This is a genomic window from Methylobacterium longum, from assembly GCF_022179385.1.
In the GTDB taxonomy this organism is placed as follows: Bacteria; Pseudomonadota; Alphaproteobacteria; order Rhizobiales; family Beijerinckiaceae; genus Methylobacterium; species Methylobacterium longum.
Genome location: NZ_BPQS01000002.1, coordinates 55,364 through 277,646 on the forward strand (window position 1 = coordinate 55,364; position 222,283 = coordinate 277,646).

224 protein-coding genes, 1 tRNA gene, 1 other RNA gene, 1 pseudogene and 2 riboswitches (2 of these 229 cut by a window edge) are annotated in these 222,283 nt (G+C 68.9%); of the genes and pseudogenes, 107 read left to right on the top strand and 120 right to left on the bottom strand.

Annotation, left to right across the window (positions count from 1 at the left end):
• The 3 genes in view from MFF58_RS02050 to MFF58_RS02060 are tightly spaced (each overlapping or abutting the next) and all read left to right on the top strand, a layout consistent with a single transcriptional unit that may run on beyond the window.
• Positions 1-10: the end of a TadE/TadG family type IV pilus assembly protein gene (locus MFF58_RS02050; RefSeq protein WP_238284958.1), read on the top strand. 530 nt of this gene lie to the left of the window's left edge; 10 of the gene's 540 nt are visible here — the last part of the coding sequence; the start codon falls outside the window, past its left edge; the stop codon is at positions 8-10.
• Positions 4-651, top strand: coding sequence for a TadE/TadG family type IV pilus assembly protein (locus MFF58_RS02055; RefSeq protein WP_238284959.1), 648 nt, complete (start codon positions 4-6; stop codon positions 649-651). Before MFF58_RS02050 ends, MFF58_RS02055 begins: the two co-directional genes overlap by 7 nt.
• Positions 635-2,362, top strand: a complete 1,728-nt coding sequence (locus MFF58_RS02060; protein ID WP_238284961.1) for a TadE/TadG family type IV pilus assembly protein — start codon at positions 635-637, stop codon at positions 2,360-2,362. Before MFF58_RS02055 ends, MFF58_RS02060 begins: the two co-directional genes overlap by 17 nt.
• 24 nt (positions 2,363-2,386) lie before the next feature.
• Here MFF58_RS02060 and dksA read toward each other — a convergent pair whose 3' ends face one another.
• The 4 genes from dksA to MFF58_RS02080 all read right to left on the bottom strand — a co-directional run bounded on the left by dksA (position 2,387) and on the right by MFF58_RS02080 (position 6,444).
• Complete coding sequence (gene dksA / locus MFF58_RS02065; RefSeq protein WP_010683819.1) at positions 2,387-2,806, bottom strand: RNA polymerase-binding protein DksA; 420 nt, start codon at positions 2,804-2,806, stop codon at positions 2,387-2,389.
• Between the two features lie 173 nt (positions 2,807-2,979).
• Positions 2,980-4,008 (bottom strand): hypothetical protein, encoded by a 1,029-nt coding sequence (locus tag MFF58_RS02070; protein WP_238284963.1) that lies wholly within the window; start codon positions 4,006-4,008, stop codon positions 2,980-2,982.
• Positions 4,009-4,010: 2 nt separating this feature from the next.
• Positions 4,011-5,384, bottom strand: a complete 1,374-nt coding sequence (locus MFF58_RS02075; protein WP_238284964.1) for an MBOAT family O-acyltransferase — start codon at positions 5,382-5,384, stop codon at positions 4,011-4,013.
• Positions 5,385-5,559: 175 nt separating this feature from the next.
• A complete protein-coding gene (locus MFF58_RS02080) occupies positions 5,560-6,444 on the bottom strand; it encodes a hypothetical protein (protein WP_238284965.1) in 885 nt (294 codons plus the stop codon).
• A gap of 363 nt (positions 6,445-6,807) precedes the next feature.
• Between MFF58_RS02080 and MFF58_RS02085 the strand changes: the two genes are divergently transcribed.
• The 8 genes from MFF58_RS02085 (at position 6,808) to MFF58_RS02120 (ending at position 13,714) form a co-directional block, all read left to right on the top strand.
• Entirely contained in the window at positions 6,808-8,229 is a 1,422-nt protein-coding gene (locus MFF58_RS02085; protein ID WP_238285314.1) for an ATP-binding protein, read from the top strand.
• A complete protein-coding gene (locus tag MFF58_RS02090) occupies positions 8,226-8,900 on the top strand; it encodes a response regulator (RefSeq protein ID WP_238284967.1) in 675 nt (224 codons plus the stop codon). Before MFF58_RS02085 ends, MFF58_RS02090 begins: the two co-directional genes overlap by 4 nt.
• A 3-nt stretch (positions 8,901-8,903) precedes the next feature.
• Positions 8,904-9,614, top strand: a complete 711-nt coding sequence (locus MFF58_RS02095) for a TenA family protein (RefSeq protein WP_238284968.1) — start codon at positions 8,904-8,906, stop codon at positions 9,612-9,614.
• Between the two features lie 107 nt (positions 9,615-9,721).
• Positions 9,722-10,429: a DJ-1/PfpI family protein gene (locus MFF58_RS02100; RefSeq protein WP_238284970.1), complete on the top strand. Its 708-nt coding sequence runs from the start codon at positions 9,722-9,724 to the stop codon at positions 10,427-10,429.
• A gap of 145 nt (positions 10,430-10,574) precedes the next feature.
• The gene (locus tag MFF58_RS02105; protein ID WP_238284971.1) at positions 10,575-11,036 is read left to right on the top strand and encodes a tellurite resistance TerB family protein; all 462 of its coding nucleotides are present in this window, start codon (positions 10,575-10,577) and stop codon (positions 11,034-11,036) included.
• 333 nt (positions 11,037-11,369) lie between these two features.
• On the top strand, positions 11,370-11,774 hold the full coding sequence (locus MFF58_RS02110; RefSeq protein ID WP_238284972.1) for a CidA/LrgA family protein: 405 nt from the start codon (positions 11,370-11,372) through the stop codon (positions 11,772-11,774).
• A 4-nt stretch (positions 11,775-11,778) separates the two neighbouring features.
• On the top strand, positions 11,779-12,495 hold the full coding sequence (locus MFF58_RS02115) for an LrgB family protein (RefSeq protein WP_238284973.1): 717 nt from the start codon (positions 11,779-11,781) through the stop codon (positions 12,493-12,495).
• Between the two features lie 811 nt (positions 12,496-13,306).
• Complete coding sequence (locus MFF58_RS02120; protein WP_238284974.1) at positions 13,307-13,714, top strand: Ros/MucR family transcriptional regulator; 408 nt, start codon at positions 13,307-13,309, stop codon at positions 13,712-13,714.
• Positions 13,715-13,743: 29 nt separating this feature from the next.
• Here the strand turns inward: MFF58_RS02120 and MFF58_RS02125 are convergent, their stop codons facing one another.
• On the bottom strand, positions 13,744-16,413 hold the full coding sequence (locus tag MFF58_RS02125; RefSeq protein WP_238284975.1) for an MGH1-like glycoside hydrolase domain-containing protein: 2,670 nt from the start codon (positions 16,411-16,413) through the stop codon (positions 13,744-13,746).
• Between the two features lie 96 nt (positions 16,414-16,509).
• On the bottom strand, positions 16,510-17,184 hold the full coding sequence (locus MFF58_RS02130; protein WP_238284976.1) for an HAD-IA family hydrolase: 675 nt from the start codon (positions 17,182-17,184) through the stop codon (positions 16,510-16,512).
• A gap of 199 nt (positions 17,185-17,383) precedes the next feature.
• On the opposite strand from MFF58_RS02130, the gene trpA reads away from it, so the two are divergent.
• From trpA to MFF58_RS02150, 4 genes are all read left to right on the top strand, one after another.
• Complete coding sequence (trpA, locus tag MFF58_RS02135) at positions 17,384-18,223, top strand: tryptophan synthase subunit alpha (RefSeq protein ID WP_238284977.1); 840 nt, start codon at positions 17,384-17,386, stop codon at positions 18,221-18,223.
• Between the two features lie 69 nt (positions 18,224-18,292).
• The gene (gene accD, locus MFF58_RS02140) at positions 18,293-19,189 is read left to right on the top strand and encodes an acetyl-CoA carboxylase, carboxyltransferase subunit beta (RefSeq protein WP_238284979.1); all 897 of its coding nucleotides are present in this window, start codon (positions 18,293-18,295) and stop codon (positions 19,187-19,189) included.
• An 8-nt stretch (positions 19,190-19,197) separates the two neighbouring features.
• Positions 19,198-20,523: a bifunctional folylpolyglutamate synthase/dihydrofolate synthase gene (locus MFF58_RS02145; protein ID WP_238284980.1), complete on the top strand. Its 1,326-nt coding sequence runs from the start codon at positions 19,198-19,200 to the stop codon at positions 20,521-20,523.
• A gap of 234 nt (positions 20,524-20,757) precedes the next feature.
• Positions 20,758-21,660, top strand: coding sequence for an outer membrane protein (locus tag MFF58_RS02150; RefSeq protein ID WP_238284981.1), 903 nt, complete (start codon positions 20,758-20,760; stop codon positions 21,658-21,660).
• A gap of 116 nt (positions 21,661-21,776) precedes the next feature.
• Here MFF58_RS02150 and trxA read toward each other — a convergent pair whose 3' ends face one another.
• Both trxA and addA read right to left on the bottom strand, forming a co-directional pair.
• Entirely contained in the window at positions 21,777-22,100 is a 324-nt protein-coding gene (gene trxA, locus MFF58_RS02155) for a thioredoxin (RefSeq protein ID WP_010682902.1), read from the bottom strand.
• A gap of 292 nt (positions 22,101-22,392) precedes the next feature.
• Complete coding sequence (addA, locus tag MFF58_RS02160) at positions 22,393-25,911, bottom strand: double-strand break repair helicase AddA (RefSeq protein WP_373323248.1); 3,519 nt, start codon at positions 25,909-25,911, stop codon at positions 22,393-22,395.
• 183 nt (positions 25,912-26,094) lie between these two features.
• On the opposite strand from addA, the gene minC (MFF58_RS02165) reads away from it, so the two are divergent.
• From minC (MFF58_RS02165) to MFF58_RS02185, 5 genes are all read left to right on the top strand, one after another.
• Positions 26,095-26,748, top strand: a complete 654-nt coding sequence (gene minC / locus MFF58_RS02165) for a septum site-determining protein MinC (RefSeq protein WP_238285316.1) — start codon at positions 26,095-26,097, stop codon at positions 26,746-26,748.
• A gap of 110 nt (positions 26,749-26,858) precedes the next feature.
• Positions 26,859-27,584, top strand: a complete 726-nt coding sequence (gene minC, locus MFF58_RS02170; protein ID WP_238284983.1) for a septum site-determining protein MinC — start codon at positions 26,859-26,861, stop codon at positions 27,582-27,584.
• Between the two features lie 29 nt (positions 27,585-27,613).
• Positions 27,614-28,429, top strand: coding sequence for a septum site-determining protein MinD (minD, locus tag MFF58_RS02175; protein ID WP_238284984.1), 816 nt, complete (start codon positions 27,614-27,616; stop codon positions 28,427-28,429).
• On the top strand, positions 28,426-28,764 hold the full coding sequence (gene minE, locus MFF58_RS02180; protein ID WP_238284986.1) for a cell division topological specificity factor MinE: 339 nt from the start codon (positions 28,426-28,428) through the stop codon (positions 28,762-28,764). The genes minD and minE overlap by 4 nt, the downstream gene beginning before the upstream one ends.
• A gap of 368 nt (positions 28,765-29,132) precedes the next feature.
• Positions 29,133-30,017, top strand: coding sequence for an alpha/beta fold hydrolase (locus MFF58_RS02185; RefSeq protein ID WP_238284987.1), 885 nt, complete (start codon positions 29,133-29,135; stop codon positions 30,015-30,017).
• Here MFF58_RS02185 and MFF58_RS02190 read toward each other — a convergent pair.
• Together MFF58_RS02190 and MFF58_RS02195 are read right to left on the bottom strand one after the other, a co-directional pair.
• Entirely contained in the window at positions 30,007-31,443 is a 1,437-nt protein-coding gene (locus MFF58_RS02190) for a cytochrome P450 (RefSeq protein WP_238284988.1), read from the bottom strand. The genes MFF58_RS02185 and MFF58_RS02190 overlap by 11 nt on opposite strands.
• A 63-nt stretch (positions 31,444-31,506) precedes the next feature.
• Entirely contained in the window at positions 31,507-34,155 is a 2,649-nt protein-coding gene (locus MFF58_RS02195; RefSeq protein ID WP_238284990.1) for an ABC transporter ATP-binding protein, read from the bottom strand.
• Between the two features lie 394 nt (positions 34,156-34,549).
• On the opposite strand from MFF58_RS02195, the gene typA reads away from it, so the two are divergent.
• Entirely contained in the window at positions 34,550-36,376 is a 1,827-nt protein-coding gene (gene typA / locus MFF58_RS02200) for a translational GTPase TypA (RefSeq protein ID WP_238284991.1), read from the top strand.
• 128 nt (positions 36,377-36,504) lie between these two features.
• Entirely contained in the window at positions 36,505-36,756 is a 252-nt protein-coding gene (locus tag MFF58_RS02205) for an RAG2 PHD domain containing protein (protein WP_373323249.1), read from the top strand.
• A 155-nt stretch (positions 36,757-36,911) separates the two neighbouring features.
• Here MFF58_RS02205 and MFF58_RS02210 read toward each other — a convergent pair whose 3' ends face one another.
• The 5 genes from MFF58_RS02210 to cysK form a co-directional block, all read right to left on the bottom strand.
• Positions 36,912-37,070, bottom strand: a complete 159-nt coding sequence (locus MFF58_RS02210; RefSeq protein WP_238284992.1) for a hypothetical protein — start codon at positions 37,068-37,070, stop codon at positions 36,912-36,914.
• Positions 37,063-37,380, bottom strand: coding sequence for a hypothetical protein (locus MFF58_RS02215; RefSeq protein ID WP_238284993.1), 318 nt, complete (start codon positions 37,378-37,380; stop codon positions 37,063-37,065). The genes MFF58_RS02210 and MFF58_RS02215 overlap by 8 nt, the downstream gene beginning before the upstream one ends.
• The gene (locus tag MFF58_RS02220) at positions 37,380-37,580 is read right to left on the bottom strand and encodes a hypothetical protein (RefSeq protein WP_238284996.1); all 201 of its coding nucleotides are present in this window, start codon (positions 37,578-37,580) and stop codon (positions 37,380-37,382) included. The genes MFF58_RS02215 and MFF58_RS02220 overlap by 1 nt, the downstream gene beginning before the upstream one ends.
• 76 nt (positions 37,581-37,656) lie before the next feature.
• Positions 37,657-38,154, bottom strand: a complete 498-nt coding sequence (locus MFF58_RS02225; RefSeq protein ID WP_238284997.1) for a hypothetical protein — start codon at positions 38,152-38,154, stop codon at positions 37,657-37,659.
• 279 nt (positions 38,155-38,433) lie between these two features.
• The gene (gene cysK / locus MFF58_RS02230; RefSeq protein ID WP_238284998.1) at positions 38,434-39,408 is read right to left on the bottom strand and encodes a cysteine synthase A; all 975 of its coding nucleotides are present in this window, start codon (positions 39,406-39,408) and stop codon (positions 38,434-38,436) included.
• Between the two features lie 271 nt (positions 39,409-39,679).
• On the opposite strand from cysK, the gene MFF58_RS02235 reads away from it, so the two are divergent.
• Positions 39,680-40,606: a TAXI family TRAP transporter solute-binding subunit gene (locus MFF58_RS02235; protein ID WP_238285000.1), complete on the top strand. Its 927-nt coding sequence runs from the start codon at positions 39,680-39,682 to the stop codon at positions 40,604-40,606.
• A 9-nt stretch (positions 40,607-40,615) separates the two neighbouring features.
• Here the strand turns inward: MFF58_RS02235 and MFF58_RS02240 are convergent, their stop codons facing one another.
• The gene (locus tag MFF58_RS02240; RefSeq protein ID WP_238285002.1) at positions 40,616-41,143 is read right to left on the bottom strand and encodes a GcrA family cell cycle regulator; all 528 of its coding nucleotides are present in this window, start codon (positions 41,141-41,143) and stop codon (positions 40,616-40,618) included.
• Between the two features lie 417 nt (positions 41,144-41,560).
• Here MFF58_RS02240 and MFF58_RS02245 point away from each other — a divergent pair, with 417 nt between their 5' ends.
• Entirely contained in the window at positions 41,561-42,748 is a 1,188-nt protein-coding gene (locus MFF58_RS02245; RefSeq protein WP_238285003.1) for a patatin-like phospholipase family protein, read from the top strand.
• Positions 42,749-42,797: 49 nt separating this feature from the next.
• Here the strand turns inward: MFF58_RS02245 and MFF58_RS02250 are convergent, their stop codons facing one another.
• The 3 genes from MFF58_RS02250 to MFF58_RS02260 all read right to left on the bottom strand — a co-directional run bounded on the left by MFF58_RS02250 (position 42,798) and on the right by MFF58_RS02260 (position 45,079).
• On the bottom strand, positions 42,798-42,926 hold the full coding sequence (locus MFF58_RS02250) for a TFIIS helical bundle-like domain containing protein (protein ID WP_238285004.1): 129 nt from the start codon (positions 42,924-42,926) through the stop codon (positions 42,798-42,800).
• An 85-nt stretch (positions 42,927-43,011) separates the two neighbouring features.
• A complete protein-coding gene (pyk, locus tag MFF58_RS02255) occupies positions 43,012-44,424 on the bottom strand; it encodes a pyruvate kinase (RefSeq protein ID WP_238285005.1) in 1,413 nt (470 codons plus the stop codon).
• A gap of 148 nt (positions 44,425-44,572) precedes the next feature.
• A complete protein-coding gene (locus MFF58_RS02260; RefSeq protein ID WP_238285009.1) occupies positions 44,573-45,079 on the bottom strand; it encodes an SRPBCC family protein in 507 nt (168 codons plus the stop codon).
• A gap of 197 nt (positions 45,080-45,276) precedes the next feature.
• On the opposite strand from MFF58_RS02260, the gene MFF58_RS02265 reads away from it, so the two are divergent.
• Positions 45,277-46,524, top strand: coding sequence for a lytic murein transglycosylase (locus MFF58_RS02265; protein WP_238285011.1), 1,248 nt, complete (start codon positions 45,277-45,279; stop codon positions 46,522-46,524).
• Positions 46,525-46,530: 6 nt separating this feature from the next.
• Here MFF58_RS02265 and MFF58_RS02270 read toward each other — a convergent pair whose 3' ends face one another.
• From MFF58_RS02270 to MFF58_RS02285, 4 genes are all read right to left on the bottom strand, one after another.
• Positions 46,531-47,319, bottom strand: a complete 789-nt coding sequence (locus tag MFF58_RS02270) for an aldolase (protein ID WP_238285012.1) — start codon at positions 47,317-47,319, stop codon at positions 46,531-46,533.
• Positions 47,320-47,517: 198 nt separating this feature from the next.
• Positions 47,518-48,534 carry a 5-oxoprolinase subunit C family protein gene (locus MFF58_RS02275; protein WP_238285014.1) on the bottom strand — a complete coding sequence of 339 codons (1,017 nt, stop codon included), beginning with the start codon at positions 48,532-48,534 and terminating at the stop codon, positions 47,518-47,520.
• Positions 48,531-49,268, bottom strand: a complete 738-nt coding sequence (locus MFF58_RS02280) for a 5-oxoprolinase subunit B family protein (protein ID WP_238285016.1) — start codon at positions 49,266-49,268, stop codon at positions 48,531-48,533. Before MFF58_RS02280 ends, MFF58_RS02275 begins: the two co-directional genes overlap by 4 nt.
• Positions 49,265-50,026: a 5-oxoprolinase subunit PxpA gene (locus MFF58_RS02285; RefSeq protein WP_238285017.1), complete on the bottom strand. Its 762-nt coding sequence runs from the start codon at positions 50,024-50,026 to the stop codon at positions 49,265-49,267. The genes MFF58_RS02280 and MFF58_RS02285 overlap by 4 nt, the downstream gene beginning before the upstream one ends.
• A 311-nt stretch (positions 50,027-50,337) precedes the next feature.
• Here MFF58_RS02285 and MFF58_RS02290 point away from each other — a divergent pair, with 311 nt between their 5' ends.
• From MFF58_RS02290 to MFF58_RS02300, 3 genes are all read left to right on the top strand, one after another.
• Positions 50,338-50,733 (top strand): exopolysaccharide production protein YjbE, encoded by a 396-nt coding sequence (locus MFF58_RS02290; protein WP_238285018.1) that lies wholly within the window; start codon positions 50,338-50,340, stop codon positions 50,731-50,733.
• Positions 50,734-51,037: 304 nt separating this feature from the next.
• Positions 51,038-52,147, top strand: coding sequence for an efflux RND transporter periplasmic adaptor subunit (locus tag MFF58_RS02295; RefSeq protein WP_238285019.1), 1,110 nt, complete (start codon positions 51,038-51,040; stop codon positions 52,145-52,147).
• On the top strand, positions 52,140-55,304 hold the full coding sequence (locus tag MFF58_RS02300) for an efflux RND transporter permease subunit (protein WP_238285020.1): 3,165 nt from the start codon (positions 52,140-52,142) through the stop codon (positions 55,302-55,304). Before MFF58_RS02295 ends, MFF58_RS02300 begins: the two co-directional genes overlap by 8 nt.
• Before the next feature lie 251 nt (positions 55,305-55,555).
• Here the strand turns inward: MFF58_RS02300 and MFF58_RS02305 are convergent, their stop codons facing one another.
• The 4 genes from MFF58_RS02305 to MFF58_RS02320 form a co-directional block, all read right to left on the bottom strand.
• Positions 55,556-55,846 (bottom strand): type 2 periplasmic-binding domain-containing protein, encoded by a 291-nt coding sequence (locus MFF58_RS02305; protein WP_238285021.1) that lies wholly within the window; start codon positions 55,844-55,846, stop codon positions 55,556-55,558.
• Positions 55,847-55,937: 91 nt separating this feature from the next.
• Entirely contained in the window at positions 55,938-56,720 is a 783-nt protein-coding gene (locus MFF58_RS02310; protein ID WP_238285023.1) for an ABC transporter ATP-binding protein, read from the bottom strand.
• A gap of 74 nt (positions 56,721-56,794) precedes the next feature.
• The gene (locus MFF58_RS02315) at positions 56,795-57,583 is read right to left on the bottom strand and encodes an ABC transporter permease (RefSeq protein WP_238285024.1); all 789 of its coding nucleotides are present in this window, start codon (positions 57,581-57,583) and stop codon (positions 56,795-56,797) included.
• A complete protein-coding gene (locus tag MFF58_RS02320; protein ID WP_238285025.1) occupies positions 57,583-58,563 on the bottom strand; it encodes an aliphatic sulfonate ABC transporter substrate-binding protein in 981 nt (326 codons plus the stop codon). The genes MFF58_RS02315 and MFF58_RS02320 overlap by 1 nt, the downstream gene beginning before the upstream one ends.
• 924 nt (positions 58,564-59,487) lie before the next feature.
• Between MFF58_RS02320 and MFF58_RS02325 the strand changes: the two genes are divergently transcribed.
• The 6 genes from MFF58_RS02325 to MFF58_RS02350 all read left to right on the top strand — a co-directional run bounded on the left by MFF58_RS02325 (position 59,488) and on the right by MFF58_RS02350 (position 64,105).
• The gene (locus tag MFF58_RS02325; RefSeq protein WP_238285027.1) at positions 59,488-59,886 is read left to right on the top strand and encodes a hypothetical protein; all 399 of its coding nucleotides are present in this window, start codon (positions 59,488-59,490) and stop codon (positions 59,884-59,886) included.
• A 536-nt stretch (positions 59,887-60,422) separates the two neighbouring features.
• Complete coding sequence (locus tag MFF58_RS02330) at positions 60,423-61,097, top strand: cell division protein DivIVA (protein WP_238285028.1); 675 nt, start codon at positions 60,423-60,425, stop codon at positions 61,095-61,097.
• Between the two features lie 51 nt (positions 61,098-61,148).
• Complete coding sequence (locus MFF58_RS02335; RefSeq protein ID WP_238285029.1) at positions 61,149-61,658, top strand: hypothetical protein; 510 nt, start codon at positions 61,149-61,151, stop codon at positions 61,656-61,658.
• A gap of 40 nt (positions 61,659-61,698) precedes the next feature.
• Positions 61,699-62,247, top strand: coding sequence for a hypothetical protein (locus MFF58_RS02340; protein WP_238285030.1), 549 nt, complete (start codon positions 61,699-61,701; stop codon positions 62,245-62,247).
• A 33-nt stretch (positions 62,248-62,280) separates the two neighbouring features.
• The gene (locus MFF58_RS02345) at positions 62,281-62,496 is read left to right on the top strand and encodes a hypothetical protein (RefSeq protein ID WP_238285031.1); all 216 of its coding nucleotides are present in this window, start codon (positions 62,281-62,283) and stop codon (positions 62,494-62,496) included.
• Positions 62,497-62,764: 268 nt separating this feature from the next.
• Positions 62,765-64,105: an LLM class flavin-dependent oxidoreductase gene (locus MFF58_RS02350; RefSeq protein WP_238285032.1), complete on the top strand. Its 1,341-nt coding sequence runs from the start codon at positions 62,765-62,767 to the stop codon at positions 64,103-64,105.
• 96 nt (positions 64,106-64,201) lie between these two features.
• Here MFF58_RS02350 and MFF58_RS02355 read toward each other — a convergent pair whose 3' ends face one another.
• On the bottom strand, positions 64,202-64,531 hold the full coding sequence (locus MFF58_RS02355) for an ArsR/SmtB family transcription factor (RefSeq protein ID WP_238285033.1): 330 nt from the start codon (positions 64,529-64,531) through the stop codon (positions 64,202-64,204).
• A gap of 107 nt (positions 64,532-64,638) precedes the next feature.
• Between MFF58_RS02355 and MFF58_RS02360 the strand changes: the two genes are divergently transcribed.
• The 3 genes from MFF58_RS02360 to MFF58_RS02370 all read left to right on the top strand — a co-directional run bounded on the left by MFF58_RS02360 (position 64,639) and on the right by MFF58_RS02370 (position 68,489).
• Complete coding sequence (locus MFF58_RS02360; RefSeq protein ID WP_238285034.1) at positions 64,639-65,385, top strand: glucose 1-dehydrogenase; 747 nt, start codon at positions 64,639-64,641, stop codon at positions 65,383-65,385.
• Between the two features lie 636 nt (positions 65,386-66,021).
• Positions 66,022-67,161, top strand: a complete 1,140-nt coding sequence (locus MFF58_RS02365; RefSeq protein WP_238285035.1) for a helix-turn-helix transcriptional regulator — start codon at positions 66,022-66,024, stop codon at positions 67,159-67,161.
• A 47-nt stretch (positions 67,162-67,208) separates the two neighbouring features.
• Entirely contained in the window at positions 67,209-68,489 is a 1,281-nt protein-coding gene (locus tag MFF58_RS02370; RefSeq protein WP_238285037.1) for a cytochrome P450, read from the top strand.
• A 262-nt stretch (positions 68,490-68,751) separates the two neighbouring features.
• Here MFF58_RS02370 and MFF58_RS02375 read toward each other — a convergent pair whose 3' ends face one another.
• Positions 68,752-69,912, bottom strand: coding sequence for a tyrosine-type recombinase/integrase (locus tag MFF58_RS02375; protein WP_238285038.1), 1,161 nt, complete (start codon positions 69,910-69,912; stop codon positions 68,752-68,754).
• 822 nt (positions 69,913-70,734) lie between these two features.
• Positions 70,735-71,043: a hypothetical protein gene (locus MFF58_RS02380; RefSeq protein ID WP_238285039.1), complete on the bottom strand. Its 309-nt coding sequence runs from the start codon at positions 71,041-71,043 to the stop codon at positions 70,735-70,737.
• Positions 71,044-71,365: 322 nt separating this feature from the next.
• Here MFF58_RS02380 and modA point away from each other — a divergent pair, with 322 nt between their 5' ends.
• From modA to MFF58_RS02400, 4 genes are all read left to right on the top strand, one after another.
• The gene (gene modA, locus MFF58_RS02385; protein ID WP_238285041.1) at positions 71,366-72,127 is read left to right on the top strand and encodes a molybdate ABC transporter substrate-binding protein; all 762 of its coding nucleotides are present in this window, start codon (positions 71,366-71,368) and stop codon (positions 72,125-72,127) included.
• A 346-nt stretch (positions 72,128-72,473) separates the two neighbouring features.
• The gene (locus MFF58_RS02390) at positions 72,474-73,523 is read left to right on the top strand and encodes an Ldh family oxidoreductase (protein WP_238285043.1); all 1,050 of its coding nucleotides are present in this window, start codon (positions 72,474-72,476) and stop codon (positions 73,521-73,523) included.
• A gap of 143 nt (positions 73,524-73,666) precedes the next feature.
• Positions 73,667-74,143 carry a bleomycin resistance protein gene (locus MFF58_RS02395; protein WP_238285044.1) on the top strand — a complete coding sequence of 159 codons (477 nt, stop codon included), beginning with the start codon at positions 73,667-73,669 and terminating at the stop codon, positions 74,141-74,143.
• A 270-nt stretch (positions 74,144-74,413) separates the two neighbouring features.
• On the top strand, positions 74,414-75,004 hold the full coding sequence (locus MFF58_RS02400; RefSeq protein WP_238285046.1) for a recombinase family protein: 591 nt from the start codon (positions 74,414-74,416) through the stop codon (positions 75,002-75,004).
• A gap of 246 nt (positions 75,005-75,250) precedes the next feature.
• Here the strand turns inward: MFF58_RS02400 and MFF58_RS02405 are convergent, their stop codons facing one another.
• Both MFF58_RS02405 and MFF58_RS02410 read right to left on the bottom strand, forming a co-directional pair.
• Positions 75,251-76,423, bottom strand: coding sequence for a DNA methyltransferase (locus tag MFF58_RS02405; RefSeq protein ID WP_238285047.1), 1,173 nt, complete (start codon positions 76,421-76,423; stop codon positions 75,251-75,253).
• Between the two features lie 313 nt (positions 76,424-76,736).
• The gene (locus tag MFF58_RS02410; protein WP_238285048.1) at positions 76,737-77,054 is read right to left on the bottom strand and encodes a hypothetical protein; all 318 of its coding nucleotides are present in this window, start codon (positions 77,052-77,054) and stop codon (positions 76,737-76,739) included.
• Between the two features lie 222 nt (positions 77,055-77,276).
• Between MFF58_RS02410 and MFF58_RS02415 the strand changes: the two genes are divergently transcribed.
• Positions 77,277-77,468 carry a hypothetical protein gene (locus tag MFF58_RS02415; RefSeq protein WP_238285049.1) on the top strand — a complete coding sequence of 64 codons (192 nt, stop codon included), beginning with the start codon at positions 77,277-77,279 and terminating at the stop codon, positions 77,466-77,468.
• 809 nt (positions 77,469-78,277) lie between these two features.
• Here the strand turns inward: MFF58_RS02415 and MFF58_RS02420 are convergent.
• Complete coding sequence (locus MFF58_RS02420) at positions 78,278-78,457, bottom strand: hypothetical protein (protein WP_238285050.1); 180 nt, start codon at positions 78,455-78,457, stop codon at positions 78,278-78,280.
• A 151-nt stretch (positions 78,458-78,608) separates the two neighbouring features.
• Here MFF58_RS02420 and MFF58_RS02425 point away from each other — a divergent pair, with 151 nt between their 5' ends.
• From MFF58_RS02425 to MFF58_RS32180, 4 genes are all read left to right on the top strand, one after another.
• Positions 78,609-79,184 carry a hypothetical protein gene (locus tag MFF58_RS02425; RefSeq protein ID WP_238285051.1) on the top strand — a complete coding sequence of 192 codons (576 nt, stop codon included), beginning with the start codon at positions 78,609-78,611 and terminating at the stop codon, positions 79,182-79,184.
• Between the two features lie 841 nt (positions 79,185-80,025).
• Entirely contained in the window at positions 80,026-80,316 is a 291-nt protein-coding gene (locus MFF58_RS02430) for a DUF2312 domain-containing protein (protein ID WP_238285053.1), read from the top strand.
• 113 nt (positions 80,317-80,429) lie between these two features.
• A complete protein-coding gene (locus tag MFF58_RS02435; protein ID WP_238285054.1) occupies positions 80,430-81,173 on the top strand; it encodes a hypothetical protein in 744 nt (247 codons plus the stop codon).
• 162 nt (positions 81,174-81,335) lie between these two features.
• Positions 81,336-81,464, top strand: a complete 129-nt coding sequence (locus MFF58_RS32180; RefSeq protein WP_283206418.1) for a hypothetical protein — start codon at positions 81,336-81,338, stop codon at positions 81,462-81,464.
• Between the two features lie 129 nt (positions 81,465-81,593).
• On the opposite strand, the pseudogene MFF58_RS02440 reads toward MFF58_RS32180, so the two are convergent.
• A pseudogene (locus MFF58_RS02440) lies at positions 81,594-81,752 on the bottom strand (winged helix-turn-helix domain-containing protein); the annotation flags it as partial.
• Here MFF58_RS02440 and MFF58_RS02445 point away from each other — a divergent pair.
• The 5 genes from MFF58_RS02445 to MFF58_RS02465 all read left to right on the top strand — a co-directional run bounded on the left by MFF58_RS02445 (position 81,715) and on the right by MFF58_RS02465 (position 87,968).
• On the top strand, positions 81,715-83,088 hold the full coding sequence (locus tag MFF58_RS02445) for a sensor histidine kinase (protein WP_283206419.1): 1,374 nt from the start codon (positions 81,715-81,717) through the stop codon (positions 83,086-83,088). The pseudogene MFF58_RS02440 and the gene MFF58_RS02445 sit on opposite strands and share 38 nt — an antisense overlap.
• Before the next feature lie 78 nt (positions 83,089-83,166).
• Complete coding sequence (locus MFF58_RS02450) at positions 83,167-86,187, top strand: bifunctional diguanylate cyclase/phosphodiesterase (protein ID WP_238285056.1); 3,021 nt, start codon at positions 83,167-83,169, stop codon at positions 86,185-86,187.
• A 1,092-nt stretch (positions 86,188-87,279) separates the two neighbouring features.
• On the top strand, positions 87,280-87,462 hold the full coding sequence (locus MFF58_RS02455; RefSeq protein ID WP_238285058.1) for a hypothetical protein: 183 nt from the start codon (positions 87,280-87,282) through the stop codon (positions 87,460-87,462).
• A complete protein-coding gene (locus tag MFF58_RS02460; protein WP_238285059.1) occupies positions 87,459-87,653 on the top strand; it encodes a hypothetical protein in 195 nt (64 codons plus the stop codon). Before MFF58_RS02455 ends, MFF58_RS02460 begins: the two co-directional genes overlap by 4 nt.
• Positions 87,654-87,662: 9 nt before the next feature.
• A complete protein-coding gene (locus tag MFF58_RS02465) occupies positions 87,663-87,968 on the top strand; it encodes a hypothetical protein (protein ID WP_238285060.1) in 306 nt (101 codons plus the stop codon).
• Between the two features lie 361 nt (positions 87,969-88,329).
• Here the strand turns inward: MFF58_RS02465 and MFF58_RS02470 are convergent, their stop codons facing one another.
• The 6 genes from MFF58_RS02470 to MFF58_RS32185 all read right to left on the bottom strand — a co-directional run bounded on the left by MFF58_RS02470 (position 88,330) and on the right by MFF58_RS32185 (position 91,045).
• Positions 88,330-88,623, bottom strand: coding sequence for a hypothetical protein (locus MFF58_RS02470; RefSeq protein WP_238285061.1), 294 nt, complete (start codon positions 88,621-88,623; stop codon positions 88,330-88,332).
• Positions 88,614-88,928: a DUF6626 family protein gene (locus MFF58_RS02475; protein ID WP_238285062.1), complete on the bottom strand. Its 315-nt coding sequence runs from the start codon at positions 88,926-88,928 to the stop codon at positions 88,614-88,616. Before MFF58_RS02475 ends, MFF58_RS02470 begins: the two co-directional genes overlap by 10 nt.
• Before the next feature lie 416 nt (positions 88,929-89,344).
• Positions 89,345-89,860 carry a hypothetical protein gene (locus MFF58_RS02480; protein WP_238285063.1) on the bottom strand — a complete coding sequence of 172 codons (516 nt, stop codon included), beginning with the start codon at positions 89,858-89,860 and terminating at the stop codon, positions 89,345-89,347.
• 369 nt (positions 89,861-90,229) lie between these two features.
• Positions 90,230-90,514, bottom strand: a complete 285-nt coding sequence (locus tag MFF58_RS02485) for a hypothetical protein (protein WP_238285321.1) — start codon at positions 90,512-90,514, stop codon at positions 90,230-90,232.
• A gap of 5 nt (positions 90,515-90,519) precedes the next feature.
• Entirely contained in the window at positions 90,520-90,765 is a 246-nt protein-coding gene (locus MFF58_RS02490) for a DUF6894 family protein (RefSeq protein WP_238285065.1), read from the bottom strand.
• Positions 90,766-90,913: 148 nt separating this feature from the next.
• Positions 90,914-91,045 carry a hypothetical protein gene (locus tag MFF58_RS32185; RefSeq protein ID WP_283206420.1) on the bottom strand — a complete coding sequence of 44 codons (132 nt, stop codon included), beginning with the start codon at positions 91,043-91,045 and terminating at the stop codon, positions 90,914-90,916.
• 580 nt (positions 91,046-91,625) lie between these two features.
• Here MFF58_RS32185 and MFF58_RS02495 point away from each other — a divergent pair.
• The 3 genes from MFF58_RS02495 (at position 91,626) to MFF58_RS02500 (ending at position 92,851) form a co-directional block, all read left to right on the top strand.
• Complete coding sequence (locus MFF58_RS02495; RefSeq protein WP_238285066.1) at positions 91,626-91,781, top strand: hypothetical protein; 156 nt, start codon at positions 91,626-91,628, stop codon at positions 91,779-91,781.
• 607 nt (positions 91,782-92,388) lie between these two features.
• Complete coding sequence (locus MFF58_RS32775) at positions 92,389-92,649, top strand: hypothetical protein (RefSeq protein ID WP_494337831.1); 261 nt, start codon at positions 92,389-92,391, stop codon at positions 92,647-92,649.
• A gap of 10 nt (positions 92,650-92,659) precedes the next feature.
• Positions 92,660-92,851: a hypothetical protein gene (locus MFF58_RS02500; RefSeq protein ID WP_238285068.1), complete on the top strand. Its 192-nt coding sequence runs from the start codon at positions 92,660-92,662 to the stop codon at positions 92,849-92,851.
• A 281-nt stretch (positions 92,852-93,132) separates the two neighbouring features.
• Here MFF58_RS02500 and MFF58_RS02505 read toward each other — a convergent pair whose 3' ends face one another.
• Complete coding sequence (locus MFF58_RS02505) at positions 93,133-93,312, bottom strand: hypothetical protein (protein ID WP_238285070.1); 180 nt, start codon at positions 93,310-93,312, stop codon at positions 93,133-93,135.
• A 133-nt stretch (positions 93,313-93,445) separates the two neighbouring features.
• Positions 93,446-93,712: a hypothetical protein gene (locus MFF58_RS02510; protein WP_238285071.1), complete on the bottom strand. Its 267-nt coding sequence runs from the start codon at positions 93,710-93,712 to the stop codon at positions 93,446-93,448.
• Positions 93,713-93,847: 135 nt separating this feature from the next.
• On the opposite strand from MFF58_RS02510, the gene MFF58_RS02515 reads away from it, so the two are divergent.
• The 7 genes from MFF58_RS02515 to MFF58_RS02545 all read left to right on the top strand — a co-directional run bounded on the left by MFF58_RS02515 (position 93,848) and on the right by MFF58_RS02545 (position 101,064).
• On the top strand, positions 93,848-94,336 hold the full coding sequence (locus tag MFF58_RS02515) for a phasin (RefSeq protein ID WP_238285072.1): 489 nt from the start codon (positions 93,848-93,850) through the stop codon (positions 94,334-94,336).
• A gap of 129 nt (positions 94,337-94,465) precedes the next feature.
• Positions 94,466-94,708 (top strand): hypothetical protein, encoded by a 243-nt coding sequence (locus tag MFF58_RS02520; RefSeq protein WP_238285074.1) that lies wholly within the window; start codon positions 94,466-94,468, stop codon positions 94,706-94,708.
• 346 nt (positions 94,709-95,054) lie between these two features.
• Positions 95,055-95,276 carry a hypothetical protein gene (locus MFF58_RS02525; RefSeq protein ID WP_238285075.1) on the top strand — a complete coding sequence of 74 codons (222 nt, stop codon included), beginning with the start codon at positions 95,055-95,057 and terminating at the stop codon, positions 95,274-95,276.
• A gap of 508 nt (positions 95,277-95,784) precedes the next feature.
• Positions 95,785-97,752 carry a hybrid sensor histidine kinase/response regulator gene (locus MFF58_RS02530; protein ID WP_373323266.1) on the top strand — a complete coding sequence of 656 codons (1,968 nt, stop codon included), beginning with the start codon at positions 95,785-95,787 and terminating at the stop codon, positions 97,750-97,752.
• Between the two features lie 356 nt (positions 97,753-98,108).
• Entirely contained in the window at positions 98,109-99,473 is a 1,365-nt protein-coding gene (locus tag MFF58_RS02535; RefSeq protein WP_283206421.1) for a cytochrome P450, read from the top strand.
• 129 nt (positions 99,474-99,602) lie between these two features.
• Positions 99,603-100,211 carry a hypothetical protein gene (locus tag MFF58_RS02540; RefSeq protein WP_238285078.1) on the top strand — a complete coding sequence of 203 codons (609 nt, stop codon included), beginning with the start codon at positions 99,603-99,605 and terminating at the stop codon, positions 100,209-100,211.
• Positions 100,212-100,437: 226 nt separating this feature from the next.
• Positions 100,438-101,064 carry a DsbA family oxidoreductase gene (locus MFF58_RS02545; RefSeq protein ID WP_238285079.1) on the top strand — a complete coding sequence of 209 codons (627 nt, stop codon included), beginning with the start codon at positions 100,438-100,440 and terminating at the stop codon, positions 101,062-101,064.
• A 127-nt stretch (positions 101,065-101,191) separates the two neighbouring features.
• On the opposite strand, the gene MFF58_RS02550 is transcribed toward MFF58_RS02545, so the two are convergent.
• The 3 genes from MFF58_RS02550 to MFF58_RS02560 all read right to left on the bottom strand — a co-directional run bounded on the left by MFF58_RS02550 (position 101,192) and on the right by MFF58_RS02560 (position 102,604).
• Positions 101,192-101,509: a hypothetical protein gene (locus MFF58_RS02550; protein WP_238285081.1), complete on the bottom strand. Its 318-nt coding sequence runs from the start codon at positions 101,507-101,509 to the stop codon at positions 101,192-101,194.
• Positions 101,509-101,823, bottom strand: coding sequence for a DUF6626 family protein (locus tag MFF58_RS02555; RefSeq protein WP_238285083.1), 315 nt, complete (start codon positions 101,821-101,823; stop codon positions 101,509-101,511). Before MFF58_RS02555 ends, MFF58_RS02550 begins: the two co-directional genes overlap by 1 nt.
• 172 nt (positions 101,824-101,995) lie before the next feature.
• On the bottom strand, positions 101,996-102,604 hold the full coding sequence (locus tag MFF58_RS02560; RefSeq protein WP_238285085.1) for a recombinase family protein: 609 nt from the start codon (positions 102,602-102,604) through the stop codon (positions 101,996-101,998).
• 526 nt (positions 102,605-103,130) lie between these two features.
• Between MFF58_RS02560 and MFF58_RS02565 the strand changes: the two genes are divergently transcribed.
• The 3 genes from MFF58_RS02565 (at position 103,131) to MFF58_RS02575 (ending at position 105,670) form a co-directional block, all read left to right on the top strand.
• Positions 103,131-104,339: an MBL fold metallo-hydrolase gene (locus MFF58_RS02565; RefSeq protein ID WP_238285087.1), complete on the top strand. Its 1,209-nt coding sequence runs from the start codon at positions 103,131-103,133 to the stop codon at positions 104,337-104,339.
• Between the two features lie 75 nt (positions 104,340-104,414).
• A complete protein-coding gene (locus tag MFF58_RS02570) occupies positions 104,415-104,894 on the top strand; it encodes a cache domain-containing protein (RefSeq protein ID WP_238285089.1) in 480 nt (159 codons plus the stop codon).
• A 386-nt stretch (positions 104,895-105,280) separates the two neighbouring features.
• Positions 105,281-105,670, top strand: coding sequence for a winged helix-turn-helix transcriptional regulator (locus MFF58_RS02575; protein WP_238285091.1), 390 nt, complete (start codon positions 105,281-105,283; stop codon positions 105,668-105,670).
• Here MFF58_RS02575 and MFF58_RS02580 read toward each other — a convergent pair.
• Positions 105,661-106,167 (bottom strand): VOC family protein, encoded by a 507-nt coding sequence (locus tag MFF58_RS02580; RefSeq protein WP_238285322.1) that lies wholly within the window; start codon positions 106,165-106,167, stop codon positions 105,661-105,663. The genes MFF58_RS02575 and MFF58_RS02580 overlap by 10 nt on opposite strands.
• 461 nt (positions 106,168-106,628) lie before the next feature.
• Here MFF58_RS02580 and MFF58_RS02585 point away from each other — a divergent pair, with 461 nt between their 5' ends.
• A complete protein-coding gene (locus MFF58_RS02585) occupies positions 106,629-106,790 on the top strand; it encodes a hypothetical protein (protein ID WP_238285093.1) in 162 nt (53 codons plus the stop codon).
• A 78-nt stretch (positions 106,791-106,868) separates the two neighbouring features.
• Here MFF58_RS02585 and MFF58_RS02590 read toward each other — a convergent pair whose 3' ends face one another.
• From MFF58_RS02590 to MFF58_RS02615, 6 genes are all read right to left on the bottom strand, one after another.
• Entirely contained in the window at positions 106,869-109,724 is a 2,856-nt protein-coding gene (locus MFF58_RS02590; RefSeq protein WP_238285094.1) for a phosphoenolpyruvate carboxylase, read from the bottom strand.
• Between the two features lie 340 nt (positions 109,725-110,064).
• Positions 110,065-111,354 carry a phosphopyruvate hydratase gene (eno, locus tag MFF58_RS02595; RefSeq protein ID WP_238285095.1) on the bottom strand — a complete coding sequence of 430 codons (1,290 nt, stop codon included), beginning with the start codon at positions 111,352-111,354 and terminating at the stop codon, positions 110,065-110,067.
• A 74-nt stretch (positions 111,355-111,428) separates the two neighbouring features.
• Positions 111,429-112,841 (bottom strand): pyruvate kinase, encoded by a 1,413-nt coding sequence (gene pyk, locus MFF58_RS02600; RefSeq protein WP_238285096.1) that lies wholly within the window; start codon positions 112,839-112,841, stop codon positions 111,429-111,431.
• A 43-nt stretch (positions 112,842-112,884) separates the two neighbouring features.
• The gene (locus MFF58_RS02605; RefSeq protein ID WP_238285097.1) at positions 112,885-114,144 is read right to left on the bottom strand and encodes a glycerate kinase type-2 family protein; all 1,260 of its coding nucleotides are present in this window, start codon (positions 114,142-114,144) and stop codon (positions 112,885-112,887) included.
• A 10-nt stretch (positions 114,145-114,154) separates the two neighbouring features.
• Positions 114,155-115,234 (bottom strand): tartrate dehydrogenase, encoded by a 1,080-nt coding sequence (locus MFF58_RS02610; RefSeq protein ID WP_238285098.1) that lies wholly within the window; start codon positions 115,232-115,234, stop codon positions 114,155-114,157.
• 39 nt (positions 115,235-115,273) lie between these two features.
• Complete coding sequence (locus tag MFF58_RS02615; RefSeq protein WP_238285099.1) at positions 115,274-116,572, bottom strand: MFS transporter; 1,299 nt, start codon at positions 116,570-116,572, stop codon at positions 115,274-115,276.
• 158 nt (positions 116,573-116,730) lie between these two features.
• Between MFF58_RS02615 and MFF58_RS02620 the strand changes: the two genes are divergently transcribed.
• A complete protein-coding gene (locus tag MFF58_RS02620) occupies positions 116,731-117,444 on the top strand; it encodes a GntR family transcriptional regulator (RefSeq protein ID WP_238285323.1) in 714 nt (237 codons plus the stop codon).
• 187 nt (positions 117,445-117,631) lie between these two features.
• Here the strand turns inward: MFF58_RS02620 and MFF58_RS02625 are convergent, their stop codons facing one another.
• From MFF58_RS02625 to MFF58_RS02645, 5 genes are all read right to left on the bottom strand, one after another.
• Positions 117,632-117,871 carry a hypothetical protein gene (locus MFF58_RS02625; RefSeq protein WP_238285101.1) on the bottom strand — a complete coding sequence of 80 codons (240 nt, stop codon included), beginning with the start codon at positions 117,869-117,871 and terminating at the stop codon, positions 117,632-117,634.
• Positions 117,868-118,185 carry a hypothetical protein gene (locus MFF58_RS02630; RefSeq protein ID WP_238285104.1) on the bottom strand — a complete coding sequence of 106 codons (318 nt, stop codon included), beginning with the start codon at positions 118,183-118,185 and terminating at the stop codon, positions 117,868-117,870. The genes MFF58_RS02625 and MFF58_RS02630 overlap by 4 nt, the downstream gene beginning before the upstream one ends.
• Positions 118,186-118,288: 103 nt before the next feature.
• Positions 118,289-118,789: a hypothetical protein gene (locus tag MFF58_RS02635; protein ID WP_238285105.1), complete on the bottom strand. Its 501-nt coding sequence runs from the start codon at positions 118,787-118,789 to the stop codon at positions 118,289-118,291.
• A gap of 17 nt (positions 118,790-118,806) precedes the next feature.
• Positions 118,807-119,034: a hypothetical protein gene (locus tag MFF58_RS02640; RefSeq protein WP_238285107.1), complete on the bottom strand. Its 228-nt coding sequence runs from the start codon at positions 119,032-119,034 to the stop codon at positions 118,807-118,809.
• A gap of 1 nt (position 119,035) precedes the next feature.
• On the bottom strand, positions 119,036-120,220 hold the full coding sequence (locus MFF58_RS02645; RefSeq protein ID WP_238285108.1) for a hypothetical protein: 1,185 nt from the start codon (positions 120,218-120,220) through the stop codon (positions 119,036-119,038).
• A 139-nt stretch (positions 120,221-120,359) separates the two neighbouring features.
• Between MFF58_RS02645 and MFF58_RS02650 the strand changes: the two genes are divergently transcribed.
• A complete protein-coding gene (locus tag MFF58_RS02650; protein ID WP_238285110.1) occupies positions 120,360-120,713 on the top strand; it encodes a hypothetical protein in 354 nt (117 codons plus the stop codon).
• 42 nt (positions 120,714-120,755) lie between these two features.
• Here the strand turns inward: MFF58_RS02650 and MFF58_RS02655 are convergent, their stop codons facing one another.
• Both MFF58_RS02655 and MFF58_RS02660 read right to left on the bottom strand, forming a co-directional pair.
• Positions 120,756-121,175 (bottom strand): NUDIX domain-containing protein, encoded by a 420-nt coding sequence (locus MFF58_RS02655; RefSeq protein WP_238285111.1) that lies wholly within the window; start codon positions 121,173-121,175, stop codon positions 120,756-120,758.
• Between the two features lie 30 nt (positions 121,176-121,205).
• Positions 121,206-121,451 (bottom strand): hypothetical protein, encoded by a 246-nt coding sequence (locus tag MFF58_RS02660; protein WP_238285112.1) that lies wholly within the window; start codon positions 121,449-121,451, stop codon positions 121,206-121,208.
• Positions 121,452-121,640: 189 nt separating this feature from the next.
• On the opposite strand from MFF58_RS02660, the gene MFF58_RS02665 reads away from it, so the two are divergent.
• Positions 121,641-122,480, top strand: a complete 840-nt coding sequence (locus MFF58_RS02665; RefSeq protein ID WP_238285113.1) for a hypothetical protein — start codon at positions 121,641-121,643, stop codon at positions 122,478-122,480.
• Between the two features lie 9 nt (positions 122,481-122,489).
• On the opposite strand, the gene MFF58_RS02670 is transcribed toward MFF58_RS02665, so the two are convergent.
• Positions 122,490-122,639 carry a hypothetical protein gene (locus tag MFF58_RS02670; protein ID WP_238285114.1) on the bottom strand — a complete coding sequence of 50 codons (150 nt, stop codon included), beginning with the start codon at positions 122,637-122,639 and terminating at the stop codon, positions 122,490-122,492.
• 138 nt (positions 122,640-122,777) lie between these two features.
• Here MFF58_RS02670 and MFF58_RS02675 point away from each other — a divergent pair, with 138 nt between their 5' ends.
• Positions 122,778-123,062 carry a DUF6471 domain-containing protein gene (locus tag MFF58_RS02675; protein WP_238285116.1) on the top strand — a complete coding sequence of 95 codons (285 nt, stop codon included), beginning with the start codon at positions 122,778-122,780 and terminating at the stop codon, positions 123,060-123,062.
• Positions 123,063-123,227: 165 nt separating this feature from the next.
• Here MFF58_RS02675 and MFF58_RS02680 read toward each other — a convergent pair whose 3' ends face one another.
• The 4 genes from MFF58_RS02680 to MFF58_RS02695 all read right to left on the bottom strand — a co-directional run bounded on the left by MFF58_RS02680 (position 123,228) and on the right by MFF58_RS02695 (position 125,986).
• On the bottom strand, positions 123,228-124,127 hold the full coding sequence (locus MFF58_RS02680; RefSeq protein WP_238285118.1) for a hypothetical protein: 900 nt from the start codon (positions 124,125-124,127) through the stop codon (positions 123,228-123,230).
• A 314-nt stretch (positions 124,128-124,441) separates the two neighbouring features.
• Entirely contained in the window at positions 124,442-124,672 is a 231-nt protein-coding gene (locus MFF58_RS02685) for a hypothetical protein (RefSeq protein ID WP_238285119.1), read from the bottom strand.
• 440 nt (positions 124,673-125,112) lie between these two features.
• Positions 125,113-125,187, bottom strand: a tRNA-Gly gene (locus MFF58_RS02690).
• Positions 125,188-125,365: 178 nt separating this feature from the next.
• Positions 125,366-125,986: a glutathione S-transferase N-terminal domain-containing protein gene (locus MFF58_RS02695; protein ID WP_238285122.1), complete on the bottom strand. Its 621-nt coding sequence runs from the start codon at positions 125,984-125,986 to the stop codon at positions 125,366-125,368.
• A 313-nt stretch (positions 125,987-126,299) separates the two neighbouring features.
• On the opposite strand from MFF58_RS02695, the gene MFF58_RS02700 reads away from it, so the two are divergent.
• Together MFF58_RS02700 and MFF58_RS02705 are read left to right on the top strand one after the other, a co-directional pair.
• Positions 126,300-128,069, top strand: a complete 1,770-nt coding sequence (locus MFF58_RS02700) for an N-acetylglutaminylglutamine amidotransferase (RefSeq protein WP_238285123.1) — start codon at positions 126,300-126,302, stop codon at positions 128,067-128,069.
• 121 nt (positions 128,070-128,190) lie between these two features.
• On the top strand, positions 128,191-129,015 hold the full coding sequence (locus MFF58_RS02705) for a class II glutamine amidotransferase (protein WP_238285125.1): 825 nt from the start codon (positions 128,191-128,193) through the stop codon (positions 129,013-129,015).
• 9 nt (positions 129,016-129,024) lie between these two features.
• Here the strand turns inward: MFF58_RS02705 and MFF58_RS02710 are convergent, their stop codons facing one another.
• Positions 129,025-129,354 (bottom strand): FlaG family protein, encoded by a 330-nt coding sequence (locus tag MFF58_RS02710; RefSeq protein WP_238285126.1) that lies wholly within the window; start codon positions 129,352-129,354, stop codon positions 129,025-129,027.
• A gap of 322 nt (positions 129,355-129,676) precedes the next feature.
• On the bottom strand, positions 129,677-131,563 hold the full coding sequence (gene thiC / locus MFF58_RS02715) for a phosphomethylpyrimidine synthase ThiC (RefSeq protein WP_238285127.1): 1,887 nt from the start codon (positions 131,561-131,563) through the stop codon (positions 129,677-129,679).
• 71 nt (positions 131,564-131,634) lie between these two features.
• Positions 131,635-131,740, bottom strand: a riboswitch (TPP riboswitch).
• Between the two features lie 98 nt (positions 131,741-131,838).
• Here thiC and MFF58_RS02720 point away from each other — a divergent pair.
• The 3 genes from MFF58_RS02720 to MFF58_RS02730 all read left to right on the top strand — a co-directional run bounded on the left by MFF58_RS02720 (position 131,839) and on the right by MFF58_RS02730 (position 134,263).
• Positions 131,839-132,669 (top strand): alpha/beta hydrolase, encoded by an 831-nt coding sequence (locus MFF58_RS02720; RefSeq protein WP_238285128.1) that lies wholly within the window; start codon positions 131,839-131,841, stop codon positions 132,667-132,669.
• A gap of 25 nt (positions 132,670-132,694) precedes the next feature.
• Positions 132,695-133,069: an HNH endonuclease family protein gene (locus MFF58_RS02725; protein ID WP_238285130.1), complete on the top strand. Its 375-nt coding sequence runs from the start codon at positions 132,695-132,697 to the stop codon at positions 133,067-133,069.
• A 123-nt stretch (positions 133,070-133,192) separates the two neighbouring features.
• Complete coding sequence (locus MFF58_RS02730) at positions 133,193-134,263, top strand: acyltransferase family protein (protein ID WP_238285131.1); 1,071 nt, start codon at positions 133,193-133,195, stop codon at positions 134,261-134,263.
• A gap of 9 nt (positions 134,264-134,272) precedes the next feature.
• Here the strand turns inward: MFF58_RS02730 and MFF58_RS02735 are convergent, their stop codons facing one another.
• Positions 134,273-134,518 carry a pilus assembly protein PilZ gene (locus MFF58_RS02735; RefSeq protein WP_238285132.1) on the bottom strand — a complete coding sequence of 82 codons (246 nt, stop codon included), beginning with the start codon at positions 134,516-134,518 and terminating at the stop codon, positions 134,273-134,275.
• Positions 134,519-135,050: 532 nt separating this feature from the next.
• On the opposite strand from MFF58_RS02735, the gene MFF58_RS02740 reads away from it, so the two are divergent.
• From MFF58_RS02740 to MFF58_RS02750, 3 genes are all read left to right on the top strand, one after another.
• Positions 135,051-135,443, top strand: a complete 393-nt coding sequence (locus MFF58_RS02740; protein WP_238285133.1) for an ATP-dependent helicase — start codon at positions 135,051-135,053, stop codon at positions 135,441-135,443.
• Between the two features lie 694 nt (positions 135,444-136,137).
• Positions 136,138-138,312 (top strand): transglycosylase domain-containing protein, encoded by a 2,175-nt coding sequence (locus MFF58_RS02745; RefSeq protein ID WP_238285135.1) that lies wholly within the window; start codon positions 136,138-136,140, stop codon positions 138,310-138,312.
• 403 nt (positions 138,313-138,715) lie between these two features.
• On the top strand, positions 138,716-140,266 hold the full coding sequence (locus tag MFF58_RS02750) for a GGDEF domain-containing protein (protein WP_238285138.1): 1,551 nt from the start codon (positions 138,716-138,718) through the stop codon (positions 140,264-140,266).
• A 14-nt stretch (positions 140,267-140,280) separates the two neighbouring features.
• Here the strand turns inward: MFF58_RS02750 and MFF58_RS02755 are convergent, their stop codons facing one another.
• A complete protein-coding gene (locus tag MFF58_RS02755; protein WP_238285139.1) occupies positions 140,281-141,120 on the bottom strand; it encodes an aldo/keto reductase in 840 nt (279 codons plus the stop codon).
• 296 nt (positions 141,121-141,416) lie between these two features.
• Here MFF58_RS02755 and MFF58_RS02760 point away from each other — a divergent pair, with 296 nt between their 5' ends.
• From MFF58_RS02760 to MFF58_RS02770, 3 genes are read left to right on the top strand one after another with little or no spacing between them, the layout of a single operon-like run.
• On the top strand, positions 141,417-142,490 hold the full coding sequence (locus MFF58_RS02760; RefSeq protein WP_238285140.1) for an adenylate/guanylate cyclase domain-containing protein: 1,074 nt from the start codon (positions 141,417-141,419) through the stop codon (positions 142,488-142,490).
• Positions 142,490-142,693 (top strand): hypothetical protein, encoded by a 204-nt coding sequence (locus MFF58_RS02765; RefSeq protein ID WP_238285141.1) that lies wholly within the window; start codon positions 142,490-142,492, stop codon positions 142,691-142,693. Before MFF58_RS02760 ends, MFF58_RS02765 begins: the two co-directional genes overlap by 1 nt.
• Positions 142,690-143,172, top strand: coding sequence for a YaiI/YqxD family protein (locus MFF58_RS02770; RefSeq protein ID WP_238285142.1), 483 nt, complete (start codon positions 142,690-142,692; stop codon positions 143,170-143,172). Before MFF58_RS02765 ends, MFF58_RS02770 begins: the two co-directional genes overlap by 4 nt.
• A gap of 13 nt (positions 143,173-143,185) precedes the next feature.
• Here MFF58_RS02770 and MFF58_RS02775 read toward each other — a convergent pair whose 3' ends face one another.
• The 7 genes from MFF58_RS02775 to MFF58_RS02805 all read right to left on the bottom strand — a co-directional run bounded on the left by MFF58_RS02775 (position 143,186) and on the right by MFF58_RS02805 (position 147,480).
• Positions 143,186-143,449 (bottom strand): BrnA antitoxin family protein, encoded by a 264-nt coding sequence (locus MFF58_RS02775; RefSeq protein WP_238285143.1) that lies wholly within the window; start codon positions 143,447-143,449, stop codon positions 143,186-143,188.
• Between the two features lie 6 nt (positions 143,450-143,455).
• Complete coding sequence (locus MFF58_RS02780) at positions 143,456-143,797, bottom strand: hypothetical protein (RefSeq protein ID WP_238285144.1); 342 nt, start codon at positions 143,795-143,797, stop codon at positions 143,456-143,458.
• 288 nt (positions 143,798-144,085) lie between these two features.
• Complete coding sequence (locus MFF58_RS02785; RefSeq protein ID WP_238285145.1) at positions 144,086-145,081, bottom strand: energy transducer TonB; 996 nt, start codon at positions 145,079-145,081, stop codon at positions 144,086-144,088.
• Positions 145,082-145,085: 4 nt separating this feature from the next.
• The gene (locus MFF58_RS02790) at positions 145,086-145,556 is read right to left on the bottom strand and encodes an ExbD/TolR family protein (protein WP_238285147.1); all 471 of its coding nucleotides are present in this window, start codon (positions 145,554-145,556) and stop codon (positions 145,086-145,088) included.
• A 54-nt stretch (positions 145,557-145,610) separates the two neighbouring features.
• Entirely contained in the window at positions 145,611-146,306 is a 696-nt protein-coding gene (locus tag MFF58_RS02795) for a MotA/TolQ/ExbB proton channel family protein (protein WP_238285149.1), read from the bottom strand.
• 131 nt (positions 146,307-146,437) lie between these two features.
• Positions 146,438-146,914, bottom strand: coding sequence for a Tat pathway signal protein (locus tag MFF58_RS02800; protein WP_238285150.1), 477 nt, complete (start codon positions 146,912-146,914; stop codon positions 146,438-146,440).
• A gap of 74 nt (positions 146,915-146,988) precedes the next feature.
• Positions 146,989-147,480, bottom strand: a complete 492-nt coding sequence (locus tag MFF58_RS02805) for a hypothetical protein (RefSeq protein ID WP_238285151.1) — start codon at positions 147,478-147,480, stop codon at positions 146,989-146,991.
• A 400-nt stretch (positions 147,481-147,880) separates the two neighbouring features.
• On the opposite strand from MFF58_RS02805, the gene MFF58_RS02810 reads away from it, so the two are divergent.
• Positions 147,881-148,309 (top strand): Hsp20 family protein, encoded by a 429-nt coding sequence (locus tag MFF58_RS02810; RefSeq protein WP_238285153.1) that lies wholly within the window; start codon positions 147,881-147,883, stop codon positions 148,307-148,309.
• 97 nt (positions 148,310-148,406) lie between these two features.
• Positions 148,407-148,691 carry a BQ00720 family protein gene (locus MFF58_RS02815; protein ID WP_238285154.1) on the top strand — a complete coding sequence of 95 codons (285 nt, stop codon included), beginning with the start codon at positions 148,407-148,409 and terminating at the stop codon, positions 148,689-148,691.
• 9 nt (positions 148,692-148,700) lie between these two features.
• On the opposite strand, the gene MFF58_RS02820 is transcribed toward MFF58_RS02815, so the two are convergent.
• Positions 148,701-149,468, bottom strand: a complete 768-nt coding sequence (locus tag MFF58_RS02820) for an alpha/beta hydrolase (protein ID WP_238285155.1) — start codon at positions 149,466-149,468, stop codon at positions 148,701-148,703.
• A 107-nt stretch (positions 149,469-149,575) separates the two neighbouring features.
• Here MFF58_RS02820 and MFF58_RS02825 point away from each other — a divergent pair, with 107 nt between their 5' ends.
• The gene (locus MFF58_RS02825; protein ID WP_238285156.1) at positions 149,576-150,862 is read left to right on the top strand and encodes a glycosyltransferase; all 1,287 of its coding nucleotides are present in this window, start codon (positions 149,576-149,578) and stop codon (positions 150,860-150,862) included.
• Here MFF58_RS02825 and MFF58_RS02830 read toward each other — a convergent pair.
• Both MFF58_RS02830 and MFF58_RS32450 read right to left on the bottom strand, forming a co-directional pair.
• Positions 150,832-151,128, bottom strand: a complete 297-nt coding sequence (locus MFF58_RS02830; protein ID WP_308445409.1) for a carboxymuconolactone decarboxylase family protein — start codon at positions 151,126-151,128, stop codon at positions 150,832-150,834. The two genes, MFF58_RS02825 and MFF58_RS02830, sit on opposite strands and share 31 nt — an antisense overlap.
• Positions 151,129-151,505: 377 nt before the next feature.
• Positions 151,506-151,754: a MerR family DNA-binding transcriptional regulator gene (locus tag MFF58_RS32450; protein WP_308445410.1), complete on the bottom strand. Its 249-nt coding sequence runs from the start codon at positions 151,752-151,754 to the stop codon at positions 151,506-151,508.
• 192 nt (positions 151,755-151,946) lie between these two features.
• Here MFF58_RS32450 and infC point away from each other — a divergent pair, with 192 nt between their 5' ends.
• Both infC and MFF58_RS02840 read left to right on the top strand, forming a co-directional pair.
• Positions 151,947-152,468: a translation initiation factor IF-3 gene (gene infC, locus MFF58_RS02835; RefSeq protein WP_238285326.1), complete on the top strand. Its 522-nt coding sequence runs from the start codon at positions 151,947-151,949 to the stop codon at positions 152,466-152,468.
• A gap of 98 nt (positions 152,469-152,566) precedes the next feature.
• On the top strand, positions 152,567-153,352 hold the full coding sequence (locus MFF58_RS02840; RefSeq protein ID WP_238285157.1) for a HesA/MoeB/ThiF family protein: 786 nt from the start codon (positions 152,567-152,569) through the stop codon (positions 153,350-153,352).
• Here MFF58_RS02840 and MFF58_RS02845 read toward each other — a convergent pair.
• The 5 genes from MFF58_RS02845 to rpmI form a co-directional block, all read right to left on the bottom strand.
• The gene (locus tag MFF58_RS02845) at positions 153,341-154,222 is read right to left on the bottom strand and encodes a DUF1186 domain-containing protein (protein ID WP_238285158.1); all 882 of its coding nucleotides are present in this window, start codon (positions 154,220-154,222) and stop codon (positions 153,341-153,343) included. The genes MFF58_RS02840 and MFF58_RS02845 overlap by 12 nt on opposite strands.
• Before the next feature lie 10 nt (positions 154,223-154,232).
• The gene (gene pheT, locus MFF58_RS02850) at positions 154,233-156,653 is read right to left on the bottom strand and encodes a phenylalanine--tRNA ligase subunit beta (protein WP_238285160.1); all 2,421 of its coding nucleotides are present in this window, start codon (positions 156,651-156,653) and stop codon (positions 154,233-154,235) included.
• Positions 156,654-156,745: 92 nt separating this feature from the next.
• Positions 156,746-157,828: a phenylalanine--tRNA ligase subunit alpha gene (gene pheS, locus MFF58_RS02855; RefSeq protein ID WP_238285161.1), complete on the bottom strand. Its 1,083-nt coding sequence runs from the start codon at positions 157,826-157,828 to the stop codon at positions 156,746-156,748.
• Positions 157,829-157,985: 157 nt separating this feature from the next.
• The gene (gene rplT / locus MFF58_RS02860) at positions 157,986-158,363 is read right to left on the bottom strand and encodes a 50S ribosomal protein L20 (protein WP_043355811.1); all 378 of its coding nucleotides are present in this window, start codon (positions 158,361-158,363) and stop codon (positions 157,986-157,988) included.
• Positions 158,364-158,414: 51 nt separating this feature from the next.
• On the bottom strand, positions 158,415-158,618 hold the full coding sequence (gene rpmI / locus MFF58_RS02865; RefSeq protein WP_007561407.1) for a 50S ribosomal protein L35: 204 nt from the start codon (positions 158,616-158,618) through the stop codon (positions 158,415-158,417).
• 421 nt (positions 158,619-159,039) lie between these two features.
• Between rpmI and MFF58_RS02870 the strand changes: the two genes are divergently transcribed.
• From MFF58_RS02870 to dapE, 3 genes are all read left to right on the top strand, one after another.
• Positions 159,040-160,170: a glycosyltransferase family 4 protein gene (locus MFF58_RS02870; protein ID WP_238285164.1), complete on the top strand. Its 1,131-nt coding sequence runs from the start codon at positions 159,040-159,042 to the stop codon at positions 160,168-160,170.
• Between the two features lie 178 nt (positions 160,171-160,348).
• A complete protein-coding gene (locus MFF58_RS02875) occupies positions 160,349-162,694 on the top strand; it encodes an amylo-alpha-1,6-glucosidase (RefSeq protein ID WP_238285165.1) in 2,346 nt (781 codons plus the stop codon).
• A gap of 126 nt (positions 162,695-162,820) precedes the next feature.
• Positions 162,821-164,005, top strand: a complete 1,185-nt coding sequence (gene dapE, locus MFF58_RS02880) for a succinyl-diaminopimelate desuccinylase (RefSeq protein WP_238285327.1) — start codon at positions 162,821-162,823, stop codon at positions 164,003-164,005.
• Positions 164,006-164,391: 386 nt separating this feature from the next.
• Here the strand turns inward: dapE and truA are convergent, their stop codons facing one another.
• The 4 genes from truA to recR all read right to left on the bottom strand — a co-directional run bounded on the left by truA (position 164,392) and on the right by recR (position 167,328).
• Positions 164,392-165,165: a tRNA pseudouridine(38-40) synthase TruA gene (truA, locus tag MFF58_RS02885; protein ID WP_238285166.1), complete on the bottom strand. Its 774-nt coding sequence runs from the start codon at positions 165,163-165,165 to the stop codon at positions 164,392-164,394.
• Positions 165,165-166,094, bottom strand: a complete 930-nt coding sequence (gene fmt / locus MFF58_RS02890) for a methionyl-tRNA formyltransferase (RefSeq protein WP_238285167.1) — start codon at positions 166,092-166,094, stop codon at positions 165,165-165,167. Before fmt ends, truA begins: the two co-directional genes overlap by 1 nt.
• 7 nt (positions 166,095-166,101) lie before the next feature.
• Positions 166,102-166,617, bottom strand: a complete 516-nt coding sequence (gene def, locus MFF58_RS02895; RefSeq protein ID WP_238285168.1) for a peptide deformylase — start codon at positions 166,615-166,617, stop codon at positions 166,102-166,104.
• Between the two features lie 105 nt (positions 166,618-166,722).
• On the bottom strand, positions 166,723-167,328 hold the full coding sequence (recR, locus tag MFF58_RS02900) for a recombination mediator RecR (protein WP_238285169.1): 606 nt from the start codon (positions 167,326-167,328) through the stop codon (positions 166,723-166,725).
• A gap of 413 nt (positions 167,329-167,741) precedes the next feature.
• Between recR and MFF58_RS02905 the strand changes: the two genes are divergently transcribed.
• The gene (locus tag MFF58_RS02905; RefSeq protein WP_238285171.1) at positions 167,742-169,361 is read left to right on the top strand and encodes a phosphoenolpyruvate carboxykinase; all 1,620 of its coding nucleotides are present in this window, start codon (positions 167,742-167,744) and stop codon (positions 169,359-169,361) included.
• 152 nt (positions 169,362-169,513) lie between these two features.
• On the opposite strand, the gene MFF58_RS02910 is transcribed toward MFF58_RS02905, so the two are convergent.
• The 4 genes from MFF58_RS02910 to MFF58_RS02925 all read right to left on the bottom strand — a co-directional run bounded on the left by MFF58_RS02910 (position 169,514) and on the right by MFF58_RS02925 (position 172,221).
• Complete coding sequence (locus MFF58_RS02910; RefSeq protein ID WP_238285172.1) at positions 169,514-169,837, bottom strand: YbaB/EbfC family nucleoid-associated protein; 324 nt, start codon at positions 169,835-169,837, stop codon at positions 169,514-169,516.
• An 82-nt stretch (positions 169,838-169,919) separates the two neighbouring features.
• Positions 169,920-171,785: a DNA polymerase III subunit gamma/tau gene (locus MFF58_RS02915; protein ID WP_238285175.1), complete on the bottom strand. Its 1,866-nt coding sequence runs from the start codon at positions 171,783-171,785 to the stop codon at positions 169,920-169,922.
• A 35-nt stretch (positions 171,786-171,820) separates the two neighbouring features.
• Positions 171,821-171,919, bottom strand: an RNA gene (gene ffs / locus MFF58_RS02920) — signal recognition particle sRNA small type.
• 41 nt (positions 171,920-171,960) lie between these two features.
• Complete coding sequence (locus tag MFF58_RS02925) at positions 171,961-172,221, bottom strand: PepSY domain-containing protein (protein WP_238285176.1); 261 nt, start codon at positions 172,219-172,221, stop codon at positions 171,961-171,963.
• 144 nt (positions 172,222-172,365) lie between these two features.
• Between MFF58_RS02925 and MFF58_RS02930 the strand changes: the two genes are divergently transcribed.
• Together MFF58_RS02930 and MFF58_RS02935 are read left to right on the top strand one after the other, a co-directional pair.
• Positions 172,366-173,904 carry a YifB family Mg chelatase-like AAA ATPase gene (locus MFF58_RS02930; protein ID WP_238285179.1) on the top strand — a complete coding sequence of 513 codons (1,539 nt, stop codon included), beginning with the start codon at positions 172,366-172,368 and terminating at the stop codon, positions 173,902-173,904.
• Between the two features lie 5 nt (positions 173,905-173,909).
• On the top strand, positions 173,910-175,661 hold the full coding sequence (locus tag MFF58_RS02935) for a bifunctional protein-serine/threonine kinase/phosphatase (protein WP_238285328.1): 1,752 nt from the start codon (positions 173,910-173,912) through the stop codon (positions 175,659-175,661).
• A gap of 69 nt (positions 175,662-175,730) precedes the next feature.
• Here the strand turns inward: MFF58_RS02935 and MFF58_RS02940 are convergent, their stop codons facing one another.
• The 5 genes from MFF58_RS02940 to MFF58_RS02960 all read right to left on the bottom strand — a co-directional run bounded on the left by MFF58_RS02940 (position 175,731) and on the right by MFF58_RS02960 (position 180,492).
• Positions 175,731-176,450 (bottom strand): glutathione S-transferase, encoded by a 720-nt coding sequence (locus MFF58_RS02940; RefSeq protein WP_238285183.1) that lies wholly within the window; start codon positions 176,448-176,450, stop codon positions 175,731-175,733.
• A gap of 35 nt (positions 176,451-176,485) precedes the next feature.
• Positions 176,486-176,932 (bottom strand): hypothetical protein, encoded by a 447-nt coding sequence (locus MFF58_RS02945; protein ID WP_238285184.1) that lies wholly within the window; start codon positions 176,930-176,932, stop codon positions 176,486-176,488.
• Between the two features lie 123 nt (positions 176,933-177,055).
• On the bottom strand, positions 177,056-177,430 hold the full coding sequence (locus MFF58_RS02950; RefSeq protein ID WP_238285185.1) for a hypothetical protein: 375 nt from the start codon (positions 177,428-177,430) through the stop codon (positions 177,056-177,058).
• 50 nt (positions 177,431-177,480) lie between these two features.
• Entirely contained in the window at positions 177,481-179,370 is a 1,890-nt protein-coding gene (locus MFF58_RS02955) for a methylmalonyl-CoA mutase subunit beta (protein WP_238285187.1), read from the bottom strand.
• Between the two features lie 318 nt (positions 179,371-179,688).
• Positions 179,689-180,492, bottom strand: coding sequence for an undecaprenyl-diphosphate phosphatase (locus tag MFF58_RS02960; protein WP_238285189.1), 804 nt, complete (start codon positions 180,490-180,492; stop codon positions 179,689-179,691).
• Between the two features lie 247 nt (positions 180,493-180,739).
• On the opposite strand from MFF58_RS02960, the gene MFF58_RS02965 reads away from it, so the two are divergent.
• Genes MFF58_RS02965 through MFF58_RS02975 form a run of 3 tightly spaced genes read left to right on the top strand, consistent with a single transcriptional unit; the run spans position 180,740 to position 183,467 of the window.
• Positions 180,740-181,432, top strand: coding sequence for a glutathione S-transferase family protein (locus MFF58_RS02965; RefSeq protein ID WP_238285191.1), 693 nt, complete (start codon positions 180,740-180,742; stop codon positions 181,430-181,432).
• A 29-nt stretch (positions 181,433-181,461) separates the two neighbouring features.
• Positions 181,462-182,607, top strand: coding sequence for a tRNA epoxyqueuosine(34) reductase QueG (queG, locus tag MFF58_RS02970; RefSeq protein WP_308445412.1), 1,146 nt, complete (start codon positions 181,462-181,464; stop codon positions 182,605-182,607).
• Positions 182,604-183,467, top strand: a complete 864-nt coding sequence (locus tag MFF58_RS02975) for an SDR family oxidoreductase (RefSeq protein ID WP_238285198.1) — start codon at positions 182,604-182,606, stop codon at positions 183,465-183,467. Before queG ends, MFF58_RS02975 begins: the two co-directional genes overlap by 4 nt.
• Here MFF58_RS02975 and MFF58_RS02980 read toward each other — a convergent pair whose 3' ends face one another.
• Genes MFF58_RS02980 through MFF58_RS32195 form a run of 3 tightly spaced genes read right to left on the bottom strand, consistent with a single transcriptional unit; the run spans position 183,468 to position 185,286 of the window.
• Positions 183,468-184,292: a metal ABC transporter permease gene (locus MFF58_RS02980; protein WP_238285330.1), complete on the bottom strand. Its 825-nt coding sequence runs from the start codon at positions 184,290-184,292 to the stop codon at positions 183,468-183,470. It abuts the gene before it with no gap.
• A gap of 47 nt (positions 184,293-184,339) precedes the next feature.
• Positions 184,340-185,155: a metal ABC transporter ATP-binding protein gene (locus MFF58_RS02985; RefSeq protein ID WP_238285199.1), complete on the bottom strand. Its 816-nt coding sequence runs from the start codon at positions 185,153-185,155 to the stop codon at positions 184,340-184,342.
• Entirely contained in the window at positions 185,152-185,286 is a 135-nt protein-coding gene (locus MFF58_RS32195) for a hypothetical protein (RefSeq protein ID WP_279602858.1), read from the bottom strand. Before MFF58_RS32195 ends, MFF58_RS02985 begins: the two co-directional genes overlap by 4 nt.
• A 131-nt stretch (positions 185,287-185,417) precedes the next feature.
• Between MFF58_RS32195 and MFF58_RS02990 the strand changes: the two genes are divergently transcribed.
• The gene (locus tag MFF58_RS02990) at positions 185,418-185,903 is read left to right on the top strand and encodes a transcriptional repressor (RefSeq protein ID WP_238285200.1); all 486 of its coding nucleotides are present in this window, start codon (positions 185,418-185,420) and stop codon (positions 185,901-185,903) included.
• Positions 185,904-185,907: 4 nt separating this feature from the next.
• Here the strand turns inward: MFF58_RS02990 and MFF58_RS02995 are convergent, their stop codons facing one another.
• Positions 185,908-187,413, bottom strand: coding sequence for an undecaprenyl-phosphate glucose phosphotransferase (locus MFF58_RS02995; RefSeq protein ID WP_238285201.1), 1,506 nt, complete (start codon positions 187,411-187,413; stop codon positions 185,908-185,910).
• A 349-nt stretch (positions 187,414-187,762) separates the two neighbouring features.
• Positions 187,763-188,110 carry a heme-degrading protein HmuQ gene (gene hmuQ / locus MFF58_RS03000; RefSeq protein ID WP_238285202.1) on the bottom strand — a complete coding sequence of 116 codons (348 nt, stop codon included), beginning with the start codon at positions 188,108-188,110 and terminating at the stop codon, positions 187,763-187,765.
• 373 nt (positions 188,111-188,483) lie between these two features.
• On the opposite strand from hmuQ, the gene MFF58_RS03005 reads away from it, so the two are divergent.
• Entirely contained in the window at positions 188,484-188,888 is a 405-nt protein-coding gene (locus tag MFF58_RS03005; RefSeq protein ID WP_238285332.1) for a helix-turn-helix domain-containing protein, read from the top strand.
• A gap of 154 nt (positions 188,889-189,042) precedes the next feature.
• Here MFF58_RS03005 and MFF58_RS03010 read toward each other — a convergent pair whose 3' ends face one another.
• Genes MFF58_RS03010 through cbiE form a run of 4 tightly spaced genes read right to left on the bottom strand, consistent with a single transcriptional unit; the run spans position 189,043 to position 192,756 of the window.
• Positions 189,043-190,365, bottom strand: a complete 1,323-nt coding sequence (locus MFF58_RS03010; RefSeq protein WP_238285204.1) for a cobyrinic acid a,c-diamide synthase CobB — start codon at positions 190,363-190,365, stop codon at positions 189,043-189,045.
• The gene (gene cobM, locus MFF58_RS03015; protein WP_238285205.1) at positions 190,362-191,138 is read right to left on the bottom strand and encodes a precorrin-4 C(11)-methyltransferase; all 777 of its coding nucleotides are present in this window, start codon (positions 191,136-191,138) and stop codon (positions 190,362-190,364) included. Before cobM ends, MFF58_RS03010 begins: the two co-directional genes overlap by 4 nt.
• Positions 191,135-191,539: a cobalamin biosynthesis protein gene (locus MFF58_RS03020; RefSeq protein WP_238285206.1), complete on the bottom strand. Its 405-nt coding sequence runs from the start codon at positions 191,537-191,539 to the stop codon at positions 191,135-191,137. The genes cobM and MFF58_RS03020 overlap by 4 nt, the downstream gene beginning before the upstream one ends.
• Positions 191,536-192,756, bottom strand: coding sequence for a precorrin-6y C5,15-methyltransferase (decarboxylating) subunit CbiE (gene cbiE / locus MFF58_RS03025; protein WP_238285207.1), 1,221 nt, complete (start codon positions 192,754-192,756; stop codon positions 191,536-191,538). The genes MFF58_RS03020 and cbiE overlap by 4 nt, the downstream gene beginning before the upstream one ends.
• A 13-nt stretch (positions 192,757-192,769) precedes the next feature.
• Between cbiE and MFF58_RS03030 the strand changes: the two genes are divergently transcribed.
• Positions 192,770-193,552 (top strand): cobalt-precorrin-6A reductase, encoded by a 783-nt coding sequence (locus MFF58_RS03030; RefSeq protein WP_238285208.1) that lies wholly within the window; start codon positions 192,770-192,772, stop codon positions 193,550-193,552.
• On the opposite strand, the gene cobJ is transcribed toward MFF58_RS03030, so the two are convergent.
• The 13 genes from cobJ to secG form a co-directional block, all read right to left on the bottom strand.
• Entirely contained in the window at positions 193,519-194,280 is a 762-nt protein-coding gene (gene cobJ / locus MFF58_RS03035; protein ID WP_238285209.1) for a precorrin-3B C(17)-methyltransferase, read from the bottom strand. The genes MFF58_RS03030 and cobJ overlap by 34 nt on opposite strands.
• Positions 194,277-195,056 carry a precorrin-2 C(20)-methyltransferase gene (locus MFF58_RS03040; RefSeq protein WP_238285210.1) on the bottom strand — a complete coding sequence of 260 codons (780 nt, stop codon included), beginning with the start codon at positions 195,054-195,056 and terminating at the stop codon, positions 194,277-194,279. Before MFF58_RS03040 ends, cobJ begins: the two co-directional genes overlap by 4 nt.
• Positions 195,056-195,748, bottom strand: coding sequence for a precorrin-8X methylmutase (locus MFF58_RS03045; protein WP_279602857.1), 693 nt, complete (start codon positions 195,746-195,748; stop codon positions 195,056-195,058). Before MFF58_RS03045 ends, MFF58_RS03040 begins: the two co-directional genes overlap by 1 nt.
• Positions 195,745-197,094 (bottom strand): precorrin-3B synthase, encoded by a 1,350-nt coding sequence (gene cobG, locus MFF58_RS03050; protein WP_283206422.1) that lies wholly within the window; start codon positions 197,092-197,094, stop codon positions 195,745-195,747. Before cobG ends, MFF58_RS03045 begins: the two co-directional genes overlap by 4 nt.
• The gene (gene cobN, locus MFF58_RS03055; RefSeq protein WP_238285212.1) at positions 197,091-200,447 is read right to left on the bottom strand and encodes a cobaltochelatase subunit CobN; all 3,357 of its coding nucleotides are present in this window, start codon (positions 200,445-200,447) and stop codon (positions 197,091-197,093) included. Before cobN ends, cobG begins: the two co-directional genes overlap by 4 nt.
• Positions 200,448-200,494: 47 nt before the next feature.
• Positions 200,495-201,529: a cobalamin biosynthesis protein CobW gene (gene cobW, locus MFF58_RS03060; protein WP_238285213.1), complete on the bottom strand. Its 1,035-nt coding sequence runs from the start codon at positions 201,527-201,529 to the stop codon at positions 200,495-200,497.
• A complete protein-coding gene (locus MFF58_RS03065) occupies positions 201,526-201,927 on the bottom strand; it encodes a DUF1636 family protein (protein ID WP_238285215.1) in 402 nt (133 codons plus the stop codon). Before MFF58_RS03065 ends, cobW begins: the two co-directional genes overlap by 4 nt.
• Complete coding sequence (locus MFF58_RS03070; protein ID WP_238285216.1) at positions 201,920-202,675, bottom strand: CbtA family protein; 756 nt, start codon at positions 202,673-202,675, stop codon at positions 201,920-201,922. Before MFF58_RS03070 ends, MFF58_RS03065 begins: the two co-directional genes overlap by 8 nt.
• Before the next feature lie 16 nt (positions 202,676-202,691).
• The gene (locus tag MFF58_RS03075; RefSeq protein WP_238285217.1) at positions 202,692-202,874 is read right to left on the bottom strand and encodes a CbtB domain-containing protein; all 183 of its coding nucleotides are present in this window, start codon (positions 202,872-202,874) and stop codon (positions 202,692-202,694) included.
• Positions 202,875-202,910: 36 nt separating this feature from the next.
• A riboswitch (cobalamin riboswitch) is annotated at positions 202,911-203,105 on the bottom strand.
• 194 nt (positions 203,106-203,299) lie between these two features.
• The gene (locus MFF58_RS03080; RefSeq protein WP_238285218.1) at positions 203,300-204,901 is read right to left on the bottom strand and encodes a S10 family peptidase; all 1,602 of its coding nucleotides are present in this window, start codon (positions 204,899-204,901) and stop codon (positions 203,300-203,302) included.
• Positions 204,901-205,353, bottom strand: coding sequence for a DNA polymerase III subunit chi (locus MFF58_RS03085; RefSeq protein WP_238285219.1), 453 nt, complete (start codon positions 205,351-205,353; stop codon positions 204,901-204,903). Before MFF58_RS03085 ends, MFF58_RS03080 begins: the two co-directional genes overlap by 1 nt.
• A gap of 67 nt (positions 205,354-205,420) precedes the next feature.
• Positions 205,421-207,049: a CTP synthase gene (gene pyrG, locus MFF58_RS03090; RefSeq protein ID WP_238285220.1), complete on the bottom strand. Its 1,629-nt coding sequence runs from the start codon at positions 207,047-207,049 to the stop codon at positions 205,421-205,423.
• Positions 207,050-207,205: 156 nt separating this feature from the next.
• Entirely contained in the window at positions 207,206-207,625 is a 420-nt protein-coding gene (gene secG / locus MFF58_RS03095; protein WP_238285221.1) for a preprotein translocase subunit SecG, read from the bottom strand.
• A 297-nt stretch (positions 207,626-207,922) separates the two neighbouring features.
• Here secG and MFF58_RS03100 point away from each other — a divergent pair, with 297 nt between their 5' ends.
• Entirely contained in the window at positions 207,923-208,369 is a 447-nt protein-coding gene (locus tag MFF58_RS03100; protein WP_238285224.1) for a nuclear transport factor 2 family protein, read from the top strand.
• Positions 208,370-208,601: 232 nt separating this feature from the next.
• On the opposite strand, the gene tpiA is transcribed toward MFF58_RS03100, so the two are convergent.
• Positions 208,602-209,363 carry a triose-phosphate isomerase gene (gene tpiA, locus MFF58_RS03105; protein ID WP_238285228.1) on the bottom strand — a complete coding sequence of 254 codons (762 nt, stop codon included), beginning with the start codon at positions 209,361-209,363 and terminating at the stop codon, positions 208,602-208,604.
• 187 nt (positions 209,364-209,550) lie between these two features.
• Between tpiA and MFF58_RS03110 the strand changes: the two genes are divergently transcribed.
• From MFF58_RS03110 to MFF58_RS03140, 7 genes are all read left to right on the top strand, one after another.
• Entirely contained in the window at positions 209,551-211,452 is a 1,902-nt protein-coding gene (locus MFF58_RS03110) for a peptidylprolyl isomerase (protein ID WP_238285229.1), read from the top strand.
• 3 nt (positions 211,453-211,455) lie between these two features.
• Positions 211,456-212,976 (top strand): anthranilate synthase component I, encoded by a 1,521-nt coding sequence (trpE, locus tag MFF58_RS03115; protein ID WP_238285232.1) that lies wholly within the window; start codon positions 211,456-211,458, stop codon positions 212,974-212,976.
• A 132-nt stretch (positions 212,977-213,108) separates the two neighbouring features.
• Complete coding sequence (locus MFF58_RS03120; RefSeq protein ID WP_238285335.1) at positions 213,109-213,723, top strand: anthranilate synthase component II; 615 nt, start codon at positions 213,109-213,111, stop codon at positions 213,721-213,723.
• A gap of 35 nt (positions 213,724-213,758) precedes the next feature.
• On the top strand, positions 213,759-214,796 hold the full coding sequence (gene trpD, locus MFF58_RS03125) for an anthranilate phosphoribosyltransferase (RefSeq protein WP_238285234.1): 1,038 nt from the start codon (positions 213,759-213,761) through the stop codon (positions 214,794-214,796).
• Positions 214,793-215,719 carry an indole-3-glycerol phosphate synthase TrpC gene (gene trpC, locus MFF58_RS03130; RefSeq protein ID WP_238285236.1) on the top strand — a complete coding sequence of 309 codons (927 nt, stop codon included), beginning with the start codon at positions 214,793-214,795 and terminating at the stop codon, positions 215,717-215,719. Before trpD ends, trpC begins: the two co-directional genes overlap by 4 nt.
• A 3-nt stretch (positions 215,720-215,722) precedes the next feature.
• Positions 215,723-216,214, top strand: a complete 492-nt coding sequence (gene moaC / locus MFF58_RS03135; protein WP_238285238.1) for a cyclic pyranopterin monophosphate synthase MoaC — start codon at positions 215,723-215,725, stop codon at positions 216,212-216,214.
• The gene (locus MFF58_RS03140; RefSeq protein WP_238285240.1) at positions 216,211-217,440 is read left to right on the top strand and encodes a molybdopterin molybdotransferase MoeA; all 1,230 of its coding nucleotides are present in this window, start codon (positions 216,211-216,213) and stop codon (positions 217,438-217,440) included. Before moaC ends, MFF58_RS03140 begins: the two co-directional genes overlap by 4 nt.
• Before the next feature lie 254 nt (positions 217,441-217,694).
• On the opposite strand, the gene MFF58_RS03145 is transcribed toward MFF58_RS03140, so the two are convergent.
• On the bottom strand, positions 217,695-219,485 hold the full coding sequence (locus MFF58_RS03145; protein WP_238285242.1) for a hypothetical protein: 1,791 nt from the start codon (positions 219,483-219,485) through the stop codon (positions 217,695-217,697).
• Between the two features lie 159 nt (positions 219,486-219,644).
• Between MFF58_RS03145 and MFF58_RS03150 the strand changes: the two genes are divergently transcribed.
• Both MFF58_RS03150 and MFF58_RS03155 read left to right on the top strand, forming a co-directional pair.
• Positions 219,645-221,147, top strand: coding sequence for an NAD(P)/FAD-dependent oxidoreductase (locus tag MFF58_RS03150; protein WP_238285245.1), 1,503 nt, complete (start codon positions 219,645-219,647; stop codon positions 221,145-221,147).
• 114 nt (positions 221,148-221,261) lie between these two features.
• On the top strand, positions 221,262-222,283 hold the 5' portion of the coding sequence (locus MFF58_RS03155) for a PQQ-dependent sugar dehydrogenase (protein ID WP_238285252.1). 247 nt of this gene lie beyond the right edge of the window; only the first 1,022 of its 1,269 coding nucleotides appear in the window; it begins with the start codon at positions 221,262-221,264; its stop codon lies beyond the right edge, outside the window.

Sequence of the window (222,283 nt, forward strand, 5' to 3'; positions counted from 1 at the left end):
TCCGTGCTGAGGCGCGTCGCCCGCGGAGCCCGGCGGCTGCGGCGCGACCGCCGGGGCACGGCCATGGTGGAATTCGCCGTGATCCTGCCGGTCCTGCTGGCGATTTGGGCCGGCATGACCGAACTAGCGCACGCGATCGACGAGTGGCGCAAGCTGACGCTGCTCGCCCGTACCGTGGCCGACCTCACGGCCCAGGGCGACGCGCAGAACCCGATCAGCACGGGTGTGATGAACGACATCGTCGCCTCGGCCACCCTGGTGATGCGCCCCTTCGACACCGCGAACGTGAAGATCATCGTGAGCGCCATGGGCGTCGGCGTGAAGGGCGCCACCGTCATCCCGACGGTCTGTTCGAGCGTCTCAAACGCCAACGCGATCCCCCGCATCACCGGCGCGGCCAACGACCTGACGGTGCCGCTCGGCTACCAGACCGCCGGCATGCGCTACGTCCTGGCCGAGGTCAGCATCACCTACACGCCGATGATCGGCAGCGCGCTGGTCAAGCTCGCCAAGGGCGTCAGCAGCGCCATCAACTTCTCCAGCAGCGTCCCCTGGCCGACCCGGGGCGGCAAGACCTACGGCACCAACACCTACACCGAGGTCGTGATGCCGATGACCAACGCGAAGGCTTGCGATGGCACGGCACCCTGACCGCCCCGCACCGCAGGACCGGCCCGGCCCGTTCCGGGACCGGCGCGGCAACGTCGCGATCCTGTTCGCCGTCCTCAGCATGCCGATGCTGATGCTCTCCGGCGCGGCAATCGATTACGGCTTCGCGACGCGCCTCGAGACCAAGCTGCAGGCGGCCACCGACGCCACCGCGCTGCTCCTGTGCCAGACGCCGCTGACCACGACCACGGCCGACCTCAACGCGATGGCGCAGACGACGATGACCGGCGCCATGGGGCTGACCGATCTCGTGGTGGATCCCCTGATCATCACGGACAATCCCCGCCAGATCACCCTCAAAGCCCACAAGGTGTCGACGACCTTCTTCGGCAAGCTCACCGGCACCGCGCGCATCAATCCCGGCGCCAAGTCGCAATGCGCCACGCCGCTGCCGAAGACCTTCGAGATCGCGCTGGTTCTCGACAACACCGGCTCGATGGCCGCGTCGAGCGGCGGCCAGTCGAAGCTGCAGGCGGCCCAGACCGCGGCGACGAACTTCGTCAACTACGTCTACAGCAGCAACGCCTTCTCGAGCGCGACGCGCATCGCCATCGTGCCGTTCGCGGGGGCGGTGGCGGTGAACCCGGCCACCTACCGCTACGCCACCTGGATCGATCAGGCGGGACAATCCGCCTACCACTGGACCAACGTGCTCTCGGCCGCCAGCTCGAATTTCGTGAACCGCTTCGACATCTTCACGAAGCTGCAGGCGGTCAATTCCGGCTGGAGCTGGGGCGGCTGCCTCGAATCGCTGCCCTATCCCCTGAACGTGCAGGACGGCGCACCGACCTCCGGATCCAAGGATTCCTACTTCGTGCCGCTCTTCGCCCCCGACGAGCCGGGCGACGCCACCAGCACCTACCGCGGCTACACCGACAGCAGCGGCAGCTACTGGTCGTACAACAGCTACATCGACGACGACACGAGCAGCACCGTCGGCAGCTGCGCGATCAATAAGAACCTGTCGTACGATGCTTCGCTCGGCCGGGCGTGCAAGTACGTGAGCCCGCGCAACCCCATCTCGAGCAGCTATGTCGGGATCCCCAACGGCCCGAATTTCGGTTGCACGACCCAGCCGCTCCAGCCGCTCACGAACGATCAGGGCGTGCTCAAGACCCTCATCGGCAAGATGGCGCCCCTGGGCTCGACCAACATCCACGAGGGCTTCATGTGGGGCTGGCGGACGCTCTCGCCGAAGAGCGTGTTCTCGAGCAGCTACTCGAGCCTGAACGCGCCCGCGGCCTATGCCGTCACCTCCAGCACGACGAACGCGACGACGATCAACAAGATCATCATCCTGATGACCGACGGCACGAACAGCTGGACGGCCAATACGAGCGCGCCCACCGGCTCGCTGTACTTCGCGGCCGGCTATTTCCAGAACGCCAACAACACCAGCGCGAACGCGCGGATGCCCACCCAGTACCAGAACGTCTCGGATGCCAACGGTGCCCGGAACGCCCTCGATCAGCTGACGAAAGAGGCCTGCTACAACGCGAGACAGGTCAACATCTCGATCTACACGATCGGCTTCAGCATCGCGTCCGACCCGATCGACGCGGCCGGCCAGACGCTCCTGAAGAACTGCGCCTCGTCGCCGAGCCAGTTCTTCCTCGCCAACAATGCGGACGACCTGATCGGCGCCTTCCAGAAGATCCAGGCGAGCATCGGCGCGCTGCGGCTGACGCAGTAGCCGCGGGGCCGGCCCGGGCCGGCCTCAATCGTCCCGGTAGACCCGCTCGCGCCGCTCGTGCCGCTCCTGCGCCTCCAGCGACAGGGTGGCGATCGGCCGGGCGTCGAGGCGGCGCAGCGAGATCGGTTCGCCGGTCTCCTCGCAGAAGCCGTAGGAACCGTCCTCCAGCCGGGCGAGGGCCGCGTCGATCTTGCCGGTGAGCTTGCGCTGGCGGTCCCGCGCCCGCAGCTCGATCGCCCGGTCGGTCTCCGACGAGGCGCGGTCGGCGAGATCGGGATGATTCTCGTTCTCGCTCTGGAGCGCCACGAGGGTGTCCTGCGCCTCGCGCAGGATGTCGTTCTTCCAGCTCAGCAGCTTGCGACGGAAATATTCGCGCTGCCGGTCATTCATGAAGGGCTCGTCGTCGGACGGGACGTAGCCGTCCTCCAGCGTCACCTTCGCCATGCGTCACCCTCGCTGGATTCGAGCCGCCCACCAGGGGATGGCCGGTGCGCGGCGCTAACGTGAGGTGCCGTATAGTCGAGGTGCCTGGGCGCCACAACGCGCAGACGAGCGAGGCCGGTAACAGGGCGTCATTGCACGGCCGCGTGCGGCAAACAGGACACGGTACAGATGTTTTACTCTGTCATCTGAGTCCGCAATCGTACGATTGCGGCGCCAATGTCAGTCGTGAGCGCGCGGGCGAGCGGCAATCGATAGTGGGTCTGGTCGAAGAACTGGTCGGGATCGGCCGCCCCGGGGCGGCCGTCGCGCCAGTCGACCACGGCGTTCGCGGGATGCGTCGCGAGCACCGACCGGACCTGCGCCCGGCAGGCGGCCTCGGCGCGCGCGCGGGGGCTGCCGGGGGGCGGCTCAGCGCGGACGTAGACCGGCGGGAACACCACCACCACCGGCGTCCGCGCCGGGACCCGCGCCAGCTCCGCCCGCAGCCGGTCGGCGATCGGGAACGGGCCGCCGTGGTGCGGCTCGGCGTCGGGGCCGGCCGGCTTCTCCAGGGCCGCCTTCTTGGCGGGGTCGATGCCGAAGCCCTGGCTGAGGTAGTTGCGCTCGTAATCCCACCAGCCGTCCGCGGCGGCGGTCTTGCGCCGGGGCGACAGGAGCCAGCCCAGGCGGTTGACCGTCTCCTGCGCGGCGGAGAAGCGGATCAGGCCCCGCAGATAGGCGGGCCAGTCGCCGATCAGCCAGTACGGAAACCCGTGCTCGCTCGGGAAGGACGGGTCGTCGGCGCACCAGAAGGCGTCGGCCGAGAGCACGATCGCGTCGGGCCGGGCGTGGTGCTGCAGGTACCAGCCGAGCAGCGCGAACTGCTCCGTGGGACCCGTCGCCGGAACCGAGAGCTGGACGAAGGGGATGCCGGTGAGCCGGCTCAGCGCCGCCGGCTCGATGAGCTGGATGTGCGAGTTGCCGATCACCGCGCCCGTGTAGGCCGGATCACGCCCGCGGACGGCCGAGGCGGTGCGCGGACCCTGCGGGCGCACGGCGCCGCGGGCGAGCAGCTCCGAACGGCCCGTGTCGTAGGGGTCGACCGGGACCGCGAGGGCGAGATAGCCCGCGAACAGGCCGGCCACCGACAGGAGCAAGGTGCGGGCGAAGCCGCGCCAGTCGCCGCGCCAGTCCCGGTCCGGGGTGAGTCGGGGATCCGCCATCCTCAGAACTGGAAGTAGATGAACTCGTAATTCGCATCGTCGCCGATCTTGAGGAGGACGATCACGAACAAGAGTGCGAATCCGAAGGCGAGGAGCCGCCTGGGCGGCAGGCGATGCACCGCCGCCCAGGCGGTCGGCCCGACCGTGGCGACCAGGGCGGCCACCGCGATGGTGCGCCACTTGAAGCCGACCCCCCGCGGCGCCAGTCCGAACAGACCCTTGAAGATCAGCAGCGCCGCCTCGAAGCTCGTCGCCCGGAACAGCACCCAGGTCAGCGCGACGAAGAGGCTGGTGAGCAGCCACCCGAGCGGCGCGGGTATCGCGATCCGGGCCCGCCGCGCCAGCAGGCCGGCGCCGAGACCGAGCCCGTGGAGCCCCCCCCAGGCCAGGAAGGTCAGGCCGGCCCCGTGCCAGAGTCCGCCCAGGGTCATGGTCGCGGCGAGGGCCCCGATCTGCCGCGGCAGCCCGCGCCGGTTTCCGCCCATGGGGATGTAGAGGTAGTCGCGCAGGAAGCGCGACAGGGTCATGTGCCAGCGCCGCCAGAAATCCTGCAGGGACGTGGCGCGGTAGGGGACGTCGAAATTCTGCGGCAGGACGAGGCCGAACAGCAGCGCGATCCCCAGCGCCATGTCGGTGTAGCCGGAAAAGTCGAAGTAGATCTGGAAGGTGAAGCCCAGCGTCGCCTGCCAGGCCTCCACCACCGTGACGGCCTTGCCGGCGGCGGCGGCCTGGAACACCGGATTCACGTATTGCGCGAGCGGATCACCGAGGAACACCTTCTTGGCGAGACCCACCGTCAGCAGCATCAAGCCGCGGGCGAAGCGCTCGGCGGCGTCGGGCCGGGCGTAGGGCGCCTCGTCGAACTGGTGCATGATCTCGCTCCAGCGCACGAGCGGGCCGGCGAGAACCTGCGGGAAGTAGGCGATGTAGAGGGCGTATTTCACGAGCCCGAAGCTCGGCGCCCGGCCGGCCCTGAGGTCGGCGAGGTACATGATGTGGTGGAACGTGAAGAACGAGATGCCGAGCGGCAAGGCCAGCCCGAGGCGCGGCGCCTCCAGGCCGGGGATCAGGTTGGCGAGGTCGGCGAAGAAGTCGAGATACTTGAACAGCCCGAGGAGCCCGAGGTTGGCGGCGATCGCCGCCGGGATCAGCCAGCGGCCGGGCCACCGGCGATAGGCGCGGGCCACGCACCAGTTCGCCACGATCGAGCCGGCGAGCAGCGGCACGAAACGCACGTCCCACCAGCCGTAGAACACGAAGGACAGGCCGACGAGGAGCGGCAGGCGCCACGCGGGCGCGGCGCGCGCGACCAGCCCGTGCAGGATCAGGGCGGCCGGCAGGAAGGCGAGGAGGAAGACGAAGGAGTTGAACAGCATCGGGCGAGGCGGCGCGGAGGAGCCCGGACGGGCCGCCGTTGTCTCCGAGCGGAAGGGACCGCCTTGTCGGGGATCGGGACCGGCCCGTCAATCGCGACCCGGCGATGGGGATGCAACGGTCGGCCTCGACCGGAGGTGCGGGGCGAGTGAATTTCCTTCTGGGGCGGCGGGCCGCTCAGAAGACGCTCTTCACCGCCTCGCCGAGCGCGTCGACGCTCTCCTTCAGTTTGCGTCCGGCCGGGGCCAGGGACGGGATCTTGATCCCGAGCACCTCGGTCTCCTCAGGCGCCGCCTTGGCCTGGGCGACGGCCGTGGCGGTGACGCTCCTGGGCTTCTCGGCGGTCTTCACGGCGGCCGGCGCCTTCTGGACAGCCACCGTCTTGCGGGCCGGCTTCTCGGTCTTCTCGGAATGGCTGGGCGCGGCGATCGGCTTGGGCGCGGCGGCCGGCTCCGCCACCTCGCGGGCCCGCACGGTCTCGGACGCGCGCGGCGGCTGGAGCGCGGCCATCCGGGCCGGCGGCAGCGGAACCACCTGGCGGGCGGCAGCGACGGGAACGACCGGGGTCGGCACCGGGATGCGGCGGGCCGGCGGTACCGGGACGGCTGTGGCCTGGGCCGCGGGCGATATCTGGGCCGCGGGCGACACCTGGGCTGCGGGCGACATCTGGACGGCGGCCTTGACGGGGGCGGCGGCCTTGGCGGGCGCCGGGGCTGGCGTGAACGCTTCGGGCAGGCTCGCCATCCGCGGCGACGGGGCGGCGGGTTCAGCCGGCGCGTCCGTCCGCACCGGTGCGGCGCCCGGCTGACCTGCCACGGCCAGGGCGGGCAGGCCGTCCTTCAATTCAGGCCAGTCGGCGGCGCGGCCAGACGATACGAACTTAACGGGTGCCGGGGCGGCGAGCCCCGACATCACGGTCGAGGCCGCGATTCCGAAGCCGCCGAGCACGCCGGCGCCGGCGAGGCTCAGCAGGACGATGCGCAGCCGCGGCGTCGCCCCGGTGCGCGCCTCCGGCGGCCGAGTCGCTCGGGTCTCGGAGGAATCCAGGGCGAGATCGATCATGGTCCGGGGTCTCTGACACGATGCACGACGCGCGCGACCGGGCTCCCCACGACCGGTCGCTTCCCTTCGTCACTGCGAAGGTTGTTCGACTGGACCGCGATAGAGGAGCCGCAATACGGCGCAAAGATGTCGATCCGACTTGCGGGCGCGGCCAGTCCTGGTCCAGCTATCCACAGGATATCCCGACACTGCTTAAGATTCGGTAGCGGGATCGACCGCTGCGGTCCGCGCGAGCGCCCGCGCCGCCGAAGAGGATGCCGGCCCGGCATGGGTGCGGGCGTCGCGTCGGGGACTTCCGCCGCTTCCGATTGCAACGCGGTCGGGAACGGCACTAAGCGTCTCGGGGTGGATACCCGGCCGACGCTGCTCCCGACGTTAAGGACGCTTGAGCCTTCCGGCCGTGCCGCGGCCCGCTGGCCGTGGGCGGGGTGGTCCACGCGCGCGCGCCTGGTCGCCGTCGTGCTGTTCATCGACGCGCTGGCGGCCCTCGTGTCCTGCGGCGTCATCGTGCTGAACGCGCGCTCGGCGGTGCGGGTCGAGACCCGGGCCTCCCTGGCCACCGTCGAGTCGCTGGTCGCCGACACGATCCGCCTCTCCGACACGGCGTCGCCCGACACGCTCCTCCAGACCCTCGACCTGCGCTTCAAGGTGCTGCGGCACGTCCGCGTCGCGGTGCTCGACGCCGATGGGGATCGGATCGGCAATCCGGCGCCCCCGCACCGGTCCGAACGCGAGGCGCCGCACTGGTTCGCTGACCTGATCATGCCGCCGATCGAGCGGCACACCCTGCCGATCGCGGTGAACGGCCAGCGCCTCGGCACCGCGCAGATCACCACCCAGCCGCTCGACGAGATCGACGAGATCTGGGGCTACGCCCGGGCGCTCTCGCTCACGACCCTGGCGATCAACGCCGCCATGCTGATCGCGCTCTACGTCGCGCTCGGCCGCATCCTGGCGCCGCTGCGGCGGCTGGGCGACGGCCTGACGCGGCTGGAGCACCACGACTACACGGCGCGGCTGGAACCCCCCGGAGCCCGGGAACTCGCGGTGATCGCCGACCGGTTCAACAAGGTGGCGGAGGCCCTGGGCGAGGTCCGCGCCGCCAACGGGCGGCTGAACCGGCAGCTTCTCACCGCGCAGGACGACGAGCGCCGCCGCACCGCCCTCGAACTCCACGATGAATTCGGTCCCTGCCTCTTCGCCCTGGAGGCCAACGCCGCCTCGATCGCCCGGATCGCTTCCGGACCGGGCGAGCCCAGCCGCGAGAAGCTCGGCGTCCGGGCGGCCGAGATCAGCGCCATCGTCGGTCAGGTCCAGACCGTGAACCGGGAACTCCTCAATCGCCTGCGCCCGCACGGGCTCGGTCAGGCACCGCTGGCCACCTGCCTCGACCTGCTCCTGCGCGGCTTCGCCCAGCGACATCCGGGCTTGGCCATCGACGGCCGGTTCGACGGTCTGGCGCGCGGATACGGCGACCTCGTCGATCTCACGGTCTTCCGCTGCGTCCAGGAGAGCGCCACCAACGCCGTGCGGCACGGGGCCGCGACCCGGGTGGAGGCCGAGGCCTCCGAGACGGACGGCAGGCTCACCGTGACGATCCGGGACAACGGCACCGGGATCCCCGCCGCGCACGGCACGGGGCTCGGACTGTCGGGGATGCGCGAGCGCGTCGAGGCCCTGGACGGCACCTTCGCCCTTGACAATGCCGGTCCGGGCGCAATCGTCCGCATCACGATCCCCGTTCCGCCTGAACGGGGCGACGAGAACAACGCGCCGCGCGCATGAACGCTATCGCCTCCCAGATCGACATCGCAGCGACGCGTCTGCCGGTCCTCGTGATCGACGATCATCCGATCGTCCTGCAGGGCTGTCGACGCGTGCTGGAGGATTCCGGCGTCGAGACCATCGCGGAGGCCACCACGGTGGTCGGCGGCTACCGGATCTTCCACCGGCTCCGGCCGCCGGTGGTGATCTGCGACCTGACCTTCCAGGGCAGCGGCATGGCCGGGCTGGGCCTGATCCGCAGGATCCGCGCGGTCGCGCCGGACACGCGGATCCTGGTCTTCAGCATGCACAACGATCCCGTGATCGTGGCCCGCGCCCTCGAGGCCGGGGCCCTCGGCTACGTCCTGAAGGATCACGCCTCCGCGGAGCTGTTCGAGGCCTTCGGGAAAGTGCGGATCGGCGAGGTCTACCTCGACCGGCGGCTCGCCACCGAGGTGGCGATGCTGCGCGCCGATGCCCGCCGGACGCCCGAATCGCAGCTGACCCCCCGCGAGCAGCAGATCCTGACCCGCCTCGCCCAGGGGCGCTCCTACGGCGCCATCGCGGCGGACCTGTCGGTGAGCTACAAGACCGTGACCAACGCCTGTTCGCAGATGCGCCAGAAGCTCGGGGTGCGCACCCTCGCCGAACTGATCCACGTCGCCGTCACCCACGCCCAGCGGCAGGGCTGAGGCATGGAAATCCCAGCCCAGGGCCACGCCACGACCGGTGACGGCGGGCCGGGCTCGTTCTCCCGGGACGCCTGGACGCGCAACGCGGCCGCCTACGAGGCGATCCGCGTGATGCCGTTCAACGCGGAACTCGCGGCCGGCACACTGCCGCAGGACCGGTTCCGGCACTACATCGTGCAGGACGCCCATTACCTGATCGGCTTCGGCCGCGCCCTCAGCCTCGCCGCCGCCAAGGCGCCCGAGCCCGACGGGATCGTGCAGTTCGCCCGCGCCGCGCAGGACGCGATCGTGGTCGAGCGCGCCCTCCATGGCGGCTTCTTCCGCGACTACGGGATCGGCCCGGAAACCTTCGCGGCGACGCCGCAAACGCCGGCCTGCGATCACTACGTCTGCTACCTGCTGGCCACGGCCTACGCGGAGCCGTTCGAGGTGCTGTGCGCGGCCCTGCTGCCGTGCTTCTGGATCTACAAGGCGGTGGGCGACGATATCTTCGCCCGGGCGGCGCCCGCCAACCCGTACCGGGCCTGGATCGACACCTACGCGGGCGCCGAGTTCGCCACCGCGGTGGCCGCCATGATCGCCGCCACCGACCGGGCGGCCGGGGCGGCGTCACCCGCGTCGCTGGCCCGCATGCACCGGGCCTTCGCGCAGGCGACCCGCCTCGAATGGATGTTCTGGGACAGCGCCTACCGCGACGCGTCCTGGCCCCTGTGACCGGGGCCGCCCCGAGCCGCCGCGCCCTCGTGACGGCCGCGCTGGCGGCGACCGCTCTCTGGCCGTCGCGCGCCGGGGCGGCCGATGGGCCGACGCGGATCGCGCCGATGCCCGTCGCGCCGTCTCCTGTCGCGCCTGTCCGCGACCGCCCGGTCCGGATCGCCATGGTCCTCTATCCCGGCATGACCGCCCTGGACCTCGTGGGTCCGCAGGCGCTGCTGGCGGGGTTGGCGCCGGGCCAGCTGCACCTCGTCGCCGAGTCGGCGGGTCCGGTCGCGAGCGACACGGGCCTCGCCCTCGTGGCGACCGGGAGCTTCGAGGCCTGCCCGTCAGATCTCGACGTCCTGTTCGTCCCCGGCGGGGACGGGACGCCGGCCCAGATGCGGAACGACGCGCTCCTGGCCTTCCTGCGCGACCGCGCCGCGCGGGCGACCTTGGTGACCAGCGTGTGCACCGGATCGCTGATCCTCGGCGCGGCCGGACTCCTGCGGGGCTACCGCGCGACCTCGCACTGGTGCGTGCGCGACGCGGTCCTGCCGCTCCTCGGCGCCGAGTCGGTGGCGGAGCGCGTGGTCTTCGACCGCAACCGGGTCACGGCGGCCGGGATCTCGGCGGGGCTCGATCTGGGCCTCGCCCTCGCCGCGCGGCTGCGCGATCCCGATTACGCCCGCACCGCGCAGCTCGTGGCCGAGTACGCCCCCGAGCCGCCCTTCCGGGCGGGCACGCCCGCGGAGGCCGGCCCCGCGATCGTCCGCGCCGCGGAGGCGATCCTGGCGCCGCTCGTAGCCGGTGCGACCGAGGCGGCGCGCCGCTGAGCCGTGCGGGAGTACCGCGGGAGCCGGGCGGGCGCGCCGCGGAAGCGATGCAGCCTTGCCACGCTCTGGCACGACCTGTGCTCGCAACCTTGACGGCGGGATACGCCCGGCCGAACTGTGCAGTTCAAGATCCGCCGGAGCCGCCATGTCCCTGATCGCACGCCTGCGCGCCTACGCGGCCGAGGCTCTCGGCGTCGGCCATATCGAGGTCGTGGACGACACGCATCTCGCCGCCACCGCGCTCCTCGTCCACGTGGCGCGGGTCGACGGCATCCTCGCCCCCTCCGAGAGCGAGCGCCTGTGGCGCCTCGTCCAGGGCCACTACGCCGACGGACCGGAGGCGGCGCGCGTGCTGATCGAGCGGGCCACCGCGGTGGACGCCGAGATCCGGGACGTGGTCAGCCTCGTCGAGATGCTTCCCCACGAGGCCGACCGGGACGAGCGCCAGGAATTGCTCACCATGGCGTGGTCGGTCGCCGCGGCCGACGGCCGCGTCGATGAGTTCGAGGAGGCGCTGGTCGAACGGCTCGGGCGGCTGCTCGGCTTCGACGACGCCGCCATCGCGGCCGCGCGGCAGGGCGGTCAGCAGGGCGGCGCAGCGGCCTAGGGTCGTGCCGGATCGCTCCGCAACCGGGCTCGTCGAGGCGCGGCGTCCGCGGACGCGGACGATGCGACGGACCTCGCTTCGGCGACGGCGCGCCGATCCCCGACCGCGCGCCGCGTGTCCGCGAAGATCGCCCGGGGCCGCCTGCGCGGCCTCCGCCGCGTGCCGGATCTCCAGGATGAGGGTCACGATGGTGGAGCCCCGCCCGCCTGCCGCGGCTCGCCCGGCCGCGTCGCGCGCGGGTGCGGGTCCCCTCAGGCTCCCGTTCCGTTGCGCGCGCTTCGGCAACCCCGGTCGCCACGGCGCCGGAGGGCGCGCCAGCCGACGAGCCGACCGATGATCGCGAGCCTCGCGCTGATCCTGCTCGCCCAGTTGCTGGGTGAGGCCCTGGCCCGCGGGGCGGGCGTACCGATCCCGGGTCCGGTCATCGGCATGGGGCTGATGTTCGGCTTCCTGCTGCTGCGCGACGACGCCCGGATCGGGCTGCCGCGCTTCCTGCCGCGACCGCTCACCGACGGCACCCTCGAATCGACGGCGCGCGGGCTGCTGATGAACCTGTCGCTGATGTTCGTCCCGGCGGGAGTCGGCGTCGTCGGCCGGCTGGACCTGCTGCGGGCGCAGGGCGTCAAGCTCGCCGTCGTGCTGGTGGTTTCCACGGCCCTGTCCCTTCTGGTGACCGTCCTGGTGTTCCGCGCGGTCGCCGCCCTGGTGGAGCGGCGCGGGACCGACGGGGAGCCCTGACGGGATGGGCGGCGACTTCTCCCTCTGGGTTTACCTCGCCAAGACGCCGCTGCTCTGGCTGACGGTGACGCTGACGGCCTACGTCCTGGCGGACCGCATCGCCGCAGCGACGGGCCGGCACCCGATCGCGAACCCGGTCCTGATCACCGTGGTGCTGGTGGGCAGCGTCCTGGCGGCGACCGGCACGCCCTACGCGGCCTATTTCGAGGGCGCGCAGTTCGTGCACTTCCTCCTGGGACCGGCCACCGTGGTGCTGGCCATGCCGCTCTACGAGCGCCGCGCGACCGTGATGCGCGCGCTGGTACCCATGCTGGCCGCGCTCGCGGCGGGGGCGGCGACGACGCTGGCGGTCGTGATCGGCTTGGCGCGGCTGCTCGACATCCCCCAGCCGATCCTGGTGTCGCTCGCGCCAAAATCGGTGACGTCGGGCGTCGCCATGGGTATCGCGGAGGCCCTCGGCGGCGATCCGACGCTGACCGCGATCCTCGTGATCCTCACCGGCATCATCGGCGCCATCCTGGTGACGCCGATGATGGATGCCCTGCGCATCCGCGACATGCGCGCCCGCGGTTTCGCGGCCGGCCTCGCGGCGCACGGCATCGGCACGGCCCGCGCCTTCCAGGTGAGCGAGGTGGCGGGGACCTTCGCGGGCATCGCCATGGGGCTGAACGCCTTCCTGACGGCGATCCTGGCGCCGCTGGCGCTGCACCTGCTGTTCTGACGGCGTGCGGCCGGACGACGGGCGGTTCGGCAGGTCGGTCGCGGGAAAGGTTCGTGCATCCGGCGCCCGCGCGACGCCCGGGCCCGGACCCAGATCCGGAATCAGGCGCTGACGCACCGGAGCGAGGCCCGGCGGACCACCCAACGCCTCGAGCAACCGGCGCCCGTTCCGCCCATTCGGATGCTGCGGAGGCCGTGCTCGCTGCCGACGTGCATGTGAACCGGCGACAAGCTTGGACGAAGATTCTTTCGGCGCGGTGAGTACCGTTATCCAATAGCCTTCAAATACGTTGAAACGATCAATTTATCTGAGCATCTCCAACGCCTTTATTTTCAATGGAGCGACATCAAGAAGCATCTGTTCGATCTTGATCGCTGACGATTTCCTGACTGGGTAAGATGCGACGACCCGGGCCAGCCATGTATAAATGAATATTGTATAATTAATATCATTAGAATGGTTTGTGACGAGTAAATGTATTTGTTTACGTGCGGATTTAAGGTTAATCTTGGAATGTGGCCGCTCCCCGCTCGTGAGGCGGACTGACGACAGATTTCACGGCAAAGCTACGGGCCACAGTGTCGTGAATTTCGCCCCGGTGAGTCTTCGCTGCCGCACCGCACTCGAAACGGCAAACCGACGCGGTCACCGATATTGACCGCATGTTTCTATTAAAAGTAGAACTGAGTGCGCATAAAGCGCGTGGCGGTTGTAATCGCAGTCTCGCGACGACGAATGGCGGACCGCGCCATCGCCATTCGAGGGCTGAGACGCGCCGCGTTCGAAGATCAAGAGCACCGAGGAGACGACCATGCCGAACGCCTCGCCGAGCGTCGAGCTCGCCGCGAAGATCCTGAGTGCCTACGTGACGCGCAACAGCGTTCCCGCTGGCGTCCTGCCGGATCTCCTGTCGGAGGTTCATCGCTCGATCGCAGGCCTCGACCGTTCGGCGGAACCGAAGATCAGCCGTCCGACAGAGGCTCAGATCCGGGCCTCGGTCAGGCCGGACGCCCTCATCAGCTTCGAGGACGGAAGACCGTACAAGACGCTGCGCCGTCACCTGACCATCCGCGGGCTCACGCCGGAGGCCTACAAGGCGAAGTGGGGCCTTCCGGTCGACTACCCTTTGGTCGCGGCGACCTACAGCGCCCGCCGGTCGAGCATCTCGCGCCAGATCGGGCTGAGCCAGCGGCTTCGGACGAGTCACGCCGCGGAGTAGGTCGCCTCCGGCATCATCCGCCGCCGCACTCAGCGTGGGTGACCGGGGACCGGGGCCTGCGCGGTCGCGACCTCCTGGATCAGCAGGGCCACGAGACCGGACCAGCCGGTCTGGTGGGACGCGCCGACGCCGCGGCCGGTTTCGCCGTCGTAATACTCGTAGAACAGGATGAGATCGCGGAAATGCGGATCCTCCTGCTCGATCCGGCTGGTACCGTAGACGGGCCTCTGCCCGTCACATCCGCGGGCGGAGAGGCCGATCAGCCGCAGGGCCAGGTCCTGTGCGATCTCGCGGAGGGATGAGGTCTGGCCGGAGCCGGTCGGGGCCTCGACCCGGAAGTCCGAGCCGTAATAATCGTGGAAGCGGTTCAGGCCGGCGATGAGCAGGTAGTTCACCGGCAACCAGACCGGACCGCGCCAGTTCGAGTTGCCGCCGAACAGACGGGAGCGCGACTCCGCGGGTTCGTAGGCGAGCCCGAGATCCCGGCCGTCCCACGCGAAGCAGAACGGCGTCTCGGCGTAGGCCCGCGAGACGGCGCGCAAGCCGTGCTCCGAGAGGAACTCGGCCGGATCGAGGGCACGCTGCAGCAGCGCCTTCAGCCGGTGGCCCCGCAGCAGCGACAGCAGGGCGGTCTGCTCCTGACCGGGCTCGTTCCAGCGCGAGACCAGCACCGCCAGATCGGGACGGTTCCTCAGGAAGAACGTCATGCGCGCACGCAGGGATGGCAGCCGCTCCAGGTCGCCGGCACTGATCGTCGCCACCGCGAAGATCGGGACGAGGCCGACCATGGTGCGCGCCTTGATCGGCAGGCGCCGGCCGTCGCGGGTCTCGATCACGTCGTAGAAGAAGCCTTCGTCCTCGTCCCAGACGCCCGCGCCGGTCGCGGCCGCGATCAGGAGGAAGTGCTCGAAGAACTTCTCCGCCATGTCCTCGTAGGTCGGGTCCTGCAGCGCCAGCTCGATCGCGATGCGCATCAGGTTGAGGGCGTAGGTCGCCATCCAGGCCGTGGCGTCGGACTGTGTGAGCGTGGCCCCGTCGCCCACCGGCTTCGACCGGTCGAAGATGCCGATGTTGTCGAGGCCCAGGAAGCCGCCCTGGAACAGGTTGCGGTCGTCGGAATCCTTGCGGTTGACCCACCACGTGAAGTTCAGGGTGAGCTTGTTGAAGACACGCTTGAGGAAGGCGTGGTCCGGCGTACCGGTCAGCGCGCGGTCGAGCTCGAACACCCGCCACGCGGCGAGGGCGTGGACCGGCGGATTGGCGTCCCCGAACCCCCATTCGTAGGCCGGCAGCGCCGCGTTCGGATGGGCGTAGGCCTCGTCCACGAGGAGCAGGAGCTGGTTCTTGGCGAAATCCGGATCGATCAGCGCGAAGACGATCGCCTGAAGCGCGAGGTCCCAGGAGGCGAACCAGGGGTATTCCCAGGCGTCCGGCATCGAGATGATGTCGTTGGCGCGCAGGTGCGCCCAGTCGCGGTTGCGCCCCTGGCGGCGCCCGGGGGCGGGGGCCGGCTGGGCCGGATCGCCCGCGAGCCATTCGCGCACGTCGTAGTGGTAGAGCTGCTTCGACCAGAGCATGCCGGCCAACGCCTGCCGCTGGACCAGCCGCATGTCGGGATCGGCGATGGGCGCCTGGAGCGCCGCGTAGAAGGCGTCCGCTTCCGCCTCGCGCTCCGCGAAGACGGCGTCGAAATCCGCGAAGGGCTCCCCCGGGGCGGATTCGGCGCGCAGGCGCAGGCGCAGGGTGCGGGTCTCTCCGGGTGCCAAGTGCAGGTTGAAGCGGGCGGCGCATTTGGTGCCCGACAGCCTGTTGGCGGCGTGCGGGTCGCCGCCCACGACGCAGCGGTCGATTCCGTCCTTGTAGAAGCCCTCGGCGGGGCCGCTGCCGAACAGCCGGTGCGTGTTCGTCTCGTTCTCGGTGAACAGGAGTTCGTGCGCGTCCTCGGCGTGGAAGAGCATCGGCGGCATCGCGGGATGGCGTGCCCAGACCGCGTCGTCGGACCCGGCCATCAGCTCCGGCCGGGGGGTGCCCTGCTTCCACGACCACGTGTTCCGCGCCCAGAGCTGGGGCAGCAGGGTCAGGTCGGCGGCCTCCGTCCCGCGGTTGGTGGCGGTGACGCGCATCAGGATGTCGTCCGGGGCCGCCTTCGCGTAGGCGATCCCGACATCGAAGTAGCGGCCGGCGTCGAACACGCCGGTGTCGAGCAACTCGTATTCCGGGTCGTCGAGCCCGCGCCGCGCATTCTCGACGACCAGCTGTTCGTACGGGAAGGCGGCCTGCGGGTACTTGTAGAGCATCCGCATGAAGGCGTGGGTCGGGACGCCGTCGAGGTAGTAGTAGAGTTCCTTGACGTCCTCGCCGTGGTTGCCTTCCTGGTTGGTCAGGCCGAACAGGCGCTCCTTCAGGATCGGATCGCGGCCGTTCCACAGGGCCAGCGACAGGCACCAGTTCAGGTGCCGGTCGCCGAACCCGCCGATCCCGTCCTCGCCCCAGCGATAGGCCCGGGCGCGGGCGTGATCGTGGGGCAGGTAGTCCCAGGCGTCGCCGCCCGGGCTGTAATCCTCCCGGACGGTGCCCCATTGCCGGTCGCTGAGATACGGACCCCAGCGGCGCCAGGCCGGGTCGGTGCGCGCCTGCGCGAGCCGGCGACCCTCGGCGGTCTCGAAGAGGGGGCGCGGGACGCCGTTGGGTTCGGTCATGGACTGGCGGCTCCTGGACCCGACTTCCGGTTCGCGGATACTGCCGCGACCGGTCGCGACCCTGTCAACCTCGACCGTGCGGTGGCAAACTCCGGCTCAGCTGGCCTCGCCGGCCAGGGCCACCCGGACACCCTCCGGGGTCGCGTCGACGCGAAGCCGCCGGAAGTCCGGGATCCGGGCATGAGCGGTGCGCATCGGCGCTTGATGCGTGGCGGTGACGACCACGACCGGGGAGCCCGCCGCGTCGGCGGCCTGGATGCCGGCCGGCGCGTCCTCGAACATCAGGCAGTCCAGCGCCGCGATGCCGAGGCGCGCGGCCGCCAGGAGAATGCAATCCGGCGCCGGCTTGCCGTGCGTCACGTCCTCGGCGGCGATCATCAGGCCGGGCGTCGGCATGCCGGCGGCCGCGAGCCGCCGCTCCGCCAGGGCGCGCGGCGCCGATGTCACGATCGCCCAGCGCTCCCGCGGCAGCGAGTCCAGGAAGGTGCGCGCCCCGGGGATCTCGACGATGTCGCCGACATCCTCCATCTCGGCCCGCGTGATCGCGGCGGCCTCGGCCTCGGGATCGATTCCGGGCAGGGCGAGGCGCCGGATCGTCTCCACCGAGCGCACCCCGTGGATGGTCGGCAGGAACGTCGCGACGTCGAGTCCGTGCGCCCGGGCCCAGCGCGACCATGTCCGCTCGGCCGAAGCCAGCGAGCTGATGATCGTGCCGTCCATGTCGAACAGGAGCGCTGCGAAGCGGCGCGCGGGCAGGGGCGTCTCGGGCATGGCGCAGCGCTACGCGGGCGCCGGGGCGCGGGCAACCGGCCGGCACGCATGGCCGCGCGTCGCTGGGGCGGGACGAGCGGGGCGACCGGAGCCGGACCCTTCGACGTGGCGCCCCGCTTCACGGGCCGGCGCCTTTGGTGTAGCGCGGGTGCAACCCTGGGCCGCCGACGGCCCTGCAACCGCGAAGTCTGCCAGATCCATGCCGAGCCGCATCGACGCCACCTTCGCCCGCGCCCGCGCGGAGAACCGGGCCGTCCTCGTCACCTACGTGATGTCCGGCGATCCCGATCCCGAGACGTCGCTGGAGGTCCTGAAGGCGCTGCCCGGCGCCGGGGCCGACATCCTCGAATTCGGCTTGCCCTTCACGGACCCGATGGCGGACGGCCCGGCGATCCAGGCGGCGGGCCTGCGGGCGCTGAAGGCCAAGCAGACCGTGCCGGGCACGCTCGACCTCGTGCGCCGCTTCCGCGCCGGGAACGACACCACGCCGGTCGTGCTGATGGGCTACTACAATCCGATCCATACCTACGGCGTCGACCGGTTCCTGGACGACGCGGTGGCGGCCGGCGTCGACGGCCTGATCGTGGTCGACCTCCCGCCGGAGGAGGATGCCGAGCTGTGCCTGCCGGCGCTCGGCAAGGGCCTCGCCTTCATCCGGCTCGCCACGCCGACCACGGACGAGAAGCGCCTGCCGGCGGTTCTCGCGAACACGGCGGGATTCGTCTACTACGTGTCGATCACCGGCGTGACCGGGACGGCGACCCCCGATTTCGGCAAGGTCTCGGACGCGGTGGCGCGGATCCGGCGGCACACGGAGCTGCCCGTCGTGGTCGGGTTCGGCGTGAAGACCGGCGCGCACGCGTCGGCCATCGCCAAGGGGGCGGACGGTGTCGTGGTCGGCTCGGCGCTGGTCGACGCGCTGGTGCGCTCCCTCGACGGCGACGGCCGGCCCCAGGCCGGGAGCGTCGCCGCGGTGGTGGACCTGGTGCGCGAGCTGGCCGCGGGCGTGCGCGCGGCGGGCGTCGAACGGGCCGCCTGAGCGGCCCCTGGCGGCGGAGCACGGCCAACCTGATATTGGCGCAGGCTTGAAGCGGACGGACGCGAGTCGATGGTCGAACCGATGAACTGGATCTCGGAGGTGGTGCGCCCCCGGATCAAGACCCTGTTCAAGCGCGAGACGCCGGAGAACCTGTGGGTGAAGTGCCCGGATACCGGGCAGATGGTGTTCCACAAGGAGGTGGAGGCCAACCACTGGGTCATCCCGGGCTCGGAGCATCACCTCAAGATGAGCGCCCAGGCGCGCCTGAAGATGATGTTCGACGAGGGCACGTGGATCGACGTGGCCCTGCCCGAGGTCGCGCCGGACCCGCTGAAGTTCCGCGACGAGAAGCGCTACGTGGACCGGCTCAAGGAGGCGCGGGCCAAGACCGGGCTGCAGGACGCGTTCAAGATCGGCTACGGGCGGGTCGGCGGTTTGCCGATGGTGCTGGCCGCGCAGGAATTCGGCTTCATGGCCGGGTCGCTCGGCATGGCGGCGGGCGAGGCCTTCGTGCGCGGCGCCGAGACCGCGCTGGAGAAGCGCACGCCCTACGTGCTGTTCGCGGCCTCCGGCGGCGCGCGGATGCAGGAGGGCATCCTGTCGCTCATGCAGATGCCGCGCACGACCGTGGCGGTGCGCCGCCTCAACGCCGCGCGGCTGCCCTACATCGTCGTGCTGACGAACCCCACCACGGGCGGCGTCACCGCCTCCTACGCGATGCTGGGCGATGTCCACCTCGCCGAGCCGGGGGCGCTGATCTGCTTCGCCGGCCCCCGGGTGATCGAGCAAACCATCCGCGAGAAGCTGCCGGACGGCTTCCAGCGGGCGGAATACCTGCGCGAGCACGGCATGGTCGACCAAGTGGTCCACCGCCACCAGCTCCGGGAGACGATCACCCGCCTCTGCAAGCTCCTCACCAACGCCGCCGAGGCGGGCACGTCGCTCTCCGCCCCCGAGGCGGCATAGTCCCGCGCATGGCCTCGTCCGATGCCCTGATGGCGCGCTTCCTGGCGCTGCATCCCCGCACCATCGATCTGTCGCTGGGGCGGATCGAGCGGCTGCTCGCGCGCCTCAACCATCCGGAGCATCGGCTGCCGCCGGTGATCCACGTCGCTGGGACGAACGGCAAGGGCTCGACCATCGCGTTCATGCGGGCGATCCTCGAAGCGGGCGGCCTCGCCGCACATGTCTACACCTCGCCGCACCTCGTGCGCTTCCACGAGCGGATCCGGATCGGCGGCATCGGCGGCGGCCATTTCGTGGACGAGGACCGGCTGGCCGACGCGTTCTCGCGCTGCGAGACCGCCAATGACGGCGAGCCGATCACCATGTTCGAGATCACCACGGCGGCCGCCCTGCTGCTGTTCTCCGAGAGCCCGGCCGACGTGCTGCTGCTCGAGGTCGGCCTCGGCGGCCGGCTCGACGCCACCAACGTGATCGCGCAGCCGGCCTGCTCCGTGGTCACGCCGATCGGGCGCGACCACGCCGAGTACCTCGGCGACACGGTCGAATCGGTGGCGACCGAGAAGGCCGGGATCTTCAAGCGCGGCTGTCCCGCGGTGATCGCCGCGCAGGACTACGCCGAGGCCGACGCCGTGCTGTGCCGCCGCGCCGAGGCGGTCGGGGCCGGCCCGATCCTGGTGGGCAACCAGGATTTCTCCGTCCACGAGGAGCGCGGTCGCCTCGTCTATCAGGACGAGACCGATCTGTTCGACCTGCCGCGTCCCAAGCTCGCCGGCCGGCACCAGCTGGTCAACGCCGGGACGGCGATCACGGCGCTGCGCGCCGCAGGATTCGGCGACATCGGCATCGAGGCGCTGGAGAAGGGACTCACCGACGTCGACTGGCCCGGCCGGCTGCAGCGCCTCGGCCGCGGGCGCCTCGCCGCGCAACTGGATCCCGGCGCCGAGCTGTGGCTCGACGGCGGCCACAACGTCGACGGAGGCCGGATCCTGGCCGCCGCGATGGCGGATCTGGGCGAGAAGAGCGACGTGCCGCTGGTGCTCGTCGTCGGTCTGCTCGGCACCAAGGACGCCGACGGCTTCCTGCGCAATTTCGTCGGTCTCGCGCGCGCCCTCGTCGCCGTCCCGATCACAGGAACGCTGGCGGCACGCCCCGCCGAGGAGGTCGCCCGGATCGGCGAGAGCGTCGGCCTCTCGACCTATGCGGCGCCGAGCGTCGAGGCGGCTCTCGCACTCGTGAAAGACATTTCCTTCGAGCGTCCGCCCCGGATCCTGATCTGCGGGTCGCTCTACTTGGCCGGCTTAGTCTTGGCGGCCAACGACACCCCGCCTGTCTGAGTCGTCGCCAGTCTGGGCGGGGCCGAGTCGGCTGCAGTCGGCTCACGGATCCTCACTGGACATCTCGCCAGCTCTGGACTCCCGCTTCGGAAGGTCGTCGATTCGCCGCAATTGATCCCGCCGACAGCCCGCCACGGCCACGCTTTCCAGCGGCTGTGGCAGCTAAGCTACATCCACGGCGGTCACGATCGCATAATTTCACTGGCGATCGGGCTAATGCTGGGGATCACAGTAATGAAGAAGCTTCTCACCTCTCTCGCCGCCTTCACGGCGCTCACCGCCGCCGCTTCGGCCGCCGACCTGCCGCGCCGCGCTGCGCCGCCGCCGATCTTCACGCCCGTTCCGGTGTTCACCTGGACCGGCGCCTACTTCGGTATCAATGCCGGCTACGCCTTCGACGCCAGCAGCAACGGCAACAACAGCTTCACGCAGATCCCGGGCGCCAACCCGGTGGCGATCACGGCCGCCGGCGGCCTGTTCGTCCCGCCGATCCTGACCCCGGGCTCCTCGCTGACCTACGGCCGTAACCAGAACGAAGGCTTCTCCGGCGGTGGCCAGATCGGCTACAACTACCAGTTCACCCCGGGCACGGGTGTCGTCGTCGGCTTCGAGGCTGACGCTCAGTACCTCGACTTCGGCGGCCGTCGCCAGGGCTTCGCCATCGCGGGTGCCCCGGGCGCCGGCTTCGGCAACTTCGTGCCGGCCAACGGCCTGCTCAGCACGCTCGACTTCTTCGGCACCGTTCGCGGCCGCCTCGGTTACGCCTTCGACCGCGTGCTGTTCTACGGCACCGGTGGTTTCGCCTACGCCACGGGCGACCAGGGCGCGCGCGTCGCGTTCCAGAACTTCTCCGGCAGCCGCAGCAGCTTCGTCACCGGCTGGACGGTCGGCGGCGGTATCGAGTACGCCCTGCCCACCGACTCGTTCCTGAACTTCTTCCGCTCCTCGGCCGTCACGCTGAAGGTCGAAGGCCTGTACGTGAACCTCGATCAGGGCCGCAACACGGGTCTGCCGCTGGTCGGTGGCTACATCACCCCGGCCGGTCTGGTGCCGGTGTTCAACAACGTGCCGGTTCGCAACAACGCCGAGTTCGCCGTCGTCCGCGCCGGCCTGAACTACAAGTTCGGCTCGTACTGAGACCGGACGACCGGTCCCGGGCACAAGCCCGGGGCCTGCTATAAAAATTGGGTCCTGAAACCGAGAAAGCCCGGCCTTGCGGCCGGGCTTTCTTTTTGCGTGCCCGATGCGCGGGATCAGGCGGTCTGCGCACCGATCCAACGAGACAGATCACCCTTCGGGGCCGCGCCGACCTTCTGGTCGACCCGCTCGCCGTTCTTGAACAGCAGCAGCGTCGGGATCGAGCGGATGCCGTACTGGGCGGCGATCTGCGGATTCTCGTCCACGTTGACCTTGGCGATCTTCACCTTGCCCTGGAGATCGGTCGCGATCTCCTCGAGCGCCGGGCCGATCTGGCGACAGGGGCCGCACCACTCCGCCCAGAAATCCACCACGACCGGCTCGGCGGACTTGAGTACGTCCTGCTCGAAACTCGCGTCGGTTACTTTCACCGTCGCCATCACGTTACCTTTCGGTCTGCGCCGCACGTCGTGCGGCGTCGAGCGGGCAGGGGCCCGCGCGGTCCATCCAGAATTGGAGACGGGCCCGCGTGCGGTCAAGAAGTCGAGCCCCTCGGGCGAGCGCTCTGATGGGGATGCACCCCACGCATGTGTGCTGGCGCATGCCGGACCCGTAGCGGAGGGTCGACCGGACGCCCAGTCGGTCAGGCCCGTCCGGTCGCGTCGCTCCACTCCTGCGCCCGGCCGGACCGCGCCGAACGACGCAATCACCGAAGGCCGCATCGACTCCGCGTCAGGCGGAGATCCCGGCCCGGTCGAGGGCCGCCGCGATGTCGTCCGCGCTCAGCTCGCGGATTACCGGTCCCGAGGTCCAGATGAGCATCGGACGGATTGTCAGGCCCGGATAGATCTGACCGAGAAGCCGTGCGTAGACGGCGATCTGTCCGGCCTCCGCGGGGGGCAGCGGCGCCTCCGCCTCGGGCGGGCGCCCGGTCTTGAAATCGGCGATCCGCACGGTGTCGGCCGTCACCGACAGGCGGTCGACGCGGCCCTGGACCGGCCGCTCGGCGCCCCCCGCCCGCACCCGACCCGACAGGCTCACTTCGGCACGCGCGTCGGGCGCGAAGAGGGGGGCGAGATCCGGGTCGTCGATGATGCGCAGGACCGATCGCACCAATCCGTAGAAGGCCGGCCGGGGCAGCCCCGGCGCCCGTGCCTGCACGAAGGCCAGCCCGGCCGCCTCGCGGCGGGCCGGTTCGACGCGGGGCAGATGCTGGAGCAGCGCGTGGATCAGGATGCCGCGGCGTCGGGCCTGGGCCTCCGCCAGGCGCGGCGGCGGAACGCGGGCGCCGTCCGCCGCGCGGAGGGCGTCTGAGGGACTGAGCGTCTGGAACTCCGGCTCCGGCGGAACCGGGCTGCGCAGCCAGTCCGGCGCAGGCCGTGGCGCCGCCGCTGGACGCGGCACCTCGGGTGCGCGGGATGCGTCGCTGCCGTCGTGCCAGACCGTCGCCGGTCCGTAGGGCAGCTCGACCATCCGGCCCGTGCCCAGCGCGGCCTCGAGGCCGGCCTGCACCATCCGGCACCAGGCTGTCTCGGTCTCGCGCTCGTGGCCGCGGAAGGGCGCGACGATCAGCCGGTCGGCCGCCCGGGTCATGGCCACGTAGAGGAGGCGGTTGTGCTCCTGCCGCGCCCGGGCGAGCAGGGCGGCACGGGCGGTCTCCGTCGCCGCGCAATCCTGCGTCCGGCCGCTGGACCAGACCGGCGGCACCACGGCTCCGTTCGCCGCCAGGGGCAGCAGGGGCGGATCGTTGCGGCCGAGGGGTTCGCACCCGTCGAGGACTACCACCACCGGCGCCTCCAGGCCCTTGGCGCCGTGCACCGTCATGACCCGGACCTCGTCGCGGCCCGATTCGAGGTCGCGTTTGACCGTGTGTCCGGCCTCGGCATCGATGTAGCGGGCGAGGAAGCCGCCCAGCGAGGGCGCGTCCTCGGCGGATTCGGCCTGTGCGGCGGCGGCGAGGAACACGTCGATGGCGTCGCCCGCCTCACCCCCGAGTCGGGCGACCAGCTTGGCCCGGCCATTCTGCGGCCCCAGCAGCCGGGCGTAGAAGCCGAACGGCCCGTGGAGGCCCGCGAGCGCGATCCACTCCGCGAGCGTCTCCAGGCCGCGCCGCGCCGCCGCATCGCCCGACGCGGCGTGGCGATGAAGGGCGTCCTCCAGCGTCTCCGACAGATCGCGACGGGCCGCGATCCGCACGAGGTCCTCGTCGGTGAGGCCGACCAGGGGCGTCTTGAGAGCCGTCGCGAGGGTCAGGTCGTCGGCGGGCAGGAGCCCGGCCCGCCCGGCAGCCACGAGATCGGCCACCGCGATATGGGCGGAGACCTCCAGCCGGTCCTGCCCGGCCACCGGGACGCCGAGGCTTTTGAGCGCGCGGATCACCTCCTCGAAGGCCGGGCCGCGCTTGCGGACCAGGATCAGCACGTCGCCGGGTCGCCACGCCCGGCCCGTGGCATCGCCCTGGCTCGTCCAGGTTCGTACCGCCTGCGCCACCCGCCGCGCGGTGATGATCGCGGGGGCGCTGGTCTCCAGGGCGTCCACCGGGGCCGTCCAGGCATCCGGCTCGGCCGTGGGTTCCGGCTCGGCGATGGGCCAGAGCTCGACCGCGCCGGGGGCGTCGGGCCGCGCACTGGCATGGACGGTCCGGCGCACCGTGTCCTCGAACGACAGGCCCTCGTTGTGCGCGTCAAGGGCGAACACCGCGTCGACGGCGCGCAGAACCAGGCTGGTCGAGCGGAACGACAGGGTGAGCGGCACGTCCGCGAAGTCCAACCCGGCCGCGCGCGATTCGGCGATCCAGGAGGCCCGCGTCAGGGCGAATTCCCGCGGCTCCGCACCCTGGAAGCCGTAGATCGACTGCTTGGGATCGCCCACCGCGAAACGCGTGCGGCTGCCGGTGCGCGCGCCTTCGCCGGCGGCAAATTCCTGCGTGATGGCGCGCAGGATCGCCCATTGCTCGGGGTTGGTGTCCTGCGCCTCGTCGACCAGCACGTGGTCGATGCCGCGGTCGAGCTTGTACAGGACCCAGCCGGCGCCGACCCGGCCGAGCAGGTCCAGGGCCTTGTGGATCAGGTCGTCGAAGTCGAGGGCGCCGAGCCGGGCCTTCTGGGCTTCGACGCGGCGGTGGATCTCGGCGGCCAACAGGAACAAGGCGTGAGTCCGCGCATGGGCGCGGGCGGCGCGCAGGCGGTCCGACAGCGGGTCCAGACGGTCGCGCTCCGCGATCAGGACCTCCTTCACGCCGGCCGGAACGCTCTTGGTCCCGAGGCTGCCGTCGGCCTTCGGCTCGTCCTTCTGGGTGAAGAAGACGGCCCGGTACAGCGCCAGCGCCTCGGACCGGTCCGGGAGGTCCTCGGAGCGCGCCCGCTCGGCCTCGGCGGCCGCCAGGGCGTCGGCGAGCTTCTCGTCGTTGGCCTTGCCGGTGCGCAGCGCCTGGATCAGGGCGGCCCGATCGTCCGGCCGGCAGCCGGCGCCGCCCTCCAGGATCGCCGCCTCGATCCGCTCGGCGCTCTCCTCCGCGGCGAGACCCAGCGCGTCGTGCAGGCGGGCGAACGCGGCTTCGAGGCCGGCCGAATCACCCACGAGGCCCCGGGCGCGCATCGCCGAGCGGATCGCCGCCCGGAGCGTGTCGCCTGTCGCCTCCGGGGCCACCCGGGCCAGAGCGGCGCTCAGCGGCGTGTCGCCGTTCGACACGGCGTCCGCCAGCACGTTGGCCATCTCGATGTCGAAGAGTTCCCGCGCCTTGGCCTCGTCGAGCACCACGAAGCGGGCCGGCACGTTCGCCTCGAAGGGGAACATGTGCAGCAGGCGCTCGCACAGGGCGTGGAGGGTCTCGATCTTGAGGCCTCCGGGTGTCTCCACGGCCCGGGCGAAGAGCCGCCGCGCCATGCGCAGGCGCTCCGCCCCCGCCCGCTCGCCGGTCAGCTCTTCGAGTTCGGCGGCCAGCGCCGCGTCGTCCAGCGTGACCCATCGCCCGAGGAGGCGGAACACCCGGATCGCCATGTTGGCGGCGGCCGCCTTGGTGAAGGTCAGGCACAGGATCCGCCCGGGCGGGGCGCCGTCGAGCAGCAGCCTGACCACGCGGTCGGTGAGAACCTTGGTCTTGCCCGCGCCCGCGTTGGCCGAGACCCAGGCCGAGGCGCGCGGATCGGCGGCCCGGCGCTGGTTCGCCCGGGTGAGGTCGTCGACAACGAAGGGTCGGATGGCGGGCGTGGTCGCGCTGCTCAACGGTCCTGTCCGGCTCGGCGGGCGCATCTCTCTACAACAGAAACGCGCCCGCGGGGTCGCCAAGGCGTCACACCGGGCGTTGCGGGATTGCCCCGGACGCGGCGCCGCCGCATGGATGCGGACGACCCTTCCGCGACACCGAACACGCCCGTGACCCAGCCGACATCCGAGCCGGTGCGCCCGCCGATCCGCTTCCGCGGCCGCTCCTTCATGGCCACCGTCCTGGCCCCCGTGCCCCCCGTGAGCGACTGGCTCGGCGATCTCGACGCCCTGAACCGGCGCGCGCCGAACTTCTTCGCCGGCCGGCCGGTGATCCTCGACCTCGCGGGCCTGCGGCTCGGCCGCGAGGACCTCGACGGGCTGCTCGCGGAACTCACCGCGCGTAACATCGCGGTCCTGGGCATCGAGGGGGCGCCGCCCACCCTCCTGGGGGATGGTCTGCCGCCGGCCCTGTCGGGCGGTCGCCCGGCCGGGGAGATCGACACGCCCGGAGAAGCCGCGCCGACCGAGCCGCAGCCCAAGGAGACGGTCCGGTCTTTGATCCTCGACGCGCCGGTGCGCTCGGGTCAGACCGTGCTGAACCTCGAGGGCGACGTCACGGTGCTGGGCGCCGTCGCCTCCGGGGCCGAGGTCATCGCGGGGGGGTCGATCCACATCTACGGAGCCCTCCGCGGCCGCGCCATCGCGGGCGCCGCGGGCAATCCGGCGGCGCGAATCTGGTGCCGCAAGTTCGAGCCGGAACTCGTGGCGATCGACGGTCTCTACCGCGCGGCCGACGATCTCGATCCCGCCTTCCGGGGTCAGGCCGTCGAGGTCCGGCTCCTGGACGACGCGATCAAGCTCAACCTGTTGGAGCGGGGTTGAACCCCTCGATACCAGGATCCCGGCAGAATTTGCCGACCGGATCAGAAACTTAACCCTTCGGTAACCATACCCGCCGTCAATGGTCCGGTAAGGACTCTTAACGGGCGGACATGAGCGAGACCCACCCCGAGCCGATCGATCCGGAGACCGCCCCCGCGGCGGCTCCTTCCGCGCCCCGGCCGCTCAGCCTGCGCGGACGGGCCTTCAAGGCCCTGGCCCTTTCCCCCGAGCCGCCGCTTCCCGAGTGGCTCGCGGGTCTCGACGCGGCACTCAAGCGATCGCCGACCCTGCTGCAAGGCCGGGCCGTCATCCTGGATTGCGCCCGGTTCAAGCCCGAGCCGGACGCCCTCGAAACGCTCATGCGTGAGCTGAAGGCCCGCGGCATCGCGGTCCTCGGCATCGAGGGCGCCGACGCGGTCGCCGAAGGTCTGCCGCCTCTCCTCGTCAACGGACACCCGTCCGAGACGATCGAGATCCCGACCCCGGCCGAGCCGGAGCCGCAGGTGGTGACCTCGATCACGGTCGAGGGCTCGGTCCGCTCCGGACAGAGCATCATCAACCCGACCGGCGACGTGACCGTCATGGGGTCCGTCTCATCGGGCGCCGAGATCCTGGCGGGCGGCTCCATCCACGTCTACGGAGCCCTGCGCGGACGCGCGATCGCCGGCGCTGCGCGCAACCCGCGCGCACGAATCTACTGCCGCAAATTCGAGCCCGAGTTGCTGGGGATCGACCGCCTCGTGCGGACGGCGGAGGACATGGGTACGGCCCTGCGCGGCAAGGCCGCCCAGGTCTGGCTCGATGGCGGCAACATCCGAATGGCGAGCTTAGACTAAGTCAGCTCTGGATTAAGGGAGATCGACGCGTGGCAAAGGTTCTCGTCGTCACATCGGGCAAGGGCGGCGTCGGCAAGACGACGACGACCGCAGCCCTCGGAGCGGCCCTGGCGCAGGGTGGGCAAAGCGTGTGCGTCGTCGATTTCGACGTCGGCCTGCGCAACCTCGACCTCGTCATGGGCGCCGAGCGGCGGGTCGTCTACGACCTCATCAACGTGGTCAACGGCGACGCCAAGCTCCCGCAGGCGCTCATCAAGGACAAGCGTCTGGAGACCCTGCACCTGCTGCCGGCCTCCCAGACCCGCGACAAGGATGCGCTCACCGACGCCGGCGTCGCCCGGGTCATGCAGGAGCTGCGCGACAAGTTCGACTGGGTGATCTGCGACTCGCCGGCCGGCATCGAGCGCGGCGCCCAGCTCGCCATGCACCACGCCGACGTCGCCGTGGTCGTGACCAACCCCGAGGTCTCCTCGGTGCGCGACTCCGACCGGATCATCGGCCTCCTCGATTCCAAGACCGCCAAGGCGGAGAAGGGCGAGGACATGGAGAAGCACCTGATCCTCACCCGCTACGACCCGGGCCGGGCCGACCGCGGCGACATGCTCAAGACCGAGGACGTGCTCGACATCCTGTCGATCCCGCTGCTCGCCATCATCCCCGAGAGCCAGGAGGTGCTGCGCGCCTCGAACCTCGGCTGCCCGGTGACCCTCAACAACCCGCTCTGCGCCCCGGCGCGCGCCTACGCCGACGCAGCGCGCCGGCTCAAGGGCGAGGACGTGCCGATGAGCCTGCCGGTCGAGCGCAAGTCCTTCCTCGACAAGCTGTTCATGCGGAGGGCGGCATGAGCATCCTGGGGATCTTCCAGAAGCGCAACTCCGGAGCGGTCGCCCGCGACCGCCTTCAGCTGATCCTCGCCCACGAGCGGGCCGAGTCGGGTCGCCCCGACCTCGTGCTCCAGCTCCGCGAGGAGATCCTGGCGGTGATCGCCAACCATGTCGCGGTGGAGCCCGACAAGGTGAAAGTCACCCTGGAGCGCGGCGAGGGCGTCTCGACCCTCGGCCTCGACATCGAGCTTCCGCTCGGCGTGGGCGGCAAGCTCGACGCCAAGCTGGCGGCGAAGCTCGCCGAGGTCGCCGCCAACAGGGGCGGCGCCAAGGCGGCTTCCAAGAAGGCCGCTTGAGCCGGAACGGGACCGCGCCCGCCGGTATCGACATGCGCAAGCCGCGCCCGGTAAGCCGGGTGCGGCTTTCTGCGTGCGGGTTCCGCCTCGGTCCGCCGCGAGGCGCGTCCGCGTAGAAAGTCCGCGATGTTCGGGGACGTTGGAACCCGGATGCCGCCCCGATTGTCAGCGACGGTGATAGCCCCCGTCGAAGGCCTAGCTCCGGACGGGGAACCCCGCCGGGGCTAGGCCTTCGACCGGCGCCGGCTCCGGAATTCGCCTTCCGGGGCGCGGTCCCGGAACGACGGACGGGTCGCATCGAGGACAGGGTCGGGACCGGGGTCGCGCGCTGCGGGCCGGATCCTTCGGGAACCCGCGGAGGGAGCGACATGCCGAGCGCGACGACGGATGACGGGGTGCGCCTTCACTACGAGGAGAGCGGGCGCGGGACACCGCTGATCTTCGTGCATGAGTTCGCCGGCGATCACCGCAGCTACGAGGCGCAGCTCCGCCATTTCGGCCGGCGCTACCACGCCGTCGCGTTCAACGCCCGCGGCTACCCGCCCTCCGACGTGCCCGAGGCCGTCTCGGCCTACACGCAGGCCCGTGCCGCCGACGACATCCTGGCGATCCTCGACCATCTCGGGGCCCCGAAGGCCCACGTCGCGGGGATCTCCATGGGCGCCTTCGCGACCCTCCATTTCGGCCTGCGCCATCCAGGCCGCGTTCTGTCGCTCTGCCTGGGCGGCTGCGGCTACGGCGCTGAGCCCGAGCGGCAGGCCCAGTTCCGCGCCGAGGCGGACGCCACCGCGGAGGCGCTGCGGCGGGACGGGATGGCCGCCTTCGCCGAGCGCTACGCCGTCGGCCCGACCCGGGTGCAGTTCGAGACCAAGGACCCCCGCGGGCACGCCGAGTTCAAGCGGATGCTGGCGGAACATTCGGCGCTGGGCGCGGCCAACACGCAGGCCGGCGTGCAGAAGGAACGCCCCTCGCTCTACGACCTGACGGAAGCCCTGGGCCGGCTCACCGCGCCGACGCTGATCGTCGCCGGCGACGAGGACTGGCCCTGCCTCGCGCCAAGCCTGATGCTGAAGCGGGCGATTCCATCCGCCGCGCTGGCGGTCCTGCCCAACACCGGCCACGCCCTCTCGGTCGAGGAGCCCGACGCCTATAACCGTCTCCTCGACGTCTTCCTGGCGCAGGTCGAGACCGACCGCTGGCCGATGCGCGATCCGCGGGCGATCTCTGCGACGATTACGGGGATCAGGGGCTGACTTCGTCCCGCGGAATCAGCCGGAACAGCGGGTGCCGGTCCGGCTGGGTCGTCACCACCGCCTGCGGAAGGACCGGCTCGCGACTGTCCAGAACGATGCGGAACCGCGCCAGCAACCGGGCCAGCGACAGCACGGCCTCGCTGAGCGCGAATTGCGCCCCGATGCAGACCCGCGGGCCGGCCCCAAAGGGCAGGTAGGCGAAGCGGGGCGGCGGCGGCGCGCCCGGCAGGAAGCGGCCGGGATCGAACGCCTCCGGATCCGACCAGAGGCTTCGGTGCCGGTGCAGCACCCAGGGGCTGACCATCACGACGTCATTCCTCTTCACCGCGTGGCCGGCCACCGTGTCCGGGCCGAGCGCCCGGCGGACGACCACGAAGGCCGCCGGGTAGAGGCGCAGGGTCTCGTCGATCACCGCGCGGGTGAGGGGGAGCCGGCCGTCGCTCTGGCAGCCGGTGGGGTCCGCGAGGTCGGCCCCGCGCGCCTCGGCGGCGACGCGTTCCTGCAGGTCGGGGGCGAGGGCCAGCAGGTAGGCCGCCCAGAACAGCGTGCCGGCCGTTGTCTCGTGGCCGGCGAGGATCATCGTCGCGACCTGGTCGCGCAGCGCCTCGGGTGTGAAGGCGGCCCCCGTATCCGGGTTGCGCGCCGTCGCCAGCAAATCGAGCAGATCCCCCGAGCCGGTGTCGTGCCGATCCGACGCCTGGCGCGCCGCGATGATGCGGTCGAGGAACGGGATCCAGCGCCGACGGAAGCGTGACCGCGACCAGTCGAGGGGCACCGGCCAGCCCGGCGGCATCACGATGTCGAGGAGGTGGGGGCGGCCCATCCGCTCCGCGTACTCGGCGATGAAGGCGCGCAGGTCGGTCCCGTGCGCGTCCATCCCCACCGAGAACATGGCCCGTCCGGCGATCTCCAGCGCCAGCCGGTAGAACGACGTGAACAGGTCAACCGGACCCGCCGCGGCCTCGGCGGCGATGTCGTCCAAGCCCTTCTCCACGGCGGCGGCGATGTGCGGCACCAGACCGTCGATCGCCCGCGGTGTGAAGGCAGGCGCTAGGGTGCGGCGCTGGTGGCGCCACGCGGAGCCCTCGCTGATCAGGAGCCCGTCGCCCAGGATCGGGCGGAGGATGCGCGTCGTCCCGGTGGTCCGTGCGTAATTCGCCTGGTTCTCGACCAGCACCCGTCGGATCGCCTCCGGATCGCTGAGGACGAAGCTCGACCGGCCGAGGAGGCCGCGGCGCGTGACGAGTTCCTCGAAGGCGCGCCGCGGAAAGCCCGTCAGGCTGTTGTCGCGGATCGAGCGCAGATAGGCCGGAATCGGCAGCTCGCGCTCCGGCGGCACGCGGTGCGGCGGCACCACGCGGGGCAGGTCGGCGAGCCTCCCGGTCGTCTGAGCCGGGGTCTCGATCGCGTCCGAAAACGTGGGCATGCGACTACCTGTGGCCGCAGACGGGGCACCTGTAAACCGCCGGATCCCTGTGTCCCGCCGATGTCATTCGGCCGCGGTGCGCAGGCGTGTCTCGGCGCCGCGGATCGGCAGCCGTTCGGGAAACCGATCGAGATCCGCCTCTGCCGAGAGGCTTGCCACCAAGCTGGCCCGGGGCAGCGCCGCGCCCGTGACCGCGAGCAGCGTTTCGACGCCGTGTTCCAGGTGTTCGTCCACGCGGTCGACGACGAGGATCTCGGGGTCCCGCAGGATCGCCCGGGCGAGGCCGATCCGCACGCGGACGCGCTCGGCCAGCAACTGCCCGCGATTGCCCACCGCCTTGTCCAGGCCGCGCCGCTGGATCGGTCGCTCCAAATCGAACTCCCGGAACACCGCGCGCGCTTCCCGCTGGATCAGCGCCTCACCGTGCATCCGGGCGGTGTCGATGCGGCCGAACAGGAGGTTGTCGAGGACGGTGCTGCGCGGGTTGATCCTGTTGGGATCGTAGGATTCCACGTCGCACCCGTCCTCGCCGTGCATCATGCCCTGCACGACCGCCCGGGCTCCGACGATGCGCATGGCTAGGCCCTGGTCGAGCAGGCCGAAACGCATCCGCGGCTCCACGTAGGCCAGGGTCAGGGCCAGGAACGCGACGCTGTCCGCCTCGCTCAGGCGTCCCTCGTCCGGAAGGCGGGAGAGCCGATGGAGGTAGTCCGGCAGCGCGTCCGGGGTGATCAGCGAGAAGCGCCGGAACAGCGGATGGCCGGGCGGCACGTCGGCGAATATGTCCTTCAGGTTGCTGGCGATGGCGACGCCCATGCGATCGAGCTCGTCGAGGAGTTGGACCTTCTCGAGCGCCTCGCGGAACAGGGTTGTGCCCGCCAGGCGCCGCGGATCCGTCAGCGTCGGGTCGCGCGGCACGCCGAACAGCAGGTTTTCCCCGACGGTCGCCTGATCGTTGTAGCGGCTCCGGGCGAACGGGATGACGAGGTCGGCGAGGCCCTTCTGGACGAAGAGTTCGCGCAGGTGCTCCCGGGCCGCGATCATCCGCTGGCCCGCCGGCGTCTCGTGCGTGATCGAGCTGAGCGCGCCGAGGCCGAACCGGTACAGGTCGTCGCCGAGATCCAGCCGGACGAGGAGGTCGAGGAGCCGCTCGTCGAGATCCGCCGCGTCGCGGACGCCGAGCCGCTGATAATCGATCCAGGGATCGTCGACGCTGTCGCAGGGGTTGCCGGTCTTCACCGCCTCGTTGATCTGCGCCCGGCTCAGGTCGAGGGTGCCGGTCCGCAGCGGGCAGATCCGCAGACCGTAGAGGATGTTGTCGCGCACCGTGCCGGGGAACAGCACGGGCTCGTTGCTCGCGTAGGCGATGCGGCGCGCATGGGCGGGGCGCGGCAGGGTGGAGAGGTCGTGCTCGCCGATGCGGATCAGGCCGTTCGGCGCCGACTGCAGGCCCGCCAGGACGCGGGCGAATTCCTGCGCGACCGAGCCGGACGGGACCAGCGCGAACCGGCCGGGCAGGGGCACCTCCACGTCCCCGACCTCGACCGGATTGCCGCCCTGCGGGTCGCGCAGCGTCAGGCCCTCGATCTTGAGCGGCGTCCCGAGATGCGGCGGCGCCGCCGCGGTCTCGGATTCCGCCGGCCGGAGGCGCTGCGGGCCGAAATGCGCCGCCACGGTCTCGTACTTCACCTCGACGTCGAGGCGCTGCTGGTCCCAGTCGATCAGTTCCTTGAGGGGCGGGGGCAGGTCGCGGTAGGCGGCGAGGACGGCGACGAGCTGGCCGATGTCGAGTTCGCCCTTCAGGGCGAAGACGCCGCCGATGGCGTAGAACAGGAACGGCGTGACCTGCGCGAGCAGGTTGTTGAGGTATTTGACCGCGAACTTGCGCCTGTAGATCCGCAGGCGCAGGTCGTAGAGGTTGTAGAGGCGGTCACCGATTTCCGCCCGCTCCCACCGGCCCGTGTCGTTCAGGAGGACCGCCGGCAGGCCGTCGAGAACCTCGGCGACGCGGCCCGCGAGATTGCGCGATGCGATCTGGCGCCGCCGGCTGAGGCGGATGATCTCGCGGCGCAGCCGCGGGATGACGGTCATCTGCACGCCGACCATGCCGCCGGCCGCCAAGCCGAGCCACAGGTTCTGCATCATGATGAAGGCCAGCGCGGTGGCGGCCTGGGTGCCGAGGAAGACCGGCACCACGATCGCGTCGCCGATGAAGGAGCCGATCGGCTCCACCTCGTCGCGGATGATCGTCGCCGTCTCGGAGGATTTCACCTCCCGCTGCGCCTCCGGCGAGAACCGCAGCATCAGCGAGAAGAGCTGGAAGCGCAGCCGGCGCAGCATCCGCTCGCCGAGGATCCCCTTCTGCAGGTTGATCCAGAACTTGAACGCGCCGTTGATCAGGACGAGCGACAGGAACAGGGTCGAGAGCCCGAGCAGCAGCTCGAACCGGTCCAGCTGGAAGCCCTCGAACAGCTGGGTCGTCCCGCCGCCGAGTACGTCCGGCCAGTGCACGGTGATGTTGAGGAACGAGGCCGTCGCCTCGCCGTGCGAGAACGCCTTGCCGGTGATGGCATCGTTGACGATGCGCTTGGGCAGGTCGAGCGACGCGAAGTAGAACGGCAGCGAGGCCATCACCACGGCGCAGATCTTGAGCTGATCGCCCTTCGAATAGCGCCAGATATACGAGAAGAGCCGCGGCTCAAGCGCGCGCATCGTGTCCGTCCGCTGAGGGCCCATCCTGTCGAGGGCGATGCCGAATCGGTCCGCGCCGGTGCGACCATACGACCGGGGCGGGCGCCCGGCACGCTCGGCTCACCGGCGCCGCCTCATACGTCATCGTTCGGCAGCCGCATTCGCATCGACATATAGGGCACGCCGCGGCGCCCGGAGGAGCCCGCGACGCTGATCTCTACCGCTACGGCTCCGGCTGGACAGGCTCATGCGGCCGCAATCCCGATATGAGGCACCCGCCATGCGCGCGTCGGCCTTGCTCATGGACGCATGTCCTTATATTGCGACGCAACCACCACGACTCCGTACCTGAACCGGCGCGGACGGCCGCGCCGCGCGGCCGCCAGGGAGCCGGCACAACCCGTTTCGGGCCGCCATGAACTTGCGCAACATCGCCATCATCGCCCACGTCGACCACGGCAAGACGACCCTGGTCGACAAGCTGCTGGCCCAGTCCGGCACCTTCCGCGAGAATCAGCGGGTCGAGGAGCGGGCGATGGACTCCAACGACCTGGAGAAGGAGCGTGGCATCACGATCCTCGCCAAGGCGACCTCGGTCGTCTGGAAGGACACGCGCATCAACATCGTCGACACCCCCGGCCACGCCGATTTCGGCGGCGAGGTCGAGCGTATCCTGTCGATGGTCGACGGCGTGATCGTCCTCGTGGACGCCGCCGAGGGGCCGATGCCGCAGACCAAGTTCGTGGTCGGCAAGGCGCTGAAGATCGGCCTGCGCCCGATCGTGGCGATCAACAAGGTCGACCGTCCGGACGCGCGCATCACCGAGGTCGTGAACGAGGTGTTCGACCTGTTCGCCGCGCTCGACGCCACCGACGACCAGCTCGACTTCCCGATCCTGTACGGATCGGGCCGCAACGGCTGGATGGCCGACAGCCCCGACGCCGACCCGTCGGTGGGGTTGGAGCCGCTGTTCGAACTGGTGCTCAAGCACGTTCCCCCCGCCAAGGTCGAGGACGGCCCGTTCCGCATGCTCGGCACCCTGCTCGAGGCCAACCCGTTCCTCGGCCGGATCATCACGGGTCGCATCGCTTCCGGGACCGTGAAGCCGAACCAGCAGATCAAGGTGCTCTCGCGCGACGGCAAGGTCGTGGAGACTGGCCGCGTCTCGAAGATCCTCGCCTTCCGCGGCCTGGAGCGCGCACCGATCGACATCGGCGAGGCGGGCGACATCGTCTCGATCGCCGGCCTGATGAAGGGCACCGTCGCCGACACGTTCTGCGATCCGCAGGTCGACACCCCGATCCAGGCCCAGCCGATCGATCCGCCGACCGTGACGATGTCGTTCATCGTCAACGACTCGCCCCTCGCCGGCACCGAGGGCGACAAGGTCACGAGCCGGATGATCCGCGATCGCCTGTTCAAGGAGGGCGAGGGCAACGTCACGCTGAAGATCGAGGAGGCGGCCGACAAGGACTCGTTCTACGTGTCCGGCCGCGGCGAGCTGCAACTCGCGATCCTCATCGAGACGATGCGGCGCGAGGGCTTCGAGATCGCGGTGTCCCGCCCGCGCGTCGTCTACGAGAAGGACGAGGACGGCGGCCTGCTCGAGCCGATCGAGGAGGTCGTGATCGACGTCGACGAGGAGCACTCGGGCGTCGTCGTCCAGAAGATGTCGGAGCGCAAGGCCGAGATGCTGGAGATGCGGCCGTCGGGCGGTGACCGCCTGCGCCTCGTGTTCCACGCCCCGACCCGCGGCCTGATCGGCTACCAGGGCGAGTTGCTCACCGACACCCGCGGCACGGCGATCATGAACCGCCTGTTCAAGGCCTACGAGCCCTTCAAGGGCGAGATCGCCGGCCGCCGCAACGGCGTGCTGATCTCGAACGACAAGGGCGAGGCGGTGGCCTACGCCATGTGGAACCTCGAGGACCGCGGCCCGATGATGATCGAGCCGGGCTGGAAGGTTTACCAGGGCATGATCATCGGCGAGCACAACCGCGAGAACGATCTCGAGGTGAACGTGCTCAAGGGCAAGAAGCTGACCAACATCCGCACCACCTCGAAGGACGAGGCGGTCCGCCTGACGCCGCCGATCCGCATGACGCTCGAGCGCTCGCTCGCCTGGATCCAGGACGACGAGCTGGTCGAGGTGACGCCGAAGTCGATCCGGCTGCGCAAGACCGTGCTGGATCCCAACGATCGCAAGCGCGTCGAGCGGTCGTCGAAGGACAGCGCAGCCTGAGATGAACGGCCGGCAACCGGGCGCTCATGCCCGGTTGCTCACGGGACGTTTATGCCACGTGGGTCGGCCGTCCCTCGAACCCTTATGCCGGGCGGCTTAGCTCGGCCTTGCGGTCCTTCGAGGGCCGCGTGAACCCCGTGACTCCCATGCCCGTCGCGTTGACTCCGCTTCCCCCCGTCCGGCCGCACGCTGCGGCGCCGCCCTCGTATCTCGTCGGCCAGGACGGGGAGGGCCATTGGGTGGCCGTCGCGGCCGGTGGACGGGCCGGCGGCATCTTCCGGACCCGTCAGGACGCGATCCGGTACGCCTGCATCGAGACCGGCTGCCGACCGGACGACGTGCGGCTGGCTGCGGATCCGATCGCCTTCCGGCTCACCTGATCGCCGACACGACGGTCGCGCTGAGCGTCGTGGGCCATGGCGGCGCGTGTCGTGCAGCCATGGCCCAGATCCTCGCGCTGCCTGCTCCTGCGGCGCGATGCTCCAGACCGTATCGGTCGAGCGTCGCCCCCCGCCGGGCCTGGAGCGCCAACGGCTCAGCTGCCGCCGGGATCGGTCTCGTCGTTCTGCCTTCCGCCGCCCGATGGCCCGAGCCCGGGCTTGCCGTCGGTCTTCTCGTTCGGATCCTTCACCGCATCCGGCGCGATGTTCTTCGGCTTCTCGGGCTTCGGTTCGGTCGTCTCGCGCTCACTCACTCTGGTTCTCCCGCTCCGCCCGGTAGCGGCCGCCCGCCACCTTCTCGTCCGCGGCCGGGCCGCGCGACGCCTTCTGATCGGAATGCCCGCCGGACGAGCCGCCCACGGCCGGCGGTGATCGTCCGGGCTCCCCGGTCGATCCCCAGCCGTCCTTGGGCTCGGGGCGCGCCTCGCCCCCCGAGCCCATCTCGGTGACGGCCGCCTGTTCGGCGGTCTGGTGCCCGCCGCCGGCGGGCGGATCCCCGCGCGTGCCGACCGCGTCGTCGGGCTTGCGGGTGACGGTTCCGGAATCGCTGGTCAGCCTGGGCATCAGCGCTTTCCGTCGTCTTGGCCGACGGAAGCCGTGGCGCGGTCGATCGCTTCGCTCAGCTCGGGCTTCGCGGCGGGCGGTGCGTCGCGGTCCTGTCGGGCCGCATCGGTCCGGCGGGCGGTCGCGGCCGGATCCCGCGCCTCGCCGCCGGACCCGGTGCCGGTGTCGCCCGGCGACGATCGGTCTTCCTGCATTGTCATGGTTCGCCTCTCTCCGTCTTCGCGGGACAACGGGGGCCGAGGAGGACGGTTGCGCGAGGCCGGCCGAGCGGGGCCGTCAGCGCCCGACGACTCGCGGCATGATGGCCTGCGCCAGCCGCTGGACCGCATCCGCGGCGGTCTCGCGGTTCGCGGCGTGTGCCTCGATCGAGAGCAGGTCGCCGTCGCGGAGGAACACGGCGGTCGCCCCGCCGCCTCGTTCGACCGGGTAGACGCTGATCCAGCCGATCGCCGGTCCGGCGGAGATGCCGGAGAGCCGGCAATCCGGATTGCGCTTCAGACAGATGGATTCCAGCGCGCCGAGGGACGTCTTTCCGGAGCGCACCCGCTCCTCGGTGCCGTCGTTCAGACGCCCGAGTTGCAGATCGACCGTAGGGGCGCCGTCACAGGCGGGGCAGGTCAGGGCCAGGCGACGCGGTTCGGCCCGCGCCGACGATCCGGCGCCGAACGCGCGTCTCGCCTGCTCGGCGATGCTCGTCAGGTCGCGGATCGCGAAGCCCTGGGCCAGTCCGGACTGCGCCCAGAGGCAGCACAGGATCACCAGGAAGCCGCGCATGTCGAAATCTCCGTCCGATCACCGGTTTGGCCGTATCGGAATGGCGAACGAAGATCCAGGCTCGAGATGGGGCAGGGCGGTCGAGCAACGATGTCGCGAGACTATTGGGAGATAAGTAGATGATACTTTCGATCGCGTCGATATCGATCGTGTTGTCGCCTCGACGCGATGGAGAGGATTTCAAGATTACTTGAGTGGTGAAGCGGCGGCTTCACCGGTTCCGGTGCTCATGCCACGGGCGCCCGCGACATGAGCACCGGATGATCCGGTCGTGGCCGCTCAGCCGATCCCGTCGAACAGCGCCGACGAGATGTAGCGCTCGGCGAACGAGCAGGCGATCGTCACGATCCGCTTGCCCTGGAATTCCGGCCGCTTGGCCAGTTCGAGGGCCGCGGCCACGTTGCCGCCCGTCGAAATGCCGCCCGGGATGCCCTCCAGCCGGGCGAGCGCCCGGGCGGTGTCGAAGGCAGCTTGGTTGGTGACCTTCAGCACGCCGTCGAGGATGTCGGTGTGGAGGTTGTCGGGGATGAAGCCGGCGCCGATGCCCTGGATCTTGTGCGGACCCGGCTGGCCGCCGGAGATCACCGGGGAATCCTCCGGCTCCACGGCGAAGACCTTCAGGTGCGGAAGGCGCGGCTTCAGGACCTCGCCGACGCCGGTCACGGTGCCACCGGTGCCCACGCCCGCCACGAAGGCGTCGAGTTGGCCGTCGGTGTCGCTCCAGATCTCCTCGGCGGTGGTCTTCCGGTGGATCTCGGGATTGGCCGGGTTGGAGAATTGCTGCGGCATGACCGAGCCGGGGATGTCCTTGAGGAGTTCCTCGGCCTTGGCGATGGCGCCCTTCATGCCCTGCGCGCCGGGCGTGAGCGCAAGCTCCGCGCCCAGGAAGGCGAGCATCTTGCGCCGCTCCAGCGACATGGTCTCCGGCATAACCAGGATCAGGCGGTAACCCCGGGCCGCGGCCGTGAAGGCCAGCGCGATGCCGGTGTTGCCCGAGGTCGGCTCCACCAGCGTGCCGCCGGGCTGGAGCTTGCCGGAGGCCTCCAGCGCGTCGATCATGTTGACGCCGATGCGGTCCTTCACGCTGGCGATCGGGTTGAAGAACTCGAGCTTCAGCAGGATCTCGGCGTCGACCCCATGCTCCTTCGGAAGGCGGTTGAGGCGCACCAGGGGGGTGTTGCCGATCGTCTCGGTGATCGAGCCGTAGACACGGCCGTGGCCGACCTTCGCCGGCGCGTTGAGGGAATCGGCCATCGCGGAGCTCCTGCTCGTGTAAGCGTCTAAGACTTGTCGGGTCGGACGGACGGCATGCTCTGCCGGTCTGTCGGGAGGCTGCGATATCGCGTTGCCGCGGCCGGGGCAATCGGGCTAAGTGCCGTTACCGAAAGTTCTTTCCGCTTTTTCCGGTACTTGCGGCCACGTGTAGGACAGCTTTGCTGGTCCACGGCATCGCGATAGAAGATCTTTCTCCGACATCGGGTCGGGCCGGATATTCGCCGCAGCGGACTGATCGAGGAGAATCCGTGTGGACCATGCCGAGGGATCGACGCGCAGGGGTGTTCTCACCTCGGGACTCGGATTCATCGTCGTGCGTCCGGCGCTGTCGGCCGAGCCGGCCCATCTCGTCCTGGCCACGGCGACCCCCGGGGGCGGGTTTCCAGCCTTCGGCGAGGCCTTCGTGGCCGCGCTCCGGACGGTTGATCCCGCGCTGACGGTCGAGACCCGGTCCACGGGTGGCTCGGCCGAGAATATCGGGCTTCTGCGCGCCGGCCGCGTCGACCTCGCACTCGTCCAGGGCGAGTACGCCTATCCGGCCCTGGCGGAGGGCGGCCTCACCGTGCTGTCGCCGATCTACGCCACGCCGGGCCTGTTCGCCGTCCCGGCGGCGAGCGGAATCCGGGCGGTGGCGGATTTGCGCGGTCGCGCCGTGGTGCTGGGCACCCACAAGTCCGGGCTCACCGTGATGGGGCGCGCCGCGCTCGGCGCCTCGGGTCTCGATCCCGAGCGGGACATCCGCCCGATCCTGCTGGACCGCGCCGGCGACGGGCCGCCCCTGGTGCGGGACGGACAGGCCGACGCCCTCTGGGGCGGCGGCCTGGACTGGCCGGGCTTCCTGGCCATGGCCAATGCGCCGGGCGGCGCCCGCTTCTTCGGGCCCTCGGAGGCGGCGATCGCGCAGCTCGCGCGGCCGGGATCCGCGACGAAGAGGCTCACCGTGCCGGCCGGGAGCTTCCCGGGTCAGACCGCGCCGATCGAGACCGTGGGCTCCTGGAGCTTCGTGCTCGCGCGCCCCGGCTTCGATGGCGAACCGGCCGACCGCCTCGTCCGGGCGATCGCGCGGGCGGATTTCGGCACGACCCATCCGCGGAATCTCGCCGGGCTCGTCCCGGCAGAGTCCATCAACCCGGCAACCCTACGCGTCCTGCGTCAGGCCGGGCTCGTGCCGCGCTGAGAGCGTCGTTCAGCGGAACGACGCCACGCGGCGATCCCGCTTCCGCTCGGTCGCCGGCTGATACGCGATCTCCGCGTGATGGGTGCAGTAGGGGAGCCCCGTGATCGATCGCGCGCCGCAGAACCGGAATTCCGGCGTCGTCGGATCGCCGAGGGGCCAGCGGCACATGGATTCCCGGAGGTCCATGATCGTGACGCGCTGGGAGACCTGAAGGGCGACCGGCTCCGGCGCCGGGACCGGCGGCGTGAACTCCGGCGCGGGGCGGTGCGAGAGGATCGCCACCGGCTCGGGCGCCTGCGTCTCCACCACCGCGATGGCGGTCTCGATCTCGACGATCTTCGACGGCGGGGCGGCGACCTGCCCCTCCTCGCCGCCGCGGGCGCGCCCGGCGAGGCCGAGGCGATGCACCTTGCCGATGACGGCATTGCGGGTGACGCCGCCGAGCTGCGCCGCAATCTTGCTCGCGCTCTGCCCGTCCTCCCAAAGCCGGCGCAGCAGAGCCACGCGATCATCCGTCCAGCCCAGGCCCGCTTCCATAGTCCCCCTCCGCCCTGCAGCCCGAGAATCGCCAAGGTCCGCGGTCTATGATGCGGGCCGTCAGACCCGTCATCCGGCTGTTCATGCTGCCGTGCAGACTGCGCACCCATGCGCCGGCTGCCGCACTGCGTGCGACACCCTGTCCCGCCGGGCCACGGCAGGACCCTAGCGCGGCGCTCCCGAGCGTTGCAAGGGCGGCTGCCCGCCGGTGGCGGCGCCTGTCCACCGGCAATGGCGCCCGCCCGGCGCTGACCGCCCGCAACGGCCACGCTTGCGCCGCGATCGGATGGGATCGTGACTCCTGCGCAACAGCGCGGCCATATTGCTCCGGTTGGCCGGCTAAGCGGGAACAGCCGGTACGGCCAAGCTCGTTCCGTGTGGCAGAGTGGCTGCGGACCACGGATCAGGATGAGGACGATGGGTTTCCGTCAGAAGGGTCTGCGCATGCTGGCCGCGGTCGGGCTCGCGGGTCAGCTCGCGGCCTGCGGAAGCGTGCCGCGCACGGCCTACACGGCCGAGCAGGCGGTCGGGGCCAGCGTGCCGGGCATCCCGGGTGCGCGCGTCTACGCCGACGCCTCGGTGGAGACCATCGCCGAACTGGCGGCCAATCCGCAGCGGCGCAGCGCCGGCTTCACCTACCTCGCCCTCTCCGGCGGCGGCGGCGACGGAGCCTACGGGGCGGGCGTGCTCAACGGCTGGACAGCTTCCGGCCGGCGGCCGGAATTCACGCTGGTCTCGGGTGTCTCGACCGGCGCCCTGATCGCACCCTTCGCGTTCCTGGGAGCGGCCTACGATCCCTACCTGACCGAGTTCTACACCAGCGGCGTCGCCGGCGAGCTGGTCGCCTCGCCCAACATCGCGAACGTGCTGTTCGGCTCGGGCTTGTTCGGCGACGGGCGCCTGCGCGGCCTGATCGACCGGTACGTGACCTCGGACCTGATCCGCGCGGTCGCCGAGGAGCACGCCAAGGGGCGGCGCCTGCTGGTGGTGACCACGAATCTCGATTCCCAGCGCGCGGTGATCTGGAACATGGGCGCCATCGCGGCCAGCGGCGTGCCCAACGCCCGGGAGCTGTTCCGCGACGTACTGGCCGCGTCCGCCAGCATTCCGGCGGTCTTCCCGCCGCAGTTCATCGACGTGTCGGCCGGCGACGCGCGCTTCCAGGAGATGCATGTGGACGGCTCGGTGGTGACGCCGGTCTTCACCCTGCCGCAGACCCTGCTCCTGCGTGACGGCCGGATCCGCACGGGCGGCAAAGCCGAGATCTACGTCGTGATCAACGGACGCCTGGAGCCGGATTTCGAACTCACCAAGGACAACACGCTGTCCATCGTTGAGCGATCCTTCACGACGGCGAGCCGCGCGCGCTCGCGTGCGACGCTGACGGCGACCTACGCGCTGGCGCGCAGCAACGGGATTGGCTTCAACCTCACCTACATCGACGAGAACGGCCCGAAGGCGTCCGCCGCCAAGGGCTTCGACACCGCCTACATGCGTGCGCTGTACGCCGAGGGGCTGGAGAAGGGCCGGAGCGGCACGTTCTGGCAGCATACCGTCCCGGCGGCTCCCGCCGTAAGGGCCACACTCAGCGCCGTCGCCAACTGATTCCGGCCGACCTGCGCCGCGCCCGTCGAGGGCGCGGCGTCCGAGGCGGTTACTTGCCCAGGATCTTGGTGACGAGGCGGCCGATCGGCGTTGCCGTGCTGGCGTTGCGGTCGTCGCGGTCGATGGGACGGTTCTCGTTGCCGAGAAGCTTGGTGACGATGCGTCCGATCAGGTTCATGGGGCAGCCCTCCGGTAAGGCGCCGAAACGGCGCAGCTTTCGAGTCAACGGGTGAGGCCCGGGCCGCGTTCCCGCCAAGGCACCGTCAGACCTGCATCAGGCGGATGTTGTTGGTGTTGCCGGGGGTGTGGAACGGGATGCCGGCGGCGACAACGATGATGTCGTGCGGCTTGGCGAAGCCCTCGTCCTGCGCGTGCTGGCAGGCCTTCGTGGTCATCTCCTCGTAGCTGTCGACATCCTCGGTGAGCACGCTGTGCGCCCCCCAGAGCAGGCACAGACGGCGCGAGGTGTCGACGTTCGGCGTGAGGGCCAGGATCGAGGAGGCCGGGCGGCGGCGGGCCACCCGGGCCGCCGTCGTCCCGCCCGCCGTGTAGGCGACGATCGCGGCAGCGTGCACGGCCTGGGCGAGATCGGCCGTGGCGGTCGCCACCGCGTGGGGTGGCGTCTCCTCTTCGCCGGGCTCTAGCGCCGCCACGATCGAGTGGTAGAGCTTGTGCCCTTCGACACTCCGGACGATCCGGTCCATCATGGCCACGGCCTCCACCGGATACCGGCCCGTGGCCGATTCCGCCGAGAGCATCACGGCGTCGGCGCCGTCGTAGATCGCGGTGGCGACGTCCGAAGCCTCCGCCCGGGTCGGCGCGGGGGCGTTGACCATCGAGTCGAGCATCTGGGTCGCCACGACCACCGGCTTCACCGCGCGCCGGCAGGCGCGGATCAGCTCCTTCTGCCGCGCCGGGACGTCCTCGTGGGGGATCTCGACACCGAGATCGCCGCGGGCGACCATCACGGCGTCTGAGAGCTGGATGATGTCGTCGATCCGCTCCAGGGCCTGCGGCTTCTCGATCTTCGACATGATGCCGGCGCGCTCGCCGATGATGCCCCGCGCCTCGATGACGTCGGAGGGTTTCTGGACGAACGACAGGGCGACCCAGTCGACGCCGAGATCGAGGCCGAAGGCGAGGTCGGCGCGGTCCTTCTCGGTGAGCGGCGAGAGGTCCAGCAACGTCCCCGGGAGGTTGACGCCCTTGCGGTTGGAGATCGGCCCGCCGGTGACGACCTCGGCGGTGATGGCGGTCCGCTCCGGCCCGGTGACCCGCACCCGCACCCGGCCGTCGTCGATCAGCAGTTCCTGCCCCGGTACCACGGCGTCGAAGATCTCGGGGTGGTGGAGCGGGATCGCCTGCTTGTTGCCCTCGCTGCCCTCCAGGACGAAGCGCACCCTCTCGCCGGCCTCCAGCTCCAGGCGACCGCCCTGCAGCGTGCCGATGCGGATCTTCGGACCCTGCAGGTCCTGCAGGATGCCGATCGGCCGGCCGACCTCCTTCTCGAGCCTTCGGATCGCGGCGTGGACCTTGGCGTGGTCGTCCTGGGTGCCATGGCTGAAGTTCAGCCGGAAGGTGTCGACGCCGGCGAGGAACAGGGCGTGCAGCTGCTCGGGGGCCGCACTGGCGGGGCCCACGGTGGCGACAATCTTGGCGTGGCGGTGTCGGCGCATGGAAAACTCGGCCTCCTGAGTCTGCCGCGGGTTCGAGCCGGGCGATCAGGCGCGCCGACGCCGCTCACATCGGTACAGGATGGGGCCAAGGCGAGGGGTCCGGCGCGCGAGCTGCGCATATCCGTCGCAGACCGCGAGTCCGACGGAGCTATTTGGCCGCCTCCCGGGCGATTCCGGCCAGCCCGGCCTCGAACACGCCCGCGATGTCGGCCACGGCCTCCGGCTCACCCATCCCCTCGGCGTCGAAGGTCGCGGTCCAGATCACGGTGGAGCCGGCCCCGTTCGGGCGCACCGCCAGCGTGGAATTGTAGGCGCGCACCGGCAGCGGCCCCTGGATGAAGCTGTAACTGTAGCTCATGCCGGCCTCGTCCCGCGCCGTCTCGACCTCGACGATGGTGCCGAGGCCGCCCTTGACGACCAGGCCGCGGATCTGCGCGCGGATGCCGTCATCGTCGTCGTCCGCCGACGCGATGCAGCGCTCCACCTGGGGATGCCAGAGCTGGATCCCGCAGAAATCCCCGATCAGTGCCCAGACGGCCGCGGCCGGGGCGGGCAGGTCGCGGCTGCGGGTGACTTCGATGGCGCAGGCGGGCTTGTCGGCGAGGAGGACGCCGAGGAGGACGGCGAGAGGTCCGGCGAGGGCATTGCGCGTCACGCGGTTGGGCTCCATCGCGCTGAGGTCGACGTATCTAGTACGTCTGACGCGTCCCGTCGCCGGCCCCGGGGTCACGGAAGCGGCGTCTCGGCCTCTGATCCCATCTCCGGGGCGACACGCGAGCGATCCGTGCCTAGAAGGCCTCCGGAGGGTCCGACCCTGTGCGCCCCCTTCGACCTGGATCGCCGGAGCCCGCGATGAGCAGCACGCCGCGCATGTCCCGTGAGCTCGGCCTGGCCGTCCTCGCCTGTGCGCTCATGCCGGTGACCGCCCGCGCGGCGCCGGAGCCGGCGCAGCCCTTCGACACCTGCCGCGCCGACCTCATCGCCGCCGCCACGACCCGAGCGGTCCCGCAGACCGTCGCGACCGCACAGCTCGCCGACCTGACCGCCGATCCGGAAGTGATCGCCGCCACCGGGAGCCAGGGCGAGTTCGTCCGGCCGCTCTGGGACTACATCGAGGCCAGCGTGACCCCGGCCCGCGTCGAGGCCGGCCGCAGCAAGCTCGCCGAACATGCCGACACCCTCGCGGCGATCGAGGCCAGGTACGGGATCGACCGCCACATCCTCGTGGCGTTCTGGGGCGTGGAATCGAGCTACGGTGCCGTGCTCGACAATCCCGCGGTGGTGAAGCCGGTGGTGCGCTCGCTCGCGACGCTGGCCTGCGGCGATCCCGCCCGTGCCGGCTACTGGCGCGACGAGCTGACGGCCGCCCTCCAGATCCTGGCCTGGAACGAGGCGCCGCTGGACAGGATGCCCGGTGGCCTCACCGGATCCTGGGCGGGCGCCATGGGCCACACGCAGTTCATGCCGACCGTCTACCATCGCTTCGCGGTCGACTTCGACGGTGACGGGCGGCGGGACATCTGGACCTCGGTCCCCGACGCGCTCGCCTCCACGGCGAACTACCTGCGCGCCCACGGCTGGAAATCCGGGGCGGGTTGGGGCAGCGAGGTGGTGCTGCCCGCGGGCTTCGACGCCGCGCTCGCCGACGAGACCACGCCCCGCAGCCTCGACGCGTGGCGGTCCCTCGGAGTCCGGCCGGTCGATGATCGTGCCTTCGCGGACGGCGCCGCGGACGCCACCCTGATCCTGCCCGCCGGAATCCGCGGCCCGGCCTTCCTGCTCCGGCCGAACTTCGCCGTGATCCTGCGCTACAACACCGCGCTCGCCTACGCGCTCACGGTGGCGCATCTCTCGGATCGCCTGCGCGGCGATCCCGCTTTCGCCCGCGACTGGCCGCGGGGTGACCGGCCGCTCACCGCCGACGAGCGGCGCGAGATCCAGAACCGTCTGACCGAGCGCGGCTTTCCCACGGGCGGCGTCGACGGGAAGATCGGCCCGAGAACGCGGGCGGCCCTGCGCGCCTTCCAGGGGTCGGTCGGTCTGTCAGCGGACGGCTACGCGGACGCGCCGCTCCTGGACAGGATCCGGTCGGCGCCGTGACGGCGGTCAGGCCAGGAAGGCGGGCTCGTCCCGGGCCAGCACGCGCTTGACGCTCTCAAGGTGCAGCCGCGCGCTCTCGGCGCGCCCGGCCGCCTCCTGGGCCGCCACCCGCTGAACGACGGCCTCCGGCACGATCTTGAGCGTGCGCCCGGTGCTCATGGCGAGAACCTGCGCCTGCGCGGCCCGCTCCAGATAGTAGAGGTCGTCCCAGGCTTCCGCGATCGTCTCGCCCAGCACCATCACGCCGTGGTTCTTCAGGAAGACCACGTCGGCCTCGCCGGCGCTGGTGGCGATCCGCTCGCCCTCGCGGGAATCGAGTGCCAGACCGTTGTAATCCTCGTCCACAGCGATGCGGCCGTAGAACCGCAGAGCCGTCTGCCCGGCCCACAGCAGGGGTTGGCCCTCCAGCATGGCCAGGGCCGTCGCGTAGGGCATGTGCGTGTGGAAGGCTGCGCGGGCGCGGGGCTTCAGCCGGTGCAACTCGGCATGGATGTGGAACGCCGTGGCTTCCGGCTGGCCATCCCCTTCGACCACGTTTCCGTGAAAATCGCACAGGAGGAGGCTTGAGGCCGTCACCTCCGCGAAGGCGAGTCCGTAGGGGTTGACCAGGAACAGGTCGGGCCGCTCGGGCAGCACGGCCGAGAAGTGGTTGCAGATGCCTTCCTCCAGGCCGTTGCGGGCGGCCCAGCGGAGGCAGGCCGCGAGATCCACCCGGGCGCGGCGCACGCTGTCGGCGTGCAGGGGCTCGTTGCTGCGCAAGGGCGGCGTGCCGGAGGCGGTGACGGCGTGTGCCATGTGTGGACCTTCCCGTTCTCGATAGCGGTTGGACGTGTCGCGGCCGTGAATTCGCAGATTGCGCGGGCTCAAGCCGTCGACGGCGTTGGCGACCACGCCGCCGTTCCGGAGCGCCGGCGGCGGATCCCCACCCCCGCTCGCCCGCCTCCCGTCATGGCGGGCTCGCGAGGGCGGCGGGCCGAGCGGCCCCCGCGTGGGTCAGCCAGCGCCATCGGTGACGCCGCCGACGAGGTTGAGCCCGAGCAGGAAGTCCGACGCGAAATCGGTACGCACCACCGGCTCGCGGGCGACCGGCTCGCGGACCGCATCGCGCTCGATCCGGCGCGCGGCGACGGCTTCCGCCACCGTGACCTTCTGGAACGTGAGGCTGGTTCCGCCGCGCAGTTGGGCGATCCGGCCGATGTCGGGGCCGATCACGGTGGCGATCTTCGGGTAGCCGCCCGTGGATTGCCGGTCGGCCATCAGCACGATCGGCAGGCCGTTCCCCGGCACCTGGATCGCCCCCATCGCCACGCCATCGGAGACGATGTCGTGGCCGCGGGCGTGCTTCAGCGGCTCCCCGTCGAGGAAGCACGCCATCCGGTCACCCCGCGGCAAGACGGTCCAGGGGCCGTCGAGGAAGGCGGCGATCTGATCGGGGGCGAAGTAGTCGTCCTGCGGTCCCGGTACGACCCGGATCGTCCGCGCGTTCCGCGCCAGCCACGGGACGACGAGCCGGTGGGGCGCGCCGTCCCCCGCGCGGCCATCGGCCACCGGCAGGCGGTCGCCGGCGGCGAGGCCGCGACCGTCGAAACCGCCCAGCGCGGAGCGGGTGTGGGTAGCGTTGGATCCGAGGACCGGCGCGACATCCAGCCGGCCGCTCACCGCGAGGTAGCCCCACGACCCCGCATCGCCGGCCCGCACCGCGAGGATCTGGCCGGGCTCCAGGGTGAGGGCGACCGCCTCGGGCAGCGCCGCGCCGTCCAGCGCGACGCGGAAGCCCGGCGCGAGCAGGGCGAGCCCCAGGGGTCCGCCCGCGGCACCCACCGTGATGCCGCCGGTCGAGACCTCGATCGCGGTGGCGTCGAGGGGATTGCCGGCCGCGCGATTGGCGCTGGCGTGCATCAGCGGATCCATCGGCCCGGCGGCCGTGATGCCGAAGCGCAGATAGCCGTGCCGCCCGCCATCCTGAAGCGTGACGCCCGGCCCGGCGGCCTCGATCGCGAGGATACTCATCGGCGGGCCTCCCCGCGGCGCGCCACCGCCTCGCCCGCCGCCTCGCGCGCGGTCAGCGCGTCGAAGGTCGCCGCATCGACGGGCTCGAAGCGGATCTGGTCCCCCGCGCCCACGAAGAAGCTCGGGTCGCGTTCCGGCGCGTAGAGGCGGGCCGGCGTGGCGCCGAGCACGTACCAGCCGGTCGGCATCGGCACGGTCGCGACTGCGGCGAGGCCGCCGCCGATCATCACGGCGTTTCGTGGATGGGGCGGCCGCGGGCTCTGCCGCCGGGGCACCGCCAGTACGTCCGCCAGGCCGCCGAGATAGGCGAAGCCCGGGGCGAAACCGTACATGTAGACCCGGTAGGTCGCCCCCGCGTGGGTGGAGACCACCGCGTCGGGCGACAGGCCCGCCCGCTGGGCGACCTGAACGATGTCCTCGCCGTGCGGGGCGTCGTAGCAACAGGGCAGCGTCCACAGCGTCGGGGTGGCTGCCCGCGCCGTGGCGCCCGCCGCGAGCGACCGGACCCGGGCCACGAGGGTCTCGCGGTCGAGCACCAGCGGGTCGTAGTGCAGCATCAGGGACCGGTAGGTCGGCACCCGCTCCAGCAGACCCGCGAGGGGGGCGGCGCCGAGGGCGTCGTCGAGCGCGAGGACACGGTCGCTGATCGCGGGATCGACCGTGGTGCCGAACTCGACCACCAGGGCCGCCTCGCCGGCATCGAGGAGCCGGGGTTCATCCGGGACGTCGCTCACGGCCGGAACGGCGCCAGCGTGACGCCCGCCCCCTCCAGCCGGGTGCGTACGGCGCGGGCGGTGGCCACGGCATGGGCCGAATCCCCGTGCACGCAGATCGACCGGATCGGCGTCGGAAGGGCGCTGCCCCCGGCCGTTCGGATCGTCCCCGTCTCGACCATGTGCAGGACGCGGTCGGCGGCCTCGCCCGCGTCGGTGATCATCGCACCGGGCTGGCTGCGCGGGATCAGGAGGCCGGCCTCCGTGTAGCCGCGGTCGGCGAAGATCTCCTGGTGCACTTCCAGGCCGCAGGCCTCACCCGCCTGGACCTGCGCGGTGAGCGCGATGGCGAGCAGCGCGAGGTCGCGATCCACCGCCCGGACCGCCCGCGCGATGGCGTCGGCCACCGGCCGTTCCTCGGCGGCGACGTTGGCCAGCGCCCCGTGCGCCTTCACGTAGGTGATGCGGTGTCCGGCATAGCACGCCAGCGCCTGCGCGGCGCCGACCTGATAGGCCACGAGGCGCTCGATCTCGGCCGGCGTGAACGGCATGCGGCGGCGGCCGAAGCCCCACAGGTCCGGGAAGCCCGGATGGGCGCCCACCGCGACGCCGCGCTCCTTCGCCAGCGCGAAGGTCTGCGCCATGATCTCGGGATCGCCCGCGTGCAGGCCGCAGGCCACGTTGGCGGAGGTCACGATCCCGAGGATCGCCGCGTCGTCCCCGCAGGCATAGGCACCGTAGCCCTCACCGAGATCGGAGTTCAGATCCACGCTGATCAACGGTCTCGCTCCTTCGCCGCCGGGTCCGGACCTGTCGCCTCGGCATGCCGCACGGCCAGGTCTGCGCTCATTCAACACCCTCTCTTACCAGAAGTCGCACGTGCGCCTCCATGGCGGCGCGGCCGATCCGACGTCCGGGCGGCTCCGACCGCAAGACCCGGACCCGGCGCCGGCGCGTCGGCTTCGAGCTGCTGTCATCGCGCGCCGCTGCAGCGCAGGGCGGGGGTCAGCCCGTTCAAAGTTCCACTTTTCAAGGAACTCTCAGGTCGATCCGGCACTTAAACTCATGCAAAAATATGGAGGAGCAATTGATGAAGGTCTCTCATCTGGCAAGCGCGCTTGCGCTGTTGGCGTTTACTGCCGGTCCCGTGCTCGCCGCGCCCTGCAGCACCGGCACCACGAAGGCCAAGAGCCCGGATCAGCAGGCGTCCAATTCCAGCAGCTCCGATGTCGACAAGTCCAGCAAGAACCTTGCCGGCGGCCAGCAGCCGGCCTCGCCCGGAACGGTCGGCGCCATGAACAACGCTGGCGCCACGCAGACCGCCCCCGCGCAGGCACAGGCGAATACGGGCGGGAAGTCGAATTCGACCGATCCGGCCGCGGCGAACCTCGCCGGCGGACAGCAGCCGGCTTCGCCGGGCACCGTCGGGGCGATGAACAAGGCGGCGGCCGATCGGCAGACGGCTCCGGCCGACGACAACTGCTGATCCACGACTTCCGTCGAAACGTCCTGCGCAAGCCCGCCTCGGTTCCGAGGCGGGCTTGCTTGCATGTGGATACCGGTGGTTGCGCGACGGGACGCGCGAACCGGCGTGGTCCCACGCCCCGGATCGGTGTTTAAGCCTCGCGACGGCGTCGTTGGCGCGGCTTTCCGCGATGGCCGCCATCATCGGAGCCGGAGGATGCGGAGGGGTACGACGGGATTGGCTGGAACCGACATCACTGTACTTATCCAGGCAAATTTGGCAAACAAGACCGGGTAAATTCGGCAATCACTGGGGAGGTGGGGACGTGGGTCAGCGGCGTACGCTCCTGCTGATCGGGGGGTTGCTGCTCGCCGCCGGGGCCGCTGTTCTCACCGAGCCCGGCGAGCGTCTCCGCGCCCGCGCCGCCCCGATCCTGTCGGAAATCGGCGCACGTCTCGAGCCGCTGATCCCGACACTGCGCAGTGGCCCGACCGCGGATGCGCGGCTCCCGACGCCGCGCACGGCGATCGAGGACGGGCGCACCTTGGTCCGGCTGTCGGCGCTCGAACGGCAGCGCATCGGCCTCGTCGCCGAAGCGCGACCGTCCGTACCGCACCAGCAGGAGCTGACCGCTTACGGAAGCGTCCTCGATCTCGCCCGGATCACCGAGCTCACCAACAGCTACGCGGGCGCCGTCGCGTCGCTTCAGACGGCCCAGGCGCGGGTCGAGGTCTCGGGCAGCGCCGCCCGGCGCGCGCGCAGCCTCGGCGCGGGGATCGTGGCGGTCGCCCAGATCGAGACAGCCGAAGGCACCCTCCTGACCGACCGCGCCGCCGTGACCACGGCCGAATCGCAGGTGCGGACCCTCGCGGCCACGGCGCGACAGGAATGGGGCTCGGTGCTCGGCAAGGCGATCATCGATCGTTCACCCCTCGTCACGCGGCTGATCGAGCGCGCGGACTTCTTGGTTCAGGTGACGCTGCCGCCGGGCGAGAGCCTTCCGGTGCCCCCGCAGGCGGCCTACGCCGAGGTTCCGCCGCAGAGCGAGCGCGTCCCCCTGCGGCTGGTCTCGGCGGCGACCCGCACCGATCCACGCATCCAGGGGCAGAGCTTCTTCTACTTGGTGTCGGGCGACAGCGGCCTGTTGCCGGGCACCAGCACGATGGCGTTCCTGGCGGCGCCGCAGACGATTCGGGGCGTCCTCGTGCCCGAGGATGCCGTCGTGCACGGCGAGGGGGGCACCTGGGTCTATCGGGGCACCGGCGACGGTGCCTTCGTGCGGCATCCGGTCCGTGCCGATGCGCCGATGTCGGCCGACGCCTTCGTGGTCGAGGATCTGCCGGATGGCGGGGAGATCGTGCTGCGGGGTGGGCAGGCATTGCTCTCCGAGGAGATGAAGAGCCGGATCCGCGTCGTGGGCGACGACGATGACTGAGCCGCCGGGTGCTGCCGGCCGCGGCGGTCCCCAGGCGGCCCTCGTCGGTTTCGCCGTGCGGCTCCCTCGGGTGGTCCTGGCTCTGGCCTGTGCCGTGCTCGTCTTCGGCCTCTACGCGCTCGCGGCAGCGCGCTACGACGTCTTTCCGGAATTCGCCCCTCCGATCGTGACGATCCAGACCGAGGCGCCGGGCCTCGACTCGGAGCAGGTCGAGGTGTTGGTCACCCAGCCCGTCGAGGTCGCGGTCGGCGGCCTTCCGGGGCTCGAGACCCTGCGCTCCACCTCCATCCAGGGCCTGTCGGTGATCACCGCCGCCTTCAAGTCCGGCAGCGACGTCGATCGGGTCCGCCAGCGCGTCAACGAGCGTCTGGCGGCTCTGTCCGGCCGAATGCCGGACGGGGTTGCGACGCCGGCGATGACCCCGCTCACCTCCTCGACCCTCACGGTGCTCCTCGTCGGGTTGACCGCGGAGGCCCGCGACGGCATGGACCTGCGCCACGTGGCCGAATGGACCGTACGGCGGCGCCTTCAGGCCGTGCCGGGCATAGCGCAGGTGTCGATCTACGGCGGGGCGGTGCGGGCGCTGCAGGTCCAGGTCCGGCCGGACGACCTGATCCGTTTCCAGATCGGCCTCAACGACGTGCTGACGGCCGCCCGGAAAGCAACCGGCGTGCGGGGCGCCGGCTTCGTCGACACCCCGAACCAGCGCGTGCTGCTGCGGAGCGAGGGCCAGTCGCTCACCCCGGAGGCCCTGGGCCGCACGGTGCTCCACAACGACGGGGGGGCGAGCGTCGTGCTCTCGGACGTGGCGAATGTCACGGCCGCCCCCGAACCCGCGATCAGCGCGGCGCTCGTCGACGGGAAGCCCGGCGTGCTGCTCATGGTTGGCGCCCAGGTCGGCGTCGACACGCGGGCCGTGACGGCGCGGCTGGAAGCCGCCCTCGACGAGTTGCGGCCGGTCCTGAACCGGGAGGGCGTGTCCCTGCGCGCAGACCTGTTCCGGCCGGCGAACTTCGTGGATGTCGCCACCGGGAACGTCCTCCAGGCCCTGGCTTTCGGCGGCGTCCTGGTGGTGATCGTGCTGTTCGTCTTCCTGGCGGATTGGCGGGCCGCGCTGATCAGCGCGGCGGCGATCCCCCTCTCGTTGGTCGCTGCCGCGCTCGCGCTCCAGGCCTGGGGCGAGAGCCTCAACACGATGACGCTGGGCGGGCTGGCGCTGGCCATCGGCGAGGTGGTGGACGATGCGGTGATCGGCGTCGAGAACGTCTCCCGCCGCCTGCGGGCCGCGCGTGGCGAGCGACCGGCCCGCGTGGTGCTCGCCGCCATGCTGGAGGTGCGCACCTCGGTCGCCTACGCGACGCTCGCCGTGCTCCTGATGTTCCTGCCGGTGCTGGCGCTCACCGGGGTGGCGGGGCGCCTGTTCGGCCCCCTGGCGCTCGCCTACATCGCGGCGGTCGTGGCCTCGCTCCTCGTCGCGCTCACGGTCACGCCGGCCCTGGCGCTGCTCCTCCTGGGTGGCCGGATGGCGCGCGCCGAGGCCGCTCCGCCGCGCGAGCCGCCCGTGGTCCGCTGGAGCCGTGCCGCCTACCTCCGGCTGCTGGCCTGGATCGGCCGGGCCCCGCGCCTGGCGATGCTGGGAAGCCTGCTGCTGACCCTCGCGGGTGCCGCGATCCTCCCGACCCTCGGCGCGGTGTTCCTGCCCGACCTGAAGGAGGGCCACTTGATCCTCCACATGGTGGCGATCCCCGGGACGTCGCTGCAGGAATCGCAGCGGCTCGGCACGCTGATCACCGGCGACCTGAAGGGCATTCCGGGCGTTCGCGCCGTGGCCGCACAGATCGGTCGCGCCGAGGCCGCCGAGGATACGGCGGGTCCCCATTACAGCGAGATCCACATCGACCTGCAGCCCGGCCTCGACGGCGCGGCCCAGCGATCCGTCGAGGCGGCGATCCGCGACCTGATCGCCGGGTTTCCCGGTGCCGCCTTCTCGCTCAAGACCTTCCTGACCGAGCGGATCGAGGAGACGGTGTCGGGCTTCACGGCGCCCGTCGTGGTCAACGTGGTCGGCAGCGACCTGGACCGCATCGAGGCCGCCGCCCGCTCGGTCGCCCGCGAACTCGCGGAGGTGAAGGGCGCCCGCGACGTGCAGCAGGCGTCCCCGGCCGGATTGCCGCAGGTCACCGTGGCGCTCCGCCCGGTGGATCTGCGCCACTGGGGTCTCGATCCGGTCGAGGTGCTGGAGGCGGTGCGCACCGCCTACCAGGGCGACGTCGTCGGCCAGACCTATCGCGGCAACGCGGTGTTCAACGTGCTGGTGATCCTCGACGCGGCAGTGCGGAGTCGACTCAGCGCGGTGGGTGACCTGCCCCTGCGGGCGACAGGCGGTCGCTACGTCCGCCTGTCGCAGGTGGCCGACGTCTACGAAAGCGCGGGCCGCTATCAGGTGCAGCATCTCGGTGCGCAGCGGGTGCAGGCCGTGACCGCCAACGTCGCCGGACGGGACATGGCGGGATTCGTGGCGGCGGCCAAGCGCAAGATCGCCAAGGAGGTGCGGCTGCCCGAGGGTGTCTACGTGACCTTCTCGGGGGCCGCGGAGGCGCAGGAGGCGGCCCGGCGCGACCTGCTGATCCACGCCGGTCTCGCCGGTTTCGGCATCGTGGTTCTGCTCGCCATCGTCACCGGTTCGGCGGCGAACCTGATGCTGGTCCTGGTCAATCTGCCCTTCGCCTTCGTGGGTGGGGTCGCCGCGGCGGCGCTCACCGGGGGCTTGCTCTCGCTCGGCTCCCTCGTCGGTTTCGTCACCCTCGCGGGCATCTCGCTGCGCAACAGCGTGATGATGATCGCCCATTACGAGCAGATGGTGACGCGGGATAAGCTCCCGTGGGACGCCGCGACCGCGGCCGCGGGCGCCGCCGACCGGATGGTACCGATCCTCATGACCTCGCTGGTCACCGGTCTCGGCCTGCTGCCGCTGGCCCTCGGGGCCGGGGAGCCCGGCCGCGAGATCGAGGGCCCGATGGCGCTGATCATCCTGGGCGGCCTCGTCACCTCGACGGTGCTCACCCTCCTGATCCTGCCGGTGCTGGCCTTGCGCTTCGCCCGGTTCCGGATGGAGGAGCCCGGGGAGGCGATGATCGCGCCCGCCCTCCGGTCCTGACATCGCTCCGCCTGCCGGTGGCTGCCAAGCCCGAGGGGGGCTGACGACGGGGCGGGGCAGCAGCCCCGGCGCGGAACGCGTCGGCGATCTTGTCCTGCTCGGACGGTCCGGCGCGATGTCCTCGAAGGTCAGACCGGCCTTCGCGGGGCGGTGACGAGCGGGTCCTGGCTGCCGCCCGCGGTCACCGCGAGCCGCTTCCCCCGCAACCCGGCCACCGACGTCGCAGCCGCGTCCGCAGCCACCAGGAACGTCTACGCCCCGGGGGAGGGCGCCTCCCGGGCGATATGGGTGATCCCAGCGCCGGAGGCCTGCGCGTGGATCGGGTCCGTGTCGGCGCGGTCGGCCGAAAGGGCGATCGGTCCGGTGTTCCGTGCCTCCTTGACCGGCACTCCGCGGGTGAACCCAGGCCGGGACTGGCCGGTGCCGAGGGGTGTGAGGTCCCGCTCCCGGCAGCCGTCCCGGAGCAGCGGCGCGATCAGCGTCGAGGAGCACTGCCAGCCGATGCGCGAGGGGCCGGTGCGGGCGCGGCGCGACCCCGTCACGCGAGACGGAAGGCCGACCGGCCGGCGATCGGGATTCGGCGGAGACGGGCAGCGGGATCATTCGTCGAGGCGGGCCGGGACGGGGCCGCAGCTACCACCAGCTGGCGCGGGTTTCCGGGGCAGGGGGGCGGTTCGCCGCGGCCGGACGGAGGGAATGATCGAGGGCCGCTAAAACCCTGCGCACCGCCTCCTCGTAGGTCGCCGCCACGGGGTCGCGCGGGCGGGCGAGCCCGATCGCGACGGTCTCGTCGAGGCGTCCCGGCCGCGGGCGCATCACCACAACCCGGTCGGCGAGCGTCACCGCCTCCCCGACATCGTGCGTGACGATGACGATCGTCGGCTTCGACTCGGCCCAGAGGTCCAGGAGCTGGTCGTGAAGCCCCTTCCGGGTGAAGGCATCCAGGGCTGAGAACGGCTCGTCGAGGAGCAGCACCCTCGGCTGCGCGACGAAGGCTCGGGCGATGGCGACACGCTGCTGCTGGCCCCCCGAGAGTTCGCGCGGCCAGCGCCCACCGTGCTCGGCCAGCCCGATCCGCTCCAGCGCGTGGGTGACGCGGGCCCGGCGCTCGGAGCGGCCGAGGCCGGAGAGCCCGAAGCCGACATTGTCGGCGACGTTGAGCCAGGGGAGGAGCCGCGGCTCCTGGAAGACCACCCCGACGCTCGGATGGGGCTCGGCGATCGTCTCGCCGTCGACCTGCACGAAGCCGCGGCTGGCTTGGTCGAGCCCCGCGATCAACCGGAGCAGCGTCGTCTTCCCACAGCCGGAGCCGCCGATCAGCGCGACGATCTCCCCCTGCTTCACAGACAGGCCGATGGCCTCGAGCGCCCGCGTGCCGTCCGCGTAGGTCTTGGAGAGATCGTCGATGACGAGCACGGGCGTCCCTTGTCCGGGCCTGGCGCGGGTGCCGGTGCGCGACCCGGCTGTCCCGGCGGAGCGGGATCCGGCGGTCACAGGCTGTCCCGCGCGGTATCCTGCCAGCGCGTCAAGGGCAACGTCAGCGTCACGAGGGCCATGTCGGCGAGCTTGCCGACCAACGCGAAGGCGATGATCGCCGCCACGATCTGATCGGGCTTGCTGAACTGCTGGCCGTCGACCAGCAGGTAGCCGAGGCCCTCGGAGGCGCCCATCAGCTCCGCCGCCACGACGAACAGGAAGCCGAGGCCCAGACCGGTGCGCAGGCCGACCAGCGTGGCCGGCAGCACCGCCGGCAGCAGGATCCGGCGGGCCAGCGCCGGCCGCGACAGCCGGAAGATCCGCCCGACCTCGACGAGCTTCCGGTCCACCGAGGCGATCGCTCCGGAAACCCCGACATAGACCGGGAAGAAGACGCCCACGGCGATCAGCAGGACCTTCGGCGTCTCCAGGATGCCGAACCACAGGATGAAGAGGGGCACCCAGGCGAGCGACGGGACGGCGCGGAGCGCCTGCAGGCTCGGGTCGACGAGCCAGCGCAGCACCGGGATCGTGGCCACCAGGGCGCCGGCCAGGATCCCGGCCGCCGCCCCGAACAGGAAGCCGAGCCCGACGCGGATCAGGGTCGCCTCCACGTGCATCCACAGGTCACCCGACGCCGCCAACTCCCACAGGGTGGCGCCGATGCGGCTGGGCGGCGGAAGCAGGCGCCCGGACGCGAGGCCGGTCGCGACCGCGATCTCCCAGCCGATCGCCAGGAGCAGCGGCAGAAGCAGGCCGAGACCGGCGCGGCCGCCCCGCCGCAGCAGCGGAACGCCCCCCATCACCGCCCGGCGGCGGGATTGAAGGTCGGATCGAGCAGGCTTTCGACCGCGGCCGCCACATCGGTCCCGGCGGGGATCACGCCGGCCTGCTGCAGGGCCAAGCCGGCCGCCTTGATCGAGTCGGTCTGTGCCGGGCCGATCGCGGGCTGCGACAGGTCGGTGCGCTCGATCTGACGGGCGATCACGGGCGCCGGCAGCTTGGTGGCCGCCACGAGGGCGGCCGAGAGCGCCTGCGGGTTGGCGAGCGCGTAGGCCCGCGCCTTCTCGTAGGCGGCGATCACCGTCCGGACGAGCTCTGGATGGGCCTTGGCGAACTCCTCGCGCACGTCGAGCAGCCCCCAGGTGTTCGCCGCGGCGTCGCGGTAGAACAGGACATCGCCGTTCTCGATCTCGGCCGCGGCCATCATCGGGTCGAGCCCCGCCCAGGCGTCGACGTCACCCCGGTCGAGGGCCGTGCGCCCGTCCGCATGCTGGAGCAGGACGAGCTTCGCGTCGCGCTCAGTGAGACCGGCGCTCTGGAGCGCGCGGATCAGGAAGATGTGAGGGTCGGTGCCGCGGGTGACCGCGACCCGCTTGCCCTTGAGGTCCGCCGGCTTAGTGATGCCGGTCTCCTTGCGGGTGACGAGCGCCGTCCATTCCGGACGCGAGTAGGCGTAGATCGCCTTGATCGGGTTGCCGTTGATCCGCGCCACCAGCGCCGCCGCGCCCGCAGCCGATCCGAAATCGATTGCGCCGGCATTCAGGAACTCCAGCGCTTTGTTGGAGCCGAGCGACTGCACCCAGCGGACCTTGATGCCGCGGGATGCGAGTGCCTCCTCGAGGAAGCCCTTCTCCTTCAGGAGCAGGCCCACCGGATTGTAGGTCGCCCAATCCAGGCGGATCTCCTTCGGGTCCTCGGCGCGCGCCTCCCGTCCCGGCAGGATGCCGAGGCAGGCCAGGACGAGGCCGGCGGCCAGCAGGGATCGGCGGGTCGAGAACATGGGCGGGACCTTTTGGCGTGAGACTGGGGTCTGGGCGTCCGGCGTTCCGGAGCGGACGGGCGGCGCCGCGATCGGCGCGATCAACCTGTCGGGTATCCCGGGGGCCGATCAGCGGTGCTGGATCACGCGACGCGTACAGGGAGGCGCTGAGGCGCCGCTGTGCTCCAGCCGGCTCCACCGGACGGTCATACTGCGCCTCCGAGCGGTGACGACGCGCGAGATCGCTCCGGGATCACGTCCGGACGGCTCATGCGTCTTCATCTTCGGCCCGAAACCCCGTTGCAGACAACGAACGCACCATCCTGTCCCGGTGATCGCGAGTCAACGAAAGCCCATTCTCTACTTCGACCCGAAAAGATAAGAATCTTCGGCGACGCGGCGAACGAGGGGACTCGTTCGCCGCACGGCCGCGGAACGCGCCGCAGACCGCTCTCCCAGGCCCGAGATCGGGCGTTCGCGCTGCGGCCGCCGCCGCGCGGACGCGGGACGAGCGCGGGCTGGGCGACACCGCGCCATCACCCTCGTGGCACCGGACTCGTCCCACGTCATCCGGATGCGTTGCTGCGAGGCCGACCTTGCGCCCCTGCGCGAGCCGCCCGACGCACCCTCCCTGTGACGGCCGCCGCTCCGGATCGTCATCCGGAGCGCCGGCCGCTCCGTTCTACGAGCTGCTCATCCTGGCCGCCGGCAGCCACCTGCAGCGGCCGCCCGTCCCGGCATCGCGCACGCCTTCGAAGCCGGCACTTACGACGGCGCGCGGGCTCTGGCAGCGCATCTCGATCGCCTCAGTCAGTCCGTATCGGAATCCGAGCCGCCGGGCCTCCGGACCGCGTTGGCCGTCGATGCCGGGCTCGCCGGCCTCGAACGCGCCTGCGTGAGGCCCGCACGCCTCGCCGCCGCGCGTGACGGGCCGGTACCGGGAGCGTGCGCACGCTCCGGATCGACCGCGCTGCCAAGATCGGCAACTTCCTGGGACAGGCCGCGCTGCCGTCGATCCGCGCGGCGTTCGCGGCGGCGGGGTGCACCTGCATCGCAGGCGCCAGCGTCGCCGCGGTCGATGCTGCCGGCGTAACGCTGGCGGACGGGAGGTGCGGTCCGGCGCGGACGATCGTCCGCGTGACCGGTATGCTGGCGAACCCGCTCGCGGCCCTGCTGGGGCTTCCCCTGGACACGCTCGTGCCCTCCGGAGCCGCCGCCAAGGCCACGAAGCGGGTGATCAATTGGTGCCGCCGCTATCCGCCCCGCGACCGCGATCCTGCGGCTAACCGTGCGGCGGCGGCACCAATACTTCACGCATCGCCCGCCACAGGCCGGCGGGGCTGATGGGCGCCACACCGGTTAACATTCTCGCTCCAGTCGACCGCGGAGCCGGAACGAGCGTTCGGAAGCCAAGACCTCACGGGGATTGCCAAGCCCGGCATCGCCGCCCGATTCCGGCGGCGGCACGCCCCGGGACCGGCGAGCGGTGCGGGCCGTATTCGGCTGCAATCGCCGGACGATAGCCGGCCGCTCGCCGTATTGATGGAGGTACCTGCAGGCCACGGCTTCTCGGACGAGGAAGCCCGGGTACGTTCTCGGTCTAAACGGCGACATCAAATCTTGATTTGTCTGGGGCAAGAGCTTCGCGCAATTTCTATTGCCCGCCCTCGATACGATGCGTGCCGCGGCCAGACGGCGGCGCGGTCGCATGAATTCAGAGTCGGCACGACTGTCCAGCGCAGTCCTGGGGCGGCTGAAAATTAATTCTGGTTAGGCAGAGCTTACGAAAAGCTAGCAACCCCGAAGCCGATTAACGATGCATTAACCATAGCCGTGTCTGCATGATGCCACGTTCGGCTCTCGGAAGGGCAGATTTCATCATGGTTGCGGCGCCCACAGCCTCGTGGTCTCATATCCTGACGCAGGTCGCGGAAAGTCTCGACCGCATCGTCGAGAAACCGTCAGCCGAGATCCTGAGGCTCAAACCCTCCTTCACCGGCGCCGAGGCGCCCGCTCTGCGCCTGGGGCAGCAGGTCGAGGACTCCAACGCGGCGCTTCTGCCGGACCCGGCCGTCAACGATGCCGAGCCGCCCGCCGGCGCTCACGACGCCGAGGACGAGGCGGTGTCGGACTGGATGAGCACCCTCGACATCATCAACGGCATGGTGGGGCTGGCCGACGAGCAGAAGCGGCGCCTGCGCTCCCAGAGCGCGACGCACGAGATGGCGCTCGAGACCCTGCAGCGCGAGCTGAAGGAGACGCAGCAGAGGCTCCAGCTGTCCGAAATGCGCGCCCACGAGATCCAGGCCCGCGCCGATATCCGCCTGCAGCGGATCCAGGCCGACGCGGATGCGCAGGTGGAAGAGATCCGTGCCGAGGCCGAGGCCCGGGTGCGGACGATCCAGGCCGAGGCTGAAGCCTGGGTCCGGGCTGCCGAGGAGCAGGTCCGGGTGGCCGATGTGAGAGCCGACACCGCCGAGAAGTGGCTGTCCCGGATCGACGCGGCGGCGAAGAACCTGCTGCTGGGGGGGCATATGAGCCAGGCCGAGGCCTGAGACGCTGCGGGTGCCGCAGCGCTTCCTCCGAGACGGGCTCCAGGATTGATGATGGAACACTCACGATGGACCACGGCTGACCAGCCGGCCGAACGCCAGGCGCATCTCGCGCCGGCCTCGGGGCCCGGCGGGCCCGCATCCCCCGCCAAGGTCGTCGTCCTGGCCTCGGTGCCCGCCGGTTCGCCCGCGGCACGTGGACCCGCCGCCGAGGCGGCCTCCGGCAAGTGGCCGGGCGTGCTGGAGCGGGTACGCGGTGCTGCCCAGTACATCCGGCACATCGAGGATCGCGCGCAGGACTACGAGGTCCGCGTGCACGAACTCCTGGAGCAGGTGCGCGCCGACATGCGGGACGCCGACGCCAAGGTCCGCGCCGCCGAGCAGCGCACCCGCGAGATCCAGGCCCGGGCCGACGCCCTCATCGGCGCCGCCGAGGAGCGGGCGCGCGTGGCCGAGGAGCGCGCCGGCTCCGCCGAGGAGTGGCTGCGCCGCATCTCGGATGCGATCGAGTCCGAATTCGTCGTCGAGCCGGCGCCGCTCAAGACCGGCACTCAGGACGCCTGACGCGACCGTCTCCGCACAGTGACAGGAAAAGGGACACGTGATGCCTGCGATGGACGAGGCTTTCTGGGCCACCCTCGATGCGCAGATCACCGCGCAGCGCCCGGAGGCCGAGGGGCGGATGCCGGTCGCTCCCGTCCGGCCGGCGCCGCAGGTCCCCGCCTTGAAATCCCCCCCCGCAGCGATGCCCACCGCCCCGTCACGCCGGCTGGCATCGGACTGGACCAGCGTGCTCGACACGCTCACCGCGGCCAAGAGTGCCGCTCAGCAGCAGGAGATGCGCCTGCGCGAGCAGGCCGCGGAGCAGGACGCCCTGCTTCAGGAACTGAAGCGCGCGCAGCAGGAAACACGCGCCTTCGAGGTTCTCCTGCGCGAGTGCCAGACACAGGCCGAGGCGAAGCTCAAGGACGTCCAGGCCCAGGCCGAGGCCCGCGTCCGGGATCTGCGAGCGGAGTCGGACGCGCAGCTTCAGGCCCTTGAGGCGCGGGCGCAGGCCGCAGAGCTGCGCGCGGAGGCTGCCGAAGAGTGGCTGCGCCGGATCGAGCAGGCGAGCCGCGACCTGCTGCCCGCCGCCGAACGGGCGGCAGCCTGATGGCGCTCGCAGCTGCCTCGACCGGATGAGCCCATGCGCGCGGCCGGCCCCCTCATCGCATCCCCGCGGATGCTTGTTCTGGCGGGACTGATCGCGCTGCTGCTCGGCGGTTGCGTTTCGACGCTGGATCATCCGGTCGAGCGGACCTTCGCCGAGCAGATCACGCAGTCCGAGTCCGTCCCGGCGCGCGCCGGTCCTGTCGAACCGCCGGACCAAGCCGAGTGGCGGCTGCGGCTCTCGTACCTGTAGTCATCCCCGGCCCGGCGGAACGGGCAGACTGGCTCGCACCGCCGCGCGGGAATGCGGCCCGCGAGGCACCGGACACGCCTCCCGGCTCCCAACGATGTCAGGCCCCTCCAGCGGGTGGCCCGCGTCGGCCTGCATCGTGGATCCGCTGTCACAGGGCTGGACGGAGCGCAGCTTCCCGCAGCTGACGGTTCGCCGCCGGGCGCCTGCTCCGCTAAGATCCGTGTTCCGCGCAGCCCGGACCGGGCTGGCCCCGGTATCAGTCGGATCGATGAGACAGGATCACCTGCGCCTCGGCGCGTTCTTCTACGCGACCGGCCACCACGTGGCGGGTTGGCGCCATCCCTCCAGCGAGGCGGATGGCGGCCTCGTCCTGGAACGCTACGTCGGCTGGGCGCGCCGCGCCGAGGCGGCGAAGTTCGACCTGATCTTCCTCGAGGACGGATCCGGCATCCGGGACCTAGACCTGCGGTCGAGCGAGCGGACCGCGCGCTCCACCCATTTCGAGCCGGTCACCCTGTTGTCGGCGCTCGCGGCTGTGACCAGCCGGATCGGGCTCGTGGCCACCACCTCCACGAGTTTCAACGAGCCCTTCAACGTCGCGCGTCGGTTCGCGTCGCTCGATCACCTCAGCGGCGGACGGGCCGGCTGGAACCTCGTTACCTCCGCGACGGATGCGGAGGCGGCCAATTTCGGCGGCGACCGGATCGCTGGCCACGGAGACCGCTACGAGCGCGCCCAAGAGTTCGTGGACGTAGTCCTCGGCCTCTGGAACACCTGGGACGACGATGCGGTGATCATCGACCGCGCCAGCGGACAGTTCTCGAAGCCCGACGGCTTCCGCCCGCTCGATCACAGCGGCAAGTATTTCGACGTCCGCGGACCGCTCAACATCTCGCGCACGCCGCAGGGCCAGCCCGTGCTGGTGCAGGCCGGATCCTCGGGGCCCGGCAAGGATCTGGCGGCGCGCACCGCCGAGATCGTCTTCACGGCGAACCAGACACTCGAGGAGGCGGTAGCGTTCTACGGTGACCTGAAGGCGCGGATGGCCAGCTTCGGCCGTTCGCCTGACGACCTGAAGGTGATGCCGGGTCTCTTCCCCGTGGTCGGGCGCAGCGAGGCGGAGGCGCGGGCCAAGTTCGAGGCCCTGCAGGATCTGATCGATCCCGTCGTCGGTCTCGCCCTGCTCGGCCGAATGATCGGCGGGCATGATCTGTCCGGCCACGATCCCGACGGGCCCGTGCCCGAGCTGCCCGAGACCGACGGCATCAAGTCCCGACAGCAATTGATGGTCGACCTCGCCCGTCGGGAAGGGCTGACACTGCGCCAGCTCTACCTGCGCATCGCGGGCGCGCGCGGCCACTCGCAGATCGTGGGCACGGTCGCCCAGATCGTCGACGAGATGGAGGAGCGTTTCCAGGCCGGGGGTGCGGACGGATTCAACATCATGCCGCCGACCCTGCCGGGCGGGCTCGACGATTTCATCGAGCTGGTGCTGCCCGAGCTGCGGCGGCGGGGTCTGTTCCGCACCGAGTACGAGGGCCGGACGCTGCGGGAGAACATCGGCTCGCGACCGCCCGCAGCGCCGCGCCCCGCAGGTGCCACGCGATAGGGCACGGAACCGCATTCGTTGACCTGCGTGCTGCCTCGCTCTTCGCCAGGAAAAAGGAGGCGTCACGCGGCGCGGGCCCGCGGTCTGAGGGCCCGGTCAGACGGATCGCGCCGCGTAGGCTGTCAGAATCGCGGCGAGAAGGCCCGGGAAGCGTCCGTCGATCTCGGCGCAGCGCGCGTGGTTGCGCATCTCCACGCCGTGGCGTTCGCACCGGATCAATCCGGCCTCGCGCAGCACCTTGAAGTGGCTGGACAGCGACGATTTCGGGATTACCCGGTCTCCGACCGCCGAGACCGTCGCGCAGGTCTCGACGCAGCCCGCCTGGGCGATCTTGGCGAAGATCGACGCCCGGTCGGGGTCGGAGAGCGCGTGAAGGATCGCCTCCGGCCGAACGTCGTCGATCGCGGGATGGAAGAGAGGCCTCATGATTCAACCATATGGGGCCTTGCGCTTCGTCCCGTTAGTTCTGAAATTCCGAACTATGGGACTAGCGAGGCCATCCCGGCACCGTCCCGTGGCGAAGGTTTACACACATGTCCAAGCTCGACGGCAAGGTCGCGGTGGTGACGGGCGCATCGAAGGGTATCGGCGCCGCCATCGCCAGAGCGTTGGCCAAGGATGGGGCGGCGGTCGTCGTGAACTACGCGTCGAGCCAGGCGGGGGCCGATGCCGTGGTGGCGGCGATCACCGCGGATGGCGGCAGGGCGATCGCCGTCCGGGCCGACGTGTCGAAGCGCGAGGAGGCTCAGGGTCTCGTCGACGCCGCGGTGAATGCGTTCGGGCGGCTCGACATCCTCGTCAACAATTCCGGCGTGTACGAGTTCGCCGCCCTCGCGGAGGTGACCGAGGAGCACTACCGCCGTCATTTCGACGTCAACGTGCTGGGCGTGCTCCTCGCGACGCAGGCGGCGTCGAAACACCTCGGAGAGGGTGGCAGCATCATCAACATTTCGTCGATCGCCGCGAGCATCCAGCCTCCGAACTCGGCCGTCTACAGCGGTACGAAGGGCGCCCTGAACGTGATCACCGGTGTGCTCGCGAACGAATTGGCGCCGCGCAAGATCCGCGTGAACGCGGTGAGCCCGGGTTTCGTGGTGACCGAGGGCACGCGTACCGCCGGCATCGCCGGATCGGAGATGGAAGCCGGCTTCGTCGCGCAGACACCGCTTGGCCGTGCCGGCCAGCCCGACGACATCGCCGGAGTGGTCGCGTTCCTCGCCTCCGACGATGCGCGCTGGGTGACCGGTGAGGAGATCAATGTCGGCGGCGGCGTCCGCTGACCTGAGGCGTCGCGTGCAGGCACAGCGGCGCCTGCGCGCCATCGGCGATTGAGACAACAACGCCGTGCGGACGCCGCGGCACGTGCCATTTGCTGAGAAAAGCCGTCATCCATTCGGATGAGGCGCCTGGATGTGCCAGCGGTTATTGAATACCCGACTCAGTCCGCAAGGCGCAAGGTTCGTCCATGCCCGAGATGCGACCGTGACAGTTTCCAGGATCGCACGCGCTGGCGGACGCCTCCGCGGCCGCATCGGAGAACACCCTGCTCGACGATGTCTCGCAGGCCAGCGGCAAGCGGCTCGGCGAGCGGTACCTCGACCGGCGGAAGGATCGCGATCGCCCGGTCTACAAGGCACGCCCCCTCGACGGGATCTGGGCGACAGGTCCCTTCAAGTCCGACACGACACGACCGGCCACTGCGAAACGCGGTCACGCGGCCACCACCAACGGGGCGGACCGGCTGGATGACGCGCAGCGGCGTCAGCTCCTCAGATATCTGCGGGCGCTCTGAGCTTTATTGGTTCCGCACAACAAATATTGGTAGTATCGATATTCGCTTGTCGTTTATTGATGATGCCAGCCGGGGGACGTTGCGCTAGGTTCCGTGAACCTGTCACTCACCGTGGAGTGTGGCTATGGAGGAACTTGAGGTCTATTCCCGACTGGTTGGGTCGATCTATGACCGGGTCGGGCAACCGGAAGAGTGGCCGGCTCTCCTGGAAGATCTCACGAGCTTCGTCGGCGGGCGGGTCGGTCAATTGGCGGTCTTCAGCCTCGACGGGACGCGCAAGCCGATGTGGGCCGTCTCCGGCTTCGACCGGTCGCAGTACCGGACGTTTCTCTACCGTCACGCCACCGAGGATCCGCGCCTCCCCTACATCCTCTCGAACCAGGGTAAGGTGATCCGCGCCGAGGAGGGGGTCGATGCGGCGCAGTTCCGCGAGACCGCCCTGTTCAAGGAGGTCGTGCGTCCCTTCGGAATCGAGCACAGCCTGGTCACCTATTTCGCCCGCGAGGCCGACGTCATGGCGACGCTCGCGGCCATGCGCGACGAGGAGGCTGGAGCCTTCCGGCCGGCGGAGGTGCGGCGCCTCGCGATGCTCGTGCCGCACCTGCGCCGCGCCTTCGAGTTCTACGCATTGATGCGTCAGGCCTCCGAACGGTCCTCCGACCTCGCCTCCGCCCTCGACCTGCTCGACGCGGCGGTGATCCTGACCGATTCCCGCCTGCGGGTGGCGCATGCGAACCGCGCCGCCGAGGAACTCGCGAAGGCCCGCACGGGCCTGTCCCTCGACAAGGGCAGTCTGGCCATCAAGGACAGCCAGTGTTCCCGCCGGATCGCACGGGCCGCGAGCGAAGCGCTCGCGGCGGCGAGCGGCGATGCCACGATCACGCAGGCCGAGCACATCGCGATCACCTGCGGCGAGAGTGGTATGCTCTACCGGGTGTCGCTGCACCCCCTCTCGCGGCGACCCGCCGGGACGGGGACGCGGGTCAAGGCCGAACTCGCGGTGGTGATCCGCAGCGGCGCGCCCAAGGCCCAGGAGAATTCAGCGACGCGCCTCCAGCGCCTGTTCGGCCTGACCAGCGCGGAGGCGATCCTCGCCAACGCGGTCGCGTCCGGGCGATCGCTGAACGCCCATGCCCAGGAGCGCGGGATCGCCATCTCGACGGTCCGAACGCAGCTGCGGTCGCTCTTCGCCAAGACGGAGACGCACCGGCAGGGCGAGCTCGTCGCGCGCCTGCGCGAGGGTCTGGACATATCCCTGCACTGACGATGCGCGCCGCGGAGCAGCCCCGGAACGCGGCACGGAGAACCCGCATGCGGAGCGTTATGCAGGACGCACCCTGCCTCGATACCCTGCTGGCCTTGCCGGAGGATGAGCGCTGGCCGGTCGCCCGCGACTGGATCAGGCGTGCGCCGCGGCCGTTCTTCGCGCAACTGCGGGCACGGCAGCCCGTGCTGGATTGTGGCGCCGTCGTCCTCGTCGCGAAACGCGCCGCGGTGGCGGAGATCCTAGGTCTCCCGGGTGTCTTCTCGGTCGCGCTCTACAAGCCCAAGATGGGCGCATTCATGCTGGCGCTGGACGAAACCGAGGTGAACTACCGCGACAAGGCCGTGATGCGCGCGGTGTTGCCGTGGGGCGACCTTCCCGCCATCCGCGACCTCGCGGGATCCATCACCGACGCCGCCCTCGACGCGGGCAACGGCGCCCTCGACGTCGTCGCCTCGATCGCGCGGCTGGTGCCATTGCGGATCGTTCAGCGCTTCTTCGGGTTCGCCGCTTCCGACGACGACCTGCTGCGCTGGTCGTACGCGAACCAGCTCGATCAATTCAACAACCTGCCCTTTGACGGACGTCCCGATGCCGATGCGGTCCAGGCCGCCGCGGCCCACGCCCGGGATGAGATGCGCGCGGCCTTCGCCTCCCTCATACCCGCGCGGGTGGCCGCCCTTGAAGCGGGCGCCGACGTGCCCGACGACAGCCTGACGCGGCTCCTGCGGCTGCGCCTTCCGGCGGCGACGGGCTTCGGCATGGACCGGGTCGTCATCAACGTCGGTGGCCTCCTCATCGGCACCATCGAGACCACCGCGGAGGCGGTGGTGAACGCCCTCGCCGAGATCCTCCGCCGCCCCGACGTTCACGCGGCCGCGCGGGCCGCCGCCTCGGCCGGCCCCGCCGCCTTCGACGGTTTCGTGTGGGAGGCGCTGCGCTTCGCGCCGATCGTGGCCTTCATGTTCCGACAGGCCGAGGCCGACCACGTCCTTGGTCAGGGCAGCTCGGGTCAGGCCCGGATCCGGAAAGGCCAGGCCGTCCTGCCGCTCAGCCTCTCGGCGATGTTCGATGGCGATTGCGTGCCGGATCCCGACCATTTCGACGCGACCCGCCCGGATCACGCCTTCCTGCATTTCGGACTCGGTCACCACGAATGCTTGGGCCGCCACGTGGCGGGCGTCATGGTCCCAGAGATCGTGCGTCGAATCCTGCTCCGGCACGATGTCCGAGCGGACGGGCCGGTCGAGGACGGGGGCACGCCGTTCCCGACAGCCTTCCGGATCACCTATCGGCCGGATCCGCCGGGCGGTGCGAAGGCCCGATGATCGACCGCGGCGGACCGCAAAGGCCGCACTCTCCGATGCGGACGGCGAGGACGACAGGAGCTGACGCGGAATACGGCTGTCTAAGCTTCCCGGGGGCCGGAGTACCGGAGGGCAGGCTGTCCGGTGCGTGCGTTGGAGCGGGCGATCGGGATCGAACCGACGACATTCAGCTTGGGAACTAGAAGGTCTAGTCCGAAAAACTTCTATTCTTTAGTAGTTTAGGTGCGCATCGCACCGCTTGTTGTGATCGCTATTGTGATTCTTACGCAGGCTCGGCCGCCTTGGTGGTCCGGCGGTTCATCGCTTCGCGAAGGTCATCCTGCGTCGGGTGCATGTATCGTTCGGTCATGGAGAGATCCGAGTGACCAAGGAGGTCACGGGTCGCGAGCGGGTTTTTGCTTTGGCGGTAGATCCGGGTTCCGGCCGCATGGCGCAGATCGTGGATCCGGACATCCCTGAAGCCGTGTTTCGCCTTGAACCGTACCCAGTAGCTGGACAAGCCCTCGTAGGTGATCGGGTAGCGCTCACCTGCGACGATTTTTCGGCCCGACTTGACCTCGGTTCGCGTCCTCTCGGCCACGTAGGTCCACACAAACTCGGAGTGGTAGGGGTCACCCGTCTCGGGGGCGATCTGGGCGAGAAGTAGAGCCTCGACCTCCTTGCTGATTGGGATCAGGTGCGGCTTCGGGGACCGGCGCGATCCGCGCTTCTTCTGCTTCTTGAGGGTGATCGACCCCGCCTTCCAGTCGATATCCGTCCACCGTAGGCCGACCGCCTGGGCCTTTCGAGGACCGCACTCCAGCATGAAGAGAAGGCACGGGAGATAGTCCGGCCGAAACTCGTTCAGCACCGCGGCCTCGTGGGATGGTTTGAACTCGGTCACCCGGTCCTCGACCTGCAGAAGCACGACGCTCCAGTCGATCTCACACACCGTCCGTCCGTTCTTTCGAAGCCACGCCATAGCGAACTTGACCGCTTCGCATGTGATGTTCACAGCCCGGTTTGAGATCGGAGTCGGAATCTTCGTTCTTTTGGATGCATCTCGGCGCCGCTTCTCGCGGAGCCTGATCAATGCCTCGGCGTCGATATGGCTGATCAGCATTTCCGGGCCGAAGAACGCCTCGGCGTAGGCCAACTCGCGGAAGATGTTCTTCGCGCCTTTGGCGTGCTGAGCGTGATTCTCCCAGTACGCTGAGAATGCGTCGCAGATCGGCTGGTCAACGATCTTCCCGCGCTTATTGCGAACGTTAAGCTTCTCGACTTCAGCAGCTTGGGCCTTGAACAGCGCTTTGCGTTCGGCCTGAATTTTCTTGGCCCTCGCTTTCGCTGTCGGGGTGTTCGCCGTGATATCGGTAGGCTTCGTCTCGCGATGGAGGCCGTGCTTGAAATCCGTGTACCATCGCCCGTTTTGATAAAACGCCATCACGTCCTCACTTCTAGTGCTTCTGTCCGCCCCACCGTTCCGCGAAGCTCCGCGGACCGTTGTGGGCTGGCAGTTTATGTTTACGTTGACGGCGAGTTGGAGCGAAGGACTCAGGCTGCTGAAGGGGAGGCGCCGGAAGCCGATGCAGCCACAGGATAAGATCGTCGCGGTGGACACGCTTCCGAGGGCGCGGGCCATCACCCATCAGCCGAGGCACGATCCCACCCTTGTCTGGCGGCATCCCCAGCAGGTCGTAGATCTTGGATCTGTCATAGCCGATGATAGCCGCGACCTGGAGCACGGTAAGAAGGAGCGGCCACGTCTCGGGCCGCCGAGGGTCGAAGTCGGTCATGTTCAGGCGTGACGGTACAACCGCGCACAAGGGCTCGGTCAGACCCGAAGGGGTCATAACATCGGGCTGTTCTCAGCAGGTTCGGGCCCCGGCTACGAGGCGGATCGGCTCGTGCGACCGTAGGGCGGTCGGGCGGCCGATGTCGAATTTATGGTGGCTGGCTCATCCCGATCATATGCCTCAGATCGGAAAGCCGCGAAACACCGTGTCAGTAGCGATTTTTCGGCGACCGCGGTGTCCGACCACTCGTTACGCAACCCGAGGAGTGCAAAAGCCGCTGAGTGAAACCGGAGCATGTCGGAACTGCTCAGGAGCCGCCGTAGGCGATTTACCAAAGCCGACGCTGCGCTAAAGGCGGTGACTGTGCTGTGGAGCGCAAGCATCCTCCGGAGGCATGCTTCCTCTGTTGCGTTCCACAAGCCTCTTCAGGGTCCGAAATCGCATGATATTGGCTGCGCGGCCCTGCTGCGTCACACGAGCATCGGCAGCGCACCGCGGACCTCGACGGAATGTTTTGGCCGAGAACTCCGCGATCGGGACCGCTTTGGCCCGATCGTCACCCGGACGCCTTGGTAGCGTCGTGCGATCCCGAAATCTGCGATCCTCGTTGGATGCAGGGCGTAGAAGAGTTCGGTACGCACCTCACTCAGATCGATCGGCCGCATCGTGACTGCCCATCGACACGCGAATGCAGGGACGAACTCAGCAGCATCGATCTCACTAAGCAGCACGATGCCGCGCACGGTGCCATCTGCTTGGAGCCAGAGATCGAGGGACACGCTCCGCCACCATCGGCAGCCGCGGCGGCGATGATCGATGAAGTTCCGAAGGGCAGTGCGCCAGTGGGCGAACTCCGCGGCTGACTTGATCGAGGTCGCGATTGTGAACGTGTAAGCACGCCCTGTTAGGTCGGCCAAAAAGCGAGCGGCGAAGAGACCTGCGGCGCGCCATGCGCAAGTTCGGCACGAGAGACGGCGGCACCGTCGTGTCGGGTAGCAGTGACCGTCCATCCTGGATTTAGCTTGGCGTGCGGCATGGCGCTATTGATGCGAGGGGCGGATGCAGAGCTAATAAAGCCGCAGATGAAGGGGAGGAGGCACGATGGTCGGACCCGCTGGAAGGCTACGCACGCTCTGTCTGCTCGCGGTGTCCGTCTGGGGTATCGCGACCAACGCCCAAGCGGCCGATCTCGCCGTCCTCTGCTCGCAGGGACTGAAGACAGCCTTGGACGAACTCGTCCCGCAGTTTGAGCGGGCGAATGGCGACCACCTCATCATCACCTACGACACCTCTGCCATCCTCAAGGCGCAGATAGAAACGGGTAAGCCGTTCGACGTTGCGGTTCTGACCCCACCTCTGATCACGGCTCTCATCCAGCAGGGCAAGGTTACGGACGGCACCGCGACCATGCTCGCTCGCACGGGCGTCGGCCTCGCCGTTAAGAAAGGTACGACGCGTCCTGACATCGGCTCTGCCGAAGCACTCAAGCGGGCGCTCACCAGCGCAGGATCGGTGGCCTACAGCACGTCCGGCGCGAGCGGAGCGGTCTTCGCCGCAGCCCTCCAGAAGCTCGGGATTGCCGACGAGGTGAAGGCCAGAGGCAAGGCGATCCCGAATGGTCTGACCGGAGATGTCGTCGCTCGGGGTGAGGCAGACCTTGCGGTGCAACTGATGCCCGAGTTGATGTCGGTCTCAGGAGTGGACGTGGTCGGTCCGTTCCCTGCGGAGGTCCAGTCCTTCGTGGTGCTGACCGGAGGGATCTCGGTCACCGCGGACAAAGCTCGGGCCGAGGCGTTCCTGGCGTTTCTCAAGTCCTCTGCCGCGGAGGCGGTCATCCGCGCCAAGGGTCTGGAGCCGGGCTAATCGATCGTTCCGGATGCCGACCATCGAAAAGCGGACCTCGCGCAAGTCTGGCTTGGATCGAGACCGGCATGACCGCTGAGGGTCGCGACCGAACTTCGGTCTATCAACCGGAAGCCGACGTTCTGCTTCGACCCGAAACGGCTGTCCACGAACTCGGCTTCCACTCTGGAGCGGTCAGCAATCCAACTAGGATGAAGGCGGGCACGAGCACGCACCAGAAGGTCAAGGCGGCAACACCGAACGCCCCTGCCTGTGCACCCGCAGCGAACGCCAGCACGGCAGATAGCGTACGCCGCAAAGCCGACATTTACACTCGCTTCTCTCGGCGAGATTTCAGGAGCAATCCATGCCGAAGGCCGCACGCATCCCCGCCGATAAGCTGCTGGACTTTGCAGGCGCGGTTTACGCATCCACTGGCATGCCGGAGCCAGATGCGCGGCTTGCCGCCGACACACTCGTCCAGGCCGATCTCTGGGGGCACCAGTCGCACGGGGTCATGCGGCTCTCCTGGTACACCGCCCGGTTGAAAGCGGGGGTCTGCGCCCCTGTGGCCCAACCCGAGACGGTCGTAGATGCCGGTGGCCTCGCGGTGATCGACGGTCACGACGGCATGGGCCAAGTGCTCGCCGCTCACGCAATGCAGGAGGCGATCCGGCGGGCGAAGGCACACGGCGTCAGCGCGGTTGCCCTACGCAACTCGGGGCACTTCGGCACCGCGCTGTACTTCACTCTGATGGCCGCGCGGGAAGGCTGCGTGGCGTTCCTATCGACCAACGCCAGCCCGGCGATGGCACCATGGGGAGGCCGCAAGAAGACGGTGGGCACAAACCCGTGGTCCTGGGCCTGCCCGGCTGGCTCGCACGCGCCAATGGCGCTCGACATTGCCAACACCGGGGTGGCCCGAGGCAAGGTCTACCTCGCCAAGCAAAAGGGGCAGCCGATCCCGGAGGGGTGGGCCCTCGACGCGGCCGGTGCGCCGACCACCGACCCAGCGGCGGCCATTGACGGGATCATCCTGCCGATGGCCCAGCACAAGGGTTACGCCATCGCGCTGATGATGGACATGCTCTCGGGCGTGCTCACCGGCAGCGCCTTCGGGCCGCGCGTGACTGGCCCCTACCAGACTGAGTACCGGAGCGGGGCGGGGCAGTTGATAATCGTGATCGACATCGCCCAAATCCAGCCGCTGGCGGAGTTCAACGTCCGCATGGATCAGTTGATCGCTGAGTTGAAGTCCGTGCCGCTGGCGCAGGGGTTCAATGAGGTCTTCTATCCAGGCGAGATCGAGGCCCGCAACGCGGCGCGGAACGGCGCCGAGGGCTTGGCGCTGCCGGAGGATACCATTGCCGACCTCCACCGACTCGCCGAAGAAACCGGGATCACACCCGGATGGTAAGGAAGGATCGTCAGAAGCGGTCCATCCCACCTTCGGCAACGGGTCGGGAGCGGAACGTCCGCTTCAAAGCGAAAGGCCGAGATCCGGTTGCAACTCTTCTCGGGCCTTGACCGCCTTCACCAGCCCATGACTTCATCGGCATCATGGAACCGCTTGCCGACCCTGCCGAACGCGCCCGCTCCTCCGGCACCGGCCACCTTCCGGAAGGCGGCTTCGCGGCTCTGACGCCGGAACTGGATGTCAAAGACCTCGATGCGAGCTTGCGGTTCTGGTGCGACCTACTCGGCTTCAAGATCGCTTATGATCGACCGGCCGCACGCTTCGCCTACCTGACGCGGGGCGGTGCTCAAATCATGCTGTGTGAGATCAACGGCCGCTGGATGACAGGTGCTCTGGACCGCCCCTACGGACGTGGGGTGAACTTCCAAATCATTGTCGATCGGCTAGACTCTATCCTGGCTGCGCTCGATGCTGCGCAGTGGCCGTTGTTCGAGGAGCCGAGCGAGGCTTGGTATCGGACGGGTCCGGTAGAGGATGGCCAGCGAGAGTTCCTCGTCCAAGACCCTGACGGGTATCTTCTGCGGCTTGCCGAGCGATTGGGTCAGCGGCAACCCAAGTAACTCCTGCTACCCCATTCAGGCCGAAGTTGCCGGAGTGCCGACGAATTGCGGCTCTCGGGGAGCGCCGAGGGCGACTTGGGCGGCCCGCACTGATCGCAAGCGGACAACGCAACGCCATGATCTCACAGAACCAGCGCCAATGGACCCTGCTCATATGGCGGAGTTCAACGCGCCGTAACCAGCCGGACTTTACCCTGCCACAAGCTTCCGCTTTGAGCTTTGGCAGGGTCGTGCCACAATCTTCATGATCCTTGTGGCAGCAGGAAGCGCATGCTCATCGGCCTCGCGAGAACTTCGACGCTCGAACAGGAGGCGGGGCTCGACGCTCAGAAGCGCGCCCTCACCGCTGCCGGGGTCGAGAAGCTGTTTGTCGAGCAGACGAGTTCTGTCGGGCCACGCCCTGCGCTTGAGGCTGCGATCGAGTTCGGCCGCGACGGGGATACCATTGCTGTCACCGATCTTTCACGTCTTGCAAGGAGCGTTCCCGACTTCTGTCGGATCCAGGCTCGTCTGGCGGCGAAGCGGATCGAACTCCGTGTGCTCAACCTCGGGCTCGACACCGCCAATCCCACTGGCAAGCTGATGCTCAACGTCCTCGCCAGCATCGCGCAATTCGAGCGCGAGATGATGTTGGAGCGCCAACGAGAGGGCGTGGCCAAGGCGAAGCTGGAGGGGCGATACAAAGGTCGCGCACCTACCGCACGCCGGAAAGCGGAACAGGTCTACGCCCTGGCTGACCGAGGCGTTCGAAAGACGGCTATCGCGGCCGAAGTCGGAATGAGTGAGCGATCGGTATTCCGGTTACTCGCTCAGAGGGTACTCGTGGCAGGTACGGAAGATAGGGTAGCCACGCTGCCATAAGCTGTCCAGCGCTGTCGTTGTCAGTGCAGCGCACGTAGATAACGGAAACGCCTTCCAAGCAGTGCGCATGTCGCTCACCGATCACGCCATCGCCGCGCATCTGCAACAGGTCGTGTAAGATGAATTCGTCCTCTACATGGACGTTAAGCTGCGCCTCATTCACCGCAGGGAGGCGGGCCGGGTGTCTGTGACGTTCAACAAGTTCACGGATCCGCATCAAGGTGTCTTTCATGGTGTGGATATTTATCAATCCGAACCACGAACACGCAACGAAGGGCATCGTGTTTGCATCACCTCGAAGTAGTGCGGATCTAATTCGATCGAGATATGTCCGCGGCGGAGCTTCTCTGCCACCGCAGGCGTCGAGCCCCCGCCACCGAACGGATCAAGAACTGTTTCGCCTGGATGCGAGCATGCCTTGATGATGCGCTCAATTATCGGCTCCGGCGTTTGACAAGGATGGAACCTTTCGGGCGAGTTCCACGGCAGCCGAGGGAATTCCCATACATCGTCTGGCAACGTCCCGAGCGGAGAATTTCGCTTGTCAAATTTCTTAATGTCTAGTGGGTCCCGTACATCGTCTCCGTTAAACGTGTACCGCTTCATATTTTTGACCCACCACATCAGGCGCTCTGTCCTGTGAGCAAACCGGCGATGGTACGTCGTCCCGGCGTTATAATGCCAGATAATCTCTTGCACGAGCTTAAATCCAAGCGCTTTCATTATAGGAAAGTAGATATAGGCCAAGGATATAGATTGTCCGTGGACCTTCATATATCCAATGTTTAGCCAGACAGAACCAGTGGGCGTCAATAGATCCGGCAGGCAGGCTGTCCAGTCTCGTGCGAAATCTGAATATTCTTCAGGAGTTCGCGTGGGCTCGTAGCTCTTCCCGGCGTTGTAGGGTGGCGATGTGAATACGAGGTCGATCGAACCGGCCTTCAGCGATGGCATCACATTGCAGCAATCTCCGAGAACCGCGAGGTGGATCGGCGACGGCGGCTCTGCCGGAGTCTCTGGAGGCGTGAGCGGTGCTATTTCGGCCGGGACTATCTTGAGCGGCTGACCGAGAACTCGAAGCACAGCAGCGAGAGAAGCAACTTGGCCCTCGCTCTTTTCGATCTTCGTTACAGTCGGTCTTGTTAGATTGGCGCGCTCTGCGACCAGATCGAGAGAAAGCCTGCGCTTTTTACGCTGGAGAGCAATGTGCTGCCCGAGCGTCAGAGGGTTGTTATGGTACGCCAGCCGAGATTTCATCGCTCGCAGCACGCTGACGAACGAAGCGACGGTCCCCCGACCCTGTTCGAGACCCATTACGGTATTTGGACTCAAAGCGGCCAGTCCGGCGAGTTCCTCTTGTGAGCGCTTTTGAGCTAACCGCGTCGCCTGGATCGCGCTCCCGAGGATGGCAGCCGACATGAGGTCTCCTCAAATTCGTTTGCGACCATGGCAGCCGAGGCAATGCCAGTTAGTAAAGGAATCTAAGGGATGAGGGCGTTCACGATCAACTTTGGGGCGCGAGTTCTCTCGGCGTCGGGAGGAGGCGCTCGGCCATCGCGGCCGAGCGCGGATAAGGATGCGGATGCGCTGGATCTTGGCATCGAGTTTCGGATGTTCGCGGCTGGAGACGGCATCGACCCAGCGCCTGTCCTCCTACATGGGCGCTGAAGGCTGGCCGAAGAGAACGTTGTTGCGGACATAGCGATGGCGGCTAAGCTGTTGCCCGCGCCAATCACATCCAACGGCACTTGAAGTGAAATGCCGCGTTCTTGTCCTCGATGCCGTACAAGAACTGTGGACCTTTCGCCCATCCCTCCTTCCCGCAGTGTTCGTCCAACCAAGCTTCCATCCCGACGATCGAGCCGACAACGTGGTAGATGCCATCCCTCAAGAACATATCGCCGTCTGGATTGGGCTCGAACTCTGCTGGAAACGAGCCGCTCTTTATGGTGTCGAACACGAACGGCCACTCGGCCCGGAAAACCATTTCCTGTAGATGGCTTGATAAGAGATCTAGCTCAATTGACGCCTCCTGGAGAAAGTCATTCAAGAAAACCTCGTCGGGATGGGCAGATCTTCGGTCCTGAATAATCTAGGCAGCCCGCTGTTGAAGGTCATGAACGATATCGATGAGCGCATTGTGGTTGGAAATATCAGTTATCATAATATCGTTTATATGATACGATGTAGCAAAGATCAAAATTATCTTGGCTTCGACCAAGCGCCTTTTTTGATTTAGACTTCGCCGGGCACGTTGCCGTAGTCTGACATCATGACGAGACGACATCCCAAGACCCTCAAGCGCGGCGTGATGATCACCCGCAAGTTCAATCCTCGCATCCACAAGTCTAAGGTCCACCCCCCAAGCTACCTCGCGCGGGAGAGCCAACAGGAGTTCGTGCCCGAGGTCCGCTTGATCAAGAAGGCCGACGTGAAGCCGAGGCTCCCGATCCCCGGCCGGTAAGTCGAACTTTATGGCCTTCGAGGCCCAGTATAAATACAATCGATCTACAAGCTCAGGGGAACTTCCAGGTCTGGCCCCGGACCAACCGTAGACCGGGACTCTCCAAGGCCAGCGCGCCGCAGACCGGGGTACGATCGCAGCGAGCACTGCGCGGTGTTTACGGCCCCGGCCCTTCTCCAAGGACATCCGGTTCAAGCCAACCTTCGCACCGATATCTGGGAACTCCCAGGGCAGGGTAAAGGACTTCGGAAATCTCCACCGCGAGAACCGAAGGACTTCAGGCGTGATGCTACGCGTCCTGAAGTAGACACAACACCGTTGAAACCCGCAGGGGTTTGAAGTGGGGCGTACAACACTGGTACAGGGCAACCGCCAGTTCATCCAGAGAGCCTGGATGTAGGCGCTATAGCACTGTGGAGGCGTTTATACGCATGTCCTCTACGACCTCTTCTCCCGTCCAATTCCATGATGATCGAGCTATGGACGCTTGATCTACTACACGTGGCGTTGGACGGGGGAGAAGATGGACAGTGAAAACGAATGCCGCATGAGCCCGCCTTCGGCCCACATGAAGATCATCAGATGCGCTTCGCGCTCATCGAAATCTCTTTCTCGTACATGAATACCACGAACTCCACGTCCTTCTTCCAGTACGTGACCGAGTGATCGCGAGGCCACGAAGTGGATGAGCGACACGAAGGACACCGGACGAACGAGCCCCGCGAGTTCGGCCGCACCACGTGAACTCCAAGACCTACTACCAGGACGACATCGAGATCACGTAGCGGAAGACCGCGCCTCCGGCTCGGTCATCCGGCGCTCTCGCCTCGTTCCTCGGCTCGATCGCGCTCTTCGAGCAGGAACTCCTCGTCCTTGTAGACCAAGACCTCGTCAAGGTGCTCGTGCCTCGTCACGCAGGACCTGCGCTGCTCCCTCCGGTCGCCGCGCATGTCGAGGCGGTCGTCGCTCTGCTCCTCATGCCTCGACATGGAAAGCTCGGTCCAAAACCGAAATGCGTCAATTAGACGGAAAAAGGGGAAATCGCGCTCTGGCGTGCCAGACCCCGAAATACGAAAACAGAAATTGCACCGCTCAATTGGCCCCTGACATAATTAACTCCTCAACAACTAGCGCAGAAACATGAACTCCAACACGAACACCGACATCGATCAACTCGCCGTCACGTTCTACACGGCCATGCGTTTCCTCGCCTCCGAAGTCACGCACGAGATTTACGCCGACGACGGCAAAAAGACCCTCGTGCCGCTCATCAGGTATCACGAGATCGAAGACACGCCCCAGAACCGCAAGCTTGCCCACGAGTTCGCCGCCGATATGGAGAATGGTGACCTGATCGAGCTTCTCCATATCGCGTCCTACCGAGTGCACGATCTCCTTGTGAGGGCTCAGGCTAAGCAGCCCATGAAGATCGTCGCGGCCCTGCGCTCGTACCTCCACCTCCGCACCGTCGTTGTGTTCTCCGACGAGAGCAACCCGAACCCCCTCCCCAATCCGGTCTCGCCGGTCCACGATCTCTTCTATGATCTTGTGACCGCGCTGGAGGCGATCGAACCGCTCACTGTCGAGTGGATCGAGTACGACATGAGCGGCGCGTTCGACCATAAATTCTACGCCCAGAACGCGATCGAGAGCCTGCACGGCGTCGAGATCGACATCCTCAACGAGACCGGCGGGTTCACCCGGACGATCCAGTAGACCGCGATCAGCACGATCATCACCACGATGGACAGCAGCGTCCAGGAAGGCCGTGGGCGCGGATAGCGCAGCGGCTCCCACCGTAAGGCCCTCCACGGGCCGCAAGCCCAGGGTAGCTGCCGCCCCACGTAGGCGACCTGCCATTTGTCCTAGCTCACACGATGGAACTCAGAGCACTGCACTGTCTGGTTGATCGCGAACTGGTTCAGCGGCGAGGACCAGTTTGTGGTGGTGCCACCCTGGGTCGAGCAGGAGGTCACGGCGGACGCGCTACCGCAACTCGCGGCTGGCAACGAGCGCGATGCCGGATCGGCTGGCCGCCTGACCCGTGGGTCCCGGCCGCGCGTCGGTGAGCTACCGATTTCGTGCGCGGATCGGCAGCACGGGCTCGCTGCTGGGTTTCACGCTGCTGGTGACGGTTCTGGCGGCCTGCGGGCTCATGGGCTTCGTGCCCTAACGAGTCGTGAGGGGGTTAGGAGTGGGGGCCGCCGATCATGAGGTTCGCCAAAAAGAACAGTTGATGCGAGCCGGGAGCACTCACCACTCCCGGCCGTTCCCCACCATGCGCACAGCCCTCATCGCTCTGATCGTGCTGGTTCGGTTCGGTCCCGACATCGTCTATGGGACCCACCAGTCGCTGCCGCAGCCTGATCCCTTACGCCCAACGACGGCGATGAAGTGGATCGTGAGCCCGCCCGCCGTTGTGGTGATCCGCCCACCACCGCCATGAGTGGGATTGATCCAGCGGCGGGACAGCAGAGCCTCGCGCCATCCCGTCCCCTTTAACGTCACGGTTACCCTGACCCACCACGGTCGCGCACCTCATCGCAAGGATCAGCGCATGGCCGAGAAGACCGAGATCACCGACACCGTTGCCGTCGCGGGCGAACGCATCTCCTCGATCATCGAGCGCATCGAGCGGCTGGAGGAGGAGATCAAGGACCTCATGGAGGCCAAGAAGGAGATCTTCGCCGAGGCCAAGGGCGAGGGCCTAGACGTGAAGATCCTCAAGGAGATCCTGAAGATCCGCAAGCAGGACAAGGACGAGCGGGACGAGCAGGAGACGCTCCTCGACGTGTACTTGCGCGCCATGGACGCGCCGTCGCCCAAGCCGTTGGCTGAGGCCGCTTGAGTCACAGTTCGAGGTGAGGACGGTGCATCGAGCGCCAATCCCCATCTGTCCAGGACTACGAGGCTGCCCAACACCGCCTCCAGGCGATCAAGGCCAACATCAACGATCAGATCATGGCCTTCAAGGACGCCTTCGAGATCGACGGCGCCCGCATGATCTTCGAGGGTGCGGCGGATGCCTTCGCCTACCTGCGCTACGGCGCCAACGTGGTGCGGGTAATCACCGAGACCGAGACTACACCTGTCGCCGATCCCGGCTTCCTGCTAAGCTTTAACTTAAGCTTGAAACCGAGTTCGTCGGCGCGGCGTGTTGCACCGTGGCGAGGTCCGGAGTGCGAAAAGGGCCGCAGCGTGAGTGATGAGTCCGGGCGCCAGATCATGGGCGTCGTTGTCCTACTGGGTCTCGCCGTGATGGGCGTCTCTCGCTGCACGGGCGGCTCGGAGACTTCGGCGGCAAAGACAGGACAGGTTCAAGCCGTCGCCTCTGCGGAGGACCAGGAGAAGATCCGGCTCGCCGCCGTCGAGAGGGCTGAGCGCGATCGGCGCATCGACGCGTCGTGCCGTGAGGACCTCGAATGCACCGCGCGTGAGGGCGCATTCTCGACCGTCATGAGCGACTGTCGGCGCGCCATTGAGAAGGGTTCGGAGAACGTCGTCGAATGGACCGATGGAGTCTTCGGCGACAAGTTCCCGCAGTCACGCTGGCGCGACAAGCAGAAGGGCCACGTGGAATACCGCGGCGACAGCGCTAAGATGCAGAACGACTACGGCACCTGGAAGAACCTGATCTACACCTGCGTGGTCGATGTGCCAAACAAGAAGGTCCTGGACTACACGGTGAGGACCGGTCGCATCTGAGGCTGTGATGTCCTGCACCTGTCTAAATTGCCAGCATCACGCCGAGTGACGCGAACTTCGGCACCTCGAACGTGTGGCGGGATCGCGCTGGCGACGGTGGCAAGCTTCGGGTCAGCGCTCAGCGATGGCGGCGCGGACGTAGCTGCGGGAGACCTGCCGAAGGTGTACTTCGACCCGTCGATTGGCCGCATCGAGATCAATCAGAGCATCGGTGATCGCGGCGAGCAGCGCTGCTCGATCGTCACCACGGTGCACGTGCCGGTAAACGGGTGCCGGGGGCGGCGGCCTTGAAGGTCGTGGCCGACGACGAGACCGGCGAACTGGAGGGCGTGACGATACTGGGCCAGTGGGGCGAGGTTCCGGACGACTTCGCCGAGAGCTTGCAGGGGTGAGCCCGGTTTCAGCGCCGAAGCAGGCTGATCAACTCGCCAGGGCTCGCATCGCGGGCGCATCTTCTCGCAGAACGTACCCGCGGCCCCAGACCGTCTCGATGTAGTTCTTCCCCGAGGACGGGTTAGCGAGCTTCTTGTGTAGCTTGCAGATGAACACGTCGCTAATCTTCAACTCGGGCTCGCTGAGCGAGGCCGACGCCCTCGTCGTATTCTCGGCGCAGTCTTCGTCGATGCATCTTCGGCTGCGGCATAAATCCGAAGGGGCGATGACCTCCGGCCGCCGAGGGCTGGGGGTACGAGTGACCGACGGGTCGGAAGTCGCTTCGCCACGGAGTGCGCGCGAGGCCGAACTTGAGGCAGAGATCGGCCGCCTGAGGCGCTCCCTCGACGAGGCGGTCCGCCGCACAGCCTCCGAGGTTCCGGCCGCCACCGCGGGCCATGAGCGCGAGATTGCCGACGCTCGCGCGGATCTGGCACTCGCGCAGGCGCGCATCGCCGAGTTGGAGCAGGCCAACGCCGAACTCACCGCCAGCCATGCCGTGCTGGCCGCCAGCGAGGCGCGCTATCGTCTCGCCGTCGAGAGCGCCAGCGACTACGCCATCTTCACCACCGACCTTACTGGCCGCATCACCGCCTGGCACACGGGTGCGCAGAACCTGATGGGGTGGACCGAGGAGGAAGCGGTCGGGGCTCCAGCGAACCTGATCTTCACGCCCGAAGACGATCGCGAAGCCACAGCCGAAACGGAGATGCGCTTGGCCGTGACGGAGGGCCGCGGTGAGGACGACCGCTGGCACTTGAGGAAGGACGGCACTCGGTTCTGGGCCAACGGCCTGATGATGCCGCTGCGCGACGACGAGGGCGGTCTCGCGGGTTTTCTCAAGATCTTGCGCGACCGCACCGAGCAGAAGCGGGCAGCCGAGCGACAGGCGCTGCTGCTCCACGAACTCAACCATCGAGTGAAGAACACCTTGGCCACCGTGCAGGCGTTCTCCAGCCAGACGCTGCGCACAGCCTCCTCGCTCAGCGAGGCGCGGGAGTCGATCACCGCTCGACTGATCGCCCTTGCACAGGCGCATGATGTGCTCACCGCCGAGGACTGGGAGGGGGCCGACATCGCCAAGATTGTAGCCGATGCTCTACGGTTGCACGGCGGCGACGGTGAACGATGCCGATGGCAGGGGAACGCACTCCGTGTGGCCCCGCGCATCGCGCTGGCGATATCGATGATGTTGCACGAGCTTACGACGAACGCGATCAAGTATGGGGCGCTCTCGAACGCGACCGGCACCGTGCTGGTGACGTGGACGACCCAGGAGGCGATTAAAGCGGGGCAGGAGCTACAACTGCATTTTCGCTGGCAGGAGAGCGGCGGCCCGCCGGTCAGGCCACCAGCCCGCAAGGGTTTCGGCTCGCGGCTGATCGAGCGTGGGCTGGCCAACGAACTCGGCGGCGAGGCGCGCGTCCTCTATGAACCCCAGGGCGTCGTCTGCACGCTCGACGTTCCACTGGAATTGGGCTGAATTTTTAGCATCTCGCGATCATGATCTCGCCGCCAGGAGCGGGGCGGGTCTGCCTGTCGCTCTCAGCGAGGGCAGCCGATGTTTCCGATTGCGTCGAACGAGTCAGAACGCCTCGCCGCTCTGCGCACCCTCGACATCATCGACTCGCCCAACGAGGTCCAGTTCGACGCCGTCTGCCGCCTCGCTCGCGACCTGTTCGGGGTGCCGATTTCCTTGGTCTCACTCGTCGATGAGGATCGGCAATGGTTCAAGGCCAAGTGCGGTCTCGACGTAGACGGCACAACGCGTGACGTTGCATTCTGCAACTACACCATCCTGTCCGACGACCCGCTCGTAGTCGCGGATGCAATTGCCGATCCGCGCTTTTCCGACAATCCGCTGGTGCGCGGCAAGCCCAACATCCGCTTCTACGCGGGCGTGCCGCTCGCGCTGCGGCCCGGCATCCGCGTCGGTTCGCTGTGCATCATCGACACAAAGCCGAGGTGCTTCTCAGCCGAACAGGTCCGTCAGCTTTGTGATCTAGCCGAGATCGTCGTCGCCCACCTGCATGTCCAGGAGATCAAGAGCGCGCGCGAGGCCGAGGGACGCGCTCTTCAGAACACCCGTGTCGCGCAGCGCGTCGCTGAAACCGCGGCGAGCTTCGGACACTGGCGGATCGACGCCAAGGACCGTACCGTCTCCTGGTCCGATGGCGTCGCTGCCCTCTTCGGAGTCCCTGTACCGGACAGGGGTTTTCTGCCCCTCGACACGCACATGCTCTTCTACCATCCGGACGAGCGCGCCGCCGTCCGAGCACGCATCGAGGCAGTAATCGCCGGGAGCGACCCGGCGTTGCATGATGGCTACCGAGGGCAGGCTCGCGTGCTCCGCCCGAATGGCGAAGAGCGCGTCGTCATCATCCGCGGCGTGCCGGTGCGCGACGATACCGGCGTGGTCACAGCCATCTATGGTATCCTCCTTGATGTCACCGATCAGGCGAACATTCAGGAGCGGCTGCGCGAGACGAGTGAACTCCTGCGCACGACCCTGGAGAACATGGACCAGGGTCTGATCCTGTACAGCCCCGACATGCGCGTGCGGCTCCACAACCAGCGCGCGCGTGACCTCCTCGATCTACCCCAGGACGTGCTGCGCGACGGCAGCCCTTACAGCACCATCAACGCCTATCAGGTCGCCCGCGGGGAGTACCAGACCAGCCCCAACGCCCTAATGGGCGCCCTCACGGCGGCAGATCTCACCAGTTTGCCTGACGTGTACGAGCGCGAGCGGCCGGACGGCACAGGTCTGGAGGTACGCGTCGTGCGGCTACCTGACGGCGGCTGCGTGCGCACCTACTCCGACATCACCCGCCGCCATGCCAGTGAGCGTGCGTTGCAGGAGAGCGAGGCGCGCTTGCGGGCGAGTGAGGAGCGCCTCGCATACGCGCTCGACAGTGGCAGCGACGGACTCTGGGACTGGGATCTGACGACCAACAAGGTATGGCTCTCAGAGCCCTGGTATCGAATGCTCGGCTACGAGATCGGTGAGCTTGAGCCGCACCTGCGGACGTGGCCGCAGATCTCGCATCCCGAGGACAAGGCGCGCGCTGCCGGGATCTTGCGCGAGCATCTCCGCGGACGCAGGCCGCTGTACGAGTGCGAGTACAGGCTGCGCACGAAGAGCGGCAGCTACATCTGGGTGCTCACGCGCGGTAAGGTCGTAGCGCGCGACGAGGCCGGTCGTGCCTTGCGCATCGTTGGCACCCAGACCGACATCACGCAGCGCAAGGAGGCCGAGCGGCAGATCGCACACATGGCCATGCACGATGGCCTGACCGGACTACCGAACCGGGTCCTGTTCCGCGATCGGCTCGACCAAGCGCTCGCGACCGCGAAGCGCCACGGCGGCAGCTTCGCGGTCATGGCTTGCGACCTCGACCGCTTCAAGGCCGTCAATGACACACTGGGTCACCCGGCGGGCGACGCTCTTCTGCGGGTGATCGCAGATCGCCTTAGGTCCGTAATCCGCGATGGCGATACCGTCGCGAGGCTCGGCGGAGATGAGTTCGCGATCATCGTCGGTCGCCTCGACGAGCCGGAGAGCGTCAGTCTCGTCGCACAACGCGTGATCGACGCCGTGGGGCAGCCGGTCGATCTGGACGGTCACACGGCGAACGTCGGCGTCAGCGTCGGCATCGCACTCGGGACCAGGGCCAGCGCCGATGTGGAGAGCGTGTTCAAGCACGCCGACACTGCGCTCTATCGCGCTAAGGCCGCCGGTCGGAACGTCTACAGCTTCCACGAGCCCGGTCTGGACGCGGTGATCGCGAAGCGCAGCCTACTGGAGCGCGACCTGCGCGATGCGGTTCGGCGCGGGGGCTTCGTGCTGCACTACCAACCGATCGTGGCTGTTGAGGGGGAGGCGGTTGGCGGCTTCGAAGCTTTGCTGCGCTGGCAGCACCCCACGCGCGGCGCGATCTCACCGGCCGAGTTCATCCCGCTCGCTGAGGAGACCGGGCTGATCGTCGCACTCGGCGAGTGGGCGATCTGCGAAGCCTGTCACGAGGCGGCATCATGGAGGGATGGCCTGCGCGTGGCGGTGAACGTCTCGGCCGTGCAGTTTCAGCAGCCCGGTCTTGAGCAGGTCATCCTGAGCGCGCTCGTCGCATCCGGGCTCTCTCCACGACGGCTTGAGCTTGAGATTACCGAGAGCGTGCTGATGCGGGATAGCGACGCGGCGATCACCTGCCTGCACCGGCTCAAGGCTCTCGGCGTCCGCATCGCGCTCGATGATTTCGGCACCGGCTTCTCGTCGTTGAGCTACCTGCGTCGGTTCCCCTTCGACAAGATCAAGATCGACCGCTCGTTCATTCGCGACATCGCCGATCCGGACACGGCCGCGATCGTGCGCGCGATTGTCGGCATCGGCGCGCGGTTGGGTGCGACCGTCACGGCGGAGGGTGTGGAGACGCAGGAGCAGTTGGAGCAGGTGCGGCAGGAGGGCTGCACTGAGGTGCAGGGCTTCTTCTACAGCAGGCCCGTCACCGCTCTGGAGGCACTGAACTTCGCGCGCGCGCAGCGAAACAGGAAGGTGACCTTTGCAAGATTGTGCGCCACGTAGGCTCCGACGATCGCGGCTGCCAGCGGTGACGATCTGGTCCTGCTTTGCGACGCTAACCCTAAACTCCGCCTCCACTTAGGAATAACGGCGGGATCGCTGAGCAGCGCGGCGTCATCGCAGGATGCGCGGCAATCGGAGCTTCCAACGCTCGCCGGGGAGCAAACCAGCCTCACGTCGGGTTGCGCGCTTGGCGTGTGAAGGCCGCGTCTCGGCAGGAGGCGCGACTACTAGCGCCGCAGCCGCCGCGGACACTGCCCTGGCTACAATCGGCGGCGCAGGGACAGGCGGCGCTTTGGGACCCTTGACGGGGACCGACTCTACCGCTGCCGAAGCACGTTCGACCTTTACCCGTGAACGCTGCACGCGCGGCAGTTTCGGCTTCGCGACTTCAGCCGCCGGATCCGGCTCGCTTGGTGGCTCGAACATCGGCACGAGGCTCGGCAGGACACGTCGCGCCGGAGCCTCAGGCTGTGGTTGATGCGACGGCGCCTCTGGGGCAGGCTGACGGACTCGGGTGACCGACTCGCTCGCCGCCATGAGAGTCGCCCAACCGGTTTGGAGCGTCTCGCCCGAGCGCAAGCGCGCTGTGGCGGCGGTCAGTGAAGCTCTGGATGTACGAGTGTTCTTGACTTCGACCGTGAACGGTCGCGCGCTGCGGCGCTTCATCGAAATAGCTTTCTGAAGGGAGGCTCGGGCGCCTGCTGCGGCTGCTCGAACTGATGTAACGTAGTCGTCCTCCTGCCGGATGTCCAGTGAGGCAAGCACAAGCTCGTAGCTCTCCTTTGCCGCCGCGTAACTCTACTGCGGCACGACCGCAGTCAACGACTCCGCAAAGGTAATCTGCCGGTATCGAGCAGAGGCGTCCGTGTCAGGTCGCCGCGTCCATAACCTGCCCCAGGTCGTCGGCGAGCTAAGCGATGAGGGCGCGGCCTGAAGGCGGGTTCGGCTCGGAGCACCATGGGCTGAAACTCGGCGGCGAGTTCGACTTCCTCGAATGTGCGTTGCCATGCGCTTCCCGTCGCTCCGAGGCTGACCAGGAACGTCAGATCGGCGGTGGGGTTGATTAAGATACCCACAGCTTACGAGGTGCACATGACCGCCAAGCCGCCGCCCGTCCCCCCTGCCAACCAATCGCACAAGGGTCCGGGAAGTGCCACTGCGGCTCCGCTCTCACAGGGCCATGGTGGGTCACAGACCCAGAACCCGGACAAGGTCGGACAGGCCGGGAACTCGAAGGTCAACACCACGAACCAAGGCTATCAGCAGGACCGATGAGCACCTCGAAGAAGACGCCCGCCGCCAACCGCCACCACGGCGGTCCCGGAAGCAGCCATCAGGATGCGTCCAAGCCGCAGCCGGAAGAGCACGGCAAGTCCGCCACGGGCGGTTCGACCAACCCGGACACCTCGACCGTCTCCGGCGGCGGTGGTGAGCGGGATGCCCATCACCGCCATCGCTCTCACTGAGGACACCACATGGCGAACGCCAGCAAGAACCACATGGGCGCGGCCACGCAGGGAAAGCGCGATGGCTCCGGCGCGATGACCGACCTGCCGGAGGGCATCCTCCCCGACAACATGGTCCTGAGCAACCGGGACAAGTCTCGTCACAGTGACGAACGGGGCTTGGACAGCAAGGCCGTGCAGACCGAGCAGTATCAGGACCACGCCGCCAACCGAGAGATCGACGTTGATCTCACGGGCGACGGCAACACGAGCGGAGTGGCCAATCCGATGACCGACGAGTCCGGCGACCAGAGCAGCCTCAAAAGCCAAAATTAGTAGCGCCTCACCGCTTCGATGCGCTATGGTGCTGCTGAAGCAACGAGCGCGCAGGCTGATCGTTTATTTTGATTAGGCCATCCTCTCAAAGGCGTTCCGCGGCGAGCTTGTCCCTCAAGATCCAGATGATGAACCCGCGAGCGTGTTGCTGGAGCGGATCAAGGCCGAGAAGACGAGATCCGCACCAGCGCGTCGAGGCCGTGGTCGCCCACGTGTCGCCACGGCGATCTGACAGCGGCGGAAATCTCACTACGAGAACGACACGCTGCCGGAGTTCGAGGTGATGATCTCGGACTTGCCCTGGGCGACGATGTAGCCGACCAGGACCAGGGTTCGGTCGCGAAGGTCAGCCACGCCCTCTTCACCACCCGCGCGCCTTGAGCCAGTCGTGGAGCACCGCCGCATCGGCCGCGTCCTCGAACTCGAAGATGACCCTATCTAGGACGGCGTTGCCCCTAAGCTCGCAGATACGGCGGCGCCACCGATCAGTCGCATGATCTTCGCACCATTGGTTCGCGAGACGGTGCCGGTAGTCCTCGTACCGGCGGTTCAGATCCAGGACCATCGGAACGGATGCCGTGACGGTGAAGGCGTTGCGGGCGATGATCGCCTGAATTTCGGGGTTGGTTGAGAGTCGAGCAGCCATCACGAGCACCTCGCCTCGGTCGAGCGGCGCCCGAGCAAGTCGGCGATGCGCAGGTCGCGAACGATCGCTTCATCGTAGGCCCGCACCCGGTCGCGCAGACCTTCGGGCAACAGCGCACTGGCTTCTGCCAGCCTTATACGGATCCGCTCGACGGTCTTCGGCGAAACTCGCGCAGTCGCTCCGTCGTGCCGCGTATAGTCATGCATGTAGGAATGACCGCGGCCACACCAGGAGCGTGAGAAATGCTCGCGCGACAAAACCAGACCCAGCGATGTCATTTCATCGCAAAGCCGCAATAGCTGAAAACCGTACACGGAAATCTTCTCGGACAGGTGCTCGGGAAAAGGCCCCTGTCTACTTATCTACGAGGGGACTTCGGCTTCCCGCGACCGAGGCTGCTCGGCCTGCCCCGGTGCAGGTGAGCAGCTTCTTCAGCGATGGCCGTCAAGTAATCTACGGCCTGATCATGAGGAGGCGTAGCCGGTCCAGCCTCTGCAAGGTACGCCCAGGCCGCGGCCTCCTCAGACAGATCAAACGTCTTCGTCTCGACCGGGATGACCATCCAGGACAGACGCTGCCATTGCCCACATTCATCGTCAAGCTGAAAGTCTGCTGCCTACCCCTCTAAGTGGCTAGAGAAACGCTGCGCGATCTTATCAAACGGTTCGACCTCAAGGATGATCAGGCTGAAATTATACTAAGAGTCTCCGGCTTGTGACCCTCGCCCCTTCTACATCCACCTCATCCTGAAATGAAATCCGTGGTTCACGTCTCGGAAGCCGATCATGTAATTGTCGTGGACCGCGTACCCGTCGCGACCGACGTTCTCGTCTAACCACATCTTTATCTCAGGGACCGCAATTCTGGCACCCTCGCTCTCGTCTTTAGCGTATACTTCGCGCGTTTTTCGAAATGCACCTCTAATTTCGTTCCAAGAGGCGCTTTCCGTGAGATCGAAGTGGTACGGCCAATCCGCCTCAAACTTTGCGTCTCGCGCCACACTGAGCGCTTCCTTGGCGACCATAAGGACGGCCAGCGCTGCAAAGTACGCGTTCTCAGCGATCATGCGATTGTCTACCACCGCGGAGTACGCCTCCTTGGTTGTCGTTCGGTCGTTCTCCATTGCGAGGAGCGCCTCATCGGCAATCCAACGATCGTGCTCAGCCGCGAGAAGCGCTTCCTCGGCGGCAATGATGTCGGCCTTCGTCTTGGCGATAATCTCTGGATCGAACTGCTTGATGATCATCGCAGTCCTCGCACGCTGAGCGGCAGCTTCCCGACCGTGAGGCAAGGGTCGATCGTGTTGTCGCGATGGGTATGCGCGACTGGGGTTGGATGATTTGTAATGCTCATCCCGATCATATGCCTCGGATCGGAGAGTCGCGAAACACCGTGTCAGTAGCGATTTTCCAGCAATTTTCCGGCGACTGCGTCCTAAGGTTGCCCGCTTGGCAACTTTAGGAATGAGAGCATCGGCAAGGCCGTGGGCGCGGCCGTGGTGCGATCTAACTGCGTTCCGGATGGCCCAGGCTCCTTCGGATCCCACCACCGCAGCCCCCGTCGCCGCCGGGCACGAACCAGCGGCTCTGGCCGCGTATTCCAACGCCCTCAGCGATCAGGTGACGCGATCTGGATGCTCGCTGTCCACGACGATACCGAGCCACTCCAGCGCGGCTGGCCGCGACTTGAAGATGTGCCGCTGGGACGTGAACGGCACCGGGCGTTCCGTAGCGGCCAACTCGTCGAGAAGCTCGACCGACCATGTGTCGGCTGGGCCGCTTCGATGAACGTTCCGCACCAAGCTCGCGATCACGGTGCCATCGAGCAGCACGTCGTAGCTGCCGGGCGCGAGTTGCTCAACGGTGTATGCCATGAGTTCCATCACACCACTGGGCGGCATCGAGGTCACGGGTTGTCCATCCTGCCGAGGATCTCGCTGAACGGGATGCGCCAGAGCATGCGTCCGGCCTCGTCGGAGACCTCGAAGGCGTAGCCATGAGACGTGCCGCCCGCGCGAAGGAGTTCAGCCGTCAGGTCCAGGATGGCACTGCACGCCTCCATGTAGGCGATCTCGGCGCTCGCGAACTCCAACCCAATATCGTCGGGCTCTAGGCCACATCGTGACCGCAGGTCAAAGAAGAACAGCGGCATCGGCACCGCTCCCTGGTGCCCCTGGAAGGGCAACCCTCGTAGTCCTGGCTGGTCACGCAACCGTGAGGGAGGGTCTGGAACTGGACCGAAATCGCCACGCAGCCCGTGATCAGATCGAGCGACGGAGCAGACTCCGGTTAGGTGGTGCCTACTCGACCACGCTGGCGCCGATCGATTGCGCGACGGCATACGCTTGGTCACGGGTGAGGCCGGTCACCACGACAGCGGCATCCCGGTAGACGGTGTAGGTGCCGTCGTCGGTAGGGCGAATGCGGATCATAGAGCCGCCCACGGATCGGTCAGGCGCCTCTGATGCGATGCTGCCGAGCGGCTCGCTGGCTCGCGCGGGCGTTGCACAGGCGGCGCATCTGATCTTGCTGAGCCATAGCTTCCTGCCACGGGTGAATTGGCATCGTGGGCAGGGGCGGCAGCGGAGGGCTGCTCTCGTTCTACGGGTGCGTGGGTTCCATGGCGCTGCCCCTCGTCACTGCTTAAGTAGTCAAGCTTAACCGTTCGTTCACTCTTTGCAACCTGCCGCCCGGCACGCTTCAACGAGGCCGCGGATCTGTGCCGGGCTGCATCTCCAGATCCATGTTGGTGCAATACCGCTTCTGGCCGCACGTTCTAAGGGCTGCGCCTGCCGTAGCTCGGCCGGATCCCCCGATTTCGCTCCCACCATGTTCCCCAACGCCGCCGCCGGTTGGCGCGGCGCCCTTGAGGATCTGTCAGAGCATGCCTCGCCCTGCCGGTATCGCCTCCCGGCCCGGTGAGTCGCGATCCGGGCGAACGCGATAGCCTTCTGCGACCAGTCCGGCGCCGAAGCGCACCGGCTCGGCTGGACCGCGCCAGAATTGTTCGCGGTGCACCACGATCACGGCACCCTGCGCGTGGACTACTGCGGGTTGCTCATGGTGGTGAGTGAGCCTGCCCGAGCCGTCGAAGCGCGGCGGATCTTGTTCGAGCGGCTGACCGGCTACCGGGACAAGCAGGGCCAGGAATGGGGCATCCCGGTTTGAGAGTTCGCCAAGAAGAACGCGGGTCGGTGAGTTACCGGCTCTTCGCGCAGATCGGCAGCACGGGATCGCTGCTGGCCTTCAAATTTCTGGTGACGGTTCTGGCGGCCTGCGCGCTCATGGGCTTCGTGCTCTGACAAGTCGTGAGGGGCTTAGGAGTGGGGCCGCCGATCATGAGGTTCGCCAAAAAGAACCGTTGATGCGGGCCGGGAGCGCTCGCCGGTTCCGGCTGTTCCCCCACCATGCGCACAGCCCTTATCGCTCTGATCGTGCTGGTTCGGTTCGGTCCCGACATCGTCTATGGGGCCCACCAGTCGCTTCCGCAGCCCACCCCCTTACGCCCAACTATGGCGACGAAGTGGATCGTGAGCCCGCCCGCCGTTGTGGTGATCCGCCCACCACCGCCATGAGTGGGGTCGATCCAGCGGCGGGACAGCAGAGCCTCGCGCCATCCCGTCCCCTTTAACGTCACGCTTGCCCTGACCCGTAACGGTCGCGCGCGTCATCGCAAGGATCACCGCATGACTCACATGCGCCGGGCTTAAGTGGTCGTTGTAGGTGTGGCTTCACCGCGCTGGCGGCAGAAACGCGGGCATGCCACGTGCGCCGGATGCCCACGCTTGATCCCCAAACCTGCGAAGTGAAAATCCAAGGCTCCTGGCGTATCGTCAGCCTGGATGAGGCTGCGGCCCAACATGCGATGGCGGTGAAGCGTTGCCCCGCCTGCCAAGGGCGCGTGATGATCAACGGCGCCTACAGCGGTCCCAACGTTCGCCGCACCCTGGCGCATCGCAGGTCGCATAGTGGCTGCGCGCTGAAGCCCGAGACGTACTCCGGCACGTCTTCGCCGCATCCTCAGGCCCTCGCCTAGAAGGCCGACCATGCTCGTTGAAGCCGACCCACTCACGGACGCCATCTCTGCCCTTCGCGCCAAGGGGCATACCGTGGAACCCTGCGGTGAGGATCCAGCGCTGTGGCGCATCGACAACGAGGACCAGGAACTGACCGTGGAGCAGCTTCTCGCCCTGGCTCTGCGCCTCGGATTGGTGGAAGGCCCAGGACGAGCGCAGTAGGCTGATCCAAGCAGCCGCTTCAGCCCAACCTTTTCAAACCCTGTTGCAGTGACCGACCTCGATGACCGCCTAACTCGCTACCTCGTGACCGTACTCTTTGCGGTCGGCCTCACAATGATCGTCACTGCCTGGGCTTGGGATGGCTCGGCTGACACCTCTTACGTCAACCCACCATTGACCGGACGCGAGTTGCTGGGCAGCCCACAGCGAGCGCGCCGTGGGAGCGCTCACGGCGGAGGAGCCGAAGGGCTACCCGCAAGCCCTGGCTGATCTACCGTCAATCACGACGCGTCCTGCTCATCCTGGTCCGCGATTTCGCGCTGTATCTCCCGCTCTGTTCTATCCCCCGCCGGATCTTCCGGTAACGGGAACAGATCGTTCAGCCCTTGAGCGACGCCGTGGAGGACCGGATCGAAGGCGGATCCGAAGGCGCGGGATTGGGTATGGTCGCTCTTGATCATGCTTAGCAGTGCAGATGAGGGGCCGACGCTCACCGGCACGCGATTTTCGGCCTATCGCTGAGCGCGATTAACCTACATCAATTCGGGTGCTGGTGAACGGTTGCGATCCGTTCCGGAAAAGTTGCGTCGTTTTTCATGGGTTCACCACAAGCAACCTAACCGCCCTGTGGACGCTGATCGGCGCTCGCGCCGCAGCCACATCGGACACCGCACTGCCCATAAACGGCGGCGCAGTGGCAGGCGGCTCGTTCATTTCCTTGATGGAGGCCGACTCTGGCACTGCCGATGCACGTTCGGCCTTTGCGCTTGCGCGCCACAGGCGTGGCAGTTTCGACTCGATAACTTCGACCTCCGGTTCCGGCTCGTTCGGCGGCTGGAACAAAGCTAAGGTCATCTGCATCGGCACGTCGGGTCCAACCGAAACGTTCGCGCTTCGAAGATCTGTGAAGACGTAGGTTGAGCAGCGATCGAAACATAGGTTACCCTGCGATATATCAGGCGGCCCAAGTCTGACTCTGTCGAGAGGATAGCCACCATGGCCAATTTGCCCAGCTTCGAGATCCCGCAGCAGATGCGTGACCTCGCCGAGAACAACGTCGCCCAGGCGCGAAAGGCGTTCGACAGCCTCGTGGGAACCGCCAAGCGCGGCGCCGAGACGATGCGAGGCACGACTGAGATGTCCCGCACCAGCATGCAGGACATGTACGGTCGCGGCTTCGAGTACGCGGAAGAGAATGTGCACGCCGCTTTCGACGTGGCACAGAAGCTCGCGCGCGCGGGCACGCCGATGGAGATGATGAAGATCCAGAGCGAGTACATGCGCGAGCGCTACGCCGCGATGCAGGAGCAGGCCAAGGCGTTCGGCGGCATGGCACAAGAGATGTTCAAGCAAGGTGCCGAGAGCACTAGGTCGGCGATGGAGCAGAGCGCGGGCGAGGTGCGCCGGATGACCGAGCAGGGCCGGGATGCAGCCGCCCAAACCGCGCGAGCGGCAGAGGATACGGTTGATCGCTCGACAAGTTGATCTGCTGCGGCCGGTGGGGCGAAGCGGTGCCCTTCCGGTCGAAGCTGCGACACGCTGAGAGCCCGCGGTAAGTTTAGCTCCTCGGTGCCGCCGCGACGAGCACCAGCGACGCCGCGGAAGAGGTCGCCTATGACTCACGCTGAGATCGGCCGCCTGACCGACGAGACGATCCGGCTCAGCGTGCGATTGGGCGAGACGGCAGGGCTGCTGATGGTTGCCATGCAGTACGCGTGGCTCGACGGCTGGGTTCAGGGCTGTCGCCAAGCTACGGCGGGCGCCGAGGAGATGCTGGAGCAGCAAGCGCGCACGAACCGTCTGGTGCGCCAAGGCGTGCCAATCAAAGCAGCAGCACGCGGTCTGCATCTCGTGTAGCCGATGCCGCATCAAGGCCGCGCTCACTCGCCAACACCGAGCAGCACGACTGCCGCATCCGTCGCGCCAGGAACCAGCATCTGTATCCCGCCTCTGGCCGTCGCCGAGGCGGATCACGGTCTGCCCGTGTGCCTCTGCGGCGGGACGATGTGGCGATACGCGAGTGTAGGTCGAGACTTCTTGTGGCGTGCGATCGGTTTGATTGTGCCGGACAACTTGGAAGCCTGAGGGGACCACACACGGCGAGACCCCGGCAGAGCCGGTGTGGCAAGTGATTGCGCGCCAGAGCTTGCAAGCTATCAGGCTCCGGCGGCCCTCGGCGGCCGACGTAACGCGGGAGGCACTTGTGAAGATCCGGATCGGAGAGCGCGGCGAGATGCGCCACATCCGGGTTGAGAGCATTGGGCGCACGAAGGAGAACACCGTCTACGTCACGGGGCTCATGGGCTTCGGACGCGCCGAACGGGTGGCCATCGAGATCGACGCCGACACCCTGGCTGAGATGGTGAGAGCAGCCCTTCAGGGCGGGTTGCGCCCGGAACTCACGAGTGAGCCGAGTTCGGATTGATCGCAATGCAAAAGGCGTCCGCACGCAGACCCGCCATCCAAAATGTCCTTAATCCGGGGCGCCGAGATCCGCTGCGGTTCAACCGCATGATTCAACTCAAAAGGCAACCGAGCGCCTTGTGTTGGAACAGCGTCGTTTAACCGACAGCACGACGGTGACAACGTATGTTCGTTCCCGCAACCGAGCCAGCCGCTAAAGCCTCCGTCACGCCCCGCCAACCCGAACACGCGCTGCCCTTTCATCCTACGCCCGTACTCACTCAACCGCGCGTAGCAATCGATGCGCTCAGCAATAGTATCGACAGCCAAAGTTCAGATACCCGCAAGTACCGGATGTAGCTCTCGTACAGATACGAGCCGGAAATGTTGTGTTGTATTTTGGCATCTACGGACAAGCACGCGCGCTGAGCGCTGGAACCAAAATCTGATTTACTGCCTTAGGTTAAGTCCGATATGCCTCGCGTGGGCATCCCCCTCGCGTGGGGCAGCCCGTGCAGGAAGGAACACGCATGGCATCCCAGTTTGGGTCCGCCACCGAGCCCACCGACGAACAGCGCTTCCGGCTCCTGGTCCAGTCGGTGACCGACTACGCCATCTACATGCTCGATCCCACCGGCATCGTGGTGAGTTGGAACCCAGGCGCGGAGCGCTTCAAGGGCTACACCGAGGCCGAGATCATCGGTCAGCACTTCTCGCGCTTCTACACCGAGGAGGACCGGCAGACCGGGTTGCCCAAACGGGCGCTCGCGACCGCGGCCAACGAGGGGCGCTTTGAGCAGGAAGGCTGGCGCGTTCGCAAGGACGGCACCCGGATGTGGGCGCACGTCGTCATCGACCCCATCCGTGACCCGTCCGGTACGCTCATCGGCTTCGCCAAGATCACGCGGGACATCAGCGCGCAGAAAGCCGCGCGCGAGGCGCTGCGTCAGAGCGAGGAGCGCTTCCGCCTACTCGTGCAGGGGGTCACCGACTACGCCATCTTCATGCTCGACCCGGACGGCGTGGTCACGAACTGGAACTCGGGTGCGGCTCGGATCAAGGGCTACACCGAGGCCGAGATCGTCGGGCAGCACTTCTCCCGCTTCTACACCGAGGAGGATCGGGCAGCGGGCGTGCCTGCCAGGGCTTTGGAGACGGCAAAGCGGGAAGGCAGGTTCGAGGCCGAGGGCTGGCGGGTGCGCAAGGACGGCACCCGCTTCTGGGCAAGCGTGGTGATCGACGCGATCCGCGACGACACCGGCCGACTGATCGGCCTCGCCAAGGTCACCCGCGACATCACAGAGCGTCGGAGTGGGCAGGAGGCCCTGGAGAAGGCGCGCGGCTCCTTGTTTCAGGCGCAGAAGATGGAGGCGCTCGGCGGCCTGAGTTCCGGGATCGCCCACGACTTCAACAACATCCTGACGGTCATCCTCGGCAACCTCGATCTCCTCCGTCGCGCGCCGGAGCAGCGTCGCGAGCGCCTGATCAACAACGCGGTCCAGGCGGTGGAGCAGGGCCGCAAGCTGACCCAGCAGTTGCTCGCCTTCGGTCGCCGCCACCTGCACCAGCCCGAAGTTCTGGACCTGAACCGGCTGATCCTCGGCATGGACGACATGCTCAAGCAGTCGCTGCGAGGGGACATCCGTGTCGAGTTCGATCTCGCGCAGGAGCTTTGGCCCGTCGAGGTCGATCCGGCTCAGCTTCAGATCGCGCTGATCAACCTCGCGGTGAATGCGCGTGATGCCATGCCCAGAGGGGGTCAGTTCCGGATCAGAACCGAGAACGTCACCGCGCCCGGCAGCGACCTCGAACAGAGTGTCGCGATTGCGGTGAGTGACACCGGATCCGGCATGCCGCCCGAGGTGGTCGCCCGCGCGTTCGAACCGTTCTTCACCACGAAGGAGGTCGGCAAGGGCACCGGGCTGGGGCTGCCGCAGGTCTACGCCTTCGCGCAGCAGTCGCGCGGTTCCGTGCGCATCACGAGCGAGGTTGGTCGCGGAACGACCTTCACGATCTCGCTGCCGCACACGCAGGCGCAGATCGTGGAGAGGCAACGGGTGAGCCACGATCCCGACGCGGCGGCGCGGCCCCTCCGCGTTCTCGTGGTCGAGGACAACGCACAGGTGGCGGAAGTTGCGGTCTCTATCCTGACGGAGCGGGGCCACGCCGTCGTGAGCAGCGCCAGTGCGTCGGAAGCCCTACACGTCCTGACCTCGGGGCAGCCGTTTGATGTGATCCTGTCGGACCTCGTGATGCCAGGGGAGATGAACGGGTTCGATCTGGCCCAGCATGTACGTGACCGTTGGCCGACTCTGCCAGTGCTGCTGGCGACGGGCTACAGCGATCAAGCGGCCAGGGCGATCAAGGCAGGCTTCCCGCTGATCTCGAAGCCCTACGAACCGGCCGCGCTTCTGCTCGCCGTCGAGGGGGCTGCGTCGGAAGTCACCACTCCCAAGCAGCATAGCAATGTCGTCCGGCTGCCACGCGTCGGGAAATGACCATGGGCGGCTTGAGCGACAGTTCCGGCCACGGTCGGCGTACCTAACTCGATGCCATCCTCCTTCGGTCCGCTCTGAATATGACGGAACGGCTGAGACGCCCTGTGGGCGGTGGTCAGCTACGCATGAACATCAGTTGGCGCGACGGGAGTGAACTCTGGATCAGGGTGGCCGAACAGGTCCTCGGACCAGCGGCGCTGAGGGATATGCACCAGAAGCGCCTGGAGAAGAGACCGTGACCTTGGTCTACGCCCGTTTCGCGCACGCGCGAGCGACACAGGACGTGCTGCGCGCTTTTGCCGAACCCTGAACAAGCCGGTAGCATAGCCATTAGCCGCGGCGCTGGAGAACCGCCGTTGACCACGCTCTCGCCTGTCGCCAGTCCACCCGCGGCTCCAAAGCCGCCCGGACCGAAAGGGCTGCCCGTGCTCGGCAACCTGCTCGATCTGCGCCGTGATCCGCTCGGCTTCTTCACGAACTGCGCGCATCGCTACGGTAATACGGTCCCCTTCCGCATCGGCCCTCGCCGCGCCCTGTTCCTGAACGATCCGGACCTAATCGAGCGCGTCCTCGTCACTGAGCATCGCGACTTCCCCAAGATCAGCTTCATCTGGCGGCAGTTCAGGGCTGTCCTCGGCGACGGGCTGGTGACCAGCAGCGGCTCCCTGTGGCAGCGCCAGCGCCGCCTGTGCGCTCCAGCTTTCGCCCCGGCTCGGCTGGCGGGCTATGCCGAGGTGATGGCCCGAGCGACGGAACAGGTGCTCGAAGGCTGGCGCATCAGCGAGGTTCGCGACCTGCACGCCGACATGATGACGCTCACCTTGCGCATCGTGGCTGAGACGCTCTTCGGCGTCGGTATTGAAGCCGACATCCCGCGGATTGAGGCTGCCGTCGCAGACATGAGCCGCGAGATGGCCACGCGCATGGTGCGTCCGGTGCTCATCCCCGACGCCGTGCCGCTCCCCGGTCATCTGCGCTACCGGCGCGGACTCGCATGCGTCGAGGACGTGGCGACCCGTCTCATCCACCAGCGACAAACCGCTTCCCGCGCCGGGCACACTCTGCTGGACACTCTGATCGACGCGCGAGACGAGACCGGCGCATCGATGTCCGATCGCCAGCTTCGTGACGAGGCGGTCACCTTCCTGCTCGCAGGACACGAGACGACGGCTTTGGCGCTTACCTGGGCCTTGCACCTACTCGGTCAGCACCCTGATGTAAGCGCGGCGCTCGCCGCCGAGGCCGGTGCTGTGCTGGGTGAACGCCCGGCCACGTTCGAGGACCTGCCACGCCTCACCGTCGCCGAGCAGGTCGTGAACGAGAGCCTGCGCCTGTACCCGCCCGCGTGGCTGATCGGCCGTGAGGCGGGACGGGATTGCGAGATCGGCGGCCATGCGGTCGCGAAAGGGACGCCTCTGTACACGTGTCCTTGGGTGCTGCACCGCGATCCGCGCTTCTGGGCAGAGCCGCTGGCGTTCCGGCCTGAGCGCTGGGTGGGGCACTCAGACAGGCAGCGACCCCGCTTCGCCTATATGCCGTTTGGCGGCGGCCCGCGTGTCTGCATCGCGCAGCGCTTTGCTGTGATGGAGGCGGCCCTGATCCTGGCGTTGATCGCGCGACGGTGCAGACTAGTTCCGTTGCAGGAGGAGGCTGTTGTGCCTTTCCCGTCGATCACGCTGCGTCCGGCGGGCCCAGTGCGGTTCCGGATCGAGGCACGGTGAGTGCACGCAAGCCGGTGGCTGTACGACAGCCGCCCGGTGACAGACACGGGACATGATCCGGCAACAGCGCCGCCTCACCGATGCCGAACTCGCGTGACACCACAAGCCTGCGACGACACGGAGCCCGACATGCAGCCGTGCGAGACCTACCGGCGCTGGATCTGGTTCATCGCTGCCGGTGTGCTTGTGATCGCGCTCGTCCAGGCCGCCTGCGCCCAGGCCATTGGCGCGCAGGAGGTGCTGAAGGACGCACGCGGCTTCGGGTGGGACATCGCCCTCTACGTGATCGCCGCCCTTCGCTTCGGGAGGGGGACGTGGGCGGAGAGGATTTCCACACTCCTTGTCGGAGCCTTGCTGGCAGGCTCAGGCATAGAGGCTCTCACCGACCTGTGGACCAGGCTCGGCCGTCCTGAGGACACCAGCGCGACCGAGACGCTTCTGTCCGACGCCTTCGCGCTCGCCGCTCCTGGACTCGCAGCCGCAGTGCTGTTCCGGTTCCGGCGCGCCGCTGATCCGCTCGTGACAGCGTCGTGGCTGAACGCCCGCAACGACCTTCTGACCGCCGTCCTCACGAGCGCCTGCGACCTAACCGGGCACGCCACGAGCCTGCGCTGGCCGGGCTATGCCCTCGACCTGATCGGCGTCATCTTATCGTTCCAGGCTGCCGCGATCGTGCTCCGGTCAGCGTTTGTCGAGCCCGATGAGCGCAGCCCGCTCGCCGTAGCGGAAGGCTCGTGATGACCGTCGCTGGAAGCACGGCTCTCGAACATGCGCCACCTATTTTAGGGCTGTAACGCGGCGCATCCAGGCCGCCGAGGAGTTGGCCGATTTTGATCATGCCATCCTTGGGCCGATTGCCAGCGTCAAGCCGACCGAGCTTGCGGCCTAAAGGATCCGAGAAGCGGGGTGGTGCCTTGTTCCGGGGGCACCGTTTTCCGCCTCGCGAGGATGTGGATCGAAGGGTATGAGCCAGGACGCCAGCACCGCCGCAAAGACCAGTTCCCGAGCGACCATTCGCGTGTGGATCGACTTCGTCTGCCCGTACTGCCTCTTTGGGGAGCGCGTCATCCGAGCCGCTATCGAGGGGCTTGAAGTTGACGTTGTGTGGATGCCGTTCGAGTTGCGCCCCTACCCAACTCCGACGTTGCGCCCGGAGGATGAGTATCTACCCACGGCATGGAAGCAGGGCGTCTACCCCGCCGCCGAGCGGATGGGCATCGCCATCCGCCTGCCGACCGTGTCGCCGCAACCGTACACCCGCAAGGCGTTCCTCGGGCTTCAGTACGCCGTCGAGCACGGCCGGGGCGACGCTTACGTCGATGCGGTTCTGCGCGCCTTCTTTCAGCAGGATCGCGACATCGGCGACACCGAGGTGCTCAAGGCGAGCTATCAGGATCTCGGCCTCGATCCTCACGCCCTGGACGCCGCGCTGGCCTCGCCGCTCTATGGCGAGCGCCACGATGCGGCGCTACGCGAGGCGCGAGAGGCGGGCATCCGCGCTGTCCCATCGGTTGCTGTCGGGAACCGGTTGTTCTCGGGCACCCCGCAGCCCGAAGCACTCCGAGCCGAAATCCTGCGCCAATCGGCCTAGCGTGAACCTTGCCGGTCAGACGCTTGAGGCGCGTGGATGAGGTTCAAGGCGGCTATCCCGGACGGGTGCAGGGCGGGCATGGTCACCAGGGGCAGGGCACGATCCCGCAGGTCGAGCAGGCACCTGATCACCATCCCCGCGTCGTGAGCCACTCGCGGAGCGCGGTCGCGTCGGCCGTGCTCTCAAACTCGAAGGTCACGGTGTCCAAGATGGCGTTGCCCCTGCGCTCGCAGATACGGCGACGCCACCGACCCGTCGCATGGTCTTCGCACCATTGGTTCGCGAGGCGGTATCGGTAATCCTGGGATCGGGAGTTCAGGTCCAGGACCAGCGTGGCGGTGCCTGCGACCACGAAGGCGTTGCGGTCGAGGATCGCCTGGAGTTCCTGGTCAGCCCGCAGTCGGGCGACCAGACGGCGAATGTTCTGGACGTTCGCCACGGCCATCACGGGCACCTCGCGTCGATCGAGCGGCGTGAGAGCAAATCGGAAATGTACAGGTCGCGAATGATTGCTTCGTCGTAGGCCCGCACCCGATCGCGCAAATCTTCGGGCAACAGCGCACCAGCCTCGGCCAGCCTCAGACGGAGTCGCTCGATAGTTCTTGACGAAACCCGCGCGGTTGCACCGTCACGCCGCGTATAGTCGTGGAGGTATCCTGAACCCCTACCGCACCAAGAACGGGAGAACTGCTCGCGCGACGATACCAGACCCAGCGATTTCATCTCCTCGCAGAGCCGCAGCAACTGAAAACCATACATGGAAATCTCCTCGGATACGAACTCGGATAAGTATCCTTGTCTACTTATCCAGGAGGTGATTTCGTGAGGATCAGAGATTTGTTCGACCGGCCGCGTCCGAAAAACACGACGGAGAACGAGGGCGAGAAGACGCGCCGACAGGTCCCGACGACAGCTAAGATGCGTCCAGCAATCAAGCGGCCGGAGCAGCTTCGGGCCGATCGGGCAGCGCCTGCCGCCCCGCCCGCAGTGCCGCGTAGTACGACGAGCGGCTGATCCCCAACATCCGACAGGTCTCGGCCACTGTGCTGCTCGCGTCCTCGTGCGCGAGTGCCACCTGCCGCACAAGCGCGGCCGTCAGCTTTGGCGGACGCCCGAACTTTACCTGCCGTTCTCGCGCCACTGCACGTCCTGCGGCGCTGCGTTCTAGGATGAGGTTGCGCTCGAACTCGGCAAGCACCGCCAGCATGCCTACCAACATACGCCCGGTTGCGGTCGTCGTGTCAATGTTGTCCTTGAGCGAGACTAGCTTGGCTCCCCGGCCCTCGATCTCCTCGATGATCTGGAGGAGGTGCAGTTGGGAGCGTGCAAGTCGGTCGAGTCGGTAGACGCAGAGGCGATCCCCGGCTCGGAGAAGATCGAGCACGCGTCGAAGCTGATCGCGGTCGCGCTTGGCGCCCGAGGCGGTCTCGCGGAACACGTCGCGGTCATCGACGCCCGCGCGTTCCAGGGCTTCAAGTTGCAGCGACCAGTCCTGGGCGGAGGTCGATATGCGAGAGTACCCGTAGCTACGACTGGCCACCGTGCAAAAACTCCGTCCAGAAAGCTCAACTTATCGCACGTACTTTCTGGACAGCAAGCTCCTCGGACGGTCACGCTTAACGGCGCAGTCCGGAAAGTGATGAGATTTTGCACAAGGTTGAGCATCTGCCTCGGCCGACCTGTCAGTGCAGTTAGGATGGTTCGCAGGCATCTGGTTCAGGATAGATGGTCGGATGATGCGCCGGGCCGATCATGACGACGGTCCCGTTGACGGCACGCCCAAATCGCACCACGCTGATCGGCTTCTAAGCGTGCCAAGCAGAAGCTCAGGCGATATGTCTTGGATGTTTTATCTGGTGCGGGATGCGGACATTCGGCGATCATTCGCCCTGGAATGTAGTCCTGGTCACGTGGATACAGTCTTTCGGCGACCCCACCGATTTGCTGATTATCAAACTCTGTGCGATGATAGTTATCTCGGACGCCCGATAGGACGATGACGCGCAGCCGTCTCATCTCGCGCCCCTGCTTTCGGTCACAAGCTGGACCAGTGGCGGGAGGTTGCTATGGCGGTTACACTCAACCCAGGAACGCCAATTCAGGACTATTCTCGTAGAAGCCTGCGTACACGCATCACCTGCGATGATCCGGCGCGACGCGACGTGCTCTGCGGTGGCGGGGCCACAGCCCTGGGTCTGCTTCTGGCGAGCCTCTTGGGTGATGCACGTCCTGCGCTGGCTGAGGCCGTGACCGGGCCAATGCCGGAACTCGACTCGGTCGCGGTGCACATCGTCACAGACAGCTACCAGTTCGCAGTGGCGCCGAGCCGCAAGGTCGAGGGGCTCACCGTTGAGCACTTCGGCTGGGGCATTACTCCCGATCATCCCCCCGGCCCAACGCTCGACAGCGAGTTTGGCCTCTCGATGCACGTCACCTCACGGCGCGGCGAGGACATCCGCCGGACTCTGGTGGACTTCGGCTTCACCTCAGAGGCCCTCAACAACAACCTGAAGCTCCTCGGGGTGCAGCCCTCCGAGATCGATGCCCTCGTGCTGAGTCACGGTCATTACGACCATTTCGGCGGCCTCGCTGGCTTCCTCGGCAAGAACCAGGGGCAACTCAAGCCAGGGCTCCCGTTCCATGTCGGTGGCGAGGACTGCTTCTGCGCGCGCGAGTGGACCGCACCTCCGGTGAAGGGTGATTTCGGCGTTATCGACCGCCAAGCCCTCAAAGCTGCGAACCTCACCGTCACCTCGACGGAGCGCCCGGCGCTCGTGGCAGGCCACGGCTTCACCTCGGGTCAGATCGATCAGAGCAGCTTCGAGAAGCTCCTGTCGCCGAGTGCGATGAGGCTTGGGATCATGCATGGCTCGGGCTGCTACCCAGACCGTCTGTCGCAAGCCGACCAAGGCGAGGGCCTGATCCCGGATCAGTTCAGGCACGAGATCGCCACGTCCTTCAACCTGAAGGGACGCGGCCTCGTCGTCCTCACCTCGTGCAGTCATCGAGGCGTGGTCAACGCGGTTCGGCAGGCGCAAACCGCGTCCGGCATCCAGAAGGTGCACGCGGTGATCGGCGGCTTCCACCTTGCGCCTTACCAACCCGACTACGTCCGGCAGACGATCGCGGCCTTGAAGGAGATCGGGCCGGACTTTGTGGTCCCGCTCCACTGCACGGGCGAAGCCTTCTATGAGATGGCCAAAGCCGAGATGCCGAACAAGCTGGTGCGCGCCTACACGGGCACCCGCTTGGTCTTCAATGCTTCCGCCACCTGACGCGGGACCGGCCAGAGCCACACGAGGGCTGAACTCACACCGTTGTCACATCGATGTGGCGCAAAGAGAGGCGGCATGTTCAAGAAGCTGCCGACAGGGCTGGTGTTGCTGGTCCTGACCGCCACGTCTCCTGCTCTCGGGCAGAGAGGTCCCCCACCCGCACATCAAGCGGCGGAGATCGAGGCCCTGGTCAACAAGGCATCCGACGTTCTGGAAGAACGGGGCGGCAAAGCCTTTGCGGATTTCAGGAAGAAAGGTAGCCCCTGGCGCTACGCGGATGTCTACCTGTTCGTGGTCGATATGAACGGCGTTGTGCTGTTCAACGCCGCCCGCCCGAACCGCGAGGAACGGGACTTCCTCGATGCCCGTGATGCTGACGGGAAGCGGTTCCACAGGGACTTCATTGAGGTCGTCAGGAACTCTGGGTCTGGCTGGGTCGATTACATGTTCCCCAAGCCCGGACAGTCTCACGCCACCGTGAAGTGGAGCTACGTCTGCGGGACGCGCGTTGACGGCGTCGAGGCGCTCGTGGGCGCTGGAGTCTATGTCGATTAACATCGCCTCTGTCTCAGACGGAACAGCGATGACACAAGGTAAGCGCATCGGCGCTGATGCAATCTTCTCGAAGGTCGGCCATAATCGCGTAAGCGGTTTTTTGTCGATGAATTTCTGGACGTGGACTGCGCGTTCCTATCGTCCGACCATCACGTGCGGTTCGGATGGTACTCGGGCATCCGGTTCAGGATGGATGGTCGAATGGTGCGCCGGGCCGATCATGACGACCGTCTCGTTGAGGGCATACCCAAACCGAACCATGCGGATCGGCCGCTCCGAGTGGGGAGCGGACTTGTGTTGAATGGTGATCGCGACCCAATGCACGCCCCCACGAACGATGAGTCACAGGAGCGGAAATCGCTATAGTCCCCAAAAGGGGACCATACATGCCCACTATCGTCAACGGAGCGCTGCACTTCGAAGCCGATTGCGCACCGCGCCGGGTTCTGGAGCTTTTCAGCGTCAAGTGGATGAGCCTCGTGATCCACGCGCTGTTCCATTGGCCCGGCGGCAGGTGTCGGACGGGCGTCTTGCAACGCAGTCTGCCCGGCATCTCCAAGAAGATGCTGGTGCAGACCCTGCGTGAGATGGAAGAGCGTGGCCTTGTCGAGCGAACCGTCTTCAACACGGTGCCGCCAAAGGTCGAGTATGCGCTGACTCCACTCGGCCGGAAGCTCGCCGAGCCCATCGAGATGATCTACGCCTGGGGTGAAGCCAATCACACGGTCCTAGATGAAATGAAAGCCTACGTTCCGACCGTGACCTCTCAAACGTAGGGACGCCAGCGCCTCAACGAAGTGTCGTTCTCGTAAGGCATCGACGAGGGCAGCGAGATGAACTCGACAACCGTGCCCCAGGGCATCCGACCATAGCAGAAAAAGTTGCCTTTCCCGACTTCGGTCGGGAACATCAGGGGCTGAGGGCGGGAGAACATCGTGCCGCCAGCCTTCTCGAATTGCGCTATCGCTGCTTCGATATCATCGACGTACAGGGCGAAGTGCTGAAGTCCGAAATCACTCGGACGAACTGGCTGCCCCTGCTCCGGACCCTTCATCTCGAATAGCTCGATGCCAGGACCGACCCGAAGCTTCATCATGCGCACGGCGGTGATCTTGGTGCCATGCGCGAGGCTTAGGATATTCTCCGGCTCACTGCCTTCGACGGTCGGATCGGTCCGCTTGACGCTATCGTAGATCGGCTCGGCATCGAAAGCCTCGACAAGGAAACGCGTCGCAGCTTCGATATCGGGAATGGTGATGCCGATATGGTCCATACCTCGGAATTTGTAGCTCACCTGAGACTTCTCCGTCGTGTCGCCATTCAGCAGCGAAACTAGGTGTCAGAACCGAGGGCTCTGCTTCAACTGGCGTCCGCGATGCTTACGAAGCAGGTATGCAACGGAAGGTGAGCCGTCCAGACGGCACCTGAACGTGACCTAGTCACCAGTAAGTGACCATGGAGCGCGGGGGCATTGCTCCGTAACGCTGCACGAGCCCAGATGCCCGCCAAGGTCGCAAGCGTCCATGTCTGGCGGTCCGTTAAAGGTGCATCAATAGCGAACCGGCGGTGCTGGTCTTCATCTGCATACAGAACCAGATCGGCATCGGACGCATATCTACCTCCGACCATCGCGATCCCAGATCATACCACTCGCGCATGCCTGTGGTGTTTCATCTTGCATACCAGAAGGCATAATTATCTGGCATACCAGCGTCATCGGGGCCCGACAGAAGGATGTCGATGATGGTTGCTCTCCTCCTCACCGCTCTCGTCACTGGCATTGCCGCCAACATCTCGCTGGTCGTTTTCGTTGCCGACCACATGAGCCCTGACAGCAATTCCGGCACTGTCGCCCCGACGCTCGCAGGCCGCTCGAACACCCTGGCCGCTGCCTAGCCTAGCGCGCCACGCAAACTGCATCGGCGGCAACGACACGGTCTTCCCTCTCTCCGGAAATTCTCGTTCTACCCTGGGCTAACCGAACGACCCCACCTCGTGCTGGATGATCCCGGAGATCTCCCGTACCTGCGCGAACATCCGGCGGATCGGCTCGAACAGGTTCGCGTGCTCGGCTTCGTAAGTGCCGACATCTCGCGGTCCCACCGGCTCGCCGAAATTCAGCCCGAGCGTCGGGTCTGGCGTGACCGGGAAGATGTCGTCGAGGAGCTTCAAGCAACCGTCGATGTCGAGGCGCAGGAACCGCTCCAAGAGTTGCTCGCGGGTGATCCCGGCATGCGGCCGGAAGCCGGGTATGTGCACGGCCAGGAACCAGATCCGGTGGATCAGCGCGAGGCGTAGCGCGTGCAGCAGCGTCAACCGCGCCGACATGCCGGTGAGATCGGGCGCGGCGGTGCGTAGCGTCAGCCAGTCGCGCGTCAGTCGGCCGAACAGGCCGCGGAGCGAGGTGGCGAGGTCGAGGCGCTCCAGCGCTCCGGAGATCACCACCAACTCGTCGCGGCGGAAATCCTTCTGCGTGCGCCGCGCCCGTTCCAGCCACACAGCCGGGTCGAGAGTGTCGATGTAGGCGCGCAGCACGTCGAGGTCGCTCACCGCCGCAGCGTGTTGCACCAGCCGGAAGGCGCGGGAGAAGCGGGGCGAACTCCGGCACATGTCACGGAACAGGTCCGGCACCCGGCCCGCGGCCCGGCCGACGCCGTGGAGGGAGTTCGCGAGGAAGCCGAGTTGGTGCAGGATGGCGTTGTTGGGGATCGCCCGCATCTGCCGTGGGTGGGTGACGCGCGCCGGGCCGCCGCTATCGCTCTGGCGCGCCACCGGGCGCGAGCCGGTGCGGTCGATCAGGCTCGGTCCGAAGGTGCCGAGTAGCGCGGCGTAGCCGGAGTCCTCAACCAGCGCCTCCATCTCCTGGCGCACGACGGTGAAGAACTCCAGGGCGAAGTCTGGCTCGGCGTAGATCGGGTCCTTAACGGTCGCGCGGTCCTCAGCGGGATTGCCGAGCGCCACGTCGCTAATGTCGTCGAGCGCGTAGACGTGCTCAGCGATCCGAGCCACGGAGGCCGAGGCGAGGGCGGGTGTGCCGAACAGCAGGTAGCCATCCGTGCCCTGGAAGCTCGACTCCAACCGTGTCCGGATACCGGCCTCGCGGTTGCGCGAGTGCGCGTCTTCCGGGGCGAGGTAGGCGAGGCGGTCGCGCAGCGAGGTCGGGTGGGCGCCGCGCCCGATCGACTCGCCGTGCGTGTCGAAGATCGCGAGTTCGATATCGGCCAGCCCGTTCTGCACCAGCATCTCGGTGATGCGCAGGCGCAGCCGCTCGATCCAGAAGGTTGCCGCAAGCTGGCCGACGTAGCGGCCCGAGTCCGAGTAGCCGAACTGCACGGTCAGCCGTCCGATGCGCTTCAGGTACTGGCGCCAGTGCGGGTTGCGCAGCGCGTCGTCGAGCACCCGGATGCCCTGCTCTAGCGCACTCGCCGTCTCGAACAGCGGTGTGATCTCCAGCTTGTCGGCAATGCCGTAATGGCGGGCCAGCCAGAGGGCGGCGAGGAGGGTGTAGCCGGTCTCGGTCTCGGCGATGAGGAAGCGCACCGGGTGGGTGCCGTCCACGTGCTTGAGGATCTGGGCGATCGTCATCATCAGCCGGGCAGCCGAGGCGCGCTCGGCGGCGAGCGCCCCGAAATCCACCGCCACCGGCCGCACGTCATTCAGGAGCCGGTGGATCGAGGCGAGGTGCGAGCGTCGCTGCGCCGGGTCGGCGGGCTCGCCGTCGAGGTCGATTACACGGCGGACCGCGTTGTGGATCTGGCTGGCGTTCAGCCGGAAGTGCGGAAGGGCGTTCGACAGGCCGTGCGTGGTCACGCCCGCGCGCAACACCATCAATGCCTTTCGAGCGGTATCATCCTCGGCCTGCGCGATCCCCTCGGTCAGCGCAGTGACGAGAGGGCCTGCGTCGGTCAGGGCGTGGTCCCGCTCGATGATCAGGCCCAGCGCAAAGCGGTGAACCGCCTCAAGAGAGGGCTTCTCGTCGAGTCGCGGCGCCACCGCGAGTTGGCGCTCGACCGCGGCGCGAGCACCCTCGGCCAGGGTCCGCGCGGCGCGGCAAGCCGGGATGTCTGGTAGATCGCGCAGCACCCGATCGAACTGCATGCGCTTCGAGATCAGCCGGTAGCGCAGCGTGTCCCACCAGCCGATATCGGTGCGCCCATCCGTGTCGCAGCCGACCCAACTCGCCACCGCGAATGGGCGCGGGTCTATCTCGGTCCAGCGTCCAGGCCATCGGGCGCGGGCGGCGCCGATCAGCGCGCCGTTAAAGCCGTCCAACGCCAGCCGGGCGTTGTTGGCAGCCTCGCAGGCTTGGTCGAACTCCACGTCGAGAGTGATCGGCGCGTCAGGCCGGGTCGAGAGCGCCGCCGCGCGGTCGATCAGTTCGGCGCGAGCGCTCTCCTCGGGCAGGCTCGCGGCCTGTGCCAGCAAGGCGGCCACTGTCCGCGGCATGCCGAAGGTCGGGTGTGCCGTGAACACGATCGCAAAGGCGGTGCGGTGGATCAGAGCCGCAAAGTTCTCGAACTCGCCTTCCCCAATCGCGGCGGCGAGGCGAGACGGCACCACCGAGTCGGGAACGGAGGTGTTCCCCAATTCGACATAGGCGCGCAAGCGCTCGGCGCGGTCGCCCAGAGCGGCGGCGCGCAAGCGCTCGAACAAGCCGTCGAGGTCCTTCTCCGAAATCTCCCCACGGTCGAACCGGCGGGTGATCGCCAGTGCCATCGCCAACACAGGGTTCCGGAACGGGTCCTCGCTGGCCTGCTCGCGCGCGGATCTGACGAGGGCAAGGAGGTGCGCCTCCAGTTCCTCGGCATTACGGCTGCCATCACCCTGCATGATCGTTCCAGACTTAAGTTCGCTCGCGGCGACCAATCGCTTTATCTTGAAATCACAAGTCCCGACTGGTCCGGAGTCATGGATGCGGCCCGTGATGACGGCGTTGATGAAAACGATCGACGCCAACGCGTTTTCGAGCGACTTTCGGCACCCGATCGCTCAGCCATGCCCCGGCGCTCAAGTTCTGTGCAGGCGTCGAGAACATTCCCGATAGGGGTCGAACTGGAGTACCCGGCCCGTACCTTGATGACCGAGGTACTCATGAATTCGTCGCTCAACGCTGCGAGAACTCGCAGTTCGTGCTCATTCAGAGCGCGTGTTATGAGAACCGGCGGAGCCATTAGGCCACTGTGGTCTGCCTGATCGCGCCCCGCCCAGCGTAGAGAGCCTGCGGGCCGAGGCCCTGCTCGATGCGGATCAGTTGGTTGTACTTGGCCAGTCTGTCCGAACGGGCGAGCGAGCCGGTCTTGATCTGCCCGCAATTGGTCGCGACCGCGAGGTCCGCGATGGTGGAGTCCTCGGTCTCGCCGGAGCGGTGCGACATCACCGCGGTGTAACCAGCGCGCTGGGCCATATCGACGGCGGCCAGCGTCTCGGTGAGCGAGCCGATCTGGTTGACCTTGATCAGGATCGAGTTCGCCGTGCCCGAAGAGATGCCCTCCGACAGGCGCTGGACGTTGGTGACAAATAAATCGTCGCCCACGAGTTGGCAGCGGTCGCCAATCTTGTCGGTCAGGAGCTTCCACCCGGCCCAATCGTCCTCGGACATGCCGTCCTCGATCGACACGATCGGGTAGTTGGCGACCAGTTCGGCGAGGTAGTCCACCTGCTGCTCGATGGTGCGGGTCGTGCCCTCGCCCTCGTAGGCGTAAGCACCGTCCTTGAAGAACTCGGTGGCGGCGCAGTCGAGCGCCAGTGCCATGTCGGTGCCCGGCTTGAACCCGGCCGCCTCGATCGCTTCCATGACGAAATCGAGCCCGGCCTCGGCGGAGGGCAGGTTCGGGGCGAAGCCGCCCTCGTCACCGACATTGGTGTTGTGCCCGGCCTTCTTCAGCTTGCTCTTGAGGGTGTGGAACACCTCCGAGCCCATGCGCACGGCCTCGGCGAGCGAGGTGGCGCCGACCGGCATGATCATGAATTCCTGGAAGTCGATCGGGTTGTCGGCATGCGCCCCGCCGTTGATGATGTTCATCATCGGCAATGGCAGGACCCGGCCCTGGACCCCGCCGACGTAGCGGTAGAGCGGCAGGCCCGAGGCTTCCGCCGCCGCTTTGGCCACGGCCAGCGAGACGCCCAGGATCGCGTTCGCGCCCAGCCGGGCCTTGTTCGGCGTGCCGTCGAGCGTGATCATCGCCTGATCAACGGCGACCTGATCTTCGGCATCCATGCCGCCGATCGCGTCGAGGATCTCGGTCTGCGCCGCCTCGACCGCCTTCAGCACGCCCTTGCCGCCAAAGCGGCCCTTGTCGCCGTCGCGCAGTTCCACCGCCTCGTGCGCGCCGGTCGAGGCGCCTGACGGCACCGCGGCGCGGCCGAATGAGCCATCCTCCAGCAGCACATCGACCTCGACGGTGGGGTTGCCGCGGCTGTCGAGGATCTCGCGGGCGCTGATGCTGGTGATCGCGGTCATGGGGAACCTCGTCGTGTGGTGTCGATGCGGAGCATCGCGTCGTCACACATGCGGCCGGATCGGCCGGGCGTGCTTCAGACCTGCATCAGGCGGATGTTGTTGGTGGTGCCGCTGACGTGGAACGGGATGCCTGCGGTGACGACGATGATGTCGTTCGCCTTGGCGAAACCCTCGGCTTGGGCGTGGTGGCACGCCTTCACGGTCATCTCCTCGTAGGAGTCCACATCGCCCGTGTGGACGCTGTGCGCGCCCCAGAGCAGGCACAGACGACGTGAGGTCGCGAGACTCGGGGTCAGCGCCAGGATCGGCGGTTCAGGGCGCTTGCGCGCCACGCGTGCCGCGGTGGTGCCGCTCGCCGTGTAAGCGACGATCGCCTTGGCGTGCACGGCCTCGGCGAGCGTGGCGGTCGCGGTGGCCACGGCGTGCGGCGGCGTCTCCTCCTCACCGGGATCGGTGGCCGCCACGATCGAGTGATAGAGCTTGTGCCCCTCCACGCTGCGGATGATCCGGTCCATCATCGTGACAGCCTCGACCGGGTAGCTCCCCGTGGCCGACTCCGCCGAGAGCATCACGGCGTCCGCCCCGTCGTAGATCGCGGTCGCCACGTCCGAGGCTTCCGCCCGCGTCGGCGCCGGGGCACTGACCATCGAGTCGAGCATCTGCGTCGCCACGATCACCGGCTTCACCGCGAGGCGGCAGGCGCGGATCAACTCCTTCTGACGGCCCGGCACGTCCTCGTGCGGGATTTCCACGCCGAGATCCCCGCGGGCGACCATCACGGCGTCGGAGAGCCGGATGATGTCGTCGATCCGCTCCAGAGCCTGCGGCTTCTCGATCTTCGACATGATCCCGGCGCGGTCGCCGATGATCCCCCGCGCCTCGATCACGTCGGAGGGCTTCTGCACGAAGGAGAGTGCAATCCAGTCCACGCCGAGTTCCAGCCCGAAGGCCAGATCGGCGCGATCCTTGGCCGTCAGCGGTGAGAGATCGAGCAGGGTGCCGGGCAGGTTGACGCCCTTGCGGTTCGAGATCACCCCGCCCGTGACGACCTCAGCGGTGATGGTGGCGGTCTCCAGGCCGACGACGCGCACGCGCACCCGCCCGTCGTCGATGAGAAGCTCCTGTCCCGGCACCACGGCGGCGAAGATCTCAGGATGATGCAGCGGGATCGCCTGCTTGTCGCCGTCCGCCCCCTCCAGCACGAAGCGCACGCTCTCACCTGCGGTCAGGTCGAGGCGACCGTCCTTGACCGTCCCCACGCGGATCTTCGGTCCTTGGAGGTCCTGGAGAATGCCGATCGGCCGACCGACTTCCTTCTCCAGGGCGCGGATCGCGGCGTGGACCTTGGCGTGGTCATCCTGTGTGCCGTGGCTGAAGTTCAGCCGGAAGGTGTCCACACCGGCTAGGAACAGGGCCTTCAGCCTGTCGGGGGCGGAACTCGCCGGACCGACAGTGGCGACGATCTTGGCGTGGCGGTGACGGCGCATGGTCGGTTCGGCCGAGAACGGCCGCCTCTGTTCCAGGGTCGGGTCAGGCGATCAGGATCGCGCGGAAGTCATTGACGTTGGTCAGGGTGGGTCCAGTGATGACGCCGTCGCCCAGGGCTTCGAAGAAGCCGTGGCCGTCGTTGCGGTCGAGGCTCCCTGCCAGGGAGAGACCGAGTGCCCTGGCACGCGTCGGGGTGTCGGGCGCCAGCACCGCGCCCGCGATCTCCTCCAGGCCATCCACGCCATCCGTATCCCCGGCGACGGCATGGATGCCGGGATGTCCGGCGAGGGCGACGCCGAGCGCCAGAAGGAACTCGACGTTGCGGCCACCGCGACCGTCGCCGCGCACTGTGACGGTGGTCTCGCCGCCCGAGAGCAGCACGCAAGGCTTCGGCACAGGCAGGTCATGGGCGGCCACGCTCATCGCGATCCCGGCCATGACCTTGCCGACCTCGCGCGCCTCGCCCTCGATCGCGTCACCGAGGATGCAGGGGGTGATTCCCGCGCGCCGGGCGAGGTCCGCAGCGGCGTTCAAGGCCATCAGGGGTGTCGCCACCATCCGCACGTCGGGCGTGCCGAGCCGGGGATCACCCGGCTTGACGCTCTCGCCGCGACCGCTCGCGAGGTGCGCGCGCACGGTGCTCGGGATTTCGACCCGGTAGCGGTCGAGGATTGCCAGCGCGTCGGTGCAGGTCGTCGGATCTGGCACCGTCGGACCGGAGGCGATGTCGAGGGGATCGTCGCCGGGCGTGTCTGAGATCAGCAGCGTCACCACCCTGGCGGGATGGCAGGCGGCGGCGAGCCGCCCGCCCTTGATCGCCGAGAGGTGGCGCCGGACGCAGTTCATCTCGCCGATGGCAGCACCAGACCGCAGAAGTCCGCGGTTGACCGCCTGTTTGTGGGGGAGGCTCAGCCCTGTTGCCGGTAGCGACAGGAGCGCCGAGCCACCGCCGGAGATCAGGCAGAGGACGAGGTCGTCAGGCGAGAGCCCGGCGACCATCTCCATCATCCGCCGGGCCGCGTCCTCCCCGGCCTCGTCCGGAACAGGGTGCGCCGCCTCGACCACCTCGATGCGGGAGGTCGGGGCACCGTGGCCATAGCGCGTGACCACGAGCCCGGAGATGTCGCCCGGCCACGCCGCCTCGACGGCTTGCGCCATCGAAGCCGCGGCCTTCCCGGCCCCGACGACGATCGTGCGTCCGCGGGGCGGCTCAGGCAGGTGCTGGGCGAGGCTGACGGCGGGATCGGCCGCCGCCACGGCGGCTGCGAACAGCCGCCGCAGGAAGTCTCCGGGCTCGGTCACGATGCCCGTCCTACTCGTTGTCGCCCTGGACGGCCGCGATGACCGCGTCGGTGACCTGACGGGTCGTCGCCTTGCCGCCGAGATCGGGGGTGTGCAGATTCGGATCGGCGGTAACCCGCTCGACCGCGCGCATCAGCCGATCCGCCGCGGGCTTCTCGCCCAGGTGCTCCAGCATCTGGCAGGCGGTCCAGAAGGTCGCGATCGGGTTGGCGATGCCCTTGCCGGTGATGTCGAAGGCTGAGCCGTGGATCGGCTCGAACATCGACGGGTAAGTGCGCTCCGGGTTGATGTTGGCGGTGGGCGCGATGCCGAGCGAGCCCGCCAGCGCGGCCGCCAGATCCGACAGGATGTCGGCGTGCAGGTTGGTCGCCACGATCGTGTCGAGCGTCTGCGGCTTCATCGTCATGCGCATGGTCATGGCATCGACCAGCATCTTGTCCCAGGTCACGTCCGGGAAGTCCTTCGCGACCTCGGCGGCGATCTCGTCCCACATCACCATGGCGTGGCGCTGCGCATTCGACTTGGTGACGACGGTCAGGAGCTTGCGCGGGCGGGACTGGGCGAGCTTGAACGCGTAGCGGATGATGCGATCGACGCCCGAGCGGGTCATCATCGACACGTCGGTGGCGACCTCGTTGGGATGGCCCTGGTGAACCCGGCCGCCGACGCCCGCGTACTCGCCCTCCGAGTTCTCACGCACGATCACCCAGTCGAGTTCCGGACCCGAGACATGGCGCAGCGGGCTGGTGATGCCCGGCAGGATGCGGGTCGGACGGACATTAGCGTACTGGTCGAAGGGCTGGCAGATCGCGAGCCGCAATCCCCACAGGGTGATGTGGTCGGGCACGTCCGGCGCGCCCACCGCACCGAAGAAGATCGCGTCGTGGTTCCGGATCTTCTCACGCCCGTCGGCGGGCATCATCACGCCGTGCTTCTTATAGTAATCCGAGCCCCAGTCGAAGTGGTCGAACTTGAACTTGAACGAGCCGGTTTTCTCGGCCAGCACGTCGAGCACCTCGATACCGGCGGCGATGACTTCGATGCCGATGCCGTCCGCGGGAATGGCGGCGATGTTGTAGGTCTTGGTCATGACATGTCTCCGTGAGTGGGGGTTAGGAACGGGAAAGGTTCAACTCGCCACGGCGCTGGCGGGCTCGGCGCGACGCCCCGCGCGGGCGACGAGGAGGGTGACGACGGCAGAGAGGACGAGCAATGCGGCCACGAACATCAGGCCGCCCGTGAAGCTGCCCGTCTGGTCCTTGATCCACCCGATCGCCCAGGGGCCAACGAAGCCGCCGAGATTGCCGATCGAGTTGATCGTCGCGATACCCACCGCCGCGGCCGAGCCGGACAGGAACATCGTCGGCATGGCCCAGAGCGGCGGCTTGGCCGAAGAGATGCCAATGTTGACGAGGGTGAGAGCGGCGATGACCGCGACGGCCGAGGACGCCCCCCCGGCCAGCATCAGGCCCGCCGCCGCCACGAGGCAGGCGATGACCACGTGCCACGTGCGCTCGCGGGTCTTGTCGGAGTGCCGCGCCCACAGGATCATCGCGATGATCGCGATAGTCGGCGGCACGCCGTTGAGGAAGCCGACCGCCATCGTGGACAGGCCGAAGCTCTTGATGATCTGCGGCGCCCAGATGCCGAGCGTGTAGAGCCCGGCCGAGGTGCCGAAGTAGATGAGCGCGAGCGCCAGGACACGAGGGTCGGACATCCCGGCCACGATCCCGTGCTTGGCAGCGACCTTCTTGCGCGCGTGCTCCTCGTTCATCTCCGTAACGAGCCACGCCCGCTGGTCGTCGGCCAGCCACTTCGCCTTCTCGGGCCGGTCGGTCATGTAGAAGAGCACCATCACGCCGAGCAGCGAGGCGGGGATGGCCTCGATGATGAACATCCATTGCCATCCATGCAGGCCGAGGATGCCCTCCATCTCCAGCAGCGCGCTCGACAGAGGCGAGCCGAGCACCACCGAGATTGGCGCAGCCGCCATGAACAGCGAGACGACCCCCGCGCGGTAGCGGATCGGGAACCAGTAGCTCAGGTAGAGGATGATGCCGGGGAAGAAGCCCGCCTCGGCGGCGCCGAGCAGGAAACGCAGCGTGTAGAAGCTATACTCACCTTGCACGAAGGCGAAAGCGAACGAGATGATCCCCCAAGTGATCATCACGCGAGCGATCCAGAGCCGCGCCCCTACCTTGTCGAGAATGATGTTCGACGGAACCTCGCACAGGAAGTAGCCGAAGAAGAATACGCCTGCGCCGAAGCCGAATACGGCTGAGGTGAAGCCGAGATCCTTGTTCATCGTCAGCGCGGCGAAACCGATATTCACGCGGTCGATGAAGGCGATGAAGTAGAGAAGGCAGATAAAGGGGACGAGGCGCCATGCGACCTTGCGCATGGTGGTCTGCTCCAGCGAGCGCTCCATGGTTTCCTCCTATCGCCCGCTGGCTCGCTCCATTGTTCCTGGAGCGCTATCTTCCATGCAAGCTGGCATATGGGTAGAAGCCTGCGAATGCAGTGTCAACCCCTGTTCCTCAGCAGGCATGGAAGATGATAGGCATAGCTCAGCGGAGGAGACGCAGAATGGCGCGGGCACGACCCAAGGGACGGCCGGACGTTGAGGACGGCGAGAGGAAGACCTCGCTGGTCGATGACGCCTATGCGGCCATGCGCGCGGCGATCCGCGACGCCAGCTTCGCGCCGGGCTATCAAGCGTCCGAGCAGGAGATCGCACTGCGGTTGGGCATGAGCCGCACCCCCGTGCACGAGGCCGCGATCCGCCTGCAAGAGGACGGGCTCGTGCGTGTGCTGCCGCGCAAGGGCATCCTGATCCTGGCACTCGCCCCGGACGACGTGCGCGAGATTTACGACGTGATCATCGCCATCGAGGGTCGTGCAGCCGAACTCGTCGCTGCGCTGCCGGACGCCGAGCGGCTCGCCGCCGCGCAGGTCCTCGACACCCACACGGATGCGATGGCGGACGCACACAAGAAGGGCGATCTTCCCGGCTGGGGCGAGGCGGATGGTGCGTTCCACGCCGCGCTAATCGAGCACGCGCGCAACGGGCGGATGAGCCGGATTATCCAGGCGGTGAACGACCAGTCGCACCGCGCGCGGATGCTGACGTTGAACCTGCGCCGCGGCCTCGAAGCCTCGATCGCGGAGCACCGCAAGATCGTCCAGGCGGTTCGGGCAGGCAAGGCCGCCGATGCACTGGAGGCTGCTCGTGCGCACCGCATCCGCGCACGAGACGAGCTACTGCCGATCCTCAAAAGCTATGGGTTGAAGCACCTGTAACGGTGTGCCCGCGCTGTGGAGCGGCCGTCAAGAGAATCGCCGTCCAATCAGGATGTCGGTGCACATGAGGTGGTGCAATCGCATCCAGTCCAGGATGGATAGTCAAACGAAACCTCTGATCGGCCCTAAAGATACTCCGTCGGTTGCATACCCAAGCCGAACCGCGTCTTCCGGTCAGATCAGATCGTTAAGGAGTTGCCCTCAAGAGGGCCTGGATGAGCGTTCGGTGCATGAGATTGAGCGAGAGGGTCCACTCGATCTCCCACAGGAGGCGCTCGGCGCAGGCCCGCGCCTGTGTGCCCTCATCGAGTTCGTGGAGCAGGCGAACTTGCCGTTCGCGCCGCCGCTCGGTTTCCGAGATCTGCTGATCTGCGTCCGCGAGCGCGTCATCGAGGAGCGATGAGGTCGGGACCGGCGCGGCGGTCATCCCCGACCTTTCAGGTCCTGAAGGCGCTGGCGGCCGACCAGTAGGAGCCGCAGGTTCGCGTCGAGGAGGTTGAGCAACTGCTCGGCACTCGCGGCCGGATCAGCCCCTGTCAGCGCGTCCCGGATCGCCCACTCGTGTCGCCGCAAGCCATCCAGGGCGTCCATGTCGTCCCACAGCAGGTGCTCCAGATCGACGGTGTCGTAGCCGGTCTTGAGCAGGATTATCAGCGACGCGGTCCGCGCCGTAACCCGCATCTCGGCCTCGATGACGTGTCGGGTCACGTCCCGGAGCATCTCCTTCAGCAGCGCCGCCATGGCTGCCCCCTTCACTCCTTCGATAAACATCATTACCACAGCGGAGGAGCACCACCGCCCAACACCAAGGGCTTAACCAAACAGGAGCGACACGGAGAACGGCCTATCGGCGAAGCTCCGCGATCCTCTCGAACGCCGCTTCAGCCTTCAGATAGCGGCTGTTGGCCTCCGAGCGGTGCCCTGGGTGGCGATCGGGGTGAAGGCGGCTGCGATAGGCTCTCCTCGCCGCCGTGACCAGGAACTCCGGGGCACGTGGGTGTAGGCCGACCTGCCGGTAGGTTCGCTCCTCGTCGGTCTCCCGGCGCTCCCCGGAGTTCGAGCGCGCCCGCGCCAGATCGGCCATCAGAGAGGCGATCTGGGCGTCGCGCTCGGCGAGCAGAACGGCCTGCCCCCGTCGTTCGCGATCCGCATCCAATTGCCGCTGTGCCTGATACTGCTCCCGGATAGTGGCGGCGATGGCCTCCATTAGGGTCATGCCCAGCAAGCCGCCGATCCACAACACGAGCCCAGCGACCGGCAGAGGCAGACCTGCCAAAACGAGGGTGATCACGACGGCGAGCCAAACGCGCAGCCGCCAGCCCGGCACCGACAGGATGCGGATCACGATCGGATGGAGAGTGGTCAACGGCGGATGAGGAGTGCCGCAAGGACATCACTTTGGGCTACGACAAGGACAAGGCCATCGCGCGTCGTGCCTTCCCGTGGATCGTAGGTTCTCACGAGCAGGCCGTGGGCATCGCGGGCGACGATCTTGCCGGTGGGGCGCTGCTCCAGGCGACCGATCACGAGGCCGCGCCGGTCGCGCAGGATCTGGAGGGATGCGGGTTGATGATGGGCAGAGGCGTCCATATCAGGCCGCCTCGTCCAGGAGGTGCTGGAGACCCTCGGCGACCTCCAACATCTCGTTGCCCCAGCCCACGTGATTATCCGGCTCAACGAGGGCGTGCTCGTTAAGCAGCCGCGCCGCAGCGACGACCGTTTCACGTTCTCCTGGAGCGTGCGCCAGGAGGGCGACCCCGCAGGCCGCGAGCTTCCTGCGCGCGATCTGCGCCCGTTCGGGGTGAACGCGCCGGTTGTCGGGCCCATAGAGGCCCTCCAGGACAAAGCCTCGGTCGGTGTGCCGGAGTTCGGCGATCAAGCCCGGCTCACCGCAGCGGACGGACCTGAATTCCACGTAAACGAATGCGCCGAGGAAGACCTCGTTGATCTTCGCGGCCAAGCAATTCGTGTAGCGCCTTCCCGCATCGATGAGCGCCGCAGCGCTGTCCAAGACGATCAGCGTCGGGTCGCCGCGAAGGTTGAATTCTACTGGAGGCTCATCGAAGCGCGCGGCCCAGAACTTCACCAAATCACCCCGATGTCCGCCCGGCTTGAGCCGTTTGAGGCTGGCTCGGATCGCGTCGTCGGTCGCCCCAGAGCACCGCGCCCGGATGTACGTCAGCGCGGAGTGAAGTTCGGTGACCTGAGGAAGTTCGTGGAGGCGTGACACGAGCGCGGGATGGAGGAGCACCGGATCCAAGGCACTCACGATCGGAATCTGGGCGCCGACGAGGTCGCCGCCGATCTGACCGAGGATCTTCACGCGCCGCCGGTCGGCGGGATCACGCGAGAGGTACAGTCGCCCGAGTTCGTAGTAGGTCCGGGGTTCGCCGATCGGGTCGTGGCCGAGGCGTGCAAGGGTGCCGAGTAGGCCGACAGGTGGCCCAGCGAGGACTGCTCGTACCAGATCGCGGGGTCGTCGGAGACGAAGAACGGCTTCGCCGAAGACGGCGGAGGAGTTCGCGCTGGTGAGTTCCGGCATGGACTCCGCAGACCGCAGGTGATGGGCGATTGCGTCGATGCCGAGGAGTTCGGCGAGCGCGAGCAGCAGGAATAGCGCTTGCCGTCTCTGCGCCCCGAAGCAGAAGCTCGCCGCGAGTAGACCGGGGCAGTCGTGATCAATTTCGATGATACGCCGGAGAGCCCAGCCAGAAAACGGCTTCGGATCCGGCCGTCTATCCCGAAGTTGCTGATCAACGTCATGAGATAGCAGCATCCACCCAAAGTACCAGATGTTCGAGTGATTGCCCAGACCTTCTGCCGACCTCGTCACGACGGGCGAGTGCTTAGACTCCTTGCGACACGTACTGCCGGGCGCACATGAGAGTGCAGGGGCCGAGTTCCTGGAGCACAGCTTGTCGAAGTTCGAGGTGGCGATGGTCGGCGACACACCAGACGAGCTACCGAGCATCGACCGCGGCGCCATCTTCTCAGCCATCCTTGCCCGGCAGGCCCTGCGGATCGAGGCGAAGCTTCCGCGACTGGATGTAGGCTTTGAGTATAACAAGGCGGTCGAGCAGGCCCTACACCGAGTCGAGGAGGTTCGGTGGCAGCGTCACGCCGAACTCCATCACGATCGCGTTCGAGGTGAGATCCTGGCCCGGCAGCGCAGGAAGCATGGGCCTGCGTGGCCTTCAGGCTGGAGCGGCAGGATGGTTCTCTCGATCTTGGTTCAGCGTGAGTTGGAGGCAAGCTTCAGTAGGTCGTGATGGCGACTTCAACGCCCATAAGGGCGCCGTCCGAAATCATCTTTAGTGCTCGGTTTCTGCCGTGAGGCGGCATCGGAAAAAGCGTTCGACCATCTCGTCGTGTAGCGGAAAGGCGGTGCGCACCGGCTCATCTACTACGACCACCTCCAGCACCTCGCTGTCGTGGACGAATGAGCCTTCATGTTCGACCGGCGGTGTTTGCCCAAACAGTAGGTTCTGTCGCCGATCTGGCGTTGTCACGACCGTAAGCAACCTCAAGCGATCGGCCTCGATGCGCACCCCGGTTTCTTCGAGGACCTCACGCACGCCCGCCTCCTGCCATGTCTCACCGCGCATCTGGTAGCCGCCGGGCATCGCGAGTTCGCCATGCCCGTCTGTAACACCGCGGCGGATCATCAGAAGACCGCCTCGGATCGGCACGAGGACAACGACGACAGTCGGCGTGTTGTCATAGCTGCCCATGATCAGGCGCTCTGCCGAGCCAAGGAAATTTTATGCCGCGAAAGGAGTAGCAACAGACGCGATCGTAGGATTGCAGGCGCTCTCGACGCCGCTTCTGCCGAACATGAGCCGGAACAGTTCGGCTGGGGTCCTCGAAAGGCCGTCCCCGTCTGCAATGCGCACATCGGCTTTGCCTGAAGCGCTCAGGCTCATGCCCTGGGAGATCGCATTCAGGAGCGAGGCGTGGTGGAAGGTGGTCTCGCTCGACTGTGTGCGGGCGATGACAGTGAAGTTCACAGGCGATGATCCTGATGCGGGTTCGCTACGCGACCGTTGGCCCGCTTCACGAACTCTGATTGCAAGAATGATCGAGGGCCGAGCCCTCTTGCGAGACGACGGCCGACCGGCATGCGTCTTCGCCTGCAATATCGACTTGTGGTTGACGGAATCTTGTCTGCGGTGGGGCGCGGTGACAGAAGCTGGTCAATGATGAAAATCGAGCCTCTGCCCGCGTGGTCGCTCCTCACCCGGTCTGGCGTGGCCGGACTGCTCGCGCGGCCGAACAACGGCCCACCTCCAACGATCCGGCTCGGTTCGGACCTCGACGCGATAAGCGCCGCCGAGATGCCACTGCTGGCGACGCTGCGCCTCATGATCGCCCGCGCGCAGGCCAATGGTGGGTTGACGCTGACTGCCACGCACGCTCTGTCGCGCGCCGACACGCGCGCGCTATTCGATGCGCTTGTCTGGCCGGACTACGACAAGGCCGAGGTGCTTGCGGCCAACAAGGTCCTGAACGAGGCCGACGTGATGCCGGTCGAGACCACTCGCCTCATCGCTCAGGCGGCCAAGCTCCTCCGCCGTCGTGAGCGCAAGCTGCTCGTGACCAAGGTTGGGCAGGATCTCACGACGGAGGAGCAGAACCTCGAACTCTTCCGGCGGCTGTTCGCGCTGGTGTTCTGGGGGCTCGACCTCGGTTCGCTTGATCGCGTGCCCATCGAGCGCTGGCCGCAGGATCACGTCGGCCTCGTGCTGTGGTGCTTGTCGGCCGCGGCTCGCGAGTGGAGCAGCGTCGGGCATTTGCTGCCAGTCTGCACCGTGCTCGATGCGGCGGCGGAAGAGACGCCACCCGACTTCCTCGCTTTTGCATTTGAGGCTCGGATCCTGCGGTCCATGACGTGGTTTGGCCTGCTAGAGACGCGCCGGGTCGGCGAGCCGGGATCGTTCGCATGGCGCTATGTGCGCGAGTACCGCACGGCTCCGCTGTTCGACCGCGCGCTCACATTTGACGCGGAGGTCGCCGGTCCGGTCGGGTTGAGGCATTAACGTCGGCGTTCACGCCGTGTGCGTCTCAGCGCAAGCAGTGTCACCAGCGGCGCGCATCGCGCCTGAGGCTTCGACTGCTGCGAGGTCCTCTTCTAATGAGGCGCGCAGGCAAACGGCCTCGCCGTTCGTCTCGGGCCAACGAAAGCGCAGGAAGGTCATGTAAGCCTATCTTCGGCACCCTTGCAGCCCGCCTAAAGCGAAAGGGTACGGGCCTGGGGCGAGAGGAGGAAGCCGGAGGACATGTCATCACGTCTGGTGCTTACGCATCGTATATGATGGCATAGCTGAACCATAGCCATGGGCAAAAGCATCGCGTATGGTGGCATGAGCCATCGCATAGGGTGCATCATGCCTGAGGGAGCCGAAGTGGCTTGGGACGCACGGGTGAAGGGGATCCTGAAGGCTGAGTTGAAGCGTAAGGGAGTGACCTACGCGCAGCTAGTAGACAAGCTGGCGACTATCGGAGTGAAGGAAACAGAGCCGAACATCCGTAATAAGCTGGCGCGTGGAAAATTTACTGCCGTATTTTTCTTGCAATGCCTGACTGCGATAGGATGCCACAGCATTGTTCTTGATGCCTGATTACTTGTTGTGTATAGTCGCAGCATGAGCAGCTTGCGGTCCAAAGCTTGGGCTTGGCTGGTCGCTGTGCTGGCGGCCGGGCTGCTTTGGTTTGCGCTGGACTTGATAAGTAAAATAAGTTACCCTGCGGCTTGGACTGTAGCGATGGCAAGCATTTTAGCAGCGTCACTCTTCCTGATCGTCAAGCGGTAGCGATGTTTGCCGGTTCATGAACTGTGTTGGTGCGCTGAGAACCTTTAGCACGGTGCGCTCGACCGGGACCCACCCTTTACCCTTGTCCTCTTCAACCGTCTCAAGCAGTACAGTCATTTGCACGTTGCTTTTCATCACAATCGGCAGGTGACCGGATAGCACATCGTCAACGAACGGCTTATCTTTCACGGGCGCCCCAAATTCCGACTTGCCGATTTTGAACTTCCAGCGCCTTGTGCCCGGCTCAAGGACTGGGCTGATGAGGACCACCTTAGTCGGCTCCGTCGTCGTTCGCTTACGCGCGGGAAGTGTCTCTACCGTGCCGTAGCCACCACGGGTGTAGAACTCCGACCGGGGGACGACATGCTTAGGCTTCCGTACATTGGAGCCGGTGACGGCAGCGCCCTTGACGGCAGTGTCCCGCTCAAGCTCGGAGAACACTTCCTGAGATTTCTTCTGACCAGCTTTTGCTCGTATGGCCTGAACTACAATATCTGAGATATCTTGCTTATCTTTATCTGTAAGGCCACCGGCATCCTTTCCAAAAACGTCCTCCCAGACATGGTCTTTGATTTTACCTTTGGCGGTGTCCCAAACCTCGTGCCCAATCCAAGTGACGGCAGCCAAAAGGATAGCCGCAGCAGTTTTCTTCGGGTCCCCGACATATCTATTAATTTTTGTCCTTGTGTTAAGCCAAAGACTGCCTTCGGCGGTATCGACAAGATCAAGTGACACGTCGCTAAACGGATCCACAAACGCGGCGATGTCTTTAATTGTAGCTAATACGGCCAACGAAGTCTTAGAAATAACTTCCAGATCAACTCGCTGGCCTTCTTCGATGTCTAAATAGAGGCTGAGTTGATCCGTTGCCATTTTTGTCTCCCTGCCGCGAGTCGTATCACGGGCCAAAGAGGCGTCAATCTGAAGTAGCAATAACGGCCGCGCCCAGAACCGCGCGCCACCGTATCAGCCTTAAAAGCCACCGCTCACGACGACTAACGCCATCGCGTTGGTGCATTTGCACCATAAGGCCGAAGTTATCATGGTTAGCTGTGGTTAACTCCGTCGTGCGGCGTATCAGACCCGCTTAGCACCCCGAACGCTGGGTCTCCGTCGAACTTCGAGTGCCCCGTAGCGGTGATCACGGCGTTCCCCGACCCTTCAGCCGCTCCGGCTCCGGACCCCTCTCATCCTCGGCTCGACCGCAAGCGATTCGCGGCGGTGAACTCCGGCTCGTCGTTCCCCAGGATCAGGGTCACCTGACCACCACGGACGAACCTTGACCGGATCGGGCTCGCTGAGCACCTGATCCTGCTAACGTTTATGCGGCGGTCGGCGCGGCTCGGCTCCCGCATCTTGATGCCGCCGACGCTCGCCTCGAAGTTCTGCATCTTCACCGAGCGCACGTCGGTGATCACGCGCTGGTGCTCTCGATCGCCTGCTCGTGCTCGTGATTACGAACTTCGAGTCGCGCGCCTCGGCGGCGGTGCAGGAACGTGTCCAGGAACGTCGCGTCCACGGTCGCCTCGACGGTGGCTGGACCCTGTCGCGGCTGAGCGGGATCTCAGTGGCACCTATGTTCTGCGCGACCCTAGCCCCGCTAAATCGGATTTCTCGAAGTTCTCGGAGCCTGCCACTTTTTCGAGAACGCAGCCGACCGGGAGCGATCCGCTGGGCCGGTGATGGCCACTCGGGCGGACATAGTCGGCCGAGGGCACTGACCACAGAACCGAACCGTTGTGAAATCGGTTGTGAAAATCGCGCCCAAATCGGCCCAAAAAGGTCCAATCGGAACCAAAGTCACAACGTCTTTAGCGGCCGGGAAAATAAAAAAACCCCTGCGAGTGCAGGGGTTTGATGGAGCGGGCGATCGGGATCGAACCGACGACATTCAGCTTGGGAAGCTGACGTTCTACCACTGAACTACGCCCGCGTCGGGAAGCGTTTTGGACGGCGCAGGGCCTCCGAGTCAACAACCCGCACGGCCGTTGAGGCCGTGCGCCGACGAATTTGATGCGCGGCGCTACCTCTACACCGCCTGCGTCCGATCCCGACGGCGGCTGCGACGGGTCAGCGGGCAACAGTTGAGACGCGACGATCTCGTCCGCCGATCAGCTGAGGGGCACCGCGAAGCCCCGCGCCACGGCGGGCCGGTCCATCAGGTCGCGGTACCAGCGCTCGACCATGGGATAATTGGCGAGGTCCACCTGATGTCGCTCATGGCGCCAGACCCAGCCGAGTATCGCAAAGTCGGCGATCGAGAGCGGACCGGCCACATAGGCGACCTGCGCGAGACGGCGGTCGAGGACGCCGTAGAGCCGTCGCGTCTCGTTGAGGTAGCGCGTGAGACCGTAGGCCCGGTCCTTCTCGGCGACGCCCAGGAAGTGGTGCACCTGGCCGGGCATCGGCCCGAAGCCGCCCATCTGCCACATCAGCCATTCGAGCGCGGCGACGCGGGTTCGCCGGTCTTCGGGGAGGAAACGTCCCGTCTTCTCCGCGAGATACAGCAGGATCGCCCCCGACTCGAACACCGAGATCGCCGCGCCGTCCGGTCCCTCCGGATCGACGATGGCCGGGATGCGGTTGTTCGGACTGATCGCCAGAAAATCCGGTTCGTGCTGCTGGCCCTGGGTGATATCCACCGGCTTGACCCGGTACGGCAGCGCCATTTCCTCCAGCGCCACGCTGATCTTGCGTCCGTTCGGCGTGTTCCAGGCATACAGATCGATCATGGGGTAATAAATCCCGCTCGCGCTCAAGGTTTCGCCGGCCCGGATCGGCCGTCCGTGACGTCCAACGCGCGATCCACGGCCGTGGCTATGACCCGGATCGGGTTTGGGCCAGCTCCCTGCGGGCGCAAACCTCTCTCGAGGCCGTCAAGGTACAACCTGAGGGGCGGCGAGGCCGCGTCGCGGGGCCGAACGACCCGATTGAGGAACGAAACAACCGTCTGTCGAAAGCCTTCGGCGGCGGAACGCTGCGGTTGCAGGACCGTTGCGCACCGTGGAGGCGACGAGGCCGCCGGAACAGGGACGTTCTTCCACGATGTGCGGAATCTGTGGTGAGATCACCTTCGACGGTCCGGCCGATCCCGCCGCAGTCAAGGCCATGATGGGCTGTCTCCGGCCGCGCGGCCCGGACGGCGAGGGTCTGTTCGGCTCCGGCCGCGTCGTCTTCGGACATCGCCGGTTGAAGATCATCGATCTGTCCGAGGCAGGCCAGCAACCCATGGTCGATCCGGGCCTCGGTCTCGCCATCGTCTTCAACGGCTGCATCTACAACTTCCGCGAGCTGCGCGCGGAGCTGGAGGCAAAGGGCTACGCGTTCTTCTCGACGAGCGATACCGAGGTGGTCCTCAAGGCCTATCATGCCTGGGGCAAGGGCTGCGTCGCGCGCTTCTACGGCATGTTCGCCTTCGCGATCCTGGAGCGGGATTCCGGACGCGTCGTGCTGGCCCGGGACCGGCTCGGCGTGAAACCGCTCTACTACAGCGCGACCCGCGGTCGCTTCCGCTTCGCCTCGTCGCTCCCGGCCCTCCTCGCCGCCGGCGATGTCGACACCGCGATCGATCCGGTAGCGCTGCATCACTACATGAGTTGGCACGCGGGCGTGCCCGCGCCGCTGACCATCCTCAGGGGCATACGCAAGCTCGCGCCAGCGACGATCCTGACGCTCGAAGCCGACGGACGCCGCAGTGAAGAGATCTACTGGAGTGTCACGATCGGCCCGAGGGAGGCCGATCGCCGCATGACCGAGGCCGACTGGCGCGAGGCGGTCCTCGAAACCCTCGCCACCGCCGTCGCGCGCCGACAGGTCGCCGACGTGCCCACCGGCGTCCTGCTCTCGGGTGGCCTCGACAGCTCGCTGCTCGTCGCGCTGCTCGCCCGCAACGGGCAGACCGGCTTGAAGACCTTCTCGGTCGGGTTCGATGCCGTGAACGGCGTCGAGGGCGATGAATTCAAGTACTCGGATATCATCGCTCGCACCTTCGAGACCGACCACACCAAACTGGCGGTCGACGGCTCCCGGACCCTCGAGGCGCTGCCCGCCGCCATCGCGGCGATGTCCGAGCCGCAGATGAGCCACGATGCCGTCGCCTTCCTGCTTCTCTCCCAGGAGGTCGCCAAGCACGTGACGGTGATCCAGAGCGGACAGGGCGCCGATGAGGTGTTCGGGGGCTATCACTGGTACCCGAAACTGATGCAGTCGAGCGATCCGGTGGCGGACTACGCCAAGGCGTATCACGACCGCGACCATGCCGAGATGCGCGAGGCGCTGGTGCCCGACATGATCGGCGGCGATCACAGCACGGCCTTTCTCGCCGATTTCTTTTCCGCCTCGAAGAGCGCGAGCCCGATCGACAAGACCTTGCAGCTCGACCAGCAGATCATGATGGTCGATGATCCGGTCAAGCGCGTCGACAACATGACCATGGCCTGCGGGCTCGAAGCGCGCGTGCCCTTCCTGGATCACGACCTGGTCGAACTGGCGGCCCGCATCCCGGCCTCCCTGAAGGTCCGCGACGGCGGCAAGTACATCTTGAAGGAAGCGGGGCGGGCGGTCGTCCCGGCGGAGGTCATCGACCGGAAGAAGGGCTATTTTCCCGTCCCGGCGCTCAAGCACATCCGCGGCCCGTTCCTGGACTACGTCCGCGACGTGCTCGGCCGGCCGGAGGCGCGGTCCCGAGGCATCTTCAACCGTCCTTACGTCGACCGTCTGCTCGCCGACCCGGACGGGACTCTGACCCCGAAGGGCAACTCGAAGCTCTGGCAGGTCGCCCTGCTGGAGAGCTGGCTCCAGACCCACGGCGTCTGACGGCCGCGGCCGCGGCACGGCTCTCGCGAGGGATCGTGATCGATGCGGCGCTCAAGGTGCCGCGCTTTGCCCATGATCGTCCCGGATCAGACCCGGGACCGCCACCCGGAGAAGCCCGTCGATGTGCCGCTGGATCGCCTATGCGGGACGCACCATCCCGCTGGAGCACTACGTCACCGAGCCGTCCCACAGCCTCGTCTCGCAGAGCATCCAGGCGCTGGAATCGACCGCAGCCACGAACGGCGATGGATTCGGGCTGGGCTGGTACGGCGACCATCCCGAACCCGGCCGCTACCGCGAGGTTCAGCCCGCCTGGTCGGACGACAATCTGCGCTACCTGTGCCGCCACCTCCACTCGCACCTGTTCTTCGCGCATGTGCGCGCCGCCACGGGGACGTCGATCACCCGGCCGAACTGCCATCCGTTCGCGTGCGGGCCGTGGCTGTTCATGCACAACGGCTATATCGGCGACTGGAACCGTCTGCGTCGGCCGGTCGAGGCGATGATCCCGGATGAACTCTACCCGTCCCGCGCCGGGACGACGGATTCCGAGGCGATGTTCCTCGGGTTGCTCGGCTGCGGGCTGATGGGGAGCACGCCGCCTCGCGACCCGATGGAGGCGACGGCCCGTGCCCTGGCGCGGCTCACCGAACTGGCGGGCGAGCATCCGTTCCGGTTCACGGCCGCGCTCGCCGACGGGCGGGATCTCTACGCCTTCCGCTACGCGGCCAACGACAGGGCCAACTCCCTTTACTACCGCGCCTCGGAGGGGGGCGTGGTCATCGCGTCCGAGCCCTTGGATCGCGACCACGGGACGTGGACGCCCGTCGCGGAGAACAGCGTCGTGGTCGCGCGGCGGAACGCGCCGGTGGAGGTTCACTCACTGACCCGGTTCGGTCTCGGGCAAACCGGACCGGAGGCCGCCATCCGCCGGCTGCGGGCCTGAGGGCGCGGCTCAGGCCACCCGGGACAGACTGCCGGGCTGCGATCCGTGCGCGCCGCGCGCGGGATCGTAGGCGCGATTGCGCAGGGCCGTCTCGCTGGGCAACTGCTCCAGAACGGTGCCGGACGCGGGATCCATCACCTGGAAGACGATCGTGCTCGTGTCCAGGTCGCGGATGTAGCGCGCCTTGCTTCCGGTCGTTTCGATGTCGAGTTTCACCGCCGGCTCGAGCGGAGACGAGGCGGACTCGGGCGCCTCCTGCGTGACCGCGGGGGCGGTCGCGCCGAGCGCGTCCAGGCCCAGCGGCCCCGGCGTCGGATTGGTGAGCGGGCGGATCTCCATGGCTGATCTCCTGCGATCCTATGATCGAAGGATTGAGCGGAGGGCCTGCCTAAGCGTTCCTTAAAGGGAACCGCTCGTCCACCGAATGCGGCGTCCGGTCCGGACACGCGATGAACATCCGGTTACCGGGCGTGAACAAAAGCCCGCTGTTATCCGCGCCGATCCATCAAGCGGGCTGCAAAGCGGAACCGTGGAGGCAGCCGCGCCCACGATGTCTCGCACGCCAGCGAATCCTGGGTTTCCGCCGGTCACGACGGCAGAGAGAGGGCCTCGGCGGCAGGTCTCGGGCCCGGATCCGCGAGGACCCGGGCCCGACGTCGTGTCACTCCGCGGCGTCGACGTAGAGCTTGCCGCCTTCGGCCAGGAACTCCTGCGACTTCGCCCGCATGCCGGCCTCGGCCTCGGCCTTGGACATCGCGGGCGACGCGCCCACGACCTCACCGGCCTCCTCCATCGCCAGCACCTCGGCGCGGAGATCCTGCGTGATCTTCATCGAGCAGAATTTCGGACCGCACATCGAGCAGAAATGCGCGACCTTGTGGGCATCCTTCGGCAGCGTCTCGTCGTGGTAGCGGCGGGCCGTATCGGGATCGAGCCCGAGGTTGAACTGGTCCTCCCAGCGGAAGTCGAACCGGGCGCGGCTGAGCGCGTCGTCGCGCAGCTGCGCGGCGGGGTGGCCCTTGGCGAGGTCGGCGGCGTGGGCGGCGATCTTGTAGGTGATCACCCCGGTCTTCACGTCGTCCCGGTCGGGCAGGCCGAGATGCTCCTTCGGGGTGACGTAGCAGAGCATCGCGGTGCCGAACCAGCCGATCATGGCGGCGCCGATGCCCGACGTGATGTGGTCGTAGCCGGGGGCGATGTCGGTCGTCAGCGGGCCGAGGGTGTAGAACGGCGCCTCGCCGCACTCCTTCAGCTGCTTCTCCATGTTGACCTTGATCTTGTGCATCGGCACGTGGCCGGGGCCCTCGATCATCACCTGGCAACCCTTGTCCCAGGCGACCTTGGTCAGTTCGCCCAGCGTCTCCAACTCGCCGAACTGCGCGGCGTCGTTGGCATCGGCGATCGAGCCCGGCCGCAGGCCGTCGCCCAGCGAGAACGACACGTCGTAGGCGCGCATGATGTCGCAGATCTCGTCGAACCGCTCGTAGAGGAACGATTCCCGGTGCCCGGCGAGGCACCAGCGGGCCATGATCGAGCCGCCGCGCGAGACGATGCCGGTGACTCGCCGGGCGGTCAGAGGCACGTGGGCGAGGCGCACGCCGGCATGGATGGTGAAGTAGTCGATCCCCTGCTCGGCCTGCTCGATGAGCGTGTCCTTGAAGACTTCCCAGTCGAGCTTGAGCGGATCGCCGCCGACCTTCTCCAGCGCCTGGTAGATCGGCACCGTGCCGATCGGGACCGGGCTGTTGCGGATGATCCACGAGCGGATGTTGTGGATGTTGCGGCCGGTGGACAGGTCCATGACCGTGTCGGCGCCCCAGCGGATCGACCAGACCAGCTTCTCGACCTCTTCGGCCGCCGAGGAGGTGACGGCCGAGTTGCCGATGTTGGCGTTAATCTTGACCAGGAAGTTCCGGCCGATCGCCATCGGCTCCAGCTCGGTGTGGTTGATGTTGGCCGGGATGATCGCCCGGCCGCGGGCGATCTCGTCGCGGACGAAGTCGGGGGTGATGAAGGGCGGGACCGAGGCGCCGAAGCTTTGGCCGTCGGCGAGCACGGCCTCCGCGCCCTCCAGCATGGCCTCGCGGCAGGCGTTCTCGCGGTGGGCGACGTAGATCATCTCCTCGGTGATGATCCCGGCGCGGGCGAACTCGTACTGCGTGACCATCTGGCCGTCGGCAGCCTTGCGGATCGTGCGCTCGGCCGGGCAGGGCGCCACGAGCTTGTCGCCCGCGAAACCGTTATCCTCCGGCTTGACCGCCCGGGGCTCGACGGCCGCGTAGCCGCGTCCCGCGAGCCAGGCCTCGCGCACGCCAGGCAGGCCGGCGCTGAGGTCGACGCGCGCGTCGGTCTCCGTGTAGGGGCCCGACGGATCGTACACCCGGACCGGCGGCTCCTTCGGATCGGACAGGGCGATCTCGCGGTAGGGCACGCGGATATCCGGCCTGCCGGCGGGGCTCGCGTAGACTTTGCGCGATCCGGTGACCGGGCCGGTGGTCACGGCCTCGGGGCTGCCTTTCACGTCCTTCGGGAGAACGGGTGCGTTCATCGTGGGCCTCTCCTCGTTCTGGAGCGGTCCGGTCCACGCGATGGTTGAGATGAGAGCCGGCCGCGCGACGCGCGACCGCAGGTTCCCGTCCCTCCGCCGGTATGAGCCGGATCAGGTTCAAGGGTCAGGGCCACGTGCCCAATCTCAGCCCCCTGCGGGGCCCCCCTCGGAACGGTTCCAGACTCGGGCCCGGAGAAGCCTTTGTCAATGCAGGGCCCGAACCGTAGAGGACAGATCCGATACATCCGTCGCCCGGTCGCCGTCCCCTGCCCGATATGCGTCTCCTGATCGGCTTCGGCCTCGCGGTCCTCCTCCTCTACGGTGTGTCGCTGGCCGCGCTGGCGTTCAATCAGCGCCGCTTCCTCTACCCGGGCGCCTACCGGACGCCGGTGCTTCTACCCACGCCAGAGGGCGTCGCCCCGATCACCCTGATCACCGCGGACCGCGAGCGGTTGCATGCCCTCTGGCGGCCGCCGGCCCCGGGCCGCGGCGTCGTCGTGACCTTCCACGGCAACGGCTCACGCCCCGAACCGCACGCGGCCCGCTTCACCGGCGAACCCTGGGCGGCGGCCGGTTGGGGGGTTCTGGCACCGGCCTACCGGGGCTATCCGGGTTCGACCGGCCAGCCGAGCGAGGAGGGCCTGATCCGGGACGGTCTGGCGGCCGTCGCCGCCGCCGCGGAGCGCGCCCCGGGGGCGCCGATCCTGCTGCACGGCCATTCCCTGGGCGCCGCCGTGGCGATCGCCGTCGCCGAGCGCGTCCCGGCCCTCGGGCTTTACCTAGAGGCGCCCTTCGACTCGATGACCCACGTGGTGCGGCTGCATGCCCCGCTGGTCCCGGCCTGGCTCCTGCGCGACACCTATCGCTCCGATCGGCGCATCCGCGCCGGAACCGGCCCCGTCCTGATCGTCCAGGGCCGCGACGACGCGGTGGTCCCGGCCAAGCTCGCTCTGGCCCTCGCGCGTGCGGCGGGAGCCCGGGCACGGTTCGATCCGGTCGCGGGCGATCACGTGTCCATTCTGGGCGTCCGGGATCGAGAGGCCGAGGCGCTGTTCGGCGGGTCGGTCGGTCCGGTCCGCGTGCGCGCAAAGCAGGTGGTACCGTAGCGGCAGGAACGCGAGGAGGAGGCGGATGGTCGGCCGGCGCTCGCGGCGCTGGAGCGCCGATGATCCCGAAGCGATCGCGGCAGAGGCACGCGTCGATCCGATCTGCCCGCTCTGCGAGCGGCCGATCCCAGCGCGCGCCCGCTCCAGCCTCCATCACCTGACGCCGAAGCTGAAGGGGGGGACCCACGGTGGGACGGTACGGCTGCACCAGATCTGCCATTCCGCCATCCATGCGCGCTACAGCGAGGCCGAAATCGCCAAGCGTCTCGCCGACGTGGCGGCCCTGCGCATGGATCCTGAGATCACCCGGTTCCTCGCGTGGGTCCGGGGCAAGCCCGACGACTTCCATGCGGCAACACGCATGACGCGCGACCGGCGTGCGGCGAAGCGGCGAACCTGACGGCCTGCCCACCAAGCCGACCGCGTTTACCGGGTGTTGGGCACGTCCAGAGGTCGCCGGCCGCGCGGCGGGAACCCGTCAACCTTGTCGATGCAGGATGGTCCGGTCGCGGGGGCTGGATCGATGGGGCAGGCAGGTGGAACGGCGGGCCGGCTGGCCTGGGTCGATGTCGCGAAGGGCATCTGCATCCTGCTGGTCGTCATGATGCACTCGGTCATCGGCACCGGGGAGGCCATGGGCGGAGAGGGCTTCCTGCACCCTGTAGTCGCCTTCGCGAAGCCGTTCCGGATCCCGGATTTCTTCCTGCTGTCCGGCCTGTTCATGGGCCGCGTAATCGACCGGGACTGGCGGCTGTTCTCCGACCGCCGCGTCGTGCACTTCGCGTACTTCTACCTGCTCTGGCTCGTGATCCAGTCGGCCGCCCGGTACGGGAAAATCGCCGGCAACGACGGGTTTGCGGCATTCGCCGGGCACCTCGCGCATGCCCTGATCGAGCCCTATTCGAGCCTGTGGTTCATCTACCTGCTGGCGGTGTTCTCGGTGGTGACGAAGGCGCTCCGCCGCGTCCCCGCGGCGGTGCTGCTGGCCGGCGCGGCGCTGCTGCAGATCGCCGATCTCCGCAGCGACTCGACCCTCATCGAGGAATTCTGCGCCCGCTACGTCTACTTCGTCGCCGGCTACCTCTTCGCGGACCGCATCTTCGCGCTGGCGGACGCCGCCCGTGCCCGGGTCGGCCTCGCCCTCTGCGGCCTCGCCGCCTGGGCCACGGTGGAGGGCTGGCTCGCCCTCACGCCGTCGAGCCATCCGGCCTATCCGACGCTGGCGAGCCTGCCCCTGGTAAGCCTCGCCCTCGGCGCGGCGGGGGGCCTGGCCATCGTCGTCGGGGCGGCGCTGATCACCCGGGCGGGCGGTCCGATCGCGGAGGCGATCCGGGTCTGCGGCCAGCGCTCGATCGTGATCTATCTGGCCTTCTCGTTGCCGATGGCCGCGATGCGGGGATATCTCGTCGGCACCGGCGCGATCGCAGATGTTGGCTTGGCGAGCGTGACCGTCATGGCGGCAGCCGTGCTGCTTCCACTGATTCTGGAGCGGATGGTGCGCAACACGCCGCTCGCGCTGCTGTTCGTCCGCCCCGCCCGGTTCCGGCTGGCGGAACCGGGCGTGCGGGGGCGACCGGCACTGCAGGTGACCTGAGCCGGCGCGTCAGCCCTCGAAGGCGATGCCGATCCGGCGGTCCCGCCGCCACGCCACGGAAGCTAGCCGCGGATCGCTGTTCTCGGTCAGGCGCAGCGGGAAGCGATCGGGCACGGCTTGGTCCTCCGCCACCTCGATCTGGGCGCCCGTCTCGGTCGCGTCCCAGACGAGGCAGCCGACCTCGCCGCAGGCGAGCAGCAGCGTGCCGAACGTGAAGGCGTTCTTTCGGAAAGCGCCGCGGCGATTCTCCGTCATCAGCCCCTCCATCCATCGGATCCGCGAGCCCGCGGAGCCGGACCCGGCACGGCGGGACGATGCCGGATGGCGGTTAACAGGCTGAATACCGCCTCTGAATTGCCTGCGGGTTTCGAGATCAATAATCGCCCGGTTCGCCGCGCCGGCCACAACCGGACGGTCCGTAGTCTTCTGCGTTCGGTCGGTGCGCGAACCTCACGGCGACTGGAGCTTCGGCCACGGTTCGTGCCGACGTCGCGCTCCCGCATGCGGCCCGCTCGATGCGGCGTATGGCGCCGGCAGGTGCGCGGTGGGGGCGGTGCGATCGGGCCCTCTCCCTCGTCGAGGCGCCGAGGGCTGCGCCAACCGGTCCACGCTCGTTCGAGAATCCCCCTGGCTCGTCGCGGCGCGGCCGCATAATCGGGTTGACGGCTTCCGGCCGAGCGCCTCGCTCGCTATGGCGTCCCATCGGCCTGCCGGGTGCCGGCGATGCTGCGACGATCATCGGACCCGCCGCGGGATCACCGGAGATCGGCGCTCTGAGGAGACCTTCATGAGGGACGCGTCCGCGCAGGAGCTCTTGCTGCTCAGCGCCCTGCAGGAATGCCGGATCCAGCTGGACGCCGCGCGCATGGACCAGGCGCGCCGCGACGCCGTCCGTGGCGACCTGGAGGACGCGCTCCGGCGGGAAGCGGCCTTGAAGGACGAGCTCGTACGGGAGCGGGAGCGGACGGAGGCGGTCCGATTGGTCCTGCGGGCGTTCGCGGCCAGCGTCGGCCGGTTCGGATTGCGCCGCCGCCTGTTCCTGTCGCGGATCGCCCGCCTCGGCCGGGAGACGCCGGATGCCGGTCCGCAAGCCGCCCGGCATCAGGTGTTGCTCGAGGAAGCCCGGCATGTCCTCGGGGCCCCGCTACCGGCGGAGGCGGCGCCGGAGAGCCGACGCTGACGCGCTCCAGGGTGGCGACGCGGGACCTTCCGCGGAGCTTCACCACCGCTGCCGAAGGGGTGGTGTCGACCGAGGCGCTGGGGTCGCTCGCGAAGATTCACACCGGGCGCTGGCTGCACGATCCGCTCCGGTGCGGTGTCACCCATCCATCGACGTTCAGCCGAACCTTCCGTCGGCGGTCGGCATCTCGGCGCGCGAGCGCAAGCCTCCCCGCCGAGGGGACCCGCTCCGACGGCCCTGAACGCCGTCTCCGGATACCGAGGGATGTCAGATGCCGTCTGCGCGGAGGCCGTCGCGACGAGCCGGTGCCGCTGAGGCGGCGGAGCCGCCGCTGTCGGACTGCGCAACCGATCCTGCCAGCGGCGATACCGGGCTGGAAGCGGTAGCCGGCGCGACATCCGCTCCCGACCGATGCGGCCTGACGGCGAACCGACCTCCTCCCGGTCCGGCGGTCGGCTCAGGATCTGGCTGAGCCCCGGTACCGCCTGGGTCGCCGGTAGCCTTAACCGAATGGCCACCCTTCTCCCCCACCGTTACCGCGCTGCGGTCACAAACGGATTCGAAAGGGTGGGCCGGCGGTGCTGACCCACGGGTCATTTCCGTCCGCAGCGCGAAACCGCCGCATTTGACGTGCGGAAACCGTTCCGCACCGCAGAAGAGACGGGCCGGTTCGGATCATTCGAAGACGGGATGCATGGCCAAGGGTCGAGGCAGGATTGAGCCGAACTTCGACGTGCCCGAAGGGCGCGCGCGGGATCGCGGCGAACTCGATCTGCGCCTGTCCCGCGACGACCGTCCCGGGACAGGAGACCGCGTGGCGAAGCGATCGGGCGGGACATCGCGCCAGCCGACCAAGGCGACAGGCCGCTCGAAAGCGCCGGGCCGCGGCCGGCGTCGCCGCTCCTGGCTCGGCCGGCTCACCTACGCGACCGTGGTGCTCGGCCTCTGGGGCGTCATCGGGCTGGCCGGTCTGATCGCGTATCACGCCTCCCAGTTGCCGCCGATCGACCAGCTCGCGGTGCCGAAGCGTCCGCCCAACATCGCCATCCTGGCGAGCGACGGCTCGCTGCTCGCCAACCGCGGCGAGACCGGCGGCCGGGTGGTCTCGATCAAGGAGCTTCCGCCCTACCTGCCGCGGGCCTTCGTGGCGATCGAGGACCGGCGGTTCTACCAGCATTTCGGTGTCGACCCGGTCGGTATCCTGCGGGCCATCGGCCAGAACCTGACCCGGCGCGGAGTCGCGCAGGGCGGTTCGACCCTCACCCAGCAGCTCGCCAAGAACCTCTTCCTGACGCCGGAGCGCTCCGCATCGCGCAAGATCCAGGAGGCGATCCTCGCCCTCTGGCTGGAGCACAAATACTCCAAGGACGAGATCCTCGAACTCTACCTGAACCGCGTCTATTTCGGTGCCGGCGCCTACGGCGTCGAGGCCGCGGCGCAGCGCTACTTCGGCAAGCCCGCCAAGGAGGTCAGCCTCGCGCAGGCCGCGATGCTCGGAGGTCTCGTGCAGGCGCCCTCGCGGCTCGCGCCGAACCGCAACCTTCCGGCCGCCCAGGCGCGCGCTGCCCAGGTTCTCGCCGCCATGCAGGAACTCGCCTTCGTCCCCGCGCAGGACGTGAAGGTGGCGCTCGCCCAGCCGGCGAGACCCGCCAACGCCCGCGGCGGCGGCTCGGCCAACTACGTCGCCGACCTCGTGATGGACGTGCTCGACGATTACGTCGGCAAGTTCGACACTGACATCACCGTCCAGACGACCGTCGATACGGGGATGCAGGCGCTGGCCGAGAAGGCGCTCACCGACGAACTCAACGCCAAGGGCGCGCGCTTCAACGTGAGCCAGGGCGCCGTGGTCTCCATGCGACCCGACGGCGCGATCCGCGCGCTGATCGGCGGCCGCGACTACGCGCAGAGTCAGTTCAACCGCGCCACCACGGCGAAGCGGCAGCCCGGCTCCTCGTTCAAGCCCTTCGTCTACCTCGCCGCGGTGGAGCGCGGCGCGACCCCCGATTCCGTGCGGGAGGATGCCCCGATCCGGATCGGCAACTGGGCGCCGGAGAACTATTCCCACCGCTACGAGGGCGCGGTCACGCTCCGGACGGCGCTGGCGCAGTCCCTCAACACCGTGGCGGTGCGGCTCGGCCAGGAAGTCGGCCCGAAGGCCGTAGTCCAGACCGCGCAGAAGCTCGGCATCACCTCGCCGCTCCAGGCCAACGGCTCGATCGCGCTGGGCACCTCCGAGGTGACGCTGCTGGAGATGGTCGGCGCCTACGGGGCCTTCGCCAACGGCGGCACCGGCGTGATCCCGTACGTTGTCACGGCGGTGAAGGGTCAGGACGGCAAGGTACTCTACAAGCGGGCCGACAGCGGGCTGGGCCGGGTGATGAGCGCCGATGCCGACGGCATGATGAACGCGATGATGCACGAGACCTTCGTGTCGGGTACCGGCAAGAAGGCCGACATCCCGGGCTGGGACCTCGCGGGCAAGAGCGGCACCACCCAGGATTATCGCGACGCGTGGTTCATCGGCTTCTCGGGCAGTCTCGTGACCGGCGTGTGGCTCGGCAACGACGATGGCGAGCTGACCAAGAAGGTGTCGGGCGGCAACCTGCCCGCCGAGATCTGGAAGACCTACATGACGCAGGCCCTGAAGGGGCAAGCGCCGGTTCCGCTTCCGGGGCTCAACCGCTGGCGCAGGGCGCCGGAAACCACCGCCTCCGTGGCGAGCGCCGCTCCGCCGTCGCCGGCCGGGATCCTAGGCCAGATCTTCGGTGACCAGGAAGCGCCGGCGCCGCGTCAGGCCGCGCCGACGCGCCGGGCGCAGAAGGACGACCGCAACTTCATCGAGAAGCTGTTCGGGATCGGGGACTGAGTTCCTTCGTCTAAGCCGCCGGGTCGGTTCGAGTGGCTCGTCACGGCTGCATCAACATCTGGTCCGCGAGGCGGGTCAGCGCGTTCTCGATCTCGGCGAGTCCCGGCCTCGGGCTTCGCGTTGCCGGCTCCGATGCCGTCACTTGGCCTATCGCGGCTGTCGGGCGGCAATTCGGAACCGGGGTAAGTCGCGGAAGACGTGGGTCGAATTGCCTTCTCGACCGCTCGCGGCGTCGATGGGCCAACGGCCGTATACGGTATGCGCTGATAGGATTAAGCGCTTTATCAGTGCGAAAATCGCCGCATAACGCCTTCTTCAATATTGGAAGCCCAAGATCGGTGCCGATCAGTGATCCGGCGGCCGCGCATCCGCGTGCCACCGCAGCCGTCCCGACCAGATCTTCATGGCCCTGCGATCGACCGCCATAGCGATCCGCGCGCATCTCGCGGATCGCGCCACGCGCCTGATCGCGGCCGCCGGGGCGAGCCTGCTGGTCTGCCTGACCCTGCTCGGCGCCTACCTCTGCGCCGACCTGCGCGGGACTGCCTGGCACAACGCTCGCCGCGATGCCGGGAACCTGCTGTCGATCATCGAGGAGGGCGTGGGACACAGCGTCCGGAACTACGATCGGGCCATGCGCGAGGCCGCTCGTCTGGCGATGCGGCCGGACGTGGTGGCGCTCGAGCCCGGGCTCCGGCGCCTCGCCTTGTTCGACGTGGCCGCCGCGGGATCGGGCCTCGGGCCGATGGCCGTCACCGACGCGACCGGTCACGTGGTCATGACGAGCGATCCGAACCAGAAGAATCGTCCCGACCTGAGCGACCTGCCGGAATTCGCGGCCGCACAGGCCGCGCCGCAGGCAGGGCTGATCCTGACCGGGCCGACCCGCTCCCGTCTGACGGGACAGGCGATCATCCGCTTGACCCGCCGGATCGAGACCCCGGACGGTGCCTTCGCGGGCATCGTGACCGGCGCGATCGTCCTGGAGCACTTCCAGGCGCTGTTCGACCGCCTGCGCTTCGAAGCCGGGCTCACCATCAATGTGTTCCATCAGGACGGAACGCTGCTGATGCGCGCGCCGGCGCGACCGGAGGCACTCGGCCGAAACATCGCCTCGAGCGCGGGCTACCAGATTTACCGCGCCCAGGCGCGCGGCGACTTCCTGGGGCGCTCCAGTCTCGATGGGGAGGCGCGGCTCTACGTCTTCTCGAATCTCGATCAATTGCCGCTGATCGTGACCGTGGCCACGAGCCTCGACAGCATCCGGGCGCTCTGGGTCTACAAGGCCGCGATCATCGCCATTCTGATCCTGTGCCTCAATGTCCTGACATTGGGGCTGACCGTGCTGCTCCACCGGGAAGTCGGGCGGCGCGCCGCCGCGGAGGCGGATACGCGGGAGACCAATGCCGCGCTCACGGTCCTGGCCCGGACCGATGGTCTGACCGGCCTGCCGAACCGCCGCAGCTACGACGAGCGCGTTGCGTCGGAGTGGAGGCGAGCCGCGCAACTCGGTGTCCCGCTGGCCCTGCTGATCGTCGATGCGGACCACTTCAAGCAGTTCAACGACTGGTTCGGTCACCAGCGCGGCGACGATGTTCTGCGCGCAGTCGCCGAGTGCCTGCGCCGGACGCATTCCTCCGGCGGCCTCAGCTTCAGGATCGGTGGTGAGGAGTTCGTGGTGCTCCTGCCCGCGCTCGACGCGACGGCCGCCAGCGACGTAGCCGAGCGCGTTCGTCGATCCGTCGTGAACCTTCAGATCGCGCATGCGCCGGAGGTCGGAAGCGTCGCGACGGTCAGCATCGGGGTCGCCAGCGCCGAGCCCGGAACGGGCGGCACGCCCGATGCCCTGTTCGTGGCGGCGGATGCCGCGCTCTATGCCGCCAAGAAGGCCGGTCGCAACAGGGTCCGAACGGCGCCCCGGTCCGGGGCGCCCGCGCTCCAGCGGCGCGCCTGAGACCGGGCAGGAAGTCACAGCATCGGCAGCATCCGGGGACGCGGCCCGCGCGGGAAATGGGCGTCGATCAGGGCGATCTCGGCCGCACCGAGATGCAGGTCCGCGGCGCCGGCATTCTCGACGGCGCGGCCCGGGCGGCTCGATTTGGGGATCGTGAACGTTCCGGGCAGGCGGGTGAGAAAGGCGAGGGCCACCGCGTAGGGCGTCGTCCCGTGGCCATCCGCGACACCCTGCAGCACCCGTCCGCCGGGGCTCGCCGGATCGGGGAAGTCTCCGCTGCCGAAGGGCGAGTAGCCGACCATCGCCACGCCCTGGCGCTCGCACCAGGGCAGCACCGCGTGCTCGATCGCCCGCTCGTTCAGGTGGTAGAGGACTTGATTGCAGGCGATCCGGTCCGGCCCGGCGATCGCGAGCGCCCGGTCGAGATCGTCGACGTCGAAGTTGCTGACGCCCCAGGACAGGATCTTGCCGGCTCGGCGCAGGTCCTCGAAGCCCGCGATGGTGTCCTCGAGGGCGTGCTGGCCCGGCCAGTGCAGCAGGTAGCAATCGAGCCGGTCCGTTCTCAATCGCTTCAGGGAGGCTTCGCAGGACCGCGTGACGCCGCGGCGCGTGGCGTTGCCCGGCACGACCTTCGAGACGAGAAAGATCTCTTCGCGGCAATCCGCGGTGGCGTCGGCGACGATCGCCTCGGCGTCGCCGTACATCTCCGCGGTGTCGATATGCGTCATGCCGGCGTCGATGCCGGCCCGCAGCGCGCGGATCGCGTCGGCGCGGTCCGCGCTGTCGATGTGCCACGTGCCCTGGCCGATGACCGGCACCGAGACACGCGTCGCGCCGAAGCTCCTGGCGTACATGGCAGCGCATCCTTCCCTGTCGCGACGTTTCTTGGGGGACGGACCCCACGGGTCCGCAGCCCTGCCGGCCGGTGAGGCTTCGATCCGTCTCCGGCCGACACGCCTTACTCGCGCCATCTTGGGGGGATGAGCAATGGGTGGCGGGCATCTGCGGCACCCAACGTCAGGCCATTGTCTGATGTCGAGTGGCGAAGCGCCCAAGTCTGCGCCTCCACGCGCCGCGCCCTCGCGCGCCGGCAGCGTGGAATTCGGCCCCGGGGCGCGGTCTGTCCGTTGGCGATGCTGGAGATGCGCCGATGCTGCCGGCCCACCGGATGTTCTGGGTGCTGATCCTCCTGGCCGCTGCCGGCGCCGGACTGCTCTACAACATCATCTTCGCGGCGGGTGCCTCGCCGCTCGCCGGGTTCACCTACGGCATCTGCATGGGCGCGACGGTGCTGGCCTTCGACCGCGGCCTGATCCTGGCGGGATTGCAGGCCCGGATCCGGCGTTTCCCGGCCTGGCTCTACGTTCCGGCTGCCGAACTGGCCTACGTGCTGATGATCATGGCCGGCAACGCGATCGGCGGCTTGGTCGTCTGGGCCCTGGCCCTCACACCCGACGACTTGCCTACGGCGACCCACATGACGGCGCGCGTCCTCGCCTATGCGCTGGCCGTGTCGGGGCTCCTCGTCTTCGTGATCCGGATGCGCGACCTCATCGGCGGCGAGGTCTTCGTGAACTTCATGATCGGCCGGTACCACAAGCCGGTGGCCGAGGAGCGGATCTTCCTGTTCCTCGACGTCGTGGGTTCCACCGCGTTCGCGGAGGCGCACGGTGACCTGCGCGCTCAGGAATATCTCGGCGCGGTCTTCGCGACGCTGGCCGAGCCGGTGCGGCGCAACGGCGGATCCGTCGACGATTACGTCGGCGACCTCGCCATGGTGACGTGGCCGATGACCCGTGGCCTGAAGGATGCGCGCTGCGTGACCTGCCTGTTCGACGTGATCGACCGCATCGAGGCCGATGCCGCCGCCTGGACGGTGCGGTTCGGCACCGTGCCGCGGCTGCGGGCGGCGCTGCACGGGGGATCCGTGGTCACGGCCGAAGTCGGCGTCGACCGGCACAAGATCGCGTATTTCGGCGACGCCGTGAACGTGACCTCGCGGATCGAAGCCCTGTGCCGTCCCCTCGGCGTGGGCATCCTCATCTCGCAGGACCTCCTCGAGCGGCTGCCGCGCCTGCCGGCGGGGATCCGCGCGCGCTCGTTGGGCGCCCATGCCCTGCGCGGCCGCGGCGCCCCGCTGGCGGTGGCAACCCTGGAGCGGAGCCCGGCGGATGCGGCATCGGTCGAGGATCTGGCGCCGCGCCGCGCGGTGGCAGCCCGCTGATGGAAACGGCCGGCGGATCGCGCGCGATCATCCTGACGAGCGCCAAGATGGCGCTGCGCTTTGGCATGCCGCTGATCGGGTTGATCATCCTGGGAGACGCCGTCGTGCGCTCGGTGGGCGGCGACATCGAGCACTGGCAGTTCGCCTTCGGCGCGCTCTTCATCCTCGCGGGCTTCGCGTCGAAGCTGGTGCCGCGGCCGTGAGCGGGGCGACGGGGGCGCCCCCGATCTACCTCGACGCCGATGCCTGCCCGGTCAAGGACGAGACCTACCGGGTGGCCGCGCGCTACGGCTCCACGGTCCACGTGGTCGCCAACAGCGTGCTGAACCTGCCGCGCGAGCCCTGGATCATGCGTGTGGTCGTCGGCTCCGCCCTCGACGCCGCCGACGACTGGATCGCCGAGCGGGCCGGGCCGGGCAGCATCGTGCTCACGGCCGACGTGCCGCTGGCCGCGCGCTGCGTGAAAGCCGGGGCCACGGTGCTGGCCTTCACGGGGAAGCCCTTCAGCGAGGCCTCGATCGGCATGGCCCTCGCGACCCGCGACCTGATGCAGTCCCTCCGCGAGGCCGGAACGATCACCGGCGGCCCGAATCCGTTCTCCCGCGCCGACCGCTCGGCGTTCCTGTCGGCCCTCGACCGCGCCGTGAATCGAATCCTGCGGGACCGTCCGAAGGCCGTCTGAGCGCGGGCGGGTGCTAGTCCTGAAGGCTCGGTACGAGCGCCTTCAACGCCTCGTTGATGCGGTCCTGCCAGCCGGGTCCGTCCTTCTGGAAATGCGTCAGCACGGCGCTGTCCAGGCGTAGGGAGACCATCTCGCGCGCAGCCGGCACGGCGGCAGGCCGCGGAGCCGGCGGTGGCGGCGGCGGGGCGGCGGGTTTCGGTGTGGTGGCGGCCCGGAAGGCCGCCTCTGCTGCCGCCCGCGGGTCACTGAAGCGGCGGCGATTGCGATCCTCGGCCATCGGCCACTAATCCTTCGCGGCAGTCTTCTTCGGCGCTGCCTTCTTGGGCGCGCTCTTGCCCGCGCCCTTTCCGGCGCTCTTCGCAGCAGACTTCGCTTCCTTCTCGGCCGCCTTCGTCTGCGCGTCAGCGGCTTCCTTGGCTAACCGCAGGGAGCGCAGCCGGACGGTCCGCTCGTCGACCGCCTTGATGGCCGCATGATGCTCCGCCATCGCCTGGGCACCCTCACGGGCCATCCGTTCGGCTCGTTCGGCGCGCTCAGCCCGGTTGTCGGCCCGCGTCTTCGCTTCCGCTTCCGCGTCGCGGACGGAATTTTCCTCGTCGAGGTCGAACTCAGTATCGTCGCTCATCCTATCCCTTTCACCCCGGCTCAGCTCCTCCGACCTCCCGCCTGCTCGGGTCGGTGACTGGGCGGGTCCGGCCTGTTCGGAGGGGAGGAGAAAGGCCGGGTGATCCTCCCCGCGCCATCGTCGAACGCGCGCAGGGGCTAATTCAGGAAGGCTTTAGCATGCGGGTCGGTCCGATGGCGAATCCGGCGGGCCTCGTCGGTCCGCCAACGCACAATATTCGTGAGCGGCACGAAGGAGATCGGCCGACACGCCGTCGTCCCCAGTCAGCCGGGCGTTGTGACGCTGGTTCTACCGCACGCGGAAGTTGAGCGGTATCGATACCGACAGGCTCGACTGCGTCACGCCGGGCGGGGCCGGCGGAAGGCTGCCCCGCACGGCCGAGAGGGCGGCGCTGTCGATCTGACCTACGCCGCTCGACCGTGCGAGGCCCGCGCTCGTGACCTGCCCCGAACGCATGACCGTGAAACGCACGGTCGCGGTGCCGCCGCTGGTGCCGCTCGCGGCGCCGGCGTTCATACGGCCGTGGATCGCCGCGCTGATCGCGCCCGTCCACTGTCGCATGGCGCTCGGATCGTTGCCCGCGGCGGCGCGGCCGGCGGCGTTCTGGCGGGAGGCGGACGCCGAGTTGCGGGCCTCCGCGCCCTCCTGAGCCTTGGCCTGACGCGCCTTGGCCTCCCGGGCCGCCTTCGCCTTGGCCTCGCGGATCTCCTCGAGGCGCTCCTGCCGGGCCTCCTCGCGCTTCTCCTCGCGCAGCTTCTCCTCCCGGATCTTCCGCAGCTTGGCCTCACGCTCGGCCTTCAGCTTGGCCGGATCCGGCACCGGCTTCGGCGGATCCTCGGTCTTGGCGATCTCGGCGGGTGGCGGCGCGAGGGGCTCGGCGGTTTCCGCCGTGGAGGTGATGACCTGGCTCTGCGAGTCGACGGGCTGCGCTTCCGGCGGAGGCTCGACGGCCTGGACATCCTCCGGCTTCACCTCGGTCATCTCCGGGGGCGGGGGCTGCGCGGCGTCGTCGGGCGGCAGATCGACCGGCTTCGTCTCCGGCGGAGCGGCCTGGCTCATCTGCTGCTCCGCGGGAGCCTCGGTCGCCGCGTCGGTCATGACCGGCGCGAGATCGACGGTGATCTGTTGCTCGCCGGGCGGCGACGGGGGCGAGAGCTGCAGGAACATGGCGGCAACCAAGGCAAGGCCGTGCAACGCCAGGGCGACCAGGAAGGCCGCGACCAGCCCGGACGGGCGGCGCGCGCCGAAATCCTCAGACGGGTCAGTCGACGTGAAGGTGCTCATCGGTTCAGCGTGCGGTCCCTGCCGGAGCGGCGGGCGATGCCGCGGCGCCGCCGGACGACTGCGCGATCAGCGACACCTTGGTGAAGCCGGCCTGGCCCACGAGGCCCATGACCTCCATCACCTTGCCGTAGGGCACGTCGCGGTCGCCGCGCACCAGGATCACCTGGTCCTTGTCGGCGGCCGCCATCTCGCGCAGGCGCGGCACGATGCTCTCCATCGTGAAAACCTCCTTGGCGATCGAGGGCTTGCCGTCCTTGTCGACCGTGACCTCCTGGGGCTTCTTGGACTGGGCGACCTTGGGGGCCGACGTCTTCGGCAGCTGCACCGGCACGCCGGTGGTCATCAGTGGGGCGGCGACCATGAAGATGATCAGCAGAACGAGCATCACGTCGACCATCGGGGTCACGTTGATCTCGGACATCGGCATGTCGTCGAGCTCGTCCTCGTCGCTCGCGCGAAGGGATCCCATCGCCATGAGGCGTCTCCGGTTCCGGTGCGTTCGGCCCGTGCGGGCGGGCGCGGGAGGGGCTTACTCGGCCGCGGCGCGGTGGGCCGCCCCCGCGCGATCGCGGGCGAGGCGGTTTCCGAGCACCGAGATGTAGGAGGCGAACGTGCTCTGGACCGAACCCACGTCGCTCGACAGCTTGTTGTAGGCCATCACGGCGGGGATCGCGACGACGAGGCCGATCGCGGTGGCGAACAGCGCCTCCGCGATGCCGGGGGCCACCACGGCGAGGGACGTGTCCTGGCTGCGGGCGATGGACGAGAACGAGTTCATGATGCCCCAGACGGTGCCGAAGAGGCCCACGAACGGTGCCGTCGAGCCGGACGTCGCCAGCAGCGACAGGCCGGTCCGCAACTTCTTCACCTCCAGCGTGAGGGCGCCCTTCATGGCGCGCTCGATCCGTTCGCGGCGCTCCGCCCGCGTCTCGGAGGAGTCCTGATCGCGCCAGGCGTCGAGGGCTGCCTTCACCACGTGCCCGGCGATGCCGCGATGTTCGCCGTCGAGGCTCCCGCCGGAGCGCACGAGCGTGGCGAAGGCCTTGGCCTGCCGCCGCGCCGCGGCCAGCCGGATCACCTTGTCGAACACCACCGTCCAGCAGGCGATCGAGGCGACGACCAGCAGGATCATGACCCCCTTCACGATCGGATCGGCCTGGAGGAACAGGCCGATGAAGGAGAAGTCGTGGGCGGCCTCGATCGGGGCGGCTTGTGTCGGGTCCATCGCGGGCTCCTGGCGTTCAATTTCGAGCGGCCCTGGGCCGCGGTCGAATCGGGGTGCGGCGAAAGCCGCTGACCGCCCGGCAGCCGTCGCCGCCGGGCGGTTGGATCTCGACGATCCTCAACTCATCCGCCTCAGCGGTCGAACGGAAGTCCGGCCTTGGTCTCGGTCTCGGTGCGTTCGAGGCAGGCCTCCCGGGCGGCATCGCCGCCGTCGCAGGCCAGTACGTCGTTCAGCAGCACGCGGCCGACCTTGTTGCAGGCGATTCCCGGGAAATCGAAAATCTTCACGGTGGTCTTGCGGGGCGGAAGCGGCCCGAGCTCGACCGCCACGCGCTTCTGCGCCACGCCCTCCGTGTCGAAAGCGAAGAGGTCGACCTTGTAGGATTTGAGGCCGGCACCCTTCGAATTGTCGATCACCATCGTGATCCGGCAGGATTCCCCGGTGGTCTCGACCTTGTTGAGCTGCAGCCTGAGCGGCGCGGCCTTCTCGGGAGCCTCCTGGGACAGCGCCGAGACGATGAGGAGCGCCGAGAGCGCGCAGCAGGCCGCCATGTCGACGGCGATCCGCCCGACACGTCGACGGTACAGGGGAACACGCAGGGCAAGCACCGACCGGTTTTCCTCTTCCACTCCAGCCCGACCGCACGGCGCGAGCCGCTCTGCCGGTTTGATGATGCGACGACTCAGTGCAGCACGGCACCGCCGGGACGCGTCGTCGGCGCGAGGCGCGCGGCGGCCGCGTCCATCGGCCCGGCGGCCGCGCGGACGGCCGCCACGAGTCGGGGCGCAGCCTCGCGCCCGGTGAGTTCGGCCGCGGCCTCCTCCAGATCCGCCCAGAGCCGCCGCCGCCCCCGGTTGATCAGGTTGACCAGCGCGCATTCGTGACCGGTCACCCGGCAGCAGCTCGCCGGCATGAACGACCAATCGTCGTCACGCTCCACCCGCAGGGCGCGGACGATCGCGACCACGCAGGCGACGAAGCGGCAGCCTTCCGCCGCCCCGAGCAGCTGCTCCGCGCCGTCGAAGGCCGCGTTCCAGCACGCCACGTCGCTCGTCATGTAGCCGGCCGCCACGAAGCGGGCTACCGATAAGGCCAGGATGTCGGCCTCGTCGCCGCACACGTCGGCGACGCGCCGCAACGCCACGTGCTCCACCGGGCTCGAAGGCGCGCTCATGGGCTCTGATGCCTCGCGGTGCGATGGTGGGTGGAAATCCGCGTGGGGCGGATGCGTGTCAGCCGCGGCAGTATCCATCGCCGCCGCAGGGATCAAGGCCCAGCGAGAAAATCAGAGCAGTTCCAAACTGTTACGTGAAAGCGTAGCTGTCTCGCGTCTTGCGTAAATATCCTAGAATTTCTTGCCGCTTATTCCTGAACACTGCCCCTGGCCCCACCGAACAAATGGGGCGTGTCCCTTGATGGCCCGGAAACCCTTGGCCATATCCTTGAATCGCCGCGGCACCCCGCCCGGTGGAGCGCTGTCCCGTGCGGGCTCCCTTTCGCTGAGGTGCTCGAAGAGCCCCGGGGTGCGGCAAGTCCCGGGGATCGGAGGCCTCGCCTTCTGGATGACGGCCGCGATGACACGAACCTCACCCTTCGGGCATCCCTTCCTGCTCGGCTTCGATGAGATCGAGCAGGCCCTCGACCGGGTCTCCAAGGCCGCCAACGACGGTTATCCGCCCTACAACATCGAGCGTCTGCCGCGGACCGAGAGTGAGCCCGAGCGCCTGCGCATCACCCTGGCGGTGGCCGGCTTCACCCGCGAACAGCTCGACGTGATGCTGGAGGAGAGCCAGCTCGTGGTCCGCGGGCGGCAGGTCGACGAGCGCGAGCGTCAGTTCCTCCACCGCGGCATTGCGGCGCGCCAGTTCCAGCGAACCTTTCTCCTCGCGGACGGCATGGAGGTGCTGGGAGCCGACCTCGCCAACGGTCTCCTGTCCATCGACCTCGTGCGTCCCGAGCCGGACCGGATCGTGCGCAAGATCGACATCGGCGCGCGCGGCTGAGCCCGATTGATCGGCCGCCGAGGATCCCCACATAGCGTTCAGGCCGCCGGTGCTTTCGAGATCGGCGGTGGACGCTCTGCCACCCAGGAGGGCTTAGATGACCGATCCGAACCCGTCGCCCCTGACCCCCGCCGATCTCGATCCGGCCGATTTCCAGCCGGCCGACCTGGCGGCTTTGGGTGAGGGCCACATCGCCTACGTCCGGCCGATCCGGTCCGACGAGGTGCGCCGCTTCTTCCCGCAGGCCCCGGAACTGTCGCCGGGCCTCGACCTGTTCGCCCTGCTGTCGGCCAGCGGCGCGCCGATCATGCTCGCGGATTCCCGCGATGTCGTGTTGGCGAACGCCGCCGCCCATGACCTGCAGCCGGTCAGCCTGCACTGATCCGGCAGGTCAGGCGATCTCCGCGACGGCGGCGACCAAGCGCGCGATATCCTGCGGCCTCGAGAGACGGTGGTCGCCATCGGCGATCAGCGTCAGCACCGTCCCCTCGGCCGGCAGATGGCCGAGGATCTTCAGGGCATGGGTGTGCGGCACGTCGCTGTCGCGCATGCCCTGAAGGACGTGGACCGGACCGCCCAGTTCGAGCATTCCGTCGAGCATGCGGTTCCGCCGACCATCCTCGATCAGAGCGAGGGTGATGGGGTCGGGTTCCGGCGCGTATGCGCTGGGTTTCTTGAGAACGCCGTCGCGCAGCATCATGGCACGGGCTGCGTCGCTCAACCGGTTCCAGATCAGATCCTCGGTGAAATCGAGTGCCGGTGCGATGAGCACGAGGCCGGCGGTCTTGCCACCCCGCGCGGCCCGCGCGCGGGCGGCGAGGCAGGCGATCCAGCCGCCCATCGAGGAGCCCACCAGGATGGGAGCCTCATCGACGTGGGCGCCCAGCACGGCCTCTGCGTCCTCAAGCCATGTCGAGATCGTGCAATCCGTGAAGGTCCCGCCCGAGGTGCCGTGGGCGGCGTAGTCGAAACGGACCAGCTTGCGCCCCGTCGCCGCCGCCCAGTCATCCAGGGCCGTGGCCTTGGTGGCCGTCATGTCCGAGCGGAAGCCGCCGAGCCAGACCACGGGCGGTCCCGAGCCGTCCCGCACTTGGACGGCAATGCGGCGAGCCGCGCCGCCCCTGCCGACATCCAGGAACTCGGGCCCTGTTTCGGTCATCGTCGTCTCCGATATCCGCGTTCACGCGTGGAAGAACTCCGTCCCTGATCGGGTCGGCTTCAGCGTCCGTTTACCGGACCGTAAAGCCCGGCGGCGATGTTGGAGCAATGGCAGCGAGCATTTGGCAGACACCGGCCGGGGGCATGCGCCTCCTCGCCGGCGGACAGCGGGCAAGCGACGTGACCCCGAGCCGGTCGGTTTTTCCCGTCGAGGTCGGAGCCCTGGCGGGCGCCCGGATCCTCCAGATCATCCCGGAACTCGAAGCCGGCGGCGCCGAGCGTACCACGGTCGACGTGGCCGGCGCCCTGGCGGCGGCCGGCGCGCGCGCGCTCGTGGCCACCGAGGGCGGCCGGCTCGTCGGCGAGCTGCAGGCGAAGGGCGGCCACTGGCTCCGCTTCCCAGCTGCGTCGAAGAACCCGGCACGCATGGCGGTGAACGTCCTGCGCCTGATGGCCCTGTGCCGCCGCGAGGGCGTCCAGATCATTCATGCCCGGTCGCGCGCACCGGCCTGGGTGGCCCTCGGCGCCGCGCGGCGTCTCGGGCTTCCGTTCGTGACGACGTATCACGGCAGCTATTCCGGTCGGACCGGCGTGAAGGTCCTGTACAACTCCGTCATGGCCCGCGGCGACGTGGTGATCGCGAACTCGCGCTACACCGCGGACCTGATCCACCAGCTCCATGCCGAGCAGGCGGGCGTTCGGGTCCGGGTCATCCATCGCGGCACCGATCTCGCCGTCTTCAATCCGGTCGCCGTCGGGGCGGCGCGGGTCGAAGCCCTCCGCCGGGCCTGGAACGTGGCGCCGCACGAGCGCGTGATCCTCCTCGCCGCCCGCCTGACCGCGTGGAAGGGACATCGCGTCCTCATCGAGGCCGCCGCGCGTATGCGCGATCAGGGCGTGGCGGACCTCGCCGTGGTGCTGGCGGGGGATCCCCAGGGCCGGACATCCTACGAGCGCGAGCTCGACGCGCTGATCGCCGCGCGCGGGCTCGGCAACATCGTACGCCGGGTCGGTCACTGCGCCGACATGCCGGCGGCCTTTCGGGCCGCCTCGGCGGTGGCGGTGCCGTCCGTGGAGCCGGAGGCGTTCGGGCGCTCGGCCGTGGAGGCCCAGGCCCTCGGTACACCGGTGGTCGTCTCCGATCTCGGCGCGGTGCCCGAGACGGTCCTGGCGCCCCCCGACGTGCCCGCCGGCCAGCGCACGGGCTGGCGTGTCCCGCCCGGCGACGCCGCCGCGCTGGCGACGGCACTCACCGAAGCCCTGTCGCTCGGCGCCAGTGCCCGGGATTCCCTCGCACGACGGGGGCGGGCGCATGTCGAGGCGCATTTCTCCCTCGAACGGATGGCCGAGGACACGCTTGCGGTCTACGCCGCCCTCCTCGGCCGCCATCCCTGAGCTGCCCCGGCTCGGGTCGCGTCATCCGTCGCGGCCTGCGGCGGGAAGCCTTTTGTAGGGGCTGACAGGCCGTAGAGGGCGGCTGGAAAGCCCGCATAGACGGCGGTCCGCATCAGGATCTCGACGATCTCGGCCTGCAAGACGCCGCCATTGAGACCGGTCGCTATGGGCGCCGTGAGCTGCGGCGCGGCATTGCCGAGCGCCGCCAGCGCCGCGATGGCGGCGACCTCCCGACTGCGCAGGCCGAGTCCGGGACGCGTGTCCATGTCGCCGGAGGGAAACTCAATCAGGTAGCGGGCGAAGTCCGGCGCGATGCCGGCCAGGGGGCGCGACCACCGCCCCGCTGGCCCGTCCGTCGATTTCAGGCAGAATTCGTCGCCCGCGTTCGAAGCGGCACTCGTTCGGGTCCTGTGCTTGCGCCATCGGTCTTCTTCTCCCCGACACCGGCCGTGGCGGCGACCTTCGAATCGAGAGAGGAGGCAGCCCTGGACATCGGCGATTCGCCGTCGCACCTGCCGACGGGGGCGTTCGCGCGGAGCGCGCCCTTCGGGTTCAGTCGACCGACCCTGCGCCCGCAAGCTCGCGGGTCGCAGCGTTTCGCTGATCGACATTCCCGTGACCATCAAACGGCCGAGGACCGCGATCAGGTGAGGATGGACGCTTCGGAGGCCCGCCGACCGGACACGTCCCGATCTGCGTAGGGAATCAGCCCGAGCCGCTCGTCGTAGCGCAGCGTGTGGTCCGGCACCCCGCAGCGCCTGGTGAGGGGTTCGATCTTCTTGGACCCTGTTCCCATGGCGAGGCCGGCACAGGTACTGCTTTGAGCGCACGCCAAGTCACGGCGTCGACAAGGCTTCCGGCGCCTCCAATCTTCGCATGGTGGCAGGCGCATTTCGACCGACGCGTCCGATTATTTCGGGCCCCGGTCCGGTTGGCCGTTGACTCTGGTCGCGCTTCCCCCAACGTTATATGTCCGGATGAGACCGGAGCGGCTGGTGGTCAGGCGATCCTCCCGGGGGTTGTCCAGTCCGCCGTTTCGTCGTTGCAGCAGGAGATCGAAGCCATTCGTAGACCGATGAGAGCCATGCCGGCCCCGCAGAAGGACGGGCCGCGCGCGAACCGCGACATTCGCGGAGTGCGGGAAGTGCAGCTGATCGATGATACCGGGCAGAACCGCGGTGTCGTCGCCTTCTTCGACGCGCTGAACCTTGCCGAGGAGGCCGGGCTTGATCTCGTGGAGATCGCTCCGAACTCCGTGCCCCCCGTCTGCAAGCTGCTCGATTACGGGCGCTTCCGCTTCAACGAGCAGAAGAAGCAGAACGAGGCCCGCAAGCGTCAGAAGACCGTCGAGGTCAAGGAGATCAAGCTCCGCCCCGGCATCGACAAGCACGACTACGATACCAAGATGAAGTCGGTGCACCGCTTCTTCGAGGAGGGCGACAAGGTCAAGGTGACTTTGCGCTTCCGCGGTCGTGAAATGGCTCACCAGGATATCGGTCTGCGCCTTCTGGAGCGCGTGAAGCACGAGACCGCCGAGATCGCCAAGGTCGAGAGCGAGCCGATGCTCGAAGGCCGGCAGATGATCATGATCCTCGCGCCGCGCTGATCGGCCGTCCTGCGAGACACGGCGCCGCCTCCTCACTGGGGCGGCGTTCTTGCGTGCGGGCGCTTCCGCGCGGCGCCGCGGACGGCTATGGGCAGCCCATGGCCCTCGCATCGGAAGAAGTCGAACGCTACGCCCGCCACCTCGTGCTGCCCGAGATCGGCGGTCCGGGCCAAGCCCGCCTCCGGGCCGCGCGGGTGCTCGTCATCGGGGCAGGGGGGCTCGGCGCGCCGCTGATCCAGTACATCGCTGCGGCCGGGATCGGCACGATCGGTATCGTCGACGACGACACGGTCTCGCTGTCGAATCTTCAGCGCCAGGTCATCCATGGAACGCCGGATCTCGGCCGTCTGAAAGTCGAGAGTGCCGCCGATGCGGTGGCGCATCTCAACCCGCACGTGCGGATCGTCTCCCACGTCGTGCGGATCGCTCCGGTCAACGCCGTCGACCTGATCGCCGGCTACGACGTGGTCGCCGATGGGTCCGACAACTTCGCCACGCGCTACGCCGTCTCCGACGCCTGCTACCAGGCCGGCCGGCCGCTCGTGACGGCGGCGCTCGGCCGGTTCGATGGGACGCTCACCACGATCCGCGCGCACGAATCCGGCCCGGACGGACGGCCGAATCCGACCTATCGCTGCCTGTTTCCGAACCCGCCGCCACCCGGCAGCGTGCCTGCCTGCGCCGAGGCGGGCGTTCTCGGCGCGCTGGCCGGCGTGATGGGCTCGCTGATGGCCATGGAGGTCATCCGGACCGTGGCTCCCTTCGGCGAGGCCCTGGTCGGACGCTTGCTGATGGTCGATGCCCGCGCGATGCGGTTCGAGACGCTGACATACGGCTGGGATCCGGAGAATCCCCTGAGCGGGTCCGGCGACTCAGCCCAATAGCGATCCCGGCGGCATCCACGGTCCCTCGGCTTCGACCTTGCCGAGGCAGCACTTCTTGAATTTCTTGCCCGAACCGCAGGGGCAGGGATCGTTGCGGCCGACGTCCTTGAGCGGATTGCGCTGCGGCTCGCCCGCGCCTTCGACGGTCCAGTCGAGGGCTTCGATCGGATCATCCAAGTAGCCGTACTGATAGGGGCCGAGGCGATCGCGATCGTTCGGCTTCGTCTCGGCCTTGCGCAACGCCTCCTTGAACCAGTCGGCATCGCTGATTTCGTCGGTGATGCGCCCATCGGCACGGGCCGCCGCGACGCGCGGGGCGAGGTCCCGGAAGCCGAGATGCGCGATCGTCTCTTCCCAGCCCGACCAGACCGGCGCCTCCTCGACGGCGGCCTGGGCGTCGTCGAAGCGGACCAGCAGGTCGTGCATCGCGCCCCGATCGATCCGGCCCTCCAGGGTCAGGAAGGTGCAGGCCGAGAGCAGCGCCATGCGGACGAAATCGTCCACGGTGCTGTCGAGGATCAGCCGGAAGAACGGTGCGGTATCCCCGTCGAACAGGCTCGCCAGGACCTTGGCCAGGGTCGCCGTGAGGGCGTCGCCCAGCACGGCGTCGAGACTCTCCTCATCCTGCCGCAACAGGCGCAGGAGCGGTGCCAGGGCGCGGGTGTCCCGCGCATGGGCCATGACGTGCAGGCCCCAGAAGAGGAGGTTGGTCTCCTCCGGCGTCAGCTCGCGCCCATCGGCTGCCGCCTCCAGCAGCGGGAGTGTCGCATCGGCGAGCGCCCCCGGATGCGTCAGGGCCTCGCGCAAGGCTGCGGTCGGCCGATGTTCGGCGGCCGCGAGATCCGCGATGAGCAGGGCGATCCGATCCACGCGGCTCTCCTCAGGTTCGAAGCGTCGCGCCGGTCCGCCGGGATACCTCGGCGACGATCTTCGCGCTCACCGCCTCGATCTCGGTATCGGTCAGGGTGCGCTCCACCGGCTGCAATCGCACCGCGACAGCCACCGATTTCGAGCCCTCCGGCACGCCCGGCCCCTCGTAGACGTCGAAGACGTCGACGCCCGTGACGAGCTTGCGCTCCGCCCCTTGTGCGGCCTTCACGATATCGCCGGCCGGAACATCCCGCCCGACCACGAAGGCGAAGTCGCGGGACAGGGGTTGGAACTCGGAGAGCACGAGCGCCGGCTTGGCCTTCGTCGTCTTGTTCTTGGGCAGGGGAAGGGCATCCAGCACGATCTCGAAGGCGACCAGGGTCCCCTTGAGATCGAGCGCCTGAAGGGTCCGCGGATGCACCTCGCCGAACCAGCCGATCGCCGTCTTGGGGCCGAAGCGCAGGGTGCCCGAGCGGCCCGGATGGAGCCAGGACGGCCCGCCTGCCGTCACCTGCAGGCCGCCGGTCGGCACGCCGAGGCTGCCCAGCAGCGCGAGGGCGTCGGCCTTGGCGTCGAACGCGTCCACGGTCTCGACGCCGCCGTCCCAGTGCCGCCCGGCGCCGGACAGGGTGGCGCTGCCGCGGCGGACCGCCGCCGCGCGGATGGTTTGGCCCTCAGGCTCGTCGGATCCGAAGCACTGGCCGACCTCGAAGAGGGCCGCGTCCGGGTAGCCGCGGTCGGCGTTGCGTTGCGCCGCGCGCAGGAGGCCCGGCAGGAGGCTGGGGCGCATGTCCGACAGTTCCGAGGCGATCGGGTTCGCCAGGACGAGGTCGTCACCGCCGCCGCCGAACAGCGCGGCATCCGCGTGCGGAACGAAGGACCACGTGACGGCCTCCATCAGGCCGCGGCTCGCCAGGGCGCGCTTGGCGATACGGGTGCGCTTCTGCATCACGGTGAGGAGCGGACGGCCGATCCCGGCGAGCCGGGGCAGGGGCTTGGCCTCGATCCGATCCAGACCGGCGATGCGCACCACCTCCTCGACGAGGTCAGCCTTGCCCTCGACGTCGGGCCGCCAAGAGGGCGTGAGCACCTGAGCCCGGTCGCCGGTGCCGGAGACATGAAAACCCAGCGCTTCGAGGATCGCCGTCATCTCGACGCGCGGCACGTCGATGCCGGCGAGACGGCTGACCTCGGTCCACGGAAACTCGATGCGGCGTCCGGATTCCGGCGGCTCGCCGGCGATCTGCGCCTCGGTCGGCGTGCCGCCGCACAGGTCCACCACCAGTCGCGTCGCGAGGTCGAGACCCGGACGCGTGAAGGCCGGATCGACACCCCGCTCGAAACGGTAGCGCGCATCGGTGATGATGCCGAGGCGACGGCCCGACTGGGCGATGTTGGCCGGGTCCCAGATCGCCGATTCGATCAGCACGTCCGTCGTGCCGGCATCGCAGCCGGAGGCCTGGCCGCCCATGATGCCGGCGATGGATTCGACGCCGTTCTTGTCGGCGATCACCACCGTGTCGTCGGTGAGCGTGTGGGTCCGGCCGTCGAGGGCGAGCAGGGTCTCGCCGGACTGCGCGCGCCGCACCGTGATGTTCCCCGACACCTTGGCGGCATCGAAGACGTGCAGCGGCCGTCCGCGATCGAAGGTCACGTAATTGGTGATGTCGACCAGCGCATTGATCGGGCGCAGGCCGATCGCCCGCAGCCGGGCCTGCATCCAGGCCGGCGACGGGCCGTTCTTGACTCCGCGGACGAGCCGCAGGGCGAACACCGGGGCGAGGTGCCGGTCGGCGGACGCGAAGGCCAGCTCGACCTCGACCGGGCAGGGGCCTTCGCCGCGCACGCCCGGCAGCGTCTCGCGCTTCAGGGTGCCGATCCCGGCCGCGGCGAGGTCGCGGGCGATGCCATGGACCGAGGTGCAATCCGGCCGGTTCGGCGTCAGGTTGATCTCGATGACCGGATCGTCGAGCCCCGCATACAGCGCGTAGCCCTGGCCGATCGGCGCGTCGGTCGGGAGCTCCATGATGCCGTCATGGTCGTCCCCGAGGCCGAGTTCCGCGCCTGAGCACAGCATGCCGCGGCTCTCGACGCCGCGGATCATGCCCACCGAGAGGGTGATGGCCTTTCCGGGCACGTAGGTGCCGGGCGGTGCGAAGACCGAGACGAGGTCGGCCCGGGCGTTCGGCGCACCGCAGACCACCTGAACCGGCGCGCCCGCGCCGGTATCCACCGTGCACACCCGCAGCCGGTCGGCGTTCGGGTGCTGCTCGGCGGTCAGGATCCGGGCGATCACGTAGGGCTTGAGCGCGGCGGCCTTGTCCTCGACGCCCTCCACCTCGAGGCCGATCCGCGTCAGCGCGTCGGCGATGGTGTCGAGGGTGGCCTCGGTCTCGAGGTGATCCTTGAGCCAGGAGAGGGTGAATTTCATGATGGACCTTCGAGAGCCTGAGGTCGGCTCGACCGTCGGAGGAACAGGATCACGGGGCCTTCGCCGGAGCCGGACGGCCGCGGCGGAGGCGCTCAGCCGGTGAGGCCGCCCACGAGGCTCGGCACGTCGAGCGGCCGGAAGCCGTAATGATCGAGCCAGCGGACATCCGCCTCGAAGAACGGCCGCAGGTCCGGCATGCCGTATTTCAGCATGGCGATCCGGTCGATGCCGACGCCGAAGGCGAAGCCCTGCACGACGTCCGGGTCGAGCCCGCAATTGCGGAGCACGTTCGGGTGCACCATCCCGCATCCGAGGATCTCCAACCAGTCGTCGCCCTCGCCGAAGCGGATCTCGCCGCCCTTGCGCGAGCACTGGATGTCGACCTCTGCCGACGGCTCGGTGAAGGGGAAGAAGGACGGGCGGAAGCGCATCTTCACGCCCTCCACCTCGAAGAACGCCTTGCAGAACTCCTCCAGCACCCATTTCAGGTTGGCGATGTTGGCCGCCGTGTCGATCACCAGCCCCTCGACCTGATGGAACATCGGCGTGTGGGTCTGGTCGGAATCGTGCCGGTAGGTCCGGCCCGGGATGATCACCCGAATCGGCGGGGTCTGCGCCCGCATGGTGCGGATCTGCACCGGCGAGGTGTGGGTGCGCAGCACCTTGCGCTTCCCGTCCCGGTCCGGCGCCAGGAAGAAGGTGTCGTGCATCTCGCGGGCCGGGTGCCCGGGCGGGAAGTTGAGGGCGGTGAAGTTCAACTCGTCCGTCTCGATGTCCGGACCTTCGGCCACCGAGAAACCCATATCGGCGAAGATCGCGGTGATCTCATCGATGACTTGGGAGATCGGGTGGATCCGGCCGCGCACCTCCGGCGCCTCGCGGACCGGCAGGGTCACGTCGACCCGCTCGGAGGCGAGGCGGGCCTCCAGAGCGGCCTCGGCGAGTTCGGCCTTGCGCGCGGTGACGGCGCCCTGGACCCGGTCCCGCAGGCCGTTGATCAGGGGCCCGCGCTCCTTGCGCTCCCCGGGGGTCATGGCGCCCAGGGTCTTCAGGAGCTCCGAGACGCTGCCCTTCTTGCCGAGCGCGGCGACGCGGACCGCGTCGAGGGCCGCCTCGTCCGAGGCCGCCGAGATCTCGGCCAGGAGATCGCGTTCGAGGGAATCGAGATCGGTCATCGCTGTCTTCGAGCAGGGTTGGCGGAGTCGGCCGTCGGGCCGTGCTCTCGCGCGTTGTGCGCCCGGGTGCAAGCGCGGGGCGTGGGACCTCGAGAACGACGAAGGCGCGGCTCCCCGGGGGAACCGCGCCTTCCGTACGTCTCGCCTCAGGCCTGGATCAGGCCGCCTTGGCGGTGGTCTGCGGCAGCGCGGCCTTCGCCTTCTCGACGACGGCGGCGAAGCTTGCCGGCTCGTGGATCGCCAGCTCCGACAGCGCCTTGCGGTCGACGACGATGCCGGACTTGGCCAGACCGTCGATGAAGCGCGAGTAGGTCAGGCCGTGCTCGCGGACCGCCGCGTTGAGGCGCTGGATCCAGAGGGCGCGGAACGTGCGCTTCTTGTTCTTGCGATCGCGGTAGGCATACTGCATGCCCTTTTCGACCGCCTGCTTGGCGATCCGGATCGTATTCTTGCGCCGGCCGTAATAGCCCTTGGCGGCCTTCAGGACTTTTTTGTGCTTCGCGTGACTGGTCACGCCGCGCTTGACGCGGGCCATCGGTTATCTCCTGGATTCGACGAAAGACAGTGGCAACGGGTGTAGAAGGACTTACCGCGCGTTCGGCAGGAAGTACTTCTTCACGTTGGCGGCATCGCCCTCGAACAGGGTCGTGGTGCCGCGCAGGTTGCGGATCTGCTTGGTCGTCCGCTTGATCATCCCGTGGCGCTTGCCGGCCTGGGCGTACATCACCTTGCCGGTGCCGGTGATCTTGAAGCGCTTCTTCGCGCCCGATTTCGTCTTCAACTTGGGCATTTGGCTCTCCGTTGCGCGAAGATTCCCCGGGCCGACCCGCGAGGATCGGATGAGGTTCGCGCGTTTATGCTTCTGGTGGAGCAGCACGAGCCGCCACGGCAGCCCTAATCAGCCGGGCGGTTCGACGCGGGGCGGCTTATGACAGAAAGGCGGCGCCGCGGCAACGCCCGCGCGAACGGGCCGCCGGAGCGGTCTGCCGTGGAGGCGCGCGCCACCCTCTTCTCCGCGAGCAAAAGGTCGAGAACGCCCGGATAGCCTCGCTGATTCGGGGGAATTCGGGGACAGCGCGCGCACTGCACAAAACGGGGAGCGACAGCTGGGGCGCCAGGAACCATAACCTTGGCCGTCCGTTTCATTCATGTCCCGCTCAGGCCGGCAGGGTTAGACCCCCCGTCAAATTCGGCCAACCAGGAGACACTTCGTGCGCATTGCCCAGATCGCTCCGTTGTCGGAGGCCGTCCCTCCGAAGTTCTACGGCGGCACCGAGCGCGTCGTCAGCTGGATTACCGAGGAACTGGTCCGCCAGGGCCACGAAGTCACGCTGTTCGCAAGCGGCGACTCGAAGACCTCATCGAAGCTCGCATCCTGCACGCCCGAGGGCCTGCGCCTTCTGGGATACCGGGATCACACCGCCAGCCACTTGGCGATGCTGCATCAGGTGCACCGGCGCGCGCACGAGTTCGACATCCTGCACTTCCACATCGATCTGCTGCAGTATCCGATGTTCGAGGATCTGAACCACAAGTGCATCACCACGATGCACGGCCGCCTCGACGTGCCGGACTTCATGCCGGTCTACCGCACCTTCACGGGCATGCCCCTGGTGTCGATCTCCGACAACCAGCGCCTGCCCATGCCGCCGACCTCGAACTGGCTGGCGACGATCCATCACGGCCTGCCGGCCGAGAACTGCCCGTACTACCCGGACGCGAAGGGCGGCTACCTCGCCTTCCTCGGCCGGATCTCCCCCGAGAAGCGTCCCGATCGCGCCATCGAGATGGCGATCCGCTCGGGGACGCCGCTCAAGATCGCCGCCAAGGTCGACAAGGCCGACCAGGATTATTGGGATGAGGTCATCGAGCCGATGATCCATCACCCGCTGATCGAGTATATCGGCGAGATCAACGAGGAGCAGAAGAAGGAATTCCTCGGCAACGCTCTGGCGCTCGCCTTCCCGATCGACTGGCCCGAGCCTTTCGGCCTCGTCATGATCGAAGCGATGTCCGCCGGCACGCCGGTGATTGCCTTCCGCAACGGCTCCGTGCCGGAGGTCATCAAGGACGGCGTCGGCGGCGTGCTCTGCGAGACCATGGACGACGCCGTCGCGGCGGTCGCCCAGGTCAAGGCCATGAGCCGCGCCGGTGTCCGCGGCCACTTCGAGAGCCAGTTTACCGCCGAGTGCATGGTCAAGAAGTACGTCGCCGCCTACGAGGATCTGCTGGCCCGCGGGGCCGACGTGATCAAGCTGCCGAAATCCGGCTTCAAGCCGCAATTCGGTGAGCTGAACGGCTCCGCGCGTCCCGCGATCCCCGTCGCAGCGATGCCGGCCTGATCGGCCGGTCGGGGCCCCGCAGCGCAAGGAATCCCGGCATCGGGCTTGCGAGGCAGGGCCGCCCCGGCCTAGCGTCTTAAAGGCGACTCATCCGTAGAGTGAACAAGGGCCGCCGCATCCGAGGTGATGCGGCGGCCCTCTCGATTCGCACCCTCACACGTACCCGGAGATGCCCTGTATGGCGGCGGAGAACTCGGCAGCGGCCCACCCAGCGACGGCCCGCACTCTGGCGAGTGCCGGAAACGCGGCGCTCGGCTTCCAGGATGCCGACGACGTGCTTCCGCCCTACCATATCGAAGCGCAGACCTCCCTCGTGGAGCGACCCCTGCGCTCGCTGAAGTTCGGCGAGGCCTTCGGGGTCCTGGATTCCTACGGCGATATCGGGGTCCAGCCCGGACCGGAGGGGCTCTACTTCCAAGACACGCGCTATCTCTCGCGCCTGGAGCTGACCGTCGAAGGCCAGCGTCCGCTGATGCTGTCCTCGGTCATGCAGGACGACAACGGCGCCCTCAGCGTTGACATGACGACGCCCGACATCCGTCTCGAGGCCCATGACGAGACCTCGATCCCCCGCGAGACGATCGCGATCGAGCGCACGAAGTTTCTGTTCCGCGGAACCTGCTACGACCGGATCGGCTTGCGCTCCTTCGATTCGAAGCATCGCCGCGTTCGCATCGCCGTGACCTTCGACGCCGATTTCCGCGACCTGTTCGAGGTGCGCGGCACCGAGCGCAAGGAGCGCGGCAAGCGCGGCGTCCTAGTCGCGAGCGACCGCGAGGTACAGTTCCGGTACGTCGGGCTCGACGAGATCGTGCGCTCCACGGCGCTGCATTTCGGCCCGAAGCCCGACCTGATCGAGCCGGGCCGGGTCGCCTTCGACGTGTCGCTGCCCCCGGGGGGACGGACGTCGCTGTTCATCCGCGTCGCGTTCGAGGCGCACCGCGCCTTCACCAAGCCGCCGACCGACACGATGGTCGGCGAGGACGCCGCCGCGAAGCTGACGCTGGCCGCCAATGTCGGCGGTGCCCGGCGTGAGGCAAAGGATCTCGGCGAGGGGACGATCTTCGCCCGCGCCTACCGCGATGCCCGCCGCGACCTGCGCGCCCTGACGGCCGGGATCACCACCATCATCTCGTCGAACGACCAGTTCAACGAGGGCCTGTGCCGGGCCACGGCCGACCTCTACATGCTGGCGAGCCGGACCCCCGAGGGCATCTACCCGTTCGCCGGCATTCCCTGGTACTCCACGGTCTTCGGCCGCGACGGCATCATCACGGCGATGATGGCGCTCTGGATCGATCCGAAATTCGCCCGCGGCGTGCTGCGCTACCTCGCCTCAACCCAGGCCAAGGCGGTCGATCCGGCGGCCGACGCCCAGCCCGGCAAGGTCCTGCACGAGACCCGCCGCGGCGAGATGGCGATGCTCGGGGAAGTTCCGTTCCGGCACTATTACGGCACGATCGACGGCACGCCTCTCTTCGTGATGCTCGCCTGGGAGTACTACGCGGTCACTGGCGACTTGGAGACCATCCGGGCGATCTGGCCGGCGCTGGAACTCGCCCTCGAATGGATGGACCGCTACGGCGACCGCGACGGCGACGGCTTCGTCGAGTATGCCCGTGACACCGACAAGGGCCTGGAGAATCAGGGCTGGAAGGACAGCCACGATTCGATCTTCCACGCCGACGGCCACCTCGCCAAGGGGCCGATCGCGCTGTGCGAGGTACAGGGCTACGTCTACGCCGCCAAGCACGGCATGGCGAAGCTCGCCGCGCTCCTCGGCCACGACCCGCTGGCCGAGCGCCTGACCCAGGCGGCCACCGACCTGCGGGAGCGATTCGACGCGGCGTTCTGGAACGAGGAGATCGGCACCTACGCGCTCGCCCTCGACGGATCCAAGAAGCAGTGCGCGGTGCGGTCGTCCAATGCCGGCCACGCGCTCTTCACCGGCATCGCCAAGCCGGAGCGCGCGGCGCGTGTCGCCGAGACGCTGCTGTGCAAGGACGGGTTCAACGGCTGGGGCGTGCGCACGATCGCCAAGGGCGAGGCACGCTACAACCCGATGTCCTACCACAACGGCTCGATCTGGCCGCACGACAACGCGCTGATCGCGATGGGCCTCGCGCGCTACGACCGCAAGCACGAGGCCGCCCGCATCTTCCAGGGGATGTTCGACACCTCGCTCTACCAGGACCAGAAGCGCCTGCCGGAGCTGTTCTGCGGCTTCATGCGCCGCAAGCAGCGCGGGCCGGTCTCCTACCCGGTGGCCTGCAGCCCGCAGGCTTGGGCGGCGGCAGCGCCGTTCGCATTCCTGGCCGCCTGTCTCGGCGTCGAACTCGATCATGCGCGGAACAGGGTCCGTCTCAAGAACCCGATCCTACCGAACTTCCTCGACGGCGTGACGCTCTACAACGTGAGACTCGGCAGCTCGCACCTGGATATCCGGTTCCAGCGCTACGACGACGACGTCACCGTCTCGGTCCAGCGCCGCCACGGTGACGTGCAGGTGGTGGTCACCAAGTAGGGGACTCCAGAGCTCCCCCGTCCGGGCCGCCTCGGGGCAGGCGGCCCGCGCGGCGTGTCGGGCCGCCAAGGCCGGAACGCCAAGGGCGGGCTCGTGACGGACGGGTTCTCCAAGGACGACGGGTTCATGCCGGCTGACAACGACGCTTCCCACGCCGCACTGCGTCTGGCGCAAGACCTGATCCGCTGCCGGTCCGTGACCCCGGAGGATCGTGGCGCCCTCGACGTGGTCGCCGACGCGCTCCGGAACGCCGGGTTCGCCATCGAGCGCCCGGTCTTCTCCGAGGCCGGCTATCCCGATACGCCGAACCTGTTCGCGCGCATCGGGCAGGGCGGCCCCTGCCTCGTCTTCGCCGGTCATACCGACGTCGTGCCGGAGGGTGACGGTGCTTGGCGGCACGGGCCATACGACGGCGCGGTGGACGAGGGCATGCTGTACGGCCGCGGTGCCGCCGACATGAAGGGCGGCATCGCCTGCATGCTGGCGGCGACGCGGGCCTTCCTGACGCGGCGCGGCGCCGGGTTCACCGGTTCCATCGCGTTCCTGATCACCGGCGACGAGGAGGGGCCGGCGGTCAACGGCACCGTGAAGCTCCTCGCCTGGGCCCGCGCCCGGGGCGAGCGCTTCGACCATTGCCTTCTCGGCGAGCCCACCAACCCGGGTCGGCTCGGCGAGATGATCAAGATCGGTCGGCGGGGCTCGCTCACCGGCAAGCTCACGGTTCTCGGCCGCCAGGGCCATGTCGCCTATCCTCACAAGGCGGAGAACCCGATCCCGGGCCTGCTGCGCCTCGCGTCGGCGCTCGCGGCCGAGCCGCTGGACGGCGGCACCACGCATTTCGATGCCTCGAATCTCGAATTCACGACGATCGACGTGGGCAATCCGGCCACCAACGTGATCCCGGCGACGGCGCGGGCGACGTTCAACGTGCGGTTCAACGATGACTGGACCGCGGAGAGCCTCGGCGCCGAGATCCGACGGCGCCTGGAGCAGGCGGCCGGGAACGCGGTGCGCTTTGCCCTCGACCTTCATCCCTCGAACGCTCCGGCCTTCCTGACGCGACCGGATGACTTCGTGACGCTGGTGTCCGACGCCATCCGGACCGAAACGGGCCTGACCCCCACGCTCTCGACCACGGGCGGCACGTCGGATGCCCGTTTCATCAAGGATGCCTGTCCGGTGATCGAGTTCGGCCTCGTGGGGGAGACCATGCACCAGGTCGACGAGTGCGTGGCGGTCGCCGATCTCGAGCGGCTGACCGCGATCTACGAGCGGGTGCTGGAGGCGTACTTCAGCGCGGCCCGCGCCTGAGCCACGCGAAGTCGAATCCGTCGATGGCCCGGAAGCAAATGCGGATCCCGACGACGTGGCTGCCGGCCCGGGCACCGATCGGATCCCAGATCCAGGCCGAGCGATTCAATCTCCTGCATCGACGGGTCCCGGCAGACACGCGTGCCGCGGCGCTCAGGAATGTCGCCGGGTCGGGGTTGGCGAAGTCTAGATTGGCCAAGCCGTGGAGCGTGACGACGAGGGCCGACGGAAGGCGGTCGAGAGATACCTCACGATGCCGGGGCGATGCGTTTTCGCCGTGGCGGGAGCCACGATGAGGAGAACCGGCGACGCCGCCGCCCCCGCGTAGTGAGCAGCCCGCCCGTGCGTTCCCCGTCGCTCGAATCTCAGATCGCAAATCCGGCTTCTCAGACCTGAGAGTGGTCCAGATCCGGGTAATCCACCTTGACGAAAGTCAGGCCCGCAGCGGGCGCCAGGGGGCCGCACCGGCGTTTCTCGCCGGAGGCCAGAATGTCGGCCACTTCGTCCGCAGAGAGACGCCCGCACCCGGCGAGCATCAGCGTCCCGACCATCGCGCGCACCTGATGATGCAGGAAGGAGCGTGCGGAGGTCGCAACGACGATCTCGTCGTGCAGCGCCATCGGGGACCGGCGGACGTCGAGCTGCTCCAGCGTGCGCACCGGGCTGTTGGCCTGGCATTCGGCCGCCCTGAAGGCCGAGAAATCATGGCGACCCACGAGGCGCTGGGCCGCGACATGCATGAGATCGGCGTCCAGCGGCCAGGGCACGTGCCAGACATGGGCCCGCGTTAGCGCGGCCGGGCTGCGCCGGTTGAGGATGCGGTAGCGGTAGTGCCGCCGGATCGCCGAGTGGCGGGCATCGAAGGCTGCCGGCACGATCTCGGCCGACAGGACCGCCACCGGTTGCGGACGGAGATGGGCGTTCAGCGCGTCCCGCACCGTGTCGGTCCGCCATTCCTTGATCAGGTCGAGATGGGCCACCTGATGGACGGCGTGAACGCCGGCATCGGTCCGGCCCGCGCAGGTGAGCCTGGCTTCCTCCCCGGAAAATCGCGTCACCGCCGCCTCGATCGCCCCCTGGACCGTGGGCTCGTCGGCCTGCCGTTGCCAGCCACAGAACGGGCCGCCGTCGTATTCGATGACGAGCTTGTAGCGGGGCATCAGCCGAGGCGGGTGCCGGGCGTCAGGCGGGCGCCGCGGACGAAGTCGGATCCCGCCGCGCTGCCGCCCTTGCCGGCCCGCCTGAGCTCGATCAGCCGCACGGCGCCGTCGCCGCACGCCACCGTGCCGTCGGAATCGAGGAGCGTCCCGGCGACGCCCCCTCCGTCGGCGCGCGCGGCCCGCAGGACCTTCACCCGCTCCGGGCCCTTGCCGAGATCGACCTCGAAGAAGGCCCCCGGGAATGGCGACAACCCGTTGATCCGGTTGGCGACCTCGTGCGCCGGCCGCGACCAGTCGATCCGCGCCTCGTCGTTGGTGATCTTGCGCGCGTAGACCACGCCCTCTTCGGGCTGCCGCGTGAACGCCAGGCGGTCCTGACCCAAACGGACGATGGCCTGCGCCATCAGGTCGGCGCCCACGGGCATCAGCGCGTCGTGCAACTCACCGGCCGTCATGCCGGGTGCGATCGGGATCCGGGCCTCGAGGGCCACGGGACCGGTGTCGAGCCCGGCTTCCATCCGCATCACGCCGACCCCGCTCTCGGCATCGCCCGCCATCACGGCGCGCTGGATCGGCGCGGCGCCCCGCCAGCGCGGCAGCAGGGAACCGTGCAGGTTCAGGCAACCGTGCGCCGGCGCGTCGAGGATCGCTTGCGGCAGCAGCATCCCGTAGGCCACGACCACGGCGACCTCCGCGCGGTGACCCGCGAAGGTCTCGGCCGCCTCCGGTGTGCGCAGCGTCGACGGCGTCAGAACGGACACGCCGAGCGTCTCGGCCAGGGCCTGGACCGGGGAGGGGCGCAGGCTCATCCCGCGGCCGGCCTTCGCGGGCGCGCGGGTATAGACCGCGGCGATGTCGTGACCGTCCTGTGCCAGCCGGGCGAGGGTCGGCACCGCGAAGTCCGGCGTGCCCATGAAGATGACGCGCATGGCCGCCTCAGGCCGCGTCGCGCTTGGCCGCCTTGGCGAACTTCTTGATCACCCGGTCGCGCTTCAGCTTCGACAGGTGGTCGATGAACAGCACGCCGTTGAGGTGATCGATCTCGTGCTGGATGCAGGTCGAGAGCAGGCCACCGGCCTCGATCTCCTGCTCGTTGCCGTCGATGTCGCGGAACCGTACGCGGACCCGGTCCGGCCGCTCGACCTCGCCGTAATATTCAGGGATCGACAGGCAGCCCTCGTCGTAGACCCGCATCTCCTCCGAGGACCAGATGATCTCGGGATTGATGAACACCTTCGCGTCGCGGACGCCTTCCTCCTTCGACGTGTCGATCGTGACGACGCGCTTGGCCACGCCGATCTGGATCGCCGCCAGTCCCACGCCGGGGGCGTCGTACATCGTCTCGAACATGTCGGCGACGAGGGTGCGGATCTCCGCGGTGATCGGGCCGACCGGGTCGGAGGCCCGGCGCAGAACGGGATCGGGGAGGATGACGAGCGGGCGGATGGTCATGGCGGCAACCGGCAGGGACAGCGCCGGGACGTCTCCGGGCTGGACGTCGAATAGGATGCGGCCGGGAACCGGTCAAATGATCCCCGGGCTGCCGCGGAAGTCCGGTCAGAAGGCGGTGCGGCTGCGGATGGCGGCGGTCAGGGTCCCCTCATCGAGATAATCGAGCTCGCCGCCCACCGGCACGCCGTGGGCGAGGCGCGTGACCTTCACGTCGCAGTGCCGGATCGACTCGGTGACGTAATGGGCCGTCGTCTGCCCGTCGACGGTGGCGTTGAGGGCCAGGATCACCTCGGTGACCTCGGGTCGAGCCACGCGATCCACGAGGGTCGCGAGGTTGAGATGCTCCGGCCGCACCCCGTCCAGCGCCGAGAGCACGCCGCCGAGCACGTGGTAGCGCGCCTTCACGGCCCCCGAGCGTTCGAGCGCCCAGAGATCCGACACGTCCTCGACCACCACGAGGGTCGTGGGATCGCGCTCGGCGTCCCTGCAGATGGTGCAGGGGTCCGAGGTGTCGACGTTCCCGCAGCCGGTGCACACGATGATGCGGTCGGCGGCGACCCGCATCGCGTCGGCCAGAGGCCCGAGCAGGGTGTCGCGTTTCTTGATGAGCTGGAGGGCGGCGCGGCGCGCCGAGCGCGGCCCGAGCCCCGGCATGCGGGCGAGGAGCTGGATCAGGCGTTCGATCTCGGGGCCGGCAACGGCTTGGGGCATCGTGCCTCTTGGTGCCTCTGGGCGAGGGAAGAGCGGGCGTCCGTCAGGGGCATAGACGTCGCCGCCTGGCATGCAAGGGTGCATGAGCGCCCACCCCGCATCTGGGTATTCCAGAGGCGAACTGCTCGTCCGCGCACGTACGCGAACGGGTGCGACTGCTTACAGACGGGGGTTCCTGCGTCCACAACTGTGGTCTAGCCTGTTCGTACACATTGCGGGCCTCGGACGAAGCCCATAATGACAGCGAAGCTTCGCCGCCTACTCAGCTGAGGGGATCGAAGCTGCCGGGGAACGGAGATCCTGCGCGCGGCGGACCTGTACGACCGCGCGGACGTCCCCTGGTCCTTTCCGGACGGCATTGCCGTTCGGTGTAGTCGCGTCGACGGTCGAACAGGGGCCCGGAGGATACGATCTTGACCAACATCGGTGATCACAACGCGGCCCACGGGGCCGAGGCCGCGGGCTTCCGCGACCTCAAGGCCGTCCACTGGAATTTCGAGGCGCCGCGGCTCTACGAGGAGGCGCTCGCCCGCAAGGAGGCGCAGCTCGCCCGCGGCGGCGCCCTCGTGGCGACCACCGGCAGCCATACCGGCCGCTCGCCCAAGGACAAGTTCGTCGTGCGCGACGCCGCCACGGAATCCGAGGTCTGGTGGGACAACAACGGCGCGATCACGCCCGAACAGTTCGAGACCCTGCGGCAGGACTTCCTGAAGCACGCCGAGGGCCGGGAGCTGTTCGCCCAGGACCTCTACGGCGGCGCCGATCCGGCCTACCGCGTCAAGGCCCGGGTTTTCAGCGAGTTCGCGTGGCACTCGCTGTTTATCCGCAACCTTCTGATACGGCCGGACCGCTCCGAGATCGCGTCCTACGTGCCGGACATGACGATCATCGACCTGCCGAGCTTCCAGGCGGACCCGGCCCGCCACGGCTGCCGCTCCAAGACCGTGATCGCCATCGACTTCGCGAAGAAGCTCGTGCTGATCGGCGGCTCGGCCTACGCGGGCGAGATGAAGAAGTCGGTCTTCACCTACCTCAACTACATCCTGCCCGGTCAGGGTGTGATGCCGATGCACTGCTCGGCCAACGCCGCGCTCGACGCCGACGGCGGCTCGGCGATCTTCTTCGGCCTCTCGGGCACCGGCAAGACGACGCTGTCGAACGACTCGTCCCGCCAGCTCCTGGGCGACGACGAGCACGGCTGGTCGAATGCAGGCATCTTCAACTTCGAGGGCGGCTGCTACGCCAAGACGATTCGCCTCTCGCGGAACGCGGAGCCGGAGATCTACGCCACCACCGAGCGCTTCGGCACGGTGATGGAGAACGTGATCATCGATCCGGTCACCCGGGTGCCGGACTTTGACGACGCCTCCCTTACCGAGAACACCCGCTGCGCCTACCCGCTCGACTTCATCGCCAACGCCAGCGCCACCGGCCGGGCCGGGCATCCGAAGAACATCGTGATGCTGACCTGCGACGCCTTCGGGGTGATGCCGCCGATCGCCAAGCTCACCGGCGCCGAGGCGATGTACCACTTCCTCAGCGGCTACACCGCCAAGGTCGCCGGCACCGAGCGCGGCCTGACCGGGCCTGAGGCGACCTTCTCCACCTGCTTCGGCGCGCCGTTCATGCCGCGGCACCCGAGCACCTACGGCAACCTGCTCCGCGACCTGATCGCCAAGCACAGCGTCGATTGCTGGCTGGTCAACACCGGCTGGACCGGCGGCGGGGTCGGCAGCGGTCGGCGCATGCCGATCCGCGTGACCCGGCGCCTGCTGGGCGCCGCCCTCGACGGTTCGCTGGCGCAGGCCGAGTTCCGCCGCGACCCGTATTTCGGCTTCGCTGTGCCGGTCTCGGTGCCGGGCGTCGAGCCCCACATCCTCACGCCGGTGAAGACCTGGGGCAACAAGGGGGCCTTCGTGGAGACGGCCGCCCGCCTCGTGAAGATGTTCGACAACAACTTCAAGCGGTTCGAGGCCCATGTCGACGCCGACGTGCGCGCCGCCGGGCCGACCGCGCAGGCGATCGCCGCCTGATCGACCGGTGCGGGCGGCCGGAGCGGCCGCCCGACCTCGACTGGCGAGCACATCCCAGCGGCGTTCCCAGCCGCGCTTCGTCACGGCGCCCCGAAGCGGAGCGGTCACCTTAGGACAAGGGCCGCGGGCGGAACGAGACGGTCAGTGCGCCCCTAGAACGGCAGCTTCATGCCCGGCGGCAGCGGCAGGCCCTTGGTCAGCTCGGCCATGCGCTCCTGCATGGTCGCCTCGGCCTTGCCGCGGGCGTCGTTGCAGGCTGCCACGATCAGGTCCTCAAGGATCTCGCGCTCGTCAGCGACCATCAGGGACGGATCGATCGTAATCCCTTTCATCTGGCCCTTGGCCGACATGGTCACCCGCACCGAGCCGCCGCCGGAGGCGCCGGAGACCTCGATCGCGTCCATCTCAGTCTGCAGGTTGGCCATCTTCTCCTGCATGGCCTGAGCCTGCTTCATGATGCCCATCAGGTCGCGCATGCAGCTGTCTTCCCGTTGTTTCGTCGCGTCCTGATCTGGGGACCGCGCCGCCGTTCCGCCACGCAGCGCCCGGCGAAAATCTCTAGACGTCGTCGTCCGCGGCGTCGTCGACCCGTGCGGCATCGCCTTCGCCGAGAGTCTCTTCATCGGCCGGGGGCGCAGCGTCGGCCGCCATCTCGCGTACGTCCACGATCTCCGCGCCGGGGAATCGCGTCAGCACCTCGCGCACGAACGGGTCGGCGGCCGCGTTCTCGCGGCGGGTCTCGGTGGCGGCGCGGGCGGCCGCGTCCAGGGTCGGCGCGCCCTCTTCCTTCGAGAGCGCGACTGCCCAGCGCCGCCCGGTCCAGCGCTCGATGGCGGCGGCGATGTCGGTGGCGAGGCTCGGCCGTCCGCCGGGGGCGAGCCGGATCTCGAGCCGCCCTTCCTCGAAGCGTACGAGGTGCACGTCGCGCTCCAGCGCGGTCCGGAGCAGGATGTCGCGGTTGGCGTCCGCGAGGGCGATCAGGTCCTCGAACCGGCCGAGCCGCGGGCTCGGCGGCGCGACGGCGGCCGGCCGCGGGGCCGGCGCGCTCATCGCGGTCGGAGCGGTGACCGGGACCGGCTCCGGGGGCAGGGTCCGCGGCGCCGCGGCGAGAGCCGCCGAGCCACCGCCCCGCAGGTCGGGAATCGGTGGCAGGGGCGGGCGGGCCGTCGGCTCAGGTGGATCCCCCGCCGGTGCCGCGGCCGCCTCGGCCTTGAGCTGGCGCAGCGCCTCGTCGGGCGTGGGCAGGTCGGCCGCGTAGGCGAGGCGCACGATTGCCATCTCGGCCGCCGCCAGCGGCCGGGGCGCGGCCTGCACCTCAGGGATCGCTTTGAGCAGGATCTGCCACGCGCGCGAGAGGGCGCGGATGGACAGCTTCTCCGCGAACTGACCGCCGCGAACGCGCTCGGTCTCGCTGAGCGTCGGGTCGGCTGCCGTCTCGGGCACCGCCTTGAGCCGCGTCACCAGATGCGTGAAGGCGGCGAGGTCGGACAGCACCACCGACGGGTCGGCACCGGAATCGTACTGCGCCCGCAGTTCCGCGAAGGCGGCGGGCACGGACCCGCGCATGACCGCCTCGAACAGGTCGAGGATCCGGGCGCGATCGGCGAGGCCGAGCATGTCGCGCACGCTCTGCGCGGTGACGGACCCGGCGCCGTGGGCGATTCCCTGGTCCAGGAGCGAGAGGGCGTCGCGCACGGATCCCTCGGCGGCGCGCACGATGGCGCCCAGCGCCTCGTCCTCGGCCGCGACGCCCTCGGCGGCGCAGACCTTGGCGAGGTGAGCGTGCAGGGTCGGAGCCTCGACGCGCCGCAGATCGAACCGCTGGCAGCGGGACAGGATCGTCACCGGAACCTTGCGGATCTCCGTGGTGGCGAACACGAACTTGGCGTGCGGCGGCGGCTCCTCCAGCGTCTTCAGGAAGGCGTTGAACGCCTTCTCGGAGAGCATGTGGACCTCGTCGACGATGTAGACCTTGTAGCGCGCCGAAACCGGTCCGTAGCGGATGCCGTCGATGATCGCCCGGACGTCGTCGATGCCGGTATGGGAGGCGGCGTCCATCTCCAGCACGTCCATGTGCCGGGATTCCATGATCGCCGCGCAATGGAGGCCGAGTTCCGGCATCGACACGGTCGGTCCGGTATCGGGCTGGCCGGCCCGGGCATAGTTGAGGCCGCGGGCGAGGATGCGCGCCGTGGTGGTCTTGCCGACCCCGCGAACGCCCGTAAGCATCCAGGCCTGGGGAATGCGGTTGGCCGCGAACCCGTTGGCAAGGGTACGCACCATCGCGTCCTGGCCGATCAGGTCGCCGAAATTGGTGGGCCGGTACTTGCGCGCGAGAACCCGGTAGGGCGTGGCCGCGACGGGCGGCGCTGGAAACCCGGGCAGGCCCGGCTCGTCGTCAGGCGTGCCGGTCGAAGCGTCCATGCCGGGTCGGGATCGGGCTGCCGCACGCGGGAATGAGGTGGGAGGCTGGACGAAGACCCGCTCGGTCTCGTTAGGGCTGCTTCCTTCCGGACCTGACCCGGTTGGCGAGTGAAACGTCCCTCGCCAACCCCCCGCCGGCTATATGGCCGGGGCTCGCCCCGAACGCAAGCGTCGCCTACTCGGCCTCGCGCTTCACGATGGCCAGGCTCTTCGGATCGAGCTTCAGGTCGAACTGCTTGCCATTGGCGTCGACGGCGTCGTCGACCTCGATCATGCCGTCGTCGAGCTCGATCTCCTTCCACTTGGTGAAGCCCTCCTGCTTGAGCATGGCTTCAACCTTGGCCTGCTGATCGGGCGGGAGCTTCTGATCGGCGTGGGCGGCGGCGGTGAAGCCGGCCACCAGGGCCAGGGCGAGGAGGGGCTGGGCGAGGCGCATGGCGGTCTCCGTTCCGTTGCGTGGTGCCGGCTGTGAACAGGAATGCGGGATCGGGGTTCCATCCCGACGCCGATCCCCTTGAGCGCCCTGCGATTCTCCCCCAAACCTATGCCGTGCGGCCCCCGCGGCGAGGATTGTTCACCTATGGTCACTCGCGTCGCCACCGTGGCCTTCGAGGGCATCGAGGCGCGGGCGGTCGACGTACAGATCCAGATCATCCCGGGATCGGTGGTCTTCAACATCGTCGGCCTGCCCGACAAGGCGGTGGGCGAGTCCCGCGAGCGGATACGCGGCGCCCTGATCGCCTCCGGCCTGGCGCTGCCGGCCAAGCGCATCACCGTCAACCTCGCCCCGGCCGACCTGCCGAAGGAGGGGTCGCATTACGACCTCCCGATCGCCCTCGGCGTCATGGCGGCGATCGGCGCGATTCCGGCCGACGCCCTCGCCGGCTACTGCGTGCTGGGCGAACTCGCCCTCGACGGCAGCATCACGGCGGTGAACGGCGTGCTGCCGGCTGCCATCGCGGCGGGCGGCCGGGGTCTCGGTCTGATCTGTCCGGCCGCCACCGGGCCGGAGGCGGCCTGGGCCGGGGGCGACCTCGACGTCCTCGCCCCCCGGTCGCTGATCCAGCTCGCCAATCACTTCAAGGGCAGCCAGGTCATGGCCCGGCCAGAGCCCGCCGTCGCGGGCGTTTCGGGGCCGCTGCCGGACCTCGCCGACATCAAGGGCCAGGAGGGCGCCAAGCGGGCACTGGAGATTGCCGCGGCCGGCAGCCACAACCTGCTGATGAACGGGCCGCCCGGCTCGGGCAAATCGATGCTGGCTGCGAGGCTGCCCTCGATCCTGCCGCCGCTCGGCCCCCGCGAACTGCTCGATATCTCCATGATCCAGTCGGTGACGGGCGAGCTCAAGGGGGGCGCCCTCTCGAATCGCCGGCCCTTCCGGCAACCGCATCATTCCGCCTCGATGGCCGCCCTCGTAGGCGGCGGCCTGGGAGCCCGACCGGGGGAGGTTTCCCTCGCCCATGGCGGCGTACTGTTCCTGGACGAGCTGCCCGAATTCACGCCCCAGGTGCTCGACGGCCTGCGCCAGCCGATGGAGACCGGCACGGTGATGATCGCCCGGGCGAATCACAGGGTGACCTACCCGGCCCGCTTCCAGCTCGTCGCCGCCATGAACCCGTGTCGCTGCGGCCAGGGGCTGGAGCCGGGCTACGCCTGCCGGCGCGGGCCGAACGAGCGCTGCATGGCGCAGTATCAGGCGCGGATCTCCGGTCCGCTCCTGGACCGGATCGACCTGCGCATCGAGGTTCCGGCGGTGATGGCGGCCGACCTGATCCTACCGCCGCCCACGGAAGGCTCGCGCGAGGCGGCCGGTCGGGTTGCCACGGCCCGCACGCTCCAGACGACGCGCTATGCGGGGCGGGGCCTGCCGGCAGCCACCACCAACGCCACCTGCCCGCCGAACCTGATCGAGGACGTCGCGTCTCCCGATGCGGACGGAACGTCGCTGCTTCGCCAGGCGGCCGAGACCATGCGGCTCTCCGCCCGCGGCTTCCGCCGCACGCTCCGCGTGGCCCGGACGCTGGCCGACCTCGACGGGGAGCCGCAGGTGCGGCGGATGCACGTCGCCGAAGCCCTGTCCTATCGGGGCCGCGTTGACGGCACGGCGGCGGCCGCTTGAGCACCGTGGCGGGCGGGCCGCCGCGGGACCTGACGGTTTCCGTCGGCCAGCACAGCGCCGCCGGCCGGAAGGCGGCCAATCAGGATTTCCACGGGATCCTCGTTCCACCGCAGCCGGGACGGGGTTTAAAGGGCGTCGCGGTGGCGCTCGCGGACGGCATCAGCTCCAGCGCCGCGGGCGCCGCCGCGAGCCAGACCGCGGTCACGAGTTTCCTGAGCGATTATTACGCCACGCCCGACACGTGGTCGGTGAAGAACGCGGCACAGCAGGTGATCGCGGCGACGAATTCCTGGCTCTATGCCCAGACACGGCGGGGAAGCGACCCGAACGATGTCGACCGGGGCTACGTCACCACCTTCGACGCCCTGGTCCTGAAGGCGCGGGCCGCGCACCTGTTCCACGTCGGCGACGGCCGGATCTGGCGCGTGGCGGGCAGGTCCCTCGAGCAACTCACCGAGGATCACCGCGTAGTGGTCTCGGCTGCGGAATCCTACCTCGGTCGGGCCCTCGGCGCCGGCGGTCGCGTCGAGATCGACTACCTGAGGCTCGCCACCGAGCCCGGCGACGTCTTCGTCCTCACCACCGACGGTGTCCACGAGCACCTCCGGCCCCGGGACATCGCGGCGGCCGTCGCGAACGCGGACGACCTCGACGAGGCGGCCCGCACCATCGTCGAGATGGCTCTGGCCGCGGGCAGCCCGGACAACCTCACGGTCCAGATCGTGCGGGTGACGTCGCTGCCGGAGGGCGAGCCGACGGATCTGCTCGGCGATGTCGAGGGTCTCGATCCTGCGCCGTTGCTCGAACCGCCCGCGGAATTCGACGGCTACCGGCTCCTGCACGTCCTGCATACCGGCCCGCGCAGCCGGGTCTACCGCGCGATCGACGCGGAGACCGGGGCGCACGTGGCCCTGAAGGTTCTGTCCCTCGACCTGCGGGACGATCCCGCGCAGCGCCGCCGCTTCGCGATGGAGGAGTGGATCGCCCGCCGGATCGACAGCCCGCACGTGCTCAAGGCTCATCCGCAGGGCCGCCGGCGCAGCCACCTCTACACGGTGATGCGCTACGTGGAGGGACAGACCCTCGCCCAGTGGATGCGCGACCACGCGGCGCCCGATCTGGAGACGGTGCGCAAGCTGTTGGACCAGCTCGCCAGGGGCGTGCAGGCTTTCCACCGCCGGGAAATGGTTCATCAGGACCTGCGTCCCGACAACGTGCTGATCGACGCGTCCGGGACCGTGCAGGTCATCGATTTCGGCGCCACCAAGGTCGCCGGCGTCGTCGAGGGAGATCCACGAATCGACCCGGCCGAGATTCTGGGAACGGTCCAGTACACGGCGCCGGAATGCTTCCTGGGGGAATCCGCCACGGCCGCCTCGGACGTCTTCTCGGTGGGGGTGATCGCCTACCAGATGCTCACCGGGCGGCTGCCCTACGGCGATGCCGTGCCGCGGGCGCGGACTCGGGCGGCACAGCGCAAGCTGCGCTACGCGTCGGCCCTGATGGTGCGTCCGCTGCTTCCGGTCTGGATAGACGGCGCGTTGCGCAAGGCCGTTCACCCGAACCCCCTGCGGCGCTACCAAGCCCTGTCGGAACTGATGCACGACCTGCGGCACCCCAATCCGGCCTTCACGGATGCCCGGCGGGCCTCGCTGCTGGAGCGCGACCCCCTTCAGTTCTGGCGGCTGCTGTCGCTGGTGCTGTTCATCGTGGCGCTGACGCTCGCGGCCGTCTTGGTCGCTCAGAAGGCGCGGTGAGCCGGCGCGCCCGGCATCCCGCCTCCCGGACAGCTCGCTCCAGCGCCGCAGCGAAGCCGACGCGTCGCGTCAGGCATCGAGTTCGGGGTAGCGGCGGAAGATGCCGTCCTCGCTGAAGGGAACGCGCCGGGAGCTCGCCAGGTACGCCGCCAGGCGCGGACGCCGCGCCACGGCCTGATGCAGCCCTGCGACCCGCGGCGTATCGCGCAAGGCAGCGGCGCTCGCCTTCGGGAAGGCGTAGCGCAGCCCGTCGACGAGCTGAAAGAGGGAGAGGTCGGCGTACGACAGGTCTGCGCCGACCAGACGCTCGCCGCCGTTGGCGCTCAGCACACGCTCGAAATAGCCGAGGTACTTCGGGATGCGCTCCGCCCGGAACCCCTCGGCCCGGCGCCGGGCCTCGGGTTTCTGGTCCGCGTAGTACAGGCCGACACCGAGGGGGTGATGCGTATCGTGCGCCTCGTCGACCGCATCCGCGATGGTGAGCTGGAGCTGATGGGTCCAGATCCGGTCCGCTTCCGAGGTGCCGACGAGGCCGAGGCGCGGACCGAGGTAGAGCAGGATCGCGGCGGTCTGCCCCACGACGACATCACCGTCGCGCAGGAATGGCGGCGCCAGCGGCGGCCGGGGGTTGGCGGGATCGGTGAGGCGATCCAGCATCGGCTCGATCCCACCCGCCTCGTCGTCCTGCCGGGCGACGTCGATGTAGGGGGCGCCGGCGTCCTCCAGGGCGAGACGCACGAACTCGCCGCGGCCCTGGATCATCGGCCAGTAATGCAACTCGTAGGGCATCGCCGTCCCGGCGACCGGTGCCGGGCCGGGGCCGATCAGTTGCCCGGCGCGGCGTCCTCGCCGCTCCGGTCGACCGGCGGCTCGGCGCTGGCGACCGCCTTGCGGGCCAGCATCGGCTCGAGGCGCTGGGCGAGTTGCTGGTCGAGATGCTTGACGTAGGCGCCCTTGAAGTAGCGCTCGCCGGATTTCGGCCCGTAGATCCGGTCATGCGCCTGGATCATCGCGGCGACTTCCGGCCGGCACAGGAAGCCCGTGATGCCCACGGCCTCGTACCAGTGGCCGGCCCGCGCCTCGGCCGTCGCCTTCGGGTTGGACAGGACCGTGTCGGCAAAGCATTCGGTGGCCGCCAGGCGGAGCGGAGCCAGCGCCTTCTCGGCCACCTCCGCGTTCACGGCGGGAGCCGCCGGCTGCCGATGCGGGCGCGCCTGCGCTGCCGGGACGAGCACGAGGACGGCGAGCGTGGCGAGGAGCGAAGACTTCATGCGGGCGGTCTCGTCGGGTTCCGAACCGCGTTCAGCATTCCCTCACGATTGCGTCGGGATCGGGGCTGAGGACGCGGTTCGCCTGCCCGATTGCGGGCAAGATCCGGACCGTTCTGCGGCGTCTCAGTCGCGGCGTTCCGCGTTCCAGCGGCCCCGGCACTGCAGCAGGCCGGTGGACACCCAGGTCCCCGCACCGAACCCGTTGCGGCCCAGCCGCCCGCGCACGTCCGCGGTGGACGTGCCGTTCGAGATGGAGCCCTGGATCGCGCCGGTGCCGGTGACGCCGCCCGCAATCGTGAAGGCCGCCCCGACGAAGCGTGCCCGCCCCCGCTCGATCTTCACCGGGTAGCGGTAGGCACGGTCGCAGTCGCCCGCCTCCGTGATGATCTCCACGCTCCACGTGCCGTCGAAGCGGTTCGGCAGCGCGGCCCCGCGGGGCGCGGCCGTGGCCGGCATCGCGCCGATGAGGATCAGGGCAGTGACGGTAAGGCGCGACATGCGACTCCGATCCGGTCGGGCGTGCGGCCTCGCCACGGCGGTCCGCGCCGTCACGCGGCCTGGGGCGGGACGGGCGCGCGCATGGCCGCGCGCAGCGCCGCGTCGAGCAGGGCGAGCATGTCGCAGCCGACATGCAGGAAGGCGCTCACGCCGGCCTGCTGCAGGGCCTCGGCACCGTCCCGCGGCTTTCCGGCGAGGTAGATCGTGCCGGCGCCGGCCTTCGCCAGCGCTTCAGCCGCTCCGGCAGCGTGCTCGGCATAAAGCGCGTCGGTGGAGCAGATGCAGGCGAGCGTGGCGCCGGAGGCCTTGTACGCCTCCGCCAGGGCGGCGGGATCGTCGAAGCCGTCGTTGGACAGCGCCGCAATGCCGCCGGCGGCGAAGGCGTTGGCCGCGAAGGTCGCCCGCGCGTTGAACGCGGCCACCGGGCCGAGATTGGCCAGGAACACCGACGGCCTGCGCCCGGTCTTGGCGAGATAGGCATCGGACGCGTCGCGCAGCGCCTCGTAGGGCTCGGCCAAGCGCTGGGACGGCAGGGCGTCGCAGGCGACCGCCGACCCGGCGCCGAAATTCGCGCCGCGCGGCGCGGTCACGGGCGCCACGTCGAGCACGGCGACGGGCTTCTCCGCGAGATTCGGAAACTCGCTGGCACCGGTGAGCGCCTCACGGCGGCTCGCCACGGCCTTGGCGCGCGCCTCCCGGGTCTGCTCGATCCGGCGCTGCAGCTTGCCGACGCTGAGCGAGGCGACGATGCCGCCCTCCGCCTCGATCGCCTGGAACGACGCCCACGCCGCTTCGGCGATCTCGGCGGTCAACGCCTCGAAGCCGCCCGAACCCGCTGCCGGATCGCTGACCCGGGCGAGGTGCGATTCCTCGATGAGGACGATCTGGCTGTTGCGCGCGACGCGCCGGGCGAACGAATCGGGAAGGCCCAACGCCTGCGTGTAGGGGAGGATCGCGACGCTGTCGGCGCCGCCCATTCCGGCGGCGGCCGCCGCCATGCCGGTCCGAAGGATGTTCACGAAGGGATCGCGCTTGGTCATCATGCGCCACGCGGTCTCGGCGTGAAGGCGCAGGGGCTTCGGATCCAGCCCACAGGCCTGCTCGATCCGCGCCCAGAGGCGCCGCATCGCGCGGAACTTCGCGACCGTCACGAACTCGTCCGCGTCGGCGGCGAGCAGCACCGCGATGCGGTCGCGGGCGGAGGCGAGATCGTGGCCGGCAGCCTCCAGGGCGCGCAGGTAGGTCACCGCGGTGGCCAGCACGGCGCCGAGTTCGGCTGCCTCACCGGCCCCGCCCTCGTGGTACGGGCGCCCATCGGCCAGGAAGGCCCGGCCGGTGAAGCCCGCGGCTTCGAGTTCCGCCGCGGTCTCGGCGAGGCGCGGAGCGATCTCGCTCCAGACGGCCCCGAGGCTGCCCGACGCTGCCAGGACGCCGACGGGATCGATGCCGAGATCGAGGTCGTAGGACGACAGGTCCTCGCCCCGTCGCTCGGCCAGGGCGCGCACCAGCCGGGCGGCCCCGAGGCCGTCGCCGCCGGCGTCGAGCCGCAGGGCGATCAGCGGCAGCATCACGCCCTTCAGCGCCGCGTCGAGATCCTCGACCGTCGCGACGGTCAGACCGTAGCCCCGGGCGCCACGGGCACCCGCGAGAGCCAGAACGAGGGCGTCGGCGCCGCCCTCGAGGTCGGTCATCGCCTGCGCGTTGGCGGTTGAGAGATCGGGATGGTCGACCCGCTGGGCGATCCGCCACGGGCCCGGCGCCCGTACCGGTTGGGCGGCCGGCTCCGCGGAACCGTAGAGCGGCTCGATCCGCAGGCCGTCGGCCGTCCGGGAAACCAGCCGCTTCTCGAAATCGGCGCCCTTCAGCACGCCTTCGACGAGGCCGAGCCACCGCGCCCGGTCGGCGGGCTCGAAGAGGTCGGCGAGCGGTCTGTCTTCCATCGGATCGTCCCAGAGCGCGGCGTCTCGCGCACCGCTGTCTCGGGATTGCCTCGCACGCCGCTCCGCTCGTGGCAATCGCCCGATGGTTGAGGAAACCTCAAGCCGCCGGTCACCGATTTTTGATCGCCGCGCCGACGCTCCGCCGGACCCGGAAGGGGGCTTTCGGCCGCTCCCGTCACCCGTTCATCCGCGGCTTCCCGCACCGGCGGGCCTTGACGGCCCGCCCCCGGGTTGTTGGGAATTGGAGCGCGTGAGGGGGTCGACGTCACCCGGCACCGTCACCACGGGGCGGGCCGGGCGCGGGCCCTGCTTCGGCGATCAACCGAAGATGATGAGCCCGGCAAAGCCCAGGGCGCCGACGATGATCCGCCACCACGCAAACAGCCAGAAGCCGTGGCGCGACACGTAGTCGAGGAGCACGCGCACCACGATCAGCGCAGCGATGAACGACACGACGAAGCCGATCACGATCAGGCCGACATCGTCGCTCGACAGATACTTGTAATTGTCCAACAGGTCCTTGGCGAAGGCGCCCGCCATGGTGGGCATCGCGAGATAGAACGAGAACTCGGTGGCCGAGCGCTTGTCGGCGCCCATCAGCATCGCGCCCACGATCGTCGCGCCCGAGCGCGAGACGCCGGGGATCATGGCGAGGCACTGGAAGATGCCGATCTTCAGGTCCATCGGCAGCGGGAAATCGTAGACGTCGGTCTTCTTCACCTCGAGGTCGGTGTCGTCGATGACGAGGAGCACCAGCCCGCCCGCCACCAGGGTCGCGCACACGATCCACGGGTTGAACAGGTATGCCTTGATCATCTTCGAGAAGATGCCGCCGATGATCGCCGCCGGCAGGAAGGCCACCAGGATCCCGAGCACGAAGCGGCGGGCCTTGGGGTCCGACGGCAGCGCCGTGGCGATCCCCAGCAGGCGGCGGAAATACACCAGCAGGATCGCCAGGATCGCGCCGAGCTGGATCAACACCTCGAAGGTGTTGTTGGGCGAGTGGAAGCCGATGAAGTGACCCACCAGCAGCTGATGGCCCGTGGACGAGACCGGGATGAATTCGGTCGCTCCCTCAACCAGGGCGAGCAGGACCGCCTTGCCGATGCTTGCCAGATCCATGGTGGTGCCTCGCGTCCGGGCGCACGCCGGCCCGTACCGGGCGCACCGCGAACCGCTTCAATACCGGCCGGTGACTGCGCTCATCAGGGTTGACGGGCAGTTACCGGGGCCGGCTGCGCGTGTTAAGGGCTCGGCAACGGTCGGGCAATAACGCTCGGTCCGACGTCCTGCGCGCCGAACATCCGCGCGTCGGGGCCGACGCGCGGGCCCGGCCGCGCGGTCAGACCGAACCAGTCTCACGGCCTCGATGGCAACCCTCTACCACTTCCCCTTCTGCGCGAATTCCCGGTTCATCCGTCTCGTGCTCGCCGAGATGGGCATGGAACCGACGCTGTTCGAGGAACGGCCCTGGGAGCATCGCGACGACTTCCTGCTGATCAATCCGGCGGGAACGACACCCGTGCTGCTGGAGCAGAACGGCCTCGTGATCCCCGGGGCGGGCGTCGTCGCCGAGTACCTCGACGAGACCCGCGGTCTCGGCCTCTCCGGACGCCGGATGATGCCGGAGGACACGGTCGGGCGGGTCGAGGTCAGGCGGCTGCTCGACTGGTTCCTGGTCAAGTTCGATTCCGAGGTGACCGGCTACCTCGTCAACGAGAAGATCTCGAAGCGCTTCATGGCCGCGCACGAGGGCGGCGGCCCTCCCGACATGAATGCGATCCGCGCGGCGCGCACCAACGTGCGCTACCATCTCAAGTATATCGGATACCTGATCGCCCGTCGCAAATGGATCGCCGGCGACAACCTGACCTATGCCGATCTGGCCGCCGCCGCGCATCTCTCCTGCGTCGACTATCTCGGCGACGTCCCCTGGGACGAGGACGAAATGGCCCGGAACTGGTATGCCCGCGTGAAGTCGCGGCCCTCGTTCCGCGGCCTGCTCGCCGATCGGGTGCCCGGGATGGCCCCCTCCGGCCACTACGCGGATCTGGATTTCTGAAACAGCGACGCATCTACCACGGCGCCGACCTGCGGGGCCTTCTGGAGAGCAGGGCCCGCGACCTCGGCTTCTGCAGCCTGCGCGTGACGCGGCCCGACCGCCTGCCCGATCTGCCGGCCCGCCTGTCGGCGTGGCTGGCCGAGGGAGCCCAGGGCACCATGGACTGGATGGCGGAGCGGGCCGACCAGCGCGCCCGCCCGATCAGCCTGTGGCCGGGCTTGCGCAGCATCGTGGTCCTGGCGATGAGCTACCGGCCCGAGGACGATCCCCTGGCGCTCCTGGCCCGGGCAGAGCGGGGCGCCGTCGCCGCCTACGCCCAGCGCCGCGATTATCACGAGGTTTTGAAGGGCAAGCTGAAGGAGCTGGGCGGCTATCTCTCCGCCAAGGGCGACGTGCGGGTAAAGGTGTTCTGCGACACCGCCCCGGTCATGGAGAAGACGCTGGCGGAGGCGGCCGGGCTCGGCTGGCAGGGCAAGCACACGGTGCTGATCTCCCGCGACCACGGCAACTGGCTGCTCCTGGGGGCGATCTACACCAGCGCGGAGTTCGAGCCGGACGAAGCCGGACGCGACCATTGCGGATCCTGCCGCGCCTGCCTGGACGTGTGCCCCACCGATGCGTTCCCGGCGCCGTACCGGCTCGATGCGCGGCGCTGCATCTCGTACCTGACCATCGAGCACGCGGGGCCGATCCCGCTGGAATTCCGGCCCGCGATCGGAAATCGCATCTTCGGCTGCGACGATTGCCTCGCTGTCTGTCCCTGGAACAAGTTCGCCCGCACGGCCGCCGAAACACGGCTCGCCGCCAAGGCGGATCTGGCCGCCCCGGCGCTCTCGGATCTGGCGGGCCTCGACGATGCGGCCTTCCGCACGTTCTTCGCGGGGACGCCAGTGAAGCGCACGGGGCGCGACCGCGTCCTGCGCAACGTGATGATCGCCATCGGCAATTCCGGCAGGCCGGACCTCGCGGGCTCCGTCGTCGCACGCCTCGCCGACGAATCGCCCCTGGTCCGCGGCATGGCGATCTGGGCCTGCGGACGTCTCCTGGAGCCGGCGGCGCTCCGCGCGCTGCACAGCCGTTACTGGCCGACCGAGCGTGACGCGCACGTGCGCGACGAGTGGCGGACCGCGCTCGGCTTGACGGAAGCCCGGACGGGCGAGACATCCGCCGCATGAATCTCTTCGTCTTCGGGCTCGGCTTCACCGGCCGCCGTTTTGCAGAGCGGGCGCGCGGCCGGTTCGGAACCGTGCGCGCCACCGTCACCGATCCCGCTGCGGCGGCGCGGCTCGCCTCGGCGACGGGCTTCAGCCTGCGCGCCTTCGGCCCGGAGGCCGATGATCCGCGCATCGTCGAAGACCTCGTCGACACCGACGTGCTTCTCGTCTCGGCGCCCCCCGGCGCGGAGGGCGATCCGGTTCTGGCCCGCTACGCGGACGCCGTCGCGGCGAGCCGGATCGGCTGGATCGGCTACCTGTCCACGATCGGCGTGTACGGCGATCAGGGCGGCGCCTGGATCGACGAGACGACACCGGCGACGCCGCGCAGCGCCCGCTCGAAGATCCGGCTCGACGCGGAGTCGGCGTGGCTGTCGCTGGGCGCGCAGGCCGGCAAGGCCGTTCAGGTGTTCCGCCTCTCCGGCATCTACGGTCCGGGGCGCAACCCGATCGTGAAGCTGCGCGAGGGTCGCTCGCAGCGGATCGTGAAGGCCGGGCAGGTGTTCAACCGTATCCACGTCGACGACATCGCCACGACGCTCCTCGCCTCGATCGACCGGCCCCGGCCGGGTGCGATCTACAACGTCACCGACGACGAGCCCACGGCGCCGCAGACCGTGACCGAGCACGCCGCCGCCCTCACCGGACTGCCGCTGCCGCCGGAGATCGACTTCGAGACCGCCGATCTGTCACCCATGGCGCGGAGCTTCTACGGCGAGAACAAGCGGGTTCGGAACCGCCTGATCCGGGACGAACTCGGCGTGGAACTCGCCTATCCCACCTACCGCGAAGGGCTGGCGGCGCTGAAGGATCAGCCCTGATCAGGCTTCGAGGTGGCGGGGCCGTGCGAGGCGGCGGAGCAGACCGTCCCGCGGGCCGGCCAGCATGGACGCGACGTAGAGGGCGCCGGCCGCCAGCACGATGGCCGGTCCGCTGGGCAGATCGAAGCGGTAGGACAGGCTCAGGCCCGCCACGCTGGCGATGGCGGCGATCAGCATCGACACCGGGATCAGGCCACCGAGGTCTCGGGCCCAGAACCGGGCCGCCACCGCCGGGAGCAGCATCAGCCCGACGGCCAGGAGCGTCCCAAGGGCCTGGAAGCCGCCGACGAGGTTGACCACCACCAGGGCCAGGAAGGCGAGATGTACCGGTCCGCCGCCCCGGCTCACGGTGCGCAGGAACAGCGGATCGACGCATTCCATGACCAGCGGACGGTAGATCACGGCGAGCGCCGCGAGGGTCAGCGTGCTGATGCCGCCGAGCAGCATCAGGGCGGCATCGTCCAGCGCAAGGACAGAGCCGAACAGGAAGTGCATCAGGTCGATCTGCGAGCCGCGCAGCGAGACGAGCAGCACGCCGCCCGCCAGCGAGATGAGGTAGAAGGCCGCGAGGTTGGCGTCCTCCCGGACCACCGTGGCGCGGGTGACCGCGCCGGCGAGCAGGGCCACCGCGAGGCCGGCCACGAGGCCGCCGAGGGTCATCGCCGGCAGCGACAGGCCGGCGACCAGAAACCCCGCGGCGGCCCCGGGCAGGATCGCGTGGCTCATCGCGTCGCTCATCAGGCTCATGCGGCGCAGGGTCAGGAACACGCCGACCGGCGGCGCCGAGACCGACAGGGCGAGGCAGCCGGCCAGCGCGCGGCGCATGAAGCCGAATTCCACGAACGGTGCGACCAGGGACGCGAACGGCTCGATCACGCGGCGTCCTCGTGATGGTGGTGGTCGCCCGGCGCGTGCGCCCCATGATCGTGCGCGTGCCCGCCGGAGGCGCGGGGTCCCGCGCAAATCGCGGCATCCTCGTCCCAGGCCTCGGAGAGCGCGCGCGCGCGGGCGAGGTTTTCGGGCGTCAGCACCCGTGCCGTCGGACCCCAGGATACCGGCGCGCGGGCGAGGAGCAGCGTGGTCGGAAAATGCGCCTGGACCTGCCCGAGGTCGTGGAGAGCGGCGACCACGGTGCGGCCCTCGCCGTGCCAGCGGCGCAGGAGCGCCAGCAGATCCTCGACCGTGCGGGCGTCGATCCCCGTGAAAGGCTCGTCGAGCAGCACGACGGGGCAGTCCTGCAGGATCAGGCGCGCGAACAGGGCCCGCCGGAACTGCCCCCCCGACAGGGTGCCGACCGGCCGCGCCTCGAAGCCCTCGAGGCCGACCGTCGCCAGAGCCGCCTCGATCGCGGCGCGGTGCCGGTTGAGGCTGCGCCACGCACCGGCCCGCCGCCACAGCCCCATGCCGGCGAGGTCGAGGACGCTCAGCGGGAAGCTTCTGTCGATCTCGTCGGCCTGCGGCATGTAGGCGATGGCGCCGGCCCGCTCGATGCGTCCGTCCAGGCAGCGGATCTCGCCGGCCATGCCCTTCAGGAGGGTCGACTTGCCTGCCCCGTTCGGGCCCACCAGGGCCAGCAGGTCGCCGGCCCGGACGGTCCCGTCGAGGTGGTGGACGGCCGGATGCCGGTCGTAGCCCAGGGTCAGGCCGACGAGGCGGATCGGGTCGGGTTGCGCCGGACGAGCGCTCATGCCGTCAGCGCCCAGGCGATCACCAGCCAGACGACGGCCGAGAGCGCGCCGGCGAGCGCGAGGCGCGGCCCGAGCCCGCTGCGGAACAGGGATGGTGGTGCCGCTCGTCTCGGACTGGGTCTGATGGCCAAGGCGTCCTCGTCGCGCGTTCGAGCCGGCGCGGGGACCGTGCGGGGCTACCGGTACTGGTGCGGTCCAGGGCGGCGGTGATACACTGTAACAAACCCGCGGGACAACCGGCGGATCAATCCCTGGAGCCACCATGCACCGTCACGAGGGTCACGCGGCGTGCCACGCGGACGCCGACGACATGCTCGCGCGGGCCGAGGCCGTGTGCCGGGAGCGTGGGCTGCAGTTCACGCCGCTGCGCCGGGATGTCCTGGAGGCCGTGGCGGAATCCGGCAAGGCACAGGGCGCCTACGACATCGCTGAGCGCCTCAGCGCGCCCGGCAAGCGCGTCGCGCCGGTCTCGGTCTACCGCGCCCTGGACTTCCTCATGGAGCAGGGGCTCGTCCACCGGATCGCGAGCCGCAATGCCTTCATCCCCTGCGCCCACGGCCACGCCCCCGGCGAGGGCGTGATCTTCCTGATCTGCCGCAGCTGCGGCGGCGTCGACGAAGCGTCGTCGGTGGAGGTCGAGGGCGGCCTCGGGCGGACGCTGGAGCGGGCCGGCTTCACGCCGGTCCACAGCATCCTGGAGGTCGAGGGCGATTGCGGCGCCTGCCGCGAGCGGATGCAGGCGCCCTGACCGGTCAGCACGCGTTCTGGTAGGCCCGGCGCGAGACCACCGTCTGGATCATGATCTGGATATCGAACCAGACCGACCAATTGTCGATGTAGTGCAGGTCGCAGGCGACGCGCCGCTCCATGGCCAGATCGGTCTGCGTCTCGCCGCGATAGCCATTGACCTGGGCCCAGCCGGTGATCCCCGGCCGGACGTTGTGGCGCCGCGCGTAGAGGGCGATCCGCCGCTCGAAGCTCCGGTCGTGAGCGAGGGCGTGGGGGCGGGGGCCGACGAGCGACATCTCGCCCCGCAGCACGTTGAGGATCTGCGGGAGTTCGTCGAGGTTGGTGCGCCGGAGGAGCGCTCCCACCCGGGTGATGCGGCTGTCGTTGCGGGTCGCCTGGCGGAATGAGGCGGTCGGATCCGCCCGCATCGATCGGAATTTGAAGACGCCGAACGGCTGCTGGTTGAAGCCGTAGCGCTTCTGGCGGAAGAAGACCGGCCCCGGGCTGTCGAGCTTGATCGCCACCGCGATCACCGCGAGCAGCGGCGCCAGCGACACGAGGGCGATCGTCGCCACCGTCACGTCGAAGACGCGCTTCAGCATGACCTCGCCGAGGTTGAGCGGGCGGCGGCCGATATTGATGCCGGAGACGCCGCCGACGCGGGTGACCTGAAGGTCCGGGAATCGGTCGAGGACTGCACCGGGCCGCAGGTGCAGCGCCGAGGGCACGCGCAGAAACGCGTCGATGCAGCGCTCGACTTCGGCGGAATCCGTCCACGGCACCAGCACGAAGACGTCGTCCGGCCGCAGGAAGCGCACCACCGAGACGGCGAGGTCCAGATCCTCCTGCAACTGATCGTGACGGGTGGCCGTGTCGGCCCCCGGATCGACGCGGCGCAGGTAGCTGGTGCCGACGATGCGGAGACCCAGGCTCTCGGCCTCGTTGCCGGCGTAGAAGCGGGCGATGTCCTCCTCGTAGCCGACGAGATGCACGCGGCTTGCCGAGGCCGACCCGGCGGTCAGGCTGCGGCGCACGAGGCGGATCATGGCCGAGCGGGTCACCACCAGGGCGGGCAACCCCAGGCAGAAGATCCCGATGGAGACGATGCGCGAGTAGTCGTTCGTGGTCTTCGTCATGAAGCTGACGACCAGGACGACGGCCCAGGCCACGAACCACAACGAGATCGTGCGCTGAAGGTTGGTCTTCTGCGTCATGGCGCTGTCGAGGTCGTACTCGGCGCGCAGCGCGTTGGTCGCGACGATGACGAGGCTGAGAAGCGCCGAGAGGCGCAGGCCGCGCACGCCGCTGGCCCAGGCGGAGCCGTCTTCCCAGGCCAAGTGGTAGGCGAACTCCATCAGCATCGTGATGGAGACGATCGCGGCGACGTCGGTTACGGCCAGCGCCATCGACAGGGCGATCCGGGCCGCCGCCTGACCGCGGCGCGGCAGCAGGGCCGACCACACGTTGCGGCGGCGCGCGGCCGCGCTCGGGAGAGCCTGGAACGTTTCTGGGAGCCGTTCGTGAAACATCTGGCGCGCCAAGTCCCGTCTTGAGCGGACTATGTGCCAGTCTGAAACTTGGAAGGCTTCAGCGCCGGCCGATGCCGGTGACGGAGCAAGCGGCGGGCCCCAGAAGAATCACTGTCCTGTCCGTCCCAGGATACCGCGGACTAGTATGGCCGGACGGGAGCAGCAACAGATAATTAATGCTGAGGCGGTTTCGGACGCTGACTGATGCCGTTCCGGCACGACGCGCGCCGGACGCGATACAATGCGGACGGGTTGCTGTGTCGGCAAACACAGCCGGCGCGTGCAGTGCGGCCAATCGGTATCCGCGCCGGAACGGATCAGAGATCACCCTCCGGCGCGAATGTGGAGATCAGACCGTTTCGGCGCGTTGCTGTGCCTCATCCGTGCTGCCGACGGTCTGGATCGTCTCGAAGCCTTCGAATTGCGGATGTCCGAGGTAGAGCGGCTTGGTCGTGGGGACGCGACCGTGCGCCTTCCTGAACTGCTCCGAACGGGTCCAGGCCTCGAAATCGGCCTTGCTGCGCCAGATGGTATGCGACGCGTAGAGGACGTGATCCTCGTGCTCCGGCCCGCGCAGGAGATGAAATTCGACGAAACCCTCCATTTCACCGAGATGGCTGTCGCGGCCCAACCAAACGGCCTCGAAGTCTCCGGTCGAATCCTTGACGACCTTGAACCGATTCATCGCGATGAACATGCGTTTCTCCTTTGAGGCGCTGACCCTACAAGCCTGCTGGAACCAAGGCGACCCACGGCGCGGCGACAGGGCGCACCCACGAAAAACTGCCCGGTGTCAGTGCGTCGACATTTCAGCAACAATGTTGCAAAGTTGTGTGGTCTTAAACTAGAAGGTGTAATCTTTGACTTGCGAAGCTTGACAACTTGGTGTCCTACTAACGGGCGGCTTGAGGTGGTCAGATTAAGGGCTGCCTGATCTTGAGCCGTGCGATACACTTTGACGACATAGGACGTGAGGGCGGACGGTGAAGCAGCGCGACGGCGAGGCGAAGACTCCGCGTTCGCAGCAGGACGCAGTCCACCCCGCCGAGAAGGATTCGGCCGCGCAGCCTATGCCGAAGCAGACCACCGACGTGGATCGTCTGGTCGGCATCCGCATCACCGCCTTGCGGAAGGCACGGGGCATGAGCCAGACCGCGCTGGGCAATGCCGTCGGCGTGACCTTCCAGCAGGTACAGAAATACGAGAAGGGCCAGAACCGCGTCGGCGCCGGTCGGCTGCGCGAGATCGCCCGTCTGCTCGAGGTCCCGGTCTCGGCCTTCTTCGAGGAGGGCGAGGCGCGCGAGAAGACTCAGGAAGACGTCTTCGGCTTCCTGAGCGCCCATGGCGCCATCGAATTGCTGCGCGCCTACGCGCAGATCGAGGACGAGCAGATGCGGCGCGACGTGCTGGCGCTGGTGCGCAGCGCGGCCCGCCTCGCGCAGATTCGCGGCGTCGCGCCTGCGGATCCAGCCTGACGTTCGTTCGCGCCAAGTTCTGCTTCGTCGAACGATCACCCCCGCTCAGCCAGGGGCGAAACCGCCGCGCGTGTGTCTGAGGACGAACGGCCTCATCTGGACCGGTCGAGCACGGCTTGCGGGGCCTCTCTTCTCCCTGGAACTCGTTCTCCCGTCAGGGTGTCGTATCCGCGGCGATCAGGTGGAAGAAGCTTCCGGTGACCGCACCGACCCGGTGACCGGCGAAGCCGAGGTCGATGCCTTCCGAATCCGCGACGCGGGCCAGGGCGATTTCGGCGGATGGCGGCGGCGACAGTTCGCTCGCGTAGTGGAACTCGTGACCGATCAAGCGGGCCTCGCGCCCGCCGAGGAGCCCGGCCTCGCACAGGCGCGCCACGCGGTAGCCGAGATGGAGCTTCCGGCGGTGATACGACGTCTCCACCGGGAGCAGACCCGCCATGGCGTGCGTGGTCCCGTTGGCATCCTCCAGGGTCTGCCCGAGCACCATGTAGCCGCCGCACTCCCCGTGAACCGGACGGGTGCGCGCAAATTCGCGCAGTCCCGCCAGGAATTGCGACGCGCCCGCGAGCCGGCCGGCGTGCAGTTCGGGGTACCCGCCCGGCAACCAGCAGACGTCGCATCCCTCCGGCGGCGGTTCGTCCGCCAGGGGTGAGAACGGGATCAGCTCGGCCCCCGCGATGCGCCACCCGGCCTCCTGGTGCGGATAGAGGAAGCTGAACGCCGCATCGCGGGCGACCGCGATGCGCTGCCCCGGCGGAAGCGACAGCGAACCCGGCGTACGCGGCGCGGCGCCGCCAGCGCAGGCGACCACGGCGTCGAGGTCGATGCCCATCTCGGCGAGATCGGCGAGGCGATCGAGGCGCGCCGCCAGATCGGCGGTCTCCCCGGCCTGGACGAGGCCGAGGTGGCGCTCCGGCAGGACGAGCTGCGCGTCGCGCATCAGCGCGCCGAGGACCAGCAGGCCAGCGCGCGCCATGCCGGCTTCCACGAGGCGGCGATGGCGCGCGCTGGCCACCTTGTTGAGGATCACCCCCGCGATCGTCACGCGCGGGTCGTAGAGCTTGCAGCCCAGAGCGACCGCCGCGGCCGACTGCGCGGCACCCGAGACGTCGACGACCAGCACCACCGGCCATCCGTAGCGGGCCGCGATGTCGGCGTTGGCGCCAGTTCGGTTTTCGGCCGCCCGCACGCCGTCGAACAGGCCCATCGAGCCCTCGGCGACGACGATGTCGGCGTCCGCCGCCGTCGCGCCGGCCACGGCGTCGAGGAGCGCCGCCGGCATGGCGAAGCTGTCGAGGTTGAAGCTCGGCCGGCCAGTCGCCGCGTGGTGGAATGCCGGATCGATGTAGTCCGGCCCGCACTTGGCACCGCGCACCCGCAGACCCCGGCGGGCCAGGGCGCGCATCAGGGCGAGCGACACCGTCGTCTTGCCGGAACTCGACCGGGGAGCCGCGATCAGGAGCCCGGGCGCGCTCACGCGGCGCCCCCGACGGCGCCGCCCGGCCGATAGCGCCGGTCGTAATCGGCGGCATAGAGCGCGCTCTCGCGGAACGTCTCCGCGGCCAGTGCCGGTCCGACGAGGATCAGCGCGGTGCGCTCCAGTCCCGCCTCCGCGACCAGCCCAGGCAGCGCGGCGAGGTCGCCCGTGAGCACCCGCTCGTCCGGCCATGAGGCGCGGAACACCGCCGCCGCCGGGCAGGACGACCCGTAGAACGGGATCAGGGTGGCCGCGACGGCCTCGACCACGTGGATCGAGAGATGGATCGCCAGGGTCGCCCCGGTCGCCGCGAAGGCCGCCAGGGTCTCGCGCTCCGGCATGGCGCTGGCGCGGCCGGAGGTGCGCGTCAGGACCACGGATTGCGCCACGCCCGGCACGGTCAGCTCGCGCCGCAGCAGGGCGGCGGCCGCCGCGAAGGCCGGGACGCCCGGTGTCACCGTGTAGGGGATGCCGAGGGCGTCGAGCCGGCGCATCTGCTCGGCCAGCGCGCTCCAGATCGACAGATCCCCGGAATGGAGCCGCGCCACGTCCTGCCCGTCCGCATGGGCCGCCGCGATCTCCGTCATGATGGCGTCGAGGTCGAGGGGAGCCGTATCGACGATCCGGGCACCGGGCGGGCACCAGCCGAGGATCTCGGGCGCCACCAGGGAGCCGGCGTAGAGGCAGACCGGGCAGGCGGCGATGCGGTCGCGGCCGCGCACCGTGATGAGGTCTGCCGCGCCGGGACCGGCGCCGATGAAGTGGACGGTCATGGCTCTGTCATCGGTGTCTGGCGGACGGCCAGGGCGCAGGTGGCGCCGCCGCTCGCGATCCGCGGGAGGGCGAGGCGGCTCTCCGGCCCGCCGACGGCCAGCGCCGCCGCCTCGGCCAGGGACCCCACGCCGCGCAGGCGCTCGATCCGCCGGGAACGGGTGACCACGTCACCGTCGCGTGCCGCCAGCTCCGCTGCGGCCACGGGGGAGGGACACAGGCCGAACCGCCCCGCTGCCTCGCGGATCGCGGGTCCGCCGGCCCGGTCGGCCGCCGTCGCGACGGCGATCAGGTCCTCACAATCGGCCCCGAGGAGGCCCAGGGCCCGGAGGATGAGCGCCGCGATCTCGTCGGCGCCCGTCTCGCGCCGGAAGCCGATTCCGGCGATCAGGGCGCCGGTCATGGCTTGGTCCAGGCCCACTGCGTCACCGGCATGGCCGGCCGCCAGCCGTGCAGGGCGCCGACCTGGCTCGCCCGGTCGACCGCGAAGCGCCGCAGGCTGCCGCCCCGCTCCTGGAACGCCGCCAGCAGGGCGGCCTCGCCCTCCAGGGTCACCGCGTTCGCGACGCAGCGCCCGCCGGGCCGAAGCGCCGTCACGGCCGCAGAGAGCAATCCGGGCGCCGAGACACCGCCGCCGATGAAGACCGCATCGGGTGCCGGCAGGCCGACGAGGGCTCCGGGCGCCGCACCGACCACGACGGTCAGGTCGGGCACGCCCAGCGTTCCGGCGTTGCGTCCGATGCGCTCGGCCCGGTCGGGCCGTGCCTCGATCGCGGTGGCGCGCAGGCTCGGGTGGCGCAGCATCCACTCGATGCCGATCGATCCGGCGCCGGCGCCGATGTCCCACAGGTGAAGGCCCGGATGCGGGCGCAGGGCCGCGAGGGTCAGGGCGCGGATCTCGGCCTTGGTGAGCTGCCCATCATTCTCGAACAGGGCATCGTCGAGGCCCGGCGCGAGGGGCAGTGCCGGTCCGTCGCCCGAGACGGCGATCGCAACCGTGTTGAGCGGATCGATCGCGCCGAGGTCGAACCCCTCCGCGCCCGCCGCGCGGACGCGCTCGCGGGGGCCGTCCATCGCCTCCAGCACCGTGAGGGTCGAGGCGCCGAAGCCGCGCCCCCGGAGCAGCGCCGCCAGAGCGGCCGGTGTCGCGCCGTCCCAGGACAGGACGAGGAGCCGCGCGCCCGGTTGGAGATGCGGGACGATCCGGCTCAGTGCCCGGCCGTGGAGGGTGACGAGACCGCACTCGGCCAGCGGCCAGCCGAGGCGCGCGCAGGCGAGGCTGAACGCCGAGGGAAGCGGGAAGGCGCGAATCTCGGCCGGTGAAACCAGGCGGGCGATCTCGGCACCGATGCCGTAGTGGAACGGATCGCCGGTCGCCAGGATGCAGGTCGGCTCGCCCCGTCGCGCGAGGATCCCCGGGTAGGCCTCGTGGATCGGGCTCGGCCAGGCCCGCGTCTCCGCGGCGAGGGGCCCGGCCAGGGCGAGGTGGCGGCGGCCGCCATAGACCACACGGGCGGCGTCGAGGGCGCCTGCAGCGGCGGGGCTCAACCCGTCGCGACCGTCCTCACCGATGCCGACGATCGACAGCCAGACGGTGCTCGACAGGGGCTCAGCGCTCATGGACAAGGCGCCCATGACGCGACGTGCCGAGCGGATCCTGATCCTGGGTGGAACCGGTGAGGCGAGCGCCCTGGCGCGGGCCCTGGCCGGCCGAGCCGACCTGTCCGTGGTGTTGTCCCTGGCCGGACGAACCGCCGCGCCGAAGGTCGAGCCGGTGCCGACGCGGGTCGGCGGGTTCGGCGGCGCCGAGGGTCTGGCGCTCTATCTGAACGCCGAGGGAATCACCGGCCTGGTCGACGCGACCCATCCCTTCGCCGCCACGATCTCGGGGAACGCCGCGCGCGCCTCGGCGCGGGCGGGCGTGCCGCTCCTGGCGATCCGGCGCCCGGCCTGGAGCCCCGTACCCGGCGATCTCTGGACCGAGGTCGACACCATGGGGGACGCTGTCGTTGCCCTGGGACAGCGCGCGCGACGGGTGTTCCTGACGATCGGTCGCCAGGAGGCCGCGGCCTTCTCGGATGCACCCCAGCACGCCTATCTGGCGCGCACGGTCGAGCCGATTCGCGCGGTGTTGCGCGTGCCTCATCTCACCACCATCGAGGCACGGGGGCCCTTCGACGCCGCGGCCGAGGCTGCGCTGATGCGGGAGGCCGGCATCGACGTTCTGGTGAGCAAGAATTCCGGCGGCGGCGCGACCTACGGAAAGATCGCGGCGGCGCGTGCCCTCGGCATTCCCGTCATCATGGTGCGGCGGCCGCCGAAACTCGACGTCCCGAGCGTCCCGGACGCCGCCGCCGCGCTCCGCTGGCTCGATGCGGGCGATCACGCGGCCCCCTCGACCTTGCGCGCGGTGTAGACGAAGGGCGGCCGGCCGTCCCGCGGGATCAGCCGCGTGGTCGAGGCACCCAGGATCACCATCGTGGCCATGTCGGCCGGCACGTCGCGCGCCTGCGCGAGGCTCGCGACGCGGATCGCCTCGTCCGGCCGGCTGATCGCGCGGGCGAACATCACCGGCGTTTCCGGCGCGCGGATCCCGGCGGCGATGTCCAACGCGGCGCCGAGCTGCCAGGGCCGGGCGGAGGAGATCGGGTTGTAGAGCGCGACCACCAGATCGGCCCGCAGCACGGCCTCGAGCCGGGCGGTCACAACCGGCCACGGCTTGAGGTTGTCCGAGAGGGACAGGGCGCAAAAATCGCCGCCGAGCGGCGCACCGAGCCGCGCCGCGGCCGCCAGCATCGCGGTGATTCCGGGCTCCACCACGATGGCGAGGTCGCGCCAGCCCGGCTCGCCGTGCTCCACGGCCTCGAACACCGCCGCCGCCATGGCGAAGACGCCGGGATCGCCGCCGGAGACCACGGCGACCCGGCGCCCGGAAGCGGCCAGCTGCAGGGCGTGGCGGGCGCGGTCGACCTCCACCCGGTTGTCGCTGGCATGGCGGGTCAGCCCCGGGCGCTCGGGCACGCAGGCGACGTAGGGGAAGTAGCCGACGATATCCTCGGCGGCATCGAGGGCCCGGCGTGCGGAATCGGTCAGCAGGGCCGCATCGCCCGGACCGAGGCCGACGACGGTGAGGCTTCCGCTCACGGTCGCCTGCCCTCGCCGGGCAGGAGCACCATGGAGAAATAGGGCGCCTCGTCGTCCGGCTTGTCGGACAGCATGACGACGCGCTCGCCCGACATGGTGCCGCGCTCGACATAGATCGCCCGCTCGAGGACTCCCGCCGCCGCCAGGGCCGCGCGCACCTTCGGCAGGTGACGTCCGAGCTTCATGACCACGGCCGCGTCCGTGGCGCCGAGGCGCTCCGTGAGCGCGGCGAGCGGCAGGGTCGCGGGCAAGACGGTGAGGATGTCGTCCCCCCAGGTGATCGGGGTTCCGGCCCGGGTCCAGCATCCCGACATCCCGGTCACGCCGGGCACCACCTCGACGGGGAATCGGTCCTTGAGGCGCCGCCACAGGTGCATGAACGAGCCGTAGAAGAAGGGGTCGCCCTCGGACAGGATCGCCACGTCGCGTCCCGCGCCGAGGTGGTCGGCGAGCTGCCCGGCCGCGTCGTCGTAGAACCCGGCGAGCGCGGCGACGTAATCGGGATGCTCCGGGTGGATCTCGGTCGTGTACGGATAGGCGAGGGGCATCTCCCGGGCAGGATCGCGCAGGATCGCGTCCGCGATGGTGCGGGCGTTGCCGCGCCGGCCGCGCTTGCAGAAATGCACCAGCACCGGCGCCCGCGTGAGGATCCGTTGCGCCTTGACGGTCAGCAGTTCCGGATCGCCCGGGCCCATCCCGACCCCGTAGAGCGTGCCGGTCACGGCCGCGGCGGGGATCTCGTCGGCGGGAGCGTCCAGCCGTTCGAACCCGTCCATCACTCGACCTCGCTGGCCAGCGCGTTGACGGCCGCCGCCGTCATGGCGCTGCCGCCGCGGCGTCCATGGACCACCACGAAGGGCACCCGACCGTCCCGGGCCAGGGCGTCCTTGGATTCCGCGGCGCCGACGAAACCGACCGGGATGCCGATCACCGCCGCGGGCGGTTTCACCCCCGCGTCAAGCAGCTCCAGAAGTCGGAACAGGGCAGTCGGCGCGTTGCCGACCGCCACGACGCTGCCCGGCAGGTATTCGCGCCAGAGTTCCATGGCGGCGGCCGACCGGGTCGTCCCGAGGCTCTGGGCGAGATCCGGCACCCGCGGGTCGCCGAGGGTGCAGATCACGCGATTGTCGGCGGGCAGCCGCGCCCGGGTGACGCCGTCGGCCACCATCCGGACGTCGCACAGGATCGGCGCGCCGGCCTGGAGCGCCGCGACGCCGGCCTCGGCGAAATCCGCCGACATCGCCACGTCGGCCGGGAGGTCGGTCATGCCGCAGGCGTGGATCATGCGCACCACGACGCGCTCGGCCGCGCCGGACCACCGGGCGAGGTTGGCCTCGGCGCGGATCATCGCGAAGGAGCGCGCGTAGATCGCGCCGCCGTCGCGGACATATTCGTAGCGGGACGGGGGCTCGTGGGCCGCGGCCGGCTCCGATCCTGTCTGGCGCAGGGCGTTGTGGCTCGCGCTCATGCCGGTCTCCTGGTCCTCCCGCACGTCGTCCGGGCCATATCCGGCGCGAAAGCGGCGGAGAGCCCGACAGTCTTGGCCCTTCCTAACCGCTCCAGCACCGCCTCGATAGGGAGATCCATCGCCGGCTCATCGCCCGGCGCTCCGCCGAGCACGACGCCGTACCGGCCGTCGCGGCCGACGAGAGTCAGGTCGGCCGGGCCGGGGCGGGCGCAGCCCTTGGCGCAGCCGGAGACGTGCGCGGAGATGTCCGGCATCGCGAGGGGCCTGAAGGCCCCCGCGAGGCGCGCCGCGTCCGCGAGGGTCGGGGTCGATCCGGAGGCGCAGCCGGGCGCGCCCGTACAGGCGTCGATGCTGGAGCGGGGATCGTCGGACGCGACGATGAAGTCGGACGCGAGATCCGCCACCACCGCGGCTGCGCGGATGCCGGGCGCGGTCGTCAGGACGAAGCCGCGCGTCGGCGACAGGCGGATCGCGTCCGTTCCGAACGCCTCCGCGGCATCCGCGATCCGGTCGAGGGCATCGGCGGTGCAGCGGCCGAAGGGCGCGTCGAGGGCGAGGATCCGGAGGCCGGCGTGGAGGCCGGGTGCGGGGGCGAACGGCGATCCGCTCACGAAGTCGCGGCCGCCCTCCGTCACACAGACCGGCGCGCGGATCGGTCCCTCGGCCGTGAGAGCTCGGATCATGACCGACATGTCGGTGTCCGACAGGTCGCGCATGCGCCGCCGACCGGTCCGCGCGAAGGCATCGAGCAGCGCCCGGACCAAGCCGGGGGCGTCGCCGGCTTCGCAGGTCACGAGTTCGCGAAGCCCCGGAGCGGCACCGATCGCAACCGCCACCACGCCCGGGCCGCGCGCGATCACGAAGCAATCGGCCTCCGGCATCGCCGCGCCCACGCGACCCTCGATCACGACCAGCGTCTTGGCCGGCAGTCCGAGGATCGTCGGCCCAATCGCCTCGACGGCACGGGCGAGGGCCGGGACGTCGATCGTCTCGTCGGGATCGATGCCCGCCAGCGGGCTCGTCAGCGTCAGGCGCTGGGGGCCCCCATCCGCCCGCACGTCCCCGAGGCCGATCGATTGAAGCCGGTCCGCCAGGGCCAGGCGGGTCGCCTCGCTGACCCCGCGGACCTGGAGGTTGGCCCGGGCGGTGAGGTCGAGATGCCCGTTCCCGTGGCGGCGCGCCCCGTCCGCGACCGCGCGGGCCTGAGGCGGCGTGAGGATCCCCAGGGGCGGATGCACCCGCGCCAGGAGGCCGTCGCCGGTGGGCATCGGACGCGCGAGCCCGGGGCACCAGCCCCTCCGGGCCGGCGCCTCGGGGAGAACACGGCGATGGCCGGAGGCGCTCACTCCGCGGCCTCCGGCAGCAGCGCGTCCGCCGGCAGGGCGTTGCGGCGGCTGTGCCAGAGGCCGCGGTCCCGGGCCGCGTCGAACCGCTCCAGGATCGCGCGGGTGGCCGCCGGGTTGGCGGCGCGGAGGCGCTCGAACACGTCGGCGTCCGCGATCCAGGCCGCGTAGAGCCGGTCGAAGGCGGCATCCGTGACGGCATCGCTCGTGGCGGCGAGCACGAAGACGGCGTCGAGGCCCTGCGCCAGCTCCTGCGCCCCCCGGTAGCCGTGATCGAGCTGGGCGGCGATCCAGCGGGGCGCGGCGAGGCGCCCACCGATCAGCCGGGCGACGTCTTCCCGGGCGGTGCGGGCCTTCGGCCGCTCCGGCACGGAGACGTCGAGGCTGTAGAGCGCCGGACGTCCGCCGGCCAGCACGGCGGCCGCCGCGAAACCGCCCATCGCATCCACGGCAGCGTCGCCGTCGAACAGGTCGCGCTCGGCCACGTCGAAGGCGTGCAGGTAGGCGTCGGCGGCCGCCACACGGGCGGCGAAATCGGTGTCCGGCGCCTCGTGATCGCCGTAGGCGTGGTTGCTGGCCGCGAGGTAGGCCCGGCCGAGATCGGCGCGGCCCTCCCAGCTTCCGTCGAGGGCGGCGGCGGCCGTGCCGGCTCCGTACCGACCCGGCGCCGCGCCGTAGACCCGCGCGGTGGCTTCGCCGCGGCGGCGGGCTCCCGCCAGGGGATTCTCGTCGTCGGCCTCGTCGCGCGCGGCCACCGCCCGGGCGGCCCGGTCGATCAGCGCCAGCGTGTCGGGGAAGGTGTCGCGGAACGCGCCGGAGACCCGCACCGTGACGTCGATGCGGGGCCGGTCGAGCAGCGCCAGCGGCAGGATCTCGAAACCCGTCACGCGGGTGCTGGCGTGGTCCCAGACCGGTCGGACGCCCATGAGCGCCAGGGCGTGCGCCACGTCCTCCCCGCCGGTCCGCAGGGTGGGGGATGCCCAGAGGTCCATGACGATGCGGGCCGGGTAGGCACCCTCGTCCTGAAGGTAACGCGTCACGACCGCGTCGGCCGCCCGGCTGCCCAGGAGCGCGGCGGCGCGGCTCGGGATCGCGCGGGGATCGAGCGTCGTGAGGTTTCGTCCGGTCGGCAGCACGTCGGCCCGGCCCCGGGAGGGCGAGCCGGCCGGTCCCGGCCGGACGAAGCGGGCATCGAGGGCGGCGCGCAGGCCGGCGCGCTCGCCGGCCGCGCTCGCCGCGACGGCGTCCGAGGCGCCTTCGGGCGCGCGGCCGAACACGTGCAGCCCGTCGCGGAAGATGGTCTCCCCGAGATCGCACAGGTGCGCGTCGAGCCGGGTCAGCGCCTCGTCCATCGGCGTCGCCGCGTCGATGCCCGCGCCGTCCAGGAGCCCGGCGGCGCCCGCCTCCTTCAGGATGGCGCGGGCGATGAGGTCGGCCCGGCGCGGGTCGAGCACGCTTGCGGCGGAATACTCCTCTACGAGCTCGCGCAGGCGTGCGGCTTCGGGCGGCAGATCCTGCGTGGCCGTCTCCGGCGTCAGGTGGCCCAGCGCGATGCCGCCCAGGCGACGCTTCAGCGGGGCGGCCTCGCCCGGATCGTCGACGATGAACGGGTAGACCACCGGCAGGCCGCCGACGCAGAGCGCCGGCAGGCAATAGGGGGACAGCGCCACCGCCTTGCCGGGGAGCCACTCGGTGGTGCCGTGGGTGCCGAGCTGCACCAGGACGTCGAAATGCCGCCGCAGCCCGAGATGGAACGCCAGATACGCGTGGGTCGGGAGACGCTCCGGGTCGTGGTAGCCGGCCTTCCGGTCCGCGTCGCGCCCGCGGTCGGGCTGGAGGAAGACGGCGAGGTTCTCGCGCGGGGCGTCATCGCCCGCCGGCGGCGCACGTTCGCCGGTCACCACGCGGAATCGGAACGCCCCCCCAACGCAGGCGTCATCGGCCTCCGGTTCCCCCCAGGCCTCGACGAGCGCGTCGCGCGTCGGTCCCGGGAGACCATCGAGCCAGCCGGCATAGGTCTCCAGCGGCACGTCGAACCGGGCCGGCTCCGCGGTCAGCCGCTCCATCAGCGCGGTCTCTTCCGGCAGCGCGCCGACCGCGTAGCCCGCCGCGGCGAGATCGGCGGCGATCGACCGGGCGCTCGCCGGGGTATCGAGGCCGACAGCGAAGCCGGCCCGTCCGCCGCGCGCCGGATAATCCGACAGCACCATGGCGACCCGCCGCTCGGCACGCGGCAGGGCGGCCAGACGCAGCCAGCCCGCGGCGCGGTCCGCCAGGGCCTCGATCCCGGCCGCATACGGCACGGCCCGGCGCTCGGCGAAGCCCGCGATGTCGGGAGACTCTTCCTTGAAGGAGATCGGAAAGCCCGAGAGCCGGCCGTCGAACTCGGGCAGCGCCACCTGCATGGCGAGGTCGGCAGCGCCCAGCCCGCGGGCCGACGCCTCCCAGGCGGCCCGCCCGGCACCCACCGTGAAGGCCTGGAGAACCGGGCAGTCGGCGCCGTCGAGAACGAAGTCGATTCCGTCCTCACGGGCCGAGAACGCGGTGGCGGCGATCACGAGATCCGGCCCGCGCGTCCGCACGGCCGCGGCCACCGCGGCGGCGGCTTCCGGCTCCTTCAGGCTCGACACAGCCATCGGCAAAACGCCGATCCCGCGGGCGCGCAGGGCGGCGGTGAGGGCCACGAAGGGCGCCGTGTCGCCCCCGAGGACGGCGGAACGATAGACCACCAGCAGGGCCAGCGGTGCCGCCGATCCGGCGAGCGGGACCCCCGATGCCGCGGCCGCGACCGCCGCATCCAGGGGCAGCACGCCGCAGCCCGGGCACCAGGGAAAGCCGCGCGGCAGCGGCCGCGGCGGCTCGACCGCGTGGCCGGAGCCGATCCGGGCGGCCAGACGCCGCAGCATCCGCCGGATGTTATCGAAGCCTCCCGCCCGGAAATACAGGTCGAGGTCCTCGGCGAGATCGGGATCGGTCGAGAAGGTGGCGAGCCGCGGATCGGGCCGGTCGTCGCCCGGCAGCACGGCCAGCACGACACCCTCCTTCCGGGCTATCTCGGCGCAGCGCTCGACCCCGTAGCGCCAGTAATCCAGACCGCCGAGGCAGCGGATCACCACGAGCTTCGCGCGCGCCACCACGCGCTCGACGTAGAGGTCGACCGAGAGCGGATGCCGAAGCTTCGCCATCTTGGCGAGGCGCAGGCTCGGCAGCTCGGGTTCGGCCGCATGGGCCTGCGCCAGCCCCGACAGGTCGCTGTCGGTGAAGGACAGCACCACGAGATCGCCGGGCTCCTGCCCGAGATCCACGGCGGCCTCGCCCTCGTCGAGGGAGACCGAGTCGATGCGCACGAGATGCATCGCGGCGGCCTCTCAGGGTGAGTTCGAACGGGCGCGCGCGCCGGACGTCATCCCGCGAGCGCCGCGGCGACCGCGTCCCGGTCGAAGCCCTTCAGGCCGATCACCACGAGCGTTCCGTCGCGGGGCTCGCCCGGCCGCCAGGGCCGGTCGAAATGGTGGGCGACCCGGCGTCCGACACCCTGCACCACCAGGCGCATCGCCTTGCCCTCGACCTCGGCGAAACCCTTGATGCGCAGCACGCCGTCCGTCTCGGCCGCCTTCTCGACCCGGGCCGCGAGGTCGCCGGCGGTGACCGCCGGCCGGACCGGCAACGCCACGGTCTCGAAGTCGTCGTGGTCGTGGTCCTCGTCCGCGCCGTGATGCGAGGGGCGGGCGTCGAGATCGTCCTCGGCCGCCGCGCCGAGGCCCAGCAGCACGCGCGGGTCGATGACGCCGTTCTCGGTCTCCACCACCTTCACGGCGCGCGGCAGCTGCTTCTCCACCTCGGCTCGGACCCGGGCGCGGGTCGCGGCATCGATCAGGTCGGCCTTGTTGAGCACCACCAGATCGGCGCAGAGGAGCTGGTCCTCGAACACCTCCTCCAGCGGATTGTCGTGATCCACCGACTGATCGGCCGCTCGCTGGGCGGCCAGGGCCTCCGGATCCTCCGCGAAGGCCCCCGAGGCCACCGCCGGGCCGTCCACCACGGCGACGACCCCGTCCACGGTCACCCGCGAGCGGATCGCCGGCCACTGGAACGCCTGGACGAGGGGCTTGGGCAGGGCGAGACCGGACGTCTCGATCAGGATGTGCTCCGGCGGCTCGGCGCGGGCGAGCAGCGTCTCCAGGGCGGGCACGAAGTCGTCCGCCACCGTGCAGCAGATGCAGCCGTTCGGCAGCTCGACGATGGAATCCTCCGTGCAGCCCTCGACGCCGCAGGTGGCCAGGAACGACTTGTCGAAGCCGACATCGCCGAACTCGTTGACCAGGATGGCGAGGCGACGGCCCTTCGCGTTCTCGACGACGTGGCGCACGAGGGTCGTCTTGCCGGCCCCCAGGAAGCCCGTGACGATGGTGCAGGGGATCTTGGACACGATGGTCATTCGGCGGCCTCCAGGGTGCCGGCCGGAAGCGGGCGAGGTTCGGGGAAGGGTGGGATGCGGGCGACCACGCCCTTGCGGAACTCGGCCGGCCGGTCGCGCCAGGGCACGATGCCGTCCGAGGTCGTCGCGTAGGCGGCTACCCCGGCCAGGATGGTCTCGGCCGAGAGGGCCGGGTCCATGTCGCCGTACACGTAGGTCCAGCGCTCGGCCGAGGCCACGGCCACGGTGCAGGGGCGCTTGCAGACCGACAGACACTCCACGGGCTCGATCCGCAGGTGCGGATCAGCGCCGGCCCGGGCCCGCAGCGCATCGAGGAGGCGGCTCCCGGCGCGGGGTCCGTCCGGGTCGTCGCCCTCGCGGCGGCAGGTCGTGCAGACGTACAGGACGGTCTCAGGCACGGGCCGCACCCCGCGCCGAGTCGCGCGCCAAAGCGTGCCACGCCCAGCCGAATCCCAGGCCGATCATCACCCAGAGCACGAAGCCGATCGCCAGGGATCGCGACGCGAACTGCGCGGCGAGAGCCGCAGGAAGCTCGGAGGTCCCGGCCGGGGCCTGCGGCGCGCCGACCATGTGGGGGATGATCATCAGGATGAGGCCACCCAGGATGGCGATGAACGAGCGGCGGATCGCGATCAGGTAGAGGCCCATTCCAGTTGCCGCCGCGGTCATCACCCACCATGCCTGGCGGGCCGCCAGGGGGGCCGCCTCGCTGCCGGGCAGTTCCGGCGGCAGGCCGAGACCCGGTGCCAGAGCGACGCTGGCGAAGCCCGCGATCGCGAAGGCGAGGCAGGTCCGCGCCGTCGGCTCGCGCCCGCAGGCGAGCATCACCGCGCCGAGCAACAGGGCGTAGCCGACCCCTCCGACCAGGGTCGCGAGTGCGGTGAACGCCATCCGCGGCAGACCGGCACCGGGCTGCCATTCCGGGGCGGCGCGATCCGGCCCGGCCTTATCGGCATCGGAATGATCGTGACCGGAATGAGCCAGCACGATCGGCAACGTCTTGGCTGCCTGATGCGAGGGCTCCGCCCGCTCGTAGCGCTCGGCCGCGAGGATCAGCGGCGAGGTCAGCGTGAGTTCGAGGCCCGTCACGACGATGGCCGCGATGAAGCCGGCAGCCAGCGCCGCCGACAGAAGCCGGATGATCATCCCTTGTGTCAGGGCGTCAGTGGCAGGGGAAGTTCTGGGTGTGCCGGAAGTCGTGCGCCGCGTTGTGGAGCGCGATCGCCGGCGAGAAGCCCGCCATGAACAGCAGGCCGAGGCCGAGGAACGCCGCGAGTGCCACGGCGACAGGTCGCTCGGCCGAGCGGGTGCCGAGTGCGGCGGGGGCGAGGGTCGAAGTGGTCATCAGCGTGTCTCTCCAGCCGCCCCACCGGCGGCATTGCGGGATCCTGGCGTGACGGCAGGTCTCCTGGCTCGCGGCTCTGCGCGCCGGCCGCCTTCCCGGATCGCTCCGGTGGCTCTCTGGCAGGCACTCGCCGCTCACAGTTGCGGGGGCAGCCGCGGATTTGAGGCTTACGCCCCTCACCGCATTCCCTTTTCACCCCGTCGCCGGGGCACCGTCACGGGCCCTTTGTAGACGCTACGGCGTCCCCGCACAACGGATCGGCGGCCTGTGGGATCCGAATCTCGTCGCCATCCTCCGAGCGGCGCCGCCCGACCCGCGATCCTGCCGCGCGGGATGCGGGTCGGGTGAGACTTTCGGCTGTCGTGCGGAGGCGGCGGCGCGTCGAACGGCCTGCTCGCGGAACGGCCCTTCCCGGCGGGTCCGGCCTAGTGCCGCTCCGCCGGGGCTTGCCAGGGGACTTGCGAAGGGGCTTGCGAAGGCGCTTCCGAGGACCCGACATCGCGCGCCTTCACGGCCTCGGAGAAGAGACGCTCGACATCCGTCCTGAACGCCGCCCGCGAATCGGGGCGGGTGTAGAACATGTGCCCGCCCGGATAGACCGCGAGGCTCAGGCGACCCGCCGCGTAGGCGGGGACCTGCGCCAGCAGAAGCTTCGAGGCGTAGTAGGGCGTCACGAGGTCGGTGAAGCCGTGCACCACGAGGACCCGCAGCCGACCGTCCAGGGCGAGGGCTCCCTTCAGGTTGGACAGCACCTCCGGGGCTTGCCGGCCGGAGCCCCAGCTCCAGCCGCGGTTCACGGCTGAGTTGAGCAGCTCGTAGCGCATGTTGGGCACGGGCCATTTCAGCGTGCGTGCGTAGAGGTCGATCATGGCGCTGGTCAGCGGAGCCTGGAGCGCCGTGAGTTGCGGGTCCTCGAAGCTCGACTGCGCGGCATCCGGGTTCGGATCCCAGCCGGTGATCCCGGTATCATAGGCGCTGGTCACCCTCCCGTCGGCGCGGTCGACCTCGCGCTGGACGCTGCGGGTCGTGAGCCGCGCCGCCTGGGCGCGCACCAGGGCGGCGTCGAGGCCGACGAGGGGCGCGACCCTGTCGGTCATCCGCGCGACGGCCTGTGCGTCACTCGGACCTTTCAGCAGATCCGCGAAGTAGGGGCCCGACGCGTAGGACTCCGCGTCCGCCAGCAGGGCCGGCGTCGGCACTTGGCCGGTCCGCTCCAGCGCTCCGGCGGCGAGGGAGGGCAGCTTCAGCACGTAGCCCCAGGGATTGGCGCGGGGCGTTTCCAGCCAGCCGAAATCCAGCACCGGCGACAGCAGCACCAGCCCGGACAGGCCGACGCCGACATCCTCCTGCAGTTTCTCGGCGATCAGCGGACCCCGGAAGCCGCCGTAGCTCTCGCCGACGAAGAATTTCGGGCTCGCCATGCGGTCGTTGACGCGCAGGTAGCGTGCGATGACCGCCGCGAGCGTCGACGCGTCGGACTCGATCGACCAGTAGGCCTTGCCGTTGCCGTCGGCCGCGCGGCTGTAACCCGTCCCGACCGGATCGATGAAGACGAGGTCGGTGAAGCCCAGCCACGTGCCGTCGTTGGGGGTGAGCGCCACCGGCTGCGACGGGCTGATGCTGGCCGTGCCGACGGGCAGCCGCCACGGGCCGATCGCCCCGATGTTCAGGTAGGCCGAGGCCGCGCCTGGCCCGCCGTTGACCGCGAAGGTCACGGGCCTTTCGCGGCCGGCTTCCGGCGCCACCGTGTAGGCCACGTAGGCGATCTCGGCCTGCAGCTTGCCGGCCTCGTCGACGAGGGGCAGGCTGCCGGCGGTAGCGGTGACCGCGAGGGTCCGGCCGTCCGGCAGGGGCAGGCTGTGCTTCGTGGTCGAATCGGGCGGCAGGCGCCGCCCCTCCGGACCGCGCGGCGCCGGCCGCGCCTCCGCCTGACCATGCGGCGCGTCCTGCGCGCGGACCGGCAAGGGGGCCGCGACCGTCAGGGACAGGGCGAGCGCAGCGCGCGCGAATCTCGTCGGGGTCACCATCACGCCTTCTTGTTCCAGCGCCCGGACTCGTCCTGCTGCCAGTAGGCGACTGCGTGGCCCGCGTCCTTGGCCTGCTTCCACTGCTCGCGGGCGCGCAGGAGAGCGTCCTGATCGGTGCCGTCGAACAGGATGCAGATCCGCGCGTATCCGCCGGCGTCCGGCGGCAGGTCGGCGCCCTCGACGAGGAAGCGGATCGAGGCGGCGTTCGGGTTCACGTCCCGCAGGGTCAGCACCACGGGCTGGCTCCCCGCATCCGGCTCACGGTCCGTGCCGTGCGGCAGGAAGCTTTCGTCGGAATAGGTCCAGAGGTGGTCGTCCAGCGCCTGGAGACGCTCCTCGCTCGCGGCCTGGATCGCGGCCTGCCAGCCGCGCTCGAGGGAGCGCTCGACGAGATTCGGCAGCACCTTCTCCAGGGGCTGCCGCTGCATGTGGTAGAAGAGGATCTCTGTCACGGCCCGGTGCATATAGGGTGCGGAGCCGCGGGGCGAGGAGCGGCGCGCCGCCGCGCCCTGATGCCCGTCAGACTAGGCGGCTCTGCTCGATCGCCGCGCCGACGAAACCCTTGAACAGCGGGTGCGGCTCGAAGGGGCGCGACTTCAGCTCCGGGTGAAATTGCACGCCGATGAACCACGGATGCCCGACATGCTCGACCGTCTCGGGCAGCAGTCCGTCCGGCGAGACGCCGGAGAAGCGCAGGCCCTTCGACTCTAGCCGTTCGCGATAGGCCATGTTGACCTCGTAGCGATGGCGGTGACGCTCCGAGATGTGCTCGGACCCGTAGATCTGGGCGATCTTCGATTCGGGATCGAGCTTCGCCTCGTAGGCGCCGAGCCGCATCGTGCCGCCGAGGTCCCCGGCCGCGGCGCGGCGCTCCAGCTCGTTGCCGCGCAGCCACTCGGTGAGCAGGCCGACCACCGGCTCGGACGTGGCGCCGAACTCGGTCGAATTGGCGTTCGGCATCCCGGCGAGCGACCGGGCCGCCTCGATCACCGCCATCTGCATGCCGAAGCAGATGCCGAGATAGGGGATCCGCTTCTCGCGGGCGTAGCGCGCCGCGCGGATCTTGCCCTCGGCGCCGCGCTGGCCGAACCCGCCCGGGACCAGGATGCCGTTGAGGCCCTCCAGGAACGGCGCCGGGTCCTCGCGCTCGAACACCTCGGCCTCGATCCACTCGAGGTTGACCTTCACCCGGTGGCTGATGCCCCCGTGGGTCAGCGCCTCGGTCAGCGACTTGTAGGCGTCCTTCAGCCCCGTGTACTTGCCCACGATGGCGATGGAGACCTCGCCCTCCGGATTGCGGACGCGCTCGGCGATGGTCCGCCAGCGGCCGAGATCCGGCTCCTCGCCGTGCTCCAGGCCGAAATGGCCGAGCACCTCCCGGTCGAGGCCGGCGGTCCGGTAGGAGAGCGGCACCTCGTAGATCGAGGCCACGTCGCGCGCCTCGATCACGGCGGTCTCGCGGACGTTGCAGAACAGCGCCAGCTTGCGGCGCTCGTCGACGGGTATGTCGCGGTCGCAGCGGCAGAGGAGGATGTCGGGCTGGATGCCGATGGAACGCAGCTCCTTCACGGAATGCTGCGTCGGCTTGGTCTTCAGCTCGCCCGCGGACGGGATGTAGGGCAGGAGCGTCAGGTGCACGTAGCAGCAGGTGCCGCGGGGCAGTTCCTGGCCGAGTTGACGGATCGCCTCGAAGAACGGCAGCCCCTCGATGTCGCCCACGGTGCCGCCGATCTCGACGAGCACGAAGTCGAAGCTGTCGTTGCCGTCGAGGACGAAATCCTTGATGGCGTTGGTGACGTGCGGGATCACTTGGATCGTGGCGCCGAGATAATCGCCGCGCCGCTCCTTGGCGATGATGTCCTGGTAGATCCGGCCGGTGGTGATGTTGTCGGCCCGGCTCGCCGGCACGCCGGTGAAGCGCTCGTAATGGCCGAGGTCGAGGTCGGTCTCGGCGCCGTCGTCGGTGACGAACACCTCGCCGTGCTGGGTCGGGCTCATCGTGCCCGGATCGACGTTCAGGTAGGGGTCGAGCTTGCGCATCCGGACCCGGTAGCCGCGGGCCTGAAGCACCGCCGCCAGGGCCGCCGAGGCGAGTCCCTTGCCGAGGGAGGAGACCACGCCGCCGGTGATGAAAACGTACCGCGTCATGGGCCTCGGTCCATAAAGAAGGTGCTGGCGTTTGCCAAACGGCGAATGCCCCGGCCCGTGCATGGGCTGGGGATCGCGGAATGCATGACACTGACCGGCTCGCCGCCGGTCCGTCGAAAGACGTGTGAGACGGTGCGCCGCGCCGGGCGCGGGCCGTCAGCGCGACTGCGGCGCGTCCGGAACCGCGGGCTGGGCCGGAGCGGCCGGCTGGGCCGGGGCCGTCGCCGGGACCCGATCCTGCTGCTGGCGGAGCGTGTCGAGCAGGTTGTCGGCGCCGGTCGGCTGCTTGGCGGGCTGGCCCGATGTCTGCGGCGCGCCGGTGTCGAGAATCGATTTCGGCGCGGCCGAGCGATGCGACAGGATCGCCAGGACCAGGCTGGTCGTGAAGAACAGCGCCGCCAGGATCGCGGTCGCCCGTGTGAGGGCGTTGGCCTGGCCGCGGCCGGTCATGAAGCCCCCGACTCCGCCGCCACCGCCGCCGCCCAGGCCCAGGCCACCCTCGGAGCGCTGAAGCAGCACGACGCCGATCAGCGCGAGCACGATGATGAGGTGGACGACGATCAGGACGGTCTGCATCGGTGTTCCGGGATCTTCAGCGCCGCGCGCCGGCTGGGACAGCCGGCGGACGGAGGCGCAAAGGCCGAAGCCCGGGGCCGCCTGCGCCGTCTCCCTGTCGGATCGGGAGATCTTCGCCTGCGACCCGCGGGCGGGTCGGCCGGAATTCTGCCAGCGCCATACACCACCCGTCCGCCGCCGCCAACCTGACGCCGCCGGCCCGCTGTTCCTGCCGCCCCTCGTCATCGGCCGCGCGCCGTGCTCTGTCCACCGGAGGGCGGACGATCGAAGGCGCCGCCCCGTATCCGGAGCCGCATCATGTCCGTGTCACGCCGTTCGGCGCTCGCCGCCGCCATTGCAGCACCCGTCCTGATGCGGACGCGACCCGGGCAGGCTGCCGACCCGGGCGGTGCTGCCGTCGAGGAGGCGGTCGACGCCCTCACCAAGGCCCTGCTCGCCGGGGATGGACCGGCGCTCGAGGCGCTGACCCATGACGGTCTGAGCTACGGACATTCCAGCGGGCTCGTGCAGGACAGGGCGGCCTTCATCGAGCCGCTGGCTACCAAGCGTGCCAGCTTCCCGAGCATCACCCTGTCGGACCGGTCGGTCTCGGTGGTCGGCGACGACGCCATCGCCCGGCACGTCTTCACCGGGGAGAGCATTGCGAACGGCAAGACCTCGCCCGTGCATATCGGCGTGATGCAGGTCTGGCACCGGGACGGCGGCCGCTGGCGGCTGCTGGCCCGTCAGGCCTTCAAGATCTGAGCCCGCCCGCGTTCGCCGGTCCTCGCGGGCCGAGGGACCGGTCCGGCCGCGCCACCGCCGCAGGTCGCGTGCGGCCCTCCGTCCGGTCCCGATGCCGCGGGCTGCGCGCGGCCAGGATCCCATTTTCATGGGACGCGCCACTTCGTGGGACGCGCCATGCACAGGATTTAAGGCAACGACCGCCGTCCGCGGGCCGCGCAGCGGAGACCGGGATGACGACCGGTCCGCGCGCTCACACGTAGGCGGCGCAGATCCCCAGGAAATCGTCGGCCACGAGGCTCGCGCCGCCGACCAGCGCGCCGTCGACATTGTCCACCGACAGGAGTTCGCGGGCGTTGCCGGGCTTCACCGAGCCGCCGTAGAGGATCCGGATCTTCTGCGCCTCGTCGCCCACGAGCTTGTCCAGCATCTCGCGCAGCGACGCGTGGACCTCGGCGATGTCGCGCGGGGTCGGCGTGCGGCCCGAGCCGATCGCCCAGACCGGCTCGTAGGCGATCACCGTGTCGGCCGCCTTCGCGCCCTTCGGCAGGCCGATGGCGAGTTGGGCGCGGACGATGTCGAGGGCGCGGCCCTGCTCGCGCTCCTCGATGGTCTCGCCCACGCAGATGATGCCGCACAGGCCGGCGCGCCGGGCGCCGAGCGCCTTGGCGTGGACGCCGTCGTCGGTCTCGTGGTGGTAGGCCCGCCGCTCGGAATGGCCCACGATCACGTAGCTGGCGCCGAGATCGGCGAGCATCTCGGCCGAGATCGAGCCCGTGAAGGCGCCGCTCTCGCGGGCGTGCAGGTTCTGTCCGCCGATGGCGATGGGCGAGCCCGCGGCGGCGGCCACGCAGGAACTGATCAGCGTCGCGGGGGGGCAGATCAGCACGTCGATGCGGGCGGCGAGGTCCGGTGCCAGCCGGTCGCGGATCGTCTCGACCACCGAGATCGACGCACGCGTGCCGTTCATCTTCCAATTGCCGGCGACCAGCGGCCTGCGCCCCGACTGCGTCATTCCTGCCCTCGCTCCGCCGCGGCTTTTCAGAAGTCGCCGGGGCCTACCAGAGCGAGCTTGAGCGCGCAAACAGGTGCGGAACGCCCAAGCCTTTGCCTGTGGACGCGAATGGTCTATCGCGGTCCGCTCTCAAGGATTCCGCCGGCCCGGCGACGGGACGGCCGCCGCAGGTATTCGATCACAGACCATGCTTCAGGGCATCCGCAACGCCAGCCAGCACTGGCTCGGCAAGATCATCCTGACGATCATCTTCGCCCTGCTGATCGCGGGCGTGGGGATCTTCGGCGTCGAGGAGTTCTTCCGGGGCGGCTCCAGCAACAGGGTGGCGACGGTCGGCAGCACGCCGATCACCACCGAGCAGGTGCGCCAAGCCTATCAGAACCAGTTGCAGCGCTATCAGACGCAGCTGAAGCGGGCGCTCACGCCGGATCAGGCGCGGATGCTCGGCCTCGACCGGCAGGTGATGTCCCAGCTGATCACCGAGGCCGCCCTCGATCAGAAGACGCACGATCTCGGCCTCGCCGTGCCGGACGCCTCGGTGATCCGGGCGATCCACGACGAGAAGAGCTTCCAGAACGCGCAAGGTCAGTTCGACTCGCAGCTCTTCTACCAGACGTTGCAGCGGGCGGGCCTGAACGAGGGCATGTTCGTGCGCGAGCAGCGCTCCGTGATCGCCCGCCTCCAGCTCGCCGAGGCCGTGTCGTCCGATCTGCACGTGCCCGGGGCCATGCGGGAGGCCGTCCACCGCTACACCACCGAGCGCCGGGCCGCCGCCTACCTGATGCTGACGCCCTCCACGGCCGGCCAGATTCCGGATCCGACCGACGAGGAGCTGAAGACCTGGTATGAGGCCAACAAGTCGGGCTTCCGCGCGCCCGAGTTCAGGTCCGCCAATCTCCTGGTCGTCGACCCCGAGGCGATGGCGAAGCCCGACGCCATCACGGAGGCCGACGCCCGCGCCGCCTACGCGCTGAACAAGGATCGCTACGGCAGCCCGGAGAAGCGCACGATCCAGCAGATCGTCTTCCCCGACGCCGCCGCCGCCGAGGCCGCCCGCAAGGCGATCGAGGACGGCTCCAAGACCTTCGACGCGGTCGCGACCGAGCGGGGCACCGACGAGAAGGATCTCACGCTCGGCACGCTGACCAAGAGCGAGCTGTTCGACAAGGCCGTGGCGGATGCCGCCTTCGCGCTGCCCGAGGGCGGCGTGAGCCAGCCGGTCCAGGGCCGGTTCGGAACGGTGCTTCTGCGGGTGACCAAGATCGAGTCCGGGACCGTGAAGCCCTTCGAGCAGGTCGAGGGCGAGATCCGCAAGGGGCTGGCGCTGGCCCGGGCCCGGGACGCCATGGAGACGACCCGGGACGCCATCGAGGACCAGCGCGCCGGTGCCAAGCCGCTCACCGACATCGCTGCCGAACGCAGCCTCACGCTCGTGGGCGTGAAGGCCGTCGACTCGCAGGGCAAGGATCCGGAGGGCCGGAAGGTCGCCGACATACCCGATCCCGACACCACCCTGCCGGCCCTGTTCCGCGCCGAGATCGGCGGCGACAACGAGCCCCTGCGCACGAAGGCCGGCGGCTACGTCTGGTACGACGTCACCAACATCGACCCGGCGCACGACAAGCCGCTCGATGTGGTGAAGGACGGGGTGAAGGCTGGCTGGACCGCCGCCGAGATCGCCAAGCGCCTGCAGGCCAAGGGCCGCGAATTGGCCGAGAAGCTCAACAAGGGCGAGACCATCGAGGCCGTGGCCCAGGAGGTCGGCGTCAACCCGCAGGAGGCGCAGGATCTCGCGCGCAACCAGGCCCGGGACATGCTCACCGCCGACGACGTGAACCTGATCTTTGCGACCCCGGTGGGCAAGGCCGGCTCGGCGGCGGCGGGCGATTCCCGGGCGGTGTTCAAGGTCACGGCGGCGACGATGCCGGCCTTCGTGGCCGACAGCCCGAGCGACCGGCAGATCACGCAGAGCTTCCAGGCGGCGCTCGCCGACGACGTGCTGTCGGAGTACATCGGCGAGGTCCAGAAGAACGCGGGCGTGAAGGTCGACGCGGCGGCCCTGCGCCGGGCGCTGGGCGGCGAGTACTGAGGCATGGCCGAGGCGCCCGATTACGCGGCCTTCGCGGCGCGCTACGAGGCCGGGCAGCCGGGCCTCGTGGCGCTGACCCTGGTAGCGGATCTGGAAACGCCGGTCGCGGCGTTCCTGAAGCTGCGCGCCCGGCACGCGGGTTCGGCGTTCCTGCTCGAATCGGTCGAGGGCGGCGCCGTGCGCGGCCGCTACTCGATGATCGGGCTCGATCCGGACCTCGTGTGGCGATGCCGGGACGGGGCGCCCGCCATCGCCCGCGGTACCGACCTGACGCATTTCGAACCGGATGACCGCGCGCCCCTGGCGAGCCTGCGGGCGCTGATCGCCGAGAGCGCCATCGGCGACCCTGCGGATGCGGACCTGCCGCCCATGGCCGCCGGCCTGTTCGGCTATCTCGGCTACGACATGGTCCGCGCCATGGAGCGGCTCCCGGAGCCGAACCCGGATCCCCTCGGCGTGCCGGACGCGATCCTGATCCGGCCGCGGGTGATGGTGGTGTTCGATTCCATCCGCGACGTGATCACCGTGGTCTCGCCGGTGCGGCCCGATCCGGGCGTCGCCGCGCGGGCGGCCCACGAGCATGCCCTCCAGCGCCTCGACCGGGTCGCGGCGGCCCTCGAAAGTCCCCTGCCTATCGAGGCGCGGATCGACCTCTCGGCGGTGGCGCATCCCGAGCCGGTTTCCAACACGCCACCGGACGACTTCTTCGCCATGGTGGCGCGGGCCAAGGAGTACATCGTTGCGGGCGACGTGTTCCAGGTGGTGCTGTCCCAGCGGTTCTCGGCGCCGTTCACCCTGCCCGCCTTCAGCCTGTACCGCTCGCTCCGGCGCACCAACCCGGCGCCGTTCCTGTGCTACCTCGACTTCGAGGCCTTCCAGATCGTCTGCTCCTCGCCGGAGATCCTGGTGCGGGTGCGCGAGGGCACCGTCACGGTCCGGCCCATCGCGGGCACCCGTCGCCGCGGCGCGACCCCGGCCGAGGATGCGGCGCTCGCGGCGGAACTCCTCGCCGATCCGAAGGAGCGGGCGGAGCACCTGATGCTGCTCGATCTCGGCCGCAACGATGCCGGCCGCGTCTCCCGCATCGGCAGCGTGCGGGTGACCGACTCGTTCTTCATCGAGCGCTACAGCCAGGTGATGCACATCGTGTCGAACGTCGAGGGCGACCTCGACCCGCGTCACGACCCCCTCGACGCCCTGGCGGCGGGTTTCCCGGCCGGCACGGTCTCCGGCGCCCCGAAGGTGCGAGCCATGGAGATCATCGACGAGCTGGAGCGCGAGAAGCGCGGACCCTACGCGGGCTGCATCGGCTATTTCGGCGCGCGCGGCGAGATGGACACCTGCATCGTCCTCCGCACCGCCCTGGTGAAGGACGGGCGGATGCACGTCCAGGCCGGGGCCGGGATCGTGTACGATTCCGATCCGGCCTCCGAGCAGCAGGAATGCGTCAACAAGGCCAAGGCGCTGTTCCGGGCGGCCGAGGAGGCGGTGCGGTTCGCCGCGCAGGCGAAACGGGGGCAGTAGTCCGGGGCAGGCTCCCGGATCTGTCGCGGACGCAAGCGCCGGGGGGGGCCGGGAGCCCGGGTCGTGCCGCGCGCAGTTGACCGCTTCTTCCCGACCGGTCACATCGCCCCCATGCCCGAGCGTGCCGCCGCGATGTCCAACATCCTCGTCATCGACAACTACGATTCCTTCACGTGGAATCTGGTCCATCTCATCGGCCCGCTCTGCGGCGCGATCGATGTCGTGCGCAACGACGCGCTCACCGTCCCCGAGATCCGCGCCAAGGCGCCGGACGCGATCGTGCTCTCCCCGGGGCCGTGCACACCCAACGAGGCCGGCGTGTGCCTGGATGTGGTGCGCGAACTCTCGCAAGACATCCCGATCTTCGGCGTCTGCCTCGGGCTCCAGGCGATCGGGCAGGCCTTCGGGGGCGACGTGGTGCGGGCGCCGCTGCCGCTGCACGGCAAGGTCTCGACCATACGCCACGGTGCCAGCGGCCTGTTCCGCGGCCTGAACGACAGCTTCGAGGCGACGCGTTACCATTCCCTGGTGGTCGACCGGGCGAGCTGCCCGGAGACGCTCCGGGTCACCGCCGAGGCGGACGGGCTGATCATGGGTCTGGAGCACGCCGAGCGGCCGCTTCACGGCGTCCAGTTCCACCCGGAGAGCATCCGCTCGCAGCACGGCCCGGAGATCGTGAAGAACTTCCTCGATCTCGCCGCCGCCTGGAACGCGGCGCGTGACAGGAGCCGCGCCGGCGTGCATTGACGCCCGGCGGCCGACGAGGCCTTCCGGCAGAGCGCATGGACAGTTTCAGACCCCATCTCGCGAAGGTCGCCGGGGGCTTCGCCCTCGACCGCGCCGAGGCGCGCGCGGCCTTCGACGACTTGCTGTCGGGCGAGGTGACGCCCGTTCAGGCCGGCGCGTTCCTGACCGCCCTCAAGGTGCGCGGCGAGTCCGTCGAGGAGATCGTCGGCGCCGCCGAAGCCATGCGGGCCCGCATGAGCCGGATCCGGGCGCCGGAGAACGCGGTCGACGTGGTCGGCACCGGCGGCGACCATTCCGGCAGCGTCAACGTCTCGACCCTCGCGGCGATCCTGGTGGCCGCCTGCGGCGTGCCGGTGGCCAAGCACGGCAACCGCGCCGCGACCTCGCGCTCCGGCGCCGCCGACGTGCTGGCCGCCCTGGGCGTGCGGCTCGGACTCGACGCCGCGGGACAGGCGCGCTGCCTCGACGAGGCCGGCCTCTGCTTCCTGTTCGCGCAGGCCCACCATCCGGCGATGCGCCACGTGGCGGCGGTGCGCTCCGAACTGCCCGTGCGGACCATCTTCAACCTGCTGGGTCCCCTCAGCAATCCGGCCGGCGTGGCCTATCAGCTCTTCGGCGTGGCCCAGGAGGCGCTCGCCGAACCGCTGACGCGGGTGCTCGGGGAACTCGGCAGCCGCCGGGTCTGGACCGTCCACGGCTCGGACGGCCTCGACGAGATCACCGTCACGGGCCCGACGCGGGTCGTCGCCCTGGAAGAGGGGCGGATCTCCCGGTTCACCATCGATCCGAAGGAGTTCGGGCTCGCCCTGCGCAGGCCCGAGGAGCTGCGCGGCGGCGACCCGCCCGACAACGCCCGGGCGCTGGAGGCCGTCCTGGCGGGTGCGCGCAACGCCTACCGGGACATCGCGGTTCTCAACGCAGGGGCCGCACTCGTCGTCGCGGGGGCCGCCGCAACGCTGGCGGACGGGCTCGCGCGGGCGCAGGATGCCGTCGATTCCGGGGCGGCCCGGGCGACGCTGACCCGATTGGTCCGGGCTTCGAACGACCACTCCAACGGGCAGGAGGGCCGATGAGCGCGATCACGCAAGGGGCGTCGCAGGAAGCGACGCAGGGCACCGCCACCGGGACGCGGACCGAGGCGCCGACCGAGCGGCCGAACGTGCTGGCTCGGATTGAGGCCTACAAGCGCCGCGAGATCGCCGAGGCGAAGTTGCGGGTGCCCCTCGCCAAGCTCGAACGCAAGGTGGCGGACGCCAAGCCGGTGCGGGGCTTCGCGGCGGCGATCCGGTCCCATCTCGGGGAGGGGCGGCCGGCGCTCATCGCCGAGGTGAAGAAGGCCTCCCCGTCCAAGGGCCTGATCCGCGCCGACTTCGACCCCGCTGCTCTGGCCGCCGCCTACGAGGCGGGGGGGGCCACCTGCCTGTCGGTGCTCACCGACGAGCCCTCGTTCCAGGGACGGCCGGAATACCTGACCCAGGCGCGCGCCGCCTGCGGGCTACCGGTGCTGCGCAAGGACTTCCTGTTCGAGCCCTACCAAGTCTACGAGGCCCGGGCCTGGGGCGCCGATTGCATCCTCGTGATCATGGCCTGCCTGGACGACGACGAGGCCGTCGACCTCGTCGCCACCGCCCATCTCCTCGGGATGGACGTCCTCGTCGAGGTGCACGACGAGGCCGAGCTCGCGCGGGCGATCCCGCTCGGGACCGCCCTGATCGGGATCAACAACCGCAACCTCAAGACGTTCGAGGTGTCGTTCGACACCGCGATCCGCCTCGGCGCCGGGATCCCGCAGGATCGGATCGCCGTCGCGGAGAGCGGCATCGGCGGCCACGCGGACGTGACGCGGCTCCGCGAGAACGGCCTCGGCGTGGTGCTGGTCGGCGAGAGCCTGATGCGACAGGCGGACGTCACCCGGGCGACCCGCGCGCTGCTCTTCGGCGACGCCGAGGGCGGGGGTGCGGACGTCAAGGGCGGCAAGGCCAAGATGAAGGGCTGAGCGATGCAGCCGGGCGCGACGCTCACCCACCTCGATACCAGCGGCGCGGCCAACATGGTCGACGTCACTGAAAAGCCCGCCACCGACCGGGCCGCCCGGGCGGAGGGCTGCATCGTGATGCAGCCCGAGACGCTGGCGCTGATCCGCGAGGGCGACGCCAAGAAGGGCGACGTGATCGGCACGGCCCGCCTCGCCGGCATCATGGCGGCCAAGCGCACGCACGAATTGATTCCCCTCTGCCACCCGCTGCTGCTCTCGAAGGTGCGCGTCGCGATCGAGCTGGACGATGCGCTGCCCGGCCTGCGCATCGCCGCCGAGGTGCGGGTCCAGGGGCCGACCGGCGTCGAGATGGAGGCGCTGACGGCGGTCTCGGTGGCGTGCCTGACGGTCTACGACATGGTGAAGGCGGTGGATCGCGGCATGCGGATCGAGGGCATCCGCCTCACCGCCAAGGATGGCGGCCGCTCCGGCGCCTACCGGGCTCCGGCCGCATGAGCGGCCTGATCCCGGTCGCCGAGGCGTTGAACCGGGTCCTGGCGAGCGTCGCCGCCCCGCTGGGATCGGAGACGGTGCCGCTGCCGCAGGCCGCCGGGCGGACGCTCGCGGCCGACGTCGTCGCCACGCGCACGCAGCCACCGTTTCCCGCCTCCGCCATGGACGGCTACGCGGTCCGCAGCGCCGATGCAGGCGTGGAAGGCGCGCGCCTGCGGCTCATCGGCACCAGCGCGGCCGGTCACGGCTTCGGCGGATCGCTCGGGGCCGGCGAGGCGGTGCGGATCTTCACTGGCGCCCCCGTGCCTCGGGGCGCGGACGCGATCCTCATCCAGGAAGACGCGCGGGCCGACGGCGGCGCCGTCCATGTCGTGGAGCCGGTGGAGCCGAACCGCTTCATCCGGCGCGCCGGACTGGATTTCTCCGCGGGCGAGACCCTGCTGGCGGCGGGGATGAGCCTTGATGCCCGGCGCCTCGCCCTCGCCGCCGCGGCAGGCCATCCGCGCCTGTCCGTGCGGCGCAAACCGCGCGTGGCGATCCTCGCCACCGGGGACGAACTGGTTGAGCCGGGCGCCGAGCCGGCCTGGGACCAGATCGTCGCCTCGAACGGCCTCGCGCTGGCCGCGCTCGCCGCCGAGGCGGGGGCCGAGATCCTCGATCTCGGCATCGCGGCCGACGATCACGGCGCACTGGAGGACGCGTTCCGGCGCGCGCGGGCGGCACGGGCCGACCTGCTGGTGACGCTGGGCGGGGCGTCGGTCGGTGATCACGACCTCGTCCAGGCGGCGCTTGCCCGCGAGGGGCTGGAACTCGGTTTCTGGCGCGTGGCGCTCCGGCCCGGCAAGCCGCTGATGCACGGCCGCCTCGGCGACATGCTGGTGATCGGACTGCCGGGCAACCCGGTCTCGTCCATCGTCTGCGGGCTGCTCTTCGTGGTGCCGGCGATCCGCGCGCTCCAGGGGGATCCCCAGGCCGGCGCCGACCGCAGCGAGCCGGCGACGCTCGGCCGCGACCTCCCGGCCAATGACGGACGGGCCGACTACATGCGGGCGAGCCTCACGAACGCGCCGGGCCGGCTCCCGGTGGCGGATCCGGAGCAGCGGCAGGATTCCTCAATGCTGGCTGTCCTCGGCCGCGCCGAGGCGCTGCTGATCCGCGCGCCCCACGAGCCCGCCGCGCGGGCTGGCGATCCCTGCCGCATCATCCGCCTGGACCGCCGCCTGCTCTGACCGGTCGCACCGTTCTGGAGGCGTGAGGGCGGATCGGCGGCCCTCCCGCGACGGCCACGGCACCGCGGTCCGGATCTGCTTCCCCGATGACGATGTCGCGCCGCACAGCCTCGCTTGGCTGCGCCCGGGACGCCGGAGAGTTCTCGTGATCGGCGATATTCTCCGCCGTTCTGCGAGGCGTTCGCCGCGCTCCGGCTCCTGCGGGGAGGCACAAACGTCCGTCGTCACGGTGGTGCGGCGGCCCCCCGTGGCCGTCACGGGCTCGATCGGGGCACCACCCGCCAAACCTTCAGCGGGCCGGGCAGGTCCAGCGCCTGCAGCCGGTCCGACTGTGCGGTCCCGCGGGCGAGCCGCGTCGCGAAGGCGGGCTCGGCCTGGAGGTCGTCGGCCGGGCGATCCGGGCAGGCGACGAGGTAGCCGACCCCGAAGTCGCGCAGCACCCGGTCGAGGTCCGCCTCGGTGCCGCCGAGGCCCTCGATGGCGGCGGTGAGGCCCGGGATGGCCCGGTGATAGGGGGCGGCGACGATCCGGTGGGGCGTGCGCAACAGGATGGTCGGCCCCATGAGAATCGGCGCCAAGACGGTCCCCGGCGGAAGCGCCGCCAGGGGGCGCAGCGCCGCCTCGCTCTGGCAGGCGATCGCCCCCCCGGGATCGGTGGCCGTGCGCGAGGCGGGAGCCAGGATTTCGGCGAGGGCCGCCGGCACCATCCAGAGGGTGCTGACGAGGCCGCAGCTCAGCGCGAGGCTCCCCCAGCGCCGCGCCCCCGCGGCCGGCTCACCCGCGCCCGTGAGGGCCCGGTCGATCACCGCGCCGGCCACGAGCGGCACGAAGCCGGAGGCGATGTAGAGGCCGCGGAACTGGAAGACGCCGAGGATCAGGCCCGGCCACAGGAACAGGGCGATGATCGACCACGCCCGCCGGGCCGGGCCGCGCCACGCCTTCCCGGTGGCGGTCAGGCACGCCAGCAGGGCCGCCGGGTAGAAGACCAGGACCTCCCATTGCCCCCGCGCCACAAATTTGGGCACGGAGGACATCTCGTTGACCGTGAGCAGCCAGTGGGTCCGCACAAGCTCCGGCATGTCGGGGAAGGGGCCGCCGAGGCAGAGCGGGAAGGCGCTCGCGAATCCGGCGAGCAGGATGGCGCCGCTGAGGCCCGCGAGGGCGATCCGCCCCTGGACCGTGGCGAGGCGGGGCGCCAGGATCAGGGCCGCGACCGCGAGGGCGAATCCGCCGGAGGTCAGCCACAGCCAGGGCGCCGAGAGGGCGTCGCAACGCGGCGCCGTCCAGAGGTTGGGGGCGGTCTGAAGCGCGAACAGGAGGGGAGCGGCGATCCCCAGGGCAAGCCCGAAGCCCCCCAGGGCCGACAGGGCCGGGCGCCCGCGCAGGCACCAGTCGGCGGTCAGGTACAGGGCTCCGAGGGCCACGGCGGGCAGGCCCTCCAGCCCCACCGCCAGCGACAGCGCCGCGAGGACTCCGCCGACGAGGCCGGCGCGCAGGCCGCCGCGGATCATGCAGAAGGCCAGACCCAGCATGGCCAGGATCTGCACGTTGTGATGATCGACGCGGCCGGGCTGGAACTGGATGCTCACCCCGAAGGACTGGGTGGCCACGAGGATCGACAGGAGCGCCGCGCGGCTGCCGAAGCTGGCGGCCGTGCCGCGGTAGAGGACGACGCAGTACAGCCCGAACAGGAGGAACGGCCAGAGCGCGGCCGTCGCGCCCAGGGCGAGAAACCCGCCGAGGAACGGCGTCAGCGCGGCGATCAGCCCGGCAATCGGGGCGTCCACGAGGCGTGACCAGTGGCTCGGCACGCCGGCGGGCGCGAGGAAGCGCGATTGGACGTTGTCGTACCAGCCTTGGCCGGCGAGGAGGTCGCGCACCTCCACGAGGCGCATGGCGTCGTCGGTGTCGGGCACGCGCAGGTGGCGGATCGTCTCCCAGACGACCTCGGGCGGGTGCATGGTCGCGAGGCAGAGCGCGAACAGCACCCACAGGATCATGCGGAGATCGATCCGGTGCGGCATGACGGCGACCGCGGACGGCATCGGCTGCATCTCCTGCGCGGCGCGGACGGGCGCCGAGGGATGTGTCGGCGATTACGCTTAAGGACCGGTCAATCCCCGGGGACGCGGTTCATTAACCACCCCTTGCGATAACCGGCGCGCCGCGGCGCGTTCCGGCCGCGCAGCCAGCCGGAGCCGGGGATGAGCCACCACACCGAGACGCTGGTGATCGGCGCGGGGCCGGCGGGCCTCACCGCCGCCTACCTGCTGTCGAAGCAGGGGCGCTCGGTCATCGTCCTCGAGCGGGATCCGGACCAGGTCGGGGGCATCTCGCGCACGGTCTCCCACAACGGCTACCTGTTCGACATCGGCGGGCACCGGTTCTTCTCGAAGTCGCAGGCGGTGGTCGATCTCTGGGACGAGATCCTGCCGAACGACTTCATCGAGCGGCCGCGGCTGTCGCGGATCTACTATCGCGGCCGGTACTACGCCTACCCGCTGAAGGCCTTCGAGGCGCTGCGCAACCTCGGCGTCCTGACCAGCGCCGCCTGCCTCGCCTCCTATCTCTACGCTCGCGCGCGACCGGTGGCCGACCCGAAGACCTTCCACGCCTGGGTGCGCAACCAGTTCGGCGAGCGCCTGTTCGCGATCTTCTTCAAGACCTACACCGAGAAGGTGTGGGGTATGTCGTGCGACGCCATCTCGGCCGATTGGGCCGCGCAACGGATCAAGGGGCTCGACCTCGGCGCGGCGATCCGCGACGGGCTGAAGCGCTCGCTCGGCCTGCGCAAGCCGGCCCGGGCCGGGGGACCGGTGATCAAGACGCTGATCGAGTCGTTCCGCTATCCCCGGCGCGGTCCGGGCATGATGTGGGAGGCCGCCGCCGCCAAGGTCCGCGCGCAGGGCGGACGCGTCCTCCTCGACCGCGGCGTCGATTCCCTTGGATACGATCCCGGCACCGGGATCTGGACCGTGGCGGCCCGCCGCGCCGACGGCACCCGCGAGACCTTCACGGCCCGCCACGTGGTCTCGTCGGCCCCGGTGCGGGACCTGATCGACGCGATCCGGCCGCGGCCGCTCAGCACCTTCAACGCCCGGGCGCTGAAGTACCGCGACTTCCTGACCGTGGCGCTCATCGCGAAGGCCCGCACGGACTTTCCCGACAACTGGATCTACATCCACGACCCGTCCGTGAAGGTTGGGCGCGTGCAGAACTTCCGCTCCTGGTCGCCCGAGATGGTGCCGGACGACGGCCACACCTGCCTCGGCCTCGAGTATTTCTGCTTCGAGGGCGACGGGCTGTGGAACGCCACGGATGCCGACTTGGTCGATCTCGCCAAGCGGGAGATCGCGCAGATCGGCCTGATCGACCCGGCCGATGTGGTCGATGCCTGCGTGGTCCGCCAACCCAAGGCCTATCCGGTCTACGACGAGGAGTATGCCGGCCACGTCGCCACCGTGCGCCGGGAGCTGGAGCGGGACTTCCCGAGCCTGCACCTCGTCGGCCGCAACGGCATGCACAAGTACAACAACCAGGACCACGCGATGATGACCGCGATGCTGACCGTGGAGAACATCCTCTGCGGGCGGCGCCGGCACGACGTCTGGCAGGTCAACGAGGACGCCGAATACACGGAGGCCGGCGTCTCCGGCGCCCAGGCCGCGCTGGGCAGCGAGCGGCTCGTGCCCCGCAAGGTCGCCTGACCGGCGACAGGCCCCGGGCCGCGTCACCGATGCGGCTTGCTCCGCGTGATCGCGCCTCTATCGTCCGCTTCCGGACAGCCCCAGCTTCAAGGGCGGCCGGGAGGAACATTGACGATGCGATCACTGATCATCGCCGCGCTTCTGGCGGGCGTCGCCGCACCCGCGCTGGCGCAGGGCGCCGCCCCCGCGGAGACCAAGGCCAAGACGGACGATCTGGAGAAGCTCCAGGGCTTCCACAGCACGAACACGCAGGCCGCCCCCGAAATCCCGCAGACCGGCCGGCGCGCCGACGCGATCCGTAAGAACCTCGGCAAGATCAAGCTGCCCGACGGCTTCAAGATCGACCTCTACGCCGTCGTGCCGGACGCCCGCGCCATCGCGGTCGGCCCCAATGCCGGCGTCCTGTTCGTCGGCACGCGCAAGAGCAAGGTCTACACGGTCACCGACCGCGACAAGGACCGGGTCGCCGACGAGGTCCGGGCCTTCGCGCCGGGCATCGAGTTCAAGATCCCGAACGGCGTCTGCTTCTCGAAGGACGGGGTGCTGACCGTCGTCGAGCAGAACCGCGTCCTCGCCTTCCCGGCCGCCGAGTTCTTCTACGAGAACCCCGACGTGGCCGCCGGCGTGCTGGTCAAGCAGGGCGAGCTGATCCCCACCGCCGAGGAGAGCTTCAACCACACCGCCCGCGTCTGCCGGGTCGGCGCGGATGGGAAGACCTATATCGCCCTCGGGCAGCCCTACAACGTGCCGCCCGCCGAGAAGATGGACCTCTACAGGAAGGTCGGCATCGGCGGCATCATCCGGATCGACGCCGACGGCAAGAACCGCGAAGTCTACGCCACCGGTATCCGAAACTCGGTGGGTATGGATTTCGCCACCGACAAGTCGCTCTGGTTCACCGACAATCAGGTCGACGGGATGGGCGACGACAAGCCGCCGGGCGAGCTGAATCACGCCACCAAGGCGGGCGAGAATTTCGGTTTCCCGTGGTTCGGCGGCGGCTCCGTCCGCACGGTCGAGTACAAGGACCAGGCGCCGCCGGCCGACGCGGTCGCGCCGATGGCCGAATTGCCGCCCCACGCGGCCGATCTCGGCATGACCTTCTACACCGGCAAGCAGTTCCCGGCGGAGTACAA

Bases quoted from the DNA above. Each gene is read 5' to 3' on its own strand.
- MFF58_RS02825 (WP_238285156.1), top strand. From the start codon at position 149,576: ATGGCAGCGAGCATTTGGCAGACACCGGCCGGGGGCATGCGCCTCCTC.
- MFF58_RS02820 (WP_238285155.1), bottom strand. From the start codon at position 149,468: ATGACCGAAACAGGGCCCGAGTTCCTGGATGTCGGCAGGGGCGGCGCG.
- MFF58_RS02130 (WP_238284976.1), bottom strand. From the start codon at position 17,184: ATGCCCGAGACGCCCCTGCCCGCGCGCCGCTTCGCAGCGCTCCTGTTC.
- MFF58_RS02435 (WP_238285054.1), top strand. From the start codon at position 80,430: ATGGCCTTCAAGGACGCCTTCGAGATCGACGGCGCCCGCATGATCTTC.
- cbiE (WP_238285207.1), bottom strand. From the start codon at position 192,756: ATGAGCGCTGAGCCCCTGTCGAGCACCGTCTGGCTGTCGATCGTCGGC.
- MFF58_RS02520 (WP_238285074.1), top strand. From the start codon at position 94,466: ATGACTCACGCTGAGATCGGCCGCCTGACCGACGAGACGATCCGGCTC.
- MFF58_RS02145 (WP_238284980.1), top strand. From the start codon at position 19,198: ATGGCCTCGTCCGATGCCCTGATGGCGCGCTTCCTGGCGCTGCATCCC.
- MFF58_RS03080 (WP_238285218.1), bottom strand. From the start codon at position 204,901: ATGGTGACCCCGACGAGATTCGCGCGCGCTGCGCTCGCCCTGTCCCTG.
- MFF58_RS02115 (WP_238284973.1), top strand. From the start codon at position 11,779: ATGGGCGGCGACTTCTCCCTCTGGGTTTACCTCGCCAAGACGCCGCTG.
- MFF58_RS02335 (WP_238285029.1), top strand. From the start codon at position 61,149: ATGGAACACTCACGATGGACCACGGCTGACCAGCCGGCCGAACGCCAG.
- MFF58_RS02080 (WP_238284965.1), bottom strand. From the start codon at position 6,444: ATGATCGATCTCGCCCTGGATTCCTCCGAGACCCGAGCGACTCGGCCG.
- MFF58_RS02555 (WP_238285083.1), bottom strand. From the start codon at position 101,823: ATGTATGGTTTTCAGTTGCTGCGGCTCTGCGAGGAGATGAAATCGCTG.
- MFF58_RS02365 (WP_238285035.1), top strand. From the start codon at position 66,022: ATGGAGGAACTTGAGGTCTATTCCCGACTGGTTGGGTCGATCTATGAC.
- MFF58_RS02805 (WP_238285151.1), bottom strand. From the start codon at position 147,480: ATGAGCGCGCCTTCGAGCCCGGTGGAGCACGTGGCGTTGCGGCGCGTC.
- MFF58_RS02610 (WP_238285098.1), bottom strand. From the start codon at position 115,234: ATGACCAAGACCTACAACATCGCCGCCATTCCCGCGGACGGCATCGGC.
- pyk (WP_238285096.1), bottom strand. From the start codon at position 112,841: ATGCGCCGTCACCGCCACGCCAAGATCGTCGCCACTGTCGGTCCGGCG.
- MFF58_RS02785 (WP_238285145.1), bottom strand. From the start codon at position 145,081: ATGAGCACCTTCACGTCGACTGACCCGTCTGAGGATTTCGGCGCGCGC.
- MFF58_RS02795 (WP_238285149.1), bottom strand. From the start codon at position 146,306: ATGGACCCGACACAAGCCGCCCCGATCGAGGCCGCCCACGACTTCTCC.
- MFF58_RS02760 (WP_238285140.1), top strand. From the start codon at position 141,417: ATGCTGCCGGCCCACCGGATGTTCTGGGTGCTGATCCTCCTGGCCGCT.
- MFF58_RS02095 (WP_238284968.1), top strand. From the start codon at position 8,904: ATGGAAATCCCAGCCCAGGGCCACGCCACGACCGGTGACGGCGGGCCG.
- MFF58_RS02530 (WP_373323266.1), top strand. From the start codon at position 95,785: ATGGCATCCCAGTTTGGGTCCGCCACCGAGCCCACCGACGAACAGCGC.
- MFF58_RS02330 (WP_238285028.1), top strand. From the start codon at position 60,423: ATGGTTGCGGCGCCCACAGCCTCGTGGTCTCATATCCTGACGCAGGTC.
- MFF58_RS02240 (WP_238285002.1), bottom strand. From the start codon at position 41,143: ATGGAAGCGGGCCTGGGCTGGACGGATGATCGCGTGGCTCTGCTGCGC.
- MFF58_RS02540 (WP_238285078.1), top strand. From the start codon at position 99,603: ATGCAGCCGTGCGAGACCTACCGGCGCTGGATCTGGTTCATCGCTGCC.
- MFF58_RS03110 (WP_238285229.1), top strand. From the start codon at position 209,551: ATGCTTCAGGGCATCCGCAACGCCAGCCAGCACTGGCTCGGCAAGATC.
- MFF58_RS02100 (WP_238284970.1), top strand. From the start codon at position 9,722: ATGCCCGTCGCGCCGTCTCCTGTCGCGCCTGTCCGCGACCGCCCGGTC.
- MFF58_RS02640 (WP_238285107.1), bottom strand. From the start codon at position 119,034: ATGGACGCCTCTGCCCATCATCAACCCGCATCCCTCCAGATCCTGCGC.
- MFF58_RS02925 (WP_238285176.1), bottom strand. From the start codon at position 172,221: ATGCGCCTCGCCCAGCCCCTCCTCGCCCTGGCCCTGGTGGCCGGCTTC.
- MFF58_RS02665 (WP_238285113.1), top strand. From the start codon at position 121,641: ATGATGAAAATCGAGCCTCTGCCCGCGTGGTCGCTCCTCACCCGGTCT.
- MFF58_RS02570 (WP_238285089.1), top strand. From the start codon at position 104,415: ATGTTCAAGAAGCTGCCGACAGGGCTGGTGTTGCTGGTCCTGACCGCC.
- MFF58_RS02275 (WP_238285014.1), bottom strand. From the start codon at position 48,534: ATGAGTATCCTCGCGATCGAGGCCGCCGGGCCGGGCGTCACGCTTCAG.
- MFF58_RS02730 (WP_238285131.1), top strand. From the start codon at position 133,193: ATGGGGCAGGCAGGTGGAACGGCGGGCCGGCTGGCCTGGGTCGATGTC.
- MFF58_RS02070 (WP_238284963.1), bottom strand. From the start codon at position 4,008: ATGGCGGATCCCCGACTCACCCCGGACCGGGACTGGCGCGGCGACTGG.
- MFF58_RS02250 (WP_238285004.1), bottom strand. From the start codon at position 42,926: ATGAACCTGATCGGACGCATCGTCACCAAGCTTCTCGGCAACGAGAAC.
- MFF58_RS03040 (WP_238285210.1), bottom strand. From the start codon at position 195,056: ATGGACGGGTTCGAACGGCTGGACGCTCCCGCCGACGAGATCCCCGCC.
- MFF58_RS02780 (WP_238285144.1), bottom strand. From the start codon at position 143,797: ATGAGCGACGATACTGAGTTCGACCTCGACGAGGAAAATTCCGTCCGC.
- MFF58_RS02955 (WP_238285187.1), bottom strand. From the start codon at position 179,370: ATGGAAGACAGACCGCTCGCCGACCTCTTCGAGCCCGCCGACCGGGCG.
- accD (WP_238284979.1), top strand. From the start codon at position 18,293: ATGGTCGAACCGATGAACTGGATCTCGGAGGTGGTGCGCCCCCGGATC.
- MFF58_RS02765 (WP_238285141.1), top strand. From the start codon at position 142,490: ATGGAAACGGCCGGCGGATCGCGCGCGATCATCCTGACGAGCGCCAAG.
- MFF58_RS02680 (WP_238285118.1), bottom strand. From the start codon at position 124,127: ATGGCAACGGATCAACTCAGCCTCTATTTAGACATCGAAGAAGGCCAG.
- thiC (WP_238285127.1), bottom strand. From the start codon at position 131,563: ATGAACGCACCCGTTCTCCCGAAGGACGTGAAAGGCAGCCCCGAGGCC.
- MFF58_RS02550 (WP_238285081.1), bottom strand. From the start codon at position 101,509: ATGGCCGTGGCGAACGTCCAGAACATTCGCCGTCTGGTCGCCCGACTG.
- MFF58_RS02960 (WP_238285189.1), bottom strand. From the start codon at position 180,492: ATGGATCTGGCAAGCATCGGCAAGGCGGTCCTGCTCGCCCTGGTTGAG.
- MFF58_RS02940 (WP_238285183.1), bottom strand. From the start codon at position 176,450: ATGCCCTACGAGTTGCATTACTGGCCGATGATCCAGGGCCGCGGCGAG.
- MFF58_RS02545 (WP_238285079.1), top strand. From the start codon at position 100,438: ATGAGCCAGGACGCCAGCACCGCCGCAAAGACCAGTTCCCGAGCGACC.
- MFF58_RS03075 (WP_238285217.1), bottom strand. From the start codon at position 202,874: ATGACCACTTCGACCCTCGCCCCCGCCGCACTCGGCACCCGCTCGGCC.
- MFF58_RS03030 (WP_238285208.1), top strand. From the start codon at position 192,770: ATGACGCGACGTGCCGAGCGGATCCTGATCCTGGGTGGAACCGGTGAG.
- MFF58_RS02775 (WP_238285143.1), bottom strand. From the start codon at position 143,449: ATGGCCGAGGATCGCAATCGCCGCCGCTTCAGTGACCCGCGGGCGGCA.
- MFF58_RS02245 (WP_238285003.1), top strand. From the start codon at position 41,561: ATGGGTTTCCGTCAGAAGGGTCTGCGCATGCTGGCCGCGGTCGGGCTC.
- MFF58_RS02790 (WP_238285147.1), bottom strand. From the start codon at position 145,556: ATGGCGATGGGATCCCTTCGCGCGAGCGACGAGGACGAGCTCGACGAC.
- MFF58_RS02705 (WP_238285125.1), top strand. From the start codon at position 128,191: ATGTGCCGCTGGATCGCCTATGCGGGACGCACCATCCCGCTGGAGCAC.
- MFF58_RS02695 (WP_238285122.1), bottom strand. From the start codon at position 125,986: ATGATCGATCTGTATGCCTGGAACACGCCGAACGGACGCAAGATCAGC.
- MFF58_RS02315 (WP_238285024.1), bottom strand. From the start codon at position 57,583: ATGGGGGGCGTTCCGCTGCTGCGGCGGGGCGGCCGCGCCGGTCTCGGC.
- rpmI (WP_007561407.1), bottom strand. From the start codon at position 158,618: ATGCCCAAGTTGAAGACGAAATCGGGCGCGAAGAAGCGCTTCAAGATC.
- MFF58_RS02345 (WP_238285031.1), top strand. From the start codon at position 62,281: ATGCGCGCGGCCGGCCCCCTCATCGCATCCCCGCGGATGCTTGTTCTG.
- MFF58_RS02375 (WP_238285038.1), bottom strand. From the start codon at position 69,912: ATGGCGTTTTATCAAAACGGGCGATGGTACACGGATTTCAAGCACGGC.
- pyrG (WP_238285220.1), bottom strand. From the start codon at position 207,049: ATGACGCGGTACGTTTTCATCACCGGCGGCGTGGTCTCCTCCCTCGGC.
- MFF58_RS02985 (WP_238285199.1), bottom strand. From the start codon at position 185,155: ATGAGCGCTCGTCCGGCGCAACCCGACCCGATCCGCCTCGTCGGCCTG.
- MFF58_RS02725 (WP_238285130.1), top strand. From the start codon at position 132,695: ATGGTCGGCCGGCGCTCGCGGCGCTGGAGCGCCGATGATCCCGAAGCG.
- MFF58_RS02195 (WP_238284990.1), bottom strand. From the start codon at position 34,155: ATGCGCGCGCTTGAGCCGCGGCTCTTCTCGTATATCTGGCGCTATTCG.
- MFF58_RS02450 (WP_238285056.1), top strand. From the start codon at position 83,167: ATGTTTCCGATTGCGTCGAACGAGTCAGAACGCCTCGCCGCTCTGCGC.
- hmuQ (WP_238285202.1), bottom strand. From the start codon at position 188,110: ATGTTCATCGCGATGAATCGGTTCAAGGTCGTCAAGGATTCGACCGGA.
- trxA (WP_010682902.1), bottom strand. From the start codon at position 22,100: ATGGCGACGGTGAAAGTAACCGACGCGAGTTTCGAGCAGGACGTACTC.
- MFF58_RS02465 (WP_238285060.1), top strand. From the start codon at position 87,663: ATGGCGAACGCCAGCAAGAACCACATGGGCGCGGCCACGCAGGGAAAG.
- MFF58_RS32450 (WP_308445410.1), bottom strand. From the start codon at position 151,754: ATGCGCCTGCCACCATGCGAAGATTGGAGGCGCCGGAAGCCTTGTCGA.
- MFF58_RS02990 (WP_238285200.1), top strand. From the start codon at position 185,418: ATGCACCGTCACGAGGGTCACGCGGCGTGCCACGCGGACGCCGACGAC.
- MFF58_RS02420 (WP_238285050.1), bottom strand. From the start codon at position 78,457: ATGTCGAGGCATGAGGAGCAGAGCGACGACCGCCTCGACATGCGCGGC.
- moaC (WP_238285238.1), top strand. From the start codon at position 215,723: ATGCAGCCGGGCGCGACGCTCACCCACCTCGATACCAGCGGCGCGGCC.
- trpA (WP_238284977.1), top strand. From the start codon at position 17,384: ATGCCGAGCCGCATCGACGCCACCTTCGCCCGCGCCCGCGCGGAGAAC.
- MFF58_RS32185 (WP_283206420.1), bottom strand. From the start codon at position 91,045: ATGATCCGCATTCGCCCTACCGACGACGGCACCTACACCGTCTACCGG.
- fmt (WP_238285167.1), bottom strand. From the start codon at position 166,094: ATGCGCGTCATCTTCATGGGCACGCCGGACTTCGCGGTGCCGACCCTC.
- MFF58_RS02370 (WP_238285037.1), top strand. From the start codon at position 67,209: ATGCGGAGCGTTATGCAGGACGCACCCTGCCTCGATACCCTGCTGGCC.
- MFF58_RS02500 (WP_238285068.1), top strand. From the start codon at position 92,660: ATGCTCGTTGAAGCCGACCCACTCACGGACGCCATCTCTGCCCTTCGC.
- cysK (WP_238284998.1), bottom strand. From the start codon at position 39,408: ATGGCCGATTCCCTCAACGCGCCGGCGAAGGTCGGCCACGGCCGTGTC.
- MFF58_RS02185 (WP_238284987.1), top strand. From the start codon at position 29,133: ATGCCGAGCGCGACGACGGATGACGGGGTGCGCCTTCACTACGAGGAG.
- MFF58_RS02995 (WP_238285201.1), bottom strand. From the start codon at position 187,413: ATGTTTCACGAACGGCTCCCAGAAACGTTCCAGGCTCTCCCGAGCGCG.
- MFF58_RS03145 (WP_238285242.1), bottom strand. From the start codon at position 219,485: ATGCCGTCCGCGGTCGCCGTCATGCCGCACCGGATCGATCTCCGCATG.
- MFF58_RS02840 (WP_238285157.1), top strand. From the start codon at position 152,567: ATGGCCCTCGCATCGGAAGAAGTCGAACGCTACGCCCGCCACCTCGTG.
- trpD (WP_238285234.1), top strand. From the start codon at position 213,759: ATGGACAGTTTCAGACCCCATCTCGCGAAGGTCGCCGGGGGCTTCGCC.
- cobM (WP_238285205.1), bottom strand. From the start codon at position 191,138: ATGACCGTCCACTTCATCGGCGCCGGTCCCGGCGCGGCAGACCTCATC.
- MFF58_RS02700 (WP_238285123.1), top strand. From the start codon at position 126,300: ATGTGCGGAATCTGTGGTGAGATCACCTTCGACGGTCCGGCCGATCCC.
- MFF58_RS03020 (WP_238285206.1), bottom strand. From the start codon at position 191,539: ATGACCGGCGCCCTGATCGCCGGAATCGGCTTCCGGCGCGAGACGGGC.
- MFF58_RS03005 (WP_238285332.1), top strand. From the start codon at position 188,484: ATGCCGAAGCAGACCACCGACGTGGATCGTCTGGTCGGCATCCGCATC.
- MFF58_RS02580 (WP_238285322.1), bottom strand. From the start codon at position 106,167: ATGGACCATATCGGCATCACCATTCCCGATATCGAAGCTGCGACGCGT.
- MFF58_RS02740 (WP_238285133.1), top strand. From the start codon at position 135,051: ATGAGGGACGCGTCCGCGCAGGAGCTCTTGCTGCTCAGCGCCCTGCAG.
- MFF58_RS02615 (WP_238285099.1), bottom strand. From the start codon at position 116,572: ATGGAGCGCTCGCTGGAGCAGACCACCATGCGCAAGGTCGCATGGCGC.
- MFF58_RS02915 (WP_238285175.1), bottom strand. From the start codon at position 171,785: ATGGACGCTTCGACCGGCACGCCTGACGACGAGCCGGGCCTGCCCGGG.
- MFF58_RS02485 (WP_238285321.1), bottom strand. From the start codon at position 90,514: ATGCCGCCCAGTGGTGTGATGGAACTCATGGCATACACCGTTGAGCAA.
- MFF58_RS02405 (WP_238285047.1), bottom strand. From the start codon at position 76,423: ATGTCGGCTGCCATCCTCGGGAGCGCGATCCAGGCGACGCGGTTAGCT.
- MFF58_RS02510 (WP_238285071.1), bottom strand. From the start codon at position 93,712: ATGCAGATGACCTTAGCTTTGTTCCAGCCGCCGAACGAGCCGGAACCG.
- pheT (WP_238285160.1), bottom strand. From the start codon at position 156,653: ATGAAATTCACCCTCTCCTGGCTCAAGGATCACCTCGAGACCGAGGCC.
- MFF58_RS02425 (WP_238285051.1), top strand. From the start codon at position 78,609: ATGAACTCCAACACGAACACCGACATCGATCAACTCGCCGTCACGTTC.
- MFF58_RS02480 (WP_238285063.1), bottom strand. From the start codon at position 89,860: ATGATCATCAAGCAGTTCGATCCAGAGATTATCGCCAAGACGAAGGCC.
- addA (WP_373323248.1), bottom strand. From the start codon at position 25,911: ATGCGCCCGCCGAGCCGGACAGGACCGTTGAGCAGCGCGACCACGCCC.
- MFF58_RS02830 (WP_308445409.1), bottom strand. From the start codon at position 151,128: ATGGACACGCGTCCCGGACTCGGCCTGCGCAGTCGGGAGGTCGCCGCC.
- MFF58_RS02455 (WP_238285058.1), top strand. From the start codon at position 87,280: ATGACCGCCAAGCCGCCGCCCGTCCCCCCTGCCAACCAATCGCACAAG.
- tpiA (WP_238285228.1), bottom strand. From the start codon at position 209,363: ATGACGCAGTCGGGGCGCAGGCCGCTGGTCGCCGGCAATTGGAAGATG.
- MFF58_RS02585 (WP_238285093.1), top strand. From the start codon at position 106,629: ATGTCGATGATGGTTGCTCTCCTCCTCACCGCTCTCGTCACTGGCATT.
- MFF58_RS02350 (WP_238285032.1), top strand. From the start codon at position 62,765: ATGAGACAGGATCACCTGCGCCTCGGCGCGTTCTTCTACGCGACCGGC.
- MFF58_RS02745 (WP_238285135.1), top strand. From the start codon at position 136,138: ATGGCCAAGGGTCGAGGCAGGATTGAGCCGAACTTCGACGTGCCCGAA.
- minC (WP_238285316.1), top strand. From the start codon at position 26,095: ATGGCCACCGTCCTGGCCCCCGTGCCCCCCGTGAGCGACTGGCTCGGC.
- MFF58_RS02075 (WP_238284964.1), bottom strand. From the start codon at position 5,384: ATGCTGTTCAACTCCTTCGTCTTCCTCCTCGCCTTCCTGCCGGCCGCC.
- typA (WP_238284991.1), top strand. From the start codon at position 34,550: ATGAACTTGCGCAACATCGCCATCATCGCCCACGTCGACCACGGCAAG.
- MFF58_RS02060 (WP_238284961.1), top strand. From the start codon at position 635: ATGGCACGGCACCCTGACCGCCCCGCACCGCAGGACCGGCCCGGCCCG.
- MFF58_RS32775 (WP_494337831.1), top strand. From the start codon at position 92,389: ATGCCCACGCTTGATCCCCAAACCTGCGAAGTGAAAATCCAAGGCTCC.
- MFF58_RS02270 (WP_238285012.1), bottom strand. From the start codon at position 47,319: ATGGCACACGCCGTCACCGCCTCCGGCACGCCGCCCTTGCGCAGCAAC.
- MFF58_RS02225 (WP_238284997.1), bottom strand. From the start codon at position 38,154: ATGCGCGGCTTCCTGGTGATCCTGTGCTGCCTCTGGGCGCAGTCCGGA.
- pheS (WP_238285161.1), bottom strand. From the start codon at position 157,828: ATGACCGATCTCGATTCCCTCGAACGCGATCTCCTGGCCGAGATCTCG.
- MFF58_RS03140 (WP_238285240.1), top strand. From the start codon at position 216,211: ATGAGCGGCCTGATCCCGGTCGCCGAGGCGTTGAACCGGGTCCTGGCG.
- MFF58_RS02945 (WP_238285184.1), bottom strand. From the start codon at position 176,932: ATGAAGTCTTCGCTCCTCGCCACGCTCGCCGTCCTCGTGCTCGTCCCG.
- MFF58_RS02460 (WP_238285059.1), top strand. From the start codon at position 87,459: ATGAGCACCTCGAAGAAGACGCCCGCCGCCAACCGCCACCACGGCGGT.
- recR (WP_238285169.1), bottom strand. From the start codon at position 167,328: ATGCCCCAAGCCGTTGCCGGCCCCGAGATCGAACGCCTGATCCAGCTC.
- MFF58_RS02645 (WP_238285108.1), bottom strand. From the start codon at position 120,220: ATGCTGCTATCTCATGACGTTGATCAGCAACTTCGGGATAGACGGCCG.
- MFF58_RS02630 (WP_238285104.1), bottom strand. From the start codon at position 118,185: ATGGCGGCGCTGCTGAAGGAGATGCTCCGGGACGTGACCCGACACGTC.
- eno (WP_238285095.1), bottom strand. From the start codon at position 111,354: ATGACCGCGATCACCAGCATCAGCGCCCGCGAGATCCTCGACAGCCGC.
- dksA (WP_010683819.1), bottom strand. From the start codon at position 2,806: ATGGCGAAGGTGACGCTGGAGGACGGCTACGTCCCGTCCGACGACGAG.
- MFF58_RS02400 (WP_238285046.1), top strand. From the start codon at position 74,414: ATGCTCATCGGCCTCGCGAGAACTTCGACGCTCGAACAGGAGGCGGGG.
- MFF58_RS02950 (WP_238285185.1), bottom strand. From the start codon at position 177,430: ATGTCGCGCCTTACCGTCACTGCCCTGATCCTCATCGGCGCGATGCCG.
- MFF58_RS02810 (WP_238285153.1), top strand. From the start codon at position 147,881: ATGACACGAACCTCACCCTTCGGGCATCCCTTCCTGCTCGGCTTCGAT.
- MFF58_RS02320 (WP_238285025.1), bottom strand. From the start codon at position 58,563: ATGTTCTCGACCCGCCGATCCCTGCTGGCCGCCGGCCTCGTCCTGGCC.
- modA (WP_238285041.1), top strand. From the start codon at position 71,366: ATGGTCGGACCCGCTGGAAGGCTACGCACGCTCTGTCTGCTCGCGGTG.
- MFF58_RS03150 (WP_238285245.1), top strand. From the start codon at position 219,645: ATGAGCCACCACACCGAGACGCTGGTGATCGGCGCGGGGCCGGCGGGC.
- def (WP_238285168.1), bottom strand. From the start codon at position 166,617: ATGACCATCCGCCCGCTCGTCATCCTCCCCGATCCCGTTCTGCGCCGG.
- MFF58_RS02150 (WP_238284981.1), top strand. From the start codon at position 20,758: ATGAAGAAGCTTCTCACCTCTCTCGCCGCCTTCACGGCGCTCACCGCC.
- MFF58_RS02300 (WP_238285020.1), top strand. From the start codon at position 52,140: ATGACTGAGCCGCCGGGTGCTGCCGGCCGCGGCGGTCCCCAGGCGGCC.
- MFF58_RS02090 (WP_238284967.1), top strand. From the start codon at position 8,226: ATGAACGCTATCGCCTCCCAGATCGACATCGCAGCGACGCGTCTGCCG.
- pyk (WP_238285005.1), bottom strand. From the start codon at position 44,424: ATGCGCCGACACCGCCACGCCAAGATTGTCGCCACCGTGGGCCCCGCC.
- MFF58_RS02720 (WP_238285128.1), top strand. From the start codon at position 131,839: ATGCGTCTCCTGATCGGCTTCGGCCTCGCGGTCCTCCTCCTCTACGGT.
- MFF58_RS02565 (WP_238285087.1), top strand. From the start codon at position 103,131: ATGGCGGTTACACTCAACCCAGGAACGCCAATTCAGGACTATTCTCGT.
- MFF58_RS02265 (WP_238285011.1), top strand. From the start codon at position 45,277: ATGAGCAGCACGCCGCGCATGTCCCGTGAGCTCGGCCTGGCCGTCCTC.
- MFF58_RS02340 (WP_238285030.1), top strand. From the start codon at position 61,699: ATGCCTGCGATGGACGAGGCTTTCTGGGCCACCCTCGATGCGCAGATC.
- MFF58_RS02415 (WP_238285049.1), top strand. From the start codon at position 77,277: ATGACGAGACGACATCCCAAGACCCTCAAGCGCGGCGTGATGATCACC.
- MFF58_RS02515 (WP_238285072.1), top strand. From the start codon at position 93,848: ATGGCCAATTTGCCCAGCTTCGAGATCCCGCAGCAGATGCGTGACCTC.
- cobN (WP_238285212.1), bottom strand. From the start codon at position 200,447: ATGCATCTCGTGCGCATCGACTCGGTCTCCCTCGACGAGGGCGAGGCC.
- cobW (WP_238285213.1), bottom strand. From the start codon at position 201,529: ATGACCATCGTGTCCAAGATCCCCTGCACCATCGTCACGGGCTTCCTG.
- MFF58_RS03120 (WP_238285335.1), top strand. From the start codon at position 213,109: ATGTCCAACATCCTCGTCATCGACAACTACGATTCCTTCACGTGGAAT.
- rplT (WP_043355811.1), bottom strand. From the start codon at position 158,363: ATGGCCCGCGTCAAGCGCGGCGTGACCAGTCACGCGAAGCACAAAAAA.
- MFF58_RS02980 (WP_238285330.1), bottom strand. From the start codon at position 184,292: ATGCGCCGCGCGCTGGCCGGCTGCCTCGCCCTGTCGGTCTCGGCGCCG.
- MFF58_RS02710 (WP_238285126.1), bottom strand. From the start codon at position 129,354: ATGGAGATCCGCCCGCTCACCAATCCGACGCCGGGGCCGCTGGGCCTG.
- MFF58_RS02750 (WP_238285138.1), top strand. From the start codon at position 138,716: ATGGCCCTGCGATCGACCGCCATAGCGATCCGCGCGCATCTCGCGGAT.
- secG (WP_238285221.1), bottom strand. From the start codon at position 207,625: ATGCAGACCGTCCTGATCGTCGTCCACCTCATCATCGTGCTCGCGCTG.
- MFF58_RS02220 (WP_238284996.1), bottom strand. From the start codon at position 37,580: ATGACAATGCAGGAAGACCGATCGTCGCCGGGCGACACCGGCACCGGG.
- MFF58_RS02445 (WP_283206419.1), top strand. From the start codon at position 81,715: ATGAACACGTCGCTAATCTTCAACTCGGGCTCGCTGAGCGAGGCCGAC.
- truA (WP_238285166.1), bottom strand. From the start codon at position 165,165: ATGCCCCGCTACAAGCTCGTCATCGAATACGACGGCGGCCCGTTCTGT.
- MFF58_RS02215 (WP_238284993.1), bottom strand. From the start codon at position 37,380: ATGCCCAGGCTGACCAGCGATTCCGGAACCGTCACCCGCAAGCCCGAC.
- MFF58_RS02625 (WP_238285101.1), bottom strand. From the start codon at position 117,871: ATGACCGCCGCGCCGGTCCCGACCTCATCGCTCCTCGATGACGCGCTC.
- MFF58_RS02105 (WP_238284971.1), top strand. From the start codon at position 10,575: ATGTCCCTGATCGCACGCCTGCGCGCCTACGCGGCCGAGGCTCTCGGC.
- MFF58_RS02590 (WP_238285094.1), bottom strand. From the start codon at position 109,724: ATGCAGGGTGATGGCAGCCGTAATGCCGAGGAACTGGAGGCGCACCTC.
- minE (WP_238284986.1), top strand. From the start codon at position 28,426: ATGAGCATCCTGGGGATCTTCCAGAAGCGCAACTCCGGAGCGGTCGCC.
- MFF58_RS02290 (WP_238285018.1), top strand. From the start codon at position 50,338: ATGAAGGTCTCTCATCTGGCAAGCGCGCTTGCGCTGTTGGCGTTTACT.
- MFF58_RS02975 (WP_238285198.1), top strand. From the start codon at position 182,604: ATGAATCTCTTCGTCTTCGGGCTCGGCTTCACCGGCCGCCGTTTTGCA.
- MFF58_RS02930 (WP_238285179.1), top strand. From the start codon at position 172,366: ATGGTCACTCGCGTCGCCACCGTGGCCTTCGAGGGCATCGAGGCGCGG.
- MFF58_RS02110 (WP_238284972.1), top strand. From the start codon at position 11,370: ATGATCGCGAGCCTCGCGCTGATCCTGCTCGCCCAGTTGCTGGGTGAG.
- MFF58_RS03045 (WP_279602857.1), bottom strand. From the start codon at position 195,748: ATGAGCGCGAGCCACAACGCCCTGCGCCAGACAGGATCGGAGCCGGCC.
- MFF58_RS02355 (WP_238285033.1), bottom strand. From the start codon at position 64,531: ATGAGGCCTCTCTTCCATCCCGCGATCGACGACGTTCGGCCGGAGGCG.
- MFF58_RS02505 (WP_238285070.1), bottom strand. From the start codon at position 93,312: ATGATCAAGAGCGACCATACCCAATCCCGCGCCTTCGGATCCGCCTTC.
- minC (WP_238284983.1), top strand. From the start codon at position 26,859: ATGAGCGAGACCCACCCCGAGCCGATCGATCCGGAGACCGCCCCCGCG.
- MFF58_RS02490 (WP_238285065.1), bottom strand. From the start codon at position 90,765: ATGCCGCTGTTCTTCTTTGACCTGCGGTCACGATGTGGCCTAGAGCCC.
- MFF58_RS02390 (WP_238285043.1), top strand. From the start codon at position 72,474: ATGCCGAAGGCCGCACGCATCCCCGCCGATAAGCTGCTGGACTTTGCA.
- MFF58_RS02430 (WP_238285053.1), top strand. From the start codon at position 80,026: ATGGCCGAGAAGACCGAGATCACCGACACCGTTGCCGTCGCGGGCGAA.
- MFF58_RS02120 (WP_238284974.1), top strand. From the start codon at position 13,307: ATGCCGAACGCCTCGCCGAGCGTCGAGCTCGCCGCGAAGATCCTGAGT.
- MFF58_RS02360 (WP_238285034.1), top strand. From the start codon at position 64,639: ATGTCCAAGCTCGACGGCAAGGTCGCGGTGGTGACGGGCGCATCGAAG.
- MFF58_RS02735 (WP_238285132.1), bottom strand. From the start codon at position 134,518: ATGACGGAGAATCGCCGCGGCGCTTTCCGAAAGAACGCCTTCACGTTC.
- MFF58_RS02575 (WP_238285091.1), top strand. From the start codon at position 105,281: ATGCCCACTATCGTCAACGGAGCGCTGCACTTCGAAGCCGATTGCGCA.
- MFF58_RS02755 (WP_238285139.1), bottom strand. From the start codon at position 141,120: ATGTACGCCAGGAGCTTCGGCGCGACGCGTGTCTCGGTGCCGGTCATC.
- MFF58_RS02910 (WP_238285172.1), bottom strand. From the start codon at position 169,837: ATGCGCGACCTGATGGGCATCATGAAGCAGGCTCAGGCCATGCAGGAG.
- MFF58_RS02815 (WP_238285154.1), top strand. From the start codon at position 148,407: ATGACCGATCCGAACCCGTCGCCCCTGACCCCCGCCGATCTCGATCCG.
- MFF58_RS02395 (WP_238285044.1), top strand. From the start codon at position 73,667: ATGGAACCGCTTGCCGACCCTGCCGAACGCGCCCGCTCCTCCGGCACC.
- MFF58_RS02125 (WP_238284975.1), bottom strand. From the start codon at position 16,413: ATGACCGAACCCAACGGCGTCCCGCGCCCCCTCTTCGAGACCGCCGAG.
- MFF58_RS02670 (WP_238285114.1), bottom strand. From the start codon at position 122,639: ATGACCTTCCTGCGCTTTCGTTGGCCCGAGACGAACGGCGAGGCCGTT.
- MFF58_RS02875 (WP_238285165.1), top strand. From the start codon at position 160,349: ATGGCGGCGGAGAACTCGGCAGCGGCCCACCCAGCGACGGCCCGCACT.
- dapE (WP_238285327.1), top strand. From the start codon at position 162,821: ATGCCGGCTGACAACGACGCTTCCCACGCCGCACTGCGTCTGGCGCAA.
- trpC (WP_238285236.1), top strand. From the start codon at position 214,793: ATGAGCGCGATCACGCAAGGGGCGTCGCAGGAAGCGACGCAGGGCACC.
- infC (WP_238285326.1), top strand. From the start codon at position 151,947: ATGCCGGCCCCGCAGAAGGACGGGCCGCGCGCGAACCGCGACATTCGC.
- MFF58_RS02190 (WP_238284988.1), bottom strand. From the start codon at position 31,443: ATGCCCACGTTTTCGGACGCGATCGAGACCCCGGCTCAGACGACCGGG.
- MFF58_RS02965 (WP_238285191.1), top strand. From the start codon at position 180,740: ATGGCAACCCTCTACCACTTCCCCTTCTGCGCGAATTCCCGGTTCATC.
- MFF58_RS02620 (WP_238285323.1), top strand. From the start codon at position 116,731: ATGGCGCGGGCACGACCCAAGGGACGGCCGGACGTTGAGGACGGCGAG.
- MFF58_RS02675 (WP_238285116.1), top strand. From the start codon at position 122,778: ATGGGCAAAAGCATCGCGTATGGTGGCATGAGCCATCGCATAGGGTGC.
- MFF58_RS03100 (WP_238285224.1), top strand. From the start codon at position 207,923: ATGTCCGTGTCACGCCGTTCGGCGCTCGCCGCCGCCATTGCAGCACCC.
- MFF58_RS02655 (WP_238285111.1), bottom strand. From the start codon at position 121,175: ATGGGCAGCTATGACAACACGCCGACTGTCGTCGTTGTCCTCGTGCCG.
- trpE (WP_238285232.1), top strand. From the start codon at position 211,456: ATGGCCGAGGCGCCCGATTACGCGGCCTTCGCGGCGCGCTACGAGGCC.
- MFF58_RS03070 (WP_238285216.1), bottom strand. From the start codon at position 202,675: ATGATCATCCGGCTTCTGTCGGCGGCGCTGGCTGCCGGCTTCATCGCG.